The following is a 230,686-nucleotide window of genomic DNA, read 5'->3' as shown; positions in this document are numbered from 1 at the left end:
AAATAAATTAATGCGCGAAGCAGGCGTGGAGACATACAATATTTCGGCGGAAAATTACCATATTATACCCCCAGAATTATATAAAGAGATTATTGGCAGCGGCAACCATAGCGCAGGGGCTTTTTTTGTCAAACAGGGGGTTGTCTTTAACGCCGAAGAATACAGAGATAATCTTGCTCATTTTGGCTCAGTCGCTTTTCACGAGACATTGCACCTTAAGGGATATTATTCTATTGAAGTTGAAGAAAAAAATGAAAAAGTCGAAAAAACATCCTACAGAGAAGGAATGACTGTGGGATCGTCGCAGAGACATGACCATTATGGAGGGCAACATAGGCACTTCGTCGGACTGCACGAAGCGATTGTTTCGGCTCAAGAAAAAATTTTCTTAAGCAAACTTTTTGAAACGCCAGAAATGAAAGAGGAAAAAGAATGGATGATGTCGGATGAAGCCAAGAAATTTAAGAAGGAATTAGCGAAAAAAAAGAATATTTCAGAGGACGAAATAATTTACGTGAACAAAAAATGCGAGGGCGGTTGGTTTTTTTCCTATCTTCCTCAGAGACAAACTCTTGATTATGTTTGCGGCGAGATACAAAAAGAATTTCCAAATCAGTATCAAAGCGCGGATGATGTTTCTAAAGAGTTTTTGAAGTCGCATTTTACTGGACATCTTTTGCCTATCGCGCGTCTTGTTGAAAAAACTTTTGGCGAGGGAAGTTTTCGTTTGCTTGGCAATATGACCGACAAAGATGAAAGCGGCATATTACATTTTGAATCGCTGAAAAAAGCGAGAGCGCGGCAAGTTAAGAATAAAGCAAAATAGTTTTTCAACCTCCTAAGCGAGTGGCAAGAGAGATTCGCCTAATTCGGCTATCGGATAGCCGAATGGGGTGTTAGACGTTGAACGTCTAATATGTTGGCGGAAATAAAATGGCCTCGATTATTATTTAATCAAGGCCACGGGGAATTAGTTATTTTTACGCTTTGCTAAGATCTCCGATAACTACTGCGTTCTCACCCATCATAATTCGTTCAAACGCGGTTGGCACTCGTTCAACCTTTCCAGGTGGCATCCAAAATCCAGCCCTATCCGCGCCTGTTTCAGCGCAATCCCATCTCAAGCAACCGACTAATTGTAGCGGGTTTTTGTTGTACACGGTGGCGTAATCTGATATTTTAAAATCTTTTTTTGCCGGGGTGTATAAAGTAATTGGATCGCCGATAAAAATTACATGTCCACACCAAGCGCACCTGATAGCCATTTTTTCAAGACATTGATGGCAATATGGCGTTTTACCGTCTTCAAAAGTAATTTCAGTGATTGTCCCTTCGCCAAACGCCACTATTTTATCCTTTCTTTTTGTAGTGTGTCCACATTCAGCGACAATTTTTCTTTCAAAAAACGAAAATAGACTCATCTTATCCCTCCTTTTTGGTTGTTAAGTTACGGGTTTTTTGATTGGGGATAGGATACGATAGATTTTAAAAAATAGCAAGGGGGAATCAAAAAAAACGCCGGGTGGCGTTTTTTTAAATGGGGGCTGCCCCCGTTGCGAGGGTAGCCCCCAGTCTTTGTGCCCAGGGAGGGATTTGAACCCTCACGCTCTTGCGAGCACAAGCCCCTCAAGCTTGCATGTCTACCAGTTCCATCACCTGGGCGGCGGGGGCTATTTTTCTTTTTTCTTGGCGGGCTTTTCTTTTATTTCTTTGAGGCGAGATTCCTTAGTTGATTTGTGGCGGATGTAGTAGAGTTTGGCTTGGCGGACTTTGTGTTTGCGGATGACTTCTATTTTTTCAATAAAAGGCGCGTGGATTGGAAAAATTCTTTCAACGCCAATTCCTTGGCTGATTTTTCGGACGGTGATGGTGGAATTAATTCCTTTGCCGTGCTTGCAGGCAATAACCAAGCCCTCAAAGATTTGAATTCTTTGTTTTTCTCCCTCTTTTATTTTTTGGTGGACGCGGATAGTGTATCCGGTCCTGATTTCGGGCAAATCGCTTTTTATATTTTTTTTGTTGAACGCGTCAATTTTATTCATAAATTTTTTCAAGGTCTTTAAGAACTTCTTTTAGGTCCTGCGGAAGTTCTGATTTGAACGCAATCATCTTACCATCAGTTGTTTGAAATTTCAAGTAGTAGGAATGAAGAAATTGCCTTGAAAGGTTTTTGGGGCAAGGTTGTCTTTTGAATTTATATTGTTTGTCGCCGGCGATGGGGTATCCAATGGATGCCAAATGGATTCTGATTTGGTGTGTCCGCCCCGTTTTTGGCATTGCTTTGACGAGGGTGTATTGTTTATAATATTCCAAGACCTCGTATTCGGTCCAAGCGGGTTTTGATTTTTCTCCCAAAAGGGCGCTTCTTTTTTTGTGGTCTTTTTTTGATTGGCTGATTGATTTGGTAATTGTTCCCTTTTTGTCTTTTATTTTTCCCACGACTAAGGCCAAATATTCTTTTTCCACCTTTCTATCTTGAAATTGCTTTTTAAGATAATTAAAACTTTGGTTGTTTTTCGCGACAACCATCAATCCCGAAGTGTCCTTGTCCAGCCGATGAACGATTCCCGGCCGCAAGGGATCTTCCCCAACTCCTTTAATTTCTGGATATCGCGCCACAATTAAATCCGCCAATGTGTTTTTCTGTTCTGGCTTTACAGGGTGGACGGTCAAATCAGCTGGTTTTTCAAGAACAAGAAAATCATCGTTTTCGTAAATAATTTTGAGGGTGATAGACATGTGGACCAGGCGGGAATCGAACCCGCGACCTCCTCCTTGCAAAGGAGGCGTTATACCACTAAACCACTGGCCCGTACTATGATAAAATACCAGTATTTTAGCCGAGTGGCAAGTAATCCGGGGACTGTCCCCAAGAGGGGACAGTCCCCTTTGCGCGGAAAATCCCGCGTTATGCGGGATTTTTATTGGTGGGCGATACTGGATTCGAACCAGTTACCTCGTCGATGTCAACGACGCGCTCTAACCAAGTGAGCTAACCGCCCGAAAAAACGCGTGGGCGCGCCTGGATTCGAACCAGGGACCGCCTAGATATAAGCTAGGTGCTCTAACCAGCTGAGCTACGCGCCCGGCGATATCATACCCTAAACCTTTCTTTTTAGCAATCTTTCAAAGTCCTTTCTTTCGATCGTTTCTTTTTTGATTAGTTCTTTGGCGATTCGGTCTAATTTCTTTCTGTTTTTGATTAAGATATCTTCGGCGACTCGGTAGGCGTTGTCAATAAATTCGGCGATTTCTTCGTCAATTTGTTTTGCTATTTCTTCAGAATAGTCCTTTCCATTCGCCATTTCTCGTCCTAAGAAAACCATTTCTTCTCGTCCGCCAAAAGTTCTCGGTCCCATTTTTTCGCTCATTCCATATTTAGTCACTAAACGGCGGGCGAGTTCGTTTGTTTTTTGAAGGTCGTTGGAAGCGCCAGTGGTGAGCTCGTTAAAGACGATTTTTTCGGCAGCGTATCCGCCTAAAAGGACGGCTAATTCATCCATAAACTCGGAACGGCTGTGGAGGTGTTTATCTTCAATAGGGAGTTTGAGAGTATAGCCAGCGGCTGAACCGCGGGCGATGATGGAAACTTTTTGGACTGGGTCGGCGTTGGGGAGAAGGGTCGTGAGTAGGGCGTGTCCGGCTTCGTGGTAGGCGGTGATTTCTTTTTCTTTTTTAGACAAGATGTGGCTTTTTCTTTCGGGTCCTAAAATGACTTTTTCAATACATTCCAAAAGTTCGCTTTGCCCGATGATTTTCTTGTTCCGCCGCGCGGTTAGAATCGCCGCTTCGTTGACTAAATTTGCCAAGTCGGCGCCGGAAAATCCAGGTGTTCGCTCGGCGATTTCCTTGAAATTGGCGTCTTTGCCCATAGGTTTATTGAGGCTGTGAATTTTAAGGATTGCTTCGCGGTCTTTAATGTCGGGCAGGTCTAAAATGATGCGGCGGTCAAATCGGCCCGGGCGAAGAAGCGCTTGGTCAAGAACATCGGGACGGTTTGTAGCGCTGATTAAAATTACGCCTGTGTTCGGGTCAAATCCGTCCATTTCAACTAAAATTTGATTGAGCGTTTGTTCTCTTTCGTCGTGTCCGCCGCTCAGTCCGGCGCCTCTTTGGCGTCCGATGGCGTCTAATTCGTCAATAAAAATTAAAGAGGGCGCGTTCTTTTTGGCGGTCTGGAAAAGGTCGCGAACTCGGGATGAGCCGACGCCGACAAACATTTCCACGAATTCTGAACCAGAGACGCTGAAAAATGGAACGCTTGCTTCGGAAGCGATGGCGCGCGCCAAAAGGGTCTTGCCTGTGCCAGGCGCGCCGATAAGCAAAACGCCCTTGGGAATTTTGGCTCCGAGGTCAACGAATTTCTTGGGGGTTCTAAGGAATTCAACTATTTCGCTTAGTTCTTCCTTGGCTTCTTTCAATCCAGCGACATCTTTGAACGAAACCCGATTTTTTTTGTCTTCGGGTCTAATGAGGCGCGCTCTGGAACGACCGAAAGAAAACGCCTGGCTCTGCCCGCGTTGAGCGCCTCGGAGCATAAACCAAAAGAAAGCGCCGATTAAAAGAAGAGGGAAAAGAAAAGGCAAAACGGTGCCGAGCCAAAAAGCCGCGCCGCTTTCTCCTTCCACTTCCAAATTGATTAGTTTTAGTTTTGCTGTTTCAAGTCCGTAATTTTTGAGCGATTCGGTCAGCGAGGCCTCTCTTTCTTTGGTCGCGCTTTCAACTGTTCCGCCTTTTAATTTAATTTCAAGCGCGTCACCTTTGATAGTGATGGTTGAAATCTCTTCATTGTTAATTCGCTCAACCAGTTGGGTCAGCGAAATTTGAGTCGGCTCTTCAACGCCGCTGTTAATTAAAGCGAAAAATCCGGCGATTGAAAGAAAAACCAAAAAAGCGATGAGTAAATTTTTAAATAATGTTTTCATAATGGGTATTATAGCAGAATGTTTGGATATGGCAATAAGTTAAAAACCCCCTTGCGGGGGCTTTTTTTATTCTTCCTTTGTTTCTTCTTTGGTCTCTTCTTTGACTTCTTCTTGAGGTCTTTCTTTGAGCGCTTTGAGGGAGAGGGCTACTTGACCGTTTTGGATGCTGATGATTTTCGCTTTTACTTTTTCGTTTAATTTAAGGACTTGGCTGGGGTGGTCAATTCTTCTCCATTCTAATTCTGAAATGTGCGCCAGGCCCTCAATGTTTTCGTCAAATCTTATGAAAGCGCCGAAGTTAGCGAGCGTGGCGACGGTTCCCTCAACGATATCTCCTTCTTTGTATTTAAGGAGGTCTTCTTTGGTCTTGCCAGCTTGGGCGGCTTTTTCGGAAACAACCATTTTTTCTTCTTTTTTATCAAGATTGATGATTTTAACAGTCATGTCTTTTCCAATAAATTGGTTAAGTTGCTGGAGAATCGCGTTTTTATCGCCGTTTTCAACGCGGGGATAATTTTCGTGCGATAATTGGGAGACGGGCAAAAAGCCGACTAAGTCGGAAAACCTGACGACTAATCCGCCGCGGTTTGCTTCCATGACTTTGACGGTGATAACATCATCGCTTTGCCTTTTTGCTTGAAGGTCTTTCCAGATTTTTTCCAGATGCGCTTCTTTAAGAGAAAGTTCAACGAAGCCATCTTCGTTTTCGGGATCTAAAACCAAGGCGGAAATTTCTTGTCCGACCGCCAATTCCTTGAGCATGACGCGGTTATCTTTCAATTCTCCGCCGTAAACAACGCCTGTTCCCACAGGACCGAGTTCTACAATAATAGCGCTTTTGCTAATTTTGATAATGCGGCCTTCAACGATATCTCCGGCTTGAGGCAAAGAAACAGCTTTTTTTTCTTTTTCCAACAAGTCCTTCATGATTTGAGATTCTTTTTTCATAATATAATATTAACTTCCGAGAGTATAACGCAAGATTATCAACTTGGCAAGAGAAGGCGGGTGTGATAAGATTTAAAAAGCTGGAAATTTAATTTATGATTATTAACTGGTACGGGCATTCTTGTTTCAAGATTGCTAATCAGGGCGGGCATTTGGTTATTATAATTGACCCTTTTGACAAGGGGGTTGGTTTGAATCCTCCAAAAGGGAACGCGGATATTATTGCGGTTTCGCGCAATCATAAGGATCATAATAATATCAAAGCGATGAGCGGCGAACCCTTTATTATTAACGGACCGGGCGAATACGAAGTGAAAAATATTAGGATTATTGGGGTCTCAAGTTTTCAAAATACAATTTATTTAATAGAAACCGATGGGATTAGAATTTGTCATTTGGGCGATTTAAGACAGGAGCGACTGACGGACAGACAGTTGGAAGCGATTGGACAGGTTGATGTTCTAATGGCGCCCGTTGGCGGCGGCGAGACAATTGGAGCGAAAGAAGCGGCTAAAATATCAAAGCAAATTGAGCCGCAAATTATTATCCCGATGCGATACAAACTGCCGGGATTGAAAGAGAATTTAGCGGGAGTAGATGAATTTCTGAAAGAAATGGGGCTGGAAGAGAAAACGGCCGTTGACAAACTGACGCTTAAAAAGAAGGACTTTACGAATGGAGGGATGGAAGTGGTTGTGATGAAGATTTAAAACAATGAATATCATTGATTTTATTGAGAAAATTCAGAATAAGCCGCGAGTTGTTCGCGTTCGGATTCTTTGGGCATTTGTTTTGGTTTGCTCGTTTTTTGTTGTTTCCTTTTGGGTCGCTTCTTTGAAGTATTCTGTAAAAGAGGTTTCTCAAACGAAGGAGAAAATTATTAAAGAGACACCTTCTTTAATGGAAGCGTTAAAAGCGAGCGTAGGGGCTTTATTTGAAGATAATATAGTAGAAGAGGAAATTGAAATTGGGGACAGTCCCCAGAATACAAAAACGGTTAAGCCGATAAGATTGCCAGTGAGCAAATAATTTTGTTTTTTGTTTATGGAAATAGGATATATAAAAAAACGGGCGATTACGGACGAAATGAAGGATTCGTATTTGGCTTACGCAATGAGCGTAATTATTTCGCGCGCCTTGCCCGATGTTCGCGACGGACTTAAACCGGTTCACCGGCGTATTTTGTATGCCATGCATCGGATGGGGCTGAACAGTTCCGCTAAGTTCCGCAAGTCGGCGACAATCGTGGGGGAGACGCTCGGCAAATATCATCCGCATGGGGATATGGCTGTTTATGAGTCAATGGTCAAGATGACACAAGAATTCCACGCGCGATATCCGATGGTCAAAGGGCAAGGTAATTTTGGCTGTTTTACAAAAGATACAAAAATTAAATTAACTGATGGACGAGATCTTACTTTTGGAGAACTTATTAAAGAATATAAAAAAGGGAAAAGAAATTGGACATTTTCTTTTAATTCGGACAATAAAGAAATAGAAGTTGCTGAAATAAAAAATCCTAGATTAACTCGTAAGGACGAAAAAGTAATGGAGATAACGCTGGATAACGGAAAAAAAATTAAATGCACATTAGACCATCTTTTTATGGTCAGAAACGGATCTTATAAAAAAGCTAAAGATTTAAAGCCAAGCGATTCTTTGATGCCGCTTTACGATGAAATTTACCAAGGCGAAGATGCTAATCTAAAAGGCTACGCGGTAGTTCGTCAACCATTTAAACATACATGGGATTTTGTTCATCGTTTGGCTGACAAATGGAATTTGGCTAATAGAGTTTATAAGAAAAACAAAGGCAAGATTAGACACCATTTGGATTTTAATAAATTAAATAATAATCCAGATAATATTTTAAGATTGCAATGGGGAGAACATTGGCAATATCATAAAGAAATTGCTTCTTGGCGTCATAAGAATGATGCGGGATATGTTAAAAAAATTGCCGAAGGAAGAAGAAAATTTTGGGCGAAGAAAGAAAACAGAGAAAAGGCGGCTTTGATGTTGTCAGAATTGAACAAAAAAAATTGGAAAAATCCCGTTTATCGAGAAAAAATGAGTGAGATGGTTAAAGAAGCTTGGTCAAATCTTGAATATAGAGAGAGAGCGAGTCAGGTATCGAGCAGGAATATGAGGAGCTTATGGCAAAGAAAAGATTTTCAAGAGTTAATGAGCGAGTCAAAATCGAAAGAACTTAAGAAAAAATGGCAAGATGAAAAATACAGGGAGCGAATGTCTCAAATGATGAGAGAAATTTCTTTGGAAATTTGGTCTGACCCAAAACATAGAGAATATATTTCTAAATTAACAAAAGAGAGATTTGAGAATCCTGAAGAAAGAAAGAGACAGAGTGAGATGTCAAAAAAATTATGGCAAAATCCTGAATATCGAGCAAAATATCCCGATGATCATTTTAGCCAAATGGCTAAAAAGTTGTGGGAAAACCCAAAAACGCGAGAATTTCATAGTAAAAAAGCGACAGAACAATGGCAAAATCCTGAATTTAGTAAGAAAATGAGCGAATTAACAAGCGCTCGCAACAAGCAGCGTTGCAAAGAAAATCCTGAATTTATGAAAGATTTGGCGGGGAAGGCAAAAGTTTCTTTGCTTAAAAATTGGCAGAACCCTTCATATAAGAAAAGAGTAATTAAGAGTAAAATTTTAGGATTTGTTCACTCTCTTTTGGGCAAGCGTAAAAAAATAACTCCTGAAATATACGAGCGAGAAAGAACTAATAATGGTGTTCCAAAACTTGAGAACGCATTAAATTATTTTAGCAATTTTTCGGAAATTGTATCCGAATCTAAAAAATATAATCATCGGATAGCAACGGCGAAAATTCTTCGCAAAAAAGAGGATGTTTATGATTTAACCATAGAGCCGCATCATAATTTTTGTCTTGGGGCGGGAATTTTTGTTCATAACTCGATGGATGGGGATAATGCAGCCGCGCCAAGATATACGGAAGCGAAGATGAATAAGATCGCGGAGGAGATGTTGGCTGATATTGACAAGGAGACGATTGATTGGGTTGATAACTATGACGGGAGCACCAAAGAGCCGTCTGTTTTGCCGGCGAAACTTCCACAATTACTTTTAAACGGAGGGATGGGGATTGCCGTCGGGATGGCGACCAACATTCCACCTCATAATTTGGGCGAATTGATTGATGGCATTATCTATTTGATTAGCAACCCTAAGGCGACGGTCCAAGACCTTTTCCAATTTATTAAGGGTCCTGATTTTCCGACGGGCGGAGAAATTTATGATAGACAGGGAATGATTCAGGCGTATAGTAGCGGACGGGGTCCGATTGTTTCGCGCGCCAAAGCGGAAATTGTTGAGGAAAAGGCGGGAAAATTCCAGATTATCGTGAAGGAAATGACATACGCAGTGAATAAAGCGAATCTTATTATTAAAATAGCGGATTTAGTTAAAAGTAAAAAACTTCAAGGGATTAAAGAAATTCGCGATGAGTCGGATAAAGATGGCGTCCGATTGGTCATTGGTTTAAAAAGCGATACCCAGCCGCAGAAAGTTCTTAATCGCTTGTTCAAACTGACGGATTTACAGAAGACATTTCATTTAAATATGCTTGCTTTGGTTGATGGAATTCAGCCGCAGGTCTTGTCGCTTAAGGGTGTTTTGGACGAGTATGTCAAACATCGTCGAACGGTCGTCACGCGTCGCGCTCAATTTGAGTTGAAACAAGCGCGCGAAAGGGAACATATTTTGCTCGGCTTAAACAAGGCGCTTGATTTTATTGACGAAGTTATTAAGACGATCAGGAGCTCGGCTGATAAAGATACGGCTCATAAAAATTTAGTCAAAAGATTTAAATTAAGCGACCTTCAGGCGTCGGCTATTTTAGAAATGCGACTTCAAGCGCTCGCTGGTTTGGAGCGGCAGAAAATTAAAGATGAACTGGAAGAGAAAAAGAAAATTATTAAAAAGTTGGAGGCCTTGTTGAAGAGCCAAAAGAAAATTATGGACTTGATTAAAAAAGAGTTAGAGGAATTGAAAGAGAAATACGCAGATAAAAGACGGACAAAAGTTTTTAGCCGACCAGTGGGAGAATTGACGGACGAAGAATTAATTCCTCAAGAGGAAAATATTATCATTTTAACCCGAGGCGGGTATATTAAAAGAATGAATCCGCAAGCGTACAAATCGCAGAAAAGAGGTGGCAAGGGAGTGGTTGGCATTACTCCGCGGGAAGAAGACGCGGTTGGACATTTTATTTCCGCTTCAACTCACGACCCAATTTTGTTTTTCACCAATCAAGGGCGCGTTTTTCAAATAAAGGCGTATGAGATTCCGGAGGCGAGTCGCGTCGCGCGCGGACAGGCGATTGTTAATATCTTGCAGTTGGGAGCCAAAGAAAAAATCGCGACAGTTCTTGATATGAGTGGCCCTGTGGAGGGGAAATATTTGGTCATGGTGACTAAAAATGGTATAATCAAGAGAACTAAAATAGATGACTTCAAAAATACGCGGAAAAGCGGATTAATTGCCTTAAAGTTAAGCGCGAGTGATCGATTAAGATGGGCTGTTCTGACTTCCGGCAAAGATGAAATTGTTTTGATTACCGCTAAAGGGCAAAGCATTCGCTTTAAAGAAGGCGATGTTAGGGTTATGGGGAGAGGCGCGGCGGGTGTGAAGGGAGTCGCTTTAAAAGAAGGCGATAGATTAATCGGGATGGGTATTGTTGAAGAAAAAGCGGAAAAGAAGAATTTAAAAATATTAGTGGTGACTGAAAATGGGCTTGGGAAGAAAACGGATTTGAAATATTACAAGACGCAGAAAAGAGGCGGAATGGGGATTAAGACGGCGAAAATTGGCGAAAAGACAGGAGATATTGTTGCGGGTCATATTTTGAGTCCAGAGACAAAGGATTTAATCGCTATTTCTAAACAAGGGCAGGTCATTAGAATGGAAGTTAAATCCATTCCCGAATTAGGAAGAGCCACGCAGGGGGTTAAAATTATGCGGCTGAACGGAAACGACAAAGTCGTCACCGCGGCGTGTATTTAAAAAGATTATGTCAAATCAAGTCATAGGACTATCTCGTCCTGAAGAAATTTTGAAACGAATGGGCATTCGCGATAACGCGCAAGTAGCTGATTTTGGTTGCGGGAACGGATATTTTAGTGTTCCTTTGGCAAAAATTGTTAACCAAGGCAAAGTTTACGCAGTTGATGTGGTCAAAGAAACATTAGAAGCGGTTAAAAGCAAAGCGGATTTAGAGGGGATTTCCAATATTGAAACAATTCATTGTAATTTGGAGGTTTTGGGCAGTTCAAAGTTAGATGATAATTCAATGGATTTTGTTTTAATGCGCAACATTTTGTTTCAATCGCAAAAAAAAGAAGAAATTATTAAAGAAGCAAGAAGGGTTTTGAAAGAGGGCGGGCAGTTGGTTGTAATTGAATGGATAGCCAGTTCTGCATTAGCTCCAAAAGGGGGTTGGTTGATTTCCAAAAAGGAGGCGCGTCAATTGGCGGAAAACGAAGGGCTTCTTTTTGAAAAGGAACTTGAAATTGACAGTCAGCATTATGGATTAGTTTTTAGGGGATAACAAACCATTGTCTAAAAAAAAGATTACCATTTTTTATACCTTTATTGCGCCCGTGTTGATTTTTGGGTTAGCGGCCGCTTTCCCGGGTTGTAAATCGGAAGAAGTTACCCAAAATGTAGAATTGGAATTTTGGGGCGTTTATGACGACTCTGATATTTACAAAGAACTGATCAGCGATTTTAATGCGGAATATTCAAACATTAAAATTAATTATTACAAAAAGAATTTCGTCTCGTACGAAAAAGATTTATTGGCCGCGATGGCGACAGGGAGAGGTCCCGATATTGTCATGTTGCACCATACATGGATTCCGAGATACGAAGATAAAATTTTTGCCGCGCCTGAAGATTTAATTTCGTTGAGAGATGTTCAGGATAATTTTGTTGATGTTATTTATGATGATTTTGTAATAGATGGGTTCGTAACGGCTTTGCCTTTGAGCGTTGATACCTTGGCTCTTTATTACAACAAGGATATCTTTAATACAGCTGGCATTCCCAAGCCAGCCAAGACATGGGAGGATTTCTTAGAAGATGTGGAGAAAATAACTATTAAAGACGAAAGGGATAATATTATTCGTGCGGGAGTCGCTTTAGGAACGGCGCGCAATGTTAATCGCTCAACCGATATTTTGTCTTTGCTTATGCTCCAGTCGGGCGTTCAAATGATTAATGGAGAGAAAACAGAGGCCATCTTTAGGGAATCAACAGATGCTTTGCGGTTTTATACTGATTTTGCCAATCCATTGAAAGCCGTTTATTCGTGGAATAATCGGATGGATTATTCAATTGACGCTTTTTATGAAGGCAAAGCAGCGGTGATGTTTAATTATTCTTATCAATTACCAACTATTCGCGCGAAAGCGCCTTATCTGAATTTTGGTATATCGCCGATGCCCCAAATTAAGGGCTCTGAGAAAGATATCAATTATGCTAATTATTGGGGGTTGGCTGTTCCAAGAAATTCTTCCAATGCGAGGGCAGCGTGGAATTTTATAGTTTGGTTCGCGGGAAAAGAAAATTCTCAAAAATATTTAGAGCTGACCAAAAAACCGACCGCCAGGAAAGACCTTGTTTTATGGCAAAAAAATGACGCAGATTTAGGCGTTTTTGCGGAACAATCTTTAACGGCTCGCTCTTGGTATCAGACCGATAATTTAGGTATTGAAACGATTTTGGCGGATATGATAGAATCAGTTGTAACGGGAGAAATGACAATTAGCGATTCTGTGGATAGGGCAGTGAATCAAGTTAATGTTTTAATGAGAAAATGAAGAATTACAGATTTTTAATTTATTTTCTGCTCGCGGGTTTAATGAAGGCGAATATAGTTTGCGCGGGCTATATTACTGGCTCTATCGTTCCTTGCAATGATAATTGCACAATCTGCGACCTTTGGCATTTAGGAAGCAATATTATCAATTTTATTTCGTTTAATTTGGCTCTTCCCGTCGCCGCTCTTTTATTCGCGGTGGCTGGCGTTATGTTTCTCTTTTCGGGCGGGAGTCAAGACGCGGTTACCAAAGCCAAAGGAATTTTTGTAAATACATTTATCGGTCTTGTTATTATTTTCAGCAGTTGGCTTATGATTGATACCCTTTTAAAGACCGTTGCTAAGTCAGAATTTAGCGCCGCGTGGACAAAATTTCCTACATGTATTCAAATTAATAGATAAAATAAAACATTTATGAATTTTAAACTTAAAAAAATAATTTCTTTGTCGGCGGTTTTGTTTTTTATATGTTTAATGATGGGCTTGCCTTTGGCGCGAGTAGACGCGCTGGAAGGAACAAAAGTAACAGGAATTTTTTCAAATCCGCTCACATCGACAAGTTTTGAGGCGTTGATAGAAGATATTATTGATTGGGTCGCGAATATTGGTATTATTATCGCCGTAGGTATGATAATTTATTCAGGCCTTTTGTTTATGATTGCTGGCGGAAGAGACGAGAAGATAACAGAGGCGAGAAAAGCGCTAACCTGGTCTTTGGTTGGTTTGGCGGTTCTTTTAATAGGCAAAAATTGGGTTACTTTAGTTAGAAGTATTTTAGGAGGGTAAAAAGAAAGGAGGTGAGAATTTGTGAAGAATAATAAAAGATTTTTTTCGGCAATTATCGCGTTTTCGCTTGTCTTTTTGTTCGCGGGGACATTGGCCGTTTTCGCGGCAGTTGATGTTGTAAAGGCTGGTCCCACTTCTTTAACAGGCATAACGGATATTTTTGAAACAGTTGTTAATTGGTTTCAAGGTATTGTTCTACTTTTGGGTGTGATGATGATTGTTTGGGCAGGTTTAACTTGGATGACGGCGGGGGGCGTAGATGAAAAACTTACGGAAGCGAGGCAAAGATTAATTTGGGGTTTGGTTGGTATTGGCGTCGCATTATTCGCGGGAGTGGCGCAGACCTTTATTACAAATCTTATAAAATAGAAGTAATTTTTTTGGAATATAAAAAGCCAAGAAGTTTTTGCTTCTCGGCTTTTTGGTTTTTAGGTTTGTCTCGCACCTTAACGGTGGGAAGCAATTTTTGCTTTAATTCGCTCCGTCTTCGTTCCGAAATTTTGGAAACGAAGATAGTCCTTCCCGCCCAAAGAGTCAATTCTGATGACCGTTCGGACGGGGTCTATCCTGATGCGAGTCGTATCCATCAGAATAAACAACGCTTCGGGCCGATTTGATTCAATAATAATATGGTCACCTACATTACGGCAGGCGACTCTCTGACCGGCGGTATCCCGATTAACCTCCTTTCCGCCCGGCGGAACAATGAAAATTCCAGAGGCGGAAACAGGAGCGGAAACAAGAGCGGATTTTTGGATTTCGGCAACGCTTTTGCTTTTCACAGCAAATTTCATGGCCGAAAATCTTAGATACGCTCCCGTTATTAGGAGAGTTATTGCGATAAGTATCGCGCTTCCTGCCAAAATTCGCTTCATCTTTAACCACCTCCTTTAACGCCAGCCACTAATTTACCGAGCGCGAGCAAATCGGATTCCTTTGATCCTTCCACGGAAATTATCTGGCGGGTGATTCCCTTCACATCTGCTGTTGTTTCGGTCAAATTAACAGCTTCTGTTAAAGAGCCCTTCGTTAACTGGGTATACTCCTTCAACATTTCTGTTTTTTTCTGAAATCTTTCTTCTGCCGCCATCATTTCGGCTTTTGCGGCCCGCGTCTTTTCAAAAGCCTTTTGAGCTTCTTCTGAAAAGTTGAGTTTTTCAACTCTAAATGTGGCTATTTTGATTCCGTAAAGTTTTTCAACTTCGGAATCTCGTTCAAATTCAAATAAAAGCTTTATACGAGTGGCATTCTCCTTATAAAAACGGATAATGTCAATGTCATACTTCTCAAATTTATTAAGTTCTTTTTCTTTTTCCAGTTTCCACTTTTCGGGAGACAGCTTTTCGACTAACTCTTTAATCCTTGTTTCCCCTAACTTCTGCTCATAGCGTGGGATGTTTTCTTTTTTCAAGACAAGACCCATCACATTGCTTGCTATTACTTTGAGTGTGTCTGTTTCTTTAATTTCTTTTTCGTCCGAGCCAACCCGTGTTTTGCTGATTTTCGCCTCATCTTTAACTTTTTCAATTTCTTTCGCTTCGTCAATGTAATGATGAGGCGGTCTTTCTAACTGAAGAACGCACTTGATTAAAAACTCTATCTCCGTTCGTTCATCAACGAAGACATCTGCTTCTTTTACTCCGCATATCTTACCGAGTTCGGATTCAATCGCCCCCACCATGCCTTTTTCCATGGTTTTTTCGGTCATTTCAACATGAGTGTCGAGATTGGCGATTCTGTACTGCACGGATCCTTCAACCGTAACTTCTAACTTGTCCCTGCTTAGCGCTTTAGTGGTGACTTCTTGTGTTAATAGCTTTTTGGATTTAGTGTTTTGGGACAATAGATCTTCTATTAATGGCCAACGAAAATTTATGCCTTCCTCTAACATTACAGGGTCGCTGTTTTTTTTGTAGATTCTTTTTCCAAATCTACTGGGTATCCCGAAGTACGCAGTTGGAAGAAGAATGATTGCATTTAACGCTAATACCGCAAGAATTGCGGCAAGCCCCAAATAAGTAAAAGCGAGCCAATCAATCAACGCGCCGCCCAAAAGCGCGCTTACAGCTATTACCCCTACAATACACAATGCCGTTGAGTTCAAGAGGGGTTTTCCTGCTTTTACTACTACTGTTACTTTTCCATCCTTTCCCATCTCTTTTATTTCAAACATTTTTCTCCTCCTTTGTCTGTATATTATTTTTTTAAGGAACTTGCTTTAGGCAAGTCCGTCCTTTTTTCTCGTCCCTAAAACATAACCCTATTGTGCCTCAAATAATTAAAAATGTCAAGTTTTTTTAGGTAATAATTTAGGGACAGTCCCTGCTGCGGGGACTGTCCCTAAATCCTGTTGCCTTTAAGCGAGATTTATTTTAGAATAAAGCAAGAGCGGGCGTGATGGAACGGTAGACATGATAGGTTTAGGACCTATTGAGAGAAATCTCGTGTGGGTTCGAATCCCACCGTCCGCACAATTTGTTCGGCTATCGGATAGCCGAATTTTAGTTGGTGGGGGTTGTGTAGGCGTTGGGGGAGTTGTAGTTGGAGTAGAATATTTGTTCTTCAGTTATTTCTCCGTTTGCGTCGTAAACTTTCTGCGTAAGGACGGCTTTCATTGAGCCGTTTTCTTTTTTTTCTAAAGTATAAGGGCCGTCAATTTTGACTTTTCTGCCGTCATCCGTCGCGTAAAAATTTATGGTTAGTTTCGTCCCCTCAATCGCGGTTTGAATAAGCAAATGCGACGGGGTGTTATTGATAAAACGCAAGTCGGGTTTGGGTTCGTAAATAGTCGCGTCAAATCCCTGGGGGCTGTAATAGACAACAGGGAAAGCGTGGGCTTTTCTTTCGGTGATTTTTAACCCAGAATTGACGGCGGCGCGGAAAAAGGTTGTTGATATTTGGCAAAGCCCGCCTCCGTATTCGGGAATTGTTTGATAGTTTTTAATAACCAATTCGGGCAAAAATCCCTGTTCGGCTCCGCTTCCGCCCAAAAGATTATTAAAAGAAAATTCTTCGCCGGGGGTTAAGATTAGTCCGTTAAATTTGGTGGCTCCGGTTTTTATATTATGAATGCGGTTATTTGGCGAACCAGCGAAATTTGAAGTTCCTTGTCCGACGAGGGCGTTAACGCCAAGTTGATTCGTTTTTTCTAAAGTAATTTTAGGCGACGCCTTGTCGGCAATGATGGTTGTCTTTTTAACCGGCGGGTCGGATAATATATTTGCGATGAGCCGTTCAATTGTTTGCGATTTTTTTACCGCGAAACCTTCTTGGGCGGGAACAAAAATGATTGCCTTATTTTCTTCGGTCTCTAATTGAGCGTCGGCGGCGGGACGGTCAATTGTTTTGGCGATGCTGTTTAAATATTTTTCTATCTTATCTTTATCCAACGCGATGCCAAGTATCTGATTATCCGAATTTTCTTCTTTAATGGCGCTGAATTCAAGCCAGTCAATAATTATCTCTTTGCCAATTGTCCATGAGCTATTTTCAAAAATTAAAGAATAGGGTTGATTAGCCAAGATTAGTTGGGCTTTTTCTAATACCAGACCAGTTTCGTCGTTTTTTACTTCGGGCTCATCGGGTAATAATTTTAACTCAATTGATTGACTAGAAAATGATTGGAATTGATTGAGTAAGTCGTTTAACAACTGTTCTCTTTCAATGACCGTCCCGTCGCTTGAATGTTTTAGGGAAAAATCGTCAATTTCTTCGTTAAAGAAAATTGAAGCGTCTGTCGCCGGTTTTTCAATTTCTTTAAAAATTTCCTTTGTTTGGTCTATAAATTTTTCTTCGTTGATTTTGTATCTTACTGGTATATTTTCGCGTCCCACTAAGGCGAAAAATTGTTCCTTTATTTCATAAAAAAAATTTGAACGATTTCCGATTTGTTTCGCTTGTTCAATCGTTGTTTGGGAATCAATTTCAAATCCCAAGTCGCTTATTTTAGAAGACCATTTTTTTTCTTGGAAGATAAAGTCAATTTCCTGTTCGGCAAATTCGTTCCATCTGTTTTCTAAATTCGCGGCCGCGGCTTGGGGCTCTCGCGCGTCAATTTCAAAACCGCCTATTTTAATTCCATAAGCGATTTTCTGTTGGTTAATTATTTGAAGGGTAAAAGTGGAAGAGATCAGGCCGATCAAGATAACGAGAAAGATAATGGCGATTTTTTTCATGATGTATATTATAGCATAAAAGAAGAATGGGGGCAGCCCCCGTCGCGGGGGCTGCCCCCATGTATCAAAAAACAGGAACGAATGTTCCTGTTTTTAAACTTTGTTAGAATTATATCTTATTCCGCCTTGATTGATATTTTCTTTGTTTTTATCTTTTCTATTTTCGGCAATCTGATGGTTAAAATTCCGTTTTTCATTGAGGCTTGAGCATGGTCAACTTCGACATCAATAGGAAGAATAACCGAACGGGAAAAAGGTCCCCAATAACATTCTTGGTAATAATAATCTTCTTCTTTAACATCCTCGCTTTTTTCGCGATTGCCTTTAATGGTAATCATATCGTTTGCCATCGTAATATCAATGTTTTCTGGTTTAACTCCGGCGATGGTGGACATAATCACGATTTCGTTAGGGGTCTGATAAACATCAATTGTCAACTGTCCCTCGGATTCAGCCATCCAGTCGCCCGCGTCCTTTTTGTCAGCAATGACTTCTTTTTTAGGGACATTAACCGCGGTTGAAATTTTTTCCTTTTTGCGCATTTTTGTTTTTATTTTTTTGGGCCTTGCTTCGGTCTTTTCTTCTTTTTCCATATTTTCTTCCGCGGACAACTTATCTTCCGACCAACTTGCGCCGGTTAATTTTTCAAAAAATGATGATTTTTTTGGCATATTTTTTTAGATTATAATTTACAAACCGATTTATGTTTTTTAAGTTTGCGAAAATAAAAGGAAACAAGAAGCGCGGTCGCGATTAAAAAAATGGCGGCGGAAAAAAAGAATAATAATTTTTGTTCAGAGTCGGTTGCTCGGGATATGGAGACAACAAGGTAATTATAGCAACTATGGAATGTAATGGCAATGGCTAACCCGATTGCAACCATTTTCTTTCTGTTATCGGAATGGAGCAGTCCTTTGGCGAGCCAGTACCCGACTATTCCGCAAGCGAGCGCGTGGACTAATGTCGCTCCCAAAAAACGGAGCGAGATGACGCTAATCGCTTGTCCAATATCCGATGATGGAATTTTAAATAAAACGAGCAAGTTTTCCACAGCGGCAAATCCCAAGCCGACTATAATACAGTATATCATCACATCGGTTGGCTCGTCAAATTCTGAATCTTTGAGGAATTTAAACCTAACAACGGCGTATTTTAGATACTCCTCAACAACGGCGGGAACCAATGTCGCCGCCAAAATAATTTTTAAAAATCCGTTTTGGGGCATTTGAGACAAGATAGACCAAAATTGCAAGTTTGGGTTAAGCGCCCAAACCAAAAGTAGTTCCAAAACAATTGCAAAAGGAGTGATAAGCACTCCCCAAAAGAATAATTTTAAAACGATTGAATTTGGCTCGGGTCGTTGGTCTTTTCTTAAATAAAAAGAGAGCCAGATTAAACTAGGAAGAAGACCAAGGAAGATGTAGAGAAAATAGTGCATGGGGGCGTAATTTTCAATTTTCAATTCTCAATTTTCAAATAATTTCTTAATTTCCAAATTTTCAAATGGCATTTTAATTTCTCAATCTCTAAATTTTTTTATACTCTCTTCTTATTTTTCTTATTTGAAAATTAGTAAATTAATTCATTGAAAATTATTTGAAAATTGAAAATTAGAAATTGAAAATTTTACCTTGGCCATTCCTCAACCATTAAGCAGTCCCTTTTCGCGAAGGGGAGTTTTTGGTAGATTGTTTCTGTGACGAAGGGCATAAAGGGATGAAGCAGTTTTAGAGAATTAAGGAGAACGAAAGCGAGGATTTTTTTTGTTTGGAGATTATCTTGTTTTTTCGCTTCTTCAATATATTTGTCGCAGAAGTCATGCCAGAAGAAATCATAAAGCGAATGGGCGGCTTTTCCAAATTGAAAATTTTCTAAATTTTTGTCTATTTTTTTCGTGATCGCGCTAAGTTTTTTGAGAATTCTTTTATCGGCGGCGGTCAGATTTTTGTTTTTTGCCAATGATTTCGCGTCTGGAACGCTAATTTTTGCGTTTCCGATTTGCTGCAGAGCAAAGCGGCTCGCGTTCCAAATTTTATTAGCGAATTTTTTGCCCATTAAAATATTTTCTTCGGCGAATTTAATATCTTGATTGTTTAAAACCTGATAAATCATGCCGAACCTCGTCGCGTCAGCGCCGTATTGACTGACCAATTCCAAGGGATTGCGGCCGGTTCCGAGCGATTTGCTCATTCTTTGCCCGTCTTTGTTTAAGATAGTCGCGTGAATGATAACATCCTTAAACGGAGGTTTTTTGTTAAATTCCAGCCCGGAAAAAATCATTCTGGAAACCCAAAGATTAATAATATCGCGCGCGGTGCTGACAGTGTCCGTCGGATAAAATTCCCGCAAATCTTTTGTTTTTTTGGGCCAACCCAAGACTGCGAAAGGCCAGAGCGCTGAAGAAAACCAAGTGTCTAAAACATCGTCAACTCCATCAATGGGAATTTTATGCCCCCACCAAATTTGCCGCGAAATACACCAATCCCTAATATTGTTCAGCCAGTCAAAATATACTTTTTCCCATCGCTTCGGGTGGAATTTAACTTTCCCGCCTTCGACCGCTTCCATCGCTACTTTGGCGAGTTCGTCCATTTTTAAAAACCATTGCTGACTAACGAGCGGTTCAATTGCGCGGTCGCAGCGATAGCAATGGGGGATTTGGTGAAGATAATCTTCTGTTTTTTCTAAAAGGCCTTCCTTTTCTAATTCTTCAACAACCTTTTGTCTCGCGTCTAAAACAGACAAGCCCTCAAATTGCGCGCCGGCTTTTTCCGTCATTTTGCCGAGAGTGTTAATAACTTGAATCGTGGGTAAATTGTTTCGCAGGGCGATTTCCGCGTCAGCCATAGAATGGGCGGGCGTCACTTTAACCGCGCCTGTTCCAAATTCTGGGTCAACGGTTCGATCGGCGATTATGGGGATTTCTCGTCCAACTAAAGGAAGAATAATTTTTTGCCCAATTAATTTTTTGTATCGCTTATCCCTCGGATTAACCGCGACCGCCGTATCTCCTAACATCGTCTCCGGCCGAGTGGTCGCGACGGTTATTTGAGGATATTTAATATACCATAAATGCCCTTTTTCTTCTTTGTGTTCAAGTTCCAAGTCGGACAAACTTGTTTGGCATTTGACGCACCAGTTGATAACTCTTTCTCCTTGATAAATCCATCCTTTTTTGTAGTAATGTAAAAAAGCCGCCTTGACCGCGTCTTGATAACTTTCATCCATTGTGAAAGCAGTCCGGCTCCAGTCGCAAGAGGAGCCCATTTTTTTCAATTGTTCTAAAATCAAATTTCCGTATTCCGCGCGCCACTCCCAAATTTTCTCAAGGAATTTTTCTTTTCCTAAAATATGGCGGTTGAGTCCTTCTTTTTTTAATTTTTTTTCAACAACATTTTGCGTGGCGATGCCGGCATGGTCCGTCCCCGGAACCCAAAGCGTTTTGAATCCTTGCATTCTTTTCCAGCGAATTAAAACATCCTGAATAAAAGCGTTTAGCGCGTGCCCCATATGAAGCTCGCCAGTCACATTTGGAGGAGGGATGGCGATGGTGTAGGTTTTAGCCGTTTTCTTTGTCTTAAGATTATCGGGATTAAAATAACCCGACTTTTCCCAAAGTTGGTAAATCTTATCCTCATTCTCTTTTGGTTCATATTGTGTAGGTAGTTCTTTCATCGGCGTTATTATATTGTACCTGATGGGGACAGTCCCCGCAACGGGGACTGTCCCCGTTTGCTAGGCAATTAATTTCAAATTAGCGTTGGCTTGGATTTTTTGGGGGCTGCCCCCGCAACGGGGGCAGCCCCCAAAAGCAGCAACAGCAGCGATCATCGCGGCGTTGTCACAGCAGAATTCTATGGGCGGGACATGGAAGTTAGCGTTGGGGAGATTTTTTTCAATCTCGTTTTTTAGTTGTTTTCTTAATTCTTGGTTTGCTGCCACGCCGCCCGAAAGCATAATTGTTTTTGTTTTGTATTTTTTCGCGGCTCTTATTGTTTTGCTAACCAAGACATCAATCGCAGCTTGTTGGAAAGAGGCGCAGATATCAGAAATAGGGACAGTCCCCAAGGATTGGGGACTGTCCCTAAGGCCTCGGACTAAATAAAGAACGGCTGTTTTTAATCCAGAAAAAGAAAAATCAAAATTGTTCGCGCGAATCATTGGGCGGGGCAAATTAAAAGCGCGCGGGTTTCCCTTTTTCGCTTTTTGGGCGAGAATTGGTCCGCCTGGATAGCCGAGCCCGAGCAATTTCGCCGTTTTATCAAACGCTTCGCCCGCCGCGTCATCTCGCGTTTCTCCAAGTAGTTTGTATTTTCCATAACCTTCCATTAGAATCAATTGCGTATGCCCCCCGCTCACGACGAGACAGAGAATTGGAAATTTTGAATTTTGAATTGACAGGAGCCAATTGGCGTAGATATGGCCTTCTATATGGTTGACGCCCGTAATCGGTATTTTCTGGGCGTAGGCGAGGGCTTTGGCGAAGTTGACGCCGACTAAAAGAGAGGGGATAAGTCCGGGTCCGACTGTGACGGCGATTAAATCAATTTTAGGATTTTTTGCTTCTTTGAGCGCCCTTTCAAAACAGGGTTTGATATTTTTTAAATGAGCGCGCGCGGCTAAATTAGGCACGACGCCGCCGTAAGGAGCATGGACTTTTATTTGTGACGAGACGATATTAGATAAAATCAGACATCCTTTTGAGTCGGCTTCAACCACGGCAACTCCCGTATCGTCGCAAGATGTTTCAATGGCTAAAATAATCATATCTTTACAAATCATATTCTAACTTGTATTATATGACAAGTTTTTCGGCCCTATCGTCTAGTGGTTAGGACTCCAGATTTTCATTCTGGCAACAGGGGTTCGATTCCCCTTAGGGCTACCAGCGGTCTTTGTTTAGTTTTTTAAAAATTTAATAATCATATAAAAGGGGGTAAAATGGAAGTTGATAAAGTAACAAGAGTGTTAGGCGGAGGGGCAGTAGTTGAATTTTATGAAGGTAGCATTTATTTTTCAGAAGATTTTCTTTTCGAAACAAAAATGAATTCGGAAAAGTATCAGGATTGGTCAGATGTTAGCCAAGAATTTTTTGGCGAAATGTCAGAGGACGACATAAAGAATGTCGCGCGGCAAATAAATAAACGAATATGCACAGTGGAAAGTTTATGTCGCGGGGTTGTTTACAATTATGTCAATATTCTTCCCCGAAAAGGGAATGGAACACCCGCGAAAGAACTTGTAAAAATTTCAGATGCTTGTCTTGTGGAAAAAGGAGGCAGGGAACATCTGCAAGGATTCGTAAATGGGAAAAAGTATTCTGTAGCCGCGAAAACGCGGTTTATGGCTGCTGAAATGTCATTGTAGTTTTTTGTAATATGCCGCCGGCAAAAACGCCGGCGGTTTTTATTTTGCTTGCGTTGGGGTTGGTTTTGGGATAGGATTTTTATATGCTGCCATCTGAAAAATATTATTTAAAAATTGGGAAGGCGGGGGATTTAGAAAAGAGATGGGAGAGGATTGTTTATCGGGCTTTGGAAATTTTGCCTGGATTTTTGGCTTGGGCGACGCTTTTAGGGATTGTTTTTTTGTCTTGGGCTCAACCGATTTGGGCGGCCTTTTTTATTATCGCTTTTGATGTCTATTGGCTCTTGAAAACAGTTTATCTTTCTTTTCATTTGAGAATTAGTTATCGTCAGATGAAAAAGCAATTATCGGTTGATTGGCTCGGCAAGGTTAAATCTCTGGGCGGTAAGAAATGGCAAAAAATACATCATTTAATTGTTTTGCCTGTTTACAAAGAGCCGCTCTCCGTGATTCAAACCACCTTGCGGGCGATTACTGAATCCGATTATCCAAAAGACAAAATGATTGTTGTCTTAGCGGTGGAAGAAAGGGCGGGTTTGTCTGCCAGAAATAGAGCGCGAAAAGCGAGAAAAGAATTTGGCGGATATTTTTTTGACTTTTTGATTACGGTTCATCCCGAAGGCGTCGCAGGCGAAATGGCTTGCAAGGGCTCAAATTCTTCATATGGCGCGCGCCAAGTTAAGAAAAAAATTATTGACCCGTTGAAAATTCCTTATAAAAATATTGTCGTTTCTTGTTTTGATATTGATACGCAAGTTTATCCGCGATATTTTTCTTGTTTGTCGTATCATTATTTAACTGCTAAAAAACCGACCCGTTCAAGTTATCAGCCGATTCCGGTTTATAATAATAATATTTGGGACGCGCCATCGGTTTCTCGAGTCGTCGCGACTTCAGGGACATTTTGGCAGATGATCCAGCAGCAAAGACCAGAACGGCTCTCCACTTTTTCTTCGCAAGCGGTCAGTTTTCAGGCGTTGGTTGATGTTGATTTTTGGTCGGTCAATATTGTTTCGGAGGATTCGCGGATTTTTTGGAAAAATTTGCTTTTTTACGACGGGAAATATCAAACAATTCCGCTCAATTACCCTGTTTCAATGGACGCTAATTTGTCTTCGTCGTTTTTAAAAACATGTCTTAATGTCTATAAGCAACAGAGGCGATGGGGCTGGGGGGCGGAGAATATTCCTTTTCTCCTTTTTGGTTTTTTGAAAAATAAAAAAATACCTTGGCGGCAAAAATTTCATTGGACCTGGATTCAGTTGGAGGGATTTTGGTCGTGGGCGACGAACGCGTTGCTGATTTTCTTTTTGGGCTGGCTCCCTTTGGCTTTGGGCGGACAAGAATTTAATGTGACGGTTTTATCATATAATTTGCCGCGCGTGACAAGAATTTTGATGACTTTGGCGATGGTTGGATTAGTCGGGTCCGCGATTTATAGCACTTTGCTTTTGCCAAAAAGACCAGAGAAATACAAAAGTGGCGTTAAGGGGCGGCTGAAATATTTTAGCATGATTATCCAGTGGATTTTAGTTCCCGTGACGATTTTGTTTTTTGGCGCTATCCCTGGATTGGAATCGCAAACGCGGTTAATGATTGGGAAGTATATGGGATTTTGGGTGACGCCGAAAAGTAAGAAATAGGGGAAAATAAAACAGGGGAATGGCGTTTTTACCATTTCCCCTGTTGTTGAGTTAGAGGGCTGCTGCCCTGGTTTCGCGGCGCAATGTTATTATTGGCGCCGTGACGAATTTAAGCGTTTTTTTACAGGTGATACATGTGTTTGTTGCCGGACAGACTCGCAAGCGCGCTGTTGGAATTTGACATCCGCAAACATGACAGATGCCGTATTTACCATTTTCCAAATTCTCAAATGCTTGCTTAATTTTGCCCAAATATTTTCTCAATTGGGCAATTCTTCCGCTGTGGATAATCATCATTATAGGATGGTTATCCTTGCGACAATTTTTTACCTTTGTCGCGCTAATTGCGCGAAGTTCGGCCGAGGATTTTGATATAGTCGTCGTGATTGCTTTTTCTGTTCTTGCTCTTTCGGCCGCTAACAATCTTTTTACTTCTTTTTCTGTTAATCTCATTTCATACCCCCCTTGAAAAAAAGTTAATTATAAGAACTGCTTGTATCCTACCACATAAAGATATTTTGTCAAGGGTTTGAATCTGGGGGCTGCTCCCGTTGCGGGGGCAGCCCCCGTTTCACTCCAAATGGAGCGCTGTTTGGAATTTTTTTAATTCTTCTTTGAGGGCGGGAGTGAGGAGGTTCTTTTCTAAAACAGTCCGCGCGGCTTGGCGGGTTTGTTTGACTAATTCCAAGTCGTTCAGGGACGACATAACCAAATCGGGCAAACCCCATTGACGAACTCCCGTGAAGTCGCCAGGTCCTCTTAATTGAAGGTCTTTTTCGGCTAATTCAAATCCATTATGGCAGTTGACGATCGCTTTGAGGCGACCGCTAATTTTGGCGCTCTTGGGGCTGGTAAAAAGGAAGCAGTATGATTGCGCGTCTCCCCTTCCGATTCTTCCGCGGAATTGGTGGAGTTGGGCTAGCCCGAATCTTTCCGCGCCTTCAATCAGCATCACGGTCGCGTTGGGAACATCAACTCCGACTTCAACGACGGAAGTGGAAACCAAAATGTCAGTTATCCCTTCGCTGAATTCTTTCATAATTGTTTCTTTTTCTTTCGGTTTGAGTTTTCCGTGCAGCATCGCCACATTAAAATGAGGAAAAATTTCCTCGGACAGTTTTTTGTATTCTTTCGTCACGGATTTAATTTCTTCATCAAGTTTTTCTATGAGGGGGCAAATAACAAAGGCCTGTTTTTTCTTTTCAATTTGATTTTTAATAAAGTCGTAAGTTTTTTGGCGTCCGGCGGGAGCGACGATTTTGGTGATAACTTTTTGTCTTCCTTTGGGCATTTCTTTAATTATGGAAAGAGCAAGGTCGCCGTAAATAGTGAGCGCCAAGGTGCGCGGAATTGGGGTGGCGGTCATAGAAAGGAGATGGGGGATAGTCGGCAGACCGTCTTCCATTTCGTAAATATTTTTTTGCAAGGCGGCTCTTTGGATGACGCCAAATCTGTGCTGTTCGTCAACGATCGCCAAAGCCAAGTTTTTAAAAGAAACGCTTTCCTGGATGAGGGAGTGCGTTCCGATAATAATATCCACTTCTCCGTCGCGTATTAATTTTTTTAGTTTGGTTTTGGGGACAGAACTGGTTAAAAGGGCGATATTTAAGTCCTGTTCTTTAAGAAAATTTTGGAATGTTTGGAAGTGCTGTCTTGCCAAGATCTCAGTTGGCGCCATAAACGCCGTTTGGTATCCGGCTTTTGCCGTTTGCAAGGCGGCGATTAGGGCGGCGATTGTTTTGCCCGAGCCGACATCGCCGTCAAGCAGGCGGTTCATAGGCTTGTTTTTCTCCATGTCCTGAAATATTTCCCAAGCGGCGACTCGCTGGTCGTCAGTGAGTTTAAAGGGTAGTTTTTTAACGAATGACTTAATTAGTTTTTGATTAAAGGGAATGGCAGTCGCTCTTTTTTTTTCCAGTTCTTTCTTTTGCAACAGAGTATTGAGTTGAATTAAAAAAAGTTCGTTAAAGGCGAGGCGCCGGCGGGCTTTTTGCGCGGAGAGGGCATCCGAGGGGAAATGGATTTGCTGGATGGATTGATTAAGATTGTCTAAACCAAATTCTTTTTGAATTTCTTCAGGGAGAAAGTCGTTCGCTGTTTCAGTTAAATAGAGAAGCGGTTTGATAATATATCGCAAATAGCGGGAACTTAATCCGGCGGTTTCGTGGTAGACGGGGACCAAGCGACCCGTGTGGGTGAAGTCCTCCTTATTAACAACCTCGTAGGCGGGATTGGAAAAAGAAAAGGCGGTTTTCACGCGCGCAATCTTGCCGGAAAGATTGACTTTTACGCCTTCTTTTAATGTTTCAGTCAGATAGGGTTGATTAAACCAGACCGCTTTGATAGTCCCCGTCTCGTCTTTAACAAGCGCTTCGGTCAGTCCCATTCTTCGCCATTGACTCCGCGAAGCGTAATTAATTTTAACGACCTCTCCTTGGATTGTCGCGACTTGATTGATTTGCAGTTCGCTAATGGAAACGAAATGGCTAAAATCATCGTAGCGATGAGGGAAATGTAAAAAAAGGTCCCGAATTGTCTTGATTTTAAGCCGATGAAGCTTTTTCAAATAAGCGGGACCTATTTTGTTGACTTCTTCAATTTTGGATGAGAAGGAAAGCATGGTGTCCTCGACAGGATTTGAACCTGTGACTTCTTCCTCCGCAAGGAAGCGCTCTATCCACTGAGCTACGAGGACGATGATGGGGGCTGCCCCCGTTGCGGGGGCAGCCCCCATACAGGGTTAGAATTTTATTTGTCTTGACAGGTTGTCAGTCAAGGATTCTTCTTGTCTTTTTTCGGGGAGGTATTGGATGAGGGCTTTTCTCGCCGCGACAGGGTCTTGTTCGCCCAAGGGGATTTTTATGTGGGGCATTATTTTTTTTCTGCTTAAAACGCTGATTTCTTTGAGCGTGGGCGGTTCATAAAAAATCCAGAATGATTTTAGATTATCATACGGATAAAGCGCTCTGTCAATTTTAATTCCTTCAGCCGTTATTTTTGCCGCGATCTTTCTCGGTTTTTTAATAGCGTAAGCGGTTATAATAAAATATCCCAAGATAATTATTAGGGCGAAAAAAATATTTCTTGTCCAAAGCGCCCAAAGAAAAAGGGCGATGGCGATGAGCCCACTCACAACAAACCAAATTTCTGTTTTTTCAAAATAGAAAAATTCAGGGGCGTTCCATTCCAAACTCAAATCAGTTTTTATTTTTTCGCGTTTTTTTGGCGCGATTTTTTTGGGTTTTGACTCGCTTTTTTTTGGTTTCTTTTTTTTCTCTTTCCGTCGTTCTTTTTGCAATCGCGCGAACCTCAAAAATTCCTCCGAATTTTCTTCAGTTTCGCTTTCTATATATTTTCCCCGAAGGTCTACAATTTTCGCCATGGTTATTTTCTGTTTTATAATTTGGCGGAGAGGCAGGGATTCGAACCCTGGGAGCCTGTGAAGGCTCAACGGTTTTCAAGACCGTCCCATTCGGCCGCTCTGGAACCTCTCCTAAATTAAATGGCGGATGCTGCCCGCCTACGCAATCTTCAGGCGGACTGTGTCCGCCGAAGCCCGCTTCGGCGGGCGAAGGCGGAGAGGGAGGGATTCGAACCCTCGGCGCCCGGAGGCGCAACATCTTAGCAGGATGCCCCATTCGGCCACTCTGGCACCTCTCCGTGCTTCGTATCATACTTTGATTCTTGTGTTTTAGCAAGATGGGGGCTGCCCCCGTTGCGGGGGCAGCCCCCATCTTAGCGTGCCAAGACCAGGGCTTGGATGGATTTTGGTTTGAGGGGGGCTAGGGCTTTGGCGCATTCTTGGAGGGTGGCGCCGGTGGTCGCGATGTCGTCAACTAAAATAATAGTTATTGGGGACAGTCCCCGCGGCAGGGACTGTCCCCAATGGCGTAGAGCAAAGGCGTTTTGGAGGTTTGCTTTTCTTTGGGCGGGGTTTTCTATTTTGGCTTGGGGCTGGGTGTTTTTAGTTCGGATTAAAATATCGCTAGCGACAGGGATATTTAATTGTTTGGATATTTCTTGAGCGAGGAGTTCTGATTGGTTAAAGCCGCGCCAGCGGAGCCGTTTTTTGTGGAGGGGAACGGGGACGAGAATGCAATTCTTGGGGGCAGCCCCCAAATTGGGGGACTGTCCCCAAGAATTTAGTTTTTTTGCCATGAGGGCTCCGAGAGGGATAGAGAGTTCTTGGACGAAATTATATTTGTAGTGATGGATGGCTTTTTTAATAAGGGGGTTTTCGTAATTAGTCGCGGCGCTTGGTTCCGAGTTAAGAGGAATTTGTTCAAGACATGAGGGGCAGATAAATTTTCCTTCGCTCCCACAGGCGAGGCATTGGATGGGGAAGAGAGTAGCGAGAATGAATTTTTTCATGAAAACATCATAACACATATTAGCGGAAAGAAAGAAATTAAAGGTCAGACCTTTCAAAACGACATTATCACGACTGCTTATTATTTAGTGACAAACTGATGGGAAGGTCTGACCTTGAATTTCTTTCTGAATTCTCTGACTGTGGATAATTATTTTTGATTAGTTGGAGGGGTGTGATACAATAATGATAAATAATGTTTTTGTTTAAAAAAAATCCGAAAAGTTTTTTAGGTATTGATGTTGGCGCTTCGGCTGTCAAATTGGTTGAGTTGGGCAAAGAGAAGGGAAGGTTTAAGTTGATTAATTATGCAATCGCGCCCCTATCTGATTATCTTAAAAAAGTTGGTAGCCAATCTGATAGTGAACTTCTAAACGCCGATAGCGGAGAAATCGCAGAGGTAATTAAAGAGGCCATTAAAGAGGCAAAAATTACCGCCCGTGACGCGTATTTTTCTATTCCTGCGTATTCTAGTTTTTCCACTCTAATTGATTTTCCTAATATGCCTGAAAAAGAAATTGCCGCGGCTGTTCCCCTTGAAGCGAGAAAGCATATTCCTGTGCCAGTTTCGGAATTGGTTTTAGATTGGAATGTTATGGATTTGCCCGGGAAACAATCTGGCCGCCAGGCCATGGTCATTGCTGCTCCCAAGAAGGTTATTGACACTTATACCCAAATTAGCAAGTTAGCAGGTCTTGTCTCTCGCGGCATGGAAGAAGAGACATTTAGTTTAGGCCGAGCGTTGGTTGGTAATGATAAAAGCGTTATGGTTTTGGTGGATGTCGGCGCGCGTTCAATTAACATCGGTATTGTTGATGGTGGATATATTAGAGTTGTTCATGATTTAGAAATGGGCGGAGTTAAGGTGACGCAAGCCATTGCCCAACAAATGAATCTTGATTTAGAGAAGGCGGAAAATTTAAAAAAGGAAATGTCAGGGGAAGGCGAGCAATTTTCGCGATTAAAAGGGGTTGGTTACTCAACACTGGGGGCTATTATTGTTGAGATAAGAAAAATAATTGAGGCGTACCAAAGTAAGTATAGCAGAAGAGTTGAAAAATGTATTTTAGTGGGTGATGGAATTCGTTTAGTTGGTTTCGCTGATTATTTAACCACTAAATTAAGCATCGATGTTTCTTTGGGCAATCCTTTTGCTAGAGTATTTTATCCGCCTGAACTTGCCCCAATTTTGAAGGAGATAGGTCCTCCATTAGCGGTGGCGGTGGGGTTATCAATGAGAGGGTAATATGGATTTTAAATTAATACCGGAAAAATATAATAAAGACGAAGATTCCAAACTGGCAACTGGTTTTTCTGGAGTTGGTTTTTATTTTTCTTCCAAAGCGAATCTTTGGCTGGTTTTGTCTTTGATTTTGCTCGCTGGAGCCGTTTTTGGTTGTTTTTGGGCAATAGGATATAGAAATGACTTAGCCAATGAAAAGGAAGGGTTCGCGAGCAATGTGGAAGCGCTGCAAAACCAAAGGGATTTGAAATTGGAGGCTGACTTTACTGAACTGAAAGATAAAATTGATGTTCTAAAAAATGTTTGGACAACGCGTCTTTACTCATCTCGAATTTTCGGAATGCTTGAAGAGTCAGCTCTGTCTCGCGTCCGTTTTATTGACTTAAGGGCGGATTTATCTCAAATGATTATAAAATTAAAAGTTGAAACGGCGGATTATAACACTTTAGCAAAACAGTTTATTGTATTTAAGGAGGATTCTCGGATAAAGAAGGTTGATATCGCGGAAATTTCACTGGGTGAGTCGGGCGAAATTAATTCAGAATTTTCGTTAGAAATAAACTCGAGCTTTTTGCGTCGTTAATTTTATGAAAAGTAAAATCATTATCAGTTTAGTTTGTTTTGTTGCCGCCGTTGGTTTGGCTTCTTTTGTGATTGCTCCTCTTTGGTCTTCGGCCAAAATTTTAAGAACCGATATAATTGGACTTAAGCAGGAAGCGGTTGAAGTTGAAAATCTTTTGGCAAAGAGCCGCCAGCTTGAGCAGAAATATTTGGAATCAAAAGAGGAAGCGCTAAAAATTATTTTGTCTCTACCCGAGGAGGAGGAAATTTCTTATTTACTGGTCCAATTTGAGGGACTGGCTTTGCAAAACGGATTATTGTTGGAAGGAATAGAATTCGGCAAAATAGAAGAGGTACAAGCAGCTTCTCGCAGAAGCAGTGTTCAATCGTCGTCTCAAGAGACAAACCAAGGCGCGCAACTTCCAGAAGGCATCGCTACTTTTTCGGCGAATATAAGAGCAGTTGGTTCTTATGAGGCGTTTAAAAGTTATTTGAATAGTTTGGAAAATAATGTTCGTTCAATGGATATTGAGCAAGTTAATTTTAAGGTTTCTGAAAAAAAAGAAGATGGCTCTTTTGAGCAATTAGGAATTTTTGAGTTTAATTTGGTCGTGAAAGTTTATTACAGACCTTCTATATAAATATGAATTTTAAAATATTTTCAGTAAATTCTATCTTAACACCAGAAGACAAAAAACAACGGTTAATGTTAGTTATTTTAGTGGCGACTGTTTTAATATCGGTTGTTATTTTGTATTTTGGTTTTTGGCGTTCTCCAACTCCAACTCCAACTCCAACTTCGCCTTCGTTAAGCGAGGAACCTTCCAGCGTTGAGTTTGTCGTTACAGAAGAAAAAAACGCGGCGCCGAGTGTCGTTATTAAAAAAATGAATTTTGACACTGATTTTTTGGAAAATCCATATTTGCGAAATTTAAAAATTTACGGAGAGTGGCCATTGCAGGTAGACGAAAAAGGGCGGGCTAACCCATTTTTGCCCTATTGATGAAAATTAATATGAGTTCTGTTAAAAAAGATGTTCAAAAAAACGAAGAGGAAGACGCGCGCGCGACAAGAGAAAGAGCGGAGGCGATGGGCGTCCCTTTCGCTGATTTAACAGGGAAGACAATTCCAGTGGAGGCGTTGAAAGAAATTCCTGAAGAAGCAGTTATTTTTTACGGCCTTGCCCCTATTGCTAAAGAAAAAAATGTTTTGGATGTGGGGATGATTGATCCGGATAATCTTAAAGCGAGAGAGGCCTTGAGATTTATTGTCCAGCGGAGCGGGTTAGAAACAAGAATATTTCTTATTAGTCAGACAGATTTCAAAAATGTTTTGAAGCAATATCGCAGTTTTCGTTCGGAGGTTAAAAAAGCTCTTGAGGAGCTGGAAAAAGAATTAAAGACAGAAAAAAAAGTTAGGCCGATTCAGGACGAAACATCGGAGATAGCTAGAAAAATAGTTACAGAAGCGCCCATTACTAAAATAGTCGCTGTTATTCTTAAGCACGCTGCTGAGGGCGCGGCGTCGGATATTCATATTGAGCCAATTGAAGATAGAGTGCAAGTTCGTTTCAGAGTTGACGGAATTCTTCACAAGAGTTTAATTTTGCCGAAAGAAATTCATTTAGCGGTTGTCTCTCGTATTAAAATTCTTTCAAATTTAAAAATTGACGAGTCAAGAGTTCCTCAGGATGGGAGATTTCACGCGCCAGTCGGCGGAAAAAAAATTGATTTTAGGGTCTCCACTTTTCCAACAGTTGGCGGAGAGAAGGTTGTTTTAAGGGTTTTGGACCCATCGGCTAGTTTAAGGGATTTTGCCGAATTAGGAGTTCAGGGTTATAATCTAAAAATACTGGAAGCAGCGATCAAACAGCCGTTTGGCATGATACTAATTAGTGGTCCGACGGGTTCAGGAAAGTCAACCACTCTCTACGCCATTTTAAGCGGACTGAATCAAGAGGAGGTTAATATTGTGAGTTTGGAAGACCCTGTGGAATATTATATTGAAGGAGTTAACCAGTCCCAGATTAGGCCTGACATTAAATATACTTTTGCTTCTGGCTTGAGGCATATTTTGAGGCAAGACCCGGACATTATTATGGTTGGAGAGATTAGAGATGAAGAAACGGCTGGGTTGGCGATTCATTCTGCTTTAACGGGGCATATTCTTCTTTCCACAATTCATACCAATAATGCCATAGGCGTGATTCCCCGCTTGATCGATATGGGAATTAGTTCTTTCCTTATACCCGCCTCAATGAATTTGGTAATCGCGCAAAGATTAGTTAGGCGACTTTGTCCTCATTGTAAGAAAGAGACAATTGCGCCGTTGCCGATGGAAAAAGAAATTGAGAAAAGTTTGATTACTTTATATCCATTTCAAAAAAAGGATTTTCCCTACGAAAAACCGTTTAAAATTTATCGTCCGGTCGGGTGTAAATTTTGTAGTAATAAAGGGACAAAAGGTCGGTTAGCTCTTTATGAAATGTTAAAAATGACTCCTCAATTAGAAAGTATTGTCAACGAAGGAGTGAACGAGGCAAAAATGGAAGAAGAAGCAAAAAGACAAGGGATGCTTACAATGAAGCAAGATGGCGTTAATAAGGCGCTCCAAGGGTTAATTTCTTTTGAGGAAATGTTAAGGGTGGTTGAGGAGTAAAAATATGAAAAAAAACAAAAACAAAAGAGCTGGGTTCACTTTGATTGAACTTTTGGTGGTTGTGGCGATTCTTGGCCTTTTGTCAACGATTGTCTTATTTAGCGTTGAAGGAATTAGAGCCAAAAGCCGCGATGTTAGACGGGTTGGTGATGTTAAGTCCATTATGGACGGACTGGCGATGTATAACAATAATCGCAGCGTTTACCCGATTTACGATGGATATATTATAGGCGATGACGCGATGTCGGTTGCTTTGAGCGGGGATGTGGTTATGTCAAAAGCGCCCGTTGACCCGATTAACGATGTTATGGGCGGGGTAACTTATAAATATTATTATCAGTCACTAACGGGAGCGACATATTTTATCCAGTATTATTTAGAAACAAATTCTATTCACGATAAAGCGGCGGGATTGAATGAGGTCTCTCCGTAGAGTAATAGAAATTATGAAAAAAGGAATGAGTTTAGGCGCGAGCGCGTATATTAATATTATGACTAACGAACAATATAAACAAAAATTAGATGAAATCCTTGCTTTGGCGGTTGAAAAAGAAGCGACTGATATTCACCTTTCTTCGGGTCGTCCTTTTATTTTAAGAATTAATGGAAATTTGGTTTTTTCAGACAAAGACCAAGTTTTAACAAATGAAGATACGCAGGGCTTGGCTTATGTGATTTTGAACGAAGAAAGAAGAGAGCAGTTTAACGCGCAAAGAGATATTGATTTGTCTTTTGCGTATGAAGATAAGGCGCGTTTTAGAGTTAATGTCTATTATCAATTAGGAAAAATTAGCGTTGCTTTGCGTCTTATCCCCAGTAAAATCAGAACAATTGAGGAATTAAATTTGCCGCTAATTTGTCATCAGTTTGCCGAGGCGCCTCAAGGATTTTTTCTGGCGGTTGGACCTTCCGGACAAGGAAAATCAGCCGCATTGGCGGCGATTGTGAATGAAATCAATCACACAAGACAGGACCATATCGTCACGATTGAAGATCCGGTTGAGCATCTTTTTATACAAGATAAATGTATTATTGACCAAAGGGAAGTGGGTGATGATGTTCAAAACTTTCATCGCGGATTGCGCGAAGTTCTTCGGCAGGACCCGGATGTGATTATGATCGGTGAGATGCGCGATCCAGAAACAATCAGCAGCGCCGTCACAGCCGCCGAAACGGGGCACTTGGTTTTAACCACTCTCCATACTAACACGGCCGCGCAGACGGTTGATAGAATTATTGACAGTTTTCCTCCTCATCAACAAGGTCAAATTAGGACGCAACTTGCTTCCAACATTTTAGGCATTCTTTCACGGCGCTTGCTTCCTTGTCTAAAAGGTGGGATAATTAACGCTGTTGAGTTAATGATCGCCAATTCTGCTATTAGAAATTTAATTCGCGAAGGGAAAACCCATCAAATAGATATGGTTATTGAAACAAGTTCAAAAGAAGGGATGATTTCGCTCAACCGTTCTTTGGCTGATTTGGTTAATAGAGAATTAATATCCTTAGAGGAGGCCGAAAAAAATTCAATCAATCTTTCAGAGTTAAAAATGCTGTTAAAAAACTAAATTTTTATGAAGTTTAATTATCTTGCGCGCGACCAAAAAGGAGAGACCCAAACAGGAGTGATTGAAGCGTCTGATTATTCAGCCGCTCTTAAAATTTTGCAAGATAAAGGGTTAATCGTGGTCAATTTAAAAATCGGAGGGAGAGCGCCCCTTATTAGCAGAGAAATTAAAATTTTTAATAGAATTAAAAGAAAAGATATTTTCGTTTTTTTTAGGCAGTTGGCTATTTTGGTTGACGCGGATGTTCCTTTGGTTCAGTCATTGAATATCTTAAGCAAGCAAACAGAAAGCCGTTCTTTGAAAGATATTATCAGCGCGACGGCGAGCGATGTTGATGGAGGGATGGCTTTTTCAAAAGCGATGGGGAAGCATCCCAAGGTTTTTTCTATTTTTTCCGTTAATTTAATCAAGTCGGGAGAGGTCTCGGGGCGGCTTCAAGAAACGCTCAATTATTTGGCCGACTACCTTGAAAAAGAATTTTATCTCATTTCTAAAGTGCGCGGCGCGATGACTTACCCTGCTTTTATTTTGGGCGCTTTTATTATTGTCGGCGTCTTGGTTATGACGATGGTTATTCCAAATCTTACCTCTATTTTGCTTGAGGCCGAGCAAGAATTGCCCGTTTCAACTAAAATAGTTATTTGGACAAGCGATTTCATTAGAGGGTCGTGGTGGTTAATTTTAACTTTTTTAATTGTTTTTGGTTTTGTTATTGCGCGCTACAAGAAAACTGCCCGAGGAAAATTTTATTGGGACATGTTTAAACTTAAAATACCTATTTTTGGGAAAATTTTTCAGAAGACCTATTTAGCGCGGATCGCCGACAACTTAGGCACTTTAGTTAAAGGCGGCGTTTCTATTATTCAGAGTTTGAATATCACTGGTCAAGTTGTGGGCAACGCGATTTTTCAGCAAATTATTTTTCAGGCGAGAGACGATGTTAAGGTAGGAAAAAGCATCAGTTCGGTTTTAGAGAATCACGAAGAATTTCCTCCTTTGTTTTCTCAAATGGTTAAAACGGGCGAAAAAACAGGAAAATTGGATATTATTTTAGAGAAAATTAGCATTTTTTATAGTAAAGAAGTAGATAATATTGTGAATAATTTGAGTCAAATTATTGAGCCGCTTTTGATTGTGATATTAGGAGTGGGCGTTAGTATTTTGGTCTTTGCCGTTTTTATTCCGATTTATAATTTGGCGGGAGCGTTTTAATTTATCTATTATGAGAGGGGGTGAAAAAAATGTTACAAGTTTTTAAGAAGAATCAAAAAGGTTTTACATTAATTGAACTTTTGGTGGTTATCGCGATTATTGGCGTTTTGTCAACAATTGTTTTGGTTTCTTTGAACACAGCTCGAGAGAAAGCGCGAGATGTCCGAAGGGTGAGCGATATGAGACAAGTCGCTTTGGCATTGGAAATGTATTACGACGATAACACAAGCACAGGTTATCCAGGAACAGCTGGGGCTGATAGTTGGGCGGTCATGGAAACAGCAATAGAAGGAGGCGGTTATATCGCTTCTGTGCCGACCGACCCAGGGACGGGAACTTATCAATATTATGTAGCGACGGACAATCAAAGATATGTTTTGAACGCTACATTAGAGGATGACAATAACGCCGCTTTGAGGGATGATCTTGACGGAACGATTTTGGGCTGTAACTGCGCTGATACAGCAGGAGCTCCAGAGTACTGTATTCAGCCGTAATGATAATAGCTTAATAGCCGAAAAGCTTAAAAATGGACAAATCCGGGGACTGTCCCCAAGAGGGGACTGTCCCCAATAAATAATGCTTTATTTTCTCATCTTCATCCTTGGTCTTTCTGTTGGCAGTTTTTTGAATGTTGTCATTTGCCGCTTAGAAACCAAGGAATCAATTGTCGCGAAGCGCTCCCATTGTCCTCAATGCGGGGCTGTTTTGTCGTGGTATGATTTAATTCCGGTTTTGAGTTTTGTTTTCTTGCTTGGCAAATGCCGTTCTTGCGGGAAGAAAATCAGTTGGCAGTATCCGGTCATAGAAATAACCACTGCGTGTCTATTTCTATTAATTTTCAATTTTCAATTTTCAATTTTCAATGAATTTTCAATTCTTAATTTTCAAACTCTAAATTTATTTTATTATCTGATAATTATTTGTTTTTTGATAGTCATTTTCGTCTATGACTTACGGCATTACATTATCCCCGACAAAATTGTTTTTCCCGCGATAATTATTGCTGGAATTTTCAATTTTCAATTTTCAATTTTCAATGAATTTTCAATTTTCAAATTTTCAATATTAAGCGCAATATTGGCTGGTGGATTTTTTTTGTCGCTGGTTCTTTTTTCAAAAGGGAAATGGATGGGGATGGGCGATGTTAAATTGGCTTTTTTAATGGGATTGATTTTGGGCTGGCCCAATATTTTAGCGGCGCTTTTTCTCGCTTTTTTGACGGGGGCGGTTGTCGGCGTTGCCCTGATTATTTTTGGCAAAAAAGGACTCAAATCTCAAATCCCCTTCGGACCATTTCTGGCGGGCGCGACTGTTCTAGTGATGCTCTGCGGACAATTGTGGATAAACTTCTTGTTTGTTTTTTAATAAAAAAGTGGTAGAATGAAAGATAAATAAGTTATAAAAAAATGTTACAAATTTTTAAGAAGAATCAAAAAGGTTTTACCTTGATTGAGTTGTTGGTGGTTATTACGATTATTGGCGTTTTGTCAACAATTGTTTTGGTTTCTTTGAACACAGCTCGAGAGAAAGCGCGAGATGTCCGAAGGGTAAGTGATATGAGACAGATCGCTTTGGGTCTGACGCTGTATTACGATGACCACTCGGATGCAGGTTATCCTGGGGTGAGCGGTAGTAATCAATGGGCAGTTATGAAAACAGCCATAGAAGGAAGTGGGTATATTGCTTCAATTCCAGGCGATCCGGGTATGGGGACTTACGAATATTGGGTTTCGTCTAATAACCAAGGTTTTGTTTTGAATGCGACATTGGAGGGCGTTAACAACGCGGCTTTGAATGACGATAGCGATGGAACGGTTTTTGGCTGCGACTGCGTTGATCCGGAATATTGTATTGAGTTGTAAAAATGGTTTTTGCGCGAAAAATAGAGTTAATCCCATTTAATCCGTAACAAATAAAAATAGTAAAATAACTATGACCAAACAAATAACAACAATCATCGTTATCACCGCCTTGGTTTTCTTTGGGCTTGGCTTTGCCTTCGCCAATTATTACAAACCAGACAGCGGCAGTGATACATATCAAGCCGGCTGGGACGCGGCTAAGCAAAGATTGGAGGAATCTGGTTTCGCGCCCATGATGGGAGATATGGAGATAACTTCTATTAGCGGAATCGTGAAAGTAATAAAAGATAATAATATTTATCTTAAGATTCAACCCTTAACGCTTTTGGCTGATTCGGACTTAGACAATAGAATTATTGAAACAGATGAGAATACCAAGATTTATCAGTTTAAGGAAAAAGACCAAGCCCAATATCAAGCAGAAATGGAAGGGTTTAATCAGAAAATGGAAGAACAGATGGGAAATTTTGAAGCGACAGCAGAACCGATTATGCCTCCAGAAATGTTTATTAAGACAGAAATTAGTTTTAATGATATTAAGGTCGGTCAGCAGATAACTGTCACGGCGCAAGAAAACATTAAAGATATCAAGGAATTTAAGGCGATAGAAATAATTGTTCAATTTATGCCGATGATGCCAGGACAGGTTGACGCGCCACCTGTGGAATAAATAAATAATATAAAACACATGTCCACAAAAAAAATGACAAAAAAAACACAAACAATCGCTCTCTATTTTTCCATTATTATTGTCGCGATTGCTTCTGTATTCTGGGTTAATGGCCTTATTCTAGCATGGACGACTCCCGTTTCCGCGCCTCCGGGAAGCAATGTCGCCGCGCCCTTAAATGTCGGTTCAACTGCTCAAACAAAATCTGGCTCTCTTATTTCCAGCTCTGATATGAGAGCTCCTATTTTCTATGACCAAAACAACACTGGCTACTATGTTGACCCGGCGGGGATGAGTAATATGAATCGAGTTGATTTTAGCTATGGTTATGATAGAGACAACACTGCTTATTATCTTGACCTAAATAATACATCTAAATTTAACGCGGTTTATGCTAATTCATATTCAGGTCCGGGATGCGACATCGCCGAGCGTTATCAAGCAAGCGGCGATGGAGATAGTCAATTAGAACCGGGCGATATAGTTGTTTTGGATGAAGATAAAGAAATGAACATAAAAAAGTCCGACAAAGCATATAGTACTATGGTAATTGGAGTTGTTTCCACTAAGCCCAATTTAACTATGGGCGCTTTGGAGAATTTTGATAATGAAAATTATCCGCCAATAGCGCTTTTAGGCAGAGTGCCAACAAAAGTCACCGCGGAAAATGGGCCGATTAAAATTGGCGACAATATTATTAGCTCTTCCAGGCCCGGTTATGGCATGAAATGCGATAATTATAGCAAATGCCAAGGAGCTATTGTCGGCAAGGCATTGCAAAAGTTGGAAGGCGCGGAAGGGGTGATAGAAGTATTAATAAAATAACGCGCGCGTTGAATGAAAATGATAAAATCTCAAATTAATTCTCAGAAAAATCAAATAACTTTTTTTCTTGATAATAAGATTTATCCCTTAGAGGCCATTTATAGCACTGCCCATGTATTTTTAGATAGAGCTTATGTTTTTTTAGATGAAAATTCCGAGAAAAAAATTATTGTTAATTTAAAAGGCAAGAAAAAAATAAGCTCCGAAAAGCTAAAAGAGTTGTACGGAGAGTTTTGCAATGAACTTTTAAATTACCTCTTGAGGGTGAAAATTGCTGAGAGAAATAAAAAGGTCAGAGATTTTGTTGTTGGCACTGCTTTAGTTTCAGCTTCGCCTATGTTTGGATTGTCTCAGAACAGTTCGGGGGATAATTATAAAGATGACCCCTTGGGTATCGCTGTGCCTTGGGAAGAAAAATATGAAGGCGATAAAGTTAAAAAGAAAAAAATAAATTGTTAATTCAATTTAATAAAAAAATATATCCGAAATCAGTAATCAAGAGGGCTATAAAAGATTATAGCGGTTTAGCTGATTTTACCTTAGAACAGAACGAAAATTATTTTTTGGTTGAAATTACCAACGCGCCATTTGAATTAAAAAATGTTTTTGAAGATGAGTTTTCAAATTACATTTTAAGCTTAATGAAAAAATGATTGATTGTAAAAAAGTAAATTATTCAAAATTGGGTTTTTTCAGATTTAAAAAAACGAATAAAGACTATCTTTTAACTAATGATATTGGAGATTATATTTTTTTATCTCCCATGGATTTTGATCAATACCTTCAGGGAAAATTAGAAAAAAAATCTTCAAAATATCTAGAGCTGAAAAGAAAAAACTTTATTGGCGATGAATTTAATTTAGAGCAACATGTTGAAAAATACAGAAGAAAAAATCAATTTCTTTTTTCTGCTGGACCCAGTCTTCATATAGTTGTTGTTACTTTGCGTTGTGACCATAAATGCGTTTATTGCCAAGCATCTTCGTGCTTCGTGGACGATAAGAATAAAGATTTGAGCGAGGAAACTGCAAGAAAAATTGTTGATTACATTTTTTCTTCTCCTAACAAAAATATTGCCATTGAATTCCAAGGTGGAGAGCCGTTATTAAATTGGCCAGTTGTTAAGTTTATTATTGAGTATGCCCTAAAAAAGAACAAGGAAGAAAAAAGGGATTTAGAATTAAGATTGGTTTCTAATTTTACAGGAATGGACGAAGAAAAAATGAATTATTTGCTTAAGAAAGGAGTTATTTTCTGCACTTCCCTAGATGGACCGGAGAAATTACATAATAAAAATAGAATTTTAATAAATAAAAATAGTCATCAAAATACGGTTAAGTGGTTAAAAAAAATACTTAAAAAATATAAAAAGTATTATATTTACCAACCAGGCGCTCTGACAACAGTTACGCGTTATTCTCTTCCTGTTTATGAAAAAATTATTGACCAGTACATTGAGTTAGGATTGGATAATATTATTTTAAGACCGCTCACGCCTTTGGGAATGGCTAGGAAGACCTGGCAGAAAATAGGATATTCAACGAGTCAGTTTTTAGAATTTTACAGAAAGAGTTTGGATTATATTTTAGAGCTTAATATTAAAAAAGGGCTTCGCTTTCGAGAAATGATTGCCACCAACATGCTGACAAAAATACTAACTGATAAGGACCCGAATTATTTTGAATTACGCTCGCCTTGTGGAGCTGGTATAGGTCAAGCGCTCTATAATTATAACGGAGATGTTTATACATGTGATGAGGGACGGATGATAGGTGAAGAAACTTTTAAAATAGGAAGCGTCTTAACGGATAGTTACGATGATATTATTGATAATCCGACTATAAGAACGATGTGTTTAGCTTCTTGTTTGGACAATTTGCCTTGTGACAATTGCGTCTATAAACCTTATTGCGGAACTTGTCCTATTATTAGTTATGTTGAATCGGGCAATATTTTTCCTCAATTACCCACAAGTAGTAGATGTCAATTAAGTCAAGGTATCTTTGATTATATCTTTAAAAAAATGCAAGAAGATGATAAAATAAAAAAGATTTTCTTGGAATGGGCTACTAGTCGTCACCAATTTAATAAAAAGTTATGCTAGAAATATTTAAACAAAATATTTGGTTAATAGCGGTTTTTATCGTTATTTTAATTTCATTATCAATTGTAGGGAATTATTATTTTAAAAATAAAGATTTAATAGCCGATGGCTTGATAGTTGAAGAAGAAGTTATTACAGAAGAAGCAATTGACGCGGAGGATCGGTTTAATCAAATTATTAATAAAGAAAAAGAAAAATGCATACTTGATTTTAATTTAGATAAATTGGATTTTACAGAAGCTGATTCAGATAGCGAATTACCTACAATACTTAAAAGATTGCTTGTCATGCGAGCCGCAGATCAGAATAATAGAGATTTATGCTATTACGAGAATCGAGAAATTGATTTTGAACTAAGAAAAGAGAGGTGTGAACGCGATTATGATTTTTTCTTTGTTTTGACCGATAAGTTGAAAAATGGGATAGGTTTAGAGCAATATGTAACGGAATGTAGAGAAGCTTTTTTACCTTATATTTTAATTGAAAAAGAGCAAAAATTAACAGAATTACCTGATGATTTAGACGAGATAAAAGCGGGTTTGGGGGCAATATGCGAAAATTATCACAGAAGCTTTCAAAGTAAAGAACCAGTAATTTTTGATTCGACTCTGATGTGTGATTCACAAGTAGAGCAGGAAGATGACGCGGCTACCGATAGAACAACTTCATGCGCGGGCGAGTTTAGCGACAATATCGCGTATTTGATTGCAGTGGCCAAAAACGACTCTATTCTATGCGAGTCGATCCCTGAACTTAGAATTTATCAATATTGTAAATATTATTTTAGCCGGGATTTGTCTTTTTTTTATGACAAGTTCAAGGCGTCTTATTGTCACAATAAAGTTCATAAAGATTTTTTTCCGACGAAATAGTCATTAATTATTTAGATAATCTATGAAAAATAAAAACCATCAAGTTCCCAAAATTAAAAAAAATCTTAGAAATTTTTTAAACGAAGAAGAGGGGAAAATTAGTAAAAAAAGCATTCGAAAAATTGGGTTGGCTTTGATAACTATTGGACTAGCTAGCGGCGGCTTAATGAAGCCTGATCCTACTATGGCTGGGACATGTAACTGTTGTACTCCCTGTCCAACTCATTGTTCCCACGCTTCGCACGGTTCGCATTCTTCCCACGGTTCCCACGGTTCCCACGGTTCCCACGGTTCCCACGGTTCTCACGGTTCGTGGTAAAAAAATATAGACAAATAATTAACAGAATTGGAATATGAAGCGTTATGAAGTATCCATTAATAATTATTGTCACCAACCAATGTAATCTAGATTGCAAGTATTGCGCGGTGCTAAAAAAAAATATATTTATCAACAAATCAATTGCTTTTAAGGCAATTGATTTATATTTGTGTTTATTGGGCGATAACAAAGGCAAAATAAAAATTTTTGGCGGTGAGCCCCTCTTAAAAATTGATTTGTTAAAAAATATCATTGCTTATGTTAGAAAAAAAAGTCATAAGATAGATATTGAATTATGCACTAACGGCGTTTTATTGGATGATAATATTTTTAGCTGGCTTAAAGAAAATAAAGTGAATCTTTCGATTAGTATTGATGGAGATAAAACTTCTCAAATGCTAAATAGAAAAGGTATTTCTCCTCAAACTTATCAGAAAACAATCAATTTAATCAAGAATAATCAATCTCGCGTGATTGTAAACATGGTGATAGCTCCGAATACCGTGGATAAGTTTTTCCAAAATTTTGTTTATGTACATAATTTAGGCGTTAAGGGGTTTAATTTTTTACCGGCAGCTTATAGACCATGGTCCTTTCAAAAAATAAAAATTTTAGAAAGACAGCTAAATTTCGTATCAGAATTTTTAAAAAAGCATAGAGAAATCTATGTCAAAAATGTTGACATAGATAACGATTTATTCTTCTTTAATACTGGGATGGTTGTTGATTGCAATGGTGATGTTTTTTTTACCAACGCTATTATGTTAAAAGAATTTCAGTCCGTTAAGAAAAAATTTAAAATTAGCAATATTAAGGATAATAATATCTTAGAATGTTTGAAAAATTTGGATTTTCATAAAGAAATTAATAAAATTGAATTAAATACAAAGGAATTATTTGACCATAAAATCTTACAATCAAATAAAGCAATTGATAATACTCTTAATAATTTTGTTGATTCAATGAAAAATAAATCCAATATAGCAGAGAAAGAAGGATTAAAGCTGAAGGAGAATAAGAGAATAGATATAAAAATAGGATACCAATGTAATAATCATTGTTGTTTTTGTGTACAAGGCGACAAAAGAAAAAAATGTTTGTTTAGAAAAAAATCGGAGATTATAAAAGAATTAATTCAAGCAAAGGAAAGTTGCCAATCAGTCGTTTTTACTGGCGGCGAGCCCACGATACATCCTAATTTTTTGGATTTAATAAGGCGTGCGAAAAAATTGGGGTATCAAATTATTCAGGTCCAAACCAATGGCCGCATGTTCGCGTATAAAGAATTTTGTCGCAAAACAATAGAAGCTGGGGCAAATGAGTTTTCGCCAGCCGTTCACGGACATACAGGAAAGTTACATGATTATTTGACTAATGTAAAAGGCAGTTTTGACCAAACCATTCAAGGTATTAAAAATTTAAAAAGTTTAAACCAGAGAGTCATAACGAACACGGTGATTACAAAATTTAATTATCGCTATCTGCCTAAAATAGCAAAACTATTGGTTGATTTAAATGTAGATCAGTTTCAATTTGCATTTGTTCATATAGCAGGCGCCGCTTGGAAAAATAGAAAATTAATTGTGCCAAAAAAGTCGGAGATTATGCCATATGTAAAAAAGGGATTAGATATTGGCATAAAAGCCGGCAAAAGAGTAATGACAGAAGCAATACCTTATTGTTTTATGAAGGATTATGAAAAATATATTGCTGAGCAAATCATACCTGATGCAATGGTGGTTGAAGATATGTTCAAAATTGATGATTACAAGAAATACAGAGTTAATCGTGGCAAAAGCAGGGGTTCTAATTGTAAAAAATGTGATTTTTATTCAATTTGCGAAGGTCCATGGCGCGAATATCCGGAAATTTTTGGGTGGAAAGAATTTAAACCTGTTATCAAGAAAAAAAACTCTCCTAAAAAAAATTATGAATTATACAAAAACTTTTTAAAAGATTATAAACCATACTATAATATTTTTTTTCTTGCTGATTTGATGCATTGGGTGGGAGAAAAAAGGTTTGTTGGCGCTGATCTAATAAGGAAGAAATGGGAAAGCCATATCCATTTAATTAAAAACAAAAAAGTAAATGATGTTTTAAATTTTTATATCCACATTCCATTTTGCGAGTCTAAGTGCAGTTATTGTATGTATTATTCAGAGATTGCCAATAAAGAAAAATTAGAGGATTATATTAAAAACTTAATTAAGCAAATTAAATTTTTTAAAAATACATTTACTGACGCAGAATTTAGTAGCTTATATATTGGTGGTGGCACGCCTTCAATATTATCAGAAAAGCAGCTTAGCGGGTTGTTAAGTATTTTATTCAGATATTTTAAATTTAAAGAAGATGGAGAAAAAACTTTTGAATCTAATCCCCAAAGCATTTCAATAAAAAAGTTGAAATTACTTAAACAATTTGGATTTAATCGAATAAGTATGGGCGTGCAAACTTTTAATAATAAAGTGCGAACTTATACGAAAAGAAATTATGGAGATTATAAATTTTTACCAGAACTTATTTCCAAGGCCAAGGAATTTGGTTTTGAGGTAAATACCGACATAATGGTTGGGCTTAAGAATGATACAGCCGAAATAGTGGTGGATAGTTTTATAGAATTAACCAAAATGCGTCCCGATACGATTACAATATATCCCTTAAAGCCGACGCAAGAATATTTGGAAAAGTATTGTAATAATAATTATTGTTCTTTTAATAAAAAACTTAATAAAAAAGCTGGTGAAGCGCGACAAAAATTAAAATCAATGGAAGATAAATTAGAGTATTATATTATAGATAAGGGGTTTGAAATTTTTTCATCCGCTGAACCTGTATTTTACAATAAAAATTTTAAAGCGTCGTATAAGTATGATTATGACTATACTTCTCCAATAAACTTTTCTTCTCCTTGCTCATTATTCGCCTTAGGCACCAGGGCAAGTTCGTATATTTTTAATTCTTCGCAGCATCATCTTATTTCCAGAGAAAAAAGCTTTGGTTTTAATCCAAATGAAAAAAATTACTGGGCGCTAGAATACAATCTTAAGGATGAAATGAGGTATTTTATCCTGCAGCAGTTATCTTGCCGGCTGTGTTTTTCGCAAAAAAGTTTTAAAAAGTTTTTTAATGCTGACTTTAAAACAAATTTTAAAGAGGCAATTAATTCCTTAAAAAAGTTAAACAAAATAAAATTTAAGGGAGATTTGGTGTTTTTACCCACAGATCCGCTTGAGAGATACGCATGTTCTTTATTCTTTTTTGACGAGAAAAAGGTTTATAATTTAATCAATAAGAGCAATGCATTATAATAAGATACTTAATTTTGCTTAAAAACATTTTACAAAAGGCCTTAGGCGTAAATGAAAATTATTAGCTGCATCAACAAAAAATATAAATATTATCAGGAGTTTATGTTTGGCAAAAAGGCGAAAGATTTGGCCGCTGATTTAATATTAGATAAATGGGAAGAGGAGATAAAATTTATAAAAAAAAATAATAATAAAATAGGTCTCTATATCCATATACCTTATTGTCAAAGCGCTTGTTATTTTTGCGATTGTTTTTCAATCCCCAGTTCGCGGGAAAAAGCGGATAAATATACAAACGGCTTAATTAAAGAAATTAGAAGATTTGCTTCAATTTTTAATGGGGTAGGTTTTGACACTCTTTATTTCGGAGGCGGCACTCCTTCAATTCTCTCTGAAAATGCTTTAGATGAATTATTAAAAAATTTACATAAATATTTTAATTTTAAAAACGCCCATTCTTCATTTGAGGGCTGTCCAAAAACATTAAATAAAAACAAGCTTGAAATTTTAAAAAAATACAACATAAATAGATTAACTATAGGCGCGCAATCGTTGGATAAAAAAGTATTAGGATCAAACAATCGATCTTTTACTCCAAGAAAGTCAATCAAAGAGTTGGTTGAAAAATGCAAGAAGCTTGGAATTTTGGTAAATTTAGAGTTGATTTGCGGCTTAAAGGATCAATCGCAAACTTCTTTCTTGAATGATGTTGTTCAAATTGTTGATATGAAGCCAAACCAGATACATTTGTATTATTTTGAACATAACCCAGCGACTTTAGTTTGGCATGATGGCACATATAAGGGTCCAACGGTGAAAGAAAGAATATCTTGGAAAAATCAAGGATTGGAAATACTTGAAAGAGCTGGTTATGGGGCATTCCCTTTTAGCGGGTTGGCAGATCGGTTTGACGCGATAAATGTTCAAATTTACAATAACAGAGTCCATAATGCCAGCCTGTTAGGTATCGGCGATGGCGCCACTTCCAAGATTAACAATAATTTTATGTACGGCAGTGTATTTGACGGAGATAAGTTTATCTATAAAAAACTTTTGAAACGATTTATTAAATATTCGGAAATATTTAATAAATAAACCAATCTTATGAATAACAATGTAGTTAAGCAAAAAAAGTGGAATAAAGTTTTTACCGTCACAACAGAAGGTCCTTGTAATTGCCGCTGTCTTGGTTGCGGAACGCCGCGTTTATATAAACCGCGCTCAACGGCTGAGATACTTAAAGATATAAAAGCAGGGGCTCGGGCTGGATATCATGTAATTGAAATTATTGGCGGGGAGCCAACAATTCATCCGGATTTTCTAATACTATCCGAAAAGGCGAGAGAGATGTATAAAAAAATATATTTAACTTCAAATGGGATAACATTAGCGAATAATACTTTTGCGAAAAAAGTTTTTTCTATTTTTGATAGTATTAATATTACGCTTTATGGCCACAACGCAAAATTACATGAATCTTGGACAAAAAATAAGGGCAGTTTTATAAAAACCACACGGGGAATAAGAAATTGTCTTTCCGTAAATCCAAAATCAGTTTTAGTTACTCATCTTGTTTGGAAAAAAAACTTTCCTTATCTCCGTCAATTAATAACGCGCGACATAAAATTAGGAGTAAAGAATATTGATTTGTTAAATATCCAGCCAATAGGAAGCGCTAAACATATTTTTAAAAAATTAGTTGTTCCGCTAAAAGAATTAAGTAATTTTGGATTAAATTTTATTGATTTATTGGACAATTTTGAATCAGTTGAGATTGAAGATTATCCTTTTTGTATTTTCCCAAAAGAAATTTTGGAGAAAACAAAAAATAATGTGCATATAATAGATATTGCCGGCCAAATTTTTTTGAATGACAAAAAGCAAATAAATTGCTACGATCTTTTCATGACGCATAATATTTCTTCAGGAATGGATTCCACGCTAAAAACTTCAAAAAATATTAAATTAATAAAAGATAAAATGAAAAAATACAGATATCATTTAAACGCTTGCAAGGGCTGTTATTTTATTAATGAGTGTAATGGCATTTTTGAGGAATATGTAAAAATTTTTGGGCGGAAAAAAGTTGAAGCAGAAATCAAAGCGATACGCGCGAAATTATCTTAACGACTTAAGCTATGATTAAATACAATAATTATCCGTTTTATAATTTTCACGCGATAAAGGCAGCGTATATTCATGCCTCGGATGTTTGTAATTTTCAGTGCGAGATTTGCAAATTACCTCAAGTAAGAAAAAAATCTTTTGTTCCGTTGGATGTATTAAAGATTAAAATAACTAAGGCGGTTAGCCTTGGTTTGGATAATATTATCTTTACGGGCCAAGAGGTTATTCTTCATCCGGATATTGCTGAAATAATCAAATTTTCATTTAATAACGCTAAAGTAAATTATATAACCTTTAACACTAACGGACTAGCTTTTGCCAACGATTCAGTATGGGAAAAATTAGAGTCGGTTAAAAAACATTTACATAAAGTATACATAGCTGTTTCCGTGAATTTTTATAATCAAAAAACATTTAGTAATTGGTCGGGACATGGGAGCGATATATTCGAGAAGTGGCGCCGCGGCTTTAGTAGAGCCGTTAATAGTTATTTAAATATAAGCGGCATAGATATTATTTTAAAAAAAGATTCTAATATAATTAAAATATTGGATTTTTTGTTCCAATTTTCAAATAACAAAAAAGATTATCAAGAAGGTGTTAGAATAATTAATTTAATGCCTTTTGGTCACGCTATAGGCAGCCCCTATAAGAGCTTAAAATATAAACTAACTGGAGCTAGTAAAAAAATTATTCAAGTAGTTAATAAATATCCTGGAAAAATTCATTTTGAAGGTTTTCCGATTTGCGCGTTTAATCAAAATGACTTAAAAAAAAAGAAGTATTTTATTTATAATTTTCATATTTGTCATTTTAATGGCGTTTTAGCGCAGTACGATCCAAATATATATGAAACTTATTATTCTGGTCCGACTGAAAATTGGCTTATTAATAAAAAAGAACTTATTGGCGCTTACGACAAAATGTTTTATTATGTAGACGAATGCCAGAATTGTTATTATAGAAATAAATGCAATGGCATTCAAAGGGAGTATCTAAAGTTTTATTCCGCGAAAAATGTTAATGATGAAATAAAATCGCTTAAATTATTGAATTGGAAATAATTACTTGTGATTATTTTATAAATTTATGGAAAAACCGGCTTATTGGTCGACAAACAAGATATTTATAAACGGAAAAACACAAAATAGATTAATGATAGTTTTTAAAACTCCTCCTTGTCGAAAAATTATTCAGGGGAAGAGATGTTTTATTTGTGGTTTTGATGTCCATTGTAAAAATATTAAGAACTATAACATAGTATCCCAATTTAAATCTCTTAAAAAAATCGTAGAGCAAAACAAAATCAGGCGTATTGATATTTTAAGTTCAGGCTCTATTTTAGACGAAAAACAAATTGATTATAAACAAGTATTAAGATTAATGGAAGAAATTAAAAAGTTAAAAAACATTAAGAGTGTTTTAATCGAGGGGAGGACGGAATATTGCGATTTAGATAAATTACGGCAAATAAAGGGAATATTAAATGGAGATATAGGGTTAGAATACGGAATCGGATTAGAGTCCTATTCAAATTATGTTCGTAATGTGATTTTAAAAAAAAATTTAGCATTGAAAGATTACGAGGAGTGTGTTAAGAAACTGTCAGAGATAAGCGTTTCAATATGCTCTTATATCTTAGCGGGAGTTCCAATGCTATCTATAGAAGATTCCTTAAAAGAAACAAAAAATTCAATTTTAAGAGTTATCAATTTTTACGAAAAACATAAATATAAAGGAAGAATTGCTCTTTTCCCAATTTTTATTACCCATGGAACCTTGCTTGAAAATTTATACAATCGAAAAAAATACAAATTAATAACTTTAGAAAATATCGCGCAAATTTTATCAGAGATAAAAAATAAAGTTGATCTTAAAAAATATCCAATTTTTGTAGGATTGGATGATGAGAGCATATCATCTAATCGTAATATTCTTTTTCGCAACAACAATAAAGAAAAGAGAAATTTAAAATTAATTCAAAAATTTAACCGCACTCAAGAAATATGATTTTAAAAAAAGTTAAAATGGAAGATTGGTTTATTAAAACTGGACCCTGTAAGCATAATTTTTCTGAAAGCGGCGTTCCTGATTTTACCTTGGACAAATTTTTACAAAAAATTAAAATAAATAATTCATTTCTCAATAATATTTTTTTAGGAAATAACTCTACTTGGGGTTCCTTAGATTTAAGAAAGAAAATATCGCGCGCGTACGAAAGCGTAAAGCCAAATGATATAATAGTAACCAGCGGAACCTCGGAAGCTTTGTATATCTTTTTTAATATTTTTTTAAATAGTAAATCAAAAGTTCTTCTTTTGTATCCGGCTTTTCCTTTACTCTATCTTATCCCTCAAGCGCTAAAGGCAAAAGTGCATTTTTTGGACGCGTTGCAATATAAGGGGAAAGCGGAATTATTGGAAAAATTGATTTTTAAAATAAATAAAATTAAGCCGAATTTATTAATTCTTAACATTCCTCACAATCCATTGGGCTTTACTTTTAACAAAAAAGAAATAATTGAAATTGCCGAGGCGGCAAAGAAAAATAAGGTTGATATTCTTTTTGACGAACATTATAGATTTTTACCAATCAATACTTCAAAAAAAATATTTTTCTCTGGTTATGGAATAGTTAAAAATTTTTATGACAGAGTATTTGCCACCGGTTCTATTATTAAATGCGCCGGAATTGTGGGAATCAGAGTTGGCTGGATGATCGCCGACAAAAAAACATTAAGCAAAATAAGGGATTATAAAGACCATACAACACATTGTGTTCCATTAATTAGTGAGACAATAACAGGGTTGGCCATAAATAATATAAACAAAATTACCAAAGATTACATAAGAAATATTAAAGATAATTGGTTCGCGTTAAAAAATAGCAGATTAGTAAAAGAAAGAAAAATAATTTTAAATTACGAACTGGAAGGCGGTTGCGTCTGTTTTCCCAGAATAAGAGGCATAAACACTTTTAAATTAGCTGAAATATTAGCCAAGGAATATAGTATTTCAATAATGCCCGGTGAAGTGTTTAATAAAAGCGGATATATAAGGATTAATTTATCCCAAGATAAAGACAACTTTAGACATTTATTAAATCTTATTTGGAAAATAGCGCGGTAATATCATTACAAATTAAATGTTGCAAAAAATAGATTTTATAGCTGTTAAATATGGCTTAAAACAATTAACGAAGGAATGTTGTAGTACATTAGACGAGCTCAAGAAGATTAATCAATTTTGTCAAAATCAGGGCTTGTTTGCAATTTCTAATAAAGTTAAGAGAAAAAACTCTGTTTTTAATAAGGAAATTTTTTTTGATATTTATATTTCCAAAGACAAAAAAATTGCCCAAAGATTTGCTAAGGAAGATCCAGAATATAGTAATTTTGCCACAGTATCTCAATTAAGAGATTTTTCCGAAGCGTTGGGCTATCCAAAGTGTTGTATAGATAATTATTTAAATTTTGATGTTGGAAATTATGACGAAAAAACAAAGAAAGAGATTCTTTTTAAAAGGATAACTGAAAAGAAAAAGAATTTTCTTTTAAATAATTTTTTATATGGTTTAAACTTTAGTTTAAGTTTCTATCAACCCTGTTCGTACCATTGTAAAAATGCGTTGAAATACAATAAAAATATATTAGAAGCTGTTAGGAAGGAAAACCCGAATTATGCCGCTGAAATTGAAAAAAATTTGCGTTTTCCATTATTAATTTGGTTTGATGCTCTGCAAGACAGCGACGCAAATGATTTTTTTCATAAAAGAATCCAGTTACTTTTCAAAGGCGTTGTAAATAATTCCAGCATCTATTATAAAGATGTAATTCTTTATAGGAAATATCCTCGTTGCAATGATTCTTTTAAGGAAAATCAATTAAAAGAGTTTCTCTTGGGTACTCATTGTCTGGTTAGCAATGATAAAATCACAATTTTTAAGAGAAATAAAATTTTAAAAAAATTAAAAATAAACAATAAATATCACGCCGTATTAGTAAAGTTTAATTAAAATTAAAATTAATGAAAAAAATAAAAATTTTTTTAACCCAAGGAAGCGGCGAGGGAGCCACTGAAGAAGGCGCTTACTGCAAAGCGTTGGAAAAAGCAGGTATGATTAATCTAAATTTAATTTGCTTGTCGTCGGTTCTGCCCCACAACTCTAAGATTATAAATAAAAAACCGAATTATTCTTATAACGATTACGGCAAGAAAGTTTATGTTATTTTATCTCAATCCAGAACCCTTAATAAAGGAGAAACCATTTGCGCTGGCTTAGGTTGGATAAAAGAAGAAGGTAATTCAGGGAATGGAATAGTTGTTGAAATTCAAGGCAATAGCAAAAAAAAAGTTGAGAAAGACATAAAAAATTCATTGAGCGAAATAATGAAATATAGAAAAGAAAAATTTAAAAAAGAAATAAATATCGCGACGGAAGAAATAATATGTAAAGATAAGCCAGTTTGCGCTTTAGTGATTATGGCCTTTGGCAAAGCGCATGGTTGGGTTTAATAGTTAACATATAAGACATCATGAATCATATTGAAATGCCAATTTGGAACAAGTGTAATAATCGCTGTGTAATGTGCACCAACACGGAAGAAATGATCCAAGAAGATTGTTTTACTTTTGAATCAGTTGTTAATTATTTTGAAGAAAAGTTAAAAGAGAATAACTACACAACACTTGGGAGCATAAGTTTAACTGGCGGCGAAACAACAATTTGTCCTTATTTATTTAAACTACTAAACTACATACGGAAAAGATTTCCAAAAGTTATTATAAGGATTTTAACCAACGGAAGAATGTTTTTCTATGACAGTTTTAGAAAAGAATGCTTGTCTTATCAGAATATTGATTTTGCCATTCCTCTGCATGGCCATAATGCCGAAATTCATGACGGCATCACGCAGATACCCGGCAGTTTTCACCAAACAATAGAGGGGTTAAAAAAGCTGTTGCGCGAGAAAGGAGTAAATCAAAAGGTTGAAATAAGAATTATCGCCAATCGCCATAATTTAGCGATAATACCAAATTTTTTTGAATTCATTAAAAATAATTTTACTGAAGCCGATAGGATTGTTTTAATTTTTTTGGAGTTTGAAGGAAAAGCGGAAGTCAACAAAAACAATGTCGGGATTACATATACGCAGATACAGCCCGCGCTGGAAGAAGCTAAAAAATATTTTAAATTATTTAATGACTTTCGCTTATATCATTTTCCGCTTTGCGCACTGGAGCCGTCTTTATGGCCATATGCTTGGAGAACATTGCCTGCCGAAGAAGTTGTTTATTTGGCGGAGTGCCAAAAATGTAAATTAAAAAAATATTGCTTAGGAATGCACAAAAGTTATCTGAACTATATTAAAACGCCGGAGATAAAGTCATGGTTAAATCTGGATGGAATAAAGATTAAAGCAACTGGAAACTTTCATCATCCAATAGATTCCATAAAAATAGACAAAACAACCGCTCATTTAGAAGCGTTAACCAGGCTAACTGATTTTTTATCTTATCAAAGATCAGAAGCAACAAAATACTTTTTCAATTCAATGTTCTTTCGATTAAATAAATTTAATTCATATAACGCTTTTGAGATTAAAAAAATGTGGGTAAAAGCCATTAAAGAGATTAAGAAAGGCAAAAGAAAAGATTTACTTAGCTATTACATTAACATACCATTTTGCGAATCAAAGTGTAGTTACTGTATGACTCCTTCGGTAGTAACCAAAGACAAGGAATCAGTTAATCGTTATCTCGCGCGGATTATTAAAGAGATGGCTTTTTACAAAGATGTTTTTTCGGGTGTGGAATTCAATAATATTTATATTGGTGGAGGCAGTCCCTCTATATTAAATGAAAAGCAATTAGATAATTTTTTAGTTAATTTATTTAACGATTATAATTTTAGTAATTTGGGCGAAAAAACATATGAGTGTAATCCTTTTACTACTACTCGCAAAAAATTGCAAATTATTAAGAAGTTTGGTTTTGACAGGGTTAGTTTTGGGGTTCAATCTTTAGACCCAAGAGTGTTAAAATATGCCAATCGTAGCTATCAAACTTATGAATTAGTAAAAAAATCAATATTAGACGCGCAATCTTTTGGATTTACAGTTAATGTGGATTTGTTGATCGGCCTTAAGGGCGATAGCCACGAAACAGTTAGGAAGAGTTTTCAAAATATTATCAAATTAAAGCCAGATAATATTTCTTTATTTCCGTTGAAACCGACAAATTTTTATTTAAAAAAGTATTTTAAAGATAATGAAGCAACTTTTTATCTTCAAATTCAAAAAAAAATTGACCGGACATTAAAGTTGCTACAGCAAATAGCTATTAAATTTAACTATACTTATCCGGATTCTAAAAAGATTTGTCTAAGCGAATGGTATGGTGTTAATTTTTCACCCAAAGATAAGACAGAACAAATAACTCCTTATTATAATATTCCTCGTCCATGTTCAATGTTTGGCATCGGCTCTTTTTCCGTTTCAAAAATAATCGGAGTTAATAGATACCAAAATAATTCGCCAATTAAAGATGGATTTAACGCCTCAAACCGCGTCTATCAAGGGGTTCCTTGTAAATTAATAGATGATATGAGAGATTATGTGTTAGGCCATTTTACAAAAGGGCGGCCTGTTTCCAAAAAAGAGTTTAAATTTTTTTTTAGCAAGAGTTTAATTCCTAGTTTTAAACATGCATTTTTAGCGTTAAAAAAGTTTAAAAAAGTCAAAATTAATAAAGACAAAGTATATTTTTTACCAAAAGATTTTAGAAAAATGTTTATTTACGGGCTATTTTTTTGGGATAAAGACAAATTGATAAAAAAATTGTTAAAAAACAATAATTAATAATAAAAAAAACCGTTTAGCTATAAATCAAAATGAGTATTATTTCTATCACAAATCAATGCAACCAAAACTGTCTTTTTTGTTCGGCTAAAGGGAGAAAAGACCAGTTGGAAAAAGAATTTTTTAAGCAGATAATTAATCAAGAAAAAAGCGGTTTGGTTATAAGTGGCGGAGAACCGACTTTATCGAAGGATCTTTTTTGGGTAATTAGAAAAGCGAAAGATAAGAAATTATTTGTTGAATTGCAGACCAACGGAATAACTTGTTATTATAAAAAATTAGCGATTGATCTTATTAATTCTGGTGTGGATTTGTTTAATATAAATTTTCCTTCTCATATTTCTTCAGCGCATAACCAAATAACTCAAACCAAAGGATTGTTCAATAAAAAAATAATAGGAATAAAAAATCTACAAGAAAGAAGAGCGAATTTTCGCTTAACTTGCATTGTTAATTCTTTAAATTATAAGCGCTTAAAAAACTATGTTGTTTTTGTTAATAAAAATTTTCCAAAAGTGGAATATATCCAATTTAGTTTTATAAAAATAATAGGAGCGACTGGGGAAAATCCCGAAATTTTAATCAGTTATAAAAAAGCGAGACCTTTTTTATTGGAAGCATTTAGGAAATGCCAAAAATTTGATATAAAATTTATTATTGACCACATTCCCCCTTGCTATTTAGAAGAATATAAGGAGCATCACATTGATTATCAAAAAATAAGCCGTGGCGAAAAACCAGAATATTCTTTGAGGGAAAAGATAAAAATGATAGAATGCGAGCGTTGTTCTTTATCGTCTTATTGTTGTGGAGTGAGAAAGGATTATTTAAAGTTTTTTGGCCAAAAAACTAAAGTCAGACCAATTAAGTAAATGAACATTATTAATATAAAAAATGAATTTCCCGTTTTGAAGAAAAAAATTAATGGTAAAAAATTAATTTATTTTGATAATGCCTGTACGGCGCTAAAACCAAAGTCCGTAATTAAAGCAGTTAATGATTATTATCAAAACCTAGGGGTTTGCGGCGGTAATCGTTCAAGCCATTATTTAAGTTGGCAAGTTCAAGAATTAGTCGAGAAGACCAAAGAAAATGTAAGGCAATTTATAAACGCTTCATTATCTGATGACATAATTTGGACTAAAAATACGACTGAAGGCATTAATTTAATCGCGGCCTCACTGCCAATAAGTAAGGAAAAAAATGAAATAGTGCTGACAACTCTTGAGCATCATAGTAATTTACTTCCGTATTATGAACAAAGCAAGAAAAGGGGATTAAAAATTAAAATTTTATCGCCTAACAAAGATGGAACTTTAGATTTAGATAAATTAAATAAAATTATTACCAAGAAAACAGCGTTAGTCGCGATTACTCATTTGTCTAATGTTACAGGGTTAGTTTATCCAGTGAAAAAAATTGCTGATTTGACGCATAGTAAAGGAGCGAAGATTTTAGTTGATGACGCGCAATATGTCGCCTCGCATAAAGAAGATGTTCAAGAAAATAAAATAGATTATCTTGTTTTTTCAGGGCACAAACTTGGCGCTCCGACGGGCATAGGTGTTTTATATGTTCGCGAAGGCCATCTTAAAAATTTTAGCCCTTTTAATGTTGGTGGCGGAACCGTTCAATCAGTAAAAATAAAAGGTAATAATATTTATGTTAAATATCTTCCATCATCATCGGGATTTGAAGCCGGCATACAGCATTACGCAGGAATAGCCGGTCTTAATTCCGCTATTAATTTTTTGTCTGACATCGGCTATCAAAAGATTACTAGAAAAATTGAATCCCTCACTCATTATGCTCAACAACAGTTGCGAAATATTAGTGAAGTTAAATTTTTAATCGATTATAAGCAGCAGAAGCCCAGCTCATTAATAGCGTTTTATCTAAAATCCAAAAAATTATCTCTTTATGATTTTAATCTTTACTTAAATTATGAATTAAAGGATCATGCTATCGCGGTTCGTTGTGGCCATCATTGTGCTCAGCCTTTGCATGATTTTTTTGGCTCTCCTATTTCCATGAGATTATCTTTTTTTATTTACAACACAGAAGAGGAAGTTGATATTTTTATTAAAGCTTTTAAAAAATTTTTAAAAAATGATTAATTCTAAAAAAACTTCAAGATTATTAATAAAAACTTCCGAGGGCAACAGACCATTAACCGACCTTGAAAAATGTTTGATATTAATATTAAAAACTGAAAACAATATCTCGAGCAAAAGAGTTTTGATATTGGCAAAAAAAATTAAAATGTGCGCCACCTGTAGCGACAGGAGCGAAGTTTTTTTTATTGGTGAAAAATTATCTAAAAGAAATTTAGTTAAAAAAGAACTTAAAAAAGGCGAATATTTTTGGAGTTTAACCGAGGAAGGCGAACAGTATAAAAAATTAGTTTAAACTTATGTTTGGAAATTATACAAAAATATTAAAAAAGGAAGATAGAGACCTCTTTGAGTTATTGCCTGGTTATGTCTGTAACGCGAATTGTAGGTTTTGTTCTATTGATCCAGAAAAAAGGAATGTTAACAATTCAACAAGAGAGCTTCTGAAAATAATTTATGACGCTAAAAAAGATGGTTTTAAGTATTTAGGAATCGGTGGCGGAGAGCCGACAGTAAGAAAAGATTTGCAAATCTTAATAAATTTCGCTAAACATTTAAAATTTGATATTGTTAGAATAGAAACAAATGGCATTGCCCTCGCGTATCCTGATTATTGCAAGCATTTAGTCGAATCAGGTTTAGATTTTGTGAAAATTTCAATTCATAGCCATAAAGATAAAATACATGATTATTTAGTAAATGTTCCAGGAGCTTTTAAAAATATATTAAAAACTATCGAAAATTTACAAGAATTAAAGGTTCGTATAGAGATAAATACAGTTATAAACAAATATAATTACAAAGAGTACTTGCAATTTGTTGATTTTTTTAGTCAGATGGGGATCGGAAGTTTTTGCTTTATTTACCCCCTATATACAGGGAGAATGGCCAAGAATTGGCGTGAAGTGGGAATTAGTATTAAAAAAGTCGCGCCTTATTTAAAAAAAACGCTTAATTTAATTGACAAATTAGAATTAGATAAAGGAATAGTTTTTAATATCCCTTTTTGCTGTTTGTCTGGTCACGAAGATAAAATGGTTGAGTCCAGCCCTTTTAACACCAAGGTTGGCGCGCCAGACATTATTGTGGAAAGTATTGATTTTGAGCGAATTAAAAATAAAACTAAATTTAAAAGATGCCAAGAGTGCAAATACTACCAAAATTGCGAAGGTGTCTGGAATAGTTATTCCAAACTTTTTGGCGATAGTGAATTCCAACCTGTTTATGAAAAATAAAAGTAAAAAAATTAATAAAATAGTCATTATTACTGGTTATCGTTGCAACAACAATTGCCAATTTTGTTTGAATGTTGATAAAAGAGATTTAGTCGATAAAACCACCGAACAAGTTATGAAGGAAATGGCATGGGCCAGGAATAATGGTTTTACTTATTTAGAATTAATTGGGGGCGAACCGACCATTAGACCTGACATTCTTGATTTAATTAAATTTGCTTCTCAATTGAAATTTAAGAATATAGTGATGGCTACTAACGGTCGACTTTTTGCTTATGAAAAATTTGCTAAAAGAATTGTTCAAGCTGGTTTAACTGATTTGATTTTTTCCATTCATGGGCATAACGCGAAGCTACATGATTTACTAACTCAATCAAAAGGAAGTTTTGAGCAAATGGCGCGAGGCATAAAAAATATTCAGGATTTGGGGCTCAAACGGTTAGGCACCAATACGATTATTATTAAGCAAAATTATTTGTATTTAAAAAAAATTGGGCAGTTAATTATAAAATTTGGATTTAAAAATTCTGAATTTATTTTTGTGGATCCTACTTACGGAGCTGCTAATAATAATTTTTTTCGATTTGTTCCGAAAATTTCTAAAATTGCCCCCTATGTTCGTCAATGCTTGGAATTGGGAAGAAAAAATAAAATTCCTCATTGGACAGTTCGTTATGTTCCTTTTTGTCATTTTGTGGGATACGAAGGTCAAATTAGCGAATTTCAGGAATCAAAAACTTTTCACACAGAACATTTGGCGCCTGATTTTACAAATTTAAATGTAGAAAATTCCAGAAAACAATTGGCTCGCGTTAAAACAGACAGATGCAATGGTTGCAAGGCCTACGATATTTGCGAAGGAATTTGGCGAGATTATATAAAGCATTATGGCGATAAAGAGTTAAACCCAATTAGTTAATATGATACTTGATTTCCTATTTTTACCATGCCTTTTTTTAATCGGTGTAATTACGAGCTACCAAGATTTTAAAGAGGGAAAAATAAAAAATAAATGGATTGTATCGGGATTGATTTATGGCGTCGCGATACTAATTGTTTTAGCTATTTGGAATTTAATAGCTGAACCAGTAATGGTTTTTTACTATACAAACATTAAACATGAGGCGGTAGACGCTTCTTGGCAGATTATTACCATTAGGTGGGATTATTTTGGGAAAGTGTTTCTTAATTGCGCTATTGCTTTAATAATTGGTTACGCTCTTTGGTATTTTAATCTGTGGTCAGCTGGCGATGCTAAATTGTTTTTTGTTTTTTCTTTATTGTTGCCTCTTAAGTATTATCAAGACGCGGCGTTTCCTTATTTTCCCTCTCTTTCTTTGTTGATCAATACTTTTATTCCAATTTTGCTTTTTTTAATTTGTCAGAATTTTTTTCTTTTTTTCAGGGACATAATGGCTTTTAAGGGGAAAATGTTAAATCTCAAAGAAAGAATTTTAAAATTAAAAAATTCATTAAAAAAAGATTATTATAATTATTTGAAGATTGGAACTGGGTATTTTATGATTTTTATATTCTTTCAATTAATCAAAACAGAACTTAGAGTTCAGCTTAGTAGTGAATTGCAGGGTATTTTGTTTTTATTAATTATTGTCTTTCGCAAAATTTTGGAAAAGTTTTTAAGAAAAGTTTGGATTGTTATCACTATTTTTGTTGTAATAAGTTTTTATTTAATAATAAATTATATTTTTTATTCCCGAGCGATATGGTCAAAACTTTTTCTCTCAATTGAAAATTCAATAGTTTTTATGTTTGTATTTATACTTATTTCATCTTTGCTCTCATTTGTTCCGCAAAAACAAAAAACTCACATTTCCTTCGCTTTTTGGATGTTTCTTGGTCTTTTAATTACTATTTTTTTTAAAAGCTTCATTGTTTCTTTTTCAAGGACATTATTTTAAAAAAGGAGAGATAATTTTTTTAAATAAAAAAGTTAATCTTAATAAATATTTTTGTTGTGGATAACTTTTTTTTGTTTGGATGCAAGTTTTTTGTTAGAATGTAATTGAATCGTGGTGATAAGCGGATAACTGTTTTGTGGTTTTATTTCTATGCTAAAATTTTTTCATTTAAAAACACAATTGGCATCAGTAGTCATTTTTATTAGTATTTTTTTAATTGTTGCCATTGTTGTTTTTTTTGGTATTGGTCAAAAAATTACTATTGTTCAAGCTGGATTAGAAGACAATGTTGTTGGATTTGCTTGGTCGGAAAACATCGGTTGGATTAGTTTTAATAATCTTTCTGACGGAAGCGCTGTTAATTATGGAGTTAATGTAGATGTGAGTAATGGTAATTTTTCCGGGTACGCATGGTCGGAACATATTGGTTGGATTAGTTTTAACGAAAGCGATACGGGGGTTCCTCCTTCTAATGATCCTTGTCCAGGTAGTAGTTGCATTGCCAAGGCCGTTCCGTCAAATCAGTTGGGTAGATCAAATGTTAATATTAATGGTTGGGCTAGAGCGCTCTCTTATGGCGGCGGTTGGGACGGATGGATTAGGTTTGATCATGGTCAGGCCAACCCGGCGTATATTGGCGCGGATGGCGACTGGCATGGATGGGCTTGGGGTAGCGATGTTGTTGGTTGGATTAGTTTTAACGGCGCCGATGCCGCCGCGGGCGGCAATTACAAAGTAATCATTGATGTCCAGTCGCCTATTGTTTCTGATCTTAGTGTTTCTGTCGGAGATTCAACGACATATTGCGGCAACGCGGCTCACTATTTTTCTTGGAATTATTATGACCCAAGCGGCGACGATGAAGAAAGATTTCAATTCCAAGTTGACAACAACAGCGATTTTAGTTCTCTTGAGGTAGATCGCGACTTTGGCGGATTATCTAATCCGAGTCCGACGACAAATAATCAAACAGTGACAGTTGCCGAAACGCCCGTGGCCGGTCAACTGGGATACAGCACGACATATTATTGGCGGGTAAAGGTCTATGACAGCGAGGGTAATGATTCCGGCTGGGTGGTTGGTCCTTCTTTCGCGACCGAACCGCATCGGTATCCATCAATTAATTTCAATTGGTTGCCAACCGAGCCAAGCGTGGAAGAAGATGTTCTTTTTTCCGACCAGTCGGTTGTTTACGGCGGGGCGTCAAAATCATCTTGGTCTTGGACATTTGAAAACGGTAATCCAGGTTCTTCCAGCGCGCAAGATCCGACAATTCAATTTACAACGACGGGCGAGAAGGATGTTGTTTTAAGGGTAACTGATTCAGACGGATACACCTGTTCAAAAACCCAAACAATTGGCGTCCAAGAGAGTTTGCCCGATTGGAAGGAGATTATTCCTTGGTAAAAATTATGAAAAATATTTTTTGGCGAGAGAGAGGTTTTTCAATGACGGAATTATTAGTAGTAATGTTCATTATCAGCTTAATCTCCGCCATCACTTTAGCAAATTACAGGCAAGGCCAAAGAAAATATATTTTGGCTCAGTCCGTTCAGAAATTGGTTTCCGATATTAGAAAAGCGCAAAATATGGCTTTGAGCGGTTTTGACATCGCGGGCGCCTATTACGGCTACGGCGTTTATCTTGAAGAAGGCGATTCGTATTATATTATCTACGGGGATGTAAACGATAATTCAACTTACCAGTCATCGGACGATATTATCGAAGAAGTTTCCTTGTTTCCTCAAGGCGTTGAGGTAGATTCGGTTTCAACGCCTGCCGGGAAAATGAGCATATTTTTTGAACCGCCCCAGCCAACCACCTATATTAACGGCAATAATACGCCAGGTCTTTCGGGGACTATCTCGTTAAAGGTTACAAATTCTTCCTTATCTAAGACGATTCGGGTTACCACAGCTGGGTTGATTCAAGTTGAGTAGAACTATATGAAAGTATCTATTTGGGGGCTGCCCCCTAAAACGGGGGCAGCCCCCAAATCTGGGTTTTCTCTAATCGGCGTAATTGTCGCGATTTTTATTGTTTCCGTTGGCATGATTGGCATCTTAGATTTAAGTCAGGCCTCTTTGCGGGCTGCTTCTTTGAGTCAAGCGCGATTAACCGCTTCGGGCTTGGCGCAGGAGGGGATAGAGATGGTTAGATATATGAGGAGGACGCAGTCGGATTGGAGCGATTGGTATGACACAGTTTTAAGCGGCGATTATTTGGTTCAATACGACAATCCTAATTTGTTGGCTTTTTCTGAAATGCCTTTGAAATTTAATACTGTGAGCGGGCTTTATCAATATGATTCAGGCGATAATAGTCAATTTTATCGTAAAATTAGTTTAACGAAAATATCTTCTGATGAAGTTAAGGTGGTTGTGGAAGTTAAATGGCAAAGGGGCGGCGCTTGGCGGAATCTAACCGCGGAAGATAGGTTATGGAATTGGAAATAATGAAAAACAAAGATAAAAAGAACGGATTTACATTAGTTGAGTTATTGGTGGCTATGGCTACTTTTAGTTTAATTATGTTAAGCGTGTCAACAATATCTATTTCTGTTATTAAAACCCAGCGAAGGGTCTTTGTGATGCAGAATGTTCAAGAATCAGCTGGCTATATTTTAGAAACAATGAATAAGGAAATCCGAGCGAGCGAAATTATTTCAGCTTCAGGTGATGGTTTGATTTCTTTAAGTATTATTAATTCTAATGGAGATAGCATTGATTATCAATTTTCCAGCGACAAAATTCAAAGGCGAGTAAATGCGGGAGTTTGGCAGGATTTAAGTCCTTCGGATCTTGAAGTGGTGGGCGGATTTTATGTCACGAAAGAGTCCTTTCCCGCGCGCGCGCTCGTTACGACAGTCATGAAGATAGGAACAGTAGATGGACAGGTGGAAGAAGAGTTTGAAATGGATTTGCAAAGCACCATTGCTTCAAGGCGGTTCTAAGATATAATAAATGGCAAAAAGACAACTAGTGGAAAAAAATTTTCAAAAAGGGGCGATTTCCATTGTTTTGGCGGTTTTGGTTTTGAGTATGATTTCAACGATTGTGATAGGGATAGCTACTCTAACAATCCAGCAGACTAGATTAGCCGGGCAAACAGGCCAATCAGTCATCGCGCTTTACGCCGCTGACGCCGGCGCGGAGAGATGTTTGTATGAGGTGAGGAAAGAAATGGGAATTGGATGCGATGTTGCTGGCGGGGGAACTGTTGCGGATAGTCTTGACTTTAACGCTCGCGCGAAATATACTGCCGACTACAATGGCTCGGATACTATTACTTCAAAGGGGGAATATATGAGTATTAGCCGCAAGATAGAATTGAATTGGTAGTCGTTTGAGGCAAATCTTGTTTATGCGTAAAAAAGTTTTTAATTTGTTCGCAATTTTGGTCATTGGAGGGCTGGGCGGCGTTTTGGCTGACCAGTTTTTTTTACCGTATCTTTCCACAATTCCTTCATTTTCTAAAATTAAATTTATTCATCAATCGGGAAATGGGACAACTATTATCAATCCAACAGAAAAAATTGTTATTACTGAAAATACGGCGATAGAAGACGCCGTGAGTAAGGTCGGACCTTGCTTGGTTATTGTCCAGGCGCTTCAAGGGGAGAAAATAATTAGTCAGGGTTCGGGTTTCGTGATTGCGAGCGATGGCTTGATTATAACGGCGGCTGACAATATTTCCACTAAAGCCGACCGGTATTTAATTTTTAGAAATAGTCATTCTTTGGCGGCGGAAGTCGTGAAAAAAGACGTGGGAAGTAATCTGGCTTTGCTTAAAATAGGCGAGAGTAATTTGCCAGTCGTTTCTTTTGTTGATTTTGAGGACTTGCGATTAGGACAGAGGATTATTTTAATAGGCGCCGAATTAACAGAAGAAGGGTTAAATCGTTTTGTTAATTTAGGCATCATTAGAAGTATTTACGCGAAAATTCTCAAAATCAATTTAACTGAGCAAAATTCTTCAGCCAATGGCGGTCCGTTGGTTAATATCAAGGGCGAGGTCATCGGTCTAAACCTAGTAGACCAAAAAGGCCTCATTGAAACAATCCCCTCCAGTCAAATCAAATTATTTGCAGGGTTTTAATAAAAAAAATCCTTGGGTTAAGAAGCATTGAGGTCAGACCTTTCAAAACTGAAAAGGTCTGACCTCAATTCTCTTTCTGAAGGTCTGACCTTGTTGTTGTTGCTGTTATACCCTCCCATTTTTCCGCAAGCGATTTTGTGATATAATGGGAGAAAAAGGATTTCAAATCATTTCATTGGGATAGGGATATATCTTTTGGGGACAGTCCCCATTTTGAATGGGGACTGTCCCCGATTAAAAGTTAAAATTAAAAAGAAAGGAGAATTTTATGGACAACATAATATCGTTAAAGAAGTATTTATTGACCGTCGCGTTGGGGTTTGGTTTAGGCGGGTTGATTTGGGGGGTGGTGATGTATATGGGAATTCCTGATATAGAATATACTTTTCATTACTCATTTGCTATCGCTTTAAGTATATTCGGCGGAATTGCTTTGCAATGGTTTTCGAAAAGCGCGAAGAAAATGGCAGTGTCGGTTTTAGTTGTTTTTGTGGGATTGGTGATTGGATTTATTGTGACGGCGATATTCCAGTATCCTTTGTATCTTATTGGAATTTATCTCTCAAGTTTTTTTATGGAGCCACTTGCAAGCGCTGCGACATTTAATAAGTTTTTGAATTTAGATCCAAATATTACAGTAGGCGACTTTTGGCTATTTTTCTTCATAATGGGCATTATTGTCAGTTTTCTCTACTCCCTATTCTTCAAACTTAAAAAATGGTCTTTGACTTGGAGAGGCGGGGTTGGATTCGCTCTTGGCTCCTTAATCGCGCCTGTGATTGGAAATTCGTTTGGTTTTTTGTTTGATTGTCAAATGATTAGTTATCTATTAACTTTTTCTTTAATGAGCGCTATTTTTGGGGTGTTTTTGGGGTGGGGAGTTTGGGGCAGCGAGAATTAGATAAAGGGGGCAGCCCCCGATTTGGGGAAGGGGGCTGCCCCCGCAACGGGGGCAGCCCCCAAAGATCCTGGATGAAAAACTTTTATTTTCCAAAGTCATATATCTTACTTTTTGTTTTTTTTATTTGCTCGATTGCTTTTTTTGTTTTGGGGCAGAATGACGGGAATAATCCTCCTTCTGTCTTAAATTACGCGCCTAATTTTCAATTTGACCCTGATGAGCAATATTATCCAACCGACCCGTTGGATTTTTATTTTGTCAACGGAGAAGAAATTGAAGGAGCGGAAGCTAGAGCGAAATATAATAATCTCTCTTTTGCTGAAAAAACCAACAATATTGTCGTTTTCTACCACATAGAAGACGAGGGCGACCATTGGGTTTATGAGTATTGGACTTTTTTTGTTTTCAATAATAATCCAGTAACAGTTAAAAATAAACACTATAGCGACTGGGAAGCGGTCTTTGTCTTTGTTGATAAAGAAACAAAAGAAGTTATTAGAACAGTTGGAACGGCTCATCATAGAAAAACCTTTGATACAGAAATTGAAAGTCCTAAAACAAATCATATTTGGGCTTATGTTGCCAATGGTTCGCACGCTGTTTGTGTTGATGAGGAAGGTGATGAGATTTGTAATTTTTTTATGTGGGATAGAATAGAAAAATGGAGTAAAGACGGCTATAAAATCGCGTATAACAATTACAAACTAAAAGAAATAACACAGGAATATATTGCTCAATTTAATGGCGCGATAACTCTAACAAAGTCGCCCATATTAGGAATAGATTTGCTTCATTTGGCAAAACTTGGCAAAAGCAAAGAAATAGAAGCGAGCAAAAGTATTTTTGTTATTGAATTAGGCGGCGGAACATCTAAATATCCTTGGGAACAATCTATGTATTACAATCCCGAAGAAACAAGACCGATAAATGCTGGATATGTGATGGAGGTTGTTGGGAATTTTTGGGATGAACTATTTGGCGGAAATAATGGTTTAACATTTCAATCAGCAGGAATTGGCGGGGCATTGGTTAATAATCCTGTTGTTAAGGAAGTAAAAAATATAGAAGTGATAGAGAAGGTAGAAGTAATAGAGAAGGTAGAAGTGATAGAAGAAGTAAAGGAAATAAAAGAAGTTGAAGTAATAAAAGAAGTAAAAGAGGTAGAGAAAATAGAGGAAATAATTATTGTTGAAGAAGAGAAAATTGAAGAAGAGGTAGAAGAAGAGCCAGCGGTTCCGTCTCCTCATCCTTTTGGATTTTCTTTTCCGATTGGGGGTGGGGCATCGGGGGCTGCCCCCGTTGCGGGGGCAGCCCCCGTCTCCGTTCCCGTGGTCTCCATCACATCTCATGCTTCGGGGGATATTTTGGGTTTTAATCAAATCAATTTGATTGGAACATCTTCACCTGGTTTTCTTGTTTCTGTCTCCCTCGCCTCAACAACGGCAGCAACGACAACCGCGGACGGATTGGGCGATTGGGATTGCATTCTTGATTTATTGGAAGGCGAAAACAATCTCGCCGTAAAAGCGATTGACGCGGCTCAAAACGAAAGCGAGGATGTATTGCTAAATTTAATTGTTGACACGACTCCCCCGTCGGTTGTTTCCGACTTGTCAGCAACTTCGGGAGTCACCCGAGGGACAGTCGCCCTCTCCTGGACTGCCCCGGGTGACAGCATCGTTGTTTCGTCATACATCATCAGATACTCCACTTCCTACGAAATCACCGCTCTCAACTGGGCGTCTTCAACTGATATTGTCGGCGAGCCGTCGCCGTCTTCCGCGAGCAGCACGGAAAATTTAACTATATCTAACTTAACGCCAAGCAAAACATATTACTGGGCAATAAAGTCCGAAGATGATATGGGAAATCTTTCTGAAATTTCCAATATCGCCTCTTCCAGCCCATCAGCCATAGCGGAGAATATAGTTATTAGCGAAATATCCGTTCAGCTGGGCGATAGCCGCAAGACCGACGAATTTATTGAATTGTACAACCCAACCAATGATCCAATCAATTTGAGCGGTTGGTCTATGCGACGCGCTTCGTCTCAATCAACTACTACTTGGTATCGCATATATTTTAATGTTGACGGCGAAGCAACTAGTTCCTTGCCTAATTTCAACTTACCCAGCCATAGTTATTATCTCTTAACTTCCGCTACTAGTTCTGCTGGTTATTCTTATGGTATGGAGCCAGATTTGACGGCCATGGCTCTTTCCACGGGCGATCCGACTTATTTAGATCTATCCGCCGCAGGAGGCAAAATCAAGTTATTAAAAAGTGATAACGAAACAGTTGATTTGATCGCTTGGGGAAAAGATAGTTTGGGAGCGGAGGGAAAGCCAGTTGATACTGATAGTTTTCCTTGGGGTAGTTTAGAACGCCAAGCATTTGCTAGTTCTACGGCGGAACTTTTGGCGGTCAACGGCGCGCATCATTGGAGCGGGAATAATATAGACAGAGATGACAACAGTCAGGACTTTGTTTTGCAAACCGTTCCCAATCCGCAAAATTCTTTAAGTTTAATTGAGCCAGACGCTGTCTTCCCTGAATTAGCCGACACGGCTTGGCCTATGCTTCAAGGCGATATCCGGCATAGCGGATTAAGTTCTAATACGGGAACAGCTACAGGAACTCCGACCAGTACTCCGAGGGAAATAATTTTAGGAAGCAGCAGCCCATCGTCTCCTGTTATTGGTTTGAAGGGGGAAATATATATCGGCGCAGGCAGCGGCAACCTCTACAAAGTTAGCTTTGACAACGCCACAGGAACAGCGGAATTGTTTTATAACACTCAAACCATAGGAACCATCCAGACGCCCGCCATCGCTTCGGATGGAACAATTTACATATCTGACAATTATCATTATCTATACGCTTTATCTTCAGAAGGCCAATTAAAATGGAAATACAATATTCACGACGGCTCCTCACCAACAATCACCTCCGACGGAACCATCTATGTCGGCTCTAAATACGGTCTTTACGCCCTCAATCCCAACGGAGAATTAGTTTGGCAAAATCAGGATTTAAGTAATGGAGATTGGGTCAAAGCGCCAGTTTTGGATTCAGATGGAATTATTTATACTGTTAGCCAAATAGGTCCTGGCGACAACAGTAGAAATGTCTACGCCCTTAACCCTCAAGACGGAAGCATCGTTTGGAAAAGCGCTTCAAGCACATTTGATACCGCCCCCGCTTTGGATGATAATGGAACAATTTTTGTTGGCGGTATTTATGGTTTATACGCTCTCAATTCATCTGATGGTGGTCTAAAATGGTCTAATCTTGTTCAGGTTGGCGAGATTAGTAATTCAATACCAGTCGTTGGGCAAGATGTGATCTATGTTGGCAGTCATGATTATTATCTTCACGCCTTAAATAAGACAGATGATAGCACTAAGTGGACTTTCAACGCGCAAGGAAAAATTCACGCCTCGCCAATCATTGACAAGGAAGGAACAATTTACATCGGTTCCAACAGCAAAACATTTTACGCGGTTAACCCCGACGGCTCTCTCAAATGGCAATCCGAAGAATTAAACGATGTCATTTCCCAAGGAGCCGCGATTGATTCCACAGGAACAATCTACATCGCCTCCGACGACGGAACTTTGTACGCATTTGGGGAGTAATGAACAAAACTCTTGCTGTTTTATCTCTTTTCGCCTATACTGTATAGAAAACAATTGGGGGCAGCCCCCGCGTGGAAATGGGGGCTGCCCCCGCAACGGGGGCAGCCCCCAAAATACATATGGCAGAATATAAACCAAGAATTTACTATGAAGGAGCGTATTACCATGTTTATAATCGTGGTAATAATAAAAAAGATATCTTTTTAGATGAAGAAGATTATATTTTTTATTTAAAGAAAGCAAGAGAATATAACAAAAAATATAATGTTACAATTGTTTTTTATTGCTTAATGCCTAATCACATTCATTTAGCAATAAGGCAAAATACAGAAACGCCTATTTCCAAGTTCGTTTCATCTTTACATACAAGTTATTCAATGTATTTCAACAAGAAATATAGTAAAACAGGGCATCTTTTTCAAGGTCGATTCGGGTGTAAGATTATTGATAAAGATGAATATCTTCTGCATCTTTCGTCATATATTCACCTAAATCCTCTTTCTGCGGGTTTGGTTAGTAAGTTGGAGGATTATCAATGGTCAAGTTATCCCGACTATATCGGAGCGCGCGAAGGAACGCTTTGCGACAAAGAGGTGATAATGGGGGATAATTCGCCGGAATGGTATAAACGAGTTACAGAAGAGGAGGTAGTTGACCTTCAAATTAAGGAAAAACTTGATTTTGAATAGTTTCTTGGGGGCTGCCCCCGCAACGGGGGCAGCCCCCTTCTCCAATCGGGGGGCTGCCCCCGCAAAAACGGGGGCTGCCCCCCCTCTAAACCTATGAAGAAGAGGGAGTTTGTTAAAATTTATGATAGGTATGCGGGGCGGATTTATCGTTTTGTTTACTTGAAGGTTAGTTCGCCTCGGGACTCGGAGGATTTGACTTCGGAGGTTTTTTTGCGTTTTTGGCGGAATGTCTCGGAAGACGGCTCGGATAAGACAGTTATTGAGAATCCAAGGGCTTTGCTTTATAAAATAGCCAATAATTTGGTGATTGATTTTTATCGCAAAAAATCGCGGACGGATCTTATTATGGACCCAGAAGACAGTATTTTATCTAAAATTGAAGATAAATTTGATTTAAACAGCCGATTGAATATAGATTCTGATGTGGAGGAAGTAAAAAAGGCGCTTGGTCAGATTGAGAATAAATATCAAAATATTATCATTTGGCGCTATTTGGATGACTTTTCAAACAAGGAAATCGCCCAAATTTTAGAAAAGCCCGAAGGAACGGTTAGGGTGTTGATTCATAGGGCGTTGAAGGAGTTGAAGTGTAAGATGGGGGCTGCCCCCGTTGCGGGAGCAGCCCCCGATGCCTAGAAGATGGGGGCTGCCCCCGATTTCCCCGATGGGGGCTGCCCCCGCAACGGGGGCAGCCCCCATCTTTCCCCCCTTACTGTGTAACAAAATGAGCGGGGGTTCGTCATACTTAGTATGGAGACAAGAGATAGAGATTTAATTAAAAAAATCAAGGGATTGCGGAAAGTTGAGCCATCGGGAGAATGGGTTGATTTGGCGCGACGGGATTTGATGGCGAAGATTGGCTTTGATGAGCCAGTTGGCTTTTTTGAATGGATTAGACAAACGCAGTCAATGGCTTTGGCGGCTTGTCTGGCTTTGATTTTTATTGGAGGACCTTGGATGACCTTAAAGGCGGCGCAAATGAGTTTGCCTGGGGAATTGCTTTATTCCGTTAAAAGAGCGGGTGAAAGCGTTCAAAGCGCGGCTTTATTAGGTGGAGAAAAGAGCCAATTGCAGGCGGATTTCGCTTGCCGTCGGTTGGAAGAATTGACGAAAATAACGAAAAATTCCCTTGTTTCAGGCGAATCGGACGCAAAAGCGAGAAAGGTAGTTGTTGATTTCAAAGGAAATTTGGCTAATTTCAGCCAAGATATTGATAAAATTTCAAAAGAAGAAGCGGTCGCGGTTGTAATCAGAACGAAGCAGATTAAGGAGGATTTGGATAAAGTTAAGGAAAACGCGTCTTCTGATATTAAGAATGAATTAGTGGAAGCGGATGAGACGATTAAGGATATTGGGCAGCAGATTTTGGCTGTTTTGTTGGTTGATGGAGAAGAGGGAATGGGGACGACAACGCCGGGTTATGAGATACTTACCTTTTTGAGAGAATTGGAGACGGGAGGAACGACAACGACGGAAGAGGTGATTAATGTTTGTGAGTAGTTAAGATGGGGGCTGCCCCCCAAACAGTAAAGATGGGGGCTGCCCCCGTTGCGGGGGGCAGCCCCCTACATTTAAAAATTTGGGGTTTGGTTGTTGAGGGGTCGAAATCCTTGACAGTCGGACTTGTATGAGTTATAAATTAGTCAGCCGTAAAATAATTTGTTTTCAGGTCGATATGGCTGAGAAACGAAAAAAGATCGAATAAGGTTATCTAATACCATATGAATTAGCTAATCTTAGAGATTAAAATTAAACAGATTAATGAGTAAAATATTAAAGAAATCAGTTTCTATTTTTACTTCTATTACCACCATATGTTTTCTTTCGGGAATCGCTATGTTAGCCCCGATCGCGAGCGTTGGCGCTGTAAGCGTTGTGGACGGCGATTTAGTTCGCAATCCTAATGCTGAAGGCATGGCTCAACTTGACATTTATATCGTCAAGATAGTTGGTGATAAAAGTTTCAAGAGATTAATTCTATCTCCTCATGTGTTTGAGAGTTATATGCACTTTGATAAAAACGGAAATGGTGACAACTGGGATGATGTTATGGATGTTGATCAAGCAACCATGGATTCCCTCACCACGACCGATTTAGTCAGAGAAGATGGAAATGACAAAGTTTACAGATTGTACGCCGCGGATGGCGCTGATGACGGTAATAAGTATTGGCTCAATATGACTGCCGCGGAGTTTTTGGCGGTTTTTGACGCTGACGCGATTTACACGATTAACGGCACCGACACAGCAGGATACACGGCAGGAGCCGATGTTGCGAACGCGAGCACGGTTTTCCCGCCCGGAGCAGTTGCGAGCGTAGGGACTTTAGGAGTTACCTTAGCGGCTGACACTCCAGCGGCAGGTATTGCGGTTGGCGGAGCGGCGAGATTGGCCTTTACCAAGGTTAATTTGACCGCGACTGGCGGCGATGTCATCGTTGATTCGTTGGTTGTTCAAAGAGTTAGTTTGGCTAATGATTTGAGCTTTAGCTCAATAGATATTATTGACGCAAGCACAAACTTACCTCTCAATAATACGAGCAAAACCTTTAACTCTTTGCACGAAGCGACCTTTACCGATGACTTCACGATTGCCAATGGCACAACCAAGTCAGTTATTCTGGCTGGAAACATGGCCGCGAAAGCGACTTTGGCTAGTTACGCTGGCGAGGTTCCCGCTTTGGCTTTATCTGGTTTGACATTGAAAGATAGCGCGACATTGAACGCTTCATTGCCTCTTACCGGCAATACGATGACCATCAACAGCACAATTACGATTGGCACAGCGACGATTTCGCAAGGCGCTTACAGAAACGCTTCTTCGACAACGGCTTCTCCCACTCCAGTAGGAAAAGAAGATTATACTTTCTTCTCATTCCAGGTTGCGGCGGGCTCGGATGAAAAAGTTGAATTCAGCCAGGTAAAAGTTTACCAAGAAGGAAGCGCGAGTTTAGGAAGCGATCTTGTTGATTTTGAGTTATTGCAGGACGGAACAAAGATTGCTGATGGCGTTGTGGCGAGCAGTAAATATGTCAACTTTAGTTTTGGCACAATTACTCTTGACAAAGGACAGACGAATCAGTTCCAGGTTAAAGCGACTGTTGCGGATGGTTCTGCTAGAACTGTTAAATTAGCTATTTACAGAAATACTGATTTATTGGTTAAGGGCTTAACTTATGGATACAACATTACTCCGACATATAGTGGCACTGGCTCTAGCGCTACAAATCCTCGCTTAAGTGATAATGAATTTGTAATTGGCAATGGAACATTGCAAGTTACAAAAAGCAACGATGTATCATCTGGGAATATCGCGGTTGGCAACAACCAATATCTCGGCGCGTATAAGTTTACCGTAACCGGCGAACCAGTTACTATTAGCGCTGTCACATTGACTATTACCTCTTCGGGCGCGCTTACTCACATTAAGGACGCTTTGTCCGGTTTGGAATTAGTTGACCCAAGCGGCAATGCTGTCGCGGGTCCGACCGATATTACCAATAATGCCGTAACAGTTGCATGGACAGACACATTTACCGTGCCGGTTGGCGATACTGTCTATAAGGTTAGAGGTGATTTGTCCACAAGCGGCGGTTGGGCAAGCGATGATACTATTTATGTGAGTATTACCCCTTCCGGCTTTACAGCTACTGGCGATGTAACGGGAAATAGTATTACAGGCACCCCGTCTTCAGCTGTTAATGGAAACACTCAGACAGTTAAAGCGGCTTCTTTGACAGTAACTAGAAACGCTTTGCCTGCGGCTGCCACAATCATTGCTGGTCAGAATAATGTTGTTTTGTCCTCGTGGACATTTGATGCTACTTCTTCAGGAGAAGACATTAGAGTAACTTCAATTCTTATGGCTGGCAGAGGGCAGGCGGCTACAAATACGGGTTCCTTAACTATATTTAAGGATGTTGACGGAGACGCTGTTTGGGATGACGGTTCGGATGTGGCATATTCGCCGATCAATAGCGCTATCGCAAGCGCGTTGGCTACCTCAACATTCGCTTTCAGCGACGCGATTATTATTGCCGCTGGAACAAGCGTTAATATCGCTCTGATGGGTAATAAAACATCAGTTGCTTCTAACGCTACGGAAAATTGGGGATTAACAGATAATGGCGGAGCTTCTATTATTGCTTATGGCGTAACAACCGGGAATACAGTTACTGAAACATTAACAGAAGATGATGGTCCGACTATGACTTCTGCCGCGTCTGGCACTTTGACTATTAATTTGGATTCAGGCACTCCTTCGTCAAAGATAGTCACGGCCGGCGAGACCGTTGAAGTTGCCAGAATCAAGTTAACCGCTAGCAATGAAAATATTGATGTAACTCAATTAGTGCTTAATTTGCAAGATGGCGGAACAGCCAACGGAACAGTTGCTGGCGATTCAGATGATGTAACAATGTTCTATCTCTATAAAGCTGGAGAAAGCACGGCGTTTGCTTCTGGAAACATTTCAACTGGACAGACCACCAGAACATGGTCATTCAGCAAAGGTATTTTGCAAGTTCCTAAGGACAGCACTGCAGGATTGGTTATTTATGTTAAGGCAAAATTAGCTGGTATTGGCACTGGTCAGACCGGCGCGTCAGGAGCCGACATCAAAGTTGGATTAGGCGGAACTGATGGCATTAAGGGCTATGGCGCGGCTTCGGGCAGCGAAGCGTCAGAAACCTATACTCAAAGCACGAGTAGCGCGATGACTCTTCATTTAGCGCAGCCAAAGGTTAGCTTAAACACTTTGAGCGCGACCGCGTTACAGAGCAGCGCAGTTATGTTTGACTTCAACATAGCGAATGACACGACCGAAGCAATCGCTGTATCTCAATTGAACTTCTGGACGGCCACAAGCGGCGGAGGCGACATCAATGTTAATGGAGCTTATCTTCAGGCCAAGTTGAGCGGAGAGACCTCTTATAGCACGGTTTCGGCTGGCAACGATGGAACAATGGTTAACGATAACAGCACTTGGGCTGAATCTTTCCATTACGACTTGCACGGGAAGAATACGGCTACACAGACATTTATGCCTTATGTTGTCCCGGCTGGCGATACGGCTAGGTTCCAATTGATGGTTGGCACAATTACCGGATTAGACGCCACTACAGGCGAAAGTATTTCCACTTATCTATGCGGAGATACGGCTACTACTACCGCCGAAGCTGCTGTTGTCTTGAATAACTCAAATTCTTATAGCGAGGACAATCAAGGCAACTTTGTTTGGTCAGATCTCTGGTCTAACAATAGCACTCACTATGGCGCCAACTCAAACGCTACGACTACAGTTGCTCAATGGTGGAATGGTTACTTAATCGAAGGATTACAGACGACCTCTTCGCCACAGACATTGTACGAGTAAAAATGCTAATTTCTTGTTAGCATGAGAGTAAAGAGCCCTTCGGGGCTCTTTACTTTTTGATTAAATTCATTTAAAATTAGTTCTAATGAACAAAAAATTTATTATTTTATTAATTGTATTTTTTTTATGCTCGGCAGGGGCGACAGTTTTTTTGTTTAAAGATTATTTCTTTTCAAGCAAGAGCCAACCAACGGTTGAAGAAACTTGGGATTTTGAAAAGTATTTGGCGATTGGATACGACCAGGAACAGATAGATAGATTATTTGCCGAATTAAGTCGGCTCAATTCTTCATTAGAAAACAATCCAAATGATTATAATACTCTCTTAAAAGTGGGCAATATCTATATGATGTTGGAAGAATATGAAAAAGCAGAAGTCGTTTTTCTTCAAATTATAGAGATAGAACCAAGTTTTGCTCCGGCTCACGCTAACTTGGGCGAATTATACGGTTCTTTTTGGGAGGAGAAATCAAAGGCCGTTGATTATTACAAAAAGGCGATTGAATTGCATCCTTGGCGTTCCCAATATTATCGCTCATTAGCCGATTTGTATAGAAGCGATTTTCCAGAGAAAAAAAATGAGATAGAGTCATTGATATTGAGCGGAATCAAAGAATATCCCGGGAATATTGATTTTTATACTTATTTAGCCAGTTATTTTACGCAAGAAAATAATATACCCAAAGCAATTGATTATTTAGAACAAGCGTTAGAGATTGAACCTGATAACGCGGTTTTAAAACAAGAATTAATTGAATTAGAAGGACATTAAATTAATCGCGCTATTACTAACATTAAATTGGATTAGTAGACGCTAAAAACCCTTGATTTCTTGCGAGGGGGGTTTAGTTTATTTAATCAACTTATCCACAATTGGCAGTTTTTTTAATTTTTGTTCTTGTGCTATAATTCACATGGGTATCAGAATAAACAGAGACACAAGGAGGTTGGTTTGCGTTCTTGATTATTATATATAAAAAAGGTCGAAAAATAGTTTATTAATTTAATGTTATTTATTGTTGTTTATTAACCCATAGTAAATAACAATAAGAAAATAATAATTAATTGAAATATGGAAAAATTTATTAAAAGTCATCGTTTCTTATCTAGTTTATTGAGTGTTTTTATTTCTGTTTTTTTGGTTACTATAAGCGTTTATGCCGCTACTACAATTGGCGCTAATATTGAAACAGCCGGGACATTAACTGTTACTGGCGCGTCAACTTTCACTGGATTAGCGACTTTTGACCACGCTACTTCTACTTCAGCCACTACTACAGATTATCTATATATCGGTCCAGATTTTACTGAAGATTCTAATATGAATTTTACGGCAGGAGATTTATTTGTTGCAAATGATGTAAATGTTGGCGGAGTTACTTATTTAGATGGGGCCTTGCAAGCTACCAGCACTTCGCTTTTCACTGGCGCGGCTTCGTTTTACAGCACATTAAATGTGACCGGTTTAGCGACTTTTGACCACGCTACGTCTACTTCAGCCACTACTACAGATTATCTGTATATCGGTCCGGATGGCGTTGAAGGTACTTTTGATTTCAGCGGCGGTGATTTATATGTCGCGGATGATGTAGAGATTGGTGGTTTAGCCACTACTACGGAGGCGCTAAATACTCAAGGAACGCTTCATGTTGGCGGAAATGCTGATGTTGATGGAACTTTTGACATTGGTGGCGGCAATACGATTACTAAATTTATGTTTGGCACTTGTAATATTGCCGCTACTACAGTTAATGCTTCAAGCACTGCTTATGCTGAGTGCGCTTCCGCGACTGGGGTAGCATCCGGTGATAATATATTTGTTACCGCAACCAGTTCTTTGCCAGAAAACTTTATTATCCAAGCCGCTTCCTCCACGATCTCTAATGAGATTTCCTTAAGGATATATAATACTGGCAGTATTGAAGGAACATCTACGGGTGTTCGAACATTCTTTTGGCAAGCAATAAGATAAATATTATTTATCATTAGAAACAAATATGAAAAAAATTGTAATAACAATTTTAGCTTTACTGATTGCGCCAATGACGGTTGGAGCTGTGGCAGATCAAATGATTTTTGACGCTAATACTAATATTGAAGTTGGTGGCGTTACACTTGTAATTCAAGACGAATCAATAGTTGACGATATGGTCGTTGGCGCTAATAATATTGTTTTTAGTTTATCAACAAATTCAACACTAACAATCAGGTCTTATGATAGAAAAATCTTAAATACTACTGGCGATATTTTAGCTGTTTCGTGCAATAATACATATTCTGAAATAAGCGCTACAGGAGCTCCGGTAGCAAGTTTGACAGTTACTCCTTCAAGTGAGGTTTGCGCGAGCACTGATCCGCCTTCTGGCGGAAGTGGCGGTGGAGGCGGCGTTGCTGTACCAGCAACTCCGACCACTCCAACGACAACCACAGGCGCGGTGACGGCGACGGCTGGCGGCGGCGGAAAGACCACTTTAACGACTGACCAAAATGCCACAGCGGCTGTTAGTTTGCCAATCGGGGCAGTGAGCGTTTCCACAAACATCCTTATAACAGCTGAATCTGAAGGAACAGTTACTGCTTCAAGACCAACCCCATCCAGCAGAAGTGTTGTTGGCGGGTATATATATGATTTTACAGCAACTTCCGGCACGCAAGCAATAACTAATTTTAACCAAACATTAACTTTGACTTTCACTTACACTGATGAACAAATCAGCGGATTAAATGAATCAAACTTAAGAGTATTTTATTGGAAAGAATCAACTTCGCAATGGGTTGCTCTTGTAACAACAGTTAACGCGGAAACTAATACTTTAACGGCTGAAACGGATCACTTTACCTATTTTGCCGTTATGGGATTAACAGAAGGGACAGAAGATGAAGAAGAATTAGTTGAAGAGGCGCCAACAACTATCATTGATGGCGATCTTATCCGCAATCCAAACGCCTCTGGTATGGCTCAATTTGACATCTATATTGTTAAATTGGCAAATGGCAAAATGTTCAAGCGCTTAATCTTAAGCCCTCATGTTTTTGAGAGTTACGAGCACTTTGATAAGAATGGAAATGGAAGTCCATGGGATGATGTTAAAGATGTCGCTCAATCAGTTATGAATGAGTATACTGTTTCCGATTTAGTTAGAGCAGTTGGCGATTCTAAGGTCTATCAACTAATCGCCAGCGGAGATACTGGAACAAAGCGATGGATGAATATGACCGCGGCGCGGTTTGCCAACCGAGGGCACGATTCAGATTCTATTTACGAGATTAACGAAACCGACAGAAACGCTTACGCGACCGGCGCGGATATTACGGAAGGAGAAGTATCAAGTTCAGAAACCATTATTATTAAAGTATCCACTTTAAGAGTAAGAAATTTGCCTTCCACAGAGGGAGAAATTTTGACTAATGTTTCTGAAGGAGAGGTCTATGATTTGCTTGATGAACAGAATGGATGGTATAAGATTACTGTCAATAGCGTCACAGGATGGTGCTATGGCGGAGATACTGGCGGCTACGCGGCTAAGCAATAATAAAGCTAATAAAAAGTTAAAAGGCAGGTCTGTTTTGGGCTTGCTTTTTAATTTTTTATTGTAAAAATATTTTTTTCTGGTAATATATAAATAAGAAAATAATTTTTTTACTTATGGAAAAATTTTTAAAATATATTATCTGGGCGGGGTTGGTTGGAATTTGCTTTATTCCTTTAATTGTTAAAAGCAATTATTTTTTTCCATATATTGTTCCAAAAACATTGGCTTTTAAGGTTATTGTTGAAATGATTTTTTTGGCCTTTTTAGGATTGGCTGTTTTGAAGAAAGAATATCGGCCCAAACTAAATTTGGCTTTAATTCTATTTTCTCTGTATATCGCGACTGTTTTTGCTTCTTCTTTTTTAGGAAGTAATTTTTATTTGAGTTTTTGGAGCAATAATGAAAGAAGCGAGGGATTAGTTTTGCTTTTGCACCTTTTTCTATTTCTTTTAGTTTTAAGCGGTTTTTTCCGAAAAACAAAAGATTGGCTGATAATTTTTGAGGCGTCATTTTTAAGCGGCATTTTGGTTAGTTTGTTTGCTTTGGGTCAATATTTAGATGTTAGTTGGATAATGGGATCGGCGGGCGGCGCGCGGCTGGCTTCAACGCTTGGCAATGCTGGATATGTGGCGGGGTATTTAAATTTTAATATATTTTTTGGCTTGATTTTGTTTTTTTTAAGAAAAAACATTTGTCTCCGTTCGTATTATGTTTTAGGAATTCTTTTACAGATATTTATTGTTTTGAATACTTTGACTCGCGGGGGCATTATGGCTTTAGGGCTTTCTCTTTTTGCCTTTACTGTTTATTTGGCTTTCGTCCGTTTTAGAAAAAACATTCTTATTAGAAACAGCGCTATTTTAATATTGCTTTTGGGGATAATTTTTACTAGTTGCGCTTTTTTATTTAAAAAAGCCGATTGGGTGGTTAATAGCGATGTTTTAAGGAGGGCGACCAGTATTTCTTTTACTGATACCACGGCTGAAAACCGTTTAATGACATGGCAAGCGGCCTATTGGGGGTTTAAAGAAAAGCCATTTTTGGGTTATGGATACGAAAATTTTTATCAGGTTTTTGATAAGTATTTTAATCCTAAGATTTATCGCAAGGCGGGTTCGGTGGTTTGGTTTGACCGCGGTCATAATATCATCGCTGACAGACTGGTTACAGGCGGGTTAATTGGTTTGATTTTATACTTAAGTTTGTTGTTTATCCCTCTGATTTATGTTTGGAGATATTTTTATCAAAGCAAAATTTCGGATAGGTTTATAGTTCCTCTTATTTTCAGTTTGATTATGATCGCGTATTTTATTCAAAACTTTTTTATTTTTGAAGCGCTGGTGACATATATTCCATTATTTATCACGATTGCTTTTTTGTCACAATTTTGCCCTGATTACGCCAAGAGTTTTTCCCAATCAAAAAAACCGTATTTGGTTTTATTAACTATTGGGGTAATCGCTTTTTTGCCTGTTTTGTTTAGCGCCAACATTAAACCTGCTTCCGCTAACAAGGGACTGATTGACGCGATGATCTACGCGAGAGCGCAGAAACCGCAGGAGGCGTATAATAAATTTATTGAAGTGATTGAAATGGGAACGCCTAACAATCAGGAATATCAGCAGCAATTAGGCGAGTTTGTCGCGGGGATGGTTGGAAATTCAAGCGGTTTGGACGATGATTGGATCAAGCAAGCTGCCTTTAGAACGGAGCAAGAATTTGACAAACAAGTGGAAGAGAAGATAAGCGCGCGCAATTATTTGATGTTCGCTAGGTTTCTTAATAAGACATATCAGTTTAATGTTGGACGGTTGGATAAGGCGTTAACTTTACTTGGAAAATCGGCGGAATTAAGCCCGACCAGGCCGCAAATATATTACGAAATGGGATATAGCCAAATTTATTTGGGGAAATACTATCATTCTTTGGGCGAAGAAGAAAAAGCGAAAGAATATTTCGCGCGATCAAGAGCCAACATGCAAAAAGCGATTAATCTCAATGACCAAGTAGTTGAATCATACATTAATATGATTATGGTTTTGTTTGTGACGGGCGAAAGCGGGCAGGTTCAGCCATATTTGGATAAAATGGATGAGTATAGTTTGGCTTATCGCCAAAAAGAACCATTGGAAAGAATGGCTAATTCTGCCATCCACTCGGGCGATTATAAATGGACAGCCATTTTTTACAACGAATTATTGAAAATATACCCCGATAATCCAAATTATTTAATAAATATTGCTTTGTCTTACGCGTATTTAGGAGAAAACGATAAAGCAATTGAAGCAGCGGAGAAGACAAAAAAATTTGGCGAGGATCACGCTAAACAAGCGGATTTGTTTATCCAAGATGTTTTGGCGGGGAAGTATAAAAAATAGTTTGTCGCGCGTTTTTTGTTTGGCTAAATTTTTTAATTTCCAATCAAATAATCAAAGATGGCTCGAGGCAAGTAAGGTATCTGTTTGAGTTTTAATTTCAAAAGGTGGCTGATTAAGACCTTGGGCGAGAAGTAAAATCGGAGAAGGGCTTTTCTTTGAATTTTTTTAAGTTGATCCGCAGTAAGACCGACTGTGTCTTGGGGCGTGTAGTAATTAAAACTGCCCCAATCCATGGACTCAGTCTTTTTATTTTTGATCCATTCTTTAAAGACAGCCGACCCGGGCAAGTAAGCCAAAGTGGCATAATTGGCCACATCAAGACCGATGGATCTGGAAAACTTGATTGTGTCCATGGCTGTTTGGTATGTTTCGCCTGGAAAGCCAATCATAAAGAACCCGTGGACTTCCAACCCAGCCGCTTTGGCTCTTTTAACCGCTCCCGGTATGATTTTAAGATCAAGCCGCTTATTAACGCTGTTAAGTATTTCTTGATTGCCCGATTCAATGCCAAAAGCCAATTGATAACAACCAGATTCTTTCATTTTCGCCAGCAATTCTTCATCTAAACTGTCAGCCCGAACGCCATTGGGGCATTTCCAGACAATGTTTAATTTTCGTCTGATGATTTCGTTGCAAACATCTAAGGCGTGTTTTTTAATTAAAGTAAAATTATCGTCTTCAATATGTATTTCTTTAACGCCATATTTAGTGACTAATAGTTCAATTTCATCAACAATATTTTTAACGCTTCTGGTTCTGTATTTTCTGCCCCAAATTGATTCCGCCGCGCAAAAACTGCAAAGATGAGGGCAACCCCGCGTGGTCATGATCGGAGCCACGGGATACTTTTTAAAAAAGAATTGATGGGGCATAGGTGGATATTCTCGGGGATCCATCAGATGCCAGGCTGGAAAGGGAATTGAATCCAAGTTTTCAATATTGGGTCTTCGGGGATTGATTTTAATGATTTCGTTTTGCCAATAGACAAGACCAAGAATATCTTCCAATTTTCTCTTTCCTTGAAGATGTTCTAAAAGTTCAAGTAAAATATATTCTCCTTCTCCTATCGCGCCGTAATCGGCTTTAATGTCTTTAACTGATATTTCGGGCAGGGCGGAAATATGGGCTCCGCCAACAATAGTTTTAATTTGAGGCGACTTTTCTTTAACTTTAGCGATTAATTCTTTGCTGGCGTTGTATCTGGAGGTAAGAATGCTTAAGCCCAAGACATCAGGGTTCGCGGAGATTATAATTTCCGCGACATCATCAAGAGACAGTTTTTTTCTTGAAGGATCCAGGATTTCAACTTGATGGCCGTTATCCAAAAGGACTGAAGCGATGTAGCCCAACCCCAAAGGAGGCGCGATCGTGTGAACATTGAATGAGGGAGAAACGAGGATAATTTTCATTTTTGAGATCTAATAAAGTTCTTTTGTTTCTTTGACCATTTTTTCGAGAGAGAATTTGCTTGATATTTTTTGTTTGATATTTTCGCGGTTATTAATAAAGTATTTAATTTTTTCAGCCAATTGTTGGCTGTTTTTTGGTTGGATTAAATTTAAAGAAAGTATTTCTGGTATTCCACCAACATTAGTGGCTATAATTGGCACTTCAGCAGCCATGGCTTCTAAGATAGTGTAGGGCAGGCCTTCTTTGAGGGAGGGGAGGACGAAAATGTCAAATGCCTTGAGATAGGCGGCGGCGTTTTCAACGAATTCAATTAGGTGGATATTTTTTTTGAGGGGGTGTTTTTCAACTAATTCTTGGATTTGTTTTTTGTCGGGATTTTCTCCGCTGCCGATAAAAATTATATCAAATTCTTTATCTTTAATTTTTTTAACCGCTTCTAAGAGGTATTTTAACCCTTTGTTTTTTGTCCATTCGGCGATTGTTCCGATGACTAAGGGTGAGGTTTTGTTGATTAGTTTTCTTTGGGCTTCTTCGCGGGGGAGAAATGAGATTGCTTCAAAATCAATTCCGTTGTGGATTGTTTTTAGTTTGCGCGCCGGGGCGATTTTGTTTTTGAGGGCGGTTTGGCGATCGTATTCGGAAACGCAGATTATTTGATGGTAAAACAAAGCGGTTATTCTGCTAATTATTTTAATTAAAATAATTTGTATTTTGGGTCGGTCTTCCGAAAAAGCCCATCCGTGGGCGGTGAAGATAAGGCGAGGCGAGCGCCGGCTGAAAATTTTATAAAACCAGGCGGCCGCGCCGACAACGCCTCCCGCTTTGGAACTGTTAACATGAATAATATCGGGTTTTAGTCGGGAAAGAAGGGATAAGATTTCAAAAAAAGCGAAAAATTCTCTAAAAAAACTAATTTGGCGTTGGAAATTTGCTATTTCAATATAAGGAATTTGGGCTTGGGCTATTTTTTGGGCGAATTTTTCCTTTCCGCCCGCGGCGACAGTAATCTGAAATTCGCTTTTTGGAAGATGAGTCGCTAAATCATAGACATATTTTGCCGCGCCGCCCCAGACCGATTTGGTGATGATGTATAAAATTGATTTTTGGGTCATTTTATAGTATATTAAACTTAATGTGGTTTATAATCAAGTTTTAAGATGTTAATTTTTATTGATGAATCTGGGGATTCTGGTTTGAAAACAGAAAAAGGTTCTAGTAAATTTTTTACGATTGCCTTGGTTGTTTTTGAAGACAGAGAGGAAGCATTATTTTGCGACCAAAAAATTGCTCTTTTGAAAAAAGAATTAGGATGGTCTGACAATAGCGAATTCCACTTCAAAAGAAATTCTGATAAAGTTCGCAGAGCATTTTTACAGGCCGTTGCTCCTTATAATTTCTTTTATTATGGAGTTGTTATTAACAAAGACCCTAAAAAATTATGGGGCGATGGGTTTCGCAACAAAGAGTCATTTTATAAATACGCATGCGGATTAGTTTTTCAGAACGCGAAAGACAAATTAGAGAACGCTATTATTGTAGTTGATAAGAGCGGCAATTTAGATTTTAGAAGGCAATTAACAAAATACCTAAGAAAAAGAATGAATGAAGGGGATAAAAAATTGATAAAAAAGTTAAAAATGCAGAGGTCGGAAAGCAATAATTTGTTGCAATTGGCTGACTATGTTGCTGGTGTTATAAACAGATCTATCCAGAAAAATAAAAAATTTGCTAAAGATTATAGAAAAATTGTCGCTCATAGAGAAATTTATGTGCAAATTTGGCCCAAATAAAAAACTTCCAAGTTTATTCCTTACGGAAACGCGACGATAAACGCCACAGTTCAACTTGGAAGCAATTCCTTATTAAATAGGGTATCAATAAATTAATCGCTTGTCAAGCATAAAAATGTGAATAAGAAAATACTTGTTTTTTCCACAGCGTATTTGCCTTTGGTCGGGGGGGCGGAGGTGGCCGTTGATGAGATTACGAAACGGCTGCCCGATTGGCGGTTTGATATGATTACTGCCAAAATCAAGCGCGGGTTGGCTGATTTTGAGAGGGTGGGTAATGTTAATATCTATCGGATTGGTTTTGGCTTTGGTTTTGATAAATATCTTTTGCCTTTTTTAGGGCTTCAGAAGGCGAAGCAATTGGAAAAGGAAAACAATTATGATTTGACATGGTCAATTATGGCTTCCTTTGGCGGATTTTTGGGTTTGCGGTTTAAGAAAAAATATCCAAACAAACCATGGCTTTTGACTCTACAAGAAGGCGATACGCCGGAGTATATTTTGGGAAGAGTCGGAGTTTTTAAGAAATGGTTTGAGCAGATTTTTCAGAGAGCGGACTATTTTCAGGCGATTAGCGGCTTTTTGTATGATTGGGCGTTAAAAATGGGGGCGAAAGCGGGCGAGGTGATTCCTAATGGGGTGGACATTACTAAATTTTCAATTAAAGATTTCAAAAACAAATTAAAGATTAAAGATAATAAAAAACTGATTTTGACGGTTTCGCGGTTGGTTGGGAAGAATGGGGTTGAGGATTTGATTGGGGCGGGGCGATATTTGGATTTTCCTTTTAAGATTTTGATTGCCGGCGAAGGGCCTGATGAAAAAAAATTAAAGAACTTGGCGGAGGAATTAAATCTTCAAGATAAAGTATTATTTCTTGGGCATATTAGCCATAGCGATTTGCCTAAATATTATTCTATGGCGGATGTTTTTGTCAGACCTTCTTTGTCGGAAGGACTGGGAAATGTTTTTCTGGAAGCGATGGCTTCAGGTTTGCCCGTAATTGGAACGCTCGTTGGCGGCATTCCCGATTTTTTGGAAGATGGCGAGACAGGTTTATTTTGCGAAGTTCAAAATCCCCAAAGTATCGCCGAAAAAATTAAAAAGATTTTAGAGGATGGGGAATTAAGAAAAATTTTGACAGACAATGGGCTAAGATTGGTTAGGGAGAAATATGATTGGGATAAAATAGGTAGGGAGATGGAGCGGATTTTTTTGAAAATTACTAATGAAGAAAAATAGGATTTTAATTTTGAGCGGGGTTTTTCCTCCTGATATTGGGGGGCCGGCGACGCAGCTGGACGCTTTGGCGCGGGAGTTGATTAAGAAAGGATACACAATTCGCGTTTTGTCGTTTGGCGAAGCGGATGGCGTTCAGTATCCTTATTTTGTTAAAAGAATTTCTAATAAATGGCCCGCTTTTTTGAAAAGTTTTCTTTATTTAATAAGCGGATTTGTTTTGGCTTCGAGGTCGGATATTGTTTATAGTTACGATTTATATACGGCTGGATTGACAGGTTTGGCGCTTAAAAAAGTTTTGAGAAAGCCGCTGGTCAATAGATTTGTCGGAGATTCGGCTTGGGAAATCGCTTCAGCGCGCGGATTGATTGGCGATGACGATATTGCGGTTTTTCAGGAAAAAAAATATTCTTGGAGAATAGAATTAAGGAAGAAAATCAGAAGAAAAATATTAATGAGTTCAGACCGAGTTATTGTCGTCAGTCATTTTTTGGAAAAATTGGCTGAACAAATTGGCGTTGCTGGCGAAAAAATTAAAGTTATTTACAATTCAATTGATTTTTTAGATACGACAGAAAATTCGGAGGTTCGACCTCCGAATGAGGGTAAAATGATTTTGACGGTGGCCCGGCTGGCGCCTTGGAAGGGCGTGGATACGATTATTGAAATTATGCCGCAGTTGGTTGAAAGGTACAAAAAGATTAAATTTGTTGTTGTCGGGCAAGGACCAGAAATGGAAAATTTGAAAAAAATGAGCAAGGAGCTTGGTTTGCGGGAAAGCGTTTTTTTTGCGGGAAAATTGGGTCGGCGGGAGGTTGTTGACTACTTGCGCGCGGCGGATGTTTTTGTTTTAAACACAAATTACGAAGGAATGTCGCACACGCTTTTAGAGGCGATGAAAATGGGCGCGCCCATTATTACGACTAAGGCGGGCGGAAATCCAGAGACGATTAAGAACGGGGAGACGGGGCTTTTGGTTGATTACAGAGATAAGAAACAATGGTTAGAAGCGATTATTTCAATTTTGGATAAGCCAGATTTGGCGGGAAAATTAGCCAAACAAGCGCGCGAGGATTTGAAGAGGTTTAGTTGGGATAATTTGGTTGAGGAGACGATAAATGTTTTTGAAGGAGCAATAAATATTTAATTTATTTCTCCAATTAAATCCTCAAAACTTTATTTCATAAAGTTTTTCCGGGAATTTTCGAAATAAAATAAATATTTTTTTATGACAAAAGTTTTACTTATTAATCCTCCATTTAATGTTAATAAGGAGAATTATGATAGTTCCATTTCGGTGGGGCTTTTGAGTATTGGGACATATTTGGATAGTCGAGGCGTAGAAGTGGTGATTGTTGATGGCGTGAGGCAGGAGAATTATTTGGATTTGGTTGAGAAAGAAATTAAAAATTGCGATTACGCGGGGATTTCGGTTATGACGACGCAGGCGCCGGGCGCTTTGGAGGCGAGTCGTTTAATAAAAAGAATAAATTCTAATTGTAAAATTATTTGGGGCGGCGCCCATCCGAGTTTTTTTGTTGAGCAGACGGCGGCGCACCCCTTAATAGACGCTGTTTGCTATGGCGAAGGGGAATTGGTTATGGGGCATATCGCGGAGGGGAGGGATTTGTCAGAAGTGGACGGAATCGCCTACAAGAAAAATGGCGAGGTTGTTATCAACAAGCCGCAGGCGCTTCACAATCCCGCGGAAATGCCTTTGTTTAATTGGGATTTAATGCCCAAAGAGATTTTAGACAGTTTACATTTAGTCCCCTCGTTAACTTCTCGCGGGTGTCCTCATCGCTGCACATTTTGCATCAACGCGATTTTGAAAAATAAATGGCGGCCGAGAACGGCCGAACAGGTTTTGGAGGATTTAAGAATTATTCAAGAAAAGCCGTATTTTAAAGGGAAGAAATTGCGTTTTTGGGATGAAAACTTTTTTGTTGAGATTGAAAGAGCGAAAAAAATTATTGAGGGCATGATAGAAAAAAATTTAATTACTCCCTGGGAAACGACCGTCAGGGCAAATTACTTAAGAGAGGGAATGATTGATGAGAATTTTTTGGGCAAACTCAAAAAATCTGGCTGTTATCTTTTATCCTTTGGCGCGGAATCGGGCTGTCCGAGAATTTTGAAGAAGATTAAAAAGGATATTATGCCCGAGGATGTGATTAATTCGGCGAAGATGTGCCTTGCTATTGGCATCATTCCGCAGTATTCTTTTATGGTCGGCTTGCCGGGCGAAACAAGGAGTGAAGCGATGGAGACGCTTAAACTAATTGATGAATTGGCGAAATTGAGCGATAAAATTCAAATCCTTGGCCCGCAAGCGTTCCGCCCTTATCCGGGTTCGGAACTTTATCGCGAATGTTTGGAAGCCGGCTGGGAGGAGCCAAAGTCGCTTGATGATTGGGAAAGCCGAGTCAAAGATGAATTAAATTATTTGAATGTTCAAAATTTTCCATGGCTGGAAGACCCTGATTTTGTGGAATCGTTGGAAGCGTTCGTCAGATTTGGCGCCCATTCAATCAAAAGCGCGCTCGGTTCAACAGTCAAGTCAAATAAGCTTCTTAAATTATTATTCATCCTCGTTTGCAAACTCCGCTGGAAGTTAAAATTTTTCAAATGGCCGATTGAATTTAAAATCGCAAGGCGTTTTGTTGTGGGAGGTTAATCAGTCAGATGTGATAAAAGGTATTGTCTATTTCTGTTAAAATATGCTATTATAGAAATAATTATTATGAATGAAAAAAGTTCAACATTTTATCTTTTCGCTAGACCATCTTTTATTGGAGGCGTAGCGCATGTTTTGGATTTGGGGGCGAATCTTCAAATTTACAATAAAAGTAAGACTGCCGATGAAGCAGATTATATAGCATTATTAAATGACTGGATAGCAGTAGGTGACGATATCAGAATGTCAATTAATAAATATGAGCAAGAAAACAAAGACAAAGACATTAAATAATCATCAAGTTGTTGTTGGACGAGCAACAGCTCATTTCAGTAGCGGACCTTTGCCACCACCTGTTGTTTTAGAGCAATACGATCAAATTGTGTCTGGAGCGGCTGAAAGAATTCTAACCATGGCTGAGAGTCAATCCAAACACAGGAGAGAAATAGAAAGCATGGTTATCGGATCTGATATTAAAAATTCAAAATTGGGTTTAGTTTTTGGTTTAATTATAGGATTAGCAGGAATTTTAGCCACTGTAACTATTGCTATTTTCGGGCATCCAGTATTGAGCGGTGTAATAGGGTTTTCTACTTTAAGTTCGTTGGTGGGTGTTTTTGTGTATGGTTCGCGAGAAAGAAGGCAAGAAAGAGAAGGCGCGAAAAGAGTATTAGAGACCAAAAAGTAAATAAAAATCTGTTATAATTTTTTCAAAATCCGCCCTTTTGAGAGTGGATTTTTTGATTGACCGAGTATGGTTGATGGGATATGATAGGGATAATAAGAATTATGAACAAGCAATACTTTTGCAGTTGACATAACTTTTGGTGTGATTTGAACTATACATAAGGAACAAACTAATATCTGGTTCCTAAGACATCCTGCGCAAGAAAAATATGAGAGTTTTAATGGTTAGCACAGACAGGACATTGTTAAGCGCCGAGAGCGGCGACGCTTTTGAGCGTCATTTGGAATATGCGCGGAGAGCGGGGAAATTGGATATTATTGTTTTTTCTAAAAAAGGATTTAGAAAGGCGGCGAGCGGTTCTTTGGCTGTCTATCCAACTAATTCAACCGCTAAGTTAAATTATATTTGGGACGCTTTTCAAATTGCCAAAAATATCTATTTCCCAGACAGATTTGATTTGATTGTTTGTCAGGACCCATTTTTAACTGGATTGACGGGCTGGTTGTTGAAGAAAAGATTTAAGACGCCTCTTTTAATTCATTTTCACGGCGATTTTTGGGAGAACAAACATTGGCTAAACAAGCCCAAAAAATGGTGGCATTTGTTTTGGTATAATTGGCTCTTGCTTTTTTTGAGCAAATTTTTGGTTGATGGAGCCGATGGAATTCGGGTCGTAAGCGCGGGGATTAAGGATAAATTAGTTAGGGCGGATGTTCCCAAAGATAAGATTAGAGTTATTTCAACGCCGGTTGATTTGGAAAAATTTGAAAAGGACGACGAGAAGAAAGTGGAGGAATTAAGATTAAAAAACAAGAATTATAAAACAATTATCAATATTGGACTGCGCGATGCTTCCGCTAAGGACTATCCGACTTTATTCAAGACGATTAACTTGGTTCATGAAAAATACGGGAATTTGGCTTTTTGCCAAATCGGAGCGGGGATTTGTCTTCAAGATAGAACAAAAGAGAGCGAGAATTTAATCTTGACTTGCGTTGGAGAAATTAACCAAAAGGAATTAATTAATTATTACCACAGTTCCGATGTTTATGTTTCTTCTTCGTGTAATGAAAGTTTTGGCAAGGTTTTGATTGAGGCGATGGCGGCCGGATTGCCAGTGGTTGCGACAACAACGACGGGCTCCAAAGAAATTGTTGTTGACGGCGTGAATGGATTTTTAGTTCCAGTGGGTGACAGCGTTGCTTTGGCTAAAAAGATTTTGTTTTTACTTAACAATTCTGAAAAAGCGAGAGAAATAGGAGAGGCGGGGAGGAAAATGGTCAAAGAAAGATTTGGGAAGGAGAAGATAATTGGGGAAATGATAGGGTTTTGGAAAAACATCAACAAAAAACAATTATGACTAAGTGGGAAAGGTTTTTTGAGGATAAAATTAGAGAAATCGCCAAAGAAAAAAATATTTTAGATATTGGCGGCGGTTTTCGTTTTCAAAAGGGATTAGATAAATTTAAGGTTCTTTTTGAGAAGACAAATTATCGGGTCTTAGATAAAGAAACATCGTACAAGCCAGATATTATCGGCGATGTTCAAAATCTTCCGTTAGAGGACGAATCATTGGACGCGGTAATTTGCAAAGCGGTTTTAGAACATGTTCCAAGACCAAGAAAAGCTGCTCAGGAAATTTATCGGGTTTTAAGAGTTGGCGGCAAGTGTCTTGTCTATGTTCCTTTCTTATACCCTTATCACGCGCACAAAGGCGTTTACAAGGACTATTATCGCTATACGGACGATGGCATCAGATATTTGTTTAGGAATTTTAGCGAAATTGAAATCTGTCCAGTCAGGGGAAATATGGAAACAGTTTTTAATTTAACGCCCTTGAGAAAAATATGGATTTTAACGACTTTGATTAGGTTTTTTGACAGGTTTTTTTCAGGGGAACAGCCGTCGGGCTATCATGTGTTTTTGATTAAATAATTATGAAATTATTGATGATTACAAGAAAAGTTGATAGAGACGACGCTCAAGCGGGCTTTACTTATGGGTGGGTCAAAAAATTCGCGCTTAATGTGGAGGTTTTGAAAGTGATTTGTTTAGAAAAAGGCAATCTTGAGGGATTACCAGATAATGTTGAAGTTTTTTCCTTGGGAAAAGAAAAAGGCAAAAATCGTTTCAGAGAATTTATCAATTTTCAAAGAGGCGCCTTGAGATTTATTAGAGAAGTTGACGGAGTTTTTTGCCATCAAAACCCAGAATACACAATCTTAATCGCGCCTTACGCCAAGATATTTAGAAAAAAGACAGTGACTTGGTATTCGCACAAGGAGATCAATTGGAAAGTTCGATTAATCAATATTTTGGCTGATAAAATTGTTACTCCCACTCAAGAAGGATTTGGGTTGGAATCAAAGAAAAAAAATGTGGTTGGGCATGGGATTGATACGGATTTATTCAGACCAGCCGTTAATAAGAAAAAGAGGGATGTTTTCCGTATTATTTCTATTGGTCGGATTTCGCCGATTAAGGATTACAAAACCCTAATTAAGGCAGTTGATATTTTAAGAAGCAATCAAAAATTTACTTCAGCGATAAAAGTTTCTATTATTGGCAGTCCTGGCTTGCCAAGTCAGCAATCTTATTTTGACGAAATTAAACAGATTATCCACGATAAAAAGATGGAAGATATTTTTGAATTTAAGGGAGCGATACCCAATCAAGAATTGTATAAGTATTGCCAGGAATCTGATTTGTCGGTTAATCTTTGTCCGACCGGCTCGCCCGATAAAGCGGTTTTGGAATCAATGGCTTGCGGTTTGCCAGTTTTGGTTTGCAACAAAACATTTATAGATGATTTTTCTCCTTATGCCGACTTGTTGATTTTTAATGAAAAAGACCCGATAGATTTATCTGAAAAAGTTTTTAATTTGGCGCAAAGCGATAAGATGGAGGAAATTGGCAAACATTTAAGAAAACAGTCGGTCCAAAATCATAATTTGGATAATTTGGTTTTGAAAATAATCAATGTTTTTAAAGAAATATCTTAAAATTTTTATTTATTTTTTTAAATATTTATTTCTTTGTCAAAAAGGAGCTTCTATTTTGATGTATCATTCGGTAGATTATAATAATGTTTTTTTTACCGTTAAGCCTGAAATGCTTGAAACACAGATGAAGTATTTAAAAAATAACAATTATAATGTTATTAAATTATCTGATCTGATTGATATTTTGAAATATAACAACAAAATACCTAAAAAAATAGTTGTTTTAACATTTGATGATGGCTATAATGATAATTACACAAATGTGTTTCCCATTCTAAAAAAATATAATTTTCCAGCAACCATTTTTTTGATTACGGGGTTAATTGGAAAAGAAATTAATAATTCTCAAAATATAACATTAAAGGCGCTTAATTGGGATGAGATACAAGAAATGCATAATTCCGGTTTGGTTGATTTTCAGCCGCACACGGTTAATCACCGAGAATCAAATCAACAAGAAATTATTGATTCAAAAAAAGAAATAGAAAAAAAACTTGGTAAAAAATGCGAGTTTTTTGCTTATCCTCGCGGATTATATAATAAAGAAATTATAGATACTTTAAAGAATAATGGTTTTAAAGCAGCTCGGACGGTTGAAAGGGGAAAAGTGAATCAAGGAGATAATTTATTTAAATTAAAAAGCGTTTCTGTTAATTCAACAACTTCTTTTGTCCAATTTAGAGCAAATTTATGAAATTTTTTGATTTTATTAAGCAGGTTTTTCAAGGCAAAAGCATAGCGCGGATTCTTTTTAATTGGCGTGTTCAAGAACATTGCCGAGAATTAAAGGGTATTTGCATTGATTTGGCGGCTGGAAGCAATCCAAGTTATTATAAATATCTAGATTTTAAAAAAATTAAGATAATTAGAGCGGATTATAATTTAGACAAGTCGCCAGATTTAAAAATTGATTTAAATCAGTCACTGCCCTTAGATAATAATTCAATAGATAATATTTTTCTTTTTAATGTTATCTATATTATCAAAAATCCGAAAAAATTGCTCAAAGAGATTCATCGAGTTTTAAAAAAAGGAGGTCGTTTATTCATTAGTTCGCCTTTTATTTTCAACGAGGCCAGGGAGCCAAATGATTTTAGGCGGCTGACTTCGCAGGGGTTGGAAAGAGCGCTGGGAAAAAGCGGTTTTTCTGATTTTGAAATTATTCCTTATGGAGAAAGATTTTCAGTAATTGTATATTTGTTACATAATTTTTTTATATTTAATTTCATAAGATTAATTGCTTTTAGTAAGGCGTTGTTATTTGATAAGTTAATTCCTAAAAAAATTAAAAAACTTCATCCTTGCCCGCTTGGTTATTTTATTATCGCTAAAAAATAATTATTAATGGATAAACACTATAATTTTTTCAAATATGATTATAAAGATAGGTGGACAAGCTATTGGCATCAAATAGACGAAGTTTTGAAATTGAGACCAAAAACAGTTTTGGAAATTGGCATCGGAAATGGGACAGTGGCTGATTGTTTGAAAAAACAGGGGTTAAAAGTAAAAACCCTGGATATTAGCGAGGATTTGAGGCCTGATTTTATAGCCGATGTCATGAAAATGCCCATAGATAATAATTCATTTAGTGTTGTTTTATGCGCGGAGATTTTAGAACATTTACCTTTTAAAGATTTCGAAAAGGCGCTCTTAGAATTAAAAAGGGTAACTAAAAAATATGTCGTTTTGAGTTTGCCGCATTTTGGTCCGCCGATTAAAATTAGTTTTAAAATTCCTTTTATTAAAGAGATTAAAATTGTCTTTAAGATTCCTTATCATCCAAAACATAAATCAGGCAGAGTTCATTATTGGGAAATAGGCAAAAAGGGGTATTCACCAAGGAAAATAAGAAACATTATCAAAAAATATTTTGAAATTCAAAATGACTTTGTCCCTTTTGAAAATCAGTATCATCATTTTTATATCTTAAAAAAATGAAACTTGTTTATTTAACTAATGCAAGAATACCGACAGAAAAAGCGCACGGCATTCAAATTATGAAAATGTGCGAGGCGTTTGGAAATGCCGGAGTAGAATTGGAATTAGTTTTGCCGTGGCGGTTTAATCAAATCAAAGAAAATTCTTTTGATTTTTATGGCGTAAAAAAGAGTTTTAAAATTAAAAAAATATTTTCTTTGGATTTCATTTTTTTAAATATTCCTAAAATATTTTTTTGGGTCCAAAGTTTATCGTTTTCTATTTCGGCATTTTTTTATTTATTATTCAAAAAAACAGATATTATTTATTCTCGGGATTCTTTTCTTTTGTATCTAATATCTTTCTTTAAGAAAAATCTTATTTTAGAGCTTCATTACTTGCCAAAACATCTTTTTCTACACAAAAGGGTTTTCAAAAAAGCGAAAGCCGTTATTGTCATAACCAAACAATTAAAAAAATCTCTAATTGAAAAGGGGATTTCGGAGAATAAGATTTTAGTCGCGCCAGACGGGGTTGATATAGGTAAGTTTGATATAGATATTTTAAAAGATGAGGCAAGAAAAAAATTAAACTTGCCCCAAAACAAAAAAATTGTTCTTTATAGTGGCCATTTATATAAATGGAAGGGAGCGCAAATATTGGCTAACGCGTCTAAATTTTTAGAAAAAGACACAATTGTTGTTTTTGTTGGCGGGACTAAAGAGGATGAAGAAAGATTTAGAGATAAAAACAAAAATTTAAATAATATTTTAATTTTGGGACACAGGCCTTATTCTGAAATTCCATATTATCTGAAAGCAGCCGATGTTTTGGTTCTGCCTAATTCTGGCAAAGAGGAAATTTCCAAGAGTTGGACTTCGCCGATGAAAATGTTTGAGTATATGGCAAGCCAAAGACCAATTGTCGCTTCTGATTTGATTTCTTTGAGGGAAATTCTTAACGAAAACAATGCGGTTTTAGTTGAGCCAGACAATTCGCGCGCTTTAGCAGAGGGAATTATGAGCGCGTTGAAAAAAGATGATTTTTCTGCTAAAATTCTAATAGAAGCATGGCAAAATGTTCAGAAATATACTTGGACGGAAAGAGTTAAAAATATTTTACTTTTTATTAAACCATTATGAAATTAAGCATTATTATCCCAATTTATAATGAGGAAGAAAGTATTTTTAAGTTGTACCAAAAACTTAAAGAAGTTTTGTCTATATTAGATGCGCAATACGAAATAATTGCCGTGAATGATGGTTCAACTGATAATAGTTATCAAGCGCTTAAAGAGATTTCTCAAAACGATAATGCGTTTAAAGTAATTAATTTTAGGAAAAACTTTGGTCAAACAGCGGCAATTTCAGCAGGAATAGATATGTCAAAGGGAGAAATTATTGTTCCCATTGATGCTGATTTAGAAAATAAGCCAGAAGATATTCCTAATCTTTTAGAAAAATTAGACGAAGGATATGATGTTGTTTCTGGATGGAGAAAACATAGATGGGAAGAAAGTTTTTTTACCAGAAGATTAACTTCTCTTATTGCTAATTTGCTAATTTCAAAAATAGTTGGGCTAAAGTTACACGATTACGGATGCACAATGAAGGCATATAGGAGAGATGTTATCAAGGATATTAAATTTTATGGCGATATGCATCGCTTTATTCCGGCTTACGCAATGTGGTATGGCGCGAAAATAGTTGAAATTCCAATTGCTTATGAGCCCAGGCAATACGGAAAATCAAAATATGGGATAGGACGAACCTTCCGTGTTTTATTAGACATCTTAACAATTAGATTCTTAACGGATTATTTAAATCGTCCAATGCATTTTTTTGGCAGAATTGGATTTTGGTTGTTTCTTTTTAGTTTCTTATCAGGTTTTTTAGCTTTATATCTTAGATTCTTTTTTGGAGTATCGTTAATTTTAACTCCATTGCCGCTATTGACCGCGTTCTTGGTTATTATTGGCATTCAGTTTATTTTAATGGGTCTTTTAGCGGAAATATTGATAAGAACTTATTACGAATCTCAAAAGAAATCAGTTTATTTAATTAAAGAAAAAATTAATTTTTAATATGTGCGGATTAGCTGGCTATCACGGCAAAGGAAACAGAGATATTTTAGAAAGAATGACGCATTCTCTGGAGTATCGCGGACCCAATGATAAGGGTTTTTTTGTTCAGGATGGAGTTGGTCTGGGGCATCAGCGACTTTCTATTATTGACCTAAGCGACAAAGGACGCCAGCCGATTAGTAATGAAGATGAAACAATTCAAGTTGTTTTCAACGGAGAAATTTATAATTTTCAAGAGTTAAGAAAAGATTTAATTGCGCGCGGACATAAGTTTAAGAGCCAAACAGATAGCGAGGTTATTGTCCATCAATATGAAGAAGATGGCGTTGATTGTTTTAAAAAATTTAACGGGATGTTCGCCATCGCTATTTGGGATGGCCTACAAAAAAAGATTGTTTTATCTCGCGACCGCTATGGGCAAAAACCGTTCTATTGGACATTAGCGGGGGATACTTTAATTTTTGCTTCCGAAATGAAAGCGATTTTATGTCACCCTTCGGTTAAAAAAGAATTAAACCAATTGGCGGTTGAACAATATTTTTCTTTTGATTATGTTCCGCAACCGCTCACAATTTTTAAAAATATTCATAAACTTGAAAATGGAGCATTACTTGTTTTTAAGGACAATAAAGTTAGTTTGGGTAAATATTATCAAATAGAATTTGGCGGAGAAGAAATGGCTTTTCCGTCAGCGGTTAAAAATTTTGGAGAATTATTAAACGATTCGGTTAAAAGACGATTAGTCGCGGATGTCCCTGTCGGAATCTTTTTATCTGGAGGGATTGATTCCTCAACCATCGCGTATTTTGCCAAAAAACAAAAAGAAGATATTAAAACATTTTCCATTGGATTTAGCGAATCAAGTTTTGATGAATCCTCTTACGCTCAACAAGTGGCCAAATTATTAAAAACAGAACATTATCACCGAGAATTCGGACCGCAAGATTTATTAAATGTTATTCCAAAAATTACTGAAAAATTAGATGAACCATTTGGCGATCCCTCTATTTTGCCGACATATCTGCTTTCGGAGTTTACGGCGGAAAAAGTTAAGGTTGCTTTAGGCGGAGATGGAGGCGATGAATTATTGATGGGTTATCCAAATCATCAGGTCCAGAAAATTATTTCCTCATTAGGTCTAGTCAATTTAAAATCTAAAGTTAATTTTGCTAAATTTTTAGAAAGATTACTACCGGTTTCTGATAAAAATTTAACTCTTTCTTATAAAATCAAAAGATACGCGCAGAGTGTTTCTTTTCCCGCTTTATTTCGCGATTTTTTGAATATAGGCGGATATATTAGCGGGTTTGAAAATCTATTTAAGTTTAAAGTTGAATCGGGAGAATTATTTAAATTCGCCGGAGATTTTTTAAAAAATTATCAGGACAAAAATTATTTAAATAAAATTAACGCCTTATTCTTGAAATATTACCTACAAGATGATATTTTATTCAAAGTTGATCGCTCGAGTATGTATAATAGTTTAGAAGCGCGAGCGCCCTTTTTAGATTTTCGCTTGGCTGACTTTGTTAATTCTCTTCCTTTGAATTATAAATTGCGAGGATTTGAGACGAAATATATTTTGAAAGAATTAATGAAGGATAAATTGCCTAAGAATATTATTTATCGCAATAAAAAGGGGTTCGGCGTTCCTTTAACAAGATGGCTTAAAAAAGATTTGAAGGGATATATGATGGAAATTCTTAGCCAAGCAGAGATAGACAAGACGGGTTTATTTCATTATGAGTTTGTAGAAAAATTAATAAACGATCATTTAAAAAACAGAAGAGATAACCGGAAGATATTATGGAATTTAATTGTTTTCCAAAATTGGGCTAAAAGATATTTATAATATTATGAGTTCAGAAAAACGTTTTGGTTATGAATGGCAAAAATATAATGTAATAGATTTAAATTACGAGTTACAATTTTGTAAATGGATTAAGCCATTGAAACCAAGTGATTTTGAAGATAAAAAAGTTTTAGATGCTGGATGTGGCATGGGCCGTAATAGTTATTGGTCTTTAAAATATGGGGCCAAAGAATTGGTGGCTTTTGATTTTGATAAACGAAGTGTTGCCGTAACTAAGAAAAATTTGTCTTGTTTTAATAATGCTCGTGTTAAATTTGGTAGTATTTATGAAATGTCTTGGCAAGATAAATTTGATATAGTATTTTGCATTGGGGTTATTCATCATTTAGAAAATCCTAAGAAAGCTATTAAGAATTTAATCAAAGCTGTTAGGCCGGGCGGAAAAGTTCTGATTTGGGTTTATGGGTATAATAATAATGAATGGATAGTTAAATTGGTTGATCCAGTTAGAAAAGCACTCACCTCTAAATTGCCTTTATGGTTAGTTCATTTTTTAAGTTATTTTGTTTCTATTCCTTTGTGGATTTCAGTCAAAACATTTAATGGTCCAGGATTATATTTGAAACAGTTGTCGGATTTTAAATTTTGGCATATTCATAGTATTGTTTTCGATCAATTGATTCCAAAAGTTGCTAATTATTGGACCAAACAAGAGGTATTAGATTTGTTTGAAAATTTTGATAATATTAAAGACATAGAAATTCATTCAGTTAATAACAATAGTTGGACAGTTTTAGGCGAAAAGAAATAATTTTATGAGCAATAAAAGATATGACAATTTCGTAAAATGGAATAATGAAATGATTAAAAAATTTGACTTAGAGCATTATCATGATAATTTTAATTTTGTGATTAGATTTATTGAACACAAAAGAGTTGAATGCATTTTAAGTTTTTTAAAAATTAATAAAAAGGACATTGTTATTGAAATCGGATGTGGAGTAGGTGATATTCTAAACAAGATAAATAGTAATAAATTAATTGGAGTAGATATTTCACAATATATTTTAAATATTGCTAAAAAAAGATATAAAAACATTAGGTTTATAAATGGTAATGCAGAAAATTTGCCAATAAAAATTAGTCGAAATAAATATGATAAGATAATTTGCAGTGAGGTTTTAGAGCATGTAGAAAATCCTGTTAAGGTTTTAAAAGAGATTAAAAAAATATCTAAAAACAATAGTATTATTGTTATTTCAGCGCCTAACGAGAAACTAATTAATCGAATCAAGGTAGTCCTACAAAGAATGAAAATATTTAATTTTCTTTTTCCAAACATATCTAAAAAAATGGATGATGAATGGCATTTACATTCTTTTGATTTGAAAAAAATAAAAAATTTAATTTTTGATGATTATACGATAGAGAAAGTAAGGGGTATTCCGTATAATTTTATACCAATAAGATATGTATTTAAATTAAAGTTGAAAATAAATGATTAAAGAAAGAATACTTAAAAATTTAGTTTGTTTAGATTGTCATAACAAACTTAATTTAGATAGTCAAAATTTAGTTTGTTCTGGTTGTAACAAAGTTTATAAAATAATAGGTGATAAGCTCTATTTTTTAGATAATAAAACAGAAATTTTAAATCGAGAAAGTAGCGATATTATAGTTAATAAATTAAAGATTTTATTTAAAAAATATCCAAGATTATTTTTTATTTTTTATTATGCTTTTGGAGCTTCTTTTGTTGGTAAAAGTGCTAAAAAAGTAATTAAAAATATTGAATCTGATAAATTAATAATTAACTTAGGTTCTGGAATAAAGAAAATAAATAACAATGTAGTAAATATAGATTTTTATCCTTTTAATAATGTTGACATAGTCTCTGATATCTCTCGTTTGCCTTTTGACAATAATTCAGTTGATGTAGTGATAAATGAATTTGTTTTAGAACATGTAAAAAATCCTAAAAAAATTGTTAAAGAAATTTATAGAGTTTTAAAACCAAACGGATTGATTTATTTAGCGGCGCCTTTTGTGGCTAGTTTTCATTCTTCTCCAAATGATTATTATCGTTGGTCAAAACAAGGACTAAGAGAACTTTTAAAGGATTTTAAAGAAAAGGAGATTGGTATTAGATGCGGTCCTACTTCAGCAATGCTTTATATCGTTAATGAATGGTTAGCTACGCTTTTAAGTTTTGGTTTTCAAAAACTTCATCAGTTTTTATTTATGTTTTTTATGATTATTACTAGTCCAATAAAAATTTTTGATTATCTAATTTATAAATTTAAAAGCTCGGAAAACATAGCATATGGCTTTTATTTTATAGGTAAGAAGAAATAATAAAATGAAAATATTTTTTAAAACTATATCTATTCATAAATTAGCTATTATTACCTCTATTTTAATTGGGGTAATCACTACCTTTCCTCAAATTTATTTTCAACTTACAGAGAAAGATTCTTATGAAGGAATTGCTCTGGGTGGAGCTAGCGATGAATATGTTTTTTTAATGCGTATCCAAGAAGTTAGGGATGGTCATTATATGCTTGCTAATAGTGGCTGGGCAGAAGGCAAGGATTTGCCTTATTTATTTCCTTTCCTTCCCGAAAATATTTCAAGTTTTACTGGTCAAATTTTTGGACTTAATTTAATTAATACAATTACCTTGAATAGATTTCTTTTTCCTGCTTTTGTATTTTTGCTTATTTATGCCTTGCTTTATCAATTAACTAAAAGAAAATCAATTTCTTTGATTGCTTCAATAACTGTTTTGTTATCAATTAATTTAATAAATCCTATAAGAGTTTGGAATTTATTTATTCATCAGCAAACCTATGCAGATTTTATGCTTTCTAGTAGATTAATATCTCCCATTCATTCGATTTTCTTTTTTGCTTTTTTATTGCTTTTTTGGTTTTTTTTACAAAAAAGACAATGGATTTATGGTATTTCTAGTGGTGTTCTTTTGGGTCTTTCTTTTTACGAATATCCTTATACTTGGACATTTATTTTTGCATTCCTTGGCTGTTTGATACTTATTTTTCTTTGGAAGAAAGAATGGACTAAAATTAAAGATATTATTTTGATCGCTTTTATTGCTTTATTAATAGCTATTCCTTATTTTTGGAATTTATGGCAAGCGATGCAGCATCCATTGTATTCAGAGGTAGCTTCTCGTTTTGGTTTAATGAAAACACATTCTCCTCAGGTGGGAGCATTGGTCCTAATTCTTTTAGCTGTTTTTTTATTGTTTTTTTCACGAGAGTGGAAAGATAGATATTATTTTTGCCTAAGTCTTATTTTAACGCCTTTTGTTGTTCTTAATCAACAGATTATTACTGGAATGATTATGATTCCAGATCATTATCATTGGTATTTTCATAGTCCCTTAGCGATTATTTTTATTATAATAATTGTTTTTGAATTGCTTGAAAAGAAAATTAATAATTCTTTTTTAAAAAAAATAAGCTGGTTAAGTTTGATTATATTGATTTTATTTATTAATTTTTATAATGCTTGGGTGCTTCAAGTTTCTCTTTATGATCGTCAAAAACCTATAGCCATTGAGAATCAGCGCTATGGACCAATTTTTGAATGGTTGCGTAATAATACTCAAAAAGATCAAGTAATTGTGGGAGATGAAATTAATTCTTATTCAATTGCTACTTATACTCCACTTAATGTAGTTAATTGTGAGGATGGGCGTCATTCGTTAGCAGCTGATGAAAAACAATTATTAGAAAGAATATTTCTAATACTTCGCTTTAATGGGTTAAAAGGAAATGACGAGATTTTATATAAATATTTTTTTGAAAATAAAGCAGATCTTTCTTTAAAGGTTTATGGTGAATATTATCGAAAGCGAATGGGTGGTTATGAATTAATTCCAGATGAAAAACTTTATTTTTTTGTTGATAAATATAGAGAATTTTTGGCTATTCCTTTGGAGAATATCTTGAGAAAATATCAGACAGATTATTTACTTTGGGATACTTTAAAATATCCTCAATGGAAGATTGAGCAATATTCATTTTTTGAGCAAATTTATGAAATTAATGAATTTAAAGTTTTTAAATTAAAATGATAAAATTAATAATTTTTTTATTCTCTAATTCTTTTAACGTATTTATTTAACCCTATTATGAAAGTCTTATTTATTGTTCCTAAAATTGGCTCACAAGCGAAGTGGTTGGTTGGAGTATCTTTTCTTTCGGCTGTTTTAAAAAAAGATGGGTATCAGATTGAGTTGTTGGAAATAGAAGACAAAAAAGAAATTGATCAGATCAATTCTTTTGTTGAATCGTATCAGCCGCAAATTATTTGTTTATCAGTAAATTCTCATCAATATATTCACGCAGTTGAGATAGCTAAAAGAATCAAATCAGAGTTTGATATTGCAATATTTTTAGGAGGAGTTCATGCTACTATTAGACCAGAAGAAGTAATTAAGGAAGAAAGCTTTGACGGTATCTGTATTGGTGAGGCGGAAGATTCTCTTTTAGAATTAGTTAGACGAATTGAGCAAAAACAGGACTATACTGACATTAACAATTTTTGGTTTAAACGACAGGGCAAGGTTATTAAGAATAGAATTGGTCCTTTGTTGATTGATTTAGATCAATTACCCTTTCCTGATTATTCTATTTTTAAATATTTTAAAAATGCCGGTCAAAAAGAGATTACTCCCCGTTTTATATTTTCCCGTGGATGCCCTTTTAACTGTACTTATTGTTGTAATCATGTTTTTAAGAAAATTTATTTTGGACATGGTCGGTATTTAAGATTTATGAGCGTTGATTGGGCTATTGAACAAATTAGGGATTTGAAGAAGCAATATAATTTTAAACATTTTAAAATTGATGATGATACTTTTTCTTTGAATAAGAATTGGGTTTTAGAATTCTGTCATAAATATTCAAAAGAGTTTAATATGAGTTTTGAATGTAATGTTAGAATTGGCGCGGTTGACAAAGAAACTTTAGTGGCTTTAAAAAAAGCAGGTTGTAATCTAATCAAAGTTGGTTTAGAAACGGGCAATGAAAAATTAAGAAAGAAGATTTTAGGAAGGAATATTTCTAATAATCAAGTCATTGAATTGTTTAATTTGGCCAAAGAGATTGGTATTTTAACTTTTTCTTTTAATATGATTGGCATTCCCGGAGAAACTAAAAAAACTATTCAAGAAACAATTAATTTAAATGCTAAAATTAAGCCTGATTTTATGCAAGTAACTGCTTTTTATCCTTACCCTGAAACACTATTGGGTCAAAAATGTATTGAACAAGGGTTAATCACTAAAGATCATATTGATTCTTATATGGATGAGTCGGTTTTAGAACTGCCTGGTTTGAGTTCTAATCAAATAAAAAAGGCGGTCAGGAATTTTGAATATAATGTTTATAGGCAGTATAATGTTAAAAGGGCTATTCAAGAAAAAATGAGAAGTATTAAAAAATTTATTATTTCAACGCCCTTGCTTTACAAAATAGGGAAGCCGGTTTATCGTTTAGCTAAACAATTATGAAAATTTGTTTTTTGGTTAATCAATTATCTTCTAGGGATGGATGGGGGAGTTACGCAGTTAATTTAATTGAACATTTGTCAAAACAAGGTGTTGATTGTTTGGTTTTGTCGTCAACGCGAAGCCAGCAAAATGACTTATCTTCAATTAAGGATTATAAAATTCTACCTCCATTATTTGTTAGTCGTTGGATAAAAATATATTTTTTAATAAAGAATTTTTATCAAATTAGGAAATTTATCCAATCGGCGGACATGGTTCATATTTTAGCTGAACCGTATAGTCTAATCTCTTATTGGACATGTCGGAAGCGTCCAACGTTAATCACTTTACATGGAACTTATGCCGTAGATGCCTTAAATAAGTGGTATTTAAGGGGATTGTACAAGAGGGTTTATAAAAATGCTAAAAAAATAATTTGTGTTAGCAGATTTACTCAACAAGTATTCTTAAAAAAAGTTCAAGTTGATAATACTATAGTTATTAATAATGGTATTGATTATAAAAAGTTCCGAATGTATCAAGACGAAAGAAAAACAAAAAATAATAATAAAAAAATTATTAGCGTTGGGGCATTAGTTTTTCGCAAGGGATACTATATTGCCATTTCAGCCGTTGGAAAAGTTGTAAAAAAATACTCAAATTTAAAATATTACATTGTCGGAAACCAAAAGAACAAAAAATATTTTTCTCAACTTAAAGATTTGGTTAAAAAATATAATTTAGAGGATAATATAGTTTTTTTGCAAAACATTTCAGAACGAAAATTATTAAAACTTTATCATCAAGCAGATTTGTTTCTACTTACACCCGTGAATATTGATAATAATTTTGAAGGATTTGGTTTAGTTTATTTGGAAGCCAATGCTTGCGGGAAACCAGTTATTGGTACTTATGGTTGTGGCGCCGAAGATGCAATTATAGATGGGTTTAATGGATTATTGGTTCCTCAAAATGATATAGAAAAAACTAGCCAAGCTATTTTAAATATTTTAGATAATCCAAGTTTAGCTGAAAAATTAAGTCAAAATGGATTGAAGCAGGCCCAAAAAATGGATTGGCCTAATATGGTTGAACAATATATTCAGGTTTATGATTTCAAGATTTAAAGATTTTTAAAAAATCGATAAATGAATAATTTTTTTGAGTAATTTTATGACAGACAAAGAAAGGCCATCAATCTTTTTATCTATTATTGTTCCTGTCTTTAACGGCGAGAAGACTTTAGATAAATGCTTGGAGGCAATAACTAAAATAAAAGATTTTGAAAAATGCGAACTAATTGTAGCCAATGACGCTTCAGTTGATACTTCCGTTCTAATCGCCAAAAAACATGGAGTTAAAGTTGTTTCTAACCCAGTGAACAAGGGAGTTGCCGCTACTCGCAATTTAGGCGCTAAAAATGCAAAAGGCGAGATATTGCTTTTTGTTGATAGCGATATTGTTTTGTCTTCCAGGGATATTATTAAACATATCAAAGATGATTTTAAATCATTTGATGTATGCGGAGTTTCCGGTGTTTATGACGAAAGAATAGTTTTCAGCGATTTTTTCAGCACCTACAAGCATTTGTACATGTGTTTAGGGAAAAAAATTGCTTCAAAATTTAATTTTGCCGCCGATTCGGCCATATTAGCTATACCCAGAGAAATGTTTTTTAAAGCGAACGGATTTAATGAGAATTATCTTGGGGCGACGGCGGAAGACATAGAATTTACTTTAAGATTGTCTTTAAATGAAAATAAAAAGATTTTACAAGATAACAGAATAAAAGGGGAGCATCATAAAAAACACAATCTAAAATCTCTTTTAAGGACGAATTGTTTAAGAATAGGGAGTATTGTTAGAATTATCCAAGAGAAGGAACTTCGGAAGACATATTTAAATATGTCTAAATCATCTTCAGGCAAATCGCTGTATCCAATAATTTTGGCATCTATCTTTCTTATTTTATCATTTATCTACTGGTTTTTTATTTTCGGTTTTTTATTTTCGGTTTTAATGTTTTTTTGGGTTCAAACAGAGTTTTTTAAATATTTCAAGAGAAGAAAGGGCGTTTTTTTTGCTGTTTTGTCTGTGTTGTTTTCCGCAATTGAAATGTTTTTTGCCGCTGTCTGCGGGCTTTATTTTCAAATATATTTCAAAATAAAAAATTAATTATATGTGTCTATTAAAACAAATTTCTCGTGTTTTTATAAAACGAGGGATGCCGCTTAATTTAATATTTTTTGTTACTTCCAAATGCAACGCCAAATGCAGGCATTGTTTTTATTGGCAAAAAATTAATACAATTAAAGATGAGTTAAGTTTGCTTGAAATAGAAAAAGTCGCGAAAAGCGCGCCCGACCTTCTCACAGTTACTTTAACTGGGGGAGAACCATTTTTAAGGGATAACTTAGTTGAAGTGGCTTCTATTTTTAGTCGGTTTACTAAAGTAGCTAATCTCCAAATACCGACGAATGGAATTTTAACAGACCGTATATTTAGGACAACTAAAAATATTTTGGAAGTTTGTCGCAAAGATATCAGGGTTGCTGTTGGCATTTCCATAGATAATTTAGGAGAAAAACATAATCAAATCAGGCAGGTTGACGGTTGTTTTGAAAAAGCGGTAAAAACAATAAAAAAACTTAAAGAGTTAGAAAAAGAATTTAGTAACTTTCGCCTTGGCAATATAGTTACTATTACCAAAGATAATCAAGAAGAAGTAGGGGAAATAGTTGATTTTTTGGAGAAAGATTTAGGCGTTGAGAATGTTGGGGTAAACATAATTCGTTCAGAGGTTAGGGATATGTCCTTAAAAGAGTTGGATATAAAACATTATGACAACATTATGTTTAAATTAAGGAATGATTTTTTAGAAAAGACTTACAAAAAAAATCCCTCATGGATAGAGAGAATTCTTTCATCAAGGCAATATTATGGTTCGCGGATTTTAAGTAGAATATATTCGGAAAAAAAATATATTACTCCCTGTTATGCTGGTAATTTATTAGCGATTTTAAAAGAAAACGGAGATGTTTATCCGTGTGAAATGTTGAGTAACAAAATGGGCAATCTTAAAGATTTTGATTTTAATTTAAAAAAACTATGGTTTTCTAAAAAATCAGAGACGGTTAGGAAAAAAATAAGAAAAAGCAAATGTTTTTGCACCTTTGAATGCGCTATGACCTCAAATACTTTATTTAATCCCCGCCACCTTTTTCATATTTTAATAGGTTTTTTTAGAAGAAAGCCGTTATCTTAAGGATTTGTCTAAAAGTAAAAGAAAAGACCCCTCAATTACGCCAATTGTCCAAGCAAATGTTCGATAAAGAAAGAAAAATGGTAAAATTAAGTAATACAGAGGAGAGGGGTTTATTTTGACAATATTTTTTATATAAATTGAAAGAAGAATCGAGAAAGAAACTATAGCAAAATAAATAAATATTTGATTAAACAAAGATAAAAACAAAAAAACAATCCCCGCCATTAAAAGCGGAATTTGGATAGTCATACCTAATCCGGTAATTGGATCCGAAATAGCTCTCTGTTTATGTTTAAGAATTAATCTCGGGCCCCATTTGGCCTGATTTTTTTGTTGATTAAAATAACTTTTTAAGTCGCTTCGGTGATAATGCCAAACTTTGGATTTTGGAACATAAAGTATTTTACCGTGTTTGCTTAATCTAAATCCAAAATCTGTTTCTATCGCTACTTTTTGTTTTTCATCAAATTTAACATTTCTCGCTATATCAGTTCTAAAACATAAATTCATAGTTGGCGCGCGGCATAAATAACGAGGAAGGTTATCAAATCTATTATCCATATCCATCCCGATTAATTTTTGGAGAAATGAAGTCTTTTTTGGAGTACCGCAATAACCGGCAGTAGCGACAATATTTTTTTCTTCAGAAAATCCTTTCAATAACTCGGTAAGCCAATCCGGTTCAACTACGCAATCAGCGTCCGTTAAGGCGGTATATTCTGTATTAATATTATCTAACGCCCAATTCATTCTTTCAGAATGGCTTATAGGAAGTTGGATTAAATCTATCTTATTTTTATATTCCTTTTCTAAAATTTGATAAGTTCCATCAGTTGAACCGCCATCAAGAAATAAAAGTCTTGCGGGAGGAGAATCGAGATTCAGTAAAGATTCCACGCAATTTACAATTGTTTCTTTTTTATTAAAAACAGCCACTAAAATAGTTGTTTTTTTATTCATTTTTGTTTTTTTATCCAGTGAGTATAGTCGATATAGCCGTACTGGCTTTGGCCCAAAGATGGATAATAATCATCCATAAAGGCTTTTTCTTCGGCGACTAAACATCGGGGGTGAAAATGACTAAACCATTTAATTTTTGAAACACGATTATGAATTTTTCTTAAAGAGTCTTTTTTGAGGCTGCCAAAAAATGTGTGGTTAAAAGGACAAGCTAAGACATCTCCCCAAGGGTTAATATAAAAAATCTCCTTAGCGGCTGGACAACCATAATGACCGTTATAATTAAAATTTAAATGCCTATTAAGACACGGAGAAAGGGGGACTATATTTTTATTATAATATTCTATATCTTTTTCAGATAACATTGCGCTTCGATATTTCTTCCAATTACCCAAAGCGCAGCCAAAAATAATGTTTAAGAGTATTTTTTGTTGATCGCAAAATTCTATTAGCTTTTTAAATCCTTCAGAATAAAGGTTTCTTTTTGATAAAGTTAAATTAATTCCAACCTTTATTTTATTCTTTAAGGTGAGATTGATGACCTTCATAATAGCATCGTAGGCTCCAGGTTGATGGACTGCCTTATCATGTTCATAAGGCAAGCCACTTTCTAAACTAAATAATATCTTATCAATTTTCAAATCTACCAATTTTTGGATTTCTTTTTCATTAAGAAAGGTTCCATTAGTAGTAATAGTTATGTAATTTTTTTTTGGTTCAAAGGCCTGAATAATTTCTCTAAAATCTTTACGAAGCCAAATTTCTCCCCCTTGAAAGGCGTAAGAGATAGCCCCCATTTTTTTTGCTTCTTTGGAGATTCTTTTATAGTCAGTCAACTTTAAAAATTCTTCCTTGCCTCTTTTTTTCATCATTTCCCTAGTAAGACAGTAAGGGCAATTGTAATTACAGGCATAAGTGATAGCCAAACATAAAGAGCGCAAAGTAAATGTTTTTTTTAAATTTAATCGGTGAAGAAGAGTATTTTTTATCGCTTTTGCTAAAAAGAATGGTTTTCTCCATAAGAAACCATATTTAAAAGTAAGTCCGATTCGATAAATTAAGTAATAAATTTTATTCATTGGTTTTTAAAAAGAATTTTTAATTATGCTTGGCAATCCTTTAACACCTAAGACGAATTGTTTCCGTGTTAATTTTGATATAGTTTGAAATATATATTTAAATGAAAAATATATTTCGCGATACGCTTTTTTATACATTTTTTCAACCAACTCGGGTGATGGAAAATCAGGATGGGAAAAAATCATTTTTCCGCTGCTTTGATGAAGGTCGTCATAGTCTTCAATTAGGAATTCTCCATTTTCTTCAATTGTTTTCCAAAGCGGCGTTCCTGGATATGGAGTAAGGATGCTAAAAAATGGGACATCTACGCTAAGTTCTTTAGCAAAATCAATTGTTTCTTGCATACTTTTTTCGTTATCTCCGCGGAGACCTAAAATAAAAAAACCAATAGTTAAAATATTTTCTTTTTTAGTGTATTGAACTGCTTTTCTCACATCTTCCAATAAGAGCGCTTTTGGTATTTTGTTTAAGACCTCTTGATTCCCAGATTCAATACCGTAGGCTATCTCGACGCAACCGGCTTTTTTCATTTTCTTAATGAATAATTCATTAACATTATTCGCTCTAATTCCATTTGGAAATCGTAGTTTTATATCTAATCCGCTTTTAATAATCAAATCAAGAATTTTTTCGGCTCTATTAATGTCGGCATTAAAACAGTCATCATAAACATCAATTTCTTTTACTTGATATTGTTTTACTAAAAATTCTATCTCATTGAAAATATCTTCTGGACTTCTGGGCATAAATCTATCAAAAACTTGCTTGCTACAATAATAACATTGGTAAGGACATCCGATACTTGTAAATATAGGCGACCAAGGGAAGTACATTGTTCCAGCCAACTGGTAGGGTAAATTTACTCCGTTATTAATTAATAAATGTCTGGCAGGCAAGGGCAAGGGGTCTGATTTAAGGTTATTTGCGGCATGCGGAGGATTATGGTTTATTTTTTTATCTTTTTGATAATATATACCAGGAATATCCTCTATTTTTTTGCCTAAAGCCAAGTCCAACATCGGCTGCTCCCCTCTTCCTTTAACGGCAATATCAAAGCCATCTTTTATGATTTGTTCTGGAACACTGCTTGGATAAGCTCCTCCGCAAACAGATAAAATATTTTTTGGAATTTTCCTCGCGATTTCTACGCCGTATTTATATCCAGTCATTAAAATACTTACGCCAACGATATCGGCTTGAATTTCTTTTACTTTCCGGACAACATCTTGAACACTTAAATTCAACGCATTAGCGTCAAGTATTTCAACACATATTCCATTTTTTTCCAAAGTAGCCGCGATATACGCCAGTCCCAATGGCGGACTAATACTGTATCTCGTATATTTTTTTTGCTGGGAATAATTAGGTTGGACTAAAAGAACTTTTGCGTTTTTTTTATTTCCATTCAAGCGCGTTTTCATATATTTTTAAGAATTATTCGCTTTTTTTCTAAATATGCCTTTGTCAAAAATTAAAAATGTTCCAACTTTAATAATATATCCCCTTAATGGCGTTTTTAACAACGGAGAAATGATAATAAAAAAAGGAAGCAATAGCGGATATTTTTCTTCAATATATTTTTTAATGGCAAAATTCATAAATTGGCGGTGGCCAGTGATAACTTCCTTTTCCGAGATTGTTGGCAATTTTAAAATTGAAGCGCTTTTTTCATTCAAATAACTTGAGGAAAAATGCATAAAATCTTTTTTAATAAATTTTTTTTCTTTGCAAAGATTATAGAGATCTGTTCCTGGGTATGGAGAAAAAATAGAACAAGCCAACCAATCGGGATCTAATTTCTTATTGAAGTTTATCGTTTCTCTAATCATCTCTGGTGTTTCTTCGGGAATGCCAACCATATTTAAAGAACAAATTTTAATACCAGCATCTTTTAATAATGCCCTGGCTTTTAATATTTCTTCGTTGCTTGTTTTTTTGTTGAGAATTGTTTTTCTAAGCCATTCATTTCCGCTTTCTACCCCCACGGTGACACTCACACAATTGGCCCTTTTTAATAATTTTACCGCCTCTTCGTCAATATGTTCGATTCTCGCGCTAATATGAAATGGGATTTGGCAGCTTGCGGAATATTTATCCGCAAACTCTCTTATCCATTCTTTGTTAAGTAAGAACATATCGTCTTGAAAATGAATTTCATTAACGCGATATTTTTTTAAAATATTGTTTAACTCAGTTAGAACATTATCCACGCTTCTTAAGCGGATAAATTGTCCGTTATTTTGGTAAATTTTACGAAGAGCCGAATTACAGCAGTAAGGACAATTATAAGGACAACCGCGTCCGATGGCTATGTCTAAGCGGAAGCCATTATTTTTAAGGATTTCCTCTTGATTAATAAACTCTCTGTCGGGGAAGGGGAGCGAGTCAAGGTTTTCTACTAATCGGCGTAAATTATTTTTGATAATTTTTCCGTTCTTTTTGACCCAAAGATTAGGAATTTTTGTGTAATCTTCTTTTTTCTCCAAGGCGTTGACTAATTCAAGGACAGCGAATTCGCCTTCGCCTCGACAAACAATATCTACATACGGGTTTGATATCGCGCTTTCAGGAGAAAGAGTTGGATGAAAACCGCCGAAAATTGTAAGGACATCTCTGGTTTGTTTCGCAACTTTCGCATATTCAATAGCGTATTTAAATTGATGAGTGGTAACCGAAAAACCAACCAAGTCAGGGTTAAATCTATTGATTATTGAAATAAATTCTTTTTTAGAGAAAGTATTTGGATTAAAAAAAAGAGTTTGATGTCCCGCCTTTTTTAAGATTGAAGAAATTAAACAAATACCCATATTAACTTCGTAACGGGCATTGCTTTCAATATTTGGCCAAACAATCAATATTTTCATAATTATTTTTGCGCCTTAATTAGAAAATAGATTCTTCCGATAGATGGTAAGCGACTCAATAGATTTTTCATTTTATGAATCCTCATTGCGAATCCTGTCAAAACGCTACCGCATTTAGAAATATCAACATTTTGATAATTTTCGTTAACGACTAACTTTTGCCAATCTTTTTTACAAAACCATGCTTCATAAGGACGATTTTCTATTGGACTTAATAAATGGAAAATAATTCTATACAATAGAGACCCACTAGGGACTTTCGCGATCATCCATCCGTTTGGTTTTAATACTCTTTTCATCTCTTTTAACGCTTTTGGAATATCAAGATGTTCAATAACCCCATCAGAGAAAATTAAATCAAACGAATTATCAGGATAGGGGATATTATATATATTTATCAATTGGGTTGGGACATCTATATTATGAAGTTTCAATCCTCTTTTTTTAGTTAATTTTAACGCGTCTTCGGAAAAATCCGAGGCGATGCATTTTCTGTTATTGGCTAATAATTCAATGGCGTAAGTTCCACTGCCACAGCCGAGTTCAATACAATTTGAATTTTCATCGCTTAAATTTAGAAGCAATTTAACAACTTCTGGATATGCCGTATTTGCTTCTTTTAATCTTTTAATCACATCTTTAGAACCCCAATGTCCTCCCCATCCTTCTTTTGTGTTTTCTTTACTCATAATTTTTTTTATTTATTAAATTAAAAAAATGTCGGGTAATAATGTGCGCCAACATTAAATGAATATCTTCCGCGATATCATATTTATCTACTTTTGCTGTGATACAAATATCAGCCATTTTAGCCAATTTTCCTCCATTAAATCCAGCCAAACCAAGAGTAATCGTTTTTTTCTTTTTCGCTGTTTTTATGGCGTCTATAATATTAGGGGAATTGCCACTAGCGCTAATTCCTATGACCGCGTCGCCTTCGCGCGACAAGTTGTTTAATTGTTCCGAAAAAATTTTTTCATAACTAAGATCATTGCTCCACGCGGTAATGGTTGCCATGTTGTCCGTTAAAGATGTTACTTTTAATCTTTTAATCTTTTTATGATTTTTCGGAGATAAAACGCCCTTGCTTAAATCGCAAGCGAAATGCGAGGCGGTTGAAGCGCTTCCTCCGTTGCCCATAATAAAAATATGTCCTCCCTTTAGATAGACATTATAAAGCGTTGAAGCAAATTTTTCTATATCTTTAAGAGGTATTTTATCCAGCGTTTGCTTAATTTCACTGAAGTAATTTTCGGTTAATTTTTTCATTGTTCATTGTGTATTGTTGTATTAATTGCTTTTTTTAGCCCGAAGCTTAAGTAACTGTAATGCGCCAATGATATAACTTTTTAGCATTGCAAAATTTTTAATTCGTAATAGACTTTTAAAAACTATCTTTGGTCGCATATAAAACCCTAAACTTGCTCTCCGATAAGCCTTTATTAAGTAATCTGATGGCAAAGAATCTTGATAAAAATAAATTTGGTTACCCAAAGGTGCATCAGGGTTGTCCCATACTTTTGGCTCTACTCTATAGTTGTCTTTTATTTCTTTATACATTTTGGTGCCAAAATGTGGGATAACTAGATTAAAACCAGCATAATCAAGATCTAATTCTCGGGAAAAACGTATTGTCTGTTCAGTGGTTTCTATGGTATCTCCAGGATAATTTAACATAAAAAGACCGTTTACATATAAGCCTGCCTGTTTAGCTAATTTTACAGCAACTCTTCCTTGTTGAGTGGTTGTTCTTTTATTCATCCTTTTTAAAATTTCGTCACTTCCAGACTCAAGACCAAAAGAGATACTACAACATCCACTTTTTTTCATCAATTTCAGCAATTCAAGATCAACTGCATCTACCCTAGAAGCACATCTCCATATTACATTTAGCTTTCTCTTTAAAATTTCATTACAAATTTCTACTGCCCGCTTTCTATTTATCGTAAATGTATCATCAAAAAACTTTATCTCTTTAACTCCATATTCTTTTACCAAAAGCTGCATCTCGTCAACTACTTTTTGAGCACTACGGAAGCGAACCTTGCCTTGCCATATAAGTGTATCAGCGCAAAAATTACAGTCAAAAGGACATCCTCGAGAAGTAATTATTGCAATTATTGGTTTTTCAAAAAACAATCCGGGATTAGTTCCATATTTTAAAAGATCTACCATATGGTAAGCTGGATAAGGAAGAGCATCTAAATCTTTAATTAGCTCTCGTTTGCCGGTTTGCACTATTTTTGAATCTTTTCGAAAAGCTATTCCACAAACTTTTTCCAATGGCTTTTTTTCTTCTAAATTTTGCAAAAGTTCTATTACGGTTTGTTCGCCCTCTCCAAAGACTGCAATATCAATATCTTGGAATTGTTCTAATACTTTAGGTCCAACCACCGTAGGATGAGCCCCTCCAATAATCGTAATAATACAGGGGTTTTTTTGTTTAGCTAATGCTGCCAATCTCATAGTGCTTGTGATAGAAGGAGTAACCGTACTAAAGCCTATAACATCAAAATTATTCTTATCAAGTAAATTAGAGAATTCTTCTTCTAAATTTTGGGATAAGCGACCATCAAAAACTTTAACTTTTTTACCATTTTTTTCCATTAAAGCAGCTATATAGCAGAGAGACACAGGAAACTCAAAATCACTATTAGTTGAGTAATAACCTTTAGATATAGCAATTGGTGGCATCACTAAAAATAATTTCATTTTTTTAAGTAAATTATCTAATTATAATATATCGTGTATTATTTTGCTCCCGTTTAGTTCAAAACTAAACGGTGTTTCCTCTAAGTCGCTTAACGCTTTTCGGAGGCGATTTTGCTTATTTTTTTCGCAATAGAAAAGCAAAAACCCGCCTCCTCCCGCGCCGCATAACTTCCCGCCAACAGCTCCGTTGTCTATGGCTTTTTGATAGTAATAATCTATTTTTGAGTCGGTTATGCCGTCAACTAATTGTCTTTTTTCTATCCAATTTTGACGCAATAATTCTCCAAATTTATCTAATTGACAATTATCCATACACTCTTTCATTGTTTTTGCCAAATTTCTCATTTTAAGAAGGGACTTTATTTTTTCTTCCGTTTTGTCTTTTTGCTTGCTTAAAATGCTATTCGCCTTTCTTGTCTTGTCAGTATAAAACAAAAGCAGATTAGAGTCCAACTCTTTTTTTTGATTTTTATTTAATACAATTTCTTTCATTTTTACTTGTCCGTTCTTGTGAAATGTAAAAGATCTTAAACCGCCGTAAGCGGCGATATATTGGTCTTGCTTTCCAATAGGATTATTTAATATATCAATTTCTATTTTACAGGCGTCCCTTGCTAATTCTTCAGGCGATTTATATTCGCCTTTATAAGCGTACAAAGCGTTGAGGACGCCCACAATAAAACTGCTTGAAGACCCCAACCCTGTGCCCGTGACGGGCATATCGGACATAGAAACAATTTCCACTCCGCTTACCTTGGTCAATTTCATGGCCTCCCTGATGAGGTTGTTCTTTATTTTATTAACATCATACCCTTCTTCTATCTTTGAATATTTGAGCAAAAATTTGTTTCCGTCAAAATGTCTATGGACGCAAATATAGATATATTTATTAATCGCGGCGTTAACCACCATGCCATAATGATGTTTGTAAAATGCTTCTAAATCAGTTCCTCCCCCCACGAAACTGATTCTTAATGGCGTCTTGGAAATTATCATTTTAATACATATCTAACCGCTGAATAAATATTGTTTGTTCTTTTTGTCTTTATTTGGCATTCTTCAAATTTTCTTTGGTTTTTTTTAACCAATATTGTTTTAATGCCAGCGTTTATTCCCGCTTCTATATCTCTTTGGGAATCTCCAATTATCCAAGATTTTTTTAAATCAATATTGTAATCTTTTCGCGCCCTGAAAATCATTCCTGGTTTCGGCTTTCTGCAATCGCATTTAATTCTTAATTTAGGAACACCAGGAAAGTTTTTTTCTGGATGATGGGGGCAAAAATAAATACCGTCTAATTTCGCTCCTTTTTCTCCTAAAAGAGTTTCCATTTTTTTGTGTATTTGTTCTAAATCCTTAAAAGTAATAAACCCCTTAGCGACCATCGGTTGGTTTGTGACTAAAATAGATAAATACTCGGATGAGTTAATTAACTTAGTGGCTTTTGCCGCGCCTGATAAAAGTTTAAAGTCATTTATGTCTGACAAATTATCAGGGTCATAATTAATGACTCCATCTCTATCTAAAAAAATAGCCCTTCTTTTATTCTTTATATTCAATCTTTTAATTTTTCCGCTTAAATAATCCTTGGTTACTTGTTTTAACCGTTCTGGAGTTCCCATATCTTTAATGTATTCTGGTGTATTATAGCCGAAAAGTTTTTCTTTTTTATATATTTTTGGGAAAATATGCTTACCGAAGTCTAAGATAGTATTTTTTTGAGGTTTAAGATATTTGAATATTTTTTTAGAAAATATATAAACGCAAGCGTTATCGAGATTTCTTAAATATTTTCCTGGCTGATGCGGTTTTGAGTGAAATGCGACGATTTGTTGGTTATTATCTATTTCAACTAAATCGCTGTCATAGGGATGATCGTTTGGATGGATTGTTAAAGTAGCAATTCCATTTTTGCTTTTGTGGAAATCAAGCAATTTTTTCAAATCCATATCCAACATAACATCTCCGTAAAAAACAAGAAAATCATCAGTTAAGTAATTTTCAGCTGATTTAACTCTGTCGGCTGGTCCAATGTTTTCATCTGATTTAAGGCAAGTGATTTTTATGCCCGGGAATTTTTTATTTTCAAAATGATTTTCAATAACTTCCGACAAGTAACCGGTTAAAATAAAAATATCTTTTATACCATATCTTTTGAGCAGGTTAATTTGGTGTTCTAACACAGGTAAAAAACCGATTTTTATCATCGGTTTGGGGATTTTTTTAGTTTTTGCGTTAAGTCGCGTACCCTTGCCTCCCGCGAGAATAACTGCTTGAATCATAGGTATTTAAAAAATGTTTTAGCTGACTTTATCGTCCTTCCAATTTCTTGAGGATGGAGAATCATCTGTTTGATTTTCATTAAAATATAGGCAGGCCTTAAATAATATTCTCTTGTCGCTCGGTTGCAGTAATTAAGAATTTCTTGAGAGCTTAAGTGGGGGAAATTAAGAATGCAATTGTACATCCCTTCTTTAGTTGCCCATTGTCTATAATCTGAACTGATTAAATATTTATTTTCTTTTGCCCATTGATACGCTTCGGTTCCCGGGTAAACTATCAAGGGATAAAATTGCATACTGTCGCAATTTATTTCCTTAGCGAGGGTTAATGTCTCTTCTAATGTTTCTTTTGTCTCTCCTGGATTGCCAGCCATAAAACAACCATGAACTAAAATGTCTGTTTTTCTTGCGTTTTTAGTAAATTCCTTGATTTGTTCTATGGTTATTCCTTTATGAATATTATTAAGAACATTTTGATTCCCGCTTTCAAAACCGATCGTCAGCAAATGGCATCCGGCTTTTTTCATCCATTTCATTGTTGCTAAATCCAAGTCGGCTCGGACATTGCAATACCATTTCATTTTAATTTGTCTTTCAATAAGTAGTTGGCAAATTTTAACTGTTCTCTTGCGATCAGCTGTAAAGGTATCGTCTTCAATGCCTATTTCTTTTACTTCTGGAAGATTTTCAACAATATATTCAAATTCTTTAACTACATTTTCAGGGCTTCTAAAGCGATATTTTCTACTATGAAATGTTTGCGGATAAACACAAAAAAAACAGCGAAAAGGGCATCCTCTGCCGGTAATCATCATAACAAAAGGGTAATCAGAAGCGGCGAAAAAATATTTTTTAATATTAAAGTATTTTTTATAAACTTGACTAACAAAGGGGATTTCGTCAAGATTTTCGATTAAGATTCGTGGCTGATTGATGATTATTTGGCTGTTTTTTCTGAAGATTAAACCGTCAACTTTTTCTAATCCATCTTTGTTTTTTAAACAATAAGCCAAATCTCTAATCGTATAATCGTATTCTCCTTTAGCGACAGCGTCTATTTTGTTGCTAAAACCCAAGGTTTCTTCTGGAACGGCAGACGGGTGCGTGCCGACTAGAACAATAAAGGCGTTGGGCAGGAGTTTTTTCAAGCGCTCCGCTACTTTAATATCGTTAAAAATACTTGGCGTGCTTGTGTCAATTACTATTAATTGCGGCTGAAATTTTATTGTTTTTTCTAAAACATGGCTTAAGTTATAATTTTCGGCAGGAGCGTCAATAATAGTCAGATCAAAACCTTCTTTATCAAGAACGCCGGCCGTGTAGGCCAGCCAAAATGGATAATAAATTGTTCCACCTCTGGTTACGGACGGACTGCGAGATGTCCTAGAAAATCTTTTTTTAAAGGGCGGATTAAGTAATAAAATTTTCATTTGTCTAATTCTCTCAAGGTTTCTTTTCTGACTTTTTCTTCTAATTTTTGTTTAAGCCTATAAATTGAAGTGTAATTATAGAAAGTCATAAAGGTGATAAACATAAGCCCTAAAATTGTTAGCAGATCCATCGCTCTATTTACGCCCATTTTATGAACAATGCCATTGGTTATTTTTGGAAAAACAACAATTAAGATAAATACGCCCCAAACAATCTCCCAAAACAAAAATTGAATCTTGCTAAATTCTTGGCGCTTATAATGCAGAAAACTAAAATAAATCATTAAAAGGCCGAAAATGATTCCTATAATTTGAATTCCTAAAATCATAAAATTATAACTTCCACTTCAAAAGATTAAAAAATATTTTTATCCCGTCAATAATAGTCGCGCCCTTATGAGCGTTTTTGTAAATTGTTTGAATTGGTGTTTGCCCGTATTTTAAATTATTTTTCCCTACATTAATAATCATTTCTGTTTCAGCTCTATAATCACTTGATGTCCATGCGATCTTTGGGTAAATTTCAGACCTGAATGCTTTAAATCCTGATTGAGTATCAGTTATTGACACACATGAAAGGAAGTTTATTGATTTAGTTAAAAATCTGTTTCCTAAAAACCTTACAAAAGGAATTTCTCTATTGATTTTTCTTGACCCAAAAACAATATCTAATTTTTCTTCTTGTAGTTTCTTGACCAAATTTGGTATGTCTGCAGGAGAGTGCTGACCATCGGCGTCTATTAAAACAATTACCTCGGAACCTAATTGAATTGCCGCTTGGCATCCTGTTTTCAGCGCGGCGCCCTTTCCTAAATTGACATTATGTCTTAAGACAACGGCGTTTTGAATGTTTTGGGTTGATTTGCGAGCCAATTCATAAGTGCTATCATTTGATCCGTCGTCAATAACAATAATATTTTCAGTATATTCTCTAACCCCCTCAATAACTTGAGATATGGTTTTCTCTTCATTGCAAGCCGGAATGATTACGAAAGGGTTCATAATTATTAAATTCACTCTTATCCCATTCTATCTGTTTTCTGGCTTTTTGTCCACAATTCAATTAGAATAAGAAGAGATGAAACAATGGATAAAATAAAAAAATATTTCTCGGAAACAATTAAAATTGATCTTATAGATCTAATTGTTGTTTTGTCTTATTATCTTTTTTCTGTTTTGTTGTTTCTAAGTTTGTCGGGCTTATTTAATAAATACTGGATAAGCGCGGTTTTTTTGGTAGCTGTTTTTTTTGTTTTTGTTTTTCACCGCCGGATTGTATTTTCTAAATATTATCTTTATTTTTTTATTTTCGTTCCGTTACTATTTATTGGTTTTTTCTTGTTTAAGGGATATTTTACCGGAGATGCTTTGAATTATTGGTTGCCTTGGGCAAGGGAAATTGTTTTACAAGGTAAAATGCCGGACTTTTTATTGAATATCCCCTCTTTTATAAATTGTCGGATGCCGTTCTTGCCGCTTTTGTTCGCAACAGTTTTTGTTTTTTTGCCGTTTAAAGAAATCTTTGTCTTTGCTGTGCCACTTTTTTTTATGGCGGCAACGGCTCTTTTGTTATATCAATGGGCGCGAGAAAGTGGGATAACTAAAAAATATCTTATTTTTGTTGTTCTGCTTTTTTTGGTTAATCCTGTGACAATAAAATACGGATGGGATCTCATTCAAGAACCGCTAATTATATTTTTCTTTACTGCTTTTTTCTATTATTTAGAAAAGTATCAACAAAGCAATAATTTATTTTATTTCTTTTTAATGCTTTTTAGTTCGGTTTTAGCTATTGCTTCAAAATTTACTGGTTTGTTTTTAGTATTGCCGTTACTTCTAATAATCATTAAAGACAAAGCAATTAGAAAGTATTTCTGGTCTTATTCTGTTTTCATTTTCTTGCCAATTATTTTTTGGCTTGCTAGAAATTATATTATTTACGATAATCCGATGGCGGCCTTTTTTAACGAATTATTTAGAGGGCGGTATTATGAATTGATTAAAGCCGCGAGCGCGTCGTATGCTCTATACACCCCGTCTTCTTTTAATAATATATTTATTAGATTTGGATTTATTGCCAAGGAATTTTTGTTTGTTTTTCCTTTTGTTCTTTTTTCTTTTTATGGATTTTGGAAAAAGAAGAAAATTCAATATATGTTTCTAATTTTGCTATTTTTATTTTTAACAAATTTCTTTTTTCTTGCCCCAGGCGCGATTACTCGTTATTTGTATCCAGTTTTAGGGATTTTAGTAATTTATGGCTTAATTGGCATAGAACATCTTAAATCAAGAGTTCTTTCGTCTTTTTTCTTTTTTTTGGCGCTTTTGGGGATATTAAGAACGGAGGTATATTCATCTAAAAGTTATTTTATCGCTCTTTTCGAAAAATCATTAAACATTTTTTTTGTTTTCAGCCAATTCATCTACGAACACAGGTTGGCTATGGCAATAGTGTTGTCGCTCTTTTTTTATTTTTTATTGTCTAAAAAGAAATATTGTTCATATCTCTTTTTGTTGATATTTTGTTCTTATTTAGTTACTATAAGCACAATTCAAATTAGTTGGCTCAATATTTGGCTGCCTATTTTATTTTTAATTCTTGTTATTCTAACTTGGAGATATTTACAGCGATTTGAAGGGATACTTTTACGAAAGTTAGTTATCGGATATATTGTTATTTTGTTAATTATCAATACTTTTGGGTTGGCTTTAATGTTTTTTATAAATCATAAGCAGTTTGTTTTTCCTAAAATGGAAGCGTATGGCATTTTGCCCGAAGTCGCCAGTCAAATTAAAGAAATAGAGGGTGATAATAAGGATTTTTATATTTATGTGGCTTTCCCCACTTATTTGGCGTGGTACCATAATTACAAGGTAGTTGGTCCGGATAGTCACACTCTTTACCGCGTTACTAATGATTTGCGGCCTTGCAACAGTTTAACGGCTCAAGAAATTTATGATCTTTTCCAAAAAAATGATATTAAATATATCACCGAAAACGCGCATCGTTCTTTTTGGCAAGATTTTTTTAACACAATAAAAGGAAGACCTGATTTATTTGAATTAATTTTTGAAAAAGAAGGATATTTTCTGTGGAAAGTAATTTAATGAAGACCGAAAAATGATTTCTAAATTTAAAGATTTTACTAAAATATCATTTGTCCAAGATGTCGGTATTTTGCAGGTGGGTAAGTTTTTTTCTATTCTTCTGAGCGTATCTACTTCTGTTGTTTTGGCTCGTTTGTTGCGTCCTGAATTATATGGAATTTACGGCTTGATTTTTGCTTTTGTTGGTTTAGTTGGAATTTTTATGAATTGGGGCGGAATGTATGCTGGTTTGACGCTTTTGGCTGGGGTCTATGCTAAAAAGGATAAACAGGAAATTAAGAATGTTCTGACTTATTTTTTAAAAATTACTCTTTTGGCTGTTGGCGCGGTAGGGATACTAAGCGTTTTTTTAGCCCCCTTTTTAACTAATTTGCTTTATCATAATAGTCAGATAGGCCATTGGGCAAGAATGGTTTTATTAGCTACTTTTTTGAGTGTTATTTATAATTTTCTTATAATTGTTTTACAGGTTCTTCGCAGAATTAAAGAGTTAACAATTTTAGAGACCTTTAATAAATTCATTTATAGTTTGTTGCCCATCGTTTTTGTTTTATTGGGCTGGGGTTTGCTTGGAGTGGTTTGGGGTAATTTTATATCTGCTCTTGTTCTTTTTATTTTATCTATCATCTATTATTTTTCGTTAATTAAGAAAGACGAGCTTTTACCAACCTTTAGACAAATATTTTCTAATTTCAAGCAAATAAGATTAAAGAAATATTTTAATTTTGGTTTTTCAATTGCCTTGGATAAGAATATAGGTAATCTTATTTCTATTTTGCCAGTTATATTTTTAGGTATTTTTGCTTCTGTTCAGGAAGTAGGTTATTTTAAAATTGCTTTTGGATATATTGCTATTCCCTCAATGCTTTTGGAGCCAGTTGCTCGTCTTTTGACTGTTCAATTGCCGAAATCTAAGACATATAATTTACAAACTCTAAAAAACCATTTTTACAAAACAGTTTTTTATTCGGGTTTTATCTCTGCTCTGTTGATTATTCCTTTTATTATTTTAGCTCCTTATCTAATTAAATTTTTTTATGGGATGGAGTATATTCACAGTATCCAGATAGTGTATTATTTGGCTGTTTTAATTATTTTTTCCGGTTTTAGCGTCGGTTTGAGCGCTTTTTATAGAACGGTCAATAAAATGAAAATTTCCATTATACTCAATATTTTCCATGTGGCGGTAATGGCTTTGTTGATATTTATTTTAGTGAAAATTTATAGCGCTCTAATGGCCGTGATTTTATCCTTAATTTTTTGTTCTGCTTTCTTTTTGGCGTTACATCTTTTTGTTGTTAGAAATATTTTTAAAAATGAAAAATTATCCTAAAGTATCCATTATTATTGTCACATGGAATGGCATCCGGCATGTCTCTGATTGTCTTGAATCGGTTCTTAAATCAACTTATCCAAATTATGAAATTATCGTGGTTGATAATGGTTCAAAAGATGGAACGCCAGAATTGATTAGTAAAAAATTTCCAGAAGTCAGGTTGATTAAAAAAGAAAAAAACTTAGGTTTTACAGGGGGTAATAATGAAGGAATAAAACAGGCAGAAGGAGAAATTCTTTTTTTATTGAATGATGACACAAAAATTCATTCAAAACTAATTGAGGTTTTGGTTGGGGAGTTAGAAAGTTCGCCGGAGATGGGCATCGTTGGTCCAAAAATATACTTCATGGACAAGCCAAATGAAATTTGGTTTGCTGGCGGGAAAATAGATTGGGCAAAGAGCGATAGTTTCCATTTGGGCAGAGGATTAACAGACAAAGAATTGATAGGCGATTCAAAAAAAGAAGTCGATTTTATTACGGGTTGTTCATTAATGATTAAAAAAGAAGTAGTGGATAAGATTGGATTATTAGATGATGTGTTCTTTGCTTTTTATGAAGATGCTGATTGGTGTCAAAAAGCAAAAAAAGCCGGCTATCAAGTTCTCTATATTCCATTTGGTGGCGTTTGGCACATTAAGTCAGCTACGGCTAGTCATGTTTTTTTAGATGATTTAATGTCGCAGATTGAGAATAAAAAAATAATCGCAAGAATTAAAATTTACCTAAAAATAATTAGACGATATTTGTCTAATGTTAATGGACAAAAATATAGGCATTACAGAAACCGCTTTATCTTTTATATAAGACATGCTAATTTTAAGTATAAGATTACTTTTTTAATTAGATTCGTTTTCATTTTTACTCCTCAATTTTTGTGGACGGTTCTTGTTTGGACGCCGTGGTATATGTTAAAAATAATTAAAAAGCGCATTTATGAATTTTAGACCATTGTTAAGTTTTTATAAAAATAATCCAGATTATATAAAGTTTTTTTTGAGGTCTTTGCCTGGGAGATCCAAACCTTTTTATAGTTTGATTTTTCAAATAACTAATGTTTGCAATTCTCGTTGTGTTACTTGTTTTAATTGGAAAATTTTAAACAAAGACATAGATAAAGAGTTGACCCTAAAAGAGATAGAAAAATTTACTAAAAAATTGGGTGATTTGCATACCGTAACTATCGGGGGCGGCGAGCCATTTTTACGGGATGATTTAGTGGAAATCGTTGGTTGTTTTAATAGAAACAACAATATTAAGATGGTGGCTATTCCGACCAACTGTTTATCGGTTGATAAAATTTTAACCAAAACAGAGGAAATATTAAATAGATTTAAGGGCGGAGTTAAGATTGGATTGTCATTGGATGGCATTGGCAAGGACCATGATAAAATTAGGGGAATTGAAGGTAATTTTGAAAAATTCTTGGAAACCTATAGGGGGCTGTCTAAATTAAAGAAAAAATATTCAAAATTAAGATTAAGAATATGTACGACGGTTTTTAACTTAAACATTGATAAAGTTGTTGATTTAGTAAAATATGTTGAAAACAATCTACCAGAGGCGGATATTTATGGCGGATTAGAGTTATTGAGAGGGGATTATAATCAAAGTAAAGTAAAGGAAGCGGATTTGAACAAATTTGCCCAAGTTGTAGAGATATTAAAAAAAGAAAATAAAAACGAAAATAATTTTTATAAAAGAGTGATTATTCCGATTTATCACAGATTATCTTTGGATATTTTGAGAAAAAAAAAGCAAATTATCTCTTGCCGCATATCCGCTTTTTATCCAGTGGTTGACGCCTTGGGTAATGTTTACCCTTGCGAAAACAGAAAAAAAATTGGCAACTTAAGAGAATTTGATTATGATTTGACTGAAATCTGGCAATCAGAAGAAGCAAAAAGAATGAGAAAATCAATTAGAAAAAAAGAATGTTATTGCGCGCATTCATGCTACCAAATTCCAAATATTTATTTAAGCCCAAAAATGATTTTCAAAATTATTAAAGGTGAATATTAATGAAATTAAGTGTAGTTATCCCAACTTACAATAGAAGAGATACTTTAATTGAAACGCTTAAAGCATTTTCTCGACAATCATACAAAAATTTTGAAATTATTATTGTGGACGATGGAAGCACTGATGGGACAGAGGAGGTTGTTAAAGGGATAAATTTGTCTCTCAAAATAAAATATATTTTCCAACAGAATAAAGGTCCTGCCAGCGCTCGAAATCTTGGCATCAAACAAGCAAAAAACGAAATTATTTTTTTCACAGGAGATGACATAATTCCTTCAGAAAATTTACTTGAGGAACATATTAATATTCACAGAACAGCAAATGAGAATATATCAGTTTTGGGTTATACTAAATGGGCGCCTCAAATCAGAATAACTCCTTTTAGAAAATATATTACCGATTATCATTTCGCTTATCCGTCTATTAACGATGAAAACAATGTTGATTGGGGATATTTTTATACCTCTAATGTTTCTATTCGTAAAAAATTTTTAGAAAAAACAGAATTATTTGACGAAGAATTTCCGTATGCCGCCTACGAAGATTCAGAATTGGGATATAGATTATTTAAAAATGGGATGAGAACAGTTTTTAATAAAAAGGCAGTCGCTTATCACAATCATCCAATTAATTTTAAGAGTTATCAAAAAACAATGTTTAACAAAGGACAATCATCTATTATTCTTGCTCAAAAAATCCCAGCACTTGAATATAAGTCTAAATATAAAGAAACTAAGAATCCGATAAGATTATTTTTTAAAAAACTTATTTTTAGTAAGCCAATAATGTTTTTAACGACCGAAATTATTTGTTTTTTAGATAAGTTGCTTATTCCCTTGCCCAAAATAATTTATGTCAAAATTTTAGATTATTATCGCGTTCAAGGAATAAAGAAAGCGACAAAATAAAATGTCACAAAAAATTTTAAATAGCAAAATTAAACATTTTTTACTTGTTGGCTTATTTTTGGCGGCCGTGTTTGTTTCGGCAGTGGTTGTTTGGCGCGCTCCAGCTTTATTTAAGGGATATACGGCTTACACTGTTTCTCCCAACGCGTTGATTGCCAGAAACCTTTATTTGGTTGATTCTTTTTCAATAGAGAATGATTTGAATGTGTTGCTTTCTTCAAATTTGGTTGAAGAAGAAGGACATCTTTCAAGATTTGGCAACAAACTGACTTCTTTTTCTTACGCTGAAGTTTTTAAATTTACGGGTTTTCCAAGCGAGAGTCGTTTTCTGTTGTTATCTGTTATTATCCATGCTTTAACTTTATTAATATTCACAATAGTTGTTCTTTATTTATTTAATATTAAAACAGCTTTAATTTTTTCTCTAATTTATGTTTTCATACCATTTAATTGGCAATTGCCGTATTATTTCGGTAATTATGAGTTTGCCTTATTCTTTTCATCTTTGTTTTTCTTGTTTTACTTTTTAGGGACAAACGAAAATAAAAATTATTTTTATTTAGTTATTTCGGGAGTGTTTTTGGCTTTAGCTGGATTGTCTAAAGAGACATTTTTATTGATTGTTCCGTTTTTATTCTTTTATTTATTGTTTTACAAAAAAAAATTAGCCCTAACATATATTCTTATTCCTTTTGTAATTATCTTCGCTGTTTTTTGGCTGCCGAGCGCGACAGAAAATACGAATATAAAACTTCTATTTACGGAGACATCGGAAGAAACTAAATCCTCTGATTTTGCTTCATACGGACATCTTTTTCCTGACCCATACACCTATCATTTTAAGTTTGATGAATTTATAGGAAACATTCAAAATCAAATAGAAAATAATGAACTTGATTTATCAAGCGAAGTATACTTTAAAAAAAATATGAGCAATTTGGCTTTTGGCCGCATTAATCCGTTTGACAGATTAATGGTTGGAACAATGATGCTATCAAAACACATATCAAAATTCTTTTCATTAGAAGGTATTGGCGGCGCTTTTGTTTTTCTTCTAATTTTAATTGGTGGAGCCGCGATTAGAAGAAAAAATAAGGATTTGTATTATTTTATTTTCTATTGGATTATTTCCTCCATTCTTATTTTCTCATATGCTGTTTTAGTGAGCAGGTCACATTTAATGGATTTTGGCTGGGCTTTGTCTTTACTAATTACCTTAGGAATATTATCTTTATCCGAAGCTATCGCAAATTATTTTGGATTAAAAGGCAAAAAATTAATTGTTGTCTATGCGGTGATTGTGATGTTGGTTTCGTATAATTTTGTTTTGGTTGGTCATGTTGTTTGGAATAATATTTATGACCATAATACTAACTTAGTAATTAAGTCATACGCTCAAGAGATAGAAAAGATGAATATTTCTGATGAAGATATTATTGCTGTTAATTTAAATCCGTCAGAAATAAATAACTTGAACTATATGACAGATAAGTCCCTTATTTCGTTTCAAGAAAAAACAGTAGAGGATTTATTGGAAGAAAACAAATTGAACGAGGCCTTTGAAAAATTCGGAGTGAAATATATTTTAGGATATAGCGACGAATTAAATAAAAAAATCACTAATTATAGTGATGTTATAAGTATTGCTTCTAATTCAATTGAACCAATAGAAATAGAAGTTTCCGCGAACAAGGGGTGGCTAATGAATTTAGTTAAGTAAATTATTTATTAACTATTCCTTTAACCACCAAGGCATGTCCTTTTTTAGAATAAGAAAATAAAAAATCTTCTAATAACGCGACTCGCGCTATTAGGGGCATAATTGTTTTGTAAAAAGCAAAAAGTTTGCTTTCCGTGACATTAAATATATCAGTTTGACGCTGGTATTTTTTTTGTTTCTTTGAATAAAAAAATTTAGTCAGTTCCGTGAAAAGTTCGGCAAAAAGAAATATAGTATGACGGGACTTTATAACTTCAATACCATTTTTAATTAAAAGTTTTTTAAGGTCGTTCATATAATAGCCATCTCTGAAATGTTTTTCGTCGCCACTTTCTTCTTCGTGCATTAATTTTTTTAATTTTGAATCTGTTCTTGGTCCTTCAAGAGATGGGACCCAAATTAATATTTCTGCTCCGTTTTTCGCGACTCTTCTCATTTCTTTGATGGCTTCTTGGTCATTATTAATATGCTCTAAAACATTAAAACTGATTATTTTGTCGAAAGTATTGTCTTTGAATGGTAGTTTTTCCGCCTTGGTTAAAACATATTTGGCTTGAGTTGTTTTTCGCGCGTAGAGCAGAGAAGTCAGGTCGGTATCTATGCCGACTAAATTATTTGAAAATCGGCTTAAATAATCCAAGGAGTGTCCTATTCCGCAACCGATGTCTAAGATTAAATCATTAGGTTTTGCTTTTAAATAATTCCTTAAATATTTCTTATAAAGCCAAAAATGAAGAGAATATTTAAATGGATTGTCGGATGGCGCTTTTTCAAGAATTTTGTATTCTTTAATCTTTTCTTTCTCAAAAACAAAAACACCATCTATAATTTTATAATCTTTCGAACAAAGTATTTTTGAGAGATTATTTAACATATTTTAGAAAACTGGATAGGTTTAATCAACCAGCAGATAGAGCAGATTAGTCCAGTTGAGACGGCTATTAATAAGGTTAAAAGAGCAAAACTGACAGTTGTTTCCTGACTAATGGAAAAAAACGAAAAAAGCAAAATTAAAATAGCTTCTCGGGTGCCCACCCCCAAAATTGAAATAGGCAAAAGACCGGCTAATCCGACGATGCTTATGGCGACAGACGCGTACAGAAAAGAAATGTTATTAATATGAACGCTTTTAATCAAAAGAAATGTTTGGAAATAATAAATCAACCAAGAAAAACCAGTGATTAAAAAGACAAACAGATAATTATAAACTTTGTAAACCTTTAATCCGTTAATAAAGTCCCGTAAATTGACTCTCCATGAATTTTGATATTTAACGGGAACTATTAAATTAAACATTTTTTTAAGAAGCGTTTTATGGGAGTCAGTCCTTAAAAAGATAATTAATAAAATTAAACCAAAAATTAAAATGAAAGTTAATATAAAAATAAGATTCTTAAAAAGCGAAAAAAATAAAAAAAGACCCAGATAACCGAATATCGCTAAAAAAAGCAAATCAAACACTCGGTCTAAAATAACGCTTACGGCCGATTTTCCCAAAGAGCAATGGTCGTTTTTTAAATAAGCGATTTTGGTAAAGTCGCCTACGCGGCCGGGCGTAATAATTCCTATATACATTCCAGAACCGTACATTAAAAGAGCTTCCTTAAAAGAATAATTAATATTCTGCTTTTTCATTAAATAATTCCAACGATAAACTTTGGTCGTTATTATAGGAAACAACAACAGAAACCCTAAAAAAAGATAAAAATAATTGATATCGCTTAAAACAATAATCAGTTCGCGGAAATCTAATCGGGCGATTATTAAAATAAAAATTATGATGCCGATTAAAAAAGAATATTTTTTCATTATATTTTTAGCATTCCCCAGGCGGCTTTGCTTTTTCTTTTTAATTCCTCAAGGGATGTTAGTTTAAATAATCTTTTGAGAAGGTATTTTGGTCGGAAGTAAAAAGCGCGATACGCTTTTTGGTTGAGCGAGACCAGTTCTTCTTTATTCAGATTTTTTTCCCAAACAGGGGGGAGAAAATCGGCGCGCGGGCGTTCGGCGAATTTTTGCCAGTGGTCATTAGGCCAAATCTTTTGTTCTAGCCCCATGCGATATAAATCGGTGGCGGGGAAGGGGGTGGTAATGGTAATGTGGGTAAAATCAGGATTAATTTTTTTGGCAAATTTAATTGTTTCTAAAATATCTTCTTTTGTCTCGGTCGGCGAGCCAATCATAAAATAGGCGAGGGTTTCAAGTCCGATTTTTCTACTCAACTTGAATGCTTTTTCAACCTGTTCTAAAGTAATTCCTTTTCTTAAAACATTAAGGATTTTTTGGGTGCCCGCTTCTACGCCATAATGAATTCTTTGGCAGCCGCTATCTTTCATTATTTCAAGAAGTTCTTTGTCTACTGTGTCCACTCTAGCGCGGACATCCCAATCTATTTTCAAATTTCTTTTTTGAATTTCTAAACAAATATCTATGACCCTTTGCCGTTTGACGGTAAAAGTGTCGTCGTAGATAAGTATTTCTTTGATGCCCATTTTTTGACATTCTTCCATTTCATCAACCACATTTTTAGCGGAACGGGCTCTGAAAAATTTTCCTAAATGAGGGCGGTCGCAGAAGAGGCACTTGTAAGGGCATCCTCGCGAAGTAAACATGGTTGTGACGGGGCTGACTTTGCTTAGAACAGAAGAATATTTTTGGTAGGGTGTTAAGCGGCGGGCGGGGAAAGGCAGGGAATCTAAATCTTGATTTAATTCAGCTCGTCCGGTATTAACTATTTTATTATTATCCTTAAAAACAACGCCTTTAACTTGCCGTAAATTATTAAGAGAATTTATATTATCCAGCAAGCCCTTTAATGGTTTTTCACCTTCTCCTAAAACCAAATAATCAACACCGGGTTGATTGATTGTTTCTTCGGGATAAATATCAACATGCGGACCGCCTAAGATTGTTTTGATTTCGGGATTTATTTTTTTCGCTATTTTAACGATATTAAGAACATCAATCAAAGTAAAAGTCATCGTGGTTAATCCAATAGCGTCTGGGGCGTTTTCTTTTATTTTTTCTTCTATCTGTTTGTAATTCAATTCTTCCACCTGGCAGTCAAGTATCTCAACCTGGTGTTCGCTGTTTTTTTGCAGATAGGCGGCTAAATATAAAAGCCCCAAAGGGGGATTGTATCCGCGGGCTTCATCAACAGAGCGGGGAAGCATTGTTGGAAGCATATTAAAAGTTGGAGGATTAATTAACAGGATTTTCATGGAGTTTATCTGCGGTTATGAACGATGATTTCAGCCAAGAGGCCGAAGAAAAAGGTTTGGAGGGCGGTTGTCGCGAGAAGAATGGTTGTTGTGTCGTAAAAAATATCTTGGAAATATAAACTATAGAAAGCGATTGATATGGCCGACAACAACAAGAGCATGCTCAACGGTAGAAAAATTCTGATTGGTTTGAAGAAAAGGGAAATTTTCAAAAGTAGACCGATAAATTGTCCGAAACTTTTGAGGGGCTTAAGCGTTGATTTGCCAGTTCTTTTATGATAATCAATCGGGATAAATTTAACCCGATAGTTGTTAGACAAAAAGGCGACCAATGAAGTGGTGGTGAGGGAAAATTGATTTGGATATAAATATAGGAATTTATCAAATGTTTCTTTTCTGTAGATTCTTAAACCGCAATTGATATCGGGGATTTTATGTTGTGTGATATAACTGGCAATCATTCTTAAAACAAATTTTCCGACTCTTTGCAAATACAGCCAGCGCGCGTCAAAGTTTTTCCCGCGGCGTTCTCCAGAAACCAGATCGTAATGGTCAATATGTTCAATCATTCGTGGAATGGCTTCGGTGGGGTAGGTCGCGTCGCCGTCAATAATCAAAATATATTCGCCGGTCGCCGATTTAGCGCCGGTTTTGATTGACGCTCCATAGCCCTGATTTTCGGAATGGCGGATAACAGTAATGTCTTTTATTTGTTCAAGAATGTCGCCGCTTTGGTCTTTTGAGGCGTCGTCAACGGCTATGATTTCATAATCAACAGCAGTCGCGCTCAAAACCAACCGCAGGTCTTGAATCACCTTTTCAACGGTTGTCGCTTCATTGTAAACTGGTATAACGACTGATATTTTTTTCATCTTCCCAATCCTCCCAAAATAATTTTAATCGTTCTTAATTTGTTTTATTCTAACAAGAATTTATAAAGCGGAGTAAATTTTATTGTTTGACCGCCTATTTTTTCCTTGCTGTCTATGTCTTTGTTAATTATTGTTAAATTATTGCAATTCAATTCTTTATCGGCTTTAAGAAGGTTATTTATTTCCCTTTCTTTTGTTCCGATATTATCTAAATTAGACGATACTTGGATTAAATTTATTATTTTGTTTCCCTTTTTAACAACAAAATCAACTTCTTTTTGCCTTTTATCTTGCCAATAGAACAATTCTTCATTAATTTTTAATTCGCTTTTTATTTTATTAAAAACAATATTTTCAAATAATCTCCCGGTGTTTTTAGAAAAAGTTGAAGATAGCGCGTTTATAAAACCGTTGTCAATAAAATATATTTTTTTAGGATATTGAAGGCGGTCTTTGACTGTGTATGAAAAAATAAAAAGATTGTTTAAAAAATAAGAATTTTCTATATATGAGATATATTTCATTACAGTGGTTGGACCTATTTTATGCCCAGCGCTTCTTAGTGTTTTGTATATTTTACTTATAGAATAAATCGTGGAATTCAAAAGAAGCATTAAAAGCGCTTTTAACATTGTTTCGTTTTTTATTTTAAATCGGTCCATTATGTCTTGGCTTATCACCGTTTTATAATATTGCTGCAAAATTTCAAATTTATGTTCCTTGCTTGTTAATACAATTTCGGGCAGTCCTCCATAATAAAGATATTCTTCTAATGCTTTATTGGTTTTTGATTTTTCTTTGTCTAAATAAGGAAGGGACGCAAGGTCTATTTTAATGTTCTTGAAAAGCAAAAATTCCCTAAAAGACAATGGCATAATGGTTTTTTCAATACATCGACCCCTTAATTCAGTGGGAATCTCTTTTGATGATAATTTAGACGAAGAACCAGTTATAAATATTTTTATATTTTCTTGATCATAAATTCGTCTGACCCACTGGCTCCAGTTTGGAATATTTTGTATTTCATCTAAAAATAAGTATTTAGTAGTGTGGTTGTATGTTTCATTGATTGTTGGGATTAATTGTGTTAGAACTTTTATATCGCTTGGAATTCTCTCGTCTTCAAAATTAATATAAACGACTTCCTCTTTATGGTGAGTTTTTAACAATTCTTCAATTAAATCAAAAATTAAATAAGTTTTTCCCACTCTTCTAAATCCGGTTATGGTTATAATTTTAGGCGTTTTTAAATTCAGATATTTTGTTAAATCTGTTTCTCTGCGAATTATTTTTGGAAGTTTATGCTCTCGCCATTCGTATAAGATTGTTTTTATAATATTATCCATAGTATAATAATTACATTTATTATACTGCTTATAGTATAATAAATAAGATTTGGTTGCAAGTATTTAGGGGACAGGATTATCTTCCCAATCCTCCCAAAATAATTTTAATCGTTCTTAAAAGAATGCTTAAATCCAAGACGAGGGAGCGGTGTTTGATGTAGTAGAGTTCGTATTGGAGTTTTTCCATGCTGTCTGCGACGGAGGCGCCGTAGCGAAAGTTGACTTGCGCCCAGCCGGTTAGGCCCGGTTTGACGATGTGGCGGATTTGGTAGTAGGGAATTTCTTTTTCCAATTGCTGGGCGAATTCTATTCTTTCGGGGCGGGGTCCGATAAAACTCATTTGTCCGACAAGGACATTCCACAATTGAGGCAGTTCGTCCAGGCGGGTTTTTCTCATAAACTTGCCGACGCGCGTGATGCGGTGGTCTTGCTGGTCAGCCCACTGGGCGCCGTCTTTTTCCGCTTCTTCAATCATGGAACGAAATTTGATTACTTTGAAAATTTGTCCGTCTTGTCCTGTTCTGATTTGTTTATAAAAAACTGGTCCTTTGCTGTCGATTTTAATCGCTAAGGCGATAAATGGATAAAAAATTAAACTAATCGCGCCAAAGATACAAGCGCCGCTCATATCGCAAACGCGTTTGAACGCTTCGTAGAAATTTTTTCGGCTCTCGGTCAAATTTTCCAAAAACCAAATTTCGCCGATGCCGGAAACAGGCACTTTGCCTAATATTTTTTCGTAAAAAGAAGGCAGGTCGCTGAAACTGATTTTTAAAGGGAGGCATTGATACAAACTTCGGACTAATCGGTTGTTTTTGTGGGGGTCAATCGCCGTGATAATTGTTTTAATATTTTTTTGCGTCGCCATTTCCAGAAGGTCAAAGGGCGTTTGGATGTCTTCGGGTCCGATGTGTTTGATGACTTTGTAGCCCAGTTGGGGATTTTTTTTAATAACCGCGATTGTTTGGTCAATTTCTTTGTTTTTGCCAATGATTAAAACATTGCTTGCGAAGGCGAATGTTCTGACGGAATGATTATATAACTGCCGCCAGCCGGAAAAGAGCAGGGCGAAAACGGCTAAATTTATAAAGAGGTTTGTTTTGGGGGCGATGCCGAAGTATGGGATAAAGTAAAAAAAGGCGATCGCGAGTCCGATGTTAATGAGCATTCCTCGCAAGAGAGTGGAATAGAAATCAATACTGTTTCTGGCTAAAGTTAATTCATAGAGGCCAGCGATATAGAAAATGGTCAGCCAAAGGAGATAAATAATCGTGAATGGCCAAAAGTGCTGTTGCCAGATACGAAAATCAAAACTAATCCCATAGCGAATAAAGAGGGTGAACCAGAGGGATAAGTACAAAACGGCGATGTCGCCTAAGATGAGGGCTAGTCGTTTTATATTTGGCATATTTTTATTCTATCACCTTGGCTTGATAAATCAAGGTGGTTAGAGTAAAATGATTGTATGAAGAAGCGATTTATTTACAATTTTGGTCTGACAATCCTGTTAGCGGGAGGTTTTTTTGTTTTCACTTTGGGAGCGAGCGCGGCGGTTTTGGAGGAACAAGTGAATTTTTATGTTGATTCTGGGTATGACGCGCAAGACCGTTCTCAATTGACGGCTTCGCTTAAGGCGATTGGCGAGAATATTTATTTTTATGTTGATAACTATTATTGGAATAATTTAAGCGGGACGGATAAAAATGGGTTGAGGGAAAAATTAGAAGAATTGGCCGATGAATTTGATAAGGTAATTTATCCAAAAGAAAGAGCGGTTTTTGGTTCGGAATGGAGTCCTGGAATTGATGGCGATAAAAGAATTACGGTTTTGGTGAGTGAATTGACTAATAGCGCTGGTGGTTATGTTAAGATTAACGATGAGTATCCTCGTTCGCAATTTTCTAATTCCAACGAGAGGGAGATGTTTTATATTAACGCGCTTGGTATTTTTAATGTGAAAGCGAAGTCGGTTTTGGCGCATGAATTTCAGCATTTAATTTCGTTTTATCAAAAAACGGTTTTATACGGGATAGAAGAAGAGGTCTGGTTGAATGAGGCGCGTTCGGAATACGCTCCGACAGTTTGCGGATATAATGATAATTACAAAGGCAGTTATCTCGCCGAGCGGGTGGATACATTTTTGGACGAGCCCTCTGACCCGTTGGGCGAGTGGAAAAACAATGTGTCGGATTACGGGGCAGTTGGTCTGTTCTTGCATTATTTGGTTGACCATTACGGGGTGAACGCGATTACTCGGATGACGCTTAATAATGAGGTTGGTATCGCGAGCGTGAGCGCGGCTTTATCTGATTTGGGCTTTTCCGAAACATTTTCGGATATTTTCGCCGATTGGTCAGTTGCTAATTATCTGAACGATTGCGAGATTGGTGAAGGCGATTATTGTTATCTTAATAAGAATTTAACTTATCAGCGGTTGAATGTTGACGAGTCGGCGAGTTATAGCGGGTTCCCAAATTTGATTGTTTCGCGGAGTAGTTCTTCCAAGGATTGGTCGCCGTATTGGTATGAGTTTAAACAGGGAACGGCGCAGGCGACGGATCGCGATACTTTGAAGTTGGAATTTGTTGGTTCGGAATTGCGTGGCGATTTTAGAGCGCCCTATATTGTGACGGACCAAAACGGGGAGTCAACGGTTCAATTTATTTCCCTAAATAATCAAAAAGGAACAGCGTACATTCCTAATTTTAGCAGTTTAGGCAAGTCAGTTGTGATGATTCCTTTCAATCAATACAAGAAGAGCGGTTTTGGCAGTAATGATGTGTCGGTCTCTTTTTCTTTTACTGCTTCAAGCGTAACAGAAAGCGAAGTTCCGGTTATTGAAGAGGAAGAAATTATTGAGCCAATCGTTAATTATCCTGACGGAAGTTTAATTCGGGCGAAGGGCGATTACAAAGTTTATATTATCAACGGCGGATACAAGCGATGGATCCAAAACTCGAAAATTTTTGATTACTATGGGCATTTGAATTGGGAAAGCATCATTGAAGTGAGCCGAGAGGAATTGTCGGGTTATCGAGAGAGTTGGTTAATACGGGCTGACGGAGATAAGAGGGTCTACGAAGTCAACGGCGATGGAACGAAACACTGGCTCAATATGACGGCGGAGCAATTTTCCATCACGGGCCGTCTGTGGGATATGGTTTATATTATCAACACATCCGAAAGAGACCTCTACCAAACAGGCGCGGATGTGATGTATAAGGGGTAGTAGCCGTAATATTCGGCTATCGGATAGCCGAATGGCGCGTTTATGAAAATTCAAGAAAATGTTTCTTTGGCGGGGCAGACTTCGTTTCGAGTTGGCGGGGCGGCGAGGTATTTTTTTGACGCGCGGGATAAGGACGATTTGGTTAGGGCGGTCTTCTTTGCGAAGGAGAAAGGACTGCCTTTTTTTATTTTAGGCGGCGGGAGCAACCTTTTGGTGAGCGACGAGGGGTTTGATGGGACGGTGATATTGGCGAACAATGAACAGCGAAGAGTGAGTAAAAATATAATTAAGAGTGAGGCAGGGGTTAAATTATCCGATTTAGTCAGGTTGTCCGTGGAAAATGGTTTGACGGGGCTGGAATGGGCTGTTGGCATTCCAGGAACAATTGGCGGAGCGGTTAAAGTTAACGCGCATGCTTTTGGTTCGGATATTTCTCAATTAGTTAAAAATATTGAAAAAGAAGACAATATTATTTTTTCGGTTGAATTAGAATTAAAAAAAGGCGACAAAGAAAAAAGCGAAAAATTAATTAGAGAATATTTTATAAAAAGAAAAGAAACGCAGCCGTTGAATTATCCTTCGGCGGGATGCATTTTTAAAAATCCGCCGGGGCGCTTCGCGGGAAAACTGATTGATGATTGCGGGCTGAAAGGAGAGCGAATGGGCGAAGCGGAGATTTCAAAAAAGCACGCTAATTTCATTATCAACCTTGGAGGCGCGCGAGCGAAAGATATCGCGGCGCTCATCGCTTTGGCGAAAACAGAAGTTAAGAAAAAATTCGGTTTGGATTTAAAAGAAGAGATAGAGAGAGTGGGGTTTTGATAATAGATAACACTACCCTTGACGCATAGATTATCTTTTGTTAAACTTTAGTTAATCTTTAAACTTGTTAAAATTTATGGAAAATATTATAAATTTAAAAGAATTGCGTGTGAATATGCCTAAATACGCTAAAAAGGTGGCAAAAGGCGCTTCTTTTATTATTTTCAAAAGGTCAAAACCTTTATTTAGAATTTGCCCAATTGAGAAAAGCGCGAAATGGGAAGAGGTAGTTGATTTTACTAAAATTAAAAAAGGCGGCGTTGATATTGATGATGTAATATCCCGCTTATAAGATATGGATAAAATCGCCAAAGCGCTAAAAAAATTTTCTGCCAAAGAGCGAAAAGCGATTAAGGTAATTTTAGAAAAAATTAAAAAAGGCGATTTTGAGGACTTGAAAATCAAAAAATTAAAAACGCGGCGCGATGTGTATAGAATTAGAAGGGGCGATATTAGAATTATATATAGAGTTCAAGACAGAAAAATAACTCTTTTGACTGTGGAAAGACGATCTGATAATACATACAAATAATAATGCGGTTTGCGTTAATTTATATATCTGTTAAAATGAAGATATAAGCAATATAATTTTATGAAAATAATTATTAAGACAAAAGATGTGGATATTTCTCAAAGTGTTAATCAATACATCGAGGAGAAAATTGGCGGGCTGGAGAAACTTTTGGGGAAATTTGACCCCGAAACAGTGGAAGCGAGAGTAGAGGTCGGGAGAATCAAGAAAGGGCAGAGACAGGGCGAGATTTTCAGGGCGGAAGTAAATTTAAATCTTGGCGGGAAACTTTTGCGGGCGGAGGAAACAGGGCATTCGCTCCACGCGGCGGTTGATTTGGTCAAAGATGAATTAAGGAGAAAAATCAGGCAATACACTCATAAAAAAGAAACAAAAGAAATTCGCGGCGCGAGGTCGTGGAAAAAGTTTTGGCAGTTCAACCCTATGGCAAGGTTCCGTTCCTCCAAAGTTGGGGATGTGGTGGAAGAGGATGAAGATTAGGGGGTGATGATAAACCAAAAAAAACAACCCATAAAGGTTGTTTTTTGATTTAAAAAATAACAGTAATTTTAAATTTTCCTTCTTAACTTTTCATATTCCTCAACGCTTAATTCAATATCTCTTAAAATTTCCTTGAGAATTCCGATGCTTAAATATTCGTTTCCGTGAACTGGGACGGTCGCGGTTTTGTTGGTTGTTGAATTGAAGAAAAAATAATGACTGCCTTTTGTTCTAATATTCTGGAAGCCCAAACATTTTAAGATTTTTACCATTTTTTTCGCTGGCAGTAAATTAAGTTTAGGCATGTATGATTATCTAGAAAATTCTAATTGTTGGACGCCTATAAATTTGTTTTGTTCAATTCTTTGGGAAAAATTTTCTTTTTCAACTTCAACACAAAGACCAACTACTTCATTTAAGCGTTTATATAATTCGGGCAATGTTTTGGCTTGGGTGTAGCAACTTCTTAAAGCGGGAACTTTGCCGATATAATACCCCATTTCGTCTTGTTCAATAACAACTGGGAAATGATAAATTTTTTTCTTAGTTTTCTTCATATAACCCAGTATAACAAATCAAAAATTTGTGTCAAACAAAATTTATAATTGATTTTTGGGGCGATTCGTTTTATAGTGAGGATATAACAATAACTTTATGTCATTTTTTACTAAAATTTTTGGGGATGCTAATGAGAAGAATTTGAGGGATGTTGGGCCGTTAGTTGAGAGGATTAACGAACTTGAAAAGGAGTTTGCTTCTCTTCCCGATGGGGAGTTGAAGGATAAGACGGCGGAATTTAAGGCGCGCTTAGAGAAAGGCGAGTCGTTGGATGATTTGCTTCCCGAGGCGTTTGCTTTGGCGCGCGAGGCGGCAAAAAGAACTCTTGGACAGAGGCATTTTGATGTTCAATTAATTGGCGGGGTTGTTTTGCATCGGGGGCAGATCGCCGAGATGAAAACGGGCGAGGGTAAAACCTTGTCCTCTGTTTTGGCGGCCTACTTAAACGCGCTTACGGGCAAGGGCGTTCATATTGTCACAGTTAACGACTATTTATCCCGAAGAGACGCCAACTGGATGGGTCCGATTTTCCATCTTTTGGGAATTTCCGTTGCCTGTCTTAATCACGAAAAGTCATTTATTTTTGAACCGCAAACAGCGCCTGACGAAAACGAAATTACGGTTGAAATGGAAAACCTTAAGGAGGTCGTCCGCAAAGAGGCGTATTTGGCGGATATTACCTACGGGACGAACAACGAATTCGGTTTTGATTATTTGCGGGATAATATGGCGCCTTCTTTGGAGGCGATGGCTCAACGCGAGCCGTATTTCGCGATTGTTGACGAGATAGACAGCATTTTAATTGATGAAGCGCGAACGCCTCTGATTATTTCCATGCCTGACGCGGAGTCAACGAAAATGTATGAGCAGTTTTGTCGGATTACGCCACAGTTGAAAGAGAACGCCGATTACAATTTGGACGAAAAAATGAAAGCGGTGACTCTGACGGAGGAAGGCACTGACAAGGTGGAAAAAATATTGGGAATGGACAATATTTATGAAGAAGGCGGCATTCGTTATGTTCACCATTTGGAACAGGCGCTTCGGGCGGAGGTTATTTTCAAAAAAGACAGGGATTATGTTGTTAAAGACGGGCAGGTGATTATCGTTGATGAATTCACGGGGCGTTTAATGCCAGGACGAAGATATTCGGACGGTTTACATCAGGCGCTTGAGGCGAAAGAAAATGTCCGCGTTCAACAGGAAAGCCGCACGCTTGCTTCTATTACTTTTCAAAACTATTTTCGGATGTATGAAAAACTTTCGGGAATGACGGGAACGGCTCTGACTTCCGCCGAGGAGTTTGACAAGGTTTACAAATTAAAAGTGGTTGAGGTTCCGACCAACAAGCCGGCGATCCGAGAGGATTTGCCGGATAGCATTTACAAAAACGAGAATGGGAAATTGCGGGCGATTGTTGGGGATATTAAAAAGAGATACCAGGCGGGACAGCCCGTTTTAGTGGGAACGGTTTCTATTGAAAAAAACGAACTGCTTTCGGCTTATTTAGGAAAAGAAGGCATCCCTCACCAAATTCTTAACGCGAAAAACCACGAACAGGAAGCGCGAATTCTTGCTCAAGCGGGGCAGAAGGGGGCGGTGACAGTCGCGACCAATATGGCAGGTCGGGGCGTTGATATTATTTTAGGCGGGCGGGATTTGGAGGAAAGCGAAAAGGAGGCGAAGCATGACGAAGTGGCGGGGCTGGGCGGTCTCCATGTTATCGGGACGGAGAGGCACGAGGCGAGGCGGATTGACGACCAGTTGCGGGGAAGAGCGGGACGGCAGGGCGACCCCGGTTCCAGTCAATTTTTCGTTTCCTTGGAAGACGATTTGATGCGCGTTTTTGGCGGGGACAGGGTTAAGTCAATGATGGAGATGCTGAAAGTGCCTGAAGACCAACCGCTTGAAAACAAGTTGGTTTCCAAAGCGATTGAATCGGCGCAGGGCAGGATTGAGGGATATAATCTTGACGCGCGGAAGCATATTTTGGAATACGATGATGTTATGAATAAGCAGAGGGAGACGATTTACAAAAAACGAAAAGCGGTTTTGAGAGAAAAGAATGTCAGAACGGAAGTGGTGGAAATGATTAAGGATGAAATTAAGAAAATTGCCGCTCGCGAAGAAGTTAGTCAAATCATTGGGAGTATTTTTCAAACAGAGGAATTGCCGCGGGCGTTGGCGGAACTGAAAAGCGAGGGCGAGGTTTCTGATTATTTAATTAAATTAGCCGAGGAGGCGTACAAAAAAAAGGAAGATGATTTGGGCGAAGATAACGCGCGTCGCGTTGAAAAATATGTTCTCTTGCGTTCTCTGGACACGCTTTGGATGGACCACTTGGACAATATGGACCACTTGCGAGACAGCGTCCGCTTGCGCGCTTACGGGCAAAAAGATCCGTTGGTGGAATACAAAAACGAGGGGATTCGTCTTTTTCAAAGATTAATGGCGGCAATCCAATCAACAGTCGTTAATATGATTTACAAGGTCTCTATTTCGCCCAACGCTCCAATAGCGCATCAACCCTTGGGGACAGTCCCCGTTGCGGGGACTGTCCCCAAAACGGCCTCCGCGACAAAAGCAGGCCGAAACGACCCCTGCCCCTGCGGCTCCGGAAAAAAATTCAAAAAATGCTGCGGGCAATAAACAATTCGGCTATCGGATAGCCGAATTATTCTGGTGTTAAGCATTCTTACTTATCCACTTGACAAGAATTCTTTACAGGATATATAATAGAGGTATATGGTTAAGGATTTATTCAAGAAAATTAAACTATTGCGCGAAGAAAATAATTTTTCACAAGGGTATTTGGCGGAAAAATTAAAGATGTCGCGGCCGACTTATACGCAAATAGAAAAAGGCGGGCGGGAGTTGACCGTTTTGGAGGCGCAAAAATTGGCGTCTCTTTTTAGTATGTCTTTGAATGATTTTTTGAGCGAAGGAAAAAAGAAAATAGAAACCGAACTGGCGAAAGAAAAGAAAATAAAAAAAATAGCAAAACCGGAGATGAGAATTATTATGCCGCGCGCGAATGCGCAAAAGTTTAAAGAGGTTTTACTTTATCTTCTTGAAAAAGTCGGCGCTCGTCCGAATATCGGCGAGACAGCGATATATAAGTTGCTTTATTTTATTGATTTTGATTATTACGAAAAGTTTGAAGAGCAGTTGATTGGCGCCAAATATATTAAAAATCATTTTGGTCCGACGCCGATTGAGTTTAAAAAAATAACCGACAGAATGATTGCTAACGGGGAAATTGAAAAAGTAAAAAGCAAGCATTTTCAATACGAACAAAAAAAATATTTGCCGCGATGTTCCGCTGATTTAAAAATTTTGTCCGCCCAAGAAATCCAGCACATTGACAATGTTTTGAATCGTTTGGCGTGGAAAAATGCCAAAGAATTAAGCGAATACTCGCACTCGGACACTCCGTGGAGAGTTCACGAGGCGGGCGAAGAAATTAGTTACGAAACCGTTTTTTATCGCGATGATGACCACTCGGTCAGAAACTATGACGATGAACTTTAAAAATACGGAGGAATTTCAAAAAGATTTTAAGAAATTATCTAAAAAATTCAAGACCACGGATGATGATTTAACCGAATTTAAAAAGGTTTTGAGCGCGGCGCCCTTGGGGATTGGCAAACATTTTAATGTAATTGCGAAAAATGATTTTATTTACATTATTAAAGCAAGATTTTTTTGCAGAAGTTTAAAGAAAAAGGATTTAAGAATTATTTACGCCTATATTGAAAATCATCAAACAATAGAAATGATTGGGATTGAATTTATTGAGATATATTTCAAAGGAAACAAGGAGAACGAGAATCGGGAGAGAATAAAGGAATATTTAAAAAACTTGAAATAAAATAATAGAAGTATAATTCAGCTATTCTATACTTGACACTACTAACGCAACGCGTTAATATGATACATGATTAAAAGTTTTCAATGTAAAGAAACGCGAAAAATATTTGAAAGGAATTATTCGCGCGGTTTTTCTCGTTCAATACAAAGAGTGGCTATGCGTAAACTTTGGATTATAGATGCCGCGATGTTTCTAAACGATTTAAGAATTCCTCCGTCAAATCATCTTGAAAAATTAAGCGGGAAAAGAAAAAAACAACACAGCATTCGCATTAATAAGAAATGGAGAATTTGTTTTGAATGGCGTCAGGGAGACGCGTATAATGTGGAAATAATTGATTATCACTAAATTATGTCTAAAAAAATACAACCTATTCATCCGGGGGAAATTCTTTCAGAAGAATTTCTGAAGCCATTTAATATTACACAGTATCGTTTGGCGAAAGATATTAGTGTTTCGCCGCGAAGAATAAATGAAATTGTCCACGGAACAAGGGCGATTACGGCGAATACAGCTCTGCGTTTGGGCAGATATTTTGGCGTGTCTCCGCAATTTTGGCTCAATCTCCAATCGCGATACGAGTTAGAAACGCAAACAGAACAACTATCCGAAAAATTGCGTTACGAAGTCAAGATTTTACAGCCCGCGATGTAAAAGTGTTCAACCTTCAGGGTTGAACACTTGAGCCGAGAAAGATGACGGGGGCAGCCCCCGCGGACGGGGGACTGTCCCCATAGAGGGGGATCAATAGTATGGATATGAATCATCAAAATCATAAGGGGCATCAGAATCATCGCGCTCATTCGGCGGGGGGTTTTGGGTGGCGGTTTTTTGTTTGTTTGGTTTTGTCGTTGCCTGTTTTGGCGCTTTCGTCGATGGATAAGAATTTATATGTCTTATTTACTTTGTCTTCAATCATATATTTTTACGGCGGCTGGCCTTTTTTGAAAGGGTTTTTAGACGAGGCGAAAAAGAAAACGCCGGGGATGATGACTTTGGTCGCGGTCGCGATTACGACCGCTTATGGGTATAGTTCGGCTGTTGTTTTTGGCTTGACAGGGCATCTGTTTTTTTGGGAGTTAGTCACCTTGATAGATATTATGCTTTTGGGGCATTGGATTGAAATGAGGTCTGTTATGGGGGCTGGACGGGCTTTGGAGGAATTGGCGAAATTAATGCCTTCCACCGCGCATAAAGTCAAAGAAGATGGAGGGCTTGAAGAAGTGGCGATTGAAAATTTGAAGGCGGGCGATAAGATATTAATTAAGCCGGGCGAGAAGGCGCCAGTTGATGGCGTTGTCATAAGTGGAGAAACATCAGTCAATGAATCCATGCTCACGGGCGAATCGGAACCGGTTTTCAAAAAAGTTGGCGATAAAATCATTGGCGCTTCGGTCAATGGCGAGGGGGCGATTACTGTCAGGGCGGAAAAGATGGGCAAGGATTCGTATTTATCCCAAGTAATTGATTTGGTCCGCCAAGCCCAGGAGAGCAAGTCAAAAACGCAGGATTTGGCGAACAAGGCCGCTTTGTGGCTGACGGTCGGCGCTTTGTCTGTCGGCGCGCTCACTTTATTTTCATGGCTGATGTTTTCTGAAAAAGAATTGTTTTTTGCCATTGAGCGAGCGGTGACAGTCATGGTCATTGCTTGTCCGCACGCTTTGGGTTTGGCCGTTCCTTTGGTCGTGGCGGTTTCAATTTCTTTGGCCGCCAGCAACGGATTTTTAATTAGGAACAGAGCGGCCTTTGAGCAGATGAGAAAAATAAATACGGTTGTTTTTGACAAGACGGGTACTTTAACAAAAGGTGAATTTGGAGTGACGGATATAATTAGTTTTTTTGAAAATTTAAGCAAAGACGAGGTTTTGAACTTGGCTGCTTCGGTTGATTCCCATTCCAGCCATCCGATCGCCAAGAGCGTCGCGGCTTCGGCTCGAGAAATTTACGCTGTTTCGGATTTTAAATCTATTCCGGGCAAAGGCGCGCGCGGAATGGTTATGGGCAGGAAAATAACAGTCGCCAGTTTTGGATATTTGAAAGAGTTGGGCGTGACGGTGGAGAATAAAGAGATTGGGGAAATAAAAAAAGAGGGCAAGACGATTGTTTATGTTTTGGCGGATAACAAGCCGATTGGCGCGGTCGCTTTGGCGGATGTCGTCAGGGCGGAATCAAAAGAGGCCGTCGCGATGTTGAGGAAGATGGGCATTAAAAGCATAATGCTGACGGGGGATAATCGGCAGGTCGCGGAACGGGTGGCTGAAGAAATAGGGTTGGATGAGTTTATGGCAGAGGTTCTGCCTCAAGATAAGTTGACCAAAATTAAAGAGATTCAATCTCGCGGTTTGATTGTGGCGATGACGGGCGATGGCGTGAACGACGCGCCGGCTTTGGCTCAAGCCGATGTTGGAATTGCGGTGGGCGCAGGGACGGATGTGGCGATTGAGGCCGCTGATGTGATTTTAGTTAAAAGCAACCCTTTGGCTCTTGTCGGCGTCGTCTTTTTGGCGCGCGCGTCGTATAGCAAGATGATTCAAAATTTAATTTGGGCGACGGGTTATAATCTTATCGCCATTCCAGTCGCCGCCGGCGTCTTTTATAATTGGGGCGTTCTTTTAAGTCCCGCCCTCGGCGCATTATCGATGTCGCTTTCCACGGTAATTGTGGCTATTAACGCCAAATTTTTAAATGTCAAAACTTAAAATTCTTGTTTATCAAAATTATTTAGAGGCGATTAGGGCGAGTCGGGGCTGTAAAATGTTTCGGCGGCTTTATGTTTTAGAAAACGGCAAGAAAAGAGACATTCTTAAAAATGGCAATCTTTCTTGCGCCTATCATGTTTCGTCTATTTTAAATTTTTTCGGCTTGATTTTATCGCCCCATGCCACAGTCAAAAGTACAGTTAAAGATATGCTCGAAAATGGATGGGAGAAAACTAAGAAATTAGTTCCAGGCAATGTTCTTGTTTGGGAAGAAAGAAAGGGTGTTGATGAAATATTACATCGACACATAGGATTTTATTTAGGCGATGGCAAAGCGATTAGCAACTCTTCAAAAAATGGCGTTCCGTCAATTCATCACTATACTTACGGCAAAAACAAAAAAGGTAAACCAAAAAGAAAAATTATTCAAATATTGACTCATACAATCATTCGGCTATCGGATAGCCGAACAGACAAATAAATTATGAAGGGAGATATTTATCATATCTTAAATAGAGGTGTAGATAAGCGTAAAATTTTTCTTGATGAAAGAGATTATTTGCGTTTTGTTCATAATCTCTACGACTTTAACAATAAAAACGAAACATTTATGTCATACCACAAACGACGGTCGGCTATCCGAAAGCCGACCAGCGATGATGATGGGTTGGTGGATGTTTTGTGTTGGTGCTTGATGTCTAATCATTATCATATTTTAGTTCGAGAGAAGCGCGACGGCGGCGCAAGTATGTTTTCTAAGAAAGTAAATAGTAGCTATACTCAATATTTTAATTTGAAAAACGAACGAAGCGGAGTTTTATTTCAAGGTAAGTCAAAAATAATCCTTATAAAGAAAGATAATCATTTTACGTATTTACCATTTTATATTTTTGCTAATCCAATTCAATTAATTGATAAAAATTGGAAGGAAAACGGTCTAAGCAATCAGAAACAAACGATAAAATTTTTAGAAGATTATAAATGGTCAAGTTATTTAGATATTATTGGAAAAGATAATTTTTCATTTGTCACTAATCAAAATAAATTTTTTGAGTTATTTATCGCAGACAAAAAACAATTTAAAAAAGATTTCACGGAATGGCTATTCGGCTTTACCAAAGCCGAATAGCCAATTGCCATAAGTTAGAGTATTCGGCTTTGGTAAAGCCGACTGTAATAAATTGGGGAAAATTATGAAATATATTGATAAAGTTTATGGAGGGGTTGAGATTGGGGAGCCGTTGGTTTTGGAGATTATGGAGGCGGCTTGTTTTCGGCGGTTGAAGGGGATAGACCAAGCGGGGTATTTGCCTCTTTACGCCAATCCTAAATCACTTCCTTTGAGCCAATTGCAGCATAACCGTTTTGACCATTCAGTGGGCGTTTTTATTCTGCTTAAAAAATTTAACGCCTCTCTTGAGGAACAGGTGTCTGGTTTGCTTCACGACCTTTCGCATTCCGCTTTTTCTCATTGTATTGACTATGTTTTTGACGAGGGCTCGGAGACAGAACAAAGTTATCAAGACGATATCTTCGCGGACTTTGTTAGAACGACAAAAATTCCAAGCATTTTGGAAAAATATAATTTTGATTTGGACTATATTTTGAATGAAGAAAATTTTCCTTTATTAGAGAAAAAATTACCTGATTTATGCGCTGATAGAATTGATTATTCATTAAGGTCAGCTACGCATTTTCAAGAGACGAACACCAAAGAAATAAAATATTTTTTAGATAGTTTGGCGATTGAAAATAATAGGTGGGTTTTTAACGATTTGAAAAGCGCTAAAAAATACGCGTTGTTGTTTTCAAATTTAAATAAAAATTATTATGCGGGATTATCGTCGGCGATTATGTTTAGAACGGTTGGTGATGCGATGAAGCACGCTATAGAAAAGGAATATATTTCCAAAGATGATTTGTGGACGACCGAAGATGAGGTCTTGGCTAAGGTTGAGAAATATAAGGAGAAAGACCTCAAAATGAGTTTGTTTTTAGATAGAATGAATAATAAAATATCTTTTGAAAATAATCCGAACGATTATTATGCTCGGGTTTTTTGTAAATCAAGAATAGTTGACCCGTTGTTTAAAGAGAGCGATTCAATAAAACGACTTTCAGAGGTTGACGGAGGGTGGGCGGAATTTGTTGAGAAAGAATCCAAACCAAAGGAGTATTTCATAAAATTCAGCAGATAAATATCATTCGGCTATCCGATAGCCGAATAGCCATTAACAATAAATATTATGTTTTTTGAGGGGCCGAAGGACACTAAGGAGATTTGTTGGACGCGGCATATTAAGGAGAAGATGATGTATTATCGTCTTAGCGAGGGACGGTTGCGGCGGATTTTGCGGCGTCCGCAGAGAAGCGAGGTTGGGATTGCGCCGGAGACGGTTGCTTTGATGTGCCGCGCCGACACGAAGAAGCCGAGCGAGATTTGGTTGATGTATCAGCAGGTCGGGAAGAAGAAAAAAATGATTTCGGCTTGGCGTTACCCGGGGATTAGTCCGAAGGGCGAACCGATTTTTATTCCGGATGACATTTTAAGGGAGCTAGGTTTGAACTAAGATGGGGGCTGCCCCCGTTGCGGGGGCAGCCCCCTTTTTTTGACAAATTAGCGGTGATGAGGTAGATTGGGGGTAATAATTATTTAATATTTTTTTATGGGGATTTTTGTTAAAAATACAAGCGAAAAACCGCGGAGAAAAAAAATTGGTTCAAGGAGAATATATTGGACTGTTTTTTTGATTTTAATTATGGGCGCTTTGGCGGGCTTTTTTATTTATCCCAATGTTTGGGACAAGGGCGCTGATTGGGTTAATTATCAGGCGGGGACAACAATCCTGCCTCATTTTTATAATAAACCATTTCATCTCGGACTTGATTTGATGGGTGGAGCGCATTTGATTTACGAGGCGGATTTTTCCAATGTCGTTTCGGGTGACAGAATGGATTCAATGGAAGGCGCGCGCGATGTGATTGAAAGGCGGGTTAATCTTTTTGGCGTTGCTGAGCCGGTCGTTCAGATTAATAAGGTGGGCGACAGATACCGTTTAATTGTTGAATTGGCGGGAATCAAGGACACTCATCAGGCGATTGAAATGATTGGTCAGACGCCTTTTTTGGATTTTCGCGAGGAAAAAGATAGTTCAGAAACAGAAAATATTTTAGCCGCTCAAAAAGAAATTGTCGCGAAAATTAACGCGGGGACGGAAATAACCGAAGAGGAACAAGCGCTTTTATTTGAGGACCCATACTTCAAGCCGACGCTTTTAACGGGGCGATATTTAGAGGGCGCTCAAATGCAGTTTGACCAGCAAACATATCAATCGCAAATTGGTTTGGAGTTTGACGACGAGGGAAGCAAAATGTTTGAGGACTTAACAAGAAAGAATGTCGGGAAAAGAATGGCTATTTATTTGGACGGAGAAGCGATTAGCGCGCCGATGGTTCAAGAGGCGATTTCTGGAGGTAAGGCGCAAATTACGGGTGACTTTACATTAGAAGAAGCGAAAACATTGGTCCAGCGATTGAACGCGGGCGCTTTGCCCGTACCGATAAATTTAGTTAGCCAGCAAACGGTCGGCGCGAGCTTGGGGCAGGTTTCTTTGGACAAATCGCTTCAAGCGGCGATTTGGGGATTTTTGGCGGTTTTGCTTTTTATGATTTTTTATTACCGTTTACTTGGTTTGATTTCTTGTTTCTCTTTAATTATTTATGTCGCTTTGGTTTTGGCTGTTTTTAAACTAATTCCAGTCACGCTTTCTTTGGCGGGCATCGCTGGCTTTATTTTATCAATCGGAATGGCGGTTGACGCGAATATTTTAATATTTGAAAGATTTAAGGAAGAATTTAGAAAAGGCAAAGGTCTGGGAGGCAGTATTGACGAGGGCTTCCGCCGCGCTTGGTCGGCTATTCGTGACGGCAATATTTCAACAATTATTACTTGTTTGATTTTATATATTTTCGCTACAGGATTAGTGAAGGGGTTTGCTTTGACATTAGGAATTGGGGTTGTTATCAGTATGTTTAGCGCGATTGTTGTGACGAAGAGTTTTTTAAGGTTGTTTATTGGGGGGCGATTGGAGGGGAAGAGAAAGATCTGGGGATAACCTTAATATTATGAAAATCATTAAATATCGTAAAATTTATTTTTCTGTGTCTATCATTTTGATGTTGGTTAGTTTGGCGAGTTTGATTTTTTGTGGTTTGAAATTGGGAATTGACTTTACGGGCGGAACATTGATGGAAGTTGAATTTTCCGAGACGCGGTTGAGCAACCAAGAAATTCAGGATAAATTAGCCGAGATATCCGATATTAATATCCAACCAACAGGGGAACGAGGTGTCATTTTGCGCCTTCGGGAAATTGATGAAGAGACCCATCAGGAAATTCTCAAGAAATTAGGCAGCCCAAAAGAAGATAGATTTGAATCAATCGGGCCGCTCATTGGCGATGAACTAAAAAGTAAAGCGCTTTGGGCGATTGTGGTCGCGCTCTTCGCGATTATTGTTTACATTGCGTGGGCCTTCCGAAAAGTTTCCCAGCCAGTCGCTTCTTGGCAGTACGCCATTGTGGCGATTATCGCGCTTTTCCATGATGTTTTTATCACAGTTGGCTTCTTCGCGCTCTTAGGGCATTTCAATCAAATTGAAATCGGGCTGCCTTTTGTCGCCGCCTTCTTGACAATCTTAGGTTATTCTGTTAATAATAGTATAGTTATTTTTGACCGCGCTAGAGAGAATCTTTTGAAGACCGACTGGAATAATTTTGGAGAAACAATTGACCAAAGCGTCAACCAAAGTTTGACGCGATGCTTGAACACTTCTCTGACGACTCTGATTGTTTTGTCGGCGATATTTTTCTTGGGAGGCGAAAGTATTAAATATTTCTCGTTGGCTTTAATCGTCGGCATTATTGTCGGCACATATTCTTCTATCTTTATCACGAGTTCGCTAATTGTTTCTTGGAAGGGGAGGTAATTTCCATTTGACACCTGGTAAAAAGTGTGGTAGGTTTAATTTAAATATATGAGCATTAAATATGAAAAATTGGTCTTTGACGCCTTAAAGGGTGTTTCTAATGATCGGACGCGCGAGATTGTTCGTTTGCGTTTTGGCTTGGACGATGGACAACGACAGACGCTTGAAAGTATTGGCAAGAACTACGGAATTACCAGGGAGCGAGTTCGCCAAATAGAAGAGGCCACTCTTTCGGACTTGAGAAGACCCGCCTCAATCAATATTTTTAAGCCGGCCTTTCGTTCAATTGACGCTTTTTTTAATCGCGAAGGAAGAGTCGTTCGCGAAGAACGGTTGCTTTCCGCTTTGTCTGGATGCGAGACCCCCGATTCTTCTAAGGGAGCTGTTTTTTTTATTCTTTCGTTAGGCGATCCGTATCAGCGATTAGTTGAATCGGATAAATTTTATTCTCTTTGGGTTAATTCTAAAGACGCTTTGTCGCAAGCGCAATTAGTGGTTGACTATTTAGTTGAGAGAATAGAAGGGAACAAAGAGACAGTTTTATTAAATAATATTATTGATTTTTCTAAAGAAGCAAACGCGCAGATAGACAAAAAGGTGTTATGCTCTTATCTCGACGCGACTAAGCAAATCAGTCAAAATAATTTTGGACGATTTGGTTTAAGCAAATGGCCTGAAATTAATCCACGCGGCGCCAAAGACAAGGCCTATATTGTTTTCAAAGACCAAAAACGACCATTGCATTTTAGAGAAGTTGCGGACTTAATTAACGAAGCGAAATTGGGGACTAATCTTGCTCAAGCGCAGACAGTTCATAACGAACTCATTAAAGATGCTCGCTTTATTTTAGTTGGCCGCGGAACTTATGCTTTGAAAGAGTGGGGTTATCAGCCAGGCACGATTAAAGATGTCATTATTCAAACATTAAAGGATAAAGGACCTTTGGCTAAGGAGGATATTTTGAATGAGGTTCTTAAAAGTCGTTTAGTTAAGAAAAACACTGTTTTAATCAATCTTCAGAATAGACAGCTTTTTACTAAAGAGGGCGATATTTATAGTGTGGCGAAGTAGTTGTAGTTTTACGGCGATTATGCCTAATTATTTAGAAATTTCTTTAACTGTCTTAAATGGCGCTTATCTAATTGGAGGGTTTTTATTATCTCTCTGGTGGATTTATGTTCCCTGGTTTCTTCTGATTCTTGCCAGGGATTTATGGTTTAAACATCAAAGACAAAATTTTGTTAACAAATTAGAATGGGTTTTATTGGAAGTTAGACCTCCCCGCGAGGTTCAAAAAACTCCCCAAGCGATGGAGCAATTTTTCGCGGGCATGCACGCGATTCAAGGCGGTCCCAACTGGCGAGAGAAACAGATCAAAGGCGAATTTCAGAAATGGTTTAGTTTGGAAATTGTGAGTTTGGGCGGAGAAATTCATTTTTTAATTAGGGTTATCGCGTCGTTTCGCGATATGGTTGAAGCGCATATTTACGCGCAATATCCAGAAGCCGAGATTAGGCAAACTGACGATTATGTTAATTCTGTTCCTTCTGATATTCCCAACAAGAATTATGATCTTTGGGGGACGGAACTTATTTTAACCAAAGAGGACGCTTATCCAATTAAAACCTATCCCGCTTTTGAAAAAGAAGCCAAAGCGGAGGAGCAAAGAGTTGACCCAATGTCTTCTTTGTTGGAAGTGATGAATAAGATATCGGACGGGGAGCAGATTTGGATTCAAACATTAGTTAGACCTGTGGATGATAAATGGAAAGAAACAGGCGAAAAATTGCGCGATAAACTCATTGGGAGGGAAGAAAAGAAGAAAGAGAGTTTAATCATTAAAGAAGTTTCCGCGTGGAGAGATGCGGTTGTTGATGTAGCTAATAAAATGGTTAGCGGCGGCGAGGGAGAGAGCGCGGGCGAAAAGAAAGAAGAGAAGCCACAGCCCTTTTCAATGATAACGACCAAGGCGGAGCAGGGTGTCATTAACGCGATTGAGGAAAATATATCAAAAATCGGATACGAAACAATTATCAGGTTTTTGTATTTGGCGCCGAAGGAAGCTTTTAGGCCAGCCAATATCGCGGCGGTTTTTGGATGTTATAAGCAATTCGCTAGCCAAAATCTTAATGGTTTTAAGCCCAACAGCAAAATAACCACTAAAATTGATTACGCGATTCAATTCAAAAAAATCAGAGAGGCGTATCGCAAGAAAAGAGTTTTGGCCGATTACAAAAAAAGAGATTTTGTTCAGCACTCGGAGGTGATTTCATATTTTAAACCGCTTTTATTTGAGCGGTTTCCTGTTTTAAATTGGTTTTTTATCAGGAGCAAACCATTTGTTTTAAGCATAGAGGAACTGGCGACGATTTATCATTATCCAAGTTTCTCGGTTAAAGCGCCTTTGGTGCCAAAGGTTGAAGCGAAAAAGGCCGAGCCCCCCAAGGGACTACCAATTGGGTAATTTTATTTTATGTCTAATATAAACATTTTTGCTAAGACAAATTTTCGGGGGGGGGAGAAGGTTTTTGGGATTAAGACGCCTGACCGACGGCAGCATACTTATGTTATCGGAAAAACGGGCGTGGGTAAGACCGTTCTTTTGAAAAATATGGCTTTGCAGGATATTAAGAATGGCCACGGAGTTTGTATTGTTGACCCTCACGGAGAATTTGTTGAGGAAGTCATTGATAAAATTCCATCTCATAGAATCAATGATGTGATTTATTTTAATCCAGAAGACATGGATTATCCAGTTGGCTTTAATGTTCTGCAGGTATCAGACCCTAAATACAAGCATTTGGTCTCCTCTGACTTGATGGGAATTTTCACAAAGATTTGGGCTAATGTTTGGTCGGCGCGAATGGAATACATTTTGAGTAATTGTATTTTGGCGCTTTTGGATACTCCTGGGACGACCCTTTTGGGGATTATGAAAATTTTGGTTGACAAAGATTACCGTCAAAAAATCATAGACAATGTTAAAGACCCAGTTGTCCGGTCTTTTTGGATTAACGAATACGCCAGCTGGAAAGAACAGTTTAGAAATGAAGCGATTTCCGCAATTCAAAATAAGGTTGGGCAGTTTCTTTCAACTTCTTTAATTCGCAATATTGTTGGTCAGTCAAAAAGCACGATTAATATCGCGGAAATAATGAACAGCAATAAAATTCTTTTGGTTAATGTCGCTAAGGGAAGAATTGGAGAAGATAATTCGGCGCTTCTGGGGGCGATGATTATTACTAAAATTCAGTTGGCGGCGATGGAGAGGGTGAGAATTCCAGAAGAAGAACGAAAAGATTTTTATCTCTATGTTGACGAATTCCAGAACTTTGCAACCGATTCGTTCGCCAATATTTTATCGGAGGCGAGAAAGTATCGTTTGAATTTAACGATCGCCCATCAATATATTGGGCAATTAGTAGGCGACGCGACGACGACGGTCAGAGACGCTGTTTTTGGCAATGTCGGCACGCTTATTTCTTTTCGGGTTGGCGCGGCTGACGCGGAATTTTTGGAAAAAGAATTTACGCCGGAATTTTTGATTCAGGATTTGGTTAATTTAGAAAATTATAATATCTATTTAAAATTAATGATAGACGGAGTTAGCAGCCGTCCTTTTTCGGCGACTACTTTGCCGCCGATGGAGATGGATGGGGTTAAGGGTCAAAGGGATAAAATTATTGGCGTTTCAAGAGAGAGATACGCCAATTCGCGGGAGGAGGTTGAGGAAAAAATCATTAAGTGGAGTGGTATGGCGGCGGAGGAGTCAAAAGAGCCGTCTTTAGCGAAGCATAAGACCGCTTGTTGGAGTTGTGGGCAGGAAACGGAAGTTGGTTTTGAGCCGGACGGTAAGAGACCTATTTACTGCAAAACATGTTTTGAAAAAGTGAGAGCGGGCGAGAATGTTTCTCTTGGTTTTAAGCCCAAAACAGCGCAAGTCGCGGAACGGCCAAAAGAACAGCCAGCGCGACAACAAGGACAGCAAACAGAATTGAAAGAATTGGGAATAGAGTTTGAAACTGTTTCTTTGGAGGACGCTCTTAAAAAAGAAGCGACCCCGTTTAGAAAAAAAAGAGTGAAAGTTGATCTCAAAGATTTAAGAAAAACATTAGACGAGGCGATAGGGAAGAAATAATGTTATTCACAACACCAAATTTTGATAAGGCGCTTGGGGGGATTTTAGAAAATTTTATACCGCAAAAGGTAAGATGTCAGCAATGCGAGAATAAGTTTGAGATATTTAAAGAGGATATCGCGCTTTACAAAAAACTTCTGGTTCCTCCTCCGAAATTGTGTCCTGAATGCCGAAAACAAAGGAGGTTCGGATTTTATAACACCGTTCTAAAATTTTACAAAAAACAAGACGCGCGGACAGGCAAAGAAATTATTTCTACTCTCCATCCAGAGAGTCGTCATAAAATTTATGACCTTAAATATTGGTGGTCGGACCAATGGGGCGGCGAGGACTGCGCCCGAGAATACGATTTTTCAAAATCGTTTTTTAACCAATTTGATAATTTAAATCTTTCCGTTCCTCATCCGGCGATTACTCACTATTGGAAGGGCGTGATTAACAGCCCCTATACAATCGCTGGCGTTAATTTGAAAAATTGCTATTTGGTCTCGATCGCCGCGCGTCTTGAAAATGTTCATTATGCCTACTGGGTCGGCGCTTCTAAGGATTGCCTTGACTTGTTAAACACATCGCATTGCGAGAATTGTTACGAATTGATTGACTGTTACGCTTCTTACAACTGCCATTTTTGCCACGGATCTGAAGAATGTGTTGACGGATATTTTCTTTACGATTGTCGCAATTGCCAGAGTTGTTTTGGTTGTACGCATTTAAGGCATAAATCATATTGCTTTTTTAATAAACAATATTCTAAAAAAGAATATTTAGAAAAAATTAGAGAAATTAATTTGGGCGATAGGAATATTTTAGAACGATACAAAAAAAGATTTGAGGATTTGCTCAAAAAAACTGTCAGACAAAATTTGTATTTTGACAGCAGAAATATTAATTGCGTCGGCGACCAATTGTGGCATTCAAAAAATTGTTATCAAGTTTTCAGAAATGATTACGGGGTTGAAAATGTCCGCTACGGCGTAGATGTGGTTTCGGGGACGAAAGATTGCATGGATCTCTGGGATGTTGGACCGAATGTTTCTTTGTCTTATGAAGCGGTTGAAGCGGTCAACAGCAGTAATCTAAAATTCGCTTTCTTTGTTCGGGAGTCGCTTGATTTGGAGTATTGTATTGCTTGCCATAATTGCCAGCATTGTTTTGGCTGTGTTGGACTTCGCGGCAAGAAATATCATATTTTTAATAAAAAATATTCAAAAGAAGAATACTGGAAATTGTTGGACAAAATCAAGACAAAAATGCTTGAAGGCGGGGAATATGGAGAGTTTTTTCCTTTATCAATGAGTTTGTATCCATACAATAACACTTACGCGATGATAGAATTTCCGTTGAAAAAAAGCGAGGTTTTAAAAAATGGATGGCAGTGGTATAATGAGCCCAAAATACCCATTGATTTAGTAGATATCCCCGAAGCGATTGTTTGCGAAATTACCGGCAAGCCATTTCGTCTGATTGAACCAGAATTAGATTTTTACAGAAAGCATCATTTACCTATCCCAACCAAGAGCCCCTATCAAAGAATGTTGGAAAGGTTCCAAAAAAGAAATCCTTCAAAACTTTGGAAAACTAAATGCGACAAATGTGGTGAAGAAATACAGACCTCCTACCCGCCAGTCAAGCAAAAAGAATTGAAGATTTATTGTAAAAGATGTTATATTAAAGAGGTGGGGTAGAATATTGACATTTGAAAAGTTTTAAGTATACTTAAAACATAGAGTGAATACGAGAAAGTTTTAAGTATATCTCGCAAAAAATCTTATGATCAAAAAGTATATTAAAAGAAAATATTACTTAAAAAAAATTGCCCCCTTTATGGACAAAGGGCTTATTAAGGTTATTGTTGGGCAAAGGAGAGTGGGTAAAAGTTATCTTCTTTTTCAACTTATGGATGTAGTTAAGAAAAATCACAAAAACGCCAATATTATTTATATCAACAAAGAACTTAATGAATTTGACGAAATTAAAAACTATAAAGATCTTATAGATTTTGTTAAGCGAAATACTCAAACGAGAAGAAAAAATTATATATTTATTGATGAAGTTCAGGATATTAAACAGTTTGAGAAGGCATTAAGAGACCTTAACGCCAGAGGCAAGTATGATATTTATTGCACGGGCAGCAATGCTAATTTGCTTTCAGGAGAATTAGCGACATATTTAAGCGGCAGGTATATTGAATTTAAAGTTTTCGGTTTGTCTTATTTAGAATTTTTATTTTTTCATAAATTATCGGATAATCAGGAGTCGTTTTTAAAATATATAAAATACGGTGGGCTGCCTTATTTAATTCATTTAGAATTAGAGGACTCAATAGTTTACGATTATTTAAGAAATGTTTATAACACAATTCTTTTTAAGGATGTGGTCAATAGGCACAAAATTCGCAATGCCGCTTTTTTAGAAAGGTTGGTTGAATATTTGGCTGACAATACTGGCAGTTTGGTTTCAGCCAAGAAAATCAGCGATTTTATAAAATCGCAAAAAACAGATATTTCGCCTAATATCGTTTTGGATTATTTGTCTTTTTTGACGCAAGCGTTTTTTGTTTTTAAGGTTCCTCGGTCGGACATTCAAGGCAAAAAGATTTTTGAAATCAACGACAAATATTATTTTGAAGATCTCGGCTTAAGGCATTCAATCGCGGGGTATAAACAGCCCGATATTAATAAGATATTGGAAAATTTGGTCTTTCTGCATATGCAAATTATTGGCTGTAAAGTGACAGTTGGACAGCTTGGCAATAAGGAAGTTGATTTTGTCTGCGAAAAAAATAATAAGCGATTGTATATTCAGGTCGCTTATAAAATTACCGAAGAAAATTATGAAAGAGAATTCGGTAATTTATTGGCAATTCCGGATAATTGTCCTAAAATAGTGGTTTCCATGGATGAAATGATAGATAAAGGCGAGTATAAAGGAATTAAACAGATGAATATCAGAGAATTTTTAACTAAGGATGAGATAGGATAAATTATATGTTGTTTTTTCCTAAAGACATTGATATTATAGACAAAATTCAATTGACGATATCTTATTTTATAAGATTGGTTTTGCTTTTGGCTGTCGCGGAATCAGTTATTTTCCAAAATTGGACGGTCTTGTTTGTGAGTTTGCTTGTTTTGTTCATTACTTTTTTGCCTGCTTTAATCCAACGAAACTATAAAATTCACTTGCCGATTGAATTGGAATTTATTGTGGCTGTTTTTGTTTACGCAGCTATTTTTCTTGGCGAGGCGCGTAATTATTATACTAAAATTTGGTGGTGGGATATCGCCTTGCACGCTTTGTCTAGCACTGTTATAGCATTTGCTGGATTTTTAGTGCTCCTTATTCTTTATCAGCAGTATAAAATAAAAGCGAGTCCTATTACTATTGCCGTTTTTTCATTTTGTTTCGCTTTGTCTTTGGGAACAATTTGGGAAATGATGGAGTTTGGCGCGGATATGATGTTTGGATTAAATATGCAAAAATCCGGCTTGGTGGATACAATGTTGGATTTAATGGTTAATGCCGGAGGCGCGTTGGTTATTTCATTTTTTGGATATTTTTATATCCGCGACAAAAGATTTGGTTTTGTCGGGACTGTTATCAATAGAATCGCGAAAAAAATTCTTACGAAAAATAATATATGTTAAACTAATATGACCAGAGAAAAGATTCGGAAAATTAAGTGCGCGCCTCCTCCGACGGAATTGCCGGTTTACGGAGCGGCGGATGTGGACGCGAAAGAGTGCTCTTTTTTTGGCCGGACAAATTACGAGGCCGCTTTAGAGACGAAAAAATTTATCTTTGGCATTAAACGGGTGGACCGGAGACAGCATATTTATTCTATTGGGAAAAGCGGCGTGGGAAAAACCAAATTTTTGGAACTTTTAATCCGACAGGATATCGCTTATGGGCATGGCGTTTGTTTGATTGACCCCCACGGTGATTTGATTGAAAATATTTTGGATTTTATCCCCAAGGAAAGAATCAATGATATTGTTGTGATTGACCCGTCGGATATTAATTTTCCCGTTTCTTTTAATCCTCTTTTGAATGTTGTCCCAGAATTAAAACACCAAGTCGCCCAAGGGTTGATTGAAGTTTTGGAGCGGCAATTCGGAGCGAACTGGACGCCGCGATTAGAACATGTTTTTAGATTTACTGTTTTGGCTTTACTTGATTACCCTGACGCGACGATGCGCGGAATGATTTCTATGCTTACAGACAGACGATACCGGCAAAAAGTTACTGACTATATTGAAGACGATATGGTCAAGAGATTCTGGGCGGTTGAGTTCGCCGACTGGTCGGAGAAGTTTGATACGGAGGCGATTATTCCTTTGGTTAATAAGTTGAGCCAATTTCTTTCCAATCCGATGTTGCGCAGCATTTTTGGGCAGAAAGAAAACAAAATTGATTTAGAGAAAATTATGAACGACAAGAAAATTCTTTTAATCAATTTAGCGAAAGGTAAATTGGGCGAGGAAAACAGCAGTTTTTTTGGTTCAATGTTTATCACTAAACTTTATCAGGCGTGCATGGCAAGGGCGTCTATGCCGGAAGATAAGAGGAAAGATTTTTATCTTTATGTGGATGAGTTTCAAAATTTAATTACGACGACTTTTGAAAATTTATTTACCGAATCAAGAAAATACGGGCTTTGCATCACGGTCGCTCATCAATATATGGCGCAATTATTACAGCAAGTTGTGGCGACTGTTTTGGGGAATATCGGGACAATTGTTGTTTTCAGAGTGGGCGGAGATGACGCCGCGAAATTGGCCATGGAAATGACGCCGATTTTTCAGGCGGAGGACATGATTAATTTAGGCGCGCGGGAATTTTATATCAAAATGACCATTGATGGCGAAGCGTTTGATCCTTTCTCTGCCGAAACGCTTAAGGTTTTGCCGTCGGGGCATCTTTCTTACAAAAAGGAAATCATGAATCAAAGCCGCGAGAAATACGCTCTTTCTTTGGAAAGCGTAAAAGAGAAATTGAAAGACGAGGAACTGCCGAAAGAAAAGGAGGATAATATAGAGGAAATGGAACCGCTAGTGTAAGAAATTATAATAGGGGACAGTCCCCATTCAGAATGGGGACTGTCCCCGGAGTTAGGAGTTGCTGTAGTTATTTGTCTGAAAAGCGGAAATAGTGTATAATGCGGGAAATGGGTTCGTTGATTAAATTTTTTAAAAATAATTTATGGAGGTGGGGCGGAAAAAGGAGAGCGAAGGACTATTTGCTGGCTTTGGATATTGGAACGGAATTCGTTAAAGCAGTGATTTTTAGAGCTGAAAGCGGTTTTTTTGACGACCAAACGGAGGACCAGGGGATTGTCGTCGGCGTTGGGCGGGCGAAGCAGTCATCGGGGCATATGTTTGCTGGGGCAGTGGCGGATATTGAGGGTGTTGCGTCTTCGTGTCAAAGGGCGATTAATCGGGCTGTGAAGATGGCGCGGATTACGCCCAAAAAAGCGGTCATCGGGGCGGCGGGAGAATTTATCAAAGGCGCCACAACAGATTTTGTCTGTCAAAGAGAAAAACCAGAAGAAGAAATTGATTTATCCGAACTTAAAAATATTATTCAAAAAGCGCAATGGAAGGCGTTTAATCAGGTTCGCGCGCAACTGGCTTGGGAGACGGGCCGTTCGGAAATTGAGATACGATTAGTCAACGCTTTAATTACCGAAATTAGAATTGACGGGTACCAAGTGACAAACCCGCTTGATTTTCAAGGCAAAGAAATATTTATCAGTATTTTTAATGTTTATGCGCCCATGGTTCATTTGCGGGCGTTGGAGAGTATCGCTTCAAAATTGAATTTGGATTTGCTTTCAGTCGCGGCCGAGCCTTACGCATTAACCAAACTTTCAGGATTTAATCAAAAATCAGGCGCCATTTTTATTGATATCGGCGGAGGAACGACAGATGTTGCTTTGGCAAGGCAAGGGAGAGTGGAAGGAATTAAGAGTTTTGCTTTGGCGGGAAGAACATTTACCAAACGACTATCGTCGGCTTTAGGTCTTAATTTCGCCGAAGCGGAAGAGGTTAAAATCAGATATTCTCAAAAAAAATTAAGTTTAGGAGTTCGGAGAAAAATCAGGCAAATTTTAAAAAAAGACATAGAAACATGGTTGAGCGGCGTGGAAATAGTTTTGGAGGAATTTGGTCAGACCGAATATTTTCCGTCCGCGATTTATCTTTGTGGGGGAGGGAGTTTATTGAGCGGTATAAAAAATATTTTGAGCAAAAAAGTGGCAAGCGACGAGTGGCTGAAAAAATTTCCGTTTAGCCAAATGCCGCAAGTTAATTTTATTACGCCGGACCAGATTATTAACATAACCGACCAAACAAATATTTTGGAGGGGCCTGAAAATATTACGCCTTTGGCTTTAGCGGGGTTAACATTGGAAATATCAACCGACAAAAAGAAAGTCCTGCCTCCCATTTTAAGAAGAGTGGTCAGAATGATGAGGTAAAATATTAATTTTCAATTTTCAATTATCAATTTTCAAAAAATTTTCAATGAATTAATTTACTAATTTTTCAAACAAGAAAAAACAAGAAAAAACAAGAGAAGAAGATAATGAATTTAGAAATTAAAATATTATTTGAAAATTAAGAAATTGTTTGATAATTGAAAATTGGAAATTGATAATTAGAAATTATATCTATGAAAAATATTTATCTTGAGCCGGATGAGGAAATTATTTCAGTCATTGACCGCCTTGTTCAGGCGGATGACGACCAAGTTAATATGATCGTTCCTTCGGGAGCGCAGATTTGGCAGAGTTCAATTAATTTGAAACTGCTTAAGCGGGAGGCGGACAATCTTGGGAAAAATGTTTCGTTTGTTGTGGCAAGCGATTTGAACGCGGAAATGGCTGAAAAAATCGGTTTTAATATCAAACAAGATGGCGATTTTTCGGCGGAGTTAGCGATTCAGAAAAACGAAAACCAGCCCAAAATGAAAGATGATATGATTGACTTTTTGGCGGAAGGTCTGGAATCGGATAAAGAATCAGCCAATTCGTTTTTCTCGTTCGCGAGCGCTCCCCAAAAAAGAATGGCTGATATTGTTAACACAGAAGAAGAAGTGAAAAAAGAAAAAAAAGAAGAAGTTAAAGTTAATGTTTTCAGCACTAAAAACGAGAAGAAAAATCTGCCTCCAATTTTTGCGAAAAAATCAGCATCTTCAAAATGGCCTAAAATTTTCGCTGCTTTTATCATTTTATCTTTTGCGGCGGCAATCGCAGTCGGCTACCAAGTTTTGCCGACGACGGAAATAACTGTTTTCCCTAAAAGAGAGAAAGTTGATTTTGACCTTTTAGTTATCGGCGCGAGAGACATTTCCCAAACGGACGAAAGTTTAAATAAAATTCCTCTTAAAGAAATTAGCGTTGAAAAAACAAAGAGCCGAGAATTTCTAGCGACGGACGAAAGGGAGTTAACTAAAAAAGCCAAAGGCGTGATTACCATTTACAACGAGTATAGTTCCGAGCCCCAGCCGTTGGTCGCGAGGACAAGATTTGAATCGCCTGATGGAAAAGTTTTCAGGATTTCCGCGGGCGTGACAGTGCCTGGCGCTAAAATAGAGGACGGAAAAATTATCGCAAGTGTTCTTGAAGTGGAAGTAACCGCCGACCAGCCGGGCGCGGAATACAATATTGGCGCGACTAATTTTACAATTCCCGGATTTAAGGGAACTTCCAAATTCGCTGGCTTTTACGGCAAGTCAGAAAACGCGATGACAGGCGGGATTGTCGGGAAAGCGAAAGTCGTCTCCGCCGAGGATATTCAAAAAGCGGAAGAAATTTTAAGCGAGGATTTGAAAAATGCGATTAGAAAAGCGTTCCAAGAGCAAATCCCATCGGACTTAAAAATTATAGAAGAGAGTTTAAGAGAAGAGACAGAGACAGTTTCCTTGACGACCGAAGCGGGCGAACAAGCGGAAAAATTTACTCTTGAAATGAAGTCCGTCATCAGCGCTTATCTTTTTAACGAAGAAGAATTAAAACAATTAATTGATTTCAATTTAATTTCAATGATTTCGGGAGATAAAACGCCTTTGACTAACAGCCAGCAAATATCGTGGAGCGAAGTGGAAGTTGATTGGGGCAAAGGAGAAGCGGAATTTTCTTTGAGCATCGCGGAGGACTTGGCATTTAAGGTTGATGTTCAGTCGCTCAAAACTGATTTAGCCGGACAAAGCGAAGTGGAAGTCAGAAAATATTTATCCAGCCAGCCAACAATTGAAACAGCCAGGGTTTCTTTCTGGCCATTCTGGGTCAAAAAAATCCCAACGCGGTTAGAGAAGATTGAAATAACAATAGACGACTACGCGGAGGAGTATTAAAATATCCGAAGGGGCTGTAATTTGGGGACTGTCCCTAAGAGGGGACAGTCCCCCTTGAGATAAGGAAAAACTTCGCCTCCCAAGAGGTTTTTTTGATTGATTTGTGTTGGTGGTTGATTAAGAATATAATTTATGGGATAATGGCAAATACAAACAAGAGTAAAAAATAATTAAAAAATATGTTAGAAAAATTTTTTAAAAAAGCAAATAATCATAATTTAACATTGTCTGATTATAAAAAAATCTGGACGCCATTTTGTTTTTTAGATGAATCAGGGACATTAGATATTAAAACCCAGCCATATTTTACAGTTGGAATGATAAAATGTTCGCAACCGTATTATTTACAACAAAAAATACGATATATCAGAGAGAAAAATAGATTTTGGTGGGAATTAAAATTTAGCGGTTTAAATAAGGTTAAAATTAAAACCGCTAAAGAAATTCTGGACGCCTTTTTCCAAACGCGCAGTGTTTGGTTTTCGTCCTATACAATTGATAAACGCAGTCAGTATTTTAAAAATGAATTTCATAGCGACCCGTTTGTCGCTTATGAACAAATTACTAAACATTTGTTAGAGGGTAATTTAAAGAAGAATGAAGTGCTAATTGTGTTAGCTGATAATCTTGTTGCTCCCAAAAGAAATAAATTTGAAGTAAATGTCAAAAACCATACGAATAATAAATTTAAAAGATTGGCCATTGCTGGTGTTTGCCGATTAGATTCTAAAACGAATGATTTATTACAAATGGCAGATTTGATTATCGGTTCAATAAATTATGAATTACTCCTAAAAGAAAAAGTGATAAGTTCGCCATCGCGATATAAATGGGAATTTGTTGAGGAATTTAAAAAAGGGATAGGCGTCAATAGTTTAACGCGAGATTTTAGAAATTATAGTTTTAATATTCATTTTCATAAAAATGACGGAGATATAGAAGATTTAAAGAGCGAGGGTAAAAAAGTTGAAAATAATAAAAAGTAGGCAAAAAGAAAAAGGCCATTGGCCAATCGAGCCAACGCCTTTTCCAAATATGGTCAAAGTATAGCAAATAGTTATACACATGTCAAATTTTTTAGGTTAAATAAAAAGGTAAGATAAAAAGGCTCTAATAGTCTTTTATCTGCTGAAAATATTATGAAAAAGCAAGTTGTTGTAATTCATGGTGGAAATTCTTTTGAAACAGATAAAGATTATCTGTCGTTTTTGAAGTTTTTGAAGGTTGATTTGGATAAATACAGAAAGACAAATTGGAATGATTCTTTGCGGAAAGAACTTGGGAATAGATTTGATGTTTTGTTATTGAAAATGCCAAATCCGATGAATTCTAAATATGCCGAATGGAAGATATTGTTTAGAAAAATCGCTCGTCTGTTAGATAATAATGTTGTTTTAATTGGTCATTCTTTAGGTGGAGTGTTTTTAGCAAAATATCTTTCGGAAAATAAGTTTCCCAAAAAAATTCGCGCTTCGATTCTAATCGCTCCGCCGTATAAAGAAAGCGATATCGAAGAATCATTAGGAGGTTTTGCCATATTAAATGATTTAAAAAGGTTTAAAAAGCAAGGTGGTAAGATATTTATTTATCATAGCGAAGATGATCCTGTTGTCCCTTATCTTAACCTCGAGAAATATCAAAAAGATTTGCCCGACATGACCGCAAGGATATTTAAGGATAGAGGTCATTTTAATCAGTCAGAATTTCCAGAATTAGTTAGTGAGATAAAAAGAATTTGCGGGAGATAAAAAATAAAAATAATTCGGCTATCCGATAGCCGAACAGAACTATGACGGGGACAGTCCCCGCGGCAGGGACTGTCCCCTTGAAAAAGATTTGACTAATTTGAGCGTATCGTTTATCATACGGGGGTGGTAAAAGAAAAAGATACAATCACAAAAGAGGGTGTGGTTTTAGAGTGTTTGCCTAACGCGGTTTTTAGAGTTAAATTGAATGAGAGCGAGGAAGAGATTTTGGCTCACCTTGCTGGGAAGATGCGGTTGTATCGCATTAAGGTCTTGATTGGAGACAGGGTTAGATTGGAAGTAAGTCCTTACGACAAGACCAAAGGAAGAATTGTTTATCGAGATAAATAAGTATGAAAGTTAAAGCTTCAGTAAAAAAAATATGCGCGCAGTGCAAAATAGTCCGACGAAAAGGTCGGGTTTATGTTATTTGCAAAAACCCTAAACACAAGCAAAGGCAGGGATAATTTTAAATATTGATATTATGGCAGTTCGTATTGCGGGAATAAATATTCCGGAAAACAAAAGAATAGAAATCGCTTTAACCTATATCTACGGAATAGGGGTTTCTTTAAGCAGGGAGATTTTGTCGGAGCTGAAAATCAGTCCGGATACCAGGACGAATAAGTTGTCTAATGACGAGGTTAATAATTTACGGGAGATTATTGAAAAGAAATATATGGTTGAGGGTGATTTGAGGCAGGAAAAGATGATGAATATTAAGCGGTTGAAAGATATTGGCTGTTATCGCGGAATAAGGCATAGCAAAGGATTGCCGACAAGAGGGCAGCGGAGCAAAACGAATACTCGGACAGTAAGGGGGAATGTCCGCGGCATGGCGGTTAGCGGAAAGAAGAAAGCGGCGGCGAAGACATAAATAGAGAATAATAATTTTTATGGGTAAAAAGAAAGTTATAAAAAGCACTAAAGAGGATCTTTTGAAGGAGGCCGAGAACAGAGAATCGGTTGAGAAAAAAGCATCCCAAAGCGTCCAGCCGAAAAGCGGAAAAAGCAAAGTCGGCTTAGTTGGACGCGCTCATGTTTATATCCAATCAAGTTATAATAATACGATTGTCACTTTTGCTAATGCTCAAGGAAGTGTGATTGCTTGGTCAAGCGCCGGCTCAGTTGGCTTTAAGGGTCCTAAAAAAGCGACTCCTTTCGCAGCTTCGCGGGTGATAGAAACATTGATAGAAAAAGTGAAAAAATTTAACATTAGAGAGATAGAGGTTTTTGTTAAGGGCGTGGGGAGTAGTCGCGACGCGGCCATTCGCGCCTTAGTCAACCATGGATTGGAAATAAGCGCGATTAAAGATTTGACTCCCGTTCCTCATAACGGCTGTCGTCCGCGCAAACCAAGGAGAGTGTAATAAATTTATTTATTTTGTAGTTATGATTATTCTTGAAGCTAAATGTAAAAAATGTAGGCGAGCCAATCAAAAGCTTTTTTTGAAGGGTGAGCGGTGCTTTGGCCAAAAATGCGCTATGACGCGGCGGCCTTACGCTCCCGGAGTTCACGGCAAAGCGTTCAAAAGAAGACCTTCAGAATATGGTTTGCAATTAGCGGAGAAACAAAAAGCGCGGTATGCTTACGGCGTTTCTGAAAAGCAATTTAAAAATTATTTCAAAGAGATCGTTCAGCAAGAAGGGGACAAAGAAATACTTTTGGTCCAAAAATTGGAAAATCGCCTTGATAATATTGTTTTTCGTTTGGGCTGGGCGAATTCAAGACGACTGTCTAGGCAATTAGTTAATCATGGCCATATTTTAGTCAACGGGCGGAAGATTGATATTCCTTCTTATCAAGTTAAAAAGGGAGATATTATTAAGATTAAAGAAAGAACCAAAAAATTGGCTATTTTTGAAACAATCAAAGCGAATTTAAAAAAATGCGAAATTCCCGTTTGGATTTCTTCAGATAAACAAAAATTTGTTGGAGAAGTAAAGACCATGCCTGGCTTAGATAATTGGGAAAAAGTCGCGGAAATAAGCAGGATTGTAGAATTTTATAGTCGGTAATAATTAATTTTAAAAAATAGTAAAAATTTTATGATTACAATACCTAAAAAACCAAAAATTACCAAAACAGGGAATAATAGGGCATCGTTTGAAATAGAGGAATGCTATCCTGGATATGGGATTACTTTAGGGAACGCTTTTCGAAGAATTCTTTTGTCTTCGCTTGGCGGGGCGGCGATTGTTAATATTAAAATTAAAGGTATTCTTCACGAGTTTTCGGCCATTTCTGGCGTTGTGGAAGATGTTGTTCAAATTATTCTTAACCTGAAACAAGTCAGGTTCAAAATGCAAACAGAAGGTCTGGTCGCGGTTTCGCTTAAAGCAAAAGGAGCGGGCGAAGTAAAAGCGGGTGATATTAAAATGGTGACGGGACTGGAAGTTGTTAATAAAGACGCGCATATCGCTTCTTTAAGCGATAAAAACGCGGAATTGGAAATAGAAATTGAAGTTGGTTTTGGTTTGGGGTATTCTTCCACTGAAAGCCGCAAGAAAGAAAAGTTGGAAGTTGGCAAAATCGCGATTGACGCTATTTTTAGCCCGATTCTTAAAGTGAATTATATCATAGAGAATATGCGAGTGGGCGAGAGAACAGATTATGACCGCTTGGTTTTTGATGTAGAAACGGACGGGACAATTACTCCCGAAGAAGCGTTTTTGAGCGCGGGCAAGATTTTGGTTGATCAATTTAAGGTTTTTACTCTTTTGGAAAAGGAAAGCAAAAAAAAGAAATTGAAAAAGAAGACTGCCGCAGAAAATGTGGAGAAAAAGAAAAAAGAAAAGAAAGCAGTTCAAAAAGCTAAACCAGCTCTTGAGACAAAAGAAGGAATGGCGAAGCATCGAGTGGAGGATTTGAAATTGTCCTCGCGAATTGTTGCTGTTCTTGAAGCGGCTGGAATAAAGACAGCGGCGGGTTTAATTAGAAAAAACGAGAGTGATTTAGGGGAGATTGAAGGATTAGGCGGCAAAGGTATTGTTGAGATTAAAAGAGCGTTGGGCAAGTTAGGGTTAACTCTAAAACAATGAAGCACGGAAATAAAATAAGAAAATTAGGGCGTGAAAAAGGACAACGCGCGGCTTTGCTGAAAACTCTGGCGGCTAATTTAATTTTGAAGGAAAAAATTACTACGACTGAAGCAAAAGCGAAAGAGACAAGGCCTTTTGTTGAAAAATTAATTACCAAAGGGAAGAAGGGCGATTTATCGGCGATTAAGTATTTGGCAAAATATCTTCCTGAAAAGGCGCGCAAGAAGATTGTTACGGAAATTGGACCTCGCTTTAAAGAAAGAGCGGGCGGATATACGAGGATTATTAAATTAAACCCGCGTAAAACGGATGGAGCTAAAATGGCGATAATTGAATTGGTCGCTTAATGATTATGAAAAAGCATATTATTGACGCAAAAAATCAAATATTAGGGCGGATGGCCGTTGAGGTGGCTAATTTATTGCGCGGCAAGGGCAAGGCGGATTTTGTCCCTTATTTAGATATGGGCGATAATGTGGTTGTTATAAACACTGATCAAATCCGAGTGACGGGAAATAAGTTAAAGCAAAAAATATATTATCGACACACGGGATATCCAGGCGGAATTAAGGAAGAGGTTTTGGAAAACCTACTTAAGAGGGATTCTCGCAAAGTGATTAAGACGGCTGTTTACGGGATGCTTCCTAAAAATAAACTGCGTGATAAGTTTATTAAAAAATTGACATTGTATAAAGGAGAAATTTCAAAATAATGACTGAAAAAAAGAAAGTTATAAAGAAAGTTTTGACTAAAAAAGTCGCGTCTAAAAAAACAGTCGCGAAGAAAAAGCCAGTCGTAAAGAAAAAACCAGTTGTGAAAGTGGAAAAAAAATTAGTCAAAAAAGACGAGGTTAAACGATATTACGAAGCGGTAGGACGGCGCAAAGAAGCGACGGCTCGCGTTCGTCTTTTTACTTGCCAGCCGTTTGAAGATGAAAAAGGAAGAATTACGGTTAACGGAAAGCCGTACGATGAATTTTTTACTACTTTTGAGTTGCGTCAGACGGTTATCAACGCGCTTTCAAAAATGAAGTCGCTTAATAGGTTCGAGGTGACGGCTAAGGTAAAAGGCGGCGGCATGAGAGGACAAGCGGACGCGATTCGTCATGGATTGGCGCGCGCTTTAGTTAAATTTAACGCTGATTTTTCAAAGAAATTAAAAAGAGCAGGTTATCTTACTCGCGACCCGCGCAGTGTAGAAAGAAAAAAGCCAGGACTCAAAAAAGCCCGCCGAGCTCCGCAGTGGAGGAAGAGATAAGAAACAAAAGATAAAACCCCGCTTTCGCGGGGTTTTTTTAATCTGGGGGCTGCCCCCGTTGCGGGGGCAGCCCCCATTCACGCGTTCCGGGGACAGTCCCTCTCTGTTGCGAGGGACTGTCCCCACATCTCAATCATTCCAAGGAAATTTTGACAAAAACGACATAATTTGTTATATTTTGGTTGGATCTTTAAAAATAAATAAATAATATAAGCATCTTATAATTCATTAAATCAGAAAAGGAGGGGGCTAATGAACAAGATTAATGATCTATATCAAAGAGTTGTTGATTGTATTGGCGTAGATAATACGCCGCGACGACCTGATGACAGTATTCATCAAGCGTTAAAATTCTGGGAATTTACGCAAACAGAAGTTCGGATTCAGGACAGGGAAACACGAGGGAAATTTTTGAATATGTTTATAGGACATAGCAATCAATACATATTCATTATCTCAATGATTGAATCGTTGCCTGTCTCAATTTGGCGTCGGGTATTGTGGAGGTATAATATTAATTTTGAGTCGTATTCATCGTTTCTGCGGCGAATATCAAAGGAGGAGATAGACGCCATTAGACAAAATTATTTAGACCTAATTGTAAACCAAAAACAACCGCGCGTTTTGACTCGTTTTGAGCGATGGCAAAAACGCTTTAAGGTTGAATCTCTTTTAGCGGAAGAAGTTGATTATTCCGTTCATGACAAAGGAAGGGGGTCTTGGTCATACAATTTAATGGGTCTTGATATGGGGTTTAGCGCTTATCGCAACGGATTGAATGATGATATTAGAGCCCAGGTAAAAACATGGCGCGACTTCTTGTCTATTAAAAATCATGCGAATGATTTTATCGTTAATCAGGAATTTGGGAAATATTGGTGGTTGTATAGGACAGCCAGAAGCAGTTATGGATGGATGAGAGATCAAACAGTCCAACTTAAAAGTCATATCTGTCCCGGGTTTTGGTGGACAATAATCGCGCATTTGGTATTCTGGGTTCTTTCTCCTGCGGCTGCTGTTTGCGGCGGGTTATTCTACGATTCAGTTGCTTCATGGTCGGATTTGCAATGGGCGGGACCGCTTTTTGTTTTGGGGTTAATAACGCCGCTTTGGATTGTTAGCGCTTTATTATGGTCGCTTATCCGTTGGATTTTACCACCAAATAAAAGAGAAGTTTTAAGGGCTTACTCTGACCGGCTTGAGGATTCAACAAAAAAATATGCCGATGTAGTTTTGATTGTATCTGTTGTTGTTTTCGCATTGCTTGCTTTTGCTGCGGTATCTAAAATGCTTTTTGACTTCCTATTTCCAGGATTTGGCGTTCTCGGCGCTATAGCCATTATCGCGGTTTTTTGTTTATATTTTGGGAATTGGGCGGTTTATAACGACAGACACAGGCTTCCGAACTTTAATGAACATCATTTTGTTTTTCAATTCATCTATCTTATGTTCGGCGCGCGTATTGTAGCGGAACTTTTTCTGCGTTATGGACATCTGTTTAGCGAGGCGATTGCCGTATTTTGGGCGATATTTTGGAAAGCGTTGCTTATGCTTGGAATTCCGGGATTGTTTATCTTTGGGCTAATGGCTTTATCTATATTACTTTTCGCGATATGTTCTTTAATTACGAACGAAAAAGCGTTAAATTGGCTTATTAGTTTTGCCACGGGTATTAGCGGCGCGATAATTGTAGGTGGTCTGATATTGATGATTTATAATATAATTCTTGCTGTTGAAGTAATGTCAATTTTTCAAGTATTGCTTGTTACTTCTGCGTGGATAATGTGCTTATGTTTTTCTGGCTGGATGGTATATCTAACGCTTAATTATGACCCAGAAGCGCTACGATATAGTCAATGGTTCTCTGACGACAAGACAATGGTATTTTTGCCGATTAGTCGATTCAAACTTAAACGGCTTCTTAACAAAAATCGTTATTATAAAAACATAGATGAAATACAACAAGCTAAGTTGCTTCGCCGGGCTTATCTGATAATATATTCTATTTTTGCCTACGAAGAAAACAAAGCGCAAGCATGTAGAATATTACTGCCTGTTATGTCAGAGGAAATCGTAGATATTCTTGAAAAATTCTTAGGAAAGTTTGGAAAACTTCAAACGCGTTCTTTTTCAGACAAGTTGTTCAAAGCATTTCAGATGGTTGTAGGCGGGATGGAGTTTGATGAAGCGATTCATCAAATAGATGAAAAATCAAGAATAAAGTATGAAAGAAGAGAAATGGTTATTAAAGCCATCAAAATGTTTTTTGGGCCATTTATCTTATTATGGCAGTTTCTTAAACAAATTAAATGGGTATATGATAAATTCAATCAAATGTGCCCGTATGTAAAAAGAAGCGGTCAATTAAGTCCTGATTGTTGGAGTTAGTTGTTCGTTTTTCAAAAAAATAAAAGGGATATTCATAATTGAATATCCCTTTTTTCATTTCAAAGTTAATCTGGGGGCTGCCCCCGTTGCGGGGGCAGCCCCCGATCACGCGTTCCGGGGACAGTCCCTCGCGGCGAGGGACTGTCCCCAAAGATAAAACCCCGCTTTCGCGGGGTTTTTCAATTCAAAATTCAAAGGTCAGACCTCTCAAGCGCGACCTTAAGAAATGTCGCTACTTGCGATGTCAGACCTTCTGAAAGAAATAAAAGGTCAGACCTTTCAAGACGACAACTCGTAACAGTTTATTTTCTCGTGACAAACTGATGGAAAGGTCTGACCTTTTATTTCTTTCTAAAGGTCGCGCTCAGAAGGTCTGACCTTATAACAGAGATCTTTAATCTGGGGGCTGCCCCCGTTGCGGGGGCAGCCCCCGATCACGCGTTTCGGGGACAGTCCCTCTCTGTTGCGAGGGACTGTCCCCAAAAACTACTTCAAGGAAATTTGGATGAGTTTTTTGTTTTTGACGGCGAGGATGGTTTCTTTTTTGGGGTCGTAGGCGATTTGGTCAGTGTTTAATTTAATGATATCAGTGATGTTTCTTTCGTCGCGTCCATCTAATTCAGCGATTTTAATGGTTTGTCCAGTTGAGAAAATAATATGTTCGTTGGTTTTTCCATACCAGACCGCGTTTTTAATTTTTTCTCCGAGGCGGGTGATGAGTTCTTTATCTTTTGCTTTTTTGTTTGGCTGGCCTAAAATATCTTCCAAGTAATAGACCCAGATTTCATTGGGCGTGGAATAGAGGACTTTTTTATTATCGCTGGAAAATTGAACATTCTGGACATCGCGCGCGATTAATTCAAAGGCCTTTGTTTCGGGGTTCAGGAGATACATTTCATTGTTTTCGCCCAAAACGGAGATTTTTTGAACAGGAGAAATGATAATGCTATATTCTTGCGCGGGCAAAGGGGTGAGACAGATTTGCTCTTGCGCGGAATTGTTCGCGTTTGTTTTGTAGAGAATATAATTTTGCTTTTCAATATAAAAAATATCGGTATTTGTTTTTTCTTGGAGAAGAAATTTTTCAAGAGAAAAATCATCGGGCAGATTTTCGTCTATCACCTCAATTTGAGGAGATAAAGGAATGAGAAGAATATTTCTCGCTTCGCCGACCAGTCCCGATTCAATTTTTAATTTTTTTTGCCAGGGCTGAAATTCGTCTTTGGTTATCTTAACCTGATATTCCCCAGGCAGAAGCCGTTTAATAAAAACAGGGGTTTCTTTTGACGGTTTGTCATTGAGCGCGATTCGCGCTTTTTTTGGGATGGATTCAAAATAAAATCCGCCAGTTAAGACGGGTTTTTTCTTTTGCCAATCAAAGCCGTATCCCCACGAATAAAAAAGGATTGCCGGCGCGGCAAAAACAAAAAGAAGGAAAACAAAACAAAGAATAATGCGGCGCGTTCTTAAAGTCATATACTTTTACGATTTTAACACCGATTAACCGTCTTGCCAAGCGGGTTGCGATGAGATAATATAAACTTAATGGAAAAGTTTATTATCCAAGGCGGGCGAAAATTGAGCGGGGAGATTAAAGTGAACGGCGCTAAGAACGCCGCTTTGAAGGTTTTGGCGGCTTCGCTTTTAACGGACCAAGAATGGAAGATTTCCAATGTTCCTCAAATTGAAGATATTTTCCGTTTGTTGGAACTTTTAAAAGGAGTGGGCGTTGAAATAAAAAACGGCTTAAAGGGCGTCTATACGGTCAGGGCAAAAAATATTCAAACTGCTTCTTTTGATTCAGACATCGCCAGCAGATTGAAGGGCTCAATTTTAATGACAGGGCCATTATTGGCGCGTTGCGGTTCAGCTGTTTTCCCGCGACCGGGCGGATGCGTCATTGGGCAAAGACCGAGAGATATATTTTTGGACGGGTTCAGAGCGTTTGGGGTTAAGATTAAAGAAAACGGAGAAGGGTATAATTTAACGGCAAAAAAACGGCTTCAAGGAATTAATTTTACATTTCCCGTCATTAGCGTGACTGCCACCGAGACAATGATTTTAACGGCCGTTTTAGCTAAAGGAAAAACACTTTTAAAAAACGCGGCCTGCGAACCGGAAGTCGCCTCTTTGGCTGATTTTTTAAACGATCGTGGCGCGAAAATAAAGGGAGCGGGAACGCCTTTTGTGGAGATTGAAGGAGTTGAAAATTTAACCAAAGGGGATTGCCAAATTATTCCAGACAGGATTGAAGCGGGGAGTTTTGTTCTCTTGGGATTAACCGCGGGCAGCGCGATTAAGGTTTCGGGGTTGAACCCGAATCACTTGGACGCGCTTTGGTCTTTGCTTGATAAGGCGGGCGCTAATTTGGAAATAGGCAAGGATTTTGTTTTGGTCAAACCGTCGCCGCGATTGAAATCGGTTGATTTAAAAACGCATGAATATCCAGGATTTCCCACCGATTTACAAGCGCCATTTACCGTTTTAATGACTCAAGCGAAAGGAATTTCTTTAATTCACGAAACGATTTTTGAAGGACGCCTTTTTTATACTGATACGCTCAAACAAATGGGGGCGAATATTATTATGTGCGATCCTCATCGCGTGATTGTCCAAGGTCCAACGAAATTATATGGCCGGCGATTAGTCAGTCCCGATATTCGCGCCGGCATCGCGTTGGTCTCGGCCGCTCTCTCCGCTCAAGGCGAATCGGTCATTGAAAACATCTACCAAATAGACCGCGGATACGAGAGGATTGAGGAAAGATTGAGAAAAATGGGAGCGGAAATAAAGCGCGTCAACACTTAATTATTATGTTTATCACAAAAATTGGTATTGACTTAGGGACGGCTAATACTTTGGTTTTTCTTCCTAAAAAGGGCGTTGTTGTCAACGAGCCGACGGTGGTGGCTGTTTCTATTGAAGACAATAGAATTTTGGCGGTTGGCAATCAAGCGAAAGAAATGCTTGGGAAAGCGCCTGAAACGATTAATGTTTCCAGACCAATGAAGGATGGGGTAATCGCCGATTATCGCATTACTGAGGCGATGCTTCGCTATTTTATCAGCAAGGTTTTGGGGCGTTGGCGGATTATTAAGCCAGACATTATGGTTTCTGTTCCGGCGGGCGTTTCGTCCACCGAAAGGCGAGCTGTAATTGAGGCGACTATTAAAGCGGGCGCCAAGAACGCATACATCGTCAAAGAGCCGGTTTTGGCGGCGATTGGGGCGGGGCTTGCCATCAACAAACCGGCGGGTAACATGATTATTGACATTGGCGGCGGAACTTCGGAGATGGCTGTTATTTCTTTAGGCGGGATCGTTTCCTGCGAATCGGTTCGGGTGGGCGGAGACAAACTTGACCAGGCGATTAGCGAGTATATTAGAAAAAAACATAATTTAGCAATTGGCGACGGAACGGCGGAAAGGATTAAAATTAAAATAGGGAGCGCTTTGCCGCAAAAAGAAGAAACGACTTTGAAAATCCAGGGTCGCGATTTGGTCGGCGGACTGCCTAAAACGATTGAAGTTAAAAGCAACGAGATCACGGAAGCGATGTCGGAAAATCTTAGAGAAATTATTAAAACGGTCAAAACCGTTTTGCGCGGGACGCCTCCGGAACTGGTGGCTGATATTATGGATATGGGTATGGTTTTAAGCGGCGGCGGCGCGTTGTTAAGAAATTTGGACGCTCTAATTACCGAAGCGACAGGCGTTAATTGCCGCATCGCGAAAGAGCCCCTGCTTTGCGTAGCAAAAGGAACTGGTCTTGCTTTGGAACATTTAGATGTTTACAAAAGAAGCATTATGTCTAAGAAACAGATGTAAACCTATGAAAATCGGCATTAACGCTATGGCGGCTTTTGTTGAGCCGCGGACGGGCGTTGAAGAATATACTTATCAGTTAATTAAACATTTAACGATGCTTAAGGAAAGCGAAGAGCATCGTTTTGTTTTATATTCTCCTTTTAACAAAATTTTTGATTTTCCATTGCCGGAGAATTTTAAAATTAAGCGGCTTCGCTGGGGCTTGCCGTCGTGGACGCAATGCAGGTTGTCCGCTGAAATGGCGGCGCGTGAGCCAGATATTCTTTTTATTCCTGTCCATGTTCTGCCGCTTGTTCATCCAAAAAACTCAGTCACAACTATTCACGGATTGGAGTATGAGCATTACCCCGAAATGTATCCCAAAAAGCGTTTGGCGTATCTCCGTTGGAGCGCAAAATACGCGTTAAAAAATTCAGCGCGCGTTATCGCCATTTCCCAAAACACTAAAAACGATTTAGTTAAAATATATAAAGCCAATCCGGAGAAAATATCAGTTGTTTATCACGGCTATGAAGACGGGGGCAGCCCCCGCGGCGGGGGACTGTCCCCTGATAAAAATGGGGGCTGCCCCCCGTTTCGGGGGCAGCCCCCATTTTCCAGTCCCTATATTCTTTTTATTGGGCGGTTGGAGGGGAAGAAGAATATTGGGGGGATGATTGGGGCGTTTGAGTTGTTTAAAAAAAAATACGGGTTGCCGCATAAGTTGGTTTTGGCGGGGGGAAGAGGGTATGGTTATGAGGCGTTCGCTGGGAGAATTGCGGGGAATAAAGATATTGTTGAAATGGGTTTTGTGAGCGAGGCGAAGAAATGGGAGTTGTTAAAAAACGCCGCCGCTTTTCTTTTTCCTGTTTTTTACGAGGGCTTTGGAATGCCGATTTTGGAAGCGCAGGCGATGGGTTGTCCAGTCATTGCTTCAGAGACATCTTCTTTGCCGGAGGTAGCGGGCGAGGGCGCGCTCTTCGTTTCGCCAAAAAACATTGAAAAAATATCAGAAGCAGTGTATAAAGTAATAAGCGACGGGGAGTTGAGAAGGGGTTTAATTGAAAAGGGCTTTCAGAACATTAAAAAATTCTCCTGGGAAAAATGCGCGCGGGAAACGCTGGGAGTTTTAACCAAACAAAATATGTCAAGATGAAAATCGCTTTATTGCATGATTATTTAATCCGCTTTGGAGGGGCCGAGAGGGTCTTTTTATGTTTGCGGAAAATTTTTCCAAAGGCGGAGATTTATACTCTTCTTTATGATGAGGAGAAAATGGGAAAGTATTTTCCCGGGAAAAAAATCAGGACTTCTTTTTTACAGAAGTTTCCGAAGTTTTGGCGTCGGCGGCAGAAATATCTTTTGCCTTTTATTCCGACGGCGGCCGAGACGATTGATTTGAGGGATTTTGATTTGGTTATTTCCTCTTCAAGTAGTTTTATCAAGGGCGTGATTACACGACCGAAAACGGTTCATATTTGCTATTGTCACAGCCCGATGAGTTTTAGTTGGGACAGGTATTGCCGCTATATTAAAGAGCAGAAAAAAGGATTTTTCACTAACGCGGCGATTAAGATTGTCATGCACTATATCCGAATGTGGGATAGAGCGGCCTCTAATCGCGTTGACTATTTTATCGCCAATTCAAAAACAACAGCCGAGCGGATTAAAAAATATTACGGGCGGGAAGCAAAAGTGATTTACCCGCCGGCTTTTTTGACGGGCGCTGATTGGCAGTCCGCTCGCGATGATGGCTTCTTTTTGATTATTTCCCAATTAACCCCTTACAAGAGGATTGATTTGGCGATTGACGCTTTTAATAAATTGGAATTGCCTTTGGTTATTATCGGCGAAGGTCCTGATTCTAAACGGCTTAAAAAAATGGCTCATTCTAATGTTAGGTTTTTGGGCTGGCAATCGGATGAGACAGCGCGAGAATGTCTTAAAAATTGCCGCGCTTTTATTTTTCCCGGCGAGGATGATTTTGGCATCGCGCCTGTTGAAGCGATGAGTTTTGGCAAACCGGTTTTAGCATACCGCAAAGGCGGCGCCGTTGAAACGGTCATAGAAGGAATCACTGGCGAATTTTTTGACGAGCCAGTGACAGAAGTTCTGGCGGATGGCGTTCGCAGGTTGCTAATAAATTTTGACGCCTACAGTCCTGCTGTTATCAGAAAAAGAGCTGAGAAATTTTCCGAGGAGAGGTTTGAGATAGGAATAAAGGAGGCGATTATAAAAATCATTGAGGAAAATAAGGTAGCGTGATATAATGTAAACCAGATTGGGGACTGTCCCCGCAACAGGGACAGTCCCCAAATTTCATTTCCTTATGATAATCGGGCATAAACGAATTTTAAATTTCTTAGAAAAGAGCATTGAGCATGAGCGGCTTTCTCACGCCTATTTATTTTCCGGTCCCGCTCATTTAGGCAAGAAGGCGGTCGCGTCTGAATTCGTGAAGATGTTGACGGGGATAGAAATTAGCGAAACGGTTCATCCAGATATTTTAATCATTGAGCCGCAAATTATTGAAAAAGAGGGCGTTCAAAAAGAGATGGAAATAGGCATTCCGCAAATTAGGGAAGCCCAGCGGCGGATAAGCTTGTTCGCCTGTCAGTCGTCTCATAAAATCGCGATTATCAATCAGGCGGATCGGATGACAAGAGAGGCGAGCAATTGTCTTTTAAAAACTTTGGAAGAGCCGACGGGCGGAACGGTTTTGATTTTAATCACCTCGTCTTTCCAATCGCTTCTGCCGACAATTGTTTCTCGCTGCCAGTTGATTAATTTTTTGCCGGTGGCAGGAGAGGAAATAGAAAAAGGGCTCGTTTCTCTTTGCGGCAGTTCAGAGGCGAAGAAAGCGGCGCGGTTGGCGAATGGCCGTCCGGGCTTGGCGATAGAATATTGCAAAAATCCGAAACTTTTAGAAGAACAAAATGAAGCGATTGCTGATTTAGAAAAATTATTAAGGGCGAACTTCAACGAGCGATGTCAGTATGCCGAGAAAGCGGCGAAAAACACGCCCGAAGCGCGAAGGAATTTAGGATATTGGACAATCTGGTTTAGGGATTTGCTTTTATCGGCCGCTGGATGCGCTGATTTATCTCTTTACCCCGAGTCGTCGCGAGCTAGCGGATTTTATTCTTTGCCAAAATTAAAAAATATTATTCAAGCGATTAGAAAGACAGACAATCTTTTGTCCAATTCAAGCATCAACGCGCGATTATCTTTGGAAGTTCTGATGATGGAATTTTAGATTATGAAAGAATTTTTTATAGTTGCCGCTTTTCTTTTTGTTCTTTGGAATATTGTTCCGGCGGAAATTGAGAAAAGAATTGGCGATGGAGGGATTTATTATTCGGAAAATGGAGGGGAAACATGGGAACAAATGGCCGTTATGGAAAACCGCTTTTTAATTACCTCCTTAGATGTTTTGAGTTTGGCGGTTCATCCTGATGATGCGGAGATTCTTTATTTGGGCTCTAAAGGAGGCGGGCTTTATAAAAGTTATTCGCGCGGAAAGTATTGGCATCAAATCACGGGCGAGGGAGAAGAGCTTTCTGATGGGGCTGATATTTATGACATTGCCATTGATTCGGAAAATCCAGATAGAATTTATTTGGCTGTCGGGCAGAATAAAAGAGGGAGAGTTTTAAGAAGCGAGGATGGCGGGGGCTCATGGGAAGAGGTTTATATTATCGCGGATAAAAAGCAAATTGTTTCTGAAATTGCAATTGACAATTACGACTCGTCAGTAATTTATATTAAAACAAGCGAGGGTGAATTTTTAAAAAGCGCCGATTACGGCAAAACATGGCAGATAGTTAAATGGTTTGAAGACGCTATTTCGAAAATCGCGATTAACCCGGAGGCAGAGTTAGTGTTGAGCAACGCGAGCCAATTATTTTACAAAGCGGATTCAGTTTTGTATCGCAGTTTAGACGGAGGAGAAAATTGGACAATCCGCCAATTGCCCACCAGCCGCAAAATTAAAGAAATAGTCATTGACCCCCAAAATCCCAATTTAATTTACGCGGGAGTGAGTAAGTAGAAATTATAAAATCAAAAATTTAAAACTATGCATCAAGAAATAATCAAAAAACTAAAACCAAATTTAGAAAAGTCATACGAGTATTTGAAGAGCGAACTGGCTTCTTTGCAAGTTGGGCGGGCGACGCCGGGCCTGATAGAAAATTTGACGGTTGATTGCTATAACCAACAATTGCCGATCAAGCAATTGGCGGCGATTCAAACGCCCGAGCCGCGGATGATTATTATCCGCCCGTGGGATAAAGAAATTATTACTCAAATTACGCAAGCCATTAAGCAATCCAGTTTAGGGATAACACCGATGGTGGACGAGGATTCCATTCGCTTGAACATCCCGCCTTTAAGTGAGGAAAGAAGGCGCGAACTGGTCAAAATTCTTCAAGAAAAAACAGAAGAATCGCGCATTAGTATTCGCCGTCAGAGAGAAGAAATCTGGCGTCAAATTCAGGACTTGGAGCGCGCCAAAGAAATTTCCGAAGACGCCAAATTCCGAGCCAAAGACGAAATCCAAAAAATAGTTGATGAGTATAATAAAAAAATAGAGGAATTAAAAAAGAAAAAAGAAGAGGAGATAATGAAGGTATAAAATATGTTTTTAACTATTATTGTTTTTGTTTTGATTTTAGGGTTGCTTGTTTTTGTCCATGAGTTGGGGCATTTTGTTATGGCGAAGCGGGCGGGGATTAAGGTGGAGGAGTTTGGATTTGGTTTTCCGCCGAGGGTTTTTGGGATTAAGCGGGGAGAGACAATTTACTCCATTAATCTTTTGCCTTTGGGCGGGTTTGTTAAAATTTACGGCGAGGATGGGCTTGATAAAAAAGATATTCAACCAGCCGATAAAGGGCGGGCTTTTGGCGACAAACCGATCGGAACTCGCGCGATTGTTTTGGTCGCGGGGGTGACGATGAATTTGGTTTTGGCGGCTTTTCTTTTGGGCGTTGGGCATTGGGTTGGACTTCCGACGATGATTGAGGATGAAGATGCGGTAGGCGCGAGCGGAGCGAAGGTTCAGATTGTCCAGGTCGCTTTTGGTTCTCCCGCCGAGCAAGCGGGAATTCAGATGGGCGACACAGTTGCGCGACTCAAGGCGGGGGATGAAGAAATAGAAGTGGAGATGGTTGGAGAGATGCAATATTTTATTACCGCGCATGAGGGCGAAGAGATTACGGCGGTTATCCACAGAGGAGATGAGGTCTTGGAAAAGAAAATGTTCGCGCGAGTTAATCCGCCATCGGGTGAAGGCAGTTTGGGAGTCGCTTTGGCGAGAACGACGATTGTTTCTCAACCGTGGTATCAGGCGATTTATTCGGGCGTCGCGGATGTTTTTTATATGACTTATGCCATTGTGATCGCTTTGGGTGGTTTGCTTTGGCAATTGGTTTCAACGGGAAAGTCAGCGATAGAAGGCGGCGGTCCCGTCTATATTTTCAATTTAACCGGTCAGGCGGCGCAGCTCGGCTTGATTTATATCATCCAATTGGCGGCTGTTCTTAATATTAACTTGGCGATTATTAACATTCTTCCTTTCCCGGCGCTTGACGGGGGGCGATTGCTTTTCTTGGGAATTGAGAAAATCAAGGGTTCGCCGATTAGCCAAAATATTGAAAGAATTACGCACACGGCTGGCTTCGCGCTTTTAATTCTTCTAATGGTCGCGATTACATGGAGAGATGTGGCGCGGCTGTTTTAGTTTTGTTGATTTTGTGGTAGAATAAAAATAAGGAGGGAAAACAAAATGGATAAAGAATTTGTAGATTACTTAGATAAAAAATTTAATAATATTGATAAGAAATTTGCTAGTGTTGATAATCAAATTAAAGATAAGTTTGATAAAATTTTAACTGGTCAAGATAAGATTTTTAAAAAATTGGGTGATTTAGAGCAGGAGAACACAGCATCAACTGAACTTTATAAAAGACATGACAATAAAATAGAAGAACACGACGAAAGAATACTCGCGCTGGAAATTAAATCATAAAGCAAAAAAACAACCCCATTGAGTGGTTGTTTTAGTTAAAATTGGGGGCTGCCCCCGTTGCGGGGGCAGCCCCCAATTAACTTATGAGACAATCAAAACTTTTTACAAAAACAATTAAAGAGGCGCCGAAGGATGAGACCAGTTTTAACGCGGAAGTTTTAATTAGAGGCGGTTTTATAGAAAAAGTGAGCGCGGGCGTTTACTCGTTTTTGCCTTTGGGGTTGAGAGTTCATAACAAGATTTGTCATATAATTCGCGAAGAGATGAATGCGATTGGCGGGCAGGAAATTTTGATGCCTTCTCTGACGCCGAAAAAGGTTTGGGAGCAAACAGGTCGTTGGGATAACTTTGATGTTCTTTTCAAGTTGGCGGGCGCCGACAAAAAAGAATACGCTTTGGGCGCGACCCACGAGGAAATCGTTGTCCCCTTAGTTAAAAAATATGTTTCTTCATACAAAGAATTGCCCGCTTATGTCTATCAAATTCAAACCAAATTCAGAAACGAGTTGCGCGCCAAAGCAGGACTGATTCGGGGGAGGGAATTTTCCATGAAGGATTTGTATTCTTTTCATACCGACAAAGAGGACTTGGATAAATTTTACGAAGTAGCGAAGGAAGCGTATTTTAAGGTTTACAAAAGATGCGGATTGGGAGACATCACTTATCTGACCTTTGCTTCGGGTGGAGCGTTTTCAAAATATTCCCATGAATTTCAAACGCTAACGGACGCCGGCGAAGATACGATTTATATCTGCGATAAATGCAAGGTGGCGGTTAATAAAGAAATCATTGAAGAGCAAAAAGAATGCCCCGTTTGTCAAAGCGGCGATTTGCGAGTGGAAAAAGCGGTTGAAGTCGGAAATATTTTTAAACTGGGAACGCGATTTTCCGAGCCGTTTGGTTTTTCGTATGCAGATGCGAGCGATAAAATCCATTTTGTTGAGATGGGATGTTATGGTCTTGGACCGAGTCGAACAATGGGGACGATCGTTGAAGTTCATCATGATGAGAAAGGAATTATTTGGCCTGAAGAAGTGGCCCCTTACGCTGTTCATTTGTTGTCTTTGGGCAAAGAAAAAGAAACGCGAGATTTCGCCGATGATATTTATAATAAATTAATAGAAAATAAAATAGAGGTTCTTTATGATGACCGAGACAACGCTTCTCCTGGCGCGAAGTTTGCCGACGCCGACTTAATTGGCATTCCTTGGCGTTTAGTGGTTAGCGGGAAAACGGTTGAATCAGATTCGGTTGAAATTAAAAAAAGAGACAGCGAAGAGATAAAATTAGTCAAAAAACAGAACTTATTAGAAGAAATCAATGCTTAATAAATTTTTCGGATTTTTTTCAAAGGATATCGGAATTGATTTAGGGACAGCGAACACTCTCGTCTATGTCAAAGGACGAGGGATTGTTATTAATGAGCCGTCAGTCGTGGCGATTAACCAAAAAACAGGTCAGATTTTGTCTATTGGGCAGGAAGCGAAAAAAATGGTTGGACGGACGCCGGCGCACATTGTCGCTTCGCGGCCTTTGGTGGCGGGGGTTGTTTCCGATTTTGAAGTGACCGAGCAGATGCTCAAATTTTTTATTGATAAAGTTCACCGAGAAAGTTTTTCTATTTTGCCGCGACCGCGCGTCGTGGTTGGCATCCCTTCGGGCGTGACGGAAGTGGAGAAAAGGGCGGTTGAAGATGCGGTCAGAAACGCCGGCGCGCGCGAGGTCTATCTAATTGAAGAACCGATGGCGGCGGCGATTGGAGTCAGAATGCCTGTTCAAGAAGCGACGGGCAATATGATCGTTGATATTGGCGGCGGGACATCGGAAGTCGCTGTCATTTCTCTGGGCGGGATTGTCGTTAGCCGCAGTTTGCGGATTGCCGGAGATAAATTTAACGAGGATATTGTTAATTACGCGCGCGAAGAATTTAATCTTCTTTTAGGCGAAAAAACGGCGGAGGATATAAAGATAGCGGTTGGTTCGGCTTGCGCGTTAGATGAACCAATAGAAACAGCGATGAGAGGGAGAGATATTATTACCGGCCTGCCAAAAGAGGTTATTGTGAATGACAGCCAAATCCGAAAAGCGTTAAATCATTCAATTAAATTATTAGTTAATTCAATTAAAGCGACTATTGAAGAAACGCCTCCGGAATTAGTGGCTGATATTATGACCCGAGGTATCTTTTTAGTGGGCGGTGGCGGTTTGTTGCGAGGGCTTGACCGATTAATTGCCGAGCAAACAGAAATGCCAGTTAAATTGGTTGAAGACCCCCTTACGGCAGTCGTCCGCGGGACAGGAGTGGTCTTAGAAGACATAGATGCGCTAAAAGGCGTTCTCGTCGCTACTCAATACAAAGAAACGCCAAGATAAAATTAATTACTATGCCGGAAATGCCGGAGGTGGAGACAATTGGGAGGCAGTTGGGGCAGGCGCTCAAAGGGAAAAAGATTGAGCGGGTTTTGGTTTCTTTGCCAGGAATGGTTAAGGCGTCTTTGGGGAAATTTAAGAAGGCGGTCGTGGGGGCGAAAATAGAGGGTGTTGAGAGGCGGGCGAAGTTGCTTTTGATTAAACTGTCTAGTGGGAACTTTTTAGTTATTCATTTGAAATTGAGCGGGCAACTGATTTTTAACGGAGAGGTGGGGAAGCATAGTCATATTGTTTATTATTTTACGGACGGGAGTTATTTGCTTCATAATGACTTGCGGAAGTTTGGTTTTGTTAAATTGATTTCGGAAAAAGATTTGGGCAATTTTTTTGATGAAATGAATTTTGGTCCCGAGCCGCTTGATAAAAGTTTTTCTTTTAATTTATTTAAGGAACGGATTGAGAAAAGGAAAAAGTCGGTCATTAAAACGCTTTTGATGGACCAAAAATTTATCGCGGGGATTGGCAATATTTACGCTTGCGAGATTTTGTTTTCTGCCGGGGTTTTGCCTGATAGAAACGCGGGGACATTAAAAGAAAAAGAGATAAAGGCGATTTATGAGGCGATTAAAAATGTTTTGTCGCTTGCTTTAAAAAAGAAAGGGAGTTCGGACAGGGATTATCTTGACGCTTACGGGAGAAAGGGAGGGTATATGCCGCTTGCGAAGGTTTATCAGCGTGAGGGAGAAGATTGCCGCGTTTGCGGAGAAAAAATTAAAAGGGTAAAAACAGGCAGTCGTTCATCGTATTTTTGTCCGCGATGTCAGAGGTAAGAAATTTGGGGGCTGCCCCCGTTGCGGGGGCAGCCCCCAAATTTAAGAAAATGTCTAAAATTAAAACATATAAATTTCCAGACGGGTTTTTGTGGGGGGCGGGGACGGCCGCTCATCAGGTTGAGGGCGGGAATGTTAATAATTGGTCGGAGTGGGAGAAAGGGGATGCTGGCCGGGCTTGCGAGCATTATCAGAGATTTGAGGAGGATTTTGCTCTTGCCAAATCGCTTAATCATAATGCGCATCGTTTTTCAATTGAGTGGTCGCGGATTGAGCCGAAGGAAGGGATGATTAATAAGGGAGAAATTGAACATTACCGCCAAGTTCTTTTGGCTTTGAAAAAAAGAGGAATAGAACCATTTGTCACGCTTAATCATTGGACCTTGCCTATTTGGTTCGCAGAAAAAGGCGGGTGGCTTAATCCAAAGGCGCCTTATTATTTTGATAGATTTGTAAAAATTATTAGCGAGAATTTATTTGATTTGGTTGATTTTTGGATTACTTTGAACGAGCCGAATATTTACACGGCGCAATCTTTTTTGACAGGAAAATGGACGCCGCAGAATAAAAATATTTTTAAATATTTTAAGGTTTTGAATAATTTAGCCAAAGCGCATCACTTGGCTTATCGTTCCTTGCATTTGATTGACTTGGATTGCCAAGTGGGCGTCGCTAAAAACAATATCTATTTTGAGGGCGGATTGTTGGCAAAGTTCGCTGATTATTTTTGGAATAAATATTTTCTGAATAAAATTAAAGAGAAGCAGGATTTTATCGGTCTTAACTATTATAAGTGGTTCAGGTTTAACCAAAACAAAAACAAAGAACTTACTGATATGGGTTGGGAAATTTATCCAAAAGGCATTTATTATGTTCTCAAGGATTTGGAAAAATACGAAAAGCCGATTTATATTACCGAAAACGGATTAGCCGACGCTCAAGACAAAAGGAGAGAAAAATTTATTAAAGAGCATTTATTTTGGATTCACAAAGCGATTAAGAATGGAGTAAATGTGAAGGGATATTTACACTGGTCGCTGATTGATAATTTTGAGTGGGATAAAGGTTTTTGGCCGAGATTTGGATTAGTGGAGGTGGATTACAAAACAATGGAGAGACGGGTCAGGCGAAGCGCGCGCGTTTATGCGGAGATTTGCGGGCGGAATGAGCTGGAGATGTAATTTTATGGACTGGTTATTTATTGCTATCATCGCGCATTTTTTATTGGCTGTTGTTTTTACAGTTGATAAATTTTTGCTTTCAAAGACGGTTTTGCGACCAGCGGCCGCCGCTTTTTTTGTCGGGCTTTTGGGCGGGGCGGCTTCTTTGTTTTTGATCCCGTTCGGTTTTTCTTTAATGTCCTTTTGGCAAATGGTCGGTGGTTTTGCCGCGGGAATCGCTTTTGTCTTCGCGATTTTGTTTTTTTATCGGACTATTCAAACGAACGAGGTGTCGGTTGTCGCTCCGATTGTGGGCGGATTGGTTCCTATTTTTACGCTATTTTTAACATATTTTTTTCTAAACGAACGATTGGCGTCTCACCAGTTAATATCTTTTTGCTTTCTTGTTTTTGGAGGAGTAATTATGTTTTTGCCTCAAAAAAGCGCTCAAACCTTTTTATCCAAGGGCTTATTAATTGCTGTTTCGGCCGCGTTTTTATTCGCTCTTTCTTTTGTTTTAACCAAGTTTGTTTTTAACGGGCAGTCGTTTATTAACGGCTTTATTTGGGTTCGGCTAGGCGGCGTTTTAGGCGCTTGTTCTTTGCTCTTAATTCCCTCCGCGCGCACGACTATTTTCAAAACATCAAAATCTGTTAAAATAGGAATAGGCGGGTTGTTTATTTCCAATAAAATTCTTTCCGCTTGCGCGTTTGTTTTGCTTAATTATGCCATTTATTTAGGGAGCGTTTCGATAGTGAACGCTTTGCAGGGGGTTCAATATGTTTTTCTTTTAATTATTGTTTTATTTCTTTCCAAAAAATTTCCGAAAATTATTCAGGAGAGGGTTAATTATAAAATTATTTTACAAAAATTAACGGCGATTTTATTTATTGTTTTCGGTTTGGGAATTTTAGCGTTGTAGTTTTATGGAAGAACGAAAATTATTTAAAGATATTTTTAATCCGCTCCGCATTTTGCTTATAACAATTCTTTTAATTGTTATTCTTTTGGCGGGCGTTTTTGTTTATCTGTTCACGGGGGAAGCTGTTCCCGCCGAGAATGCCGTCTTTGGCGTCACCTTCAGTCAAAAGTTTGCCGAGGAAATGGGGCTTGATTGGCAGGCGGCTTATTTGGATATCTTGGACGGATTGGGCGTAAAAAAACTTCGCTTGGTCGCCTATTGGGACAAGATAGAACCAAGCCAAGGGGAATATTTTTTTGATGATTTGGATTGGCAGATTGCGCGAGCGGAAGAAAGGGACGCAGATGTTATTTTAGTCGTCGGGCGAAAAGTACCCAGATGGCCAGAATGTCATTCTCCAGAATGGGCGGATAATTTGATGGTCTCTGAACAACAGGAGCGAATTTTGTTGATGTTGGAGGAAATTGTTAATCATTATAGCGAGAGCGAAACCATTAAGGCATGGCAAGTTGAAAACGAACCATTTTTAAGAGGATTTGGCGAATGTCCGCCGTTGGATAAGCAATTTTTAGATAAAGAAGTTGCTTTGGTTCGGGAATTGAATATCTCTGGAAAAACAATTATTATGACAGCCAGTGGGGAATTGAGTAGTTGGATTCAACCTGCTTTGCGAGGCGATGTTTTAGGAACGACTCTTTATCGTAATGTTTGGAGCGATACATTTGGACGAGTTGAGTATCCTATTCCGCCTGTTTTTTATAAAAAAAGGGCTGATTTCGTAAGGTTTTTTACAGAAATAGAAAGAGTGATTGTGATTGAACTTCAAGCCGAGCCGTGGAGTCAAACCTCAATTCAAGAAACAAGCGCAGAGGAACAGGCAAAGTCAATGGATTTAGAAAAATTTAAAGATGTAATTGAATACGCGCGTCAGACTGGTCTCGATGAATTTTATTTGTGGGGTGTTGAATGGTGGTACCAAAAAAAGGAACAGGGGAACAACGCGATCTGGGCCGAGGCAAAAAAACTGTGGGAATAAGGGCTTGACAAATAGAAAACATTTTGTTATAATCTAGCCAAGTTTGGTTCTTTAAATTTCTTTAACCTTTAACTTTTAAAAAAAGGGGGGGAGTATGGAGAAAATGACTATTTTTTCAGAGAAGGGCAGAGTTTTACTCAAAAATATCGTTAAGCAAATTATCAAAACAGGGAGATATCAATCAACCCGTCCCCGCGCTTTTTTTTCAAGATGCGTGCTAGCATTTAAGGATGCTGGCGGGGAAATTAACACCTCTAAGTCTCTTATCTACGGATACAAAAGAGAAGAGGAGGTTTTTCTGGAAATTATTGGCGAATTGGGGATAGAAGTTAAAGACGAGATTTTAGGCAGACATCTTAAGGTTGTCGCTCAAAAAGAAAAGCCGGTTCGCGGGAAGTCGGTTGTGACGCGTGGAATGTTAAGTGGAGCGAGGGGAGCGCAGGCGCATCACGATGGGGTTTTAAAGTATGATTTATAACAAAAAAGGGTTGTTGGAAATGCCGACAGCCCTTTAACTTTGATTTGTTTGGGGGCTGCCCCCGCTGCGGGGGCAGCCCCCAAACTCAGGACGATATGGGAAAAAATAAATTTTATGTTGTTTGCGATAATATTCGCAGTTTGGAGAATATCGGTTCGGTCTTTAGGACAGCCGATGCTTTGGGCGTTGATAAAATTTTTTTATGCGGGATTTGCGGAAAGCCGCCGCGAGATAAAATTTCAAAGACCGCTTTAGGCGCGGAAAAAAATATTCCGTGGGAATATCATTCGCAAATATGGCGAGTCATTGACAAACTTAAGAAAGAAGGCGTTTTTATCGTCGCTTTAGAGCAGACGAAAAATAGCGTCGCTTATAATAAATTCAAGCCGAAATTTCCGATGGCTTTGGTGATTGGAAATGAAGTTAAAGGCGTCTCGCTTTCGGTTTTGAAAAAATCAGATAAGATTATTCATTTGCCGATGGCGGGGAAGAAAGAGTCGCTTAATGTGGTAGTCGCGTTTGGAGTGGCGGGATATAAAATAAGAGAATAAAGAGTTGGGGGCTGCCCCCGTTGCGGGGGCAGCCCCCAACAAGCATAAATTTATGTCATTTTTCAAAATTACAAAAAAACATTCAAAATCGCAGGCGCGGTTGGGAGTGATTAAAACCGCTAACGGGGTAATGAGAACGCCGGCGTTTTTTCCCGTGGCGACTAAGGCGTCGGTTAAAGGATTAACCCCGGAAGATATTAAAAAAATTGGTTTTGAGGGCGTTTTGGCTAACGCTTATCATTTGTATCTTCAGCCGGGGAATAAAATTGTAAAGAAGATGGGCGGGCTGCATAAATTTATGAATTGGCAAGGAGTGACGGCGACTGATAGTGGCGGTTTTCAGGTTTTTAGTTTAGGGATGGCGATTCAAGATAAGGTTGGTAAGATTTTGAAAGAGGGGGAAAAGGAATGGGGACAGTCCCCAAAAATTGGGGACTGTCCCCATTCCTCCCATGCTTCATTAGTCAAGATTGATGAGGAGGGGGTTGATTTTACCTCTCATTTGGACGGTTCCGCGCATCGCTTTACGCCAGAAATTTCAATCAAGATTCAAGAGGACTTAGGCGCTGATATTATTTTCGCTTTTGATGAATGTTCTTCTCCTTTGGCAGATTATGATTACACAAAAAAGGCGATGGGACGGACGCATCGCTGGGCAGAAAGATGTTTAAAGGCGAAAAATAAAGATAATCAATTTCTTTTTGGCATTGTTCAAGGCGGTCTTTTTGAGGATTTAAGAAAAGAAAGCGCGCGCTTTATCGGCGAAATGCCTTTTGATGGATTTGGAATAGGAGGTTCGTTTGGGAAAGGCGAGATGAAAAAGGCGCTTGATTGGATTATTCCCTATCTTCCCGAAAACAAGCTGCGCCATTTATTAGGTATTGGGTATTTAGAAGATGTTAGAGAAGCGGTTAAAAGAGGAATTGACCTTTTTGACTGCGTTGAGCCGACGCGACTGGCGAGGCATGGGACGCTATTGACTGAGCGAGGCAAATTGGATATTTTTAAAACAACTTATAAAATAGATAAAAAACCAATTATGAAAAATTGCCAGTGTTATACTTGTCAAAATTTCACTCGCGCCTATTTACATCATCTTTTCAGAGCAAAAGAAATACTCGCGGCGCGCCTGGCGACAATTCATAATTTGCGTTTTATGTTTGATTTTATGGAGAAAATAAGGCAGGATATTAAAAAAGATAAGAGGATATAGTTTTTTAACAATTTTAGGGAGAAAAAAGGGGTATTTATGGTCGATATGCTTGACACAGAACATGGCGAAGAGGAAAGAAGCGTGATAGTAAATGATTATATGGACAATCGCAATCAAGGGGTTTGCGAGGAAGGGCGTTATCTCGCGCCGATTAATTCTAAATGGCATTTTTGTTACAATATCAGCGGTCATGATCATAACCAGAGAGTGGTAGTTAACCGTCCCGGAAAATGCCCAAAATGCGGAAAAGAACTTGAGCCTGGCGGCGGAGGGCTTCCACTATAATAACACAACAAAGCGGTCCAAAAGGCCGCTTTTAACTTTCGCGGTTTTTGTTTGTATGATAGAATAAAAATATGTTGAGATTGTTTAATACCCTAACGAGGAAAAGCGAGGTTTTTAAGCCGATTAAAAAAGGCAAGGTCGGGATGTATTCTTGCGGACCGACTGTTTATGATTTCGCCCATATCGGAAATTTGAGAGCGTATGTTTTTGCCGACCTTTTGAGGCGGTATTTGGCGTTCAGCGGTTTTGAGGTTGAGCAGGTGATGAATATTACAGATATTGACGATAAGACGATTAGAGATAGCCAAAAAAAAGGCCAGACGCTTAAAGAATTTACTGAATTTTACACAAAAGAATTTATTAAAGACATGGAGGCGTTGAATGTGGAAATGCCGAATGTTCTGCCCAAGGCGACGGAGCATATTTCCGAAATGGTCGCTTTGGTTCAAAAATTACTTAAAAATGGCTCTGCCTACGAGTCAGGCGGTTCAATCTATTTTGATATTTCGAAATTTAAAAAATACGGCGAATTGGCGCGATTAGAAAAAAGAACATTAAAAAAGAATGCTAGCGGGCGGCTAAATATTAGCGACGAATATGAAAAAGAAGAAGCGAATGATTTTGTTTTATGGAAGGCGTGGCAGAAGGAGGACGGGGATGTTTTTTGGGAGACGGAACTTGGAAAAGGACGGCCGGGCTGGCATATTGAATGTTCGGCAATGTCAATGAAATATTTAGGAGAACGGTTTGATATTCACACGGGCGGGGCGGATTTGGTTTTTCCGCACCACACGAACGAAATCGCCCAATCGGAAGCGGCGACGGAAAAAAAATTCGTCAATTACTGGGCGCATAACGAGCATTTGCTTGTGAATGGCAAAAAAATGAGCAAGTCGCTCGGGAATTTTTACACTCTGCGCGACATTCAAGAGAAGGGATGCAATCCGCTTTTATTAAGATTGGTTTTATTAAAAACGCATTACCGCAAGATTCTGGATTTTTCTTTTGATGATTTTAAGGAAGCGAAAATAATTGCGGAAAAGTTTTTGAGTTTTTTGGCGGAGCTTTCTTTTATTACTAACGGCGGGAGTAATAATTTAGATATTAAAAATACAATATCGCGAAATAGGGAAGAATTTAAAAAAGCGATGGATAGTGATTTAAATATTAGTTTAGCTCTGGCGGCTCTCTTTGATTTTATAGAAGAGGTTTATAAAATAATGCCGCGAATATCATCTAGCCAAGCGCGGGAGATAGAAAAATATATTTTTGAAATTGACCAAGTTTTCGGATTTATCAAACCGCTTTTTGAAAATTATCAGGAGCGGCTGACTAAAATATTGGCGACTAAAACGGTTCAAACGATGATTTCAAATAGAGGGAAAGCGAGAAAAGAAAAAAATTACGCGGAGGCGGATAAAATCAGGGGGGATTTACTAAAAGAGGGAATTATCATTGAAGACATGGCGGAGAGGTGTAAAATTAGATTGTTGGAAATTGTAGAGTAGTTTTTGAAAAACTGCCATAAGTTTTTGCGTATTACTAAATAAACTTGACAAGATTTAAGTTATAATATAGTGTTTATTCAAAATTAAACAAGAATTCATTGGATTAATGTTTTTTTTGTTATAATTTCTGATCTTTTAAAATTTTTCGCTATTGTTAACGAAATAATTTAAGCAAATGAAAGGAGGTAGACAATTTGTTCAGATTTTTTATTTTTATTAATAATAGTATTATGCTTGTAAGGAGGGCATTGTTATGAAAAGGATTATAGTTTTAGTATTTGCGTTGTTTATGGTAGTTTGTTTTGCGGTTCCAATCTCATTGGCAGAAGAAAGAGCCGAGGAAGATTTTGGAAGAGTCACCATCTTTGCCGGTCCGGAATATATGTTTTTCGGAAGCTTAAAGGTTGATGACAAATCTGATATTAATATTGACGGCAAACTAGGCCTTAATGTAGGAATGGGAGTTAAAATTACTGATAGTATCGGAATTGAAGCGTCTTGGTCTGGATTCAGGCTTGACGAATCAGATCTTGATCTACTTGCTGAAAATCAAGAGGTGGCCGATGTAGACGTGGATTATATTTCCTTGGGACCTGTTTTTTCTTATAAAATCGCGGAGAAAATTACCTTAAATGCCGGGTTAGGAGGGTACCTATGCCTTGTTGATATTAAGGTTTCAGATCCGGAATCCACCGAATCGGACAGTGGTGGCGCTTGGGGTGGGTATGTTAAAGTAGGGGCAAGCATTCCTGTTGTTTCTAAAATTGTGCTTGGTATTAGCGGAGGATATCGTTATGGCGGAGATATTGAAATGTTTACCAATCGCGATTGGGAAACAAGCGGCGGTTTTTGTACAGCACTAATTAAAATAAACTTTTAACTCTTAACAAAAAGGGCAGAGGTCTAATAAACTCTGTCCTTTTTATTTCCAAATTTTTTACGCTTTCCAGATTATTTTTCACAACAACACCAGCCATTTTTTTGGAGAGTGTTTTGTATATTTTATTAATTATGTTATTATAATTCAAAGGAATTGGCTTAAAGTCCAATGTGACGCCTTCGCAAGTGGTTGAAGAAATTGAAAAGGTCTTGAAGAAGAAATAATAAATTAATAAATAAATAATAATATGCCAAAAATATTTGTGACACGACAGATTCCCGAAGTTGGGATTAATTTGTTAGAGGAAAAGGGGTGGGATGTTTTGGTTGGTCCCGAAGGAAGTATTTCGCGAGAGGATTTGTTAGAGGGAGTAAAGGGGGTTGACGCCATTCTTTCCGTTTTGACAGAAAAAATTGATGGAGAAGTCATGGACGCGGCTGGTTCGCAATTGAAAATAGTCGCCAATTACGCGGTTGGATATAATAATATTGATGTCGCGGAAGCGAAGAAGCGCGGAGTGGTGGTGACAAATACGCCCGGTGTTTTAACGGACACGGTCGCGGACCACGCGGTTGGTTTAATTTTAGCAGTCGCGCAAAGAATCGCGGAGGGGGATAAATATACGCGAGAGGGAAAATACAAAGCGTGGGGACCGAAATTATTTTTAGGAGGCGATATCAAGGGTAAGACGCTTGGCATCGTTGGTTTAGGCAGGATTGGTTTCGCGGTTGCGGAACGACTAATGAAGGGCTTTGAGATGAAAGTTATCTATTATGATATAAAAAGAAATGAGGAATTAGAGAAAGAACATAATATAGAATATCGCGAAATTAATGATTTATTGAAAGAAGCGGATTTCGTGAGTTTGCACACTGCCTTGACTGACGAAACAAAACATTTGATTAATGCTGAACGGCTGGAATTAATGAAGCCAACTGCTTATTTGGTTAATACTTCGCGCGGTCCGATTATTGATGAGAAGGCGTTGGTAGAAGTTTTAAAAAATAAAGGGATTGCTGGCGCGGCTTTGGATGTTTTTGAAAACGAACCCGAATTGTCGCCCGGTTTGATAGAATTAGACAACGCGATTTTAACGCCACATATCGCTTCGGCGACGATTGGGACGAGAAATAAAATGTCGGAAATGGCAGCGCAAAATATTATTGCCTCGCTTGAAGGTCAGACGCCGTCTAATTTGGTGGAGTAGAGATTATGTTTTCTGATTTAGAAAAAAAGGTTTTTGGAGACGGATATGATGTGGTTGCCGGAATTGATGAGGCGGGAAGGGGAGCGTTGGCTGGTCCGGTGGCAGCTGCTGTTGTGGCGGTCAGAAAAGACGCGTTGGAGAAAATATCTTTTGGAGAAACTGGCAAATTTATTACTGATTCTAAACAACTTTCTGAAAAGAGAAGAGAAGAGGTTTTTGACGCGATTATTAAAAATCCGAATATAGAATGGAAAGTTAGTTTTATTCATTCCGCGATTATTGACAAAGTTAACATTTGGCAAGCGACGCTCGCGGCGTGGAATGGGTGTCTTAAGAAATTAGATTGCCAGCCGAATTTTTTGTTTTTAGACGGCAATTTCTATTTAGATGGCAGTTTTTGCAGATGTTCAAAACCAGCGTTCAATAATGGACTAACACAGATGCCCATCGTCGGCGCCGATAAAAAAATTTTCTTGGTTTCTCTCGCTTCCATTATTGCCAAAGTCAGCCGCGACCGCTTGATGCGAAAATTTCACCAAGAATATCCTCAATACGAATTCGCGCGGCATAAAGGATACGGAACAAAAATACATTCAGAAAAATTAAAAGAATTTGGTTTATGTCCAATCCACAGAAAAAGTTTTAAAATGTTTAAATGGGGAGAAAAATAAATATTATCGGTTTTGATTTAGATGGGGTGGTCTTTAGACCGCCCGTGCCTTTTTATGGCTTAATTAAAGGGATTGATTTTAATTTTTTGGTGAGTAAATTAAAAGGAAAAAACGCTTTTAGAAAATTTTTTTACGACGGCATGAAAATTAATAGCCAAATCAAAGAGTTGTTGAAAAATTTAAAAAAGAAGGGCTATAAAATAGTGGCTATTTCTGGACATTCCGCCGAGTGTGAAGCAGATGTGACCGACTGTTTAAAGAGGAACAATATTTTCTTTCACGATTTGTATCTTTGCCCTAACGGAGATTCGCATAAAAAATTCAAACTGGAAAAAATTAAGGAGACAAATTGCGCTTTTTATGTTGAAGACAGATGGGACATTGTTGATTTTTTGAGAAAAAAGGCCGGTGACATCTGCCATATTATTCATTATCATAAAAGGCAATCCGTGATTGAAGAGTTGGATGCGTTATTGAATTTAAGATAACCCATGATTTTAATTGAAAACATTAATGTTATCACTCAAAACAAAAAGCGAGAGATTATTAAAAACGGAGCAATTCTTATTAACGGGAATAAGATAAAAGAAATTGGAGCGAGCGCGGAGATTGGAAAGAAATACAGGAGCCAGGCGAAAAAAATAATTGATGGGCGGGGACGGGTTGCTTTGCCTGGCTTAGTTAACGCGCATACGCACTTAGCGATGTCTCTTTTGCGCGGCTATGCCGACGACTTGTCTTTGGAGGATTGGTGGCAAAACTATATCTATCCAATTGAATCCAAGTTCGGCCGAAAGGAGGTCTATTGGGGTTCTCTTTTAGCGCTCATGGAAATGGTAAAATCGGGAACGACCTATTTTACCGATTTCTATTATCACGAAGACGAAGTCGGAAAAGCGGCTCAAAAAGTGGGAATGAGGGGCGCGCTTGGTTGCGCTGTTTTGGATTTTCCTTCTTTCTATTCCAAAAACCCTGCGGATGCTTTCAGGAAAATTGAGAAATTAGCAAAAACAAAAATCGGTCTGACCGATTACGCGCTTGCGCCGCATATGTTTCAGACAACCTCGTTGAAGACATACAAAAAGGCGAAAGAAATCGCGCGCCGCCGCAATCTTCTTTTAACAACTCATTTAAGCGAAACAAAACAAGAGGTTGATTTTTCGCTAAAAAAATACAAAAAAAGGCCTGTGGAAGCGCTGGACGAGGCAGGTATTTTGGACGAAAAAACGCTTTTAGCGCATTGTTGTTGGTTAAATAAAAAAGAAATTAAAATTTTAGCGCGTTCGGGCGCCTCGGTCGCGCACTGTCCGATTTCAAACATGAAGCTGGGTTCTGGAATAATGCCCTTGGAAGAAATGATGGAAGCGGGCGTGAATGTTTGTCTTGGGACGGATGGCGCTTGTTCAAATAATTGCTTGGATATGTTTGGAGAAATGAAAGTCGCCGCCTTGACGCACAAAGGGTATCGTCTTAATCCGCTCATTGCTGACGCGCAAACTGTTTTAGATATGGCGACAATCAACGGAGCCAAAGCGTTGGGATTAGAAAAAGAACTCGGTTCCTTAGAAGAAGGCAAAAAGGCGGATATAATCATTCTTGATTTTGAAAAACCGCGTTTGACACCTTGCCATAATTTGGTCTCAAATATAGTTTACGCCGCTCAAGGAAGCGATGTGGAGACAATAATCATCAACGGGAAAATAGTTATGGAAAAGGGAAAAATTCAAGGCGTTGACGAGAAGGCGGTTTTGAGACAGGTTCAGAAAATCGTGGATAAATGTTGACAATCTGTTTCTCATAATATACAATATATGTATATTATAAGAAACAAGTTTTATGGTAAAAATAAATAAAAAATCCAAAGGTTTTCGTTCAGAAAAAATTAAAAGCGCGATAAAAAATTTGCCTTATTTTCGTATTGAAAATTTAACCGTTATTGAAGAAAATAAAAAATATCTAAGAATATTATTGTCCAGGTTGTCAAAAAAAGGCGAAGTAATTTCTTTGAAAAAGGGAGTTTATGTTTCCAAAAAATATTTGGAATTTATTGAAAAAAGCAATGGCATGAATGAATATTTGGAATTTATTGCTAATATTTTATATGAGCCCGCTTATATCAGCCTTGAATACGCGCTTGGGAAAAATAATATTTTAAGCGAGACCTCAAACAGCTTCACATTAATCACCGAAAAAAAGACAAAAAAGTTTTCCAATAAACTGGGACTTTTTGATTATCATCACATTAAAGAAAATTTATTTATCGGTTTTGAACTTCATAGAAAAGGCGAGTACTTAATTAAAAAAGCCAGTTTAGCGAAAGCATTATTTGATTTTTTGTATTTAAGAAAAAATATTTTGCGACATAAAACGGCAGTTAAAGAACTGCGGCTTAATCTTGGCGATTTTAGAAAAAAAGATATTAAAGAATTGGAAAAATATGTCAAATTAGAAAGCAGTAAAAAAATGACTGACATATTTAATTATTTATTTAAATCAAGAATATGAACGAAACAGAAACAATTATCAAAGATATAATCAAAAAAAATTTTGAAAAATCAAACTTATATAAAAGAAACTTATTAAAGGAATATTTTCAGGTTCTCGCGCTTGACTACATATATTCTAATGAAAAATATAATAAATTGGTGTTCTATGGCGGTTCTTGCCTTTCCCAATGCTATTCTCTGCCACGACTCTCCGAGGATCTTGACTTTGTTGATATTGAAAAAAAAGTATCAATAGAAGAATTGGCTGATGATTTAAAAAACTTTTTCTGTAAAAAAACAGATTTTTCTGTTTCAATTAAACCGCAGAAGTTTAGAATATACTTAAAATTTCCGATTCTAAAAGATTTTGGATTATCAAGCGGCGCTGAATCTGATTTTTTACATTTAAAAATAGAAATATTCAAGAATTTTAATTTTTGCCGTAAATACAAAACTGAAATTAAGCCGTTGTTTAAAAACAATAAATCTATTTTAATAAAAACTTTTGATTTGCCGACATTAATGGCGACCAAAATCAAGGCCGTTTTGCGCAGAAAATGGGGAAAGACAGATAAAAAAGGAAAAAAGTTAATTAGCGTTAAGGGTCGCGACTATTTTGATTTGATGTGGTATTTAGAGCAGGGAATAAGTCCTAATTTAGATTGTATTGAAGAGGTGGAGACAATTGATGATTTAAAGAAGAAACTTCTGGCAATCGTGGAAAAAATTGACTATAAAAGCATTACCTTGGATTTAGAAAATTTTATTAGCGACATAGCGTTTGTAAAAAAATTGGGCAAAAATATTAAAGATATTTTAAGAAACAAAATAAAAGATTTGAAATAGGAAAACCGCGCAAGGCGCATTATTTATACCAATCCCTAAATAGCGTCTAAAAATTTGTGGATATTATGCTCTTGACAAGAACATAATATCTGATAATATGAGGTTAATAATTAAATTAAAGTATTTTTTATGAGTATTATAAGGGATTTGACTATTAAAATTAAAAAAGAAATTGACAACAACGAAATAGCGCTGATTATTGGTCCGAGGCAATCTGGCAAGACGACTATTTTGCGTCAAATAGAGGATTTTATTCAAGAAAAAGGCAATGCTGTTCATTTTCTCAACTTAGAGGATTATGAATATCTTTCTTTGTTAAAAAAAACGCCCAAAAATCTTTTTAAAATCTTTCCTTTTGATTTGAAACAAAAAACTTATGTTTTAGTTGATGAAGTTCAATATCTTGATGACCCGACTAATTTCTTAAAATATTTTTATGATGAATATAAGGGAAAGATAAAAATTATCGCGACTGGCTCATCTGCTTTTTACATAGACCGCAGATTTAAAGATTCTTTAGTTGGCCGCAAAAAGATTTTTAGATTATTGCCTTTGTCCTTTAGAGAGTTTTTAAAATTTAAAAATAAAGAGGATTTGGCAAAAAAGAATTTTAACAAAATTAGTTTATCTGAAAAAGAGAAAGTTGATTTATATTACCGCGAGTATTTAACTTATGGCGGATATCCAAGAGTTGTTTTATCGGATAGAGCCCAGAAAAAAGAAGTTTTAGGGGACTTGGTTCATTCTTACATTAAAAAAGATATTTTTGAGGCCAACATTAAACAGGAAGAAGTGTTTTATAATTTAATGAGAATTTTGGCTTCTCAAACTGGCAATTTGGTTAATAGTTCGGAACTTGCCTCAACCTTAAAAATATCCCGTTCGACGGTAGAGGACTATTTGTCTATTATGGAGAGGTCATTTCATATCAGATTAGTTAGTCCTTTTTACGGAAATTTAAGAAAGGAAATTACTAAAATGCCAAAAGTTTATTTTTTGGATTTGGGATTGAGAAATTTTTTATTAAAAAATTTAGATTCTTATGATTTGCGCGAAGACAAAGGACAGCTCTTAGAAAATGCTTTGTATAGAGAGTTGTTGGAAAAGTATGATTTTTCAGAGATAAAATTTTGGCGAACTATCCAGAAACACGAAGTTGATTTTGTGGTTGAGGAAGAGACAGCTTACGAAGTTAAAGTAAATTCAGAGAAATTCAATAAGAATAAGTATAAAAAATTTATTGAAACCTATCCTAAAATAAAATTTTATATTGCCACTATCAATAGGATTAAGGAAAAAATTAATAACATTCCAGTTGTTGATATTAGACAGTTGGAGAAATAAGGTGTTCAACCTTCAGGGTTGAACACTTTTCAGCAAGCAATCGCGCCCAAAACACTTGACATTTTAGGATTGAAAATATAGGATGTAATTAAGTTAGAATTTTACTTTTTGGTTTTTTGTAAAAATTAAAATTTAATAAATAAAATTTTGTAATCGTTTTCGGCGCGAGTGAAAAATTATTTTCTACTTGGTCAGGCGTTTGCAAAAAAGACATCATGAATAATTCTCATATTTCTCGTTGGAGGGAAAAAGTTTCTGGGGGGGGGCTTAGGTGGTCGCCTTTTTTAATTTTGTTTGCCGTCTTAATCATGGGCGGTTTTTTTGTTTATAATTTTGTTTTGGCGGAACATACGGCGACAGCGACTACTGCGCCGGAATTTGTTGCTGGCGGTTCTACTGATGCTTATGGATTTACAGTGACGAATAATGGAGCGGATTCTGTGTATAAAATCACTATAAGCGTTGAAAGTGGATCTGGTTTTTTAATAGACACAAGCACTATTTCTTGCCCTGCGGGGTGGACAAATGATTCAGAATCTTCTAGTTTACAAGCTGTTTGCATGACAGATGTATTTAGCGATAGTATTTTAACTGCTGACAATAGCGTTAATGTTGCTTTTAATGCTACATCTCCAACGCCTACAGTAGACACGGAATATACATGGGGTGTTGCGACAAGAGATGTAAATGAGGGTTATACATTTAACACTGATACAAAAACAACTGTTGATGTGACAGCGCCGACAATTTTATCAATCACCACTAAAGATACCAATGGTGATGGAAATGTGGAAATGGCTACTATTGTATTTAGTGAAGCAGTAGATGACTCAACTTTTTCTGCAGGCGATTTTATATGTGGTTCAGCTCCTGTAATTACCATAGATACTGGAGGCATAGTAAACGATAATACTTTTGATATTGTTGTGGAAAATAAAGCAACTGGAACGGAAGCGAAAGTTGTTGTTTATACTGCTGGAAGTGGAGCAGATATGGTTGGTAATCCATTGGCAAGTTTTTCTCAAACTTCTACAGATGAGGCTAACCCTGTACTTTGGTCAACCAGAACTAAAACGATAAATACTATTGAATTGGCATTTTCTGAGGATTTGGATGGAACTACAGATGCAATAGCTGATTTTAGTGTAGAGGGCTATACAATAACAGGCACTAGTGAATTAAATGGGGTTATCACTTTAACGTTGGGAACTAATTTCGGGACAGGAGAAACTCCTAATGTAGGTTACGTTGGGGATGTTAAAGATTTAGCTGGACTTTCTGCTCCAGTGGCAAGCCCTATTACTTTTGATGGTATTGCTCCAATATTGGAAACAGCTGTTTTAACAAATTCAACCACCGTTGAATTAACATTTAGCGAAGACGACATTGGGGGTTACATAGATCCTCTTGAAAATATAACTTTAAAAGGGATTAATCCGACAGGGTTTTTTATTAATGAATTCAAAGATGATGTAGTGGTATTGACTTTTGGTTCAGATTTAGGAACATCAGCGATTACAGACGATTCTGAAGATTTAGAAATTGCAGTTGGCGCATTTGAGGATAATTCAAAGAATGCCTTGCTTCAAGTAGAAAATCAAGATGTAAGTGATGGAGCAAAGCCAACTATTGTTAGCGTGACAGCAAACCCAAGTTTGGCAAAAGTGGGAGATGTTACGATAACTGTTGTATTTAGCGAGGCGATGAATTCTACAGCCCCGACTTTTAGCTTTACGGGAATAATAGGCGTTATAATAACTCAAAGTGATGGCGCTTGGTCTGGAAATACTTGGACAGAAATATTCACTCTCTCAGATGCGAACGAAGAAGCAACGGCAATAATTATTGTGTCTGACGCGGTAGATTTAGCTACACCTGGGAATGTGATGGATGCTGATAGCACAGGAATATTTGATGTTGATACATTAGAACCAACAGTTACAATTACTCTTAATGACACAGCTCTAAAAGTCGGAGAAACCGCCGCAGTAACCTTTGCATTTTCAGAAGTACCAACTGGATTTACTGTCGATGATGTGACGGTTATTGAAAACGGGACATTATCTAATTTTACTATTGACAATGGAGATGCAAAAATCTATACAGCTACCCTTACTCCTGCAATAGATATTGATGATAATGAAAATGTTATCACCGTTGGCACTAACTGGACTGATGTAGCCGGAAATGCTCCAGTTGGACCTACAAGTTCTGCTAGTTATGATATTGATACATTTGCTCCCGCTATAACATCGGTAATTTCTAATGCAACAACAGCAGGAATATTAAAAGTAGGGAATACTATTATTTTTACAGTTACCCCTACTATTCCAGAAACAGGTTTGGTTATTAGCCCAACTGTTTATAATGGCGGAACTTTGATTTGGTTAACTGTTGATGGCACAACTTATACGGCGACTTATACGGTTGAGGAAGATCAATTGGACCAAACTTCACCTTTGCAATTAACAGGCGTTACATTAACTGATTTGGTTGGAAATATCGGCGGTTCAATAAATGGAATTGATGTTGTAAAAACTATTGACGCGAATACGCCGGGCGCTCCGACTATATTAGCAACAGATATTAATATTGTTAATTCAACAATGACTATTACTGGTACTGGCGAAGCAAATGCTGTTGTAAGTTATTCAGTAAAAGATAAAGAAGCCTTAGAAATAACGGGAGTAAGTAGTGTTGATGGAAGCGAGAATATTAATATTACCAGTATAGATGTTTCAGCTTTGGCTGATGGAAATTTAACAGCTTCCGCGACTTTAACTGATGCGGCGGGAAATGTTAGTTCAGCCGGAATCAGTATCGCAACTAAAGATATGATTGCTCCAGTAGTAAATATAACTGCTCCGTTGACTGGCGCTTATGTAAATAGTGATACTGTAATAACTTTTGCAACTGATTCAACTAATTCGCAATGTTCTGTTGATGACACTAATTGGACAGTTTGCGCAAGCGGGGTCACAAAAATGTCTGCTATCGCTGAATTTAGCGGAGTGGTAGAAGGCGCTTCATTTACTTTATATTTCAAAGATGCTGATACATCTGGAAATATAGGAGCTGACAGCGAGGGTGGAATTATCAAGGACACAGTTGTTCCGGCAACAACTCTTATTACAAGTCCTGTAAGTCCAAATGGAACGAGCAACTGGTATGTGACGCAACCAACAATAACATTGACTTGCGCTGATGATACAAGCGGTTGTGATAAAATTTATTATAAATGGGGGACATCTGGAACTTATGCAGAATATACAGGAATATTAACTGCTTCAGAAGGCACTGATACTTTGTATTATTACTCAGTAGATGTTGCAGGGAATGACGAAGAAATAGCAAATCAAACATTTAAAGTTGATTTAACTGATCCTAATGTAGAGGCTGGAACAAATAAAATTGTTAACGCTCTATTTACTCAAGATGCAACAGTTGATGATAGTGTTTCTGGAGTAGCAAGTTATTTATGGACAGATGTAACCACAAGTGGAGCTGGAACAATTACTTTTGGAACACCAAGCACAGAAGATACAACAATTGAAGCAAACGGAACAAACCCAGACGATACTTATACAATCCGTTTAACAGTTGTTGATAATGCAGGAAAAAGTTCTTCTGATACAATGACTTTGGTTTGGGATAAAACGAATCCAGTTATTAGTAGCTTTATTTCCCCTGTGGCAGACACTGTTTACATCGCTGATATACCACTAACATTTACAGCGACCGATGCTAATTCAGTTGCTTGTTCCTACACTATAAATGGCGGAACACTAATTGATGTTAGTTGTTTAGGTGCAATGATTCCTAATGCTAACTTAAATGATGGAAGAAATGCATTAGTTCTTTCGGCTACTGATTCTGCTGGGAATACTGTTAGTAAAGATTCAGTTTCTTTTGTTTATAATTATAATAAAATATTGATTGTTGATGTTACTTTTGGGACAACTGATGTTGATTTTATAAACATTCAAGAAGCGATTAACAAGGCGACAGAGGGAGATACAATTAATGTCTCGGCTGGGACTTATGCTGAAAATTTAACAATTAATAAAGCGTTAAATCTAGTTGGCGCTGGAAAAAACATCACTACTATTAATGGTAATTTAGAAATTACAGCCAACGATGTATCTGTAACGGAATTTACAATATCCGCAGGCGGCGTTTTAATAGATTTGCCAGTTGGCGTAACTAGTGTTGTAATATCTAATAATATTCTTGTAGGGCAAGGAGCAAGCGTTGGTGGAAGAGGTGTATTATTTGATAGACCCGGTGTATATGGAGTTAATATAACAAATAATACAATACACGATTTAACTTCCGGGGTTTATTTAGGTAATAGCGGAAGCGGGATTGTTAATATAGAGAATAATGAATTCTATAATAATACGGCTGGCATAGGCGCTATCAACTACGCGACTGTAAAGTTAAATTATTTTCATGACAATGCGGAAGATATAGGAATTGCTGATTATGCTAGTAATTATTTAGTACAAAGAAATAAATTTAATTCCCCAGTAATTAATTATGGGTCAATTAGTCAAGCTTTTGCGGAAAATTGGTGGGGAAGCGCCTCAGGACCAATTCATGCGGATAATCCAAACGGAATCGGCATCGGTAGTTTAAGTGGTAATTTTAATTACAGACCTTGGTGTACTAATGAAAGTTGCGATCTGATTGACGAAACTGCGCCAATTGCAATATTACCAGATGTAGTTAGTCCAATTAGCAGTGATGAAATTACTTTAAGTGTAAGCGGTGATCAAGTTGTTTATTATAAATATGATTTAGACGATAGAGGTTATGGAGCAGAAACACCGTTCGCTACCGCAATAAGTGAGACCGGATTAAGCGAGGATTCTCATATAATTTCTGTAATTGGAAGAGATCAAGCAGGTAATTGGCAGGCAGAAGGAAGCGCGACAACTTATACTTGGACGGTAGATACAGTCGCACCGACTATCAGTAAAATTGAAGTTAGTCCAAATTCGGGAACCGCTAAAGTAGGCGATACAGTCATTTTAACTATTACTGCCGATGCGGTTGGTTATACTGCCAGTGTTATCACTGTAAATAGCGTAGATGTTACTGCCCCGTTAGTTGATAATAACGATAATACATATACGGCAACTTATCTTGTGGTAGAAGGAAATCTTGATGTAGCTTCTGGCGCAATCACAGCGAGTGTAATTCTAAAAGACACAGCAGGTAATGAAAATATCGCCTATACGACCGTAACTGCCAACACTTTAGCAATTGACGCTAATACCCCAGTAATCAGTTCAGTTACTTCAGACGCTACTGGCGCAGGCTGGTTAAAAATCGGAGATACTGTCACTTTTACAGTTGATGTCGCTACTACTGAAACTGGTTTAACTATTACCCCTGCCACTTATAACGGCGGAAATTTAACTTGGACTGCAGTTAGCGGCGGAGATATTTATACCGCAACTTATACAGTAGAAGAGGGGCAAAGTGATCAAACTACTACCTTACAATTAACAGGAGCGCAAGCAACTGACCCAGCAGGCAATGTTTCAATTGCAGTTGATGGAAGTGATGTTGCTAAAACTATTGATGCCAACACGCCGACAGTCGCGCTTCTTGTTTTCCCTTCAACACTACAAGGCGGTTCTCAATATCTTATAAAATGGGATGCCATAGATGATAATTTTAGTAATGCGCCTATTAAACTAAAATATTCTGATGATAATAAATACAGTTGGAACGATATTGTGATAAATACAGCAAATGATGGTGAATATTCATGGCTTGTTCCCAATGTTAATAGTTCTAAATGTTATATAAAAATAACAGTTACTGATTTAGCGGGAAACAATATTATATCTCAAAATGTGGATGCTTTTGGAATAAGCGTTGATAGCACTTCTCCAACCGTTGAATTAATTAATCCTAACGGAGGCGAGAATTGGCAAGCAGGTTCAGTCCATAATATTACTTGGGACGCTTCGGATAATATTACTGCAATGGGAGATTTGAAAACAAAATTAGATTATTCCAAGGATGGCGGAACAAATTGGACAACGATTATAGAAAGCGATAATAATCCACAACCATTTTACCAATGGACTGTGCCAGAAGAAGCTATTGGGGAGAATGTAGCAATAAGAATTATTGTTACTGATGAAGTTGGCAAGGAAGGCTCAAGTGCTAGAAGTATTAGTATTACAGAAGCGGTGGTTGAACCAACTCCGATTTGTACTGATAATGGCGGTGGAACATGGACTTGCGATATTCAATTAAACACTGGTTGGAACTTAATTTCATTGCCAGTGATATTTAGCAATACTGACATAGCCACAGTGCTTACTGGTATAAACGATAAGATTATATTAGTAAAATATTATAATTCAGGTGAATGGTTAAACTATGTTCCTGGTCAAGTAAAAACATTAACAACAATGGAAGACGGAAAAGGTTATTGGGTAAACATGACCAACCCTGCTGTTTTGACTGTAACAGGGACAGAGATGCCAGAATTTTCTAATCCATCGCCTACCTATGAAGTGGTACAAGGATGGAATCTTATTGGATTGAAATCGACTTCAGCTCGCATGTTAAGCTCAACTTATCTTCAAAGTTTAACAGGAAGTTATATACTATCAGATGAGAATAATGTAAATAGAACTGATGACTATATGAATTCAGGAGAAGGATATTGGTTGTGGATGAATCAAGCAGGAAATATTGTAACTTTTAACGAAAAATAAAATGCTTAAATACTTGGTGTATTTAACATTAAGAAAATAATTATGAAAACAAAATTACAATTATTAACTATCTTAACAATTTCTGCTTTGATTATACCTGTGATGGCGTTAGCCCAATCTTCTCCTCCATCAATACCTCTTTTGGTTTATGGTAGTGTTGAAGTTGATGGTAGTTTAGCGCCGGTTGGCGCTATAATCACAGCGGAAATAGAAGATAAAGAAGTTGCTAATACAACAGTAACAATTCAGGGTAGATATTCTATTGATGTCCCTGATGGTAGCGTTAATGAAGGCAAAATGATAAAATTCAAAGTTATTGGGATTGCTGATGATGCTAATCAATGCGAATCTCTTAATGTTGCTACGAATCCAATTGTTTATCTTGATTTATCTGTTATTAGTCCAGTTTCTCCACCCCCGGCGCCTCCTGTGTCTTCTGGCGGTAGCAGCAGCGGCGGTTCGTCAACTCCTTCTCCAGTAAGTCCGCTTAGCGCGGCGGCTCAAGTAGTAGATACTAATGGAGATGACAAAATTGATATTTTGGACTTTAACTCATTAGTAATTAATTGGGGAAAGACGGGGAGTGGTAATGTGGCTGACTTTGATAATAATGGAACAGTTGATATTTTTGACTTTAATTTATTAATGACTTATTGGACGGGATAGGTTGACAAAAAATTATGAATAAAACTAAATTAATAACTATACTAACTGTTTTAGGAGGAATTGTTTTAGCGAGTTCTGTTTTTGCGGCGGCGACTATTTCATTTTCGCCAGTTAATGTCAATGTTGTTCAAGGAGAGAATTTTGATTTGGTTGTGTCAATCAATCCTCAAGGGGTTAAAAGTTATACAACGAAAGCAGAACTTGAGTATCCCGCTGATTTATTAGAAGTAAAGTCGTTTAATTTTGGCAGTAACTGGATGGCTCTTTCTGCGTCGGGATACGATTTAATTGATAATACCAACGGCATTCTTATTAAAACGGCTGGCTACCCGGGCGGGCTGTCTTCGGCGGTTGCTTTTGGGACAGTTTCGTTTACAGCCAAAAAATCTGGTAGCGGAGTGATTGGATTAGGAAGTAATTCAATGGTTCTTAACGCGGAAAATCAAGACATTTTAAGCGGTTCAATAGTTCAAACGGCTGTGAATATTGCGGCGCCAGCGCCAGTTCCAACAATTCCAGCCGCGCCAGTTGCGCCATCGGTAAAGACGCCAAAAGCGGAAACGCCAGTTTTTTCAGAAGACGCGAAAGAAGATGAGGGGAAAGACGAAGGAGAGGGTTTGGGAACAAAAGATGAGGTTAGCGAGAAGCAGGACGATGAACAAGTAATAGTTTTAGACCAAGAGGAAGAAAATAATCAGAATGGTCTTTTGGCCGGCATTGCGGGATTGGGTTCAGGCGAATGGCTGATTATTTTAGGAATTGTTTTATTAGTTTTGTGCGTTTTGATTGTGATTAGGAAGAGAAAGCGGAAAATACAATAAGAGAAGAGTAAAAAGTGTTCAACCTTCAGGGTTGAACACTTTTTTATTTACAAAAATTTGCGTTGATTTTTGATTAGTGGTAAAATGTCAAATAAATGTATTATCAACATTGGCAATGTTGATAATGTAATAAAATCAACATAGAAGGAAGAAAAAGGTGTCAGGAACCCTTTTTTGCGGGTTTCTAATGTGTTATAATCATCTTGAGTGGTTTTGAGTCTTGCCTAAATTATAAAAATGCGTATATCTATATCAAAATTAAAAGCTATTCTTTTGTATTTTTGCGCGCATACTAATCCTAGATTTTTGGGCAAAGTTAAGTTGATGAAACTTTTCTACTTTTTGGATTTTATGCATGTAAAACAGTATGGATCGCCGGTAACTTATGACGATTATGTTCATTTAGAACGCGGGCCAATACCATCAAACATAAAAAATTTAGTTGATAATGTTGATGACGATATGGATGACGCAATTTTGTCAGATACGATAAAAATAGAAACATTAGAAGGACAAAAAATACATAGAATTTTGCCGCTAAGAAAATTTAGCAAAGATGATGAAAAATATTTTTCTGAAAACGAATTAGATATACTTCAAAAAGTATGTATTAGATTTGGAAATGTTAACACAAGAAAAATAGAGGATGAATCGCATAAAGAATCTCCATGGAATAGCACGGAACTTTTAGACAAAATTCCATATATACTCGCTGCTGATGATGCTGATTGCAAGGTTACTAAGGAAGAAATAAAATTGCTAATGGATTTAATCAAATAAGATGATAACTATAACTTTTGGCGATGTCTTTAGATACAATGGCAAAGAATACATATTTTTAAAGATTACCCCTGATACAATATACGCGGCTTGGATTTTAAACAAAAAGGATAGTGAAAAAATATCATCTCTTTATAATCGCAGAATATCTAATGGCGGAAGGGACCTTGAGAGTAGAACAATATTTGCTTTTGTAACTTTAGACACGAAAGAATTTAAAAAAAGAATTGCGTCATTTCATATGACAGGAAATGACCTTATTAAAGCGACAGGAATTGAACCTATTGGAATATCCGTATCGGACAAAGACATTAAAGAATTGAAGGCCTTGATAAGAAGCAGTCCGTGCGTTTCCAAGGAATTAAAAAAAGATTTCGTTAAATAAAAAAACAATCCTTTTGCTTGGGTTGTTTTTTTGTTTTGAAAAATTTGCGTTGATTTTTGATTAGTGGTAAAATGGGGGAAATAAAAATAAAACTTTAAACTTAAATTTATGCAAAACAATAAAACAATTATTTTCGGAGTGGTGGCAATCGCGTTTTTGGCGGGTGTTGTTTGGTACGCGGGGAATTACGGGTTGGATGTGGCAAAGCAGGCGGCTTCTGTTTTGGGAAGCGGCGAGAAGCAGACAGACGCTGTTTTAGGCGAAGAGTTTTTTTTAGGCAACCCAGACGCGCCAGTAACGCTCATAGATTATTCAAGTCATTTTTGCGGGCATTGCGCTAATTTTCACAGGGATACCCTGCCCTTGATTATGGATGAATATATTAAAACAGGAAAGGTTAAATTTATTTCCCGTTTGCTTTCCCCGCTTGAATTAGGAATGGCCATTTTGTGCGCGCAAGACCAGGGCAAATTCGCGGAATTTAACGAGAAGCTTTTTGAAAAAGCGGCAGAACTTAAGGCGGCGGAGGATATCAAAATAATAGCGGCTGATTTGGGATTAAACCAGAAAGAATTTAATTTGTGTTTTGACGCGGAGAAATATAAAACGAGCGTGGAAAAATGGTTTGAACAAGCGCAGGAAGATGGCGTGAGCGGAACGCCTAATTTCTTTGTTAATGGCGAGCAAATTGTCGGTAATCAACCGTATAGCGTTTTTAGAGACGCGATTGAAAAAGCGCTTGCGAAGTAGTTTTTTAATAATTAAAAAGGAGGTGGTCTCTTGGCAAGAATAGGTTTTGACTTAATCAAAAAGAAAGATTTTTTTAGGAGTGATATCGGAACAAGAGAGAGGGGCAATATTTCAGAAAAAAAAGTGGAAGAAGCCCTTGGGCGTCTTAAGAGAAAGAGATTAATTGTTAACTTTTTTAAGACATCAACAATTAAATCAATAGATAAACGCAAAATTGATTTTATCGTCATTATTATAAAGGGCGCCTATCACTTGGCGGTGGGATTGAATGCGAAAAGTTCCTGGATTGGAGCGTTGGAACACGAAAATATAACAGCGCGAGCGAGAACGCGAGGGAGAGGAAGAAGAAATATGTTTAGCAGAATACCGGCAGTTATTGTCAACGAGAGAGATTCTGTGGAGGATCTCTGTGTTAAAATTTTAAAAAAAATTCGGAACGAATCCTGATTCTTAAATAAAAATAGAATCAGGATTTTTGTTTTTTTGAGTTTTGTGATATTATAATAATAATGCCTTTAGTAATAGAAAAAAAAGAAATAAAAAACTGGCTGAAGGAGTTAAAAAAGGGCTTCGCGGTTTTTGATGTTCGGAAAAGCGTCTTGCCTCCGAAGCAATATTTTTTTCCGCCTAAGGAAGAAACATTTAACTTTGACTTGAAAAGCCAAAAGTTAAGCGTTCCCGATTATGAGGGGCGAGTTTTGCTTTTTGGTTTAAATATGGCGCATTTGGAAGCGATGACGCAGTTGGACGAAATCATGGAGAAGCCGCGAAAAGATTTTTATTATTGGCGAAGAAGAGAAAAATCGGTTTTAGTCGGTTTGACTGATAATACAGTTATTGTCCCAATGGGCGGGGATATTATTTTAGAAAAAATAAATTCTAAACAATATCAGGTTTTGGTTTTAACAGAAAAAGGAAAGAAGGCGATTAAAAGTAAATTGATTAAAAAAATAGCCAAGCCAGTTATTAAGAAATATTCAACCGATTCAAATCCAATGAAAGAGATGCTTCTTGATTCGGAGTTGCTGGCGGAAGCGGTCGCCTGGTCGGCGAATCATAAAATTTGGGACGAATTGGCGAAAAAATGTTTGGGTTGCGGAATTTGCACTTATGTTTGTCCCTTATGTCATTGTTTTTCTATTGAGGACAGAGTTAATTTAGACGGCGAGAGTTGTTCTCGTTGTCGCCAGTGGGACGCTTGTACTCTGCCTAATTTTTCAAAAATCGCCGGAGGGCATAAATTTCATCCGACGGTTAAAGAGCGGTATTACAATTGGTTTTATCACAAATTCGTCCGCGCCTACAAGGAATATGGAAAATCGCAATGTGTCGCCTGCGGAAATTGCAAAAACAACTGTCCCGCCGGCATCGGAATCGCAGGCGTTTTAATGGAGATAGTGGAGGATTATGAAAAATATTTACGAACCAGAAAAAGTTAAAATTATTAAGATAGAAAAACTTTCTTCTAATGTGAGCCGTTTTCGCCTTGCCTCGCCGAAGCCAGGCAAGAGTGTGTTTAAGGCGGATGAAAATGGTCTGGTTTTTAATCCGGGGCAATTTCTTTTGTTTGGGCTTTTTGGCTGGGGCGAAGCGCCTTTTGGGGCGGCTTCCTCACCTTATGAAAAAAGGTATCTGGATTTGGTTGTTAGAAAGGCCGGTGTTTTGACGGAGAAGTTGCATCAATTAAAAGAAGGCGATGAAGCGTTTTTGCGAGGTCCTTATGGAAATGGATTTCCCGTTGATTTTATGTCGGGCAAGGATGTCGTCATGGTTACGGGCGGATGTGGCATTCCTCCCATTGCCGCTTTGATTGAGTATATTATTAAAAACAGGGGAGATTTTGGGAATGTCTATTTAATTTACGGAGCGCGAACGCCCAAGGACTTATTAATGATGGACGCGATTAAGAAATGGGAAAAAGATATTAAGGTTTTGTTGACGGTTGATAAGCCGGATAAAAATTGGAAGGGATATGTCGGAATGGTTTCGGAATTAATTGATGATATAAAGATAAACGCGGTTGATGCGGTCGCGGCGATGTGCGGCCCCGGGCCCATGATGGAGGCGCTTGAAAAAATATTGAGGCCATTGGGAATTGCCGATAGAAGAATTTTTGTTAATGTGGAAAGAAAGATGCAGTGCGGGTTGGGCAAGTGCCAGCACTGCGCGACTGGGAGCAAATATGTCTGCCAAGACGGTCCAGTTTTTAATTTTGACGAGATTGATAAAAATCATGACTAAAAAAAATTCAAATCCAAGAGTTGCTATTTACGACCTGACTGATTGCGAGGGGTGTGAGGTGAAAATCGTCTCTTTAAGGGAGAAACTTTTGGTTTTGGAAAAAAGAATTGATATTGTTGACTGGCGTTTGGGGCAGGAGCGGAAAGAAGACGGGCCATTTGATGTGACGCTCATTGAAGGAGCGCCGATTACGCAAGAAGAGATTGATTTAATTAAATCATTGCGCGAGAAATCAAAGTTTTTGATTGGGTTGGGAAGTTGCGCCACCCTGGGCGGTATTCCGGCGATTATGGAAAAGAGCGAGAGGGAGAAATGGTGCAAGAAAATTTACGGAGAAAAATACAAGCCGAGAGGAATTGACGCCTTGCCATTAAGCGCCTATATCCATGTTGATTTTTTAATTCACGGCTGTCCGATTGAAGAAAGCGAATTAGTCAGAACAGTGGAAGAATTATTAAGCGGGAAAAAGCCGTCTTATCGCGGCTATTCGGTTTGTTTTGAATGTAAGCAGGCGGGCAATCCTTGCCGTCTTATAGACGAGAAACCTTGTTTAGGACCGATTACCCAAGGCGGATGCGGGGCTGTTTGCGTCAACGGCGGTTCGCCCTGTTATGGTTGCTTTGGCTTACGCGAGGACGCGAATATTGACGCTTTATTAAAAATTTTAAATAATATCACGGACAAAAAAGAAATTGAGAGATATTTTAGTATGTTCTTAAATAAAGTAGATCAGGAATAAAACAAACAAAAACTTCGTATTCTAAATTTTTTCGCGTTTTAGCCCAAAGGGCTCCCAACACGCTCATAAATTTCAGAATACTTATTTTTAAAAATGCAAAATTTTATCGCGAAAATTGAGGGGCATGGGAATTTGAATATTGATTGGGACGCGGGCGAGGTCAAACTCAATATTTTTGAGGGAGAGCGGCTTTTTGAGGGAATCTTGGTTGGCAGAACAGCCGAAGAAATGGCGTGGATTACTCCGCGGATTTGCGGCGTTTGTCCGACCGCTCATAATTTGGCTTCTTTGAACGCGATTGAAAACGCTTTGGGAATTAAGCCGAGCAAAACGACCGTTCTTTTGCGCGATTTAATGCAATGCGGACAGATGATTCAGAGTCATGTACTTCATCTTTTCTTTTTGGTTTTGCCTGATTATATCGGCATTGACCGAGCGACTGAATTGGCTCCAAAAAATCCAGCCGCTTTTAAGGACGCTTTATCGCTGAAAGAGGTTTCCGATAAAATTGTTCAAATTGTCGGCGGGCGAATTGTTCATCCGACTACGACCACAATTGGCGGTTTTCATAAAGTCCCGACCAAATCCGCTCTGAAAGTTCTTCTCAAAAAATTAAAAGAGACCGAAGACGCGGCGCGAAAAACAATTCAGATTTTTGAAGGGATTGAGTATCCCGAATTAAAAGTGGATTTGAAATTGGCCGCTCAAGAAGGGGAATATATTATTGCAGTTTCTTCAACAGATATAGAGAAGAAAGACAAGTCGCTCATTACGGATTACAAAAAAAACATAGAAGAAGAAGTCAGAGAATATTCAACCGCTAAATTCAGCAAATACAAAGGCGAAGAAACCCTAGTCGGTTCTTTGGCGCGCTTGGCGGTTAACGAAAAAATTAAAAGGGGCGAAAAAATAGATTTTGCCAATCCTTTTCATAATAATATCGCCCAAGCGATTGAGACCCTTTATTACCACCAAAAAGCGATAGAAATTGTTGAAAAATTGCTTGAAATGAAAATTAACGCTGAAGCGATTAAACAATCATCCAATCCGTCATTAAAGGGGATTGGTTCTACGGAGGCGCCGCGAGGCGGGCTTTATCATGAGGTTCATTTGAGTCAGGATAACGATATTATTTACGCCAACATTATTACGCCGACGGTTCAGAATTTGACATCAATTGAAAAAAGCGCCAAGGCGCTTTTGGGACAAACGAAAAATAAATCGCGAGAAGAGATGGAGAAATTGTTGACAATGTTAGTCAGGGCGTACGATCCCTGTATTAGTTGTTCAGCGCATTAATGATGATGGTCGCAGGTATGAGTATGGTCTTTTATCATTTTCAGGATTTTCTTCGCTTCGGTCTTGGGAATTTTGTTAATTGCCAGTTCGTCGTGGATGAAAATATAATCGCCGACTTTTACATTTTTAAGCAAACTCAAATCAACCCGATGTTGATGGTCGCCCGCTTGGACATTCGCCCATTTTCCTTCAATTTTAACAACCTTGCTTGGAATAGCTAAACACATAAAAATATTATAATACAAATATGAACAAAAACAAAGGGTTTCTTTTAATTTTAATTACAGCATTTATTTCGGGTGGGGTTGTCTTTATTAGCAAGTTTGGCGTGAGTGTGGTTAACCCGTATATTTTCACGGGACTAAAAAATATTATTGTCGCCTTGTTGGTTGTTTGCTGGCTTTTAATGATGAAGGACTGGCGTGTTTTAAAAGAGCTCGGGAAAACGCAATGGCTCTCGCTTTTGGCGGTTGGATTGGTCGGCGGCTCAATTCCTTTTCTTTTATACTTTAAAGGATTGTCTTTAACCGCTCCGATACAAGCCGCTTTTATCCACAAAACGATGTTTGTTTTTGTCGCTCTTTTAGCGGTTGTTTTTTTGAAAGAAAAAATTAGCAAAAATTTTTTAATTGGCGGATTACTTTTGTTTTTAGGCAACATTTTTCTCTTGAAAATATTACCCCATCAATTTGGATATGGCGACTTGCTCATTTTTTTAGCGACCTTGCTTTGGGCTTCTGAAAATGTTTTAAGCAAGCATCTGCTCAAAGAACTTCCCGCAAGAATTGTTATATGGGGAAGAATGTTTTTTGGCTCAATTTTTATTATTCTCTTCTTGCTGGCGACGGGACAATTTAGTTCGCTTGGCTCTTTAAATTTAGAACAAACGGGATGGGTTATGATCACGGCAGTTTTGCTTTTTGGGTATGTCGCGACATGGTATACTGGATTGAAATATGTCAAAGTTTCCGTCGCGGCGACAATTCTGCTTTTGGCGAGTCCGATTACAACACTGCTGTCAGTTTTGTTTTTGGGCGGAAGTTTGGCGGTTAATCAGATTTTAGGTATTTCTTTGATTTTTACGGCGCTCGGAATAATCTACTTTTATGTTGGAAAAGAAAGAAAATCAGCGATTGTCGCTTAATTGCGAAGGAATTTTAAGATGCGCGCGATACGCTTTTATGCCCAACAAATTAAGTTTTTGCGGGCCGGATAAAAACAGGGACTTGCTCTATTATTGCCAGACAGGAGAGGTTGACGGGGGATTAAATTTAATTTTAGAAAAATTTCAAACGCTTTATCCGTATTTGGAATTAATCGCGCGCGCTAATCAGATTAGAGATCCTTTTGACGAAAGAGTAATTGAAGCGTATTGGATCGGCAATCAACTTTTGGAAAATATTGATAAATCGGCGTTGTATCATCATTTAATTGACGAGCAGCAACTTAAGAAAAAATTAAACCCTAAATTATTTAAGCAAACGGTTAGCAAGATTCCCTTGGGCGCCAAGCCGCATCATAGTTTTCATGTTTTTAATGTTTGGAAACGGACGGGAAATTTAGATGTCGCGCACACATTAAGCACGATGGATTTATGTCGGATTAGTTGGGGGAAAATTAAGAAAATTAAAAAGCCGTATTTGGAAGTGGAATATCAGCCGTTGATTTTGGAAAAAGATGAGTTAAAACTTGGGAATTTAATTCCGCAAAAAATTTTATTTGAGATGAATCAAGACGGTTTTATCAAAGAGCCGCGAATTGGTCAATGGGTTTCCTTCCACTGGGAATTCGCTTGCGAGTTCTTAAATAAAAAACAAATTAATTATTTAAAAAAATATACGCAGGAAAGTATAAATTTAGCGAATAAAGGATAATTTTTGCCATAAATTATGCCTAAGAAAAAAATAAAAACTACAACCCAAATAGCAATTTTCCACAAGAAAGAGATTAGAAAAATTATTCATAATAATGAATGGTGGTTTGCGATTGTTGATGTGGTGGCTGTATTAACTGATTCTGTTCAGTCCGATGGATATTTGAAAGATATGCGCAGGCGCGACTTAGAATTAAACAAAGGGTGGGGGCAAATTGCCACCCCCCTTTCCATAAATACGGCTGGCGGCAAGCAAAAGTTGAATTGCGCCAATGCCGAAGGGATTTTGCGTATTGTTCAATCTATCCCTTCTCCAAAAGCAGAACCTTTCAAACGATGGCTGGCGCGAGTTGGCTATGAAAGAATTCAGGAAATTGAGGACCCTGAATTGGCGACCAAAAGAACAAGATTTTTATACAAAGCAAAGGGATATTCTGATTCATGGATTGCCAAAAGAATGCGTGGGATTGAAGTTCGCGATACATTGACTGATGAATGGCAGAAACGGGGCGTTAAACAGCAAAAAGAATATGAGATTTTAACAGCAGAAATTTCAAAAGCGACTTTTGGCATGACGCCATCGGAATATAAAAAGTTTAAGAAATTAAAAAGAGAGAATTTAAGAGACCACATGGAAGATTTAGAGTTGATTTTAACCATGTTAGGCGAAGCGACAACAACTAAAATAACCAAGGACAGAAATTCAAAAGGATTTATTCCATTAAAAAAGGATGCCAACGAAGGTGGAGAAGTGGCTGGGTCAACCAGAAAAGACATTGAAAGAAGGACAGGCAAACAAGTATCAACAAAAAGAAATTATTTAAAACAACCGCAAGATAAAAAAATGCTTGAAAACAAAAAAGCCCCCAATGCGGACGAAACCGCATCAGGGTCTTTTTCGTAGTGATTAACTATATTGTATCAAAATAACTGTTATTGTCAATATCTATTTATACACAGATAAGGTGAGGTGTTAGACCTCGGGGGTTTAACATTGCGGAACAACTATCCGAAAGATTGCGCTATGAAGTCAAAATTTTACAACCCGCGATGTAGGTCGGCTATAGGATAGCCGACAGAGTTTATAATAGAATAAATTTATATATGAACATTGAAGACTTGAACCAATTTCGCAAAATACTGATCAAGAATAAGGAATTTGTTTCTAAATTAGAATATACGAAAAATAATTATGATAATAATGGAAATCTGATTAAAGAAGATTTACCAACAATTACAACAGATTTTTGCGAAATTGGTTTGTATAATAATGAAATTTATTTTGTTTTTATTGTAAATTCAAAAACATTCAGTTTAGAATTATTCGATAAATTAAAAGGCAAATTAAATATAAGAATGTATGGATTTGTAGATTTTAATAAAACCCTGTATCCTGTTGTTGATTTCAACTTTGATAATTTTATTGAACAAATTCAAAAAGACAAGTATTTACAAATTCAATTTGATTATAAAAACATTAATACACCGGATTTATTTAAAGAATATTCTAATTTGATGAATATTTTTGAAAAAAGTAAAGTTGTGGTGGTTGATCAGTTAAAGATTGATTTAACAAAAGAAAACCAATTAAAATAGTAAATAACCTTATGTATGATTTAATTATTATCGGTGGGGGGCCGGCTGCTATTTCGGCGGGGATTTATGCGGCTCGGAAAAAAATGAAGACGCTTTTGATTGCCAAGAGTTGGGGCGGGCAGGCGGCCTTGGCGCCTTTGGTTGAGAATTACGCGGGGGTTGAACCGGTCTCTGGCGCGGAATTGGTTGAGAGGATGGTTGGGCAGTTGAAAAAAAACGAAATAGAAATTAAAGAAGGTTTGGGGGTTAAAAATGTCTTGCTTGTGGATAACGGATTGACGGTTGAGGTGGAAACGGAAGACGGTTCTTATGAGGGAAGGGCGCTTATTATTGCGACGGGCAGAACGCCAAAAAGATTGGGTCTTCCAAATGAGGAAAAATTTATCGGGAAGGGAATTGTTTTCTGCGCGACCTGCGACGCGCCCATGTTTAAAGATAAAGAAGTCGCTGTGATTGGCGGGGGCAATTCGGCGGCGAATACGGCTTTGGAGGCGGCTGTTTACGCTTCTAAGGTCTATCTTTTGGCGCGTTCGGTTTTAAGGGCGGATGAGGTTCTCCAGGAGCGGCTTGAAAAGTCGGACAAAATTGAGATTATGACGGGCGCGACGGTTCAGGAAATAAAGGGGGATAAATTTGTGAGCGGCTTGGTTTATCAGAACGGCGCTTCCGAAGAAATGAAAGAAATGTCGGTGGAAGGGATTTTTGTCGCAATCGGTTCTATCCCCAATTCCTCTTTAGTTAAAAATGTGGTAGAATTAAATGAGTGGGGCGAGATAAAAATTAATTCACGCAACGCGTCCTCGCGACCTAATATTTTCGCCGCGGGAGATGTGAGCGGGGTCTTATACAAACAAATGATTATCGCGGCGGGCGAAGGGGCAAAAGCGGCGTTAAGCGCGTATAAGTATATCAGTAATAATGAGTGAGGGGACAGTAATTAAAAGGGGACAGTCCCCATTCTGAATGGGGACTGTCCCCGGTGTTAAAATTATGGAAAACAATACAAATAGTCAAAATAAAGTTAGAGTTTTCAGCACTCCATCTTGCCCATATTGCGTAACTTTGGGGGCGTTTTTGGACGAAAAAGGCGTTCAGTACGAACATATTAATGTGGCGGAGGATGAAAAAGCGAGGGAGGAAATGATTGAAAAATCAGGACAAATGGGCGTGCCTGTGATTGAAATTAACGGAGAAATGATCGTCGGATTTGACAGGGATAAGATTGTTGAAAAATTAGGGTTGTAATTTAAGACGGGGGCTGCCCCCGTTGCGGGGGCAGCCCCCTAATTAGCATGAAATATCTCAAAAACAAAAAAGGTTTTACTCTAATTGAACTTCTCGTCGTTATCGCTATTATCGGGATTTTGGCGAGCATTGTTTTGGTCAGCATTAATAGCGCGCGGAAGAAGAGCCGGGACGCGACAAGATTATCAGATATGCGACAAATAATTCTTGGTTTGAATTTGTATTATGACAGCAATGGCGTTTATCCAGGAAATACAGATAATGATTGTGGCGGCTGGGATGTGGGATATAACGGTGGACCAGGGAGCGGAGATCCTTTCATTTTGCCATTAGAAACAGCTGGAATTATAGCGAGCGTATCGGGAGATCCAAAAACTACAGCATCTTGCGGCGGATATAGATATTATCGCTACGGCGCAGGAAGTTCTGGCTGTGATTCTTCCCGAGGAGCATTTTTCGTTTTAGGTGTTGTAGATATGGAAACAAGCGGCAGGCCTCATCCAGAAAGTTCTGGATGGAGCTGCCCAAGCAGAAATTGGCAAAATGAAATGGATTGGGTGACAGGTGGATTTGAGGGTTAAATTATAAAAAAAATATGACAAAAATTGCGATAAATGGTTTTGGGCGGATTGGGCGGGCGGTTTTTCGGAGGATTTTGGAAAAATATCCTGATTTGGATATTTCTGTTGTTAATGATTTGACAGACACGAAGACATTGGCTCATCTTTTGAAGTATGATTCTGTTTATGGAATCTACGACAAAGAGATTGATTTTACCGAGAGCGGCATAGTTGTCGGCGGCAAAGCGGTCAAGGTCTTGGCGGAAAGAGACCCAAGCAAACTTCCCTGGAAGGACTTGGGCGTGGAAGTTGTTTTGGAGTGCACGGGATTTTTTACGAATTTAGAAGGCGGGCAAAAGCATCTTGCGGCGGGAGCCCAAAAAGCGATTATTTCCGCGCCTTGCAAGGGTTCGGAAGTTCCTCATTTTATCTTAGGCGTTAATAGCGATAAATATGATTTTGGAAAAGACGATGTTGTTTCCATGGGTTCTTGCACGACCAATTGTTTGGCGCCAGTGGCAAAAATTTTGAACGACAATTTTGAAATAGAAACGGGGTTAATGACGACAATTCATAGTTATACCAACGACCAACGCTTGCTTGATTCTCCGCATAAAGATTTGCGTCGGGCGAGGGCGGCGGCTTTGTCTTTAGTCCCGACGACTACGGGAGCGGCTATCGCCGTGACAAAAACAATCCCGGAATTAAAAGGAAAAATACACGGGATGGCGATTCGCGTTCCAACTCCAACCGTTTCTTTAGTTGATTTTACGGCTCGGGTTAAAAAAGAAACGAGTGTTGAAGAAGTGAACGCGGTTTTCAAAAAAGCGGCGGAGGAAGAAAAATGGAAAGGGATTTTGAGAGTTGAAGAGGCGCCTTTGGTTTCTATTGACTACAAAGAAGATTCCTATTCGGCGATTATAGATGCGTCGTCAACAATGGTTCAAGGAAAAAATTTGGTTAAGGTTTTGGCATGGTATGACAATGAGTGGGGATACGCCTGTCGTTTAGCGGATTTCGCGGCGTTTATTGGAGGGAAATAATTAAATTTTTATTATTATGCTTTACATTGGCAGTGACCACGCGGGCTTTTATTTAAAAGAAGAGCTTAAAAAATATCTTTTAGAATTAGGATACGAGTTTGAAGATTTAGGCAATAAGGATTTGGATCCTTTGGATGATTATCCTGATTTTGCGTTGGCCGTGGGGAAGAAAGTATCTGAAACGGGAGGAAGGGGGCTTTTAATTTGTTCCACTGGGTTGGGAATGGCGATTGCCGCCAATAAAGTTGCGGGGGTTCGGGCGGCGGTTTGCTGGGATGATTTTACCGCCTTGCAATCGCGCGAGCATAACGATACGAATGTCCTTTGCTTGGCGGGAAAAGCGTTAGACACCGAAACGGCTAAAAAAATTACGCGCGTCTGGCTAGAAACAGAATTCAGCGGAGAAGAGAGGCATAAGAGGAGGTTGAGTAAAATTAAAGAGATAGATAATAGATAATTTATGATACAAGTTATTCCCGCTATTATCGCGAAAGATTTTGAGGAATTGAAAGATAAAATCAAGCAAATTGAGCCGTTTGTTGAGTGGGCGCAATTAGATGTGATGGACGGGAAATTTGTGGATAATATAACATGGAATCATCCATCCGATTTAAAAAAGTTAAAAACAAACTTAAAACTGGAAGCGCATTTAATGGTTGAGAAACCGGAGGATGTAATTGATAGTTGGATTAAATCAGGCGTCAAAAGGATTATTATCCACTACGAAGCGACAAAAAAATTAGGCGAAGTGATTAAAAAAATTCAAGACGCCGGTCTGGAAGCGAGTATCGCCATCAACCCCGAAACCTCCGCAAACGAGTTAAGCCCATTTCTTAATGTTTCAAGTATTTTAAGTGTTTTAATAATGACCGTCCGTCCTGGCCGCGGCGGACAAGAATTTATAGAAGCGACCTTGGGGAAAATTAGGGCTTTGCGGGAGAGGGATGAAAATGTTAAAATAGAGGTTGATGGAGGAATTAATTTAGAAACGGCTCAAAAAGTCGTTCGAGCGGGCGCGGATATTTTAGCCGTCGGAAGCGCCATTTTTAAAAGCGAAGATATCAAAAAATCAATTGAGGAATTAAAATCATGCCATTTATAAAAGAAAAGAAAAAAATGACAATTGAGAATTTGGCTTCTATAGTCAAACAAGGTTTTGAAAATGTTGACAAAAATCTTAAAAAAGAGATTGAGAATTTGGCTATGATAACTAAAAATGGATTTGATAATGTTGATAAAAAATTCAATAAGATGGACGAGAAATTTGATAAAATGAAGGAAGATATATCAGATATAAAAACTAAATTAAATAGCATAGAACGAAGGGTTTTAGCGATAGAAGATATTTTAACAAAGCACGGCAAAATTATAAGAAAACACAGTCAGGAATTTGCGGACATTAAAGCTGACATAAGAGAAATTAAACTTAATCAAAAAAATGACAAAAAACAATTGCTTAATTTAGAAAATAGAGTTGAAAAATTAGAATTAAAATTAACATAAAAAAATATGGACACACAAGAATTAGACAAAAAGGCGAATGAGATTAGGGAGGATATTATTAAAATGCTGACCGAAGCAAAGTCGGGGCATTCGGCGGGGTCGCTTGGGATGGCGGATGTTTTTACCGCTCTTTATTTAGGCGGGGTAATGAAGCATAATCCCAAAAAACCCGACTGGGAAGAAAGAGACCGCCTCATTCTTTCTAACGCTCATATTTGTCCAGTCATGTACGCGGCGATGGCGCGCGCGGGATATTTTCCCGTGAGCGAATTAAAGACACTGCGAAAATTAGGCAGCCGTTTGCAAGGACATCCTAACCGATTGGAATTGCCGGGGCTTGAGACCTCGGGCGGTTCTTTGGGGCAGGGGTTGTCAATCGCTTGCGGAATGGCTTATTCGTTTAGCAAGATTGATAAAAAAGATAATTGGGTTTGGTGTTTAGGGAGCGACGGCGAACATAATGAGGGTCAGGTTTGGGAAGCGGTTATGTTTGCGGGCAAGTATCGTCTTTTTAATCTGACGCAAATTATGGATAGGAATAATATTCAAATTGACGGTTATACAGAAGATGTTATGCCAATAGAGCCGCTCAAAGAAAAATACGAGGCGTTTGGGTGGCATGTTTTGGATGTTGACGGGCATAATATTAGGGAAATTATTGACGCTTGCAATAAATCAAAAGCGATTTTTGAGAAACCAACTTTGATTATTGCCCATACGATTCCGGGCAAGGGAGTTGATTTTATAGAATGGGAATATTCATGGCACGGCAAAACGCCTTGCCCTGAAGAAGCAAAGAAAGCGCTTGCTTGTTTAAGGACTTTAGGCGGAAAGATTAAAAGTGAAAATGATTAAGTAAGTTTGGGGGCTGCCCCCGCAACGGGGGCAGCCCCCAATTTAACCAATAATATTATGAACTTAGACAAAAATGTTTATCAAAAAGAAAAGTTAGAACAAAAGCCGACTCGCGACGGGTTCGGCGAGGGGTTGGTTGAACTTGGGGATAAAAACGAGAATGTGGTCGCTTTGGGCGCTGATTTAACCGCCTCAACGAGGGTTGATTGGTTTAGGGATAAATATCCGGACAGGTTTATTCAATGCGGGATTGCCGAGCAGAATATGGCGGGCGTGGCGGTTGGATTGGCTTTGGCGGGGAAGGTTCCTTTTGCTTCAACTTATTCGGTTTTTTGTCCGGGGCGGAACTGGGACCAGATACGAATTAGCGTCGCCTATAACAAGGCGAATGTTAAATTAACTGGCGCGCATGCGGGGATTTCCGTCGGAGCGGATGGCGCTACTCATCAAGGACTGGAAGATATCGCCATTACTCGCTGTTTGCCTAATATGACTGTTTTGGCTCCTTGTGATATGATTGAGACGAAAAAAGCGACAATCGCGGCGGGGGAAATGAACGGACCGGTCTATTTGAGGTTCGCGCGAGAAGCGACACCGATTTTTACCACAAAAGAAACACCTTTTAAAATTGGAAAAGCGAATGTTTTCCGCAAGGGCGCTGACGCGACAATTATCGCTTGCGGCCCGACTGTTCACGAAGCGCTTTTGGCGGCTCATAATTTAGAAGAAAAAGGTCTTTCCATAGGTGTAATCAATAATCACACTATCAAGCCGATTGACGAAGAAACGATTATTGAGGCGGCTGAAAGAACAGGCGCGATCGTCACAGCGGAAGACCATCAAGTTCAGGGTGGAATGGGGAGCGCCGTTTGCGAGGTTTTGGCGAGAGAATGTCCGGTTCCCGTGGAAATGATTGGCGTTCAAGATCGCTGGGGCGAGTCGGGAACAACTGACGAATTAATGGATAAATTCGGATTAACCGCAAAACACATTCAAAAAGCGGTCATGAGGGTTTTGAAAAGAAAATAAATTTTGCTTATGGAATACGACATTATAACTCTTGGTTCGGCTACTCAAGATATTTTTATGAGTAGCAAGAATTTAAAAGTGATTGAAAGCGAAAAATTCATTACCAAAAAAGGGCTTTGCGTTCCCTTGGGTTCAAAAATGAAAGTTGATAGCGTTCATTTCGCCATGGGGGGATGCGGGACAAACGCGGCTGTGACATTCGCCAGGCAGGGATTAAAAACGGCTTATTTGGGTTTGGTTGGCAAGGATTATCCTGGGCAAATGATTAAGGATGAACTCGCGGCTCAAGGCGTTTCAACCGATTTATTAATTGAAACAGATAAATATCCAACCGCTTTTTCGGTTATTCTCTCTTTGCCTGAAACCGAGCGAAGTATTTTAAAAAAATTAGGGGCTTGCCATGAAATGACCGAACAAGATATTCCGTTTGAAAAAATTAAAACAAAATGGATTTACGCTGGTTCTTTATCGGGCGAGGCGTATAAATCGCTTGGCGCCTTGTTTGATTTTGCCGTGGAAAACAAGATTAAAATAGCCGCAAGTCCGGTTGGCGAAAGCCAGTTAGGCGAAGGGTTGGAGAAAACGCGCGCTTTGCTTGATAAAGTTGATATTTTAATAGTTAATCAAGAAGAGGCCTCTCTTTTAACTCAAGTTGATTTTAAGAATGAAGAAGAAATTTTTAAGAAATTAGATAAATTAGTTAAAGGAATTGCGGTTATGACAAAAGGCCCCGAGGGAGTGGTTGTCTCGGACGGCAAAAAAATATATTCAGCCGGTATTCCAAAATCGGGATTAGTTGACCGCACCGGCGCAGGAGACGCTTTTAGCGCTGCTTTTGTCGCGGGCTGGATTGAAAAAGAAGATATTTCTTACGCCATCCAATTAGCGACTGCCAACGCCACATCAGTCGTCCAAAAAATGGGCGCCACCAACGGCCTCTTAAAAAGGGGCGAATGGGGAGAGTGGGAAAAAGTCAAAGTTGTAATACATTAAAATATTAATTTTATGCGGACGGAAGTTTTACAATTAGCGAAGTTATTGGGGACATCCGAGAAGGTTGTTTTGGATTTGGAGAAGGTAATGGGGCGGGCGAGCGGGAAAGAGGGGGTTATAGAAAGTATTGTTCGCGAGAACGAGCATAAAGTTAGGCAATCATTGGTTGGCTTAGGGTTTGGAGCGGATGAGAATTTTTTTGATATTCAAGCGGAAGAGGTTTATCAGGCGCTTATAAAGAAAACAAAAAAAACAAATCAATCTCTTTTTGAACATTTTCAAAAGCCAGACCTCATGACAGCAGCTGGTTGTCGCAGTTTAATTCACGCTACCGGCGAATTAACGGGCAATTTAAATGGATTTTACCTTAAAAAAGAAAAAGCCGAAGAACTGCTTAAACTAAATCCTCCTAAGCAAATTATGAATAGTTTGGGCTATGGCAGCGACATTGATAAAATGATTGAAAAAGAGGATTGCTTTGAAATTTTTTCCGCTTTGAGGTTCGCGGAGGACGGGGAATGGCTGAACAATGTTTTTTTTAAACCATATAGCGAACTCAAAAAAGATGATTTTGAAAAGAGAGAAATAAAAGTTATGGTTTTGCCGGAAAGGTGGACAGGGCTTGGCAAAAATTTTTTTGGCAACAAACTCCACCACATGAGCCATCTTAAAGAAGCGGGGATGGTTTTTATTATCCCGACTGGCGCGAGCGGTCCGAATGAAATGCTTTATCTATTTTTTATGATTCTTCATTACATTTATGAAGTAAATTGGCATTCGCGTCTTTTTGAGATATATAGCCAGAAATCGGATTTCGCTCGTAAATTAGTTGGCGCGCTCAAAGTGGGAGTCGGGGAGATGCCCCCATCAGGCAAGGACGAAATTAATTGGCGGATTATTCCGAAATATTTAGGCAAGAAAAATCCAGAAGACCCTTTGTTGGCCGAGCCCCACATCAATCCAGAGTCATTACATTACACCCAAGCGGCGGCGACAATTGAGAAGTTTGCTCAGCGGTTTAACGATTTGGAACTTGGGTTTTGGCAGGGGTTAGATATGGTCGCCCAATATTTTCCATCTGGCAAATCCGCGAAGGGGGAGTTAATTAGTTTTGATTTGTTTGATAATGGAATTTCTTTTTTAAGGAAGGCGGATTTTAATTCCAGACATCTTTACCATCAAAAAGAAGCGCTTTGGAATAAGGTTTTTTCCGAATATATGGGCGAGAAGACGATTAATAAATTAACGATGGAGAATTTAGATAAGGGATATATTAGTTTATAAAACTATGTTAAACATATTTAAAGAAGCAAGACAAAATAAGAACGCGATTGGCGCTTTTAACGCGTCAGGTTTAGAAGGGGTTAGGGCGATTGTTCAAGCGGCGCGAAAATTAAAAAGCCCCGTTATTATCTCCACCTCTGAAAGCGAAAAAAAGTTTATTGGCGGCAAACAAATCAAGGCGGCGATTGATGCTTGGCGGGAAGAAACAGGTCTGCCGATTGTTTTGCATTTAGACCATGGAAAATCGTTTGAGATTGTTGAAGAAGCGATTCAAGACGGATACGATTCAGTTCATTTTGACGGTTCGGCGTTGAGTTTTAAGGAGAACGCGGAAATAACGAAAAGAGTTGTTGAGTTTGCCAAAAACAATGGCGTTTTGAATGTTGAAGGCGAGATGGGATATTTAAGGGGCGGTTCGGAATTGCATGAGGCGGTGGAAATAAAAGAGGAGGATTTGACTGTTCCCGAGGAGGCGTTGAGGTTTGTTCAAGAGACGGGAATTGACACTTTGGCGATTGCTATTGGGAACATTCACGGGATTGTTAAAAATGAAAACTTAAAAAATCCGCATCTTTTTCTTGAGCGATTAAAGGAAATTAGCGATATTTTAGGCGAAAAAGCGTTTTTATGCCTGCATGGCGGTTCGGGCACTCCAGAAGAGGATATTAAAAAAGCGATTGAATTAGGAATCGTTAAGATTAATATTAATACAGAATTAAGAATGGCTTACGCGGGGTCGTTAAGAAAATTTCTCCAAAAAAATCCAGACGAGACAAAACCGCATAATATTATGGCGCCTGTTGTTGAGGCGGTCCAAAAGGTCGTTGAAGAGAAAATAAAATTATTTAAATTATAAATATGAAAATAAAAATAGACAAAGATAAGTGCATCGGGTGCGGCAGTTGCGTCGCTGTTTGTTCGGACTGTTTTGAGATGGACAGCGATAATAAAGCGGTTCTTAAGGATGGCGGCGATTTGAAATGCGCCCAGGAGGCGGTTGATGTCTGTCCGGTCCAGGCGATTGAGGTTGAAGAATAATTTTATCCACAACCTTGTTTTGTTGTTTTGGGCGTTTTGTGGTAAGATGCCAGTATGGAAATTACAAAGTGCGATATTTGCAATAAAACAAAAAAAGAAAAACATTCTTCTATATCCGAGAAATCCAAGTGGATTGATTGTCGAATAAATGGAAGAGGAGAATGGCTGTCTTTTGCTTTATGTGGCAAATGTTCTGAAAAAATGTTAAAATATATTAGAAAGTATTTAAAAATTAAAGAAAATAAAAAAAATGTTAGGAAAAAATAAAGACGATCAATTCGTTACCAAAAAAGATTTAGAAGAAACTTTAGAAAAAACCTTAGATAAAGCGCTGGCGAGCCAAAGCAAGGTTATTTTAGAGGCGGTTGATTATGGGTTTAGAAAAAACGACAAAAAATTTGAAGGCATAGATAGGCAATTTGAGGTAGCTGCTGAAAGATTTGACAAAATAGACAAAAAATTTGAAAAAGTTGATGAGCAAATCAAAGAAAAATTTGATAAAGTTTTAAGCGGACAAGATAAAATTTGCAAACAACTTACTGATTTACAAACCGAAAATAAATCAGGAATGAAAATTTATAAGCGTCAAGATAAAAAATTAGAAAATCATAAACGAAGAATTGAAAGATTAGAATTAAAACTAAGTGTTTAAAAACCTACTTAGAATCCGAACTTCCAAGAGGGATAAAATATGAGCAATACTACACACACACACACACACACACACACACACACACACAGGTCTTTCGCTATTTGTTAAAAATAATGAGTTTTGGCGAGGAGCGGGTTTTTTGTTTTCTTAAAACAAAAAGCCCGTTTTTTTGTTGATAAAAATTTATGGCAAAAAAATTTAAAAAAGGGCGCTTGAGCAAGATTATCTTCGCCCATAAACCAGGTTTATGGAGTTTAATGATTGTGATTATTATTTCCATAATGGCTGTTTATACGATTGTTAGAGCAGGGGATTTAGAGCCCTCGGCGAGTCCGGCGGGGACAATGCATTCTCTTTTAGAAATGGCGGCGAAAGATATTAATGACACTTTTGACCGAACGACGGATAGTTTGGAGGCGATGAGCGAAGCGATAGCGAGTTTGGCCGCCAATATCTGGGACAAAGCGACTTCGGAATTGACTACTGCCGGAAGCATTGGCAAACTGATTGTGGATAATATGGATATGACCGCCGCCACCAGCACTGATACGCTTTTTGGCTGGTTCAAGACAACTTATAATTACACCGCTCCTTCTTCAACCGCCTTAACGACCAATACTTGGACAGACGCAAGAGCCAATTATTTAGATTTGCTTAATTCAGATTTGAGATTTTTAATTTCAAGTTCAACCGCTTCAACCACTCCGTTCGCCGGCAGTATCGCTTATCATCTCGGCTCTTCCACGGTTGCCACCAGCACCGATACGCTTTTTGGCTGGTTTAAAACCAATTATGATTACACAGCGCCTTCTTCAACCGCTTTAACAACCAACACTTGGACAGACGCGCGGGCGGGTTATTTAGACGCGCTCGCTCAGTCGGGCTACAGTTCAACCACAATAGCCGCCAATATAGATGGAAATATTTTAGAGCGGCTGGAATATTTGAATAACAGAAGTATGTTTTCGGTTGTGAATATAAAAAACGGCTCGGCGACTAGTCCCGCGACTGATTTCGCTTTTTACACGCAGGCCTTAGGCGGGGTAGATGATTATAATGATAATGGCGCAAGACCGACTGACAGTTTTGCCGCTTCTTGGACACAATGCGCCGCGGCCAATAATTATTGCAAAACAGGAGATTCTACGGCATGTACGGGCGATGTTTGTTATCAAGATAATAATACGGGTCAGATTTGGTCTGATTATTTAGATAGCGGGACCAATCATAATTGGTGGTGGGCGAATAATTGCTGGGCGCCAGGAAGTTGGGCAAATCCGGGAACTTGTACCGCCGATGGCGATGACGCTTGTCAATGCGTCACCGCGACCAGCACGCCGAATATTACAGGTTGCAAAGCCATAGGAGACGGTAATTGGCGTTTGCCGCACCAAAAGGAGTTAATGCAGGCCTATATTGACGGTTCCTGGGGGAATCTCCCTCACGCTAACTTCAACTTTTGGTCGGCTACTACTAAATCTTACAGTACCCACAGCGCTTGGTACACGGACTTGCGCCACGGGAGCACGGACACCAATCTTAAGACTAATGAGTATGACTCGCGCTGTGTGCGTTAGCCCCCCTGGCAATATTTTATGATTTGATAATTCTCTTAATTTAATTATTTTCTTAATCTCCCGCAAATCAACAAATCATCTCACAAATCTACAAATACCGAATAAGATGGATGTTGAATATTTATAGATTTGTGGGGGCTGGTTGATTTATGGGAAAAATGTATAATATGAACAATGATAGAAGAAAGACAAAACACAAACAAAGTAATTTATAAAAGATTAAGCTATAAAATTGTCGGTGTATTATTTGATGTCTATAATGAATTAGGTTACGGCTATCAAGAAAAGTATTACGAAAAAGCGATAGAAAAATATTTTATTGCGGAAAAGATAAAATTTAGAAGACAAGCTCCTTATAAAATATCCGTTAAAAATGAAGTTATAGGCAGATATTATTTAGATTTTATTATTGAGGATAAAATAGTACTTGAAATCAAAAAAGGGAATTACTTTTCAAAGAGAAATATAGAACAAGTCAAGGGATATTTAAAAGCAACAGATATGAAGTTGGCAATACTTGCTAATTTTACATCAAACGGTGTTAAATTTTTTAGAGTTCTATCTCCCAGAAATTTGTAGATTTGTTGTAGATTTATAGATTTGTGGGGGAGGGAGGGATATGTCGCGCTATATTCATTTGCCAATTTTTCAAAAGGGATATGATTTAAACCTTGAAGTTTATCGCGCGACGCATAATTTTCCCAGAGAATATAAATATTCCTTAGGCCAAAAATTAAAAGAAACAGCCAGCGAACTTTTGGATTGGATTATTATAACCAATTCCAAAGAGGATAAGGGGATTTATTTTCCGGAAATAAACACGAGAATTGAACGATTAAGAATTCATTTAAGGGTGGCTTACGATTTGAAAATAATTAATGTTAAAAAATTAGAATTTTTAAACCGTTTTTTAGAGGAAATTTCCAAACAAGTATCCGGTTGGGAAAAGTGGTTCTTTGAAAATTTACCCCGTTAGATATAAAATTATCTAATAAGGGATTTCTCGTTAGATAAAAATTGTGATAAGATAAAATTATGTATTATGTTTATGTATTACAAAGTTTAAAAGATAGCTATTTTTATGTTGGTTATACTAAAGATTTAATTGTTAGATTAGAAAAACACAAAAATGGAAAAGTAAAATCTACCGAAAATAGAAGACCACTAAAATTAATTTATTACGAAGCATGTTTAAATCAGCAAGATGCAACGCACAGAGAAAAGTACTTGAAAACAGCGTGGGGTAAAAGGTATATTAAGAATAGATCAAAAAATTATCTAACGGGGTGAAAAGGGAAATTCAATGAAGCCAGAATTTTTGTTTTAATTCCGCAATATTGCGGGACGAGCAAAAAGCGAGCATTAGATTATTGCGATTCCGCTTCCCGAGGCGCCGCGGGATAAAGTATTAGTTGAATTATACTCTGCTTCGGCGGGGATTAATTCAGTCAAGGAAAAATAGCGGAAAGAAATTCACGCTAACAACAACTTTTGGTCGGCTACTACTAGGTCTAACAATACCCACAACGCCTGGAACACGAACTTGAACAACGGCAACACAAACAACAATCTTAAGACGACGGAGTATGACTCGCGCTGTGTGCGTTAGCCCCCCTTGGCAATAATCATAAAAAACTTTGGCTTCATTGAGTTTCTCTTTGTGGGATATTTTTAATCTTAAAATGACTGAAGTTTTGGTCTGCTGGTTTAAGATAACTTTTTAGAATTCTAAAGTGTTTTTGATAGATTGATTTTCTAAGATTGAAAGTATGGCTATGCTTGAATTGTCCGTAATAGGAATTGATAACGGCTAAGATTTGCTGTAATTGTTCATTAAAAATTTCAGCGGTTTCGGGAAGGGGCGCCTGATTAAATTGCCATAGTTTTCTTTTTAGGTTTCCAACAGTTTTTCTTCGGACGAGCGAATAATGGGGCTTAATAATAAAACCGACAAAGTTGATGCCTCTATAAATTGACTGGAGAACCGACTTTTTAGGGTGGAAATGAAGTTTTAATTTTTCTTTAAGAAATTGATTAAGTTTTTGATGCCAGATTTTAAGTTGTTCTGGGTTTTGATGCAAGATAACTATGTCGTCAACATAACGGAGATAATACTTGATTTTTAATTGGTGTTTGGCGAATTGGTCTAGTTCGTTTAAATAAACATTGGCGAAGAATTGAGAAGTGAGATTGCCAATTGGCAGACCTTGCCCTTCGGGAACTTCGAAAAGCGATTTGTGGGAAGGAATGAGGCGGGAAAGATTTGGGTCGCCCTTTTGATAAAAGTTTTTAATCGGGTCTTGAAAAATGATTTGCTTGGTTAGCCATAAAATTTCTGGATGTTTAGTGTGGCGTTTAATAAGATTAAAAAGAAGAGCTTTTTTAATGGACATAAAAAAAGCCGAAACATCGGCTTGGAGATAATAAGCCGACTGGGAGAAATTATTACTGACTTTCCTTGAAAATCTTTTCAAATCTTTGATAGCGTAATGAGCGCCCTTGCCCGCGCGGCAAGAATAAGAATGATGAATGAATTTTTTCTCCCAAATCGGCTCTAAATAATTAACCAAAAGATGATGAATAACTCTATCGCGGAAATCAGCGGCAAAAACCTCTCGGGGTTTTGGATTGGTGATAACAAAATAGATTGATTGTCCAGGCTGGTATGAATGGGTTTTTAATTCTTGTTCAAGTTGAAGCAGTCGTTCTTCAAAATTTAATTCAAATTTGGCGGCGTTGATGGTTTTTCTTTTGCGCTTGCGGCATTGATAATAGGCAGTAAGGAGATTTTGAAAGGAAAAAACTCCCAAATATGGCTTAACTCTCTCTCTCTCTCTCTCTCTCTCTCTCTCTCTCTCTCTCTCTCTCTCTCT

General features: G+C 37.7%; 230 protein-coding genes and 9 tRNA genes (1 of these 239 cut by a window edge). 191 read left to right on the top strand and 48 right to left on the bottom strand.

The features are described from left to right. A protein-coding gene (locus tag KKF19_01195) for a hypothetical protein (protein ID MBU2579570.1) crosses the window boundary here: on the top strand, positions 1-826 show its 3' portion. The gene continues 206 nt to the left of window position 1, outside the view; 826 of the gene's 1,032 nt are visible here — the last part of the coding sequence; its start codon lies off the left edge, out of view; its stop codon occupies positions 824-826. A gap of 154 nt (positions 827-980) precedes the next feature. On the opposite strand, the gene KKF19_01190 is transcribed toward KKF19_01195, so the two are convergent. The 9 genes from KKF19_01190 to KKF19_01150 form a co-directional block, all read right to left on the bottom strand. Then, complete coding sequence (locus KKF19_01190; GenBank protein MBU2579569.1) at positions 981-1,421, bottom strand: hypothetical protein; 441 nt, start codon at positions 1,419-1,421, stop codon at positions 981-983. 157 nt (positions 1,422-1,578) lie between these two features. Then, positions 1,579-1,662: transfer RNA gene (locus KKF19_01185), tRNA-Leu, on the bottom strand. An 8-nt stretch (positions 1,663-1,670) separates the two neighbouring features. Next, complete coding sequence (gene rplS, locus KKF19_01180) at positions 1,671-2,042, bottom strand: 50S ribosomal protein L19 (GenBank protein MBU2579568.1); 372 nt, start codon at positions 2,040-2,042, stop codon at positions 1,671-1,673. Continuing rightward, entirely contained in the window at positions 2,035-2,739 is a 705-nt protein-coding gene (locus tag KKF19_01175; GenBank protein ID MBU2579567.1) for an RluA family pseudouridine synthase, read from the bottom strand. Before KKF19_01175 ends, rplS begins: the two co-directional genes overlap by 8 nt. Before the next feature lies 1 nt (position 2,740). Continuing rightward, positions 2,741-2,812: transfer RNA gene (locus KKF19_01170), tRNA-Ala, on the bottom strand. Between the two features lie 113 nt (positions 2,813-2,925). Next, a tRNA-Val gene (locus tag KKF19_01165) sits at positions 2,926-3,002 on the bottom strand. Positions 3,003-3,013: 11 nt separating this feature from the next. Next, positions 3,014-3,087, bottom strand: a tRNA-Ile gene (locus KKF19_01160). Between the two features lie 14 nt (positions 3,088-3,101). Further along, entirely contained in the window at positions 3,102-4,925 is a 1,824-nt protein-coding gene (gene ftsH, locus KKF19_01155) for an ATP-dependent zinc metalloprotease FtsH (protein MBU2579566.1), read from the bottom strand. 66 nt (positions 4,926-4,991) lie between these two features. Beyond that, complete coding sequence (locus KKF19_01150) at positions 4,992-5,873, bottom strand: S1 RNA-binding domain-containing protein (protein ID MBU2579565.1); 882 nt, start codon at positions 5,871-5,873, stop codon at positions 4,992-4,994. A gap of 95 nt (positions 5,874-5,968) precedes the next feature. Here KKF19_01150 and KKF19_01145 point away from each other — a divergent pair, with 95 nt between their 5' ends. From KKF19_01145 to KKF19_01110, 8 genes are read left to right on the top strand one after another with little or no spacing between them, the layout of a single operon-like run. Next, complete coding sequence (locus tag KKF19_01145; GenBank protein ID MBU2579564.1) at positions 5,969-6,583, top strand: MBL fold metallo-hydrolase; 615 nt, start codon at positions 5,969-5,971, stop codon at positions 6,581-6,583. Between the two features lie 4 nt (positions 6,584-6,587). Then, on the top strand, positions 6,588-6,902 hold the full coding sequence (locus KKF19_01140) for a hypothetical protein (GenBank protein ID MBU2579563.1): 315 nt from the start codon (positions 6,588-6,590) through the stop codon (positions 6,900-6,902). A 15-nt stretch (positions 6,903-6,917) separates the two neighbouring features. Further along, positions 6,918-10,922, top strand: coding sequence for a DNA gyrase subunit A (gene gyrA, locus KKF19_01135; GenBank protein MBU2579562.1), 4,005 nt, complete (start codon positions 6,918-6,920; stop codon positions 10,920-10,922). 7 nt (positions 10,923-10,929) lie between these two features. Beyond that, a complete protein-coding gene (locus tag KKF19_01130) occupies positions 10,930-11,466 on the top strand; it encodes a class I SAM-dependent methyltransferase (protein MBU2579561.1) in 537 nt (178 codons plus the stop codon). A gap of 52 nt (positions 11,467-11,518) precedes the next feature. Then, positions 11,519-12,739, top strand: a complete 1,221-nt coding sequence (locus tag KKF19_01125) for an extracellular solute-binding protein (GenBank protein ID MBU2579560.1) — start codon at positions 11,519-11,521, stop codon at positions 12,737-12,739. Beyond that, the gene (locus tag KKF19_01120) at positions 12,736-13,140 is read left to right on the top strand and encodes a pilin (protein ID MBU2579559.1); all 405 of its coding nucleotides are present in this window, start codon (positions 12,736-12,738) and stop codon (positions 13,138-13,140) included. Before KKF19_01125 ends, KKF19_01120 begins: the two co-directional genes overlap by 4 nt. Positions 13,141-13,152: 12 nt before the next feature. After that, complete coding sequence (locus tag KKF19_01115) at positions 13,153-13,524, top strand: pilin (protein MBU2579558.1); 372 nt, start codon at positions 13,153-13,155, stop codon at positions 13,522-13,524. Positions 13,525-13,545: 21 nt separating this feature from the next. Next, a complete protein-coding gene (locus KKF19_01110; GenBank protein ID MBU2579557.1) occupies positions 13,546-13,893 on the top strand; it encodes a pilin in 348 nt (115 codons plus the stop codon). A 77-nt stretch (positions 13,894-13,970) separates the two neighbouring features. On the opposite strand, the gene KKF19_01105 is transcribed toward KKF19_01110, so the two are convergent. Together KKF19_01105 and KKF19_01100 are read right to left on the bottom strand one after the other, a co-directional pair. Continuing rightward, positions 13,971-14,318 (bottom strand): hypothetical protein, encoded by a 348-nt coding sequence (locus KKF19_01105; protein ID MBU2579556.1) that lies wholly within the window; start codon positions 14,316-14,318, stop codon positions 13,971-13,973. 83 nt (positions 14,319-14,401) lie between these two features. Continuing rightward, positions 14,402-15,697 carry a hypothetical protein gene (locus KKF19_01100; GenBank protein MBU2579555.1) on the bottom strand — a complete coding sequence of 432 codons (1,296 nt, stop codon included), beginning with the start codon at positions 15,695-15,697 and terminating at the stop codon, positions 14,402-14,404. Between the two features lie 215 nt (positions 15,698-15,912). Here KKF19_01100 and KKF19_01095 point away from each other — a divergent pair. Then, positions 15,913-15,995, top strand: a tRNA-Leu gene (locus tag KKF19_01095). A 30-nt stretch (positions 15,996-16,025) separates the two neighbouring features. On the opposite strand, the gene KKF19_01090 is transcribed toward KKF19_01095, so the two are convergent. The 5 genes from KKF19_01090 to tsaD form a co-directional block, all read right to left on the bottom strand. Further along, positions 16,026-17,699, bottom strand: a complete 1,674-nt coding sequence (locus tag KKF19_01090) for a VanW family protein (GenBank protein ID MBU2579554.1) — start codon at positions 17,697-17,699, stop codon at positions 16,026-16,028. Between the two features lie 116 nt (positions 17,700-17,815). Then, positions 17,816-18,370: an Hsp20/alpha crystallin family protein gene (locus tag KKF19_01085; GenBank protein MBU2579553.1), complete on the bottom strand. Its 555-nt coding sequence runs from the start codon at positions 18,368-18,370 to the stop codon at positions 17,816-17,818. 11 nt (positions 18,371-18,381) lie between these two features. Further along, the gene (locus KKF19_01080) at positions 18,382-19,161 is read right to left on the bottom strand and encodes a PrsW family intramembrane metalloprotease (protein ID MBU2579552.1); all 780 of its coding nucleotides are present in this window, start codon (positions 19,159-19,161) and stop codon (positions 18,382-18,384) included. Positions 19,162-19,325: 164 nt separating this feature from the next. Beyond that, positions 19,326-21,374, bottom strand: coding sequence for a valine--tRNA ligase (locus KKF19_01075; protein ID MBU2579551.1), 2,049 nt, complete (start codon positions 21,372-21,374; stop codon positions 19,326-19,328). Positions 21,375-21,434: 60 nt separating this feature from the next. Further along, entirely contained in the window at positions 21,435-22,481 is a 1,047-nt protein-coding gene (tsaD, locus tag KKF19_01070) for a tRNA (adenosine(37)-N6)-threonylcarbamoyltransferase complex transferase subunit TsaD (GenBank protein ID MBU2579550.1), read from the bottom strand. A gap of 31 nt (positions 22,482-22,512) precedes the next feature. On the opposite strand from tsaD, the gene KKF19_01065 reads away from it, so the two are divergent. From KKF19_01065 to KKF19_01055, 3 genes are all read left to right on the top strand, one after another. Beyond that, positions 22,513-22,587 (top strand) — tRNA-Glu (locus tag KKF19_01065). A 53-nt stretch (positions 22,588-22,640) separates the two neighbouring features. Then, complete coding sequence (locus KKF19_01060; GenBank protein ID MBU2579549.1) at positions 22,641-23,066, top strand: hypothetical protein; 426 nt, start codon at positions 22,641-22,643, stop codon at positions 23,064-23,066. 83 nt (positions 23,067-23,149) lie between these two features. Then, positions 23,150-24,709, top strand: a complete 1,560-nt coding sequence (locus tag KKF19_01055; GenBank protein ID MBU2579548.1) for a glycosyltransferase family 2 protein — start codon at positions 23,150-23,152, stop codon at positions 24,707-24,709. Between the two features lie 51 nt (positions 24,710-24,760). On the opposite strand, the gene KKF19_01050 is transcribed toward KKF19_01055, so the two are convergent. The 7 genes from KKF19_01050 to KKF19_01020 form a co-directional block, all read right to left on the bottom strand. Further along, the gene (locus tag KKF19_01050) at positions 24,761-25,162 is read right to left on the bottom strand and encodes a TraR/DksA C4-type zinc finger protein (protein ID MBU2579547.1); all 402 of its coding nucleotides are present in this window, start codon (positions 25,160-25,162) and stop codon (positions 24,761-24,763) included. 118 nt (positions 25,163-25,280) lie between these two features. Beyond that, positions 25,281-27,329, bottom strand: a complete 2,049-nt coding sequence (gene recG / locus KKF19_01045) for an ATP-dependent DNA helicase RecG (protein ID MBU2579546.1) — start codon at positions 27,327-27,329, stop codon at positions 25,281-25,283. Continuing rightward, positions 27,329-27,404, bottom strand: a tRNA-Arg gene (locus KKF19_01040). The genes recG and KKF19_01040 overlap by 1 nt, the downstream gene beginning before the upstream one ends. 45 nt (positions 27,405-27,449) lie before the next feature. Then, on the bottom strand, positions 27,450-28,091 hold the full coding sequence (locus KKF19_01035; GenBank protein MBU2579545.1) for a hypothetical protein: 642 nt from the start codon (positions 28,089-28,091) through the stop codon (positions 27,450-27,452). A 22-nt stretch (positions 28,092-28,113) separates the two neighbouring features. Continuing rightward, positions 28,114-28,203 (bottom strand) — tRNA-Ser (locus KKF19_01030). 81 nt (positions 28,204-28,284) lie between these two features. Further along, positions 28,285-28,369: transfer RNA gene (locus tag KKF19_01025), tRNA-Ser, on the bottom strand. Positions 28,370-28,444: 75 nt separating this feature from the next. Then, positions 28,445-29,080, bottom strand: a complete 636-nt coding sequence (locus KKF19_01020) for a hypothetical protein (protein MBU2579544.1) — start codon at positions 29,078-29,080, stop codon at positions 28,445-28,447. Between the two features lie 194 nt (positions 29,081-29,274). On the opposite strand from KKF19_01020, the gene pilM reads away from it, so the two are divergent. The 49 genes from pilM (at position 29,275) to KKF19_00775 (ending at position 81,153) form a co-directional block, all read left to right on the top strand. After that, positions 29,275-30,324 (top strand): type IV pilus assembly protein PilM, encoded by a 1,050-nt coding sequence (gene pilM, locus KKF19_01015; GenBank protein MBU2579543.1) that lies wholly within the window; start codon positions 29,275-29,277, stop codon positions 30,322-30,324. A 1-nt stretch (position 30,325) separates the two neighbouring features. Beyond that, a complete protein-coding gene (locus tag KKF19_01010; GenBank protein ID MBU2579542.1) occupies positions 30,326-30,904 on the top strand; it encodes a hypothetical protein in 579 nt (192 codons plus the stop codon). Positions 30,905-30,908: 4 nt separating this feature from the next. After that, entirely contained in the window at positions 30,909-31,523 is a 615-nt protein-coding gene (locus KKF19_01005) for a hypothetical protein (protein ID MBU2579541.1), read from the top strand. Positions 31,524-31,525: 2 nt separating this feature from the next. Next, a complete protein-coding gene (locus KKF19_01000) occupies positions 31,526-31,885 on the top strand; it encodes a hypothetical protein (protein ID MBU2579540.1) in 360 nt (119 codons plus the stop codon). Between the two features lie 11 nt (positions 31,886-31,896). Further along, positions 31,897-33,540, top strand: a complete 1,644-nt coding sequence (locus KKF19_00995; GenBank protein ID MBU2579539.1) for a GspE/PulE family protein — start codon at positions 31,897-31,899, stop codon at positions 33,538-33,540. Between the two features lie 4 nt (positions 33,541-33,544). Further along, positions 33,545-33,973, top strand: a complete 429-nt coding sequence (locus KKF19_00990) for a type II secretion system GspH family protein (GenBank protein MBU2579538.1) — start codon at positions 33,545-33,547, stop codon at positions 33,971-33,973. A gap of 58 nt (positions 33,974-34,031) precedes the next feature. Next, on the top strand, positions 34,032-35,108 hold the full coding sequence (locus tag KKF19_00985; GenBank protein MBU2579537.1) for a PilT/PilU family type 4a pilus ATPase: 1,077 nt from the start codon (positions 34,032-34,034) through the stop codon (positions 35,106-35,108). A gap of 6 nt (positions 35,109-35,114) precedes the next feature. After that, on the top strand, positions 35,115-36,320 hold the full coding sequence (locus KKF19_00980) for a type II secretion system F family protein (protein MBU2579536.1): 1,206 nt from the start codon (positions 35,115-35,117) through the stop codon (positions 36,318-36,320). 29 nt (positions 36,321-36,349) lie between these two features. After that, entirely contained in the window at positions 36,350-36,817 is a 468-nt protein-coding gene (locus KKF19_00975) for a prepilin-type N-terminal cleavage/methylation domain-containing protein (GenBank protein MBU2579535.1), read from the top strand. Positions 36,818-36,899: 82 nt separating this feature from the next. After that, complete coding sequence (locus KKF19_00970) at positions 36,900-37,688, top strand: prepilin peptidase (protein MBU2579534.1); 789 nt, start codon at positions 36,900-36,902, stop codon at positions 37,686-37,688. Positions 37,689-37,729: 41 nt separating this feature from the next. Beyond that, positions 37,730-38,185: a type II secretion system GspH family protein gene (locus KKF19_00965; protein MBU2579533.1), complete on the top strand. Its 456-nt coding sequence runs from the start codon at positions 37,730-37,732 to the stop codon at positions 38,183-38,185. A 70-nt stretch (positions 38,186-38,255) separates the two neighbouring features. Continuing rightward, positions 38,256-38,855, top strand: coding sequence for a hypothetical protein (locus KKF19_00960; protein MBU2579532.1), 600 nt, complete (start codon positions 38,256-38,258; stop codon positions 38,853-38,855). Between the two features lie 33 nt (positions 38,856-38,888). Beyond that, a complete protein-coding gene (locus tag KKF19_00955; GenBank protein MBU2579531.1) occupies positions 38,889-39,680 on the top strand; it encodes a hypothetical protein in 792 nt (263 codons plus the stop codon). 12 nt (positions 39,681-39,692) lie between these two features. After that, positions 39,693-40,139 carry a His-Xaa-Ser system protein HxsD gene (hxsD, locus tag KKF19_00950; protein MBU2579530.1) on the top strand — a complete coding sequence of 149 codons (447 nt, stop codon included), beginning with the start codon at positions 39,693-39,695 and terminating at the stop codon, positions 40,137-40,139. Next, the gene (locus tag KKF19_00945) at positions 40,133-40,333 is read left to right on the top strand and encodes an HxsD-like protein (GenBank protein ID MBU2579529.1); all 201 of its coding nucleotides are present in this window, start codon (positions 40,133-40,135) and stop codon (positions 40,331-40,333) included. Before hxsD ends, KKF19_00945 begins: the two co-directional genes overlap by 7 nt. Continuing rightward, positions 40,330-41,784 carry a His-Xaa-Ser system radical SAM maturase HxsB gene (gene hxsB, locus KKF19_00940; GenBank protein ID MBU2579528.1) on the top strand — a complete coding sequence of 485 codons (1,455 nt, stop codon included), beginning with the start codon at positions 40,330-40,332 and terminating at the stop codon, positions 41,782-41,784. The genes KKF19_00945 and hxsB overlap by 4 nt, the downstream gene beginning before the upstream one ends. Beyond that, entirely contained in the window at positions 41,778-42,656 is an 879-nt protein-coding gene (locus KKF19_00935; GenBank protein ID MBU2579527.1) for a hypothetical protein, read from the top strand. Before hxsB ends, KKF19_00935 begins: the two co-directional genes overlap by 7 nt. A gap of 22 nt (positions 42,657-42,678) precedes the next feature. Then, the gene (gene hxsA4 / locus KKF19_00930; GenBank protein MBU2579526.1) at positions 42,679-42,975 is read left to right on the top strand and encodes a His-Xaa-Ser repeat protein HxsA4; all 297 of its coding nucleotides are present in this window, start codon (positions 42,679-42,681) and stop codon (positions 42,973-42,975) included. A 44-nt stretch (positions 42,976-43,019) separates the two neighbouring features. After that, complete coding sequence (locus KKF19_00925) at positions 43,020-46,289, top strand: radical SAM protein (protein ID MBU2579525.1); 3,270 nt, start codon at positions 43,020-43,022, stop codon at positions 46,287-46,289. 51 nt (positions 46,290-46,340) lie between these two features. Next, a complete protein-coding gene (locus tag KKF19_00920) occupies positions 46,341-47,384 on the top strand; it encodes a radical SAM protein (GenBank protein MBU2579524.1) in 1,044 nt (347 codons plus the stop codon). Positions 47,385-47,393: 9 nt separating this feature from the next. After that, positions 47,394-48,416, top strand: a complete 1,023-nt coding sequence (locus KKF19_00915) for a radical SAM protein (GenBank protein MBU2579523.1) — start codon at positions 47,394-47,396, stop codon at positions 48,414-48,416. An 11-nt stretch (positions 48,417-48,427) separates the two neighbouring features. Further along, positions 48,428-49,480: a radical SAM protein gene (locus KKF19_00910; GenBank protein MBU2579522.1), complete on the top strand. Its 1,053-nt coding sequence runs from the start codon at positions 48,428-48,430 to the stop codon at positions 49,478-49,480. 91 nt (positions 49,481-49,571) lie between these two features. Continuing rightward, a complete protein-coding gene (locus KKF19_00905) occupies positions 49,572-50,426 on the top strand; it encodes a hypothetical protein (GenBank protein ID MBU2579521.1) in 855 nt (284 codons plus the stop codon). After that, positions 50,423-51,544, top strand: a complete 1,122-nt coding sequence (locus tag KKF19_00900) for a pyridoxal phosphate-dependent aminotransferase (GenBank protein MBU2579520.1) — start codon at positions 50,423-50,425, stop codon at positions 51,542-51,544. The genes KKF19_00905 and KKF19_00900 overlap by 4 nt, the downstream gene beginning before the upstream one ends. A gap of 16 nt (positions 51,545-51,560) precedes the next feature. After that, positions 51,561-52,430: a DUF483 domain-containing protein gene (locus KKF19_00895; GenBank protein MBU2579519.1), complete on the top strand. Its 870-nt coding sequence runs from the start codon at positions 51,561-51,563 to the stop codon at positions 52,428-52,430. Between the two features lie 11 nt (positions 52,431-52,441). Beyond that, on the top strand, positions 52,442-52,930 hold the full coding sequence (locus KKF19_00890) for a pyruvoyl-dependent arginine decarboxylase (protein MBU2579518.1): 489 nt from the start codon (positions 52,442-52,444) through the stop codon (positions 52,928-52,930). Between the two features lie 20 nt (positions 52,931-52,950). Continuing rightward, positions 52,951-55,275, top strand: coding sequence for a radical SAM protein (locus KKF19_00885; GenBank protein ID MBU2579517.1), 2,325 nt, complete (start codon positions 52,951-52,953; stop codon positions 55,273-55,275). A 32-nt stretch (positions 55,276-55,307) separates the two neighbouring features. Next, complete coding sequence (locus tag KKF19_00880; protein ID MBU2579516.1) at positions 55,308-56,147, top strand: radical SAM protein; 840 nt, start codon at positions 55,308-55,310, stop codon at positions 56,145-56,147. After that, entirely contained in the window at positions 56,148-57,392 is a 1,245-nt protein-coding gene (locus KKF19_00875; protein MBU2579515.1) for a cysteine desulfurase, read from the top strand. Further along, positions 57,385-57,684 (top strand): hypothetical protein, encoded by a 300-nt coding sequence (locus KKF19_00870; GenBank protein MBU2579514.1) that lies wholly within the window; start codon positions 57,385-57,387, stop codon positions 57,682-57,684. The genes KKF19_00875 and KKF19_00870 overlap by 8 nt, the downstream gene beginning before the upstream one ends. Positions 57,685-57,688: 4 nt before the next feature. Next, on the top strand, positions 57,689-58,624 hold the full coding sequence (locus KKF19_00865; GenBank protein ID MBU2579513.1) for a radical SAM protein: 936 nt from the start codon (positions 57,689-57,691) through the stop codon (positions 58,622-58,624). Next, positions 58,614-59,543: a radical SAM protein gene (locus KKF19_00860; protein ID MBU2579512.1), complete on the top strand. Its 930-nt coding sequence runs from the start codon at positions 58,614-58,616 to the stop codon at positions 59,541-59,543. The genes KKF19_00865 and KKF19_00860 overlap by 11 nt, the downstream gene beginning before the upstream one ends. Before the next feature lies 1 nt (position 59,544). Next, positions 59,545-60,543, top strand: coding sequence for a prepilin peptidase (locus KKF19_00855; protein MBU2579511.1), 999 nt, complete (start codon positions 59,545-59,547; stop codon positions 60,541-60,543). Between the two features lie 150 nt (positions 60,544-60,693). Next, complete coding sequence (locus KKF19_00850) at positions 60,694-61,950, top strand: PKD domain-containing protein (protein MBU2579510.1); 1,257 nt, start codon at positions 60,694-60,696, stop codon at positions 61,948-61,950. A 5-nt stretch (positions 61,951-61,955) separates the two neighbouring features. After that, positions 61,956-62,483 carry a prepilin-type N-terminal cleavage/methylation domain-containing protein gene (locus KKF19_00845; GenBank protein ID MBU2579509.1) on the top strand — a complete coding sequence of 176 codons (528 nt, stop codon included), beginning with the start codon at positions 61,956-61,958 and terminating at the stop codon, positions 62,481-62,483. 6 nt (positions 62,484-62,489) lie between these two features. Then, positions 62,490-62,999: a prepilin-type N-terminal cleavage/methylation domain-containing protein gene (locus KKF19_00840; protein MBU2579508.1), complete on the top strand. Its 510-nt coding sequence runs from the start codon at positions 62,490-62,492 to the stop codon at positions 62,997-62,999. Next, positions 62,984-63,496 (top strand): type II secretion system GspH family protein, encoded by a 513-nt coding sequence (locus tag KKF19_00835; protein MBU2579507.1) that lies wholly within the window; start codon positions 62,984-62,986, stop codon positions 63,494-63,496. The genes KKF19_00840 and KKF19_00835 overlap by 16 nt, the downstream gene beginning before the upstream one ends. Positions 63,497-63,506: 10 nt before the next feature. Beyond that, the gene (locus KKF19_00830) at positions 63,507-63,884 is read left to right on the top strand and encodes a pilus assembly PilX N-terminal domain-containing protein (GenBank protein ID MBU2579506.1); all 378 of its coding nucleotides are present in this window, start codon (positions 63,507-63,509) and stop codon (positions 63,882-63,884) included. Between the two features lie 22 nt (positions 63,885-63,906). Then, positions 63,907-64,641 carry a serine protease gene (locus KKF19_00825; GenBank protein ID MBU2579505.1) on the top strand — a complete coding sequence of 245 codons (735 nt, stop codon included), beginning with the start codon at positions 63,907-63,909 and terminating at the stop codon, positions 64,639-64,641. A 268-nt stretch (positions 64,642-64,909) separates the two neighbouring features. After that, positions 64,910-65,542, top strand: a complete 633-nt coding sequence (locus KKF19_00820) for a hypothetical protein (GenBank protein MBU2579504.1) — start codon at positions 64,910-64,912, stop codon at positions 65,540-65,542. A 71-nt stretch (positions 65,543-65,613) separates the two neighbouring features. After that, complete coding sequence (locus KKF19_00815) at positions 65,614-69,180, top strand: PQQ-binding-like beta-propeller repeat protein (protein MBU2579503.1); 3,567 nt, start codon at positions 65,614-65,616, stop codon at positions 69,178-69,180. A 119-nt stretch (positions 69,181-69,299) separates the two neighbouring features. Continuing rightward, positions 69,300-69,869, top strand: coding sequence for a transposase (locus KKF19_00810; GenBank protein ID MBU2579502.1), 570 nt, complete (start codon positions 69,300-69,302; stop codon positions 69,867-69,869). Between the two features lie 93 nt (positions 69,870-69,962). Then, the gene (locus KKF19_00805) at positions 69,963-70,505 is read left to right on the top strand and encodes an RNA polymerase sigma factor (GenBank protein ID MBU2579501.1); all 543 of its coding nucleotides are present in this window, start codon (positions 69,963-69,965) and stop codon (positions 70,503-70,505) included. A 114-nt stretch (positions 70,506-70,619) separates the two neighbouring features. Next, on the top strand, positions 70,620-71,369 hold the full coding sequence (locus KKF19_00800) for a hypothetical protein (protein ID MBU2579500.1): 750 nt from the start codon (positions 70,620-70,622) through the stop codon (positions 71,367-71,369). 261 nt (positions 71,370-71,630) lie between these two features. Next, positions 71,631-75,242 (top strand): hypothetical protein, encoded by a 3,612-nt coding sequence (locus KKF19_00795; protein MBU2579499.1) that lies wholly within the window; start codon positions 71,631-71,633, stop codon positions 75,240-75,242. Positions 75,243-75,327: 85 nt separating this feature from the next. Next, on the top strand, positions 75,328-76,014 hold the full coding sequence (locus KKF19_00790) for a tetratricopeptide repeat protein (protein MBU2579498.1): 687 nt from the start codon (positions 75,328-75,330) through the stop codon (positions 76,012-76,014). Positions 76,015-76,314: 300 nt separating this feature from the next. Beyond that, the gene (locus tag KKF19_00785; protein MBU2579497.1) at positions 76,315-77,214 is read left to right on the top strand and encodes a hypothetical protein; all 900 of its coding nucleotides are present in this window, start codon (positions 76,315-76,317) and stop codon (positions 77,212-77,214) included. A gap of 25 nt (positions 77,215-77,239) precedes the next feature. Next, entirely contained in the window at positions 77,240-78,775 is a 1,536-nt protein-coding gene (locus KKF19_00780; protein ID MBU2579496.1) for an SH3 domain-containing protein, read from the top strand. 113 nt (positions 78,776-78,888) lie between these two features. Next, entirely contained in the window at positions 78,889-81,153 is a 2,265-nt protein-coding gene (locus KKF19_00775) for an O-antigen ligase family protein (protein ID MBU2579495.1), read from the top strand. 32 nt (positions 81,154-81,185) lie between these two features. Here the strand turns inward: KKF19_00775 and KKF19_00770 are convergent, their stop codons facing one another. Together KKF19_00770 and KKF19_00765 are read right to left on the bottom strand one after the other, a co-directional pair. Next, positions 81,186-82,562, bottom strand: a complete 1,377-nt coding sequence (locus KKF19_00770; GenBank protein MBU2579494.1) for a B12-binding domain-containing radical SAM protein — start codon at positions 82,560-82,562, stop codon at positions 81,186-81,188. A gap of 9 nt (positions 82,563-82,571) precedes the next feature. After that, a complete protein-coding gene (locus KKF19_00765) occupies positions 82,572-83,675 on the bottom strand; it encodes a glycosyltransferase (GenBank protein MBU2579493.1) in 1,104 nt (367 codons plus the stop codon). Positions 83,676-83,720: 45 nt separating this feature from the next. Here KKF19_00765 and KKF19_00760 point away from each other — a divergent pair, with 45 nt between their 5' ends. From KKF19_00760 to KKF19_00650, 23 genes are all read left to right on the top strand, one after another. After that, on the top strand, positions 83,721-84,353 hold the full coding sequence (locus KKF19_00760) for a DUF3800 domain-containing protein (GenBank protein ID MBU2579492.1): 633 nt from the start codon (positions 83,721-83,723) through the stop codon (positions 84,351-84,353). A gap of 117 nt (positions 84,354-84,470) precedes the next feature. Then, on the top strand, positions 84,471-85,595 hold the full coding sequence (locus KKF19_00755) for a glycosyltransferase family 4 protein (GenBank protein ID MBU2579491.1): 1,125 nt from the start codon (positions 84,471-84,473) through the stop codon (positions 85,593-85,595). Continuing rightward, the gene (locus KKF19_00750; GenBank protein ID MBU2579490.1) at positions 85,582-86,739 is read left to right on the top strand and encodes a glycosyltransferase family 4 protein; all 1,158 of its coding nucleotides are present in this window, start codon (positions 85,582-85,584) and stop codon (positions 86,737-86,739) included. Before KKF19_00755 ends, KKF19_00750 begins: the two co-directional genes overlap by 14 nt. Before the next feature lie 81 nt (positions 86,740-86,820). Further along, positions 86,821-88,269, top strand: a complete 1,449-nt coding sequence (locus KKF19_00745; protein MBU2579489.1) for a B12-binding domain-containing radical SAM protein — start codon at positions 86,821-86,823, stop codon at positions 88,267-88,269. 66 nt (positions 88,270-88,335) lie between these two features. Continuing rightward, positions 88,336-88,563 (top strand): hypothetical protein, encoded by a 228-nt coding sequence (locus KKF19_00740; protein ID MBU2579488.1) that lies wholly within the window; start codon positions 88,336-88,338, stop codon positions 88,561-88,563. Continuing rightward, positions 88,529-88,957 (top strand): DUF2335 domain-containing protein, encoded by a 429-nt coding sequence (locus KKF19_00735; GenBank protein ID MBU2579487.1) that lies wholly within the window; start codon positions 88,529-88,531, stop codon positions 88,955-88,957. Before KKF19_00740 ends, KKF19_00735 begins: the two co-directional genes overlap by 35 nt. Before the next feature lie 208 nt (positions 88,958-89,165). Next, positions 89,166-90,317 carry a glycosyltransferase family 4 protein gene (locus KKF19_00730; GenBank protein MBU2579486.1) on the top strand — a complete coding sequence of 384 codons (1,152 nt, stop codon included), beginning with the start codon at positions 89,166-89,168 and terminating at the stop codon, positions 90,315-90,317. Continuing rightward, complete coding sequence (locus tag KKF19_00725) at positions 90,314-90,892, top strand: class I SAM-dependent methyltransferase (GenBank protein MBU2579485.1); 579 nt, start codon at positions 90,314-90,316, stop codon at positions 90,890-90,892. Before KKF19_00730 ends, KKF19_00725 begins: the two co-directional genes overlap by 4 nt. A 2-nt stretch (positions 90,893-90,894) precedes the next feature. Then, positions 90,895-91,959 (top strand): glycosyltransferase family 4 protein, encoded by a 1,065-nt coding sequence (locus KKF19_00720; protein ID MBU2579484.1) that lies wholly within the window; start codon positions 90,895-90,897, stop codon positions 91,957-91,959. Beyond that, positions 91,937-92,653 carry a polysaccharide deacetylase family protein gene (locus tag KKF19_00715; protein MBU2579483.1) on the top strand — a complete coding sequence of 239 codons (717 nt, stop codon included), beginning with the start codon at positions 91,937-91,939 and terminating at the stop codon, positions 92,651-92,653. The genes KKF19_00720 and KKF19_00715 overlap by 23 nt, the downstream gene beginning before the upstream one ends. Beyond that, the gene (locus KKF19_00710) at positions 92,650-93,297 is read left to right on the top strand and encodes a methyltransferase domain-containing protein (GenBank protein MBU2579482.1); all 648 of its coding nucleotides are present in this window, start codon (positions 92,650-92,652) and stop codon (positions 93,295-93,297) included. The genes KKF19_00715 and KKF19_00710 overlap by 4 nt, the downstream gene beginning before the upstream one ends. A 6-nt stretch (positions 93,298-93,303) precedes the next feature. Continuing rightward, a complete protein-coding gene (locus KKF19_00705) occupies positions 93,304-93,900 on the top strand; it encodes a class I SAM-dependent methyltransferase (GenBank protein ID MBU2579481.1) in 597 nt (198 codons plus the stop codon). Next, complete coding sequence (locus KKF19_00700) at positions 93,897-95,021, top strand: glycosyltransferase (GenBank protein MBU2579480.1); 1,125 nt, start codon at positions 93,897-93,899, stop codon at positions 95,019-95,021. The genes KKF19_00705 and KKF19_00700 overlap by 4 nt, the downstream gene beginning before the upstream one ends. Then, on the top strand, positions 95,018-95,962 hold the full coding sequence (locus tag KKF19_00695) for a glycosyltransferase family 2 protein (protein MBU2579479.1): 945 nt from the start codon (positions 95,018-95,020) through the stop codon (positions 95,960-95,962). Before KKF19_00700 ends, KKF19_00695 begins: the two co-directional genes overlap by 4 nt. A gap of 1 nt (position 95,963) precedes the next feature. Next, the gene (gene asnB / locus KKF19_00690; GenBank protein MBU2579478.1) at positions 95,964-97,814 is read left to right on the top strand and encodes an asparagine synthase (glutamine-hydrolyzing); all 1,851 of its coding nucleotides are present in this window, start codon (positions 95,964-95,966) and stop codon (positions 97,812-97,814) included. A gap of 4 nt (positions 97,815-97,818) precedes the next feature. Next, positions 97,819-98,586 carry a class I SAM-dependent methyltransferase gene (locus KKF19_00685; protein MBU2579477.1) on the top strand — a complete coding sequence of 256 codons (768 nt, stop codon included), beginning with the start codon at positions 97,819-97,821 and terminating at the stop codon, positions 98,584-98,586. Between the two features lie 4 nt (positions 98,587-98,590). Continuing rightward, on the top strand, positions 98,591-99,280 hold the full coding sequence (locus KKF19_00680; protein MBU2579476.1) for a class I SAM-dependent methyltransferase: 690 nt from the start codon (positions 98,591-98,593) through the stop codon (positions 99,278-99,280). Then, positions 99,273-100,130: a class I SAM-dependent methyltransferase gene (locus KKF19_00675; GenBank protein ID MBU2579475.1), complete on the top strand. Its 858-nt coding sequence runs from the start codon at positions 99,273-99,275 to the stop codon at positions 100,128-100,130. Before KKF19_00680 ends, KKF19_00675 begins: the two co-directional genes overlap by 8 nt. Positions 100,131-100,134: 4 nt before the next feature. Next, positions 100,135-101,874 (top strand): hypothetical protein, encoded by a 1,740-nt coding sequence (locus tag KKF19_00670; GenBank protein MBU2579474.1) that lies wholly within the window; start codon positions 100,135-100,137, stop codon positions 101,872-101,874. Between the two features lie 57 nt (positions 101,875-101,931). Continuing rightward, positions 101,932-103,314, top strand: a complete 1,383-nt coding sequence (locus KKF19_00665; GenBank protein ID MBU2579473.1) for a radical SAM protein — start codon at positions 101,932-101,934, stop codon at positions 103,312-103,314. Then, positions 103,311-104,420, top strand: a complete 1,110-nt coding sequence (locus tag KKF19_00660) for a glycosyltransferase family 4 protein (GenBank protein ID MBU2579472.1) — start codon at positions 103,311-103,313, stop codon at positions 104,418-104,420. The genes KKF19_00665 and KKF19_00660 overlap by 4 nt, the downstream gene beginning before the upstream one ends. Before the next feature lie 46 nt (positions 104,421-104,466). Further along, on the top strand, positions 104,467-105,468 hold the full coding sequence (locus KKF19_00655; GenBank protein ID MBU2579471.1) for a glycosyltransferase: 1,002 nt from the start codon (positions 104,467-104,469) through the stop codon (positions 105,466-105,468). A 4-nt stretch (positions 105,469-105,472) separates the two neighbouring features. Next, on the top strand, positions 105,473-106,558 hold the full coding sequence (locus KKF19_00650; protein MBU2579470.1) for a radical SAM protein: 1,086 nt from the start codon (positions 105,473-105,475) through the stop codon (positions 106,556-106,558). Here KKF19_00650 and KKF19_00645 read toward each other — a convergent pair. Genes KKF19_00645 through KKF19_00590 form a run of 12 tightly spaced genes read right to left on the bottom strand, consistent with a single transcriptional unit; the run spans position 106,550 to position 118,888 of the window. Then, positions 106,550-107,518: a glycosyltransferase gene (locus KKF19_00645; GenBank protein ID MBU2579469.1), complete on the bottom strand. Its 969-nt coding sequence runs from the start codon at positions 107,516-107,518 to the stop codon at positions 106,550-106,552. The two genes, KKF19_00650 and KKF19_00645, sit on opposite strands and share 9 nt — an antisense overlap. Further along, entirely contained in the window at positions 107,515-108,597 is a 1,083-nt protein-coding gene (locus tag KKF19_00640; GenBank protein ID MBU2579468.1) for a radical SAM protein, read from the bottom strand. The genes KKF19_00645 and KKF19_00640 overlap by 4 nt, the downstream gene beginning before the upstream one ends. Before the next feature lie 6 nt (positions 108,598-108,603). Then, positions 108,604-110,019, bottom strand: a complete 1,416-nt coding sequence (locus KKF19_00635) for a B12-binding domain-containing radical SAM protein (GenBank protein MBU2579467.1) — start codon at positions 110,017-110,019, stop codon at positions 108,604-108,606. A 6-nt stretch (positions 110,020-110,025) separates the two neighbouring features. Then, complete coding sequence (locus KKF19_00630; GenBank protein MBU2579466.1) at positions 110,026-111,462, bottom strand: B12-binding domain-containing radical SAM protein; 1,437 nt, start codon at positions 111,460-111,462, stop codon at positions 110,026-110,028. A 2-nt stretch (positions 111,463-111,464) separates the two neighbouring features. After that, positions 111,465-112,151, bottom strand: a complete 687-nt coding sequence (locus KKF19_00625) for a class I SAM-dependent methyltransferase (GenBank protein ID MBU2579465.1) — start codon at positions 112,149-112,151, stop codon at positions 111,465-111,467. Beyond that, complete coding sequence (locus KKF19_00620; GenBank protein ID MBU2579464.1) at positions 112,144-112,731, bottom strand: SIS domain-containing protein; 588 nt, start codon at positions 112,729-112,731, stop codon at positions 112,144-112,146. Before KKF19_00620 ends, KKF19_00625 begins: the two co-directional genes overlap by 8 nt. Before the next feature lie 21 nt (positions 112,732-112,752). Further along, on the bottom strand, positions 112,753-114,174 hold the full coding sequence (locus KKF19_00615; GenBank protein MBU2579463.1) for a B12-binding domain-containing radical SAM protein: 1,422 nt from the start codon (positions 114,172-114,174) through the stop codon (positions 112,753-112,755). 21 nt (positions 114,175-114,195) lie between these two features. Then, positions 114,196-115,170 carry a GHMP kinase gene (locus tag KKF19_00610; protein ID MBU2579462.1) on the bottom strand — a complete coding sequence of 325 codons (975 nt, stop codon included), beginning with the start codon at positions 115,168-115,170 and terminating at the stop codon, positions 114,196-114,198. Further along, complete coding sequence (gene gmhB / locus KKF19_00605) at positions 115,167-116,453, bottom strand: D-glycero-beta-D-manno-heptose 1,7-bisphosphate 7-phosphatase (GenBank protein MBU2579461.1); 1,287 nt, start codon at positions 116,451-116,453, stop codon at positions 115,167-115,169. The genes KKF19_00610 and gmhB overlap by 4 nt, the downstream gene beginning before the upstream one ends. Beyond that, entirely contained in the window at positions 116,453-117,886 is a 1,434-nt protein-coding gene (locus tag KKF19_00600) for a B12-binding domain-containing radical SAM protein (protein ID MBU2579460.1), read from the bottom strand. The genes gmhB and KKF19_00600 overlap by 1 nt, the downstream gene beginning before the upstream one ends. Then, positions 117,883-118,215, bottom strand: coding sequence for a DUF2304 domain-containing protein (locus tag KKF19_00595; protein MBU2579459.1), 333 nt, complete (start codon positions 118,213-118,215; stop codon positions 117,883-117,885). The genes KKF19_00600 and KKF19_00595 overlap by 4 nt, the downstream gene beginning before the upstream one ends. A gap of 4 nt (positions 118,216-118,219) precedes the next feature. Continuing rightward, the gene (locus tag KKF19_00590) at positions 118,220-118,888 is read right to left on the bottom strand and encodes a glycosyltransferase family 2 protein (GenBank protein MBU2579458.1); all 669 of its coding nucleotides are present in this window, start codon (positions 118,886-118,888) and stop codon (positions 118,220-118,222) included. 84 nt (positions 118,889-118,972) lie between these two features. Here KKF19_00590 and KKF19_00585 point away from each other — a divergent pair, with 84 nt between their 5' ends. From KKF19_00585 to KKF19_00560, 6 genes are read left to right on the top strand one after another with little or no spacing between them, the layout of a single operon-like run. Further along, a complete protein-coding gene (locus KKF19_00585) occupies positions 118,973-120,994 on the top strand; it encodes a hypothetical protein (GenBank protein ID MBU2579457.1) in 2,022 nt (673 codons plus the stop codon). 13 nt (positions 120,995-121,007) lie between these two features. After that, on the top strand, positions 121,008-122,327 hold the full coding sequence (locus KKF19_00580; protein ID MBU2579456.1) for an oligosaccharide flippase family protein: 1,320 nt from the start codon (positions 121,008-121,010) through the stop codon (positions 122,325-122,327). Beyond that, on the top strand, positions 122,311-123,276 hold the full coding sequence (locus tag KKF19_00575; GenBank protein ID MBU2579455.1) for a glycosyltransferase family 2 protein: 966 nt from the start codon (positions 122,311-122,313) through the stop codon (positions 123,274-123,276). The genes KKF19_00580 and KKF19_00575 overlap by 17 nt, the downstream gene beginning before the upstream one ends. Further along, positions 123,266-124,351, top strand: coding sequence for a radical SAM protein (locus tag KKF19_00570; protein MBU2579454.1), 1,086 nt, complete (start codon positions 123,266-123,268; stop codon positions 124,349-124,351). Before KKF19_00575 ends, KKF19_00570 begins: the two co-directional genes overlap by 11 nt. Then, positions 124,351-125,259: a glycosyltransferase family 2 protein gene (locus tag KKF19_00565; GenBank protein MBU2579453.1), complete on the top strand. Its 909-nt coding sequence runs from the start codon at positions 124,351-124,353 to the stop codon at positions 125,257-125,259. The genes KKF19_00570 and KKF19_00565 overlap by 1 nt, the downstream gene beginning before the upstream one ends. Position 125,260: 1 nt before the next feature. Beyond that, positions 125,261-126,979 carry a glycosyltransferase family 39 protein gene (locus KKF19_00560; protein MBU2579452.1) on the top strand — a complete coding sequence of 573 codons (1,719 nt, stop codon included), beginning with the start codon at positions 125,261-125,263 and terminating at the stop codon, positions 126,977-126,979. A gap of 1 nt (position 126,980) precedes the next feature. Here the strand turns inward: KKF19_00560 and KKF19_00555 are convergent, their stop codons facing one another. From KKF19_00555 to KKF19_00530, 6 genes are all read right to left on the bottom strand, one after another. Further along, positions 126,981-127,853, bottom strand: coding sequence for a class I SAM-dependent methyltransferase (locus KKF19_00555; GenBank protein ID MBU2579451.1), 873 nt, complete (start codon positions 127,851-127,853; stop codon positions 126,981-126,983). Then, a complete protein-coding gene (locus KKF19_00550; GenBank protein MBU2579450.1) occupies positions 127,847-128,788 on the bottom strand; it encodes a flippase-like domain-containing protein in 942 nt (313 codons plus the stop codon). The genes KKF19_00555 and KKF19_00550 overlap by 7 nt, the downstream gene beginning before the upstream one ends. Continuing rightward, the gene (locus KKF19_00545; protein ID MBU2579449.1) at positions 128,788-130,200 is read right to left on the bottom strand and encodes a B12-binding domain-containing radical SAM protein; all 1,413 of its coding nucleotides are present in this window, start codon (positions 130,198-130,200) and stop codon (positions 128,788-128,790) included. The genes KKF19_00550 and KKF19_00545 overlap by 1 nt, the downstream gene beginning before the upstream one ends. Before the next feature lie 5 nt (positions 130,201-130,205). Further along, a complete protein-coding gene (locus KKF19_00540; GenBank protein ID MBU2579448.1) occupies positions 130,206-131,072 on the bottom strand; it encodes a glycosyltransferase family 2 protein in 867 nt (288 codons plus the stop codon). A gap of 44 nt (positions 131,073-131,116) precedes the next feature. Beyond that, positions 131,117-132,418, bottom strand: coding sequence for an ATP-binding protein (locus KKF19_00535; protein ID MBU2579447.1), 1,302 nt, complete (start codon positions 132,416-132,418; stop codon positions 131,117-131,119). A gap of 76 nt (positions 132,419-132,494) precedes the next feature. Next, on the bottom strand, positions 132,495-133,826 hold the full coding sequence (locus KKF19_00530; protein MBU2579446.1) for a sugar transferase: 1,332 nt from the start codon (positions 133,824-133,826) through the stop codon (positions 132,495-132,497). A 57-nt stretch (positions 133,827-133,883) separates the two neighbouring features. Between KKF19_00530 and KKF19_00525 the strand changes: the two genes are divergently transcribed. From KKF19_00525 to raiA, 5 genes are all read left to right on the top strand, one after another. Further along, positions 133,884-135,647 (top strand): hypothetical protein, encoded by a 1,764-nt coding sequence (locus KKF19_00525; protein ID MBU2579445.1) that lies wholly within the window; start codon positions 133,884-133,886, stop codon positions 135,645-135,647. 42 nt (positions 135,648-135,689) lie between these two features. Beyond that, entirely contained in the window at positions 135,690-136,469 is a 780-nt protein-coding gene (locus KKF19_00520; protein ID MBU2579444.1) for an FAD-binding protein, read from the top strand. Positions 136,470-136,545: 76 nt separating this feature from the next. Then, on the top strand, positions 136,546-136,761 hold the full coding sequence (locus KKF19_00515) for a type II toxin-antitoxin system Phd/YefM family antitoxin (protein ID MBU2579443.1): 216 nt from the start codon (positions 136,546-136,548) through the stop codon (positions 136,759-136,761). Between the two features lie 3 nt (positions 136,762-136,764). Beyond that, positions 136,765-137,001, top strand: a complete 237-nt coding sequence (locus KKF19_00510) for a type II toxin-antitoxin system RelE/ParE family toxin (GenBank protein ID MBU2579442.1) — start codon at positions 136,765-136,767, stop codon at positions 136,999-137,001. A gap of 60 nt (positions 137,002-137,061) precedes the next feature. After that, positions 137,062-137,481 carry a ribosome-associated translation inhibitor RaiA gene (raiA, locus tag KKF19_00505; protein ID MBU2579441.1) on the top strand — a complete coding sequence of 140 codons (420 nt, stop codon included), beginning with the start codon at positions 137,062-137,064 and terminating at the stop codon, positions 137,479-137,481. Between the two features lie 68 nt (positions 137,482-137,549). Here the strand turns inward: raiA and KKF19_00500 are convergent, their stop codons facing one another. Next, a complete protein-coding gene (locus KKF19_00500; GenBank protein ID MBU2579440.1) occupies positions 137,550-137,786 on the bottom strand; it encodes a type II toxin-antitoxin system HicA family toxin in 237 nt (78 codons plus the stop codon). Between the two features lie 6 nt (positions 137,787-137,792). After that, positions 137,793-138,038, bottom strand: a complete 246-nt coding sequence (locus KKF19_00495) for a type II toxin-antitoxin system HicB family antitoxin (protein ID MBU2579439.1) — start codon at positions 138,036-138,038, stop codon at positions 137,793-137,795. A gap of 97 nt (positions 138,039-138,135) precedes the next feature. Between KKF19_00495 and secA the strand changes: the two genes are divergently transcribed. From secA to KKF19_00330, 33 genes are all read left to right on the top strand, one after another. Next, positions 138,136-140,688, top strand: coding sequence for a preprotein translocase subunit SecA (gene secA, locus KKF19_00490; protein ID MBU2579438.1), 2,553 nt, complete (start codon positions 138,136-138,138; stop codon positions 140,686-140,688). Between the two features lie 96 nt (positions 140,689-140,784). After that, positions 140,785-141,570, top strand: a complete 786-nt coding sequence (locus KKF19_00485) for a DUF4065 domain-containing protein (GenBank protein MBU2579437.1) — start codon at positions 140,785-140,787, stop codon at positions 141,568-141,570. Then, positions 141,560-141,910: a hypothetical protein gene (locus KKF19_00480; protein ID MBU2579436.1), complete on the top strand. Its 351-nt coding sequence runs from the start codon at positions 141,560-141,562 to the stop codon at positions 141,908-141,910. The genes KKF19_00485 and KKF19_00480 overlap by 11 nt, the downstream gene beginning before the upstream one ends. Before the next feature lie 66 nt (positions 141,911-141,976). Next, complete coding sequence (locus KKF19_00475; protein ID MBU2579435.1) at positions 141,977-142,258, top strand: type II toxin-antitoxin system RelE/ParE family toxin; 282 nt, start codon at positions 141,977-141,979, stop codon at positions 142,256-142,258. 3 nt (positions 142,259-142,261) lie between these two features. Continuing rightward, on the top strand, positions 142,262-142,564 hold the full coding sequence (locus tag KKF19_00470; protein ID MBU2579434.1) for a HigA family addiction module antidote protein: 303 nt from the start codon (positions 142,262-142,264) through the stop codon (positions 142,562-142,564). 104 nt (positions 142,565-142,668) lie between these two features. Then, on the top strand, positions 142,669-144,609 hold the full coding sequence (gene cadA, locus KKF19_00465) for a cadmium-translocating P-type ATPase (protein MBU2579433.1): 1,941 nt from the start codon (positions 142,669-142,671) through the stop codon (positions 144,607-144,609). Continuing rightward, positions 144,596-145,090 carry a hypothetical protein gene (locus KKF19_00460; GenBank protein MBU2579432.1) on the top strand — a complete coding sequence of 165 codons (495 nt, stop codon included), beginning with the start codon at positions 144,596-144,598 and terminating at the stop codon, positions 145,088-145,090. The genes cadA and KKF19_00460 overlap by 14 nt, the downstream gene beginning before the upstream one ends. Before the next feature lie 3 nt (positions 145,091-145,093). Then, complete coding sequence (locus tag KKF19_00455) at positions 145,094-145,738, top strand: hypothetical protein (protein MBU2579431.1); 645 nt, start codon at positions 145,094-145,096, stop codon at positions 145,736-145,738. A gap of 64 nt (positions 145,739-145,802) precedes the next feature. Beyond that, the gene (locus KKF19_00450) at positions 145,803-146,807 is read left to right on the top strand and encodes an HD domain-containing protein (protein MBU2579430.1); all 1,005 of its coding nucleotides are present in this window, start codon (positions 145,803-145,805) and stop codon (positions 146,805-146,807) included. Between the two features lie 48 nt (positions 146,808-146,855). Next, a complete protein-coding gene (locus tag KKF19_00445; GenBank protein ID MBU2579429.1) occupies positions 146,856-147,179 on the top strand; it encodes a hypothetical protein in 324 nt (107 codons plus the stop codon). 96 nt (positions 147,180-147,275) lie between these two features. After that, a complete protein-coding gene (gene secD / locus KKF19_00440; protein MBU2579428.1) occupies positions 147,276-148,724 on the top strand; it encodes a protein translocase subunit SecD in 1,449 nt (482 codons plus the stop codon). A gap of 7 nt (positions 148,725-148,731) precedes the next feature. Then, positions 148,732-149,595 carry a protein translocase subunit SecF gene (gene secF / locus KKF19_00435; GenBank protein ID MBU2579427.1) on the top strand — a complete coding sequence of 288 codons (864 nt, stop codon included), beginning with the start codon at positions 148,732-148,734 and terminating at the stop codon, positions 149,593-149,595. Positions 149,596-149,643: 48 nt separating this feature from the next. Further along, positions 149,644-150,666, top strand: a complete 1,023-nt coding sequence (locus KKF19_00430; protein ID MBU2579426.1) for a hypothetical protein — start codon at positions 149,644-149,646, stop codon at positions 150,664-150,666. 19 nt (positions 150,667-150,685) lie between these two features. Continuing rightward, a complete protein-coding gene (locus tag KKF19_00425; protein MBU2579425.1) occupies positions 150,686-152,059 on the top strand; it encodes a hypothetical protein in 1,374 nt (457 codons plus the stop codon). 9 nt (positions 152,060-152,068) lie between these two features. Further along, positions 152,069-153,733 (top strand): type IV secretion system DNA-binding domain-containing protein, encoded by a 1,665-nt coding sequence (locus tag KKF19_00420; protein ID MBU2579424.1) that lies wholly within the window; start codon positions 152,069-152,071, stop codon positions 153,731-153,733. After that, entirely contained in the window at positions 153,733-155,418 is a 1,686-nt protein-coding gene (locus KKF19_00415; GenBank protein ID MBU2579423.1) for a hypothetical protein, read from the top strand. The genes KKF19_00420 and KKF19_00415 overlap by 1 nt, the downstream gene beginning before the upstream one ends. 85 nt (positions 155,419-155,503) lie before the next feature. Beyond that, positions 155,504-156,715: an ATP-binding protein gene (locus KKF19_00410; GenBank protein ID MBU2579422.1), complete on the top strand. Its 1,212-nt coding sequence runs from the start codon at positions 155,504-155,506 to the stop codon at positions 156,713-156,715. A gap of 5 nt (positions 156,716-156,720) precedes the next feature. Beyond that, positions 156,721-157,380, top strand: coding sequence for a hypothetical protein (locus tag KKF19_00405; GenBank protein ID MBU2579421.1), 660 nt, complete (start codon positions 156,721-156,723; stop codon positions 157,378-157,380). Between the two features lie 6 nt (positions 157,381-157,386). Continuing rightward, positions 157,387-158,793 carry a type IV secretion system DNA-binding domain-containing protein gene (locus tag KKF19_00400; GenBank protein MBU2579420.1) on the top strand — a complete coding sequence of 469 codons (1,407 nt, stop codon included), beginning with the start codon at positions 157,387-157,389 and terminating at the stop codon, positions 158,791-158,793. A 98-nt stretch (positions 158,794-158,891) separates the two neighbouring features. Further along, positions 158,892-160,211, top strand: a complete 1,320-nt coding sequence (locus tag KKF19_00395) for a hypothetical protein (protein MBU2579419.1) — start codon at positions 158,892-158,894, stop codon at positions 160,209-160,211. Between the two features lie 194 nt (positions 160,212-160,405). Continuing rightward, positions 160,406-162,088 carry a hypothetical protein gene (locus tag KKF19_00390; GenBank protein ID MBU2579418.1) on the top strand — a complete coding sequence of 561 codons (1,683 nt, stop codon included), beginning with the start codon at positions 160,406-160,408 and terminating at the stop codon, positions 162,086-162,088. 179 nt (positions 162,089-162,267) lie between these two features. Further along, positions 162,268-163,074 carry a DUF3800 domain-containing protein gene (locus tag KKF19_00385; protein ID MBU2579417.1) on the top strand — a complete coding sequence of 269 codons (807 nt, stop codon included), beginning with the start codon at positions 162,268-162,270 and terminating at the stop codon, positions 163,072-163,074. Positions 163,075-163,227: 153 nt separating this feature from the next. Then, a complete protein-coding gene (locus tag KKF19_00380) occupies positions 163,228-163,836 on the top strand; it encodes an alpha/beta fold hydrolase (GenBank protein MBU2579416.1) in 609 nt (202 codons plus the stop codon). Positions 163,837-163,959: 123 nt separating this feature from the next. Further along, the gene (gene infA / locus KKF19_00375) at positions 163,960-164,184 is read left to right on the top strand and encodes a translation initiation factor IF-1 (GenBank protein ID MBU2579415.1); all 225 of its coding nucleotides are present in this window, start codon (positions 163,960-163,962) and stop codon (positions 164,182-164,184) included. Positions 164,185-164,186: 2 nt separating this feature from the next. Continuing rightward, complete coding sequence (rpmJ, locus tag KKF19_00370) at positions 164,187-164,300, top strand: 50S ribosomal protein L36 (GenBank protein ID MBU2579414.1); 114 nt, start codon at positions 164,187-164,189, stop codon at positions 164,298-164,300. A gap of 17 nt (positions 164,301-164,317) precedes the next feature. Then, positions 164,318-164,710 (top strand): 30S ribosomal protein S13, encoded by a 393-nt coding sequence (gene rpsM, locus KKF19_00365; protein ID MBU2579413.1) that lies wholly within the window; start codon positions 164,318-164,320, stop codon positions 164,708-164,710. A 19-nt stretch (positions 164,711-164,729) separates the two neighbouring features. Next, complete coding sequence (gene rpsK / locus KKF19_00360) at positions 164,730-165,203, top strand: 30S ribosomal protein S11 (protein ID MBU2579412.1); 474 nt, start codon at positions 164,730-164,732, stop codon at positions 165,201-165,203. A gap of 22 nt (positions 165,204-165,225) precedes the next feature. After that, positions 165,226-165,852 (top strand): 30S ribosomal protein S4, encoded by a 627-nt coding sequence (gene rpsD / locus KKF19_00355; GenBank protein MBU2579411.1) that lies wholly within the window; start codon positions 165,226-165,228, stop codon positions 165,850-165,852. Positions 165,853-165,882: 30 nt separating this feature from the next. Next, positions 165,883-166,875 carry a DNA-directed RNA polymerase subunit alpha gene (locus tag KKF19_00350; GenBank protein ID MBU2579410.1) on the top strand — a complete coding sequence of 331 codons (993 nt, stop codon included), beginning with the start codon at positions 165,883-165,885 and terminating at the stop codon, positions 166,873-166,875. Then, positions 166,872-167,222 (top strand): 50S ribosomal protein L17, encoded by a 351-nt coding sequence (gene rplQ, locus KKF19_00345; GenBank protein ID MBU2579409.1) that lies wholly within the window; start codon positions 166,872-166,874, stop codon positions 167,220-167,222. Before KKF19_00350 ends, rplQ begins: the two co-directional genes overlap by 4 nt. Further along, positions 167,222-167,587 (top strand): 50S ribosomal protein L13, encoded by a 366-nt coding sequence (rplM, locus tag KKF19_00340; GenBank protein MBU2579408.1) that lies wholly within the window; start codon positions 167,222-167,224, stop codon positions 167,585-167,587. Before rplQ ends, rplM begins: the two co-directional genes overlap by 1 nt. Further along, positions 167,587-168,132, top strand: a complete 546-nt coding sequence (gene rpsI / locus KKF19_00335) for a 30S ribosomal protein S9 (protein MBU2579407.1) — start codon at positions 167,587-167,589, stop codon at positions 168,130-168,132. Before rplM ends, rpsI begins: the two co-directional genes overlap by 1 nt. A gap of 252 nt (positions 168,133-168,384) precedes the next feature. Continuing rightward, entirely contained in the window at positions 168,385-170,520 is a 2,136-nt protein-coding gene (locus tag KKF19_00330; protein MBU2579406.1) for a hypothetical protein, read from the top strand. A 486-nt stretch (positions 170,521-171,006) separates the two neighbouring features. Here the strand turns inward: KKF19_00330 and KKF19_00325 are convergent, their stop codons facing one another. Continuing rightward, positions 171,007-171,996 carry a PEGA domain-containing protein gene (locus tag KKF19_00325; GenBank protein ID MBU2579405.1) on the bottom strand — a complete coding sequence of 330 codons (990 nt, stop codon included), beginning with the start codon at positions 171,994-171,996 and terminating at the stop codon, positions 171,007-171,009. A gap of 69 nt (positions 171,997-172,065) precedes the next feature. Between KKF19_00325 and murA the strand changes: the two genes are divergently transcribed. The 39 genes from murA (at position 172,066) to KKF19_00130 (ending at position 212,565) form a co-directional block, all read left to right on the top strand. Beyond that, positions 172,066-173,328: a UDP-N-acetylglucosamine 1-carboxyvinyltransferase gene (gene murA, locus KKF19_00320; GenBank protein ID MBU2579404.1), complete on the top strand. Its 1,263-nt coding sequence runs from the start codon at positions 172,066-172,068 to the stop codon at positions 173,326-173,328. Positions 173,329-173,333: 5 nt separating this feature from the next. Next, positions 173,334-174,347 carry a rod shape-determining protein gene (locus KKF19_00315; GenBank protein MBU2579403.1) on the top strand — a complete coding sequence of 338 codons (1,014 nt, stop codon included), beginning with the start codon at positions 173,334-173,336 and terminating at the stop codon, positions 174,345-174,347. Between the two features lie 4 nt (positions 174,348-174,351). Then, positions 174,352-175,482: a glycosyltransferase family 4 protein gene (locus KKF19_00310; protein MBU2579402.1), complete on the top strand. Its 1,131-nt coding sequence runs from the start codon at positions 174,352-174,354 to the stop codon at positions 175,480-175,482. Continuing rightward, positions 175,479-176,591 carry a glycosyltransferase gene (locus KKF19_00305; GenBank protein MBU2579401.1) on the top strand — a complete coding sequence of 371 codons (1,113 nt, stop codon included), beginning with the start codon at positions 175,479-175,481 and terminating at the stop codon, positions 176,589-176,591. Before KKF19_00310 ends, KKF19_00305 begins: the two co-directional genes overlap by 4 nt. Positions 176,592-176,655: 64 nt before the next feature. Next, entirely contained in the window at positions 176,656-177,582 is a 927-nt protein-coding gene (locus tag KKF19_00300) for a hypothetical protein (GenBank protein MBU2579400.1), read from the top strand. A gap of 3 nt (positions 177,583-177,585) precedes the next feature. Then, complete coding sequence (locus KKF19_00295) at positions 177,586-178,377, top strand: hypothetical protein (GenBank protein ID MBU2579399.1); 792 nt, start codon at positions 177,586-177,588, stop codon at positions 178,375-178,377. A gap of 27 nt (positions 178,378-178,404) precedes the next feature. After that, positions 178,405-178,962, top strand: a complete 558-nt coding sequence (gene frr, locus KKF19_00290) for a ribosome recycling factor (protein MBU2579398.1) — start codon at positions 178,405-178,407, stop codon at positions 178,960-178,962. Between the two features lie 3 nt (positions 178,963-178,965). Further along, positions 178,966-180,066 (top strand): site-2 protease family protein, encoded by a 1,101-nt coding sequence (locus KKF19_00285; protein MBU2579397.1) that lies wholly within the window; start codon positions 178,966-178,968, stop codon positions 180,064-180,066. 45 nt (positions 180,067-180,111) lie between these two features. After that, on the top strand, positions 180,112-180,354 hold the full coding sequence (locus KKF19_00280) for a hypothetical protein (GenBank protein MBU2579396.1): 243 nt from the start codon (positions 180,112-180,114) through the stop codon (positions 180,352-180,354). Between the two features lie 83 nt (positions 180,355-180,437). Further along, positions 180,438-181,682, top strand: a complete 1,245-nt coding sequence (locus KKF19_00275) for a prolyl-tRNA synthetase (protein ID MBU2579395.1) — start codon at positions 180,438-180,440, stop codon at positions 181,680-181,682. Next, the gene (locus KKF19_00270) at positions 181,675-182,727 is read left to right on the top strand and encodes a rod shape-determining protein (protein MBU2579394.1); all 1,053 of its coding nucleotides are present in this window, start codon (positions 181,675-181,677) and stop codon (positions 182,725-182,727) included. Before KKF19_00275 ends, KKF19_00270 begins: the two co-directional genes overlap by 8 nt. A gap of 11 nt (positions 182,728-182,738) precedes the next feature. Continuing rightward, positions 182,739-183,554, top strand: a complete 816-nt coding sequence (gene mutM, locus KKF19_00265; GenBank protein MBU2579393.1) for a bifunctional DNA-formamidopyrimidine glycosylase/DNA-(apurinic or apyrimidinic site) lyase — start codon at positions 182,739-182,741, stop codon at positions 183,552-183,554. 59 nt (positions 183,555-183,613) lie between these two features. After that, a complete protein-coding gene (locus tag KKF19_00260) occupies positions 183,614-184,735 on the top strand; it encodes a glycoside hydrolase family 1 protein (GenBank protein MBU2579392.1) in 1,122 nt (373 codons plus the stop codon). A gap of 4 nt (positions 184,736-184,739) precedes the next feature. Beyond that, a complete protein-coding gene (locus KKF19_00255; GenBank protein ID MBU2579391.1) occupies positions 184,740-185,636 on the top strand; it encodes a DMT family transporter in 897 nt (298 codons plus the stop codon). A 4-nt stretch (positions 185,637-185,640) separates the two neighbouring features. After that, the gene (locus tag KKF19_00250; GenBank protein MBU2579390.1) at positions 185,641-186,672 is read left to right on the top strand and encodes a hypothetical protein; all 1,032 of its coding nucleotides are present in this window, start codon (positions 185,641-185,643) and stop codon (positions 186,670-186,672) included. Between the two features lie 94 nt (positions 186,673-186,766). Continuing rightward, the gene (locus tag KKF19_00245) at positions 186,767-187,150 is read left to right on the top strand and encodes a hypothetical protein (GenBank protein MBU2579389.1); all 384 of its coding nucleotides are present in this window, start codon (positions 186,767-186,769) and stop codon (positions 187,148-187,150) included. 95 nt (positions 187,151-187,245) lie between these two features. Beyond that, complete coding sequence (locus KKF19_00240; GenBank protein ID MBU2579388.1) at positions 187,246-187,701, top strand: TrmH family RNA methyltransferase; 456 nt, start codon at positions 187,246-187,248, stop codon at positions 187,699-187,701. Positions 187,702-187,753: 52 nt separating this feature from the next. After that, a complete protein-coding gene (tgt, locus tag KKF19_00235) occupies positions 187,754-188,914 on the top strand; it encodes a tRNA guanosine(34) transglycosylase Tgt (GenBank protein MBU2579387.1) in 1,161 nt (386 codons plus the stop codon). A gap of 45 nt (positions 188,915-188,959) precedes the next feature. After that, positions 188,960-189,199, top strand: a complete 240-nt coding sequence (locus KKF19_00230) for a hypothetical protein (protein MBU2579386.1) — start codon at positions 188,960-188,962, stop codon at positions 189,197-189,199. A 71-nt stretch (positions 189,200-189,270) separates the two neighbouring features. Continuing rightward, the gene (gene cysS / locus KKF19_00225; GenBank protein ID MBU2579385.1) at positions 189,271-190,707 is read left to right on the top strand and encodes a cysteine--tRNA ligase; all 1,437 of its coding nucleotides are present in this window, start codon (positions 189,271-189,273) and stop codon (positions 190,705-190,707) included. A gap of 253 nt (positions 190,708-190,960) precedes the next feature. Next, positions 190,961-191,587 carry an outer membrane beta-barrel protein gene (locus KKF19_00220; protein MBU2579384.1) on the top strand — a complete coding sequence of 209 codons (627 nt, stop codon included), beginning with the start codon at positions 190,961-190,963 and terminating at the stop codon, positions 191,585-191,587. A 247-nt stretch (positions 191,588-191,834) separates the two neighbouring features. After that, positions 191,835-192,794: a D-glycerate dehydrogenase gene (locus KKF19_00215; GenBank protein ID MBU2579383.1), complete on the top strand. Its 960-nt coding sequence runs from the start codon at positions 191,835-191,837 to the stop codon at positions 192,792-192,794. A 5-nt stretch (positions 192,795-192,799) separates the two neighbouring features. After that, positions 192,800-193,465 carry a ribonuclease HII gene (locus KKF19_00210; GenBank protein ID MBU2579382.1) on the top strand — a complete coding sequence of 222 codons (666 nt, stop codon included), beginning with the start codon at positions 192,800-192,802 and terminating at the stop codon, positions 193,463-193,465. Continuing rightward, positions 193,450-193,953: a hypothetical protein gene (locus tag KKF19_00205; GenBank protein ID MBU2579381.1), complete on the top strand. Its 504-nt coding sequence runs from the start codon at positions 193,450-193,452 to the stop codon at positions 193,951-193,953. Before KKF19_00210 ends, KKF19_00205 begins: the two co-directional genes overlap by 16 nt. Before the next feature lie 3 nt (positions 193,954-193,956). Then, the gene (locus KKF19_00200) at positions 193,957-195,249 is read left to right on the top strand and encodes an amidohydrolase (protein ID MBU2579380.1); all 1,293 of its coding nucleotides are present in this window, start codon (positions 193,957-193,959) and stop codon (positions 195,247-195,249) included. Positions 195,250-195,301: 52 nt separating this feature from the next. Beyond that, positions 195,302-195,970, top strand: coding sequence for a hypothetical protein (locus KKF19_00195; GenBank protein MBU2579379.1), 669 nt, complete (start codon positions 195,302-195,304; stop codon positions 195,968-195,970). Then, complete coding sequence (locus KKF19_00190; protein ID MBU2579378.1) at positions 195,967-196,797, top strand: nucleotidyl transferase AbiEii/AbiGii toxin family protein; 831 nt, start codon at positions 195,967-195,969, stop codon at positions 196,795-196,797. Before KKF19_00195 ends, KKF19_00190 begins: the two co-directional genes overlap by 4 nt. Before the next feature lie 129 nt (positions 196,798-196,926). Continuing rightward, positions 196,927-198,141, top strand: coding sequence for an ATP-binding protein (locus tag KKF19_00185; protein MBU2579377.1), 1,215 nt, complete (start codon positions 196,927-196,929; stop codon positions 198,139-198,141). 215 nt (positions 198,142-198,356) lie between these two features. Further along, positions 198,357-204,884, top strand: a complete 6,528-nt coding sequence (locus KKF19_00180; protein ID MBU2579376.1) for a hypothetical protein — start codon at positions 198,357-198,359, stop codon at positions 204,882-204,884. Between the two features lie 42 nt (positions 204,885-204,926). Then, positions 204,927-205,550, top strand: coding sequence for a hypothetical protein (locus KKF19_00175; GenBank protein MBU2579375.1), 624 nt, complete (start codon positions 204,927-204,929; stop codon positions 205,548-205,550). Positions 205,551-205,564: 14 nt separating this feature from the next. Further along, the gene (locus KKF19_00170) at positions 205,565-206,371 is read left to right on the top strand and encodes a cohesin domain-containing protein (protein ID MBU2579374.1); all 807 of its coding nucleotides are present in this window, start codon (positions 205,565-205,567) and stop codon (positions 206,369-206,371) included. Between the two features lie 237 nt (positions 206,372-206,608). Continuing rightward, the gene (locus KKF19_00165) at positions 206,609-207,151 is read left to right on the top strand and encodes a SocA family protein (protein ID MBU2579373.1); all 543 of its coding nucleotides are present in this window, start codon (positions 206,609-206,611) and stop codon (positions 207,149-207,151) included. 1 nt (position 207,152) lies between these two features. Further along, complete coding sequence (locus tag KKF19_00160; protein MBU2579372.1) at positions 207,153-207,536, top strand: hypothetical protein; 384 nt, start codon at positions 207,153-207,155, stop codon at positions 207,534-207,536. A 108-nt stretch (positions 207,537-207,644) separates the two neighbouring features. Beyond that, entirely contained in the window at positions 207,645-208,286 is a 642-nt protein-coding gene (locus tag KKF19_00155) for a DsbA family protein (GenBank protein ID MBU2579371.1), read from the top strand. Between the two features lie 30 nt (positions 208,287-208,316). Next, complete coding sequence (locus KKF19_00150; GenBank protein MBU2579370.1) at positions 208,317-208,733, top strand: hypothetical protein; 417 nt, start codon at positions 208,317-208,319, stop codon at positions 208,731-208,733. Positions 208,734-208,795: 62 nt separating this feature from the next. Continuing rightward, entirely contained in the window at positions 208,796-209,725 is a 930-nt protein-coding gene (locus KKF19_00145; protein MBU2579369.1) for a 4Fe-4S dicluster domain-containing protein, read from the top strand. After that, positions 209,694-210,527 carry an FAD/NAD(P)-binding protein gene (locus KKF19_00140; protein ID MBU2579368.1) on the top strand — a complete coding sequence of 278 codons (834 nt, stop codon included), beginning with the start codon at positions 209,694-209,696 and terminating at the stop codon, positions 210,525-210,527. Before KKF19_00145 ends, KKF19_00140 begins: the two co-directional genes overlap by 32 nt. After that, positions 210,520-211,266: a hypothetical protein gene (locus KKF19_00135; GenBank protein ID MBU2579367.1), complete on the top strand. Its 747-nt coding sequence runs from the start codon at positions 210,520-210,522 to the stop codon at positions 211,264-211,266. Before KKF19_00140 ends, KKF19_00135 begins: the two co-directional genes overlap by 8 nt. 93 nt (positions 211,267-211,359) lie before the next feature. After that, the gene (locus KKF19_00130; GenBank protein MBU2579366.1) at positions 211,360-212,565 is read left to right on the top strand and encodes a Ni/Fe hydrogenase subunit alpha; all 1,206 of its coding nucleotides are present in this window, start codon (positions 211,360-211,362) and stop codon (positions 212,563-212,565) included. Here KKF19_00130 and KKF19_00125 read toward each other — a convergent pair. Next, positions 212,562-212,792 carry a HypC/HybG/HupF family hydrogenase formation chaperone gene (locus KKF19_00125; GenBank protein MBU2579365.1) on the bottom strand — a complete coding sequence of 77 codons (231 nt, stop codon included), beginning with the start codon at positions 212,790-212,792 and terminating at the stop codon, positions 212,562-212,564. The genes KKF19_00130 and KKF19_00125 overlap by 4 nt on opposite strands. Before the next feature lie 20 nt (positions 212,793-212,812). Between KKF19_00125 and KKF19_00120 the strand changes: the two genes are divergently transcribed. The 23 genes from KKF19_00120 (at position 212,813) to KKF19_00010 (ending at position 229,103) form a co-directional block, all read left to right on the top strand. After that, a complete protein-coding gene (locus KKF19_00120) occupies positions 212,813-213,709 on the top strand; it encodes a DMT family transporter (GenBank protein MBU2579364.1) in 897 nt (298 codons plus the stop codon). Further along, a complete protein-coding gene (locus KKF19_00115) occupies positions 213,672-214,439 on the top strand; it encodes a hypothetical protein (GenBank protein ID MBU2579363.1) in 768 nt (255 codons plus the stop codon). Before KKF19_00120 ends, KKF19_00115 begins: the two co-directional genes overlap by 38 nt. Positions 214,440-214,454: 15 nt before the next feature. Continuing rightward, positions 214,455-215,342 carry a Bro-N domain-containing protein gene (locus KKF19_00110; protein ID MBU2579362.1) on the top strand — a complete coding sequence of 296 codons (888 nt, stop codon included), beginning with the start codon at positions 214,455-214,457 and terminating at the stop codon, positions 215,340-215,342. Between the two features lie 200 nt (positions 215,343-215,542). After that, positions 215,543-216,034, top strand: a complete 492-nt coding sequence (locus KKF19_00105; protein ID MBU2579361.1) for a hypothetical protein — start codon at positions 215,543-215,545, stop codon at positions 216,032-216,034. Positions 216,035-216,045: 11 nt separating this feature from the next. Further along, entirely contained in the window at positions 216,046-216,960 is a 915-nt protein-coding gene (locus KKF19_00100; protein ID MBU2579360.1) for an FAD-dependent oxidoreductase, read from the top strand. A 64-nt stretch (positions 216,961-217,024) separates the two neighbouring features. Beyond that, positions 217,025-217,279, top strand: coding sequence for a glutathione S-transferase N-terminal domain-containing protein (locus tag KKF19_00095; GenBank protein ID MBU2579359.1), 255 nt, complete (start codon positions 217,025-217,027; stop codon positions 217,277-217,279). Between the two features lie 47 nt (positions 217,280-217,326). Next, positions 217,327-217,860, top strand: coding sequence for a type II secretion system GspH family protein (locus tag KKF19_00090; GenBank protein ID MBU2579358.1), 534 nt, complete (start codon positions 217,327-217,329; stop codon positions 217,858-217,860). Positions 217,861-217,874: 14 nt separating this feature from the next. Then, positions 217,875-218,882, top strand: a complete 1,008-nt coding sequence (gene gap, locus KKF19_00085; protein ID MBU2579357.1) for a type I glyceraldehyde-3-phosphate dehydrogenase — start codon at positions 217,875-217,877, stop codon at positions 218,880-218,882. Positions 218,883-218,895: 13 nt separating this feature from the next. Next, positions 218,896-219,339, top strand: coding sequence for a ribose 5-phosphate isomerase B (gene rpiB / locus KKF19_00080; GenBank protein MBU2579356.1), 444 nt, complete (start codon positions 218,896-218,898; stop codon positions 219,337-219,339). 3 nt (positions 219,340-219,342) lie between these two features. Next, positions 219,343-219,984, top strand: coding sequence for a ribulose-phosphate 3-epimerase (locus KKF19_00075; GenBank protein ID MBU2579355.1), 642 nt, complete (start codon positions 219,343-219,345; stop codon positions 219,982-219,984). Next, a complete protein-coding gene (locus KKF19_00070) occupies positions 219,972-220,385 on the top strand; it encodes a hypothetical protein (GenBank protein MBU2579354.1) in 414 nt (137 codons plus the stop codon). Before KKF19_00075 ends, KKF19_00070 begins: the two co-directional genes overlap by 13 nt. Before the next feature lie 6 nt (positions 220,386-220,391). Continuing rightward, the gene (locus KKF19_00065; GenBank protein MBU2579353.1) at positions 220,392-221,240 is read left to right on the top strand and encodes a transketolase; all 849 of its coding nucleotides are present in this window, start codon (positions 220,392-220,394) and stop codon (positions 221,238-221,240) included. 57 nt (positions 221,241-221,297) lie between these two features. After that, the gene (locus KKF19_00060; protein ID MBU2579352.1) at positions 221,298-222,269 is read left to right on the top strand and encodes a transketolase family protein; all 972 of its coding nucleotides are present in this window, start codon (positions 221,298-221,300) and stop codon (positions 222,267-222,269) included. Between the two features lie 9 nt (positions 222,270-222,278). Next, entirely contained in the window at positions 222,279-223,262 is a 984-nt protein-coding gene (locus KKF19_00055; protein ID MBU2579351.1) for a carbohydrate kinase family protein, read from the top strand. Positions 223,263-223,274: 12 nt separating this feature from the next. Continuing rightward, positions 223,275-224,546 (top strand): hypothetical protein, encoded by a 1,272-nt coding sequence (locus tag KKF19_00050; GenBank protein MBU2579350.1) that lies wholly within the window; start codon positions 223,275-223,277, stop codon positions 224,544-224,546. Positions 224,547-224,550: 4 nt separating this feature from the next. Then, positions 224,551-225,402 carry a class II fructose-bisphosphate aldolase gene (locus KKF19_00045; protein ID MBU2579349.1) on the top strand — a complete coding sequence of 284 codons (852 nt, stop codon included), beginning with the start codon at positions 224,551-224,553 and terminating at the stop codon, positions 225,400-225,402. 2 nt (positions 225,403-225,404) lie between these two features. Next, positions 225,405-225,584, top strand: a complete 180-nt coding sequence (locus KKF19_00040) for a ferredoxin (GenBank protein MBU2579348.1) — start codon at positions 225,405-225,407, stop codon at positions 225,582-225,584. Between the two features lie 54 nt (positions 225,585-225,638). After that, positions 225,639-225,851: a hypothetical protein gene (locus KKF19_00035; protein ID MBU2579347.1), complete on the top strand. Its 213-nt coding sequence runs from the start codon at positions 225,639-225,641 to the stop codon at positions 225,849-225,851. Next, complete coding sequence (locus tag KKF19_00030; protein MBU2579346.1) at positions 225,835-226,236, top strand: hypothetical protein; 402 nt, start codon at positions 225,835-225,837, stop codon at positions 226,234-226,236. Before KKF19_00035 ends, KKF19_00030 begins: the two co-directional genes overlap by 17 nt. Before the next feature lie 185 nt (positions 226,237-226,421). Continuing rightward, on the top strand, positions 226,422-227,813 hold the full coding sequence (locus KKF19_00025) for a DUF1566 domain-containing protein (GenBank protein MBU2579345.1): 1,392 nt from the start codon (positions 226,422-226,424) through the stop codon (positions 227,811-227,813). A gap of 174 nt (positions 227,814-227,987) precedes the next feature. Further along, the gene (locus KKF19_00020; GenBank protein ID MBU2579344.1) at positions 227,988-228,392 is read left to right on the top strand and encodes a GxxExxY protein; all 405 of its coding nucleotides are present in this window, start codon (positions 227,988-227,990) and stop codon (positions 228,390-228,392) included. Positions 228,393-228,432: 40 nt separating this feature from the next. Continuing rightward, positions 228,433-228,789, top strand: coding sequence for a four helix bundle protein (locus KKF19_00015; GenBank protein MBU2579343.1), 357 nt, complete (start codon positions 228,433-228,435; stop codon positions 228,787-228,789). Between the two features lie 59 nt (positions 228,790-228,848). Then, positions 228,849-229,103, top strand: coding sequence for a GIY-YIG nuclease family protein (locus KKF19_00010; GenBank protein ID MBU2579342.1), 255 nt, complete (start codon positions 228,849-228,851; stop codon positions 229,101-229,103). Positions 229,104-229,456: 353 nt separating this feature from the next. Here the strand turns inward: KKF19_00010 and KKF19_00005 are convergent. Continuing rightward, a partial coding sequence (locus tag KKF19_00005) for a reverse transcriptase/maturase family protein (GenBank protein MBU2579341.1) occupies positions 229,457-230,686 on the bottom strand: 1,230 nt, incomplete at its 5' end.

Source organism: Patescibacteria group bacterium (genome assembly GCA_018830295.1).
Taxonomy (GTDB): domain Bacteria; phylum Patescibacteriota; class Minisyncoccia; order Portnoybacterales; family UBA2143; genus JAHJSM01.
Note: the sequence above shows the minus strand (reverse complement) of the source record. Positions and strands in the feature narration are given on the sequence as shown.

Bases quoted from the DNA above. Each gene is read 5' to 3' on its own strand.
- KKF19_01190 (MBU2579569.1), bottom strand. From the start codon at position 1,421: ATGAGTCTATTTTCGTTTTTTGAAAGAAAAATTGTCGCTGAATGTGGA.
- rplS (MBU2579568.1), bottom strand. From the start codon at position 2,042: ATGAATAAAATTGACGCGTTCAACAAAAAAAATATAAAAAGCGATTTG.
- KKF19_01175 (MBU2579567.1), bottom strand. From the start codon at position 2,739: ATGTCTATCACCCTCAAAATTATTTACGAAAACGATGATTTTCTTGTT.
- ftsH (MBU2579566.1), bottom strand. From the start codon at position 4,925: ATGAAAACATTATTTAAAAATTTACTCATCGCTTTTTTGGTTTTTCTT.
- KKF19_01150 (MBU2579565.1), bottom strand. From the start codon at position 5,873: ATGAAAAAAGAATCTCAAATCATGAAGGACTTGTTGGAAAAAGAAAAA.
- KKF19_01145 (MBU2579564.1), top strand. From the start codon at position 5,969: ATGATTATTAACTGGTACGGGCATTCTTGTTTCAAGATTGCTAATCAG.
- KKF19_01140 (MBU2579563.1), top strand. From the start codon at position 6,588: ATGAATATCATTGATTTTATTGAGAAAATTCAGAATAAGCCGCGAGTT.
- gyrA (MBU2579562.1), top strand. From the start codon at position 6,918: ATGGAAATAGGATATATAAAAAAACGGGCGATTACGGACGAAATGAAG.
- KKF19_01130 (MBU2579561.1), top strand. From the start codon at position 10,930: ATGTCAAATCAAGTCATAGGACTATCTCGTCCTGAAGAAATTTTGAAA.
- KKF19_01120 (MBU2579559.1), top strand. From the start codon at position 12,736: ATGAAGAATTACAGATTTTTAATTTATTTTCTGCTCGCGGGTTTAATG.
- KKF19_01115 (MBU2579558.1), top strand. From the start codon at position 13,153: ATGAATTTTAAACTTAAAAAAATAATTTCTTTGTCGGCGGTTTTGTTT.
- KKF19_01105 (MBU2579556.1), bottom strand. From the start codon at position 14,318: ATGAAATTTGCTGTGAAAAGCAAAAGCGTTGCCGAAATCCAAAAATCC.
- KKF19_01100 (MBU2579555.1), bottom strand. From the start codon at position 15,697: ATGTTTGAAATAAAAGAGATGGGAAAGGATGGAAAAGTAACAGTAGTA.
- KKF19_01090 (MBU2579554.1), bottom strand. From the start codon at position 17,699: ATGAAAAAAATCGCCATTATCTTTCTCGTTATCTTGATCGGCCTGATC.
- KKF19_01085 (MBU2579553.1), bottom strand. From the start codon at position 18,370: ATGCCAAAAAAATCATCATTTTTTGAAAAATTAACCGGCGCAAGTTGG.
- KKF19_01075 (MBU2579551.1), bottom strand. From the start codon at position 21,374: ATGAAAGAACTACCTACACAATATGAACCAAAAGAGAATGAGGATAAG.
- tsaD (MBU2579550.1), bottom strand. From the start codon at position 22,481: ATGATTTGTAAAGATATGATTATTTTAGCCATTGAAACATCTTGCGAC.
- KKF19_01060 (MBU2579549.1), top strand. From the start codon at position 22,641: ATGGAAGTTGATAAAGTAACAAGAGTGTTAGGCGGAGGGGCAGTAGTT.
- KKF19_01055 (MBU2579548.1), top strand. From the start codon at position 23,150: ATGCTGCCATCTGAAAAATATTATTTAAAAATTGGGAAGGCGGGGGAT.
- KKF19_01050 (MBU2579547.1), bottom strand. From the start codon at position 25,162: ATGAGATTAACAGAAAAAGAAGTAAAAAGATTGTTAGCGGCCGAAAGA.
- recG (MBU2579546.1), bottom strand. From the start codon at position 27,329: ATGCTTTCCTTCTCATCCAAAATTGAAGAAGTCAACAAAATAGGTCCC.
- KKF19_01035 (MBU2579545.1), bottom strand. From the start codon at position 28,091: ATGGCGAAAATTGTAGACCTTCGGGGAAAATATATAGAAAGCGAAACT.
- KKF19_01020 (MBU2579544.1), bottom strand. From the start codon at position 29,080: ATGAAAAAATTCATTCTCGCTACTCTCTTCCCCATCCAATGCCTCGCC.
- pilM (MBU2579543.1), top strand. From the start codon at position 29,275: ATGTTTTTGTTTAAAAAAAATCCGAAAAGTTTTTTAGGTATTGATGTT.
- KKF19_01010 (MBU2579542.1), top strand. From the start codon at position 30,326: ATGGATTTTAAATTAATACCGGAAAAATATAATAAAGACGAAGATTCC.
- KKF19_01005 (MBU2579541.1), top strand. From the start codon at position 30,909: ATGAAAAGTAAAATCATTATCAGTTTAGTTTGTTTTGTTGCCGCCGTT.
- KKF19_01000 (MBU2579540.1), top strand. From the start codon at position 31,526: ATGAATTTTAAAATATTTTCAGTAAATTCTATCTTAACACCAGAAGAC.
- KKF19_00995 (MBU2579539.1), top strand. From the start codon at position 31,897: ATGAGTTCTGTTAAAAAAGATGTTCAAAAAAACGAAGAGGAAGACGCG.
- KKF19_00990 (MBU2579538.1), top strand. From the start codon at position 33,545: ATGAAAAAAAACAAAAACAAAAGAGCTGGGTTCACTTTGATTGAACTT.
- KKF19_00985 (MBU2579537.1), top strand. From the start codon at position 34,032: ATGACTAACGAACAATATAAACAAAAATTAGATGAAATCCTTGCTTTG.
- KKF19_00980 (MBU2579536.1), top strand. From the start codon at position 35,115: ATGAAGTTTAATTATCTTGCGCGCGACCAAAAAGGAGAGACCCAAACA.
- KKF19_00975 (MBU2579535.1), top strand. From the start codon at position 36,350: ATGTTACAAGTTTTTAAGAAGAATCAAAAAGGTTTTACATTAATTGAA.
- KKF19_00970 (MBU2579534.1), top strand. From the start codon at position 36,900: ATGCTTTATTTTCTCATCTTCATCCTTGGTCTTTCTGTTGGCAGTTTT.
- KKF19_00965 (MBU2579533.1), top strand. From the start codon at position 37,730: ATGTTACAAATTTTTAAGAAGAATCAAAAAGGTTTTACCTTGATTGAG.
- KKF19_00960 (MBU2579532.1), top strand. From the start codon at position 38,256: ATGACCAAACAAATAACAACAATCATCGTTATCACCGCCTTGGTTTTC.
- KKF19_00955 (MBU2579531.1), top strand. From the start codon at position 38,889: ATGACAAAAAAAACACAAACAATCGCTCTCTATTTTTCCATTATTATT.
- hxsD (MBU2579530.1), top strand. From the start codon at position 39,693: ATGAAAATGATAAAATCTCAAATTAATTCTCAGAAAAATCAAATAACT.
- hxsB (MBU2579528.1), top strand. From the start codon at position 40,330: ATGATTGATTGTAAAAAAGTAAATTATTCAAAATTGGGTTTTTTCAGA.
- KKF19_00935 (MBU2579527.1), top strand. From the start codon at position 41,778: ATGCTAGAAATATTTAAACAAAATATTTGGTTAATAGCGGTTTTTATC.
- hxsA4 (MBU2579526.1), top strand. From the start codon at position 42,679: ATGAAAAATAAAAACCATCAAGTTCCCAAAATTAAAAAAAATCTTAGA.
- KKF19_00925 (MBU2579525.1), top strand. From the start codon at position 43,020: ATGAAGTATCCATTAATAATTATTGTCACCAACCAATGTAATCTAGAT.
- KKF19_00920 (MBU2579524.1), top strand. From the start codon at position 46,341: ATGAAAATTATTAGCTGCATCAACAAAAAATATAAATATTATCAGGAG.
- KKF19_00915 (MBU2579523.1), top strand. From the start codon at position 47,394: ATGAATAACAATGTAGTTAAGCAAAAAAAGTGGAATAAAGTTTTTACC.
- KKF19_00910 (MBU2579522.1), top strand. From the start codon at position 48,428: ATGATTAAATACAATAATTATCCGTTTTATAATTTTCACGCGATAAAG.
- KKF19_00905 (MBU2579521.1), top strand. From the start codon at position 49,572: ATGATAGTTTTTAAAACTCCTCCTTGTCGAAAAATTATTCAGGGGAAG.
- KKF19_00900 (MBU2579520.1), top strand. From the start codon at position 50,423: ATGATTTTAAAAAAAGTTAAAATGGAAGATTGGTTTATTAAAACTGGA.
- KKF19_00895 (MBU2579519.1), top strand. From the start codon at position 51,561: ATGTTGCAAAAAATAGATTTTATAGCTGTTAAATATGGCTTAAAACAA.
- KKF19_00890 (MBU2579518.1), top strand. From the start codon at position 52,442: ATGAAAAAAATAAAAATTTTTTTAACCCAAGGAAGCGGCGAGGGAGCC.
- KKF19_00885 (MBU2579517.1), top strand. From the start codon at position 52,951: ATGAATCATATTGAAATGCCAATTTGGAACAAGTGTAATAATCGCTGT.
- KKF19_00880 (MBU2579516.1), top strand. From the start codon at position 55,308: ATGAGTATTATTTCTATCACAAATCAATGCAACCAAAACTGTCTTTTT.
- KKF19_00875 (MBU2579515.1), top strand. From the start codon at position 56,148: ATGAACATTATTAATATAAAAAATGAATTTCCCGTTTTGAAGAAAAAA.
- KKF19_00870 (MBU2579514.1), top strand. From the start codon at position 57,385: ATGATTAATTCTAAAAAAACTTCAAGATTATTAATAAAAACTTCCGAG.
- KKF19_00865 (MBU2579513.1), top strand. From the start codon at position 57,689: ATGTTTGGAAATTATACAAAAATATTAAAAAAGGAAGATAGAGACCTC.
- KKF19_00860 (MBU2579512.1), top strand. From the start codon at position 58,614: ATGAAAAATAAAAGTAAAAAAATTAATAAAATAGTCATTATTACTGGT.
- KKF19_00855 (MBU2579511.1), top strand. From the start codon at position 59,545: ATGATACTTGATTTCCTATTTTTACCATGCCTTTTTTTAATCGGTGTA.
- KKF19_00850 (MBU2579510.1), top strand. From the start codon at position 60,694: ATGCTAAAATTTTTTCATTTAAAAACACAATTGGCATCAGTAGTCATT.
- KKF19_00845 (MBU2579509.1), top strand. From the start codon at position 61,956: ATGAAAAATATTTTTTGGCGAGAGAGAGGTTTTTCAATGACGGAATTA.
- KKF19_00840 (MBU2579508.1), top strand. From the start codon at position 62,490: ATGAAAGTATCTATTTGGGGGCTGCCCCCTAAAACGGGGGCAGCCCCC.
- KKF19_00835 (MBU2579507.1), top strand. From the start codon at position 62,984: ATGGAATTGGAAATAATGAAAAACAAAGATAAAAAGAACGGATTTACA.
- KKF19_00830 (MBU2579506.1), top strand. From the start codon at position 63,507: ATGGCAAAAAGACAACTAGTGGAAAAAAATTTTCAAAAAGGGGCGATT.
- KKF19_00825 (MBU2579505.1), top strand. From the start codon at position 63,907: ATGCGTAAAAAAGTTTTTAATTTGTTCGCAATTTTGGTCATTGGAGGG.
- KKF19_00820 (MBU2579504.1), top strand. From the start codon at position 64,910: ATGGACAACATAATATCGTTAAAGAAGTATTTATTGACCGTCGCGTTG.
- KKF19_00815 (MBU2579503.1), top strand. From the start codon at position 65,614: ATGAAAAACTTTTATTTTCCAAAGTCATATATCTTACTTTTTGTTTTT.
- KKF19_00810 (MBU2579502.1), top strand. From the start codon at position 69,300: ATGGCAGAATATAAACCAAGAATTTACTATGAAGGAGCGTATTACCAT.
- KKF19_00805 (MBU2579501.1), top strand. From the start codon at position 69,963: ATGAAGAAGAGGGAGTTTGTTAAAATTTATGATAGGTATGCGGGGCGG.
- KKF19_00800 (MBU2579500.1), top strand. From the start codon at position 70,620: ATGGAGACAAGAGATAGAGATTTAATTAAAAAAATCAAGGGATTGCGG.
- KKF19_00795 (MBU2579499.1), top strand. From the start codon at position 71,631: ATGAGTAAAATATTAAAGAAATCAGTTTCTATTTTTACTTCTATTACC.
- KKF19_00790 (MBU2579498.1), top strand. From the start codon at position 75,328: ATGAACAAAAAATTTATTATTTTATTAATTGTATTTTTTTTATGCTCG.
- KKF19_00785 (MBU2579497.1), top strand. From the start codon at position 76,315: ATGGAAAAATTTATTAAAAGTCATCGTTTCTTATCTAGTTTATTGAGT.
- KKF19_00780 (MBU2579496.1), top strand. From the start codon at position 77,240: ATGAAAAAAATTGTAATAACAATTTTAGCTTTACTGATTGCGCCAATG.
- KKF19_00775 (MBU2579495.1), top strand. From the start codon at position 78,889: ATGGAAAAATTTTTAAAATATATTATCTGGGCGGGGTTGGTTGGAATT.
- KKF19_00770 (MBU2579494.1), bottom strand. From the start codon at position 82,562: ATGAAAATTATCCTCGTTTCTCCCTCATTCAATGTTCACACGATCGCG.
- KKF19_00765 (MBU2579493.1), bottom strand. From the start codon at position 83,675: ATGACCCAAAAATCAATTTTATACATCATCACCAAATCGGTCTGGGGC.
- KKF19_00760 (MBU2579492.1), top strand. From the start codon at position 83,721: ATGTTAATTTTTATTGATGAATCTGGGGATTCTGGTTTGAAAACAGAA.
- KKF19_00750 (MBU2579490.1), top strand. From the start codon at position 85,582: ATGAAGAAAAATAGGATTTTAATTTTGAGCGGGGTTTTTCCTCCTGAT.
- KKF19_00745 (MBU2579489.1), top strand. From the start codon at position 86,821: ATGACAAAAGTTTTACTTATTAATCCTCCATTTAATGTTAATAAGGAG.
- KKF19_00740 (MBU2579488.1), top strand. From the start codon at position 88,336: ATGAATGAAAAAAGTTCAACATTTTATCTTTTCGCTAGACCATCTTTT.
- KKF19_00735 (MBU2579487.1), top strand. From the start codon at position 88,529: ATGAGCAAGAAAACAAAGACAAAGACATTAAATAATCATCAAGTTGTT.
- KKF19_00730 (MBU2579486.1), top strand. From the start codon at position 89,166: ATGAGAGTTTTAATGGTTAGCACAGACAGGACATTGTTAAGCGCCGAG.
- KKF19_00725 (MBU2579485.1), top strand. From the start codon at position 90,314: ATGACTAAGTGGGAAAGGTTTTTTGAGGATAAAATTAGAGAAATCGCC.
- KKF19_00720 (MBU2579484.1), top strand. From the start codon at position 90,895: ATGAAATTATTGATGATTACAAGAAAAGTTGATAGAGACGACGCTCAA.
- KKF19_00715 (MBU2579483.1), top strand. From the start codon at position 91,937: ATGTTTTTAAAGAAATATCTTAAAATTTTTATTTATTTTTTTAAATAT.
- KKF19_00710 (MBU2579482.1), top strand. From the start codon at position 92,650: ATGAAATTTTTTGATTTTATTAAGCAGGTTTTTCAAGGCAAAAGCATA.
- KKF19_00705 (MBU2579481.1), top strand. From the start codon at position 93,304: ATGGATAAACACTATAATTTTTTCAAATATGATTATAAAGATAGGTGG.
- KKF19_00700 (MBU2579480.1), top strand. From the start codon at position 93,897: ATGAAACTTGTTTATTTAACTAATGCAAGAATACCGACAGAAAAAGCG.
- KKF19_00695 (MBU2579479.1), top strand. From the start codon at position 95,018: ATGAAATTAAGCATTATTATCCCAATTTATAATGAGGAAGAAAGTATT.
- asnB (MBU2579478.1), top strand. From the start codon at position 95,964: ATGTGCGGATTAGCTGGCTATCACGGCAAAGGAAACAGAGATATTTTA.
- KKF19_00685 (MBU2579477.1), top strand. From the start codon at position 97,819: ATGAGTTCAGAAAAACGTTTTGGTTATGAATGGCAAAAATATAATGTA.
- KKF19_00680 (MBU2579476.1), top strand. From the start codon at position 98,591: ATGAGCAATAAAAGATATGACAATTTCGTAAAATGGAATAATGAAATG.
- KKF19_00675 (MBU2579475.1), top strand. From the start codon at position 99,273: ATGATTAAAGAAAGAATACTTAAAAATTTAGTTTGTTTAGATTGTCAT.
- KKF19_00670 (MBU2579474.1), top strand. From the start codon at position 100,135: ATGAAAATATTTTTTAAAACTATATCTATTCATAAATTAGCTATTATT.
- KKF19_00665 (MBU2579473.1), top strand. From the start codon at position 101,932: ATGAAAGTCTTATTTATTGTTCCTAAAATTGGCTCACAAGCGAAGTGG.
- KKF19_00660 (MBU2579472.1), top strand. From the start codon at position 103,311: ATGAAAATTTGTTTTTTGGTTAATCAATTATCTTCTAGGGATGGATGG.
- KKF19_00655 (MBU2579471.1), top strand. From the start codon at position 104,467: ATGACAGACAAAGAAAGGCCATCAATCTTTTTATCTATTATTGTTCCT.
- KKF19_00650 (MBU2579470.1), top strand. From the start codon at position 105,473: ATGTGTCTATTAAAACAAATTTCTCGTGTTTTTATAAAACGAGGGATG.
- KKF19_00645 (MBU2579469.1), bottom strand. From the start codon at position 107,518: ATGAATAAAAAAACAACTATTTTAGTGGCTGTTTTTAATAAAAAAGAA.
- KKF19_00640 (MBU2579468.1), bottom strand. From the start codon at position 108,597: ATGAATAAAATTTATTACTTAATTTATCGAATCGGACTTACTTTTAAA.
- KKF19_00635 (MBU2579467.1), bottom strand. From the start codon at position 110,019: ATGAAAACGCGCTTGAATGGAAATAAAAAAAACGCAAAAGTTCTTTTA.
- KKF19_00630 (MBU2579466.1), bottom strand. From the start codon at position 111,462: ATGAAAATATTGATTGTTTGGCCAAATATTGAAAGCAATGCCCGTTAC.
- KKF19_00625 (MBU2579465.1), bottom strand. From the start codon at position 112,151: ATGAGTAAAGAAAACACAAAAGAAGGATGGGGAGGACATTGGGGTTCT.
- KKF19_00620 (MBU2579464.1), bottom strand. From the start codon at position 112,731: ATGAAAAAATTAACCGAAAATTACTTCAGTGAAATTAAGCAAACGCTG.
- KKF19_00615 (MBU2579463.1), bottom strand. From the start codon at position 114,174: ATGAAATTATTTTTAGTGATGCCACCAATTGCTATATCTAAAGGTTAT.
- KKF19_00610 (MBU2579462.1), bottom strand. From the start codon at position 115,170: ATGATAATTTCCAAGACGCCATTAAGAATCAGTTTCGTGGGGGGAGGA.
- KKF19_00600 (MBU2579460.1), bottom strand. From the start codon at position 117,886: ATGAAAATTTTATTACTTAATCCGCCCTTTAAAAAAAGATTTTCTAGG.
- KKF19_00595 (MBU2579459.1), bottom strand. From the start codon at position 118,215: ATGATTTTAGGAATTCAAATTATAGGAATCATTTTCGGCCTTTTAATG.
- KKF19_00590 (MBU2579458.1), bottom strand. From the start codon at position 118,888: ATGAACCCTTTCGTAATCATTCCGGCTTGCAATGAAGAGAAAACCATA.
- KKF19_00585 (MBU2579457.1), top strand. From the start codon at position 118,973: ATGGATAAAATAAAAAAATATTTCTCGGAAACAATTAAAATTGATCTT.
- KKF19_00580 (MBU2579456.1), top strand. From the start codon at position 121,008: ATGATTTCTAAATTTAAAGATTTTACTAAAATATCATTTGTCCAAGAT.
- KKF19_00575 (MBU2579455.1), top strand. From the start codon at position 122,311: ATGAAAAATTATCCTAAAGTATCCATTATTATTGTCACATGGAATGGC.
- KKF19_00570 (MBU2579454.1), top strand. From the start codon at position 123,266: ATGAATTTTAGACCATTGTTAAGTTTTTATAAAAATAATCCAGATTAT.
- KKF19_00565 (MBU2579453.1), top strand. From the start codon at position 124,351: ATGAAATTAAGTGTAGTTATCCCAACTTACAATAGAAGAGATACTTTA.
- KKF19_00560 (MBU2579452.1), top strand. From the start codon at position 125,261: ATGTCACAAAAAATTTTAAATAGCAAAATTAAACATTTTTTACTTGTT.
- KKF19_00555 (MBU2579451.1), bottom strand. From the start codon at position 127,853: ATGTTAAATAATCTCTCAAAAATACTTTGTTCGAAAGATTATAAAATT.
- KKF19_00550 (MBU2579450.1), bottom strand. From the start codon at position 128,788: ATGAAAAAATATTCTTTTTTAATCGGCATCATAATTTTTATTTTAATA.
- KKF19_00545 (MBU2579449.1), bottom strand. From the start codon at position 130,200: ATGAAAATCCTGTTAATTAATCCTCCAACTTTTAATATGCTTCCAACA.
- KKF19_00540 (MBU2579448.1), bottom strand. From the start codon at position 131,072: ATGAAAAAAATATCAGTCGTTATACCAGTTTACAATGAAGCGACAACC.
- KKF19_00535 (MBU2579447.1), bottom strand. From the start codon at position 132,418: ATGGATAATATTATAAAAACAATCTTATACGAATGGCGAGAGCATAAA.
- KKF19_00530 (MBU2579446.1), bottom strand. From the start codon at position 133,826: ATGCCAAATATAAAACGACTAGCCCTCATCTTAGGCGACATCGCCGTT.
- KKF19_00525 (MBU2579445.1), top strand. From the start codon at position 133,884: ATGAAGAAGCGATTTATTTACAATTTTGGTCTGACAATCCTGTTAGCG.
- KKF19_00520 (MBU2579444.1), top strand. From the start codon at position 135,690: ATGAAAATTCAAGAAAATGTTTCTTTGGCGGGGCAGACTTCGTTTCGA.
- KKF19_00515 (MBU2579443.1), top strand. From the start codon at position 136,546: ATGGAAAATATTATAAATTTAAAAGAATTGCGTGTGAATATGCCTAAA.
- KKF19_00510 (MBU2579442.1), top strand. From the start codon at position 136,765: ATGGATAAAATCGCCAAAGCGCTAAAAAAATTTTCTGCCAAAGAGCGA.
- raiA (MBU2579441.1), top strand. From the start codon at position 137,062: ATGAAAATAATTATTAAGACAAAAGATGTGGATATTTCTCAAAGTGTT.
- KKF19_00500 (MBU2579440.1), bottom strand. From the start codon at position 137,786: ATGCCTAAACTTAATTTACTGCCAGCGAAAAAAATGGTAAAAATCTTA.
- KKF19_00495 (MBU2579439.1), bottom strand. From the start codon at position 138,038: ATGAAGAAAACTAAGAAAAAAATTTATCATTTCCCAGTTGTTATTGAA.
- secA (MBU2579438.1), top strand. From the start codon at position 138,136: ATGTCATTTTTTACTAAAATTTTTGGGGATGCTAATGAGAAGAATTTG.
- KKF19_00485 (MBU2579437.1), top strand. From the start codon at position 140,785: ATGGTTAAGGATTTATTCAAGAAAATTAAACTATTGCGCGAAGAAAAT.
- KKF19_00480 (MBU2579436.1), top strand. From the start codon at position 141,560: ATGAACTTTAAAAATACGGAGGAATTTCAAAAAGATTTTAAGAAATTA.
- KKF19_00475 (MBU2579435.1), top strand. From the start codon at position 141,977: ATGATTAAAAGTTTTCAATGTAAAGAAACGCGAAAAATATTTGAAAGG.
- KKF19_00470 (MBU2579434.1), top strand. From the start codon at position 142,262: ATGTCTAAAAAAATACAACCTATTCATCCGGGGGAAATTCTTTCAGAA.
- cadA (MBU2579433.1), top strand. From the start codon at position 142,669: ATGAATCATCAAAATCATAAGGGGCATCAGAATCATCGCGCTCATTCG.
- KKF19_00460 (MBU2579432.1), top strand. From the start codon at position 144,596: ATGTCAAAACTTAAAATTCTTGTTTATCAAAATTATTTAGAGGCGATT.
- KKF19_00455 (MBU2579431.1), top strand. From the start codon at position 145,094: ATGAAGGGAGATATTTATCATATCTTAAATAGAGGTGTAGATAAGCGT.
- KKF19_00450 (MBU2579430.1), top strand. From the start codon at position 145,803: ATGAAATATATTGATAAAGTTTATGGAGGGGTTGAGATTGGGGAGCCG.
- KKF19_00445 (MBU2579429.1), top strand. From the start codon at position 146,856: ATGTTTTTTGAGGGGCCGAAGGACACTAAGGAGATTTGTTGGACGCGG.
- secD (MBU2579428.1), top strand. From the start codon at position 147,276: ATGGGGATTTTTGTTAAAAATACAAGCGAAAAACCGCGGAGAAAAAAA.
- KKF19_00430 (MBU2579426.1), top strand. From the start codon at position 149,644: ATGAGCATTAAATATGAAAAATTGGTCTTTGACGCCTTAAAGGGTGTT.
- KKF19_00425 (MBU2579425.1), top strand. From the start codon at position 150,686: ATGCCTAATTATTTAGAAATTTCTTTAACTGTCTTAAATGGCGCTTAT.
- KKF19_00420 (MBU2579424.1), top strand. From the start codon at position 152,069: ATGTCTAATATAAACATTTTTGCTAAGACAAATTTTCGGGGGGGGGAG.
- KKF19_00415 (MBU2579423.1), top strand. From the start codon at position 153,733: ATGTTATTCACAACACCAAATTTTGATAAGGCGCTTGGGGGGATTTTA.
- KKF19_00410 (MBU2579422.1), top strand. From the start codon at position 155,504: ATGATCAAAAAGTATATTAAAAGAAAATATTACTTAAAAAAAATTGCC.
- KKF19_00405 (MBU2579421.1), top strand. From the start codon at position 156,721: ATGTTGTTTTTTCCTAAAGACATTGATATTATAGACAAAATTCAATTG.
- KKF19_00400 (MBU2579420.1), top strand. From the start codon at position 157,387: ATGACCAGAGAAAAGATTCGGAAAATTAAGTGCGCGCCTCCTCCGACG.
- KKF19_00395 (MBU2579419.1), top strand. From the start codon at position 158,892: ATGCGGGAAATGGGTTCGTTGATTAAATTTTTTAAAAATAATTTATGG.
- KKF19_00390 (MBU2579418.1), top strand. From the start codon at position 160,406: ATGAAAAATATTTATCTTGAGCCGGATGAGGAAATTATTTCAGTCATT.
- KKF19_00385 (MBU2579417.1), top strand. From the start codon at position 162,268: ATGTTAGAAAAATTTTTTAAAAAAGCAAATAATCATAATTTAACATTG.
- KKF19_00380 (MBU2579416.1), top strand. From the start codon at position 163,228: ATGAAAAAGCAAGTTGTTGTAATTCATGGTGGAAATTCTTTTGAAACA.
- rpmJ (MBU2579414.1), top strand. From the start codon at position 164,187: ATGAAAGTTAAAGCTTCAGTAAAAAAAATATGCGCGCAGTGCAAAATA.
- rpsM (MBU2579413.1), top strand. From the start codon at position 164,318: ATGGCAGTTCGTATTGCGGGAATAAATATTCCGGAAAACAAAAGAATA.
- rpsK (MBU2579412.1), top strand. From the start codon at position 164,730: ATGGGTAAAAAGAAAGTTATAAAAAGCACTAAAGAGGATCTTTTGAAG.
- rpsD (MBU2579411.1), top strand. From the start codon at position 165,226: ATGATTATTCTTGAAGCTAAATGTAAAAAATGTAGGCGAGCCAATCAA.
- KKF19_00350 (MBU2579410.1), top strand. From the start codon at position 165,883: ATGATTACAATACCTAAAAAACCAAAAATTACCAAAACAGGGAATAAT.
- rplQ (MBU2579409.1), top strand. From the start codon at position 166,872: ATGAAGCACGGAAATAAAATAAGAAAATTAGGGCGTGAAAAAGGACAA.
- rplM (MBU2579408.1), top strand. From the start codon at position 167,222: ATGATTATGAAAAAGCATATTATTGACGCAAAAAATCAAATATTAGGG.
- rpsI (MBU2579407.1), top strand. From the start codon at position 167,587: ATGACTGAAAAAAAGAAAGTTATAAAGAAAGTTTTGACTAAAAAAGTC.
- KKF19_00330 (MBU2579406.1), top strand. From the start codon at position 168,385: ATGAACAAGATTAATGATCTATATCAAAGAGTTGTTGATTGTATTGGC.
- KKF19_00325 (MBU2579405.1), bottom strand. From the start codon at position 171,996: ATGACTTTAAGAACGCGCCGCATTATTCTTTGTTTTGTTTTCCTTCTT.
- murA (MBU2579404.1), top strand. From the start codon at position 172,066: ATGGAAAAGTTTATTATCCAAGGCGGGCGAAAATTGAGCGGGGAGATT.
- KKF19_00315 (MBU2579403.1), top strand. From the start codon at position 173,334: ATGTTTATCACAAAAATTGGTATTGACTTAGGGACGGCTAATACTTTG.
- KKF19_00310 (MBU2579402.1), top strand. From the start codon at position 174,352: ATGAAAATCGGCATTAACGCTATGGCGGCTTTTGTTGAGCCGCGGACG.
- KKF19_00305 (MBU2579401.1), top strand. From the start codon at position 175,479: ATGAAAATCGCTTTATTGCATGATTATTTAATCCGCTTTGGAGGGGCC.
- KKF19_00300 (MBU2579400.1), top strand. From the start codon at position 176,656: ATGATAATCGGGCATAAACGAATTTTAAATTTCTTAGAAAAGAGCATT.
- KKF19_00295 (MBU2579399.1), top strand. From the start codon at position 177,586: ATGAAAGAATTTTTTATAGTTGCCGCTTTTCTTTTTGTTCTTTGGAAT.
- frr (MBU2579398.1), top strand. From the start codon at position 178,405: ATGCATCAAGAAATAATCAAAAAACTAAAACCAAATTTAGAAAAGTCA.
- KKF19_00285 (MBU2579397.1), top strand. From the start codon at position 178,966: ATGTTTTTAACTATTATTGTTTTTGTTTTGATTTTAGGGTTGCTTGTT.
- KKF19_00280 (MBU2579396.1), top strand. From the start codon at position 180,112: ATGGATAAAGAATTTGTAGATTACTTAGATAAAAAATTTAATAATATT.
- KKF19_00275 (MBU2579395.1), top strand. From the start codon at position 180,438: ATGAGACAATCAAAACTTTTTACAAAAACAATTAAAGAGGCGCCGAAG.
- KKF19_00270 (MBU2579394.1), top strand. From the start codon at position 181,675: ATGCTTAATAAATTTTTCGGATTTTTTTCAAAGGATATCGGAATTGAT.
- mutM (MBU2579393.1), top strand. From the start codon at position 182,739: ATGCCGGAAATGCCGGAGGTGGAGACAATTGGGAGGCAGTTGGGGCAG.
- KKF19_00255 (MBU2579391.1), top strand. From the start codon at position 184,740: ATGGACTGGTTATTTATTGCTATCATCGCGCATTTTTTATTGGCTGTT.
- KKF19_00250 (MBU2579390.1), top strand. From the start codon at position 185,641: ATGGAAGAACGAAAATTATTTAAAGATATTTTTAATCCGCTCCGCATT.
- KKF19_00245 (MBU2579389.1), top strand. From the start codon at position 186,767: ATGGAGAAAATGACTATTTTTTCAGAGAAGGGCAGAGTTTTACTCAAA.
- KKF19_00240 (MBU2579388.1), top strand. From the start codon at position 187,246: ATGGGAAAAAATAAATTTTATGTTGTTTGCGATAATATTCGCAGTTTG.
- tgt (MBU2579387.1), top strand. From the start codon at position 187,754: ATGTCATTTTTCAAAATTACAAAAAAACATTCAAAATCGCAGGCGCGG.
- KKF19_00230 (MBU2579386.1), top strand. From the start codon at position 188,960: ATGCTTGACACAGAACATGGCGAAGAGGAAAGAAGCGTGATAGTAAAT.
- cysS (MBU2579385.1), top strand. From the start codon at position 189,271: ATGTTGAGATTGTTTAATACCCTAACGAGGAAAAGCGAGGTTTTTAAG.
- KKF19_00220 (MBU2579384.1), top strand. From the start codon at position 190,961: ATGAAAAGGATTATAGTTTTAGTATTTGCGTTGTTTATGGTAGTTTGT.
- KKF19_00215 (MBU2579383.1), top strand. From the start codon at position 191,835: ATGCCAAAAATATTTGTGACACGACAGATTCCCGAAGTTGGGATTAAT.
- KKF19_00210 (MBU2579382.1), top strand. From the start codon at position 192,800: ATGTTTTCTGATTTAGAAAAAAAGGTTTTTGGAGACGGATATGATGTG.
- KKF19_00205 (MBU2579381.1), top strand. From the start codon at position 193,450: ATGGGGAGAAAAATAAATATTATCGGTTTTGATTTAGATGGGGTGGTC.
- KKF19_00200 (MBU2579380.1), top strand. From the start codon at position 193,957: ATGATTTTAATTGAAAACATTAATGTTATCACTCAAAACAAAAAGCGA.
- KKF19_00195 (MBU2579379.1), top strand. From the start codon at position 195,302: ATGGTAAAAATAAATAAAAAATCCAAAGGTTTTCGTTCAGAAAAAATT.
- KKF19_00190 (MBU2579378.1), top strand. From the start codon at position 195,967: ATGAACGAAACAGAAACAATTATCAAAGATATAATCAAAAAAAATTTT.
- KKF19_00185 (MBU2579377.1), top strand. From the start codon at position 196,927: ATGAGTATTATAAGGGATTTGACTATTAAAATTAAAAAAGAAATTGAC.
- KKF19_00180 (MBU2579376.1), top strand. From the start codon at position 198,357: ATGAATAATTCTCATATTTCTCGTTGGAGGGAAAAAGTTTCTGGGGGG.
- KKF19_00175 (MBU2579375.1), top strand. From the start codon at position 204,927: ATGAAAACAAAATTACAATTATTAACTATCTTAACAATTTCTGCTTTG.
- KKF19_00170 (MBU2579374.1), top strand. From the start codon at position 205,565: ATGAATAAAACTAAATTAATAACTATACTAACTGTTTTAGGAGGAATT.
- KKF19_00165 (MBU2579373.1), top strand. From the start codon at position 206,609: ATGCGTATATCTATATCAAAATTAAAAGCTATTCTTTTGTATTTTTGC.
- KKF19_00160 (MBU2579372.1), top strand. From the start codon at position 207,153: ATGATAACTATAACTTTTGGCGATGTCTTTAGATACAATGGCAAAGAA.
- KKF19_00155 (MBU2579371.1), top strand. From the start codon at position 207,645: ATGCAAAACAATAAAACAATTATTTTCGGAGTGGTGGCAATCGCGTTT.
- KKF19_00145 (MBU2579369.1), top strand. From the start codon at position 208,796: ATGCCTTTAGTAATAGAAAAAAAAGAAATAAAAAACTGGCTGAAGGAG.
- KKF19_00140 (MBU2579368.1), top strand. From the start codon at position 209,694: ATGAAAAATATTTACGAACCAGAAAAAGTTAAAATTATTAAGATAGAA.
- KKF19_00135 (MBU2579367.1), top strand. From the start codon at position 210,520: ATGACTAAAAAAAATTCAAATCCAAGAGTTGCTATTTACGACCTGACT.
- KKF19_00130 (MBU2579366.1), top strand. From the start codon at position 211,360: ATGCAAAATTTTATCGCGAAAATTGAGGGGCATGGGAATTTGAATATT.
- KKF19_00125 (MBU2579365.1), bottom strand. From the start codon at position 212,792: ATGTGTTTAGCTATTCCAAGCAAGGTTGTTAAAATTGAAGGAAAATGG.
- KKF19_00120 (MBU2579364.1), top strand. From the start codon at position 212,813: ATGAACAAAAACAAAGGGTTTCTTTTAATTTTAATTACAGCATTTATT.
- KKF19_00115 (MBU2579363.1), top strand. From the start codon at position 213,672: ATGTTGGAAAAGAAAGAAAATCAGCGATTGTCGCTTAATTGCGAAGGA.
- KKF19_00110 (MBU2579362.1), top strand. From the start codon at position 214,455: ATGCCTAAGAAAAAAATAAAAACTACAACCCAAATAGCAATTTTCCAC.
- KKF19_00105 (MBU2579361.1), top strand. From the start codon at position 215,543: ATGAACATTGAAGACTTGAACCAATTTCGCAAAATACTGATCAAGAAT.
- KKF19_00100 (MBU2579360.1), top strand. From the start codon at position 216,046: ATGTATGATTTAATTATTATCGGTGGGGGGCCGGCTGCTATTTCGGCG.
- KKF19_00095 (MBU2579359.1), top strand. From the start codon at position 217,025: ATGGAAAACAATACAAATAGTCAAAATAAAGTTAGAGTTTTCAGCACT.
- KKF19_00090 (MBU2579358.1), top strand. From the start codon at position 217,327: ATGAAATATCTCAAAAACAAAAAAGGTTTTACTCTAATTGAACTTCTC.
- gap (MBU2579357.1), top strand. From the start codon at position 217,875: ATGACAAAAATTGCGATAAATGGTTTTGGGCGGATTGGGCGGGCGGTT.
- KKF19_00075 (MBU2579355.1), top strand. From the start codon at position 219,343: ATGATACAAGTTATTCCCGCTATTATCGCGAAAGATTTTGAGGAATTG.
- KKF19_00070 (MBU2579354.1), top strand. From the start codon at position 219,972: ATGCCATTTATAAAAGAAAAGAAAAAAATGACAATTGAGAATTTGGCT.
- KKF19_00065 (MBU2579353.1), top strand. From the start codon at position 220,392: ATGGACACACAAGAATTAGACAAAAAGGCGAATGAGATTAGGGAGGAT.
- KKF19_00060 (MBU2579352.1), top strand. From the start codon at position 221,298: ATGAACTTAGACAAAAATGTTTATCAAAAAGAAAAGTTAGAACAAAAG.
- KKF19_00055 (MBU2579351.1), top strand. From the start codon at position 222,279: ATGGAATACGACATTATAACTCTTGGTTCGGCTACTCAAGATATTTTT.
- KKF19_00050 (MBU2579350.1), top strand. From the start codon at position 223,275: ATGCGGACGGAAGTTTTACAATTAGCGAAGTTATTGGGGACATCCGAG.
- KKF19_00045 (MBU2579349.1), top strand. From the start codon at position 224,551: ATGTTAAACATATTTAAAGAAGCAAGACAAAATAAGAACGCGATTGGC.
- KKF19_00040 (MBU2579348.1), top strand. From the start codon at position 225,405: ATGAAAATAAAAATAGACAAAGATAAGTGCATCGGGTGCGGCAGTTGC.
- KKF19_00035 (MBU2579347.1), top strand. From the start codon at position 225,639: ATGGAAATTACAAAGTGCGATATTTGCAATAAAACAAAAAAAGAAAAA.
- KKF19_00030 (MBU2579346.1), top strand. From the start codon at position 225,835: ATGTTAGGAAAAAATAAAGACGATCAATTCGTTACCAAAAAAGATTTA.
- KKF19_00025 (MBU2579345.1), top strand. From the start codon at position 226,422: ATGGCAAAAAAATTTAAAAAAGGGCGCTTGAGCAAGATTATCTTCGCC.
- KKF19_00020 (MBU2579344.1), top strand. From the start codon at position 227,988: ATGATAGAAGAAAGACAAAACACAAACAAAGTAATTTATAAAAGATTA.
- KKF19_00015 (MBU2579343.1), top strand. From the start codon at position 228,433: ATGTCGCGCTATATTCATTTGCCAATTTTTCAAAAGGGATATGATTTA.
- KKF19_00010 (MBU2579342.1), top strand. From the start codon at position 228,849: ATGTATTATGTTTATGTATTACAAAGTTTAAAAGATAGCTATTTTTAT.